The following is a 230,686-nucleotide window of genomic DNA, read 5'->3' on the forward strand; positions in this document are numbered from 1 at the left end:
TGCTGCTTGAATGGCAGCCAGAAGCGCTCCATCAACGGCACCCAGGCCTCCTCGCCACGGCTGACCGCATCGAGTTCGTCTTCCATCTTCGCGGTAAAGTCGTAGTCGACGTAGCGAGTGAAATGCGCAGTGAGGAACTTGCTGACCGCACGGCCGACGTCGCTGGGCTTGAAGCGACGACTGTCGAGAAAAACGTATTCGCGGTTCTGCAGCACCTGGATGATGCTGGCGTAGGTCGACGGGCGACCGATGCCATGCTCTTCCAGTGCCTTGACCAGGCTGGCTTCGGAATAGCGCGGCGGCGGTTCGGTGAAATGCTGGTCCGCAGCGATTTCGTGCAGCGGCACCTGCTCGCCCACCGTCAGTCGCGGCAGGCGACGACCTTCGTCGTCATCCTCGGCGGTCTTCTGGTCGCGGCCTTCCTCGTAGACGGCGAGGAAGCCGGGGTCGATCACGGTGGTTCCGCTGGCGCGGAACGAGGCGTCACCACCGGCGACCTCACGCAACGCAAATTCCACCGAGACGGTGTTCAGCGTGGCATGGATCATCTGGCAGGCGACGGTGCGCTTCCAGATCAGTTCGTACAGCTTGCGCTGATCGTCGTTGAGGAAGGCCGCAATCGACTTCGGCGTATGCATCGCCGAGGTCGGGCGGATCGCCTCATGCGCTTCCTGGGCGTTCTTCGACTTGGTCTTGTAGACCTGTGGCGCATCCGGCAGCGCATGACCACCGAAGTCGCGCGCGATCAACTGGCGCAACTCGGCCAGTGCGTCGTCGCCGAGCATGGTGGAATCGGTACGCATGTAGGTGATCAGACCGACATTGCCCTCGCTGCCGAGCGCCACGCCTTCGTACAGCCCCTGCGCCACCTTCATCGTGCGACTGGTGGTGAAGCCGAGCTTGCGTGCGGCCTCCTGCTGCAGGGTGGAGGTGGTGAATGGTGCGGCCGGGCGACGCTTGCGCTCTTTCGAGCCGACATCGCTGACCGTGAGGTTGCCGTGGGCAGCCTGCTTCAACGCAGTGCGTGCAGCCAACGCATCGGCCTCGTTGGTGAGGTCGAACTGCTCGAACTTCTTGCCATTGAGTTTGCTCAGGCGCGCGGTGAAATCGCCTTCGGCGTGTTTCAGTTGCGCCTCGATCGTCCAGTATTCGCGTGCCTTGAACGCCTCGATCTCTTCTTCGCGCTCGACGATCATGCGCAATGCCGGCGACTGTACGCGGCCGGCAGAGAGGCCGCGCTGCACCTTGCGCCACAGCACCGGCGACAGGTTGAAGCCGACCAGGTAGTCCAGCGCGCGACGGGCCTGCTGTGCGTCGACCAGGTCGTGCGACAACTGGCGCGGCGCGGCCACCGCGGCCTTGATGGCCTTCGGCGTGATCTCGGAGAACACCACCCGGTGCAACTGCTTGCCTTTGGTGAGACCTCGTTCCTTCAGGATCTCGCTGATGTGCCAGCTGATCGCCTCGCCTTCGCGATCCAAGTCGGTCGCCAGATAGATGTCGTCGGCCAGCTTGGCCGCCTTGGCGATCGCGTCGACGTGCTTCTCGTTGCGCTCGATCACTTCGTAGGCCATGGTGAAACCATGCTCGGTGTCGACCGCGCCCTCCTTCGGCTTCAGGTCACGCACGTGACCGTAGGAGGCGAGAACCTGGAAGTCCTTGCCAAGGTATTTGTTGATCGTCTTGGCCTTGGCCGGTGATTCGACGATGAGCAGGTTTTTTGCCATGAAGCGGGGTTTCCAGAAGCGAACCACCGGCGTTTGCGGCGCCGGACATATATATATAGTTGAAACCATGCCGTGCCAGCGGCTGTCAAGCCCGAGCCACCTGGCAACACGCTCCGACCAGCACGGACAGGTGCGATCCATCAAGCCTGCAACCGCTGGTAGCGATTGCCCGGCAGACTCTCGACCGTGCCCTCCAGTTCCAGCATCAACAGCATCGATGACACCGCCGCGGAGGACTGCCCGCTACGCTGAACAAGTTCGTCCAACGTCGCTGGATCGTGACCAAGTTCAGTCAACAACTGCTGATATTCAGGATCGACAAGCCACTGGGAAGGTCCGCTAGGGTGATGCACTGCAGACCTTTTCGCGGACTGTTCGGTTTCGCCGTTGCCGATTTCCGTGCCCAGCCGCAAAGCCAGTTCGTTGCCAAGCATGCGCGCTGCCGGAGTCAATGTCTCGATAATCTCGGCGGCGGTCTCCACCAGTCGCGCACCTTCGCGTATCAGACGATGGCAGCCACGGGCGAGCGGATTATGGATGGAACCGGGTAGCGCGAACACCTCGCGGCCCTGCTCGGCGGCCAGTCGCGCCGTGATCAGTGAGCCTGATTGCAGGCCGGCCTCGATCACCAGCGTACCCAGCGACAGACCGGCAATGAGCCGGTTGCGTCGCGGGAAATGATCGGCACGCGGCGCCGTGCCGGGTGGAAACTCGCTGACCAGCGCACCCTGTCCGGCGATGCAACGGGCCAGTGCATGATGCTTGCGCGGATACACCCGGTCCGGTCCGGTACCGATCACCGCCAGCGTCGGCACACCGGCATCGAGCGCCGCCGCATGGGCCGCGCCATCGATACCATCGGCCATGCCACTGGTGATCACGAAGCCGGCCCGAGCCAGCGCATCGGCAAAAGCGCGGGCATGCGCCAACCCGGCCGCACTGGCGCTGCGCGCTCCCACGATGGCGACCTGCGGATGAAGCAGCAGGCTGGCGTCACCTGCCACGAACAGTGCGGCTGGCGGTTGCGGGATGTTCTCGAGTTGCGGCGGGAAATCCGCCTCGGTGCAGCGCAGCAGCCGATGCCCCGGCGCGGCCAGCCAGGCCAGGTCAGCCACAAGGCACGCCTCGTCGGGCTGCTTCAGCCATGCCTGCGCCAGTTCGCCGAGCGATACGGCGTGGTGCTGCAGCTGCGCCAGCACTACTTCGATATCACCACTTGCCGCAGCCAATCGCTCGCGCAAGCCACCCGGCCCCAGCCCCGGCGTCCGCAATGCGATCAGCCACGCGCGCAATTCATCCATGACGTCCATGCATGCAGTTTAAGGATCGAGTGCAAACAGAAACGGCGCGGTGGTGGCCGCGCCGTGCTGTAGGAAAGGGCCGATATCGGTCCGAATCAATCCGGCGCGCGCAGGCGGCCGCCGATATGCACCGGGCGCAGACCGTCCATCACCAGACCATAACTGACCCGATCGAAAGTACGGAACACCATGACATGGGCAACATATTCGTCCGGCAGCTTGACCGTCTTGCCGATACCCCGGTTCCAGCTGTTGCTGGCGACGTCGTCGTGCACGGTTTCACCGGGCTCGTAGACGGAGAATGTCTGGCCATTGTCGACCCCGTCCCTGGCACCGATCGACAACAGGATCACCTGGCGCGAACCGGCCGCGTCCATCGCATCGGCAAACCCGATCACCTTGGCATTGGCTGGCACCGATTTCGGTGCATGCGGGTAGAAGTACGGATCGTATGGCGTGTCGTCGACCGGCATGATGCGGTCGCCACTGCGGATCTCCATGGTCGAATCGAGCAGCAGCAGAGTCGACGGATCACCCATGCGCAGCGTCTCGGCCGTGCCGATCACGCTGACCTCGACACCGAGGTCGGCGCCACGACCGCCATGATGCCCGTCACCGACTTCGACACCGAGGTCGGCGCTACCACCGTAATGCCCGTAGTTCTCGGTATCCTCGCGCCAGGGGGCATTCACCATAGCCGCATCGCTGTCCAGACTGTGACCGACCAGATCAGCCTTGGCCGGATCGTTCTGATCGAAGCCGCGGAACATATGGGTTGGCCGCACGATCGCCCAGCGCTGGCCAGGTTCGCCCTGCAGGCCACGCACATAGATGTTCTGCCCCACCGTGCCGCGCAGGCGCGCCTCCTCGAGGCCGACCACATACGGTGCAGAGCTGACGGCATTGGAATCCATCACCCGCATGTCCTTGAGAAATATCTTGAGCTCGGACAGCGGAATCGCCGGCACGGCCTCGCCTTCGCGATGCACGCTCGGCTGCAACCCCAGACGCGGGCCGTTGATGAAGGACAGGTTGAGCACGTCGCCCGGATAGATCAGGTGCGGATTGCGCACTTGCGGATTGGCCTGCCAGATCTCCGGCCACAGCCACGGCTTGGACAGGAATTTGGCGGAGATGGCCCACAGGGTATCGCCCCGGCGTACGGTATAGCTGTCCGGGTGATCGGCTCGCAGTTGCGCGCCCGCCGCATACACGGCCACGGTGACCAGCATGCCGGCCAGCAAGACGATTAGCTTTCTGAACATTGGCGGGAATCCCCCTTCCCCAGAGCTCGGCCGAGTGTAACCGAATGGTTAAAGTGCGCAACAGGTTTCAGTTGGCAAAAATCGTCTGCGCTCGGATGTTTGCCGACGTACAATAAGGCACATTCTAGATCGCGCCGGGGATGGGTTTTACCAAACCGCCCGCACTTTCGGCGCCGAGGCAAAATCCATGTCCGTACTATCCATTCTTGAATTTCCCGACCCGCGCCTGCGTACCCGTGCCACACCGGTGCAGGTGTTCGACGCCAGGCTGGAGCAGCTTGTCGCCGACCTGTTCGAAACCATGTACGCCGCCAACGGCGTCGGCCTGGCGGCGACCCAGGTCAATGTGCACCAGCGTGTGCTGGTGGCGGACATGAGTGACGACCGCAAGCAGCCGCTGGCGCTTGTCAATCCGCAGATCCTCGAAAAGGACGGCTCGCAGGTCTATCAGGAAGGCTGCCTGTCGTTTCCCGGTCTGTATGCCGATGTCACCCGTGCGTTGAGCGTGAAAGTGAAGGCGCAGGATGTTCATGGCCGGGAAATCGTCGTCGAGGCCGAAGGCCCGCTGGCCGTATGCATCCAGCACGAGCTGGATCACCTGGATGGCAAGGTATTCGTGGACTACCTTTCGCCGCTGAAACGGGCACTGCTCCTGAAGCGTCTGGACAAGCAGCGCAAGCAGGCGGCGAGTGCTTGAATAGTCCAGGCTTGCGGCTGGTCTTCGCCGGCACCCCGGAGTTTTCCGTCCCCTGTCTCAAGGCCTGTCGCGCCAGCGGCGCCGAGGTGGTGGCCGTGTATACCCAGCCCGACCGACCGGCCGGACGTGGCCGCAAGCTCACCCCCAGTCCGGTGAAGCAGGCCGCGCTGGCCGCCGGCCTCGCGATCGAACAGCCCGAATCGCTGAAGTCCGCCGAGGCGCAGCAGCGGCTCGCGGCGTACCGGCCCGACCTGCTGGTGGTGGTCGCCTACGGCCTGATCCTGCCACGCAAGGTGCTGGCGATCCCGAACCTGGGGTGCTGGAACGTGCACGCCAGCCTGCTGCCGCGCTGGCGCGGCGCGGCGCCGATCCAGCGCGCCATTCTTGCCGGCGATACTGAAAGCGGCGTCGATCTGATGCAGATGGAAACCGGCCTCGACACCGGTCCGGTGCTGCTGCAACGGCGCACCCCGATTACCGACAAGGACACCGGCGGCACACTGCACGACCGCCTGTCTGCGCTGGGCGCCGACGTGCTGGCCGAAGGTCTGCGCCGCACACTGGCCGGCGAGACGCTGGCCGTCACGCCGCAATCGGATGCAGGCGTCATGTACGCACACAAGCTGGACAAGGCCGAAGCGAAACTCGATTTCAACAAGCCCGCAATCGAGCTGGAACGCCAGGTGCGCGCGTTTGATCCGTGGCCCGTCGCCGAGAGCGCAATCGCCGGCGAATCATTGCGGATATGGGCCGCCCAGGCGATCGAGCTCGATCACCATGCCGCACCGGGCAGCGTGCTCGCCGCCGGCCGTGACGGTATCGATCTGGCCTGTGGCCACGGCGTACTGCGCATCACAGCCTTGCAGCGCGCGGGTGGCAAACGCATCGGCGCGCTCGACTACCTCAACGCGCGTCCCGAACTGCGCCAGCCCCGATGAGGCCAACTCCGAATGAAGTGCGGCCGATGAAAACCGATACCCGCGCACTGGCGGCCAGGGGGTTGGCCGAAGTCGCCCTGCGCGGCGCCTCACTGCGCGACGTGATGGAGCGCCACGCGCCACGCCTGGCCGATCCACGCGACCGCGCCTTGCTGATGGCCCTGCTGAGCGAAGGTGCGCGCTGGTGGCTGCGTTTCGATGCGGCGGTCGATGCCTTGCTGGAAAAGCCGCTGCGGCACAAGGATCCGGCCATCCATGCCCTGCTGGTGCTGGGTCTGGTCCAGCTGGAAATCCTCGAATTGCAGGACTATGCGTCGGTGGCGGCCACGGTCGAGGCCACCCGTGCACTGCAGCGGCCGCAACTGACCGGGCTGGTCAATGCCGTATTGCGTCGCTGGCAACGCGAGCGCGAAGGCCTGCTCGCCAGACTCGATGCCAAGCCGCAGACCCGCCATGCGCATCCCGCATGGCTGGCTGCCGCCTTGCAGCGCGACTGGCCCGAGCAGGCCGACGCGGTGATGGCAGCCGACAACCGCGAACCTCCGCTGATGCTGCGCGCCAATCGCCAGCGCAGCAGACGAGAAGGCCTGATCGAACAGTTGCAAGCTGCCGGTCACGGCGCCGAGGCGCACCCCTGGCTGGTCGATGCCCTGGTGCTGCCGCATAGCACCGATGTCACCCGCCTGCCCGGCTTCGAAGACGGCCTGTTTGCCGTGCAGGACGGCGCCGCGCAGGTAGCTGCCGACCTGGCCGATCTCAGGGATGGCCTGCGCGTACTCGACGCCTGCGCCGCGCCCGGCGGCAAGGCCTGCCACTTGCTCGAACGCGCGGATATCGACCTGACTGCGCTGGAGTTCGACCCCAAACGGGCCGAGCGCATCCGCCAGAACCTGATGCGCCTGCGACTGAATGCCAAGCTGGTGATTGGCGACGCCGGCGCGCCGAAGGGCTGGTGGAAAGGCCAGTCCTTCGACCGCATCCTGATCGACGCGCCCTGTTCGGCCACCGGCGTGTTGCGCCGTCGGCCCGACGTACGCCTGCATCGGCGCGAAAGCGATATCGCCGCCATGCAGGTGCAGCAGCGCCGGATCCTGTCGGCACTGTGGCCACTGTTGGCACCTGGCGGCCGGTTGCTCTACATCACCTGTTCGGTACTGCGTACGGAGAACGAGGCGATCGTCAGCGAACTGCTTGCCACCCAGCCCGATGTACAGGCCGTGGCATTCACCCTGCCTGAGGGCCACGCCGCATCGGTGGGCTGGCAGATCCTGCCTGGCGACGGCGACCTCGACGGCATGTATTACGCAGTGCTGCAGAAGCGCCGCTAAGACGATCCTCGGTCGGTCACGGAACTCTGTCGACGTTCCTGCATTCGCGCCGAGTCTCCAACCACCGGGCTATGCTTGACCACATTGATTGCCATTGTTTGCCGCTGACTGAAACCGCCGACACGTGAAACCTTGCCCCCTCCTGTCCCATGCCCGCCCGCTGTGGTTGCACAGCGCTCGCCAGGAATTGCTCCTGTTCGGCCTGTTCGCGCTGCTGTTGCTTGGCCTCGGTATCGGTCTGCGCGACCCTTGGCCGTCCGACGAGCCGCGCTTCGCACTGGTCGCGCAATGGATGGTCGAGCATGGCCAATGGCTGTTCCCGCACCGCGGCCATGAGTTGTATCCGGACAAGCCGCCGGTATTCATGTGGCTGCAGGCGCTCAGCTACTTTCTTGTGCGCAACTGGCGGGTAGCGTTCCTGCTGCCGTCACTGGCTGCCGCACTGGGTACGCTGGCGCTGGTCTACGACCTCGCGCGCCGGTTGTGGAATCACCGCAGTGCCCTGTTTGCCGCAGCCACGCTGCTGGTCACGATCCATTTCAGCTACCAGATGCGCAACGCGCAGATCGACCCGCTGCTGCTGGGCTGGATCACCCTGGCCAACTACGGCCTGCTGCGCCATCTGCTGCTGGGCCCGTCATGGCGCTGGTTTGGCGTGGGCTGCTTCTTCGCCGGCGTCGGCGTGGTCACCAAGGGTGTCGGGGTACTGGCGCTGCTGCTGCTGATTCCTTATGTGGTCGCGCGTCGTGGCCACTGGCGCCAACTGGCGCTGCCGCGCGGTGGCTGGCACTGGGCCGGCGGGTTGGCACTGTTCCTCATACCGATTCTGGCGTGGCTGCTGCCGATGCTGCTGGTCGCCCGCGCCGACGGCGATCCGCAGCACGCCGAATATGTGCAGAACATCCTGTTCGGGCAAACCGTGCATCGCTACGCCGCACCTAGCGGACATATCCATTCGCCATTCTATTTTCTCGGCATCATCGTGGTCGACTGGCTGCCGCTTTCGCTGTTGCTGCCATGGGCACTCCCGGCCTGGTGGCGTCGACTGAAGCGACGCGATGCACGCTTCCTGCTGCCGCTGGGATGGATCGTGCTGGTGCTGCTGTTCTTCTCGTTCAGTCCCGGCAAGCGCGATGTCTATATCTTGCCGGCCCTGCCGATGACCGCGCTGGCGCTGGCGCCTCTGCTGCCCGGCCTGCTGCGCCGGCGCGGCGTGCGTCTTGCGGTGCTCGCGCTGACTCTGCTGCTGGCGACGGGGCTCACTGTCGCCGCCGTACTGGCGATCCATTGGCATCCAGCCTGGGCCGGCAAGATCGAGCTAAGCCTGGACCCGCAGATCTGGTGGCTGCTGCTGGGCATGGGCTTGACCGGCTTGCTGATCGCCGCGCTCACACGGCTGCGTCACGCGCCACTGGGCTGGTTGCTGTTCGCCTTTGTCCTGTGGGGTATGTACGGCATCCGGGGCTATCCGATGCTCAACGGCGACCGTTCGGCGCGCGACGTCATGCTGCATGCACGCGCCATCGCCGGACCCGACGCTACCATCGGCCTGCTCGCCTGGAAGGAACAAAACCTGCTGATGGCGCAGGGACCGGTCACCGAATTCGGGTTCCTGAAATCCTGGCCACAGCAATATGTCGATGCAGTCAGCTGGCTGCAGCAGGATCCTGCGCATCGCTGGATCTTCAGCCTCGACGACGCCATGGGCACCTGCGTGGACCGCCACCATGCCATTTATGTCGGCCACGCCAACCGTCGCGAATGGTGGATGTTCAGGATCGATGCGGTGATGCCCGGCTGCATCCCTCGCATGAGTGAAAATGGCACCGACGACACTGAATACTGAGGGTTGAGCCTTTGCAGGAAGCATCGCTCCTCATCTAAGATCACGCATTCTTGTGGCGCCCACGTTGAGCCCTGCGTCGGCCAGCATGTCAGTCACCGCGTATGTCTGCAGGTGACATATCCTCTAGATGAGCACCCAAGCCAACCGCTTCACCCGCATGCGCAACGCCATGTCCGTCGCAGGACGATGGTGCGCCGTCGCGAGCCTTTTTGTGGTCCCCCTGAACAAGCCTGCGACCAATGTCGCGATTGGGCTGGCCTTGATCTTCTCGTTGCTGGGCAATGACATGCGCCAGCGGTGGCTGGCGGCCGCGCGCCACCCTGTGGCGCAGGGAGCCCTGCTCTGGTGGGTCGTGCTGATGCTGAGCGCTTTGCACACCTGGTACGCCACTTCCACCCTGCCGCTGGCCGGCTCCTTTGTATGGGCATGCTGGTACCCCCTGGTCCTGGGCTCGCTGCTCCAGACACCGCAGTGGCGTCGCCGTGCACTCGTTGCCTTCGCTTTGGCCGTCGGATTGGTATTGCTGATCTCGTGTGGCATGGATCTGGGTTTGATCCCCCAGCGTTCGATGGTCCACTCAGACCCGACCATGCGCAATACCGTGTTCAAGGAATACACCCAGCAAGGCATTGCCCTGCTTGTTTTTGGGTCAATAGCTTTGGCTGCGGCCATTGCCACGCGATCCACCCTCCGAAGGATCCTTTTCTCGGCGGCAGCCCTGCTGGCGATGATCAACATTGTGTGGATGCTTGAAAGCCGCACCGCCTATGTGACGCTCATTCCCCTGCTGGGGTACTGGATCTGGCGAATCCTCCTCAAGGGTCGCGCGATCTTGCGCTCCACGCTGATTGCTTGCACCCTGATGGTCGCCGCCTTGGCCATCGTATGGTTCACGCCGCCTATGCGGGAGCGGCTTGTATTATCGGTTGCGCATGAAGCCGAGCTCTATGCCAGCCAGCGGACACCCACTTCCACCGGGATTCGCCTTGAACTTTGGCGACGCACCCTTCCGATCATTGCCGCCGCCCCGGTGTTCGGTCATGGTTTGAGCCAATGGGCCCCCTTGTACCGCCAATCGATTGAGGGGCTTCCGGATTTCAATGCCTTCCTGATGGGGCATCCACATCAGGAAATGCTGCTGATCCTGGCCGAACAGGGATTTGCCGGCCTGCTGGTTTATCTGTTGTTACTGGTAGCACTGGCACGCTACATTTCGCAACTCGACCAGCCTGCGCGAGATATCTATGCCTGCATCCTGTTGATTTACGTCACGGCTGGGCTCGCAAACTGTCTCTGGGCCGACTTCTCACATCGTCATTTGTTCATTCTTCTGCTGGCTTGCATTCCGTTGATCGAGAGACAGACATCGCGTCAAGGCACCGCGATGACCAACACGCTCCATTCATGATTATTACGCTACAAATAGGCTGCACACGATAATTGGCTTTCGTTCGCAAGTACGCTGCATTCGCCTGCCCACAATGCAAGGCAGGCACCGATGCGAAAACTGCTCAAGTCAGGATGAGGCTCAGGGGAATCAGGATGAGACACAAATGAGGCCCCGGTAATGCATCGCTCTCCCTTCGAACAAGTGACGATCGTTTGCGTCACCTATCAGAGCCAGGCGCTGATCGAGTCCCTCGCCGCCACCTTGCAGCCTTTTCCCCATGTGCTGGTGATCGACAACGCCAGCCAGGACGGCACGGTGTCAGCCGTACGCAAATGGCTGCCCCACGCCAGGATCATCGAACGAACGGACAACGGTGGTTTTGGCAAGGCCAACAATGAAGCCATGGCCCAGGTCCGGACCCCGCTTGCCTTGTTGCTCAACCCCGATTGCGACATCAAGCCCGATGGGCTGCTGACCTTGATGGATACGCTGGGCCGCTACCCTTCCGCGGGAATCGTGGCGCCACAAAGCTGGCGCGGCGGCCAGAGGCCGCAGAAGTGTTTCCGCCCCGCCTTTTACGAACCGCCACTGAAAACCCCCTATCGAGTGGCGGACGCCACCTGCTGCGCGCAATGGCTGCATGGCTGCTGCCTGCTGATGCGAACGGATGCGTTCCGTCATGTCGGCGGGTTTGACGAAAGATTTTTCCTGTTTTACGAAGATGACGATCTGTGCCTGCGCATGCAGAAGTCGGGCTTTGAATGCCTGCTTGAACCGGCGGCCAACGCCTGGCATGCCGGAGGGACATCTTCCGCACCGGGCCTGAAGGTCAGCTTCACGAGGTCTTTTCATTACGCACGTTCGCGCCACCTTGCCATCCGCAAGTATCTGGGCGATGGCGCCGGCTGGCGCTACCTCATCAAGATCATGCTGGCCTCGGTACCTCTCGCACTGGCCTACGCGCTGCTCTTCCAGCGCAGGCATTTCATCAAGTGGGTCGCGTGGGGCTATTCGGCAACAACTTCTGCACTTGCGCGCGACCCTGCCCTCAGCCCCAGGCTTGTAAAAGCTTCCCCGGAATCACGCGTCGCTCCCCGCACCTGATCAGCACGAGCCTGATTCATCTGCAGCGATGCAGTTTCTTCAGATTGCCCGGATGTTACTCAGGCTCGACTGCCCAGCATTGGACGAAGGTCGGCCGGGGCGGCGGCAAATTCAGCCAGGTGCAGGTCGAGGCCGCGTTCGCAACGGACCAACTGACGCGCTCGCGTATCGTCCACGATGCGGTCGTTCGGATTGTCGACGACGTGCTTGCGGGTGGGATGGTGAAGATGCACCGCCAGCGCGCTGAAGCGGAGATCACGCCTGAGCAGGCCGGCGTGGAAGGCCCGCGCCGCCAGCTCGGTGTCCTCGCGGCCCCAGCCAGTCATTGCCTCGTTGAAACCGTTGACACGCAACAGATCGTCGCGCCAGAACGCCATGTTGCAGCTCTTGATGCCGCGACGCTTGGTGCCGGGCCGGGCATACCAGCGCGCCAGCCACGGCAGGTGCAGCGTATGTCGCCGTCTCTCGATACCACGGCTGAAAAAGCCCGGCATGATCAGGCCATGTTCCAGCATGTGACGAGTCAGTCCGGCATCGGTCAGCACGCGCGAGCCCTGCACGAAACAGCCGCTGCGCGCAAACGTGCGGTGATCGGCAATGAAGTGGCGCTCGGCCACCATGTCGCCATCCAACAGGATGATGTAATCGCCCTGTGCGGCGGCGATCGCCCGATTGCGCGCACGGCTCATGCGTGCGCCATCGTCCGGCTGCCACAGATGCACCAGACGCACCGGATAGTCCTGAGCCATGCGTTCCAGCAGTTCGCGCGTGGCCGGCTGCGAGCCATCGTCGGTGACGATCACCTCATATGGCAGCTCGCTCTGCGCCGCCAGCGCCGCCAGCACCAACTCCAGCGCCGCCGGCCAGTTGTAGGTGATCACCGCGACACTGATGCGCATCGCCGCAGCCCCCTCGCGCACGCCCTCGGTATCAGCCACGCAACCTCCAGCCGCGCCGCAGAATATTCAAGGCACGTTCCCATTTCCGCCATGGCGACACGCGTCGCATCATCACCAGCCTGGCGTAGCGTTTGGTTTCGCTCCACGGCGGCCGGGGTTTGGTCATGAATTCCAGCTTGGTGAACTCGATGCATTCCGGGCCCATGCCGATTCTTGCGGCGTAATGCCGGATCAGTACGCTGGAGGTCATCTTGTTGATGTATTCGATCCGCGCCGACTGGTTCGACCACCAGCCATTCTTGCCGTGGATACGGTACGCGACGCAACCGGTCGGCAGGTAGTACTTGTGTGCGCCGAGCACACTGCAGCCGAACACCAGGCAGTTGTCGGCCGACAGTCGCCAGGTGCTCTGGAATGACTCGGGAAGATCCAGCACCTGCCGTGCCCACGATGCCCGCATCGACAACGCAGACGTGGGGGCGCCGTACCACTGCGTGAGCACATAGGTACTGATCGCGGTATAGCCGAGGTCGACTGCCCGATCATGAAACCGCATCACTCGATCCTGCTGGTCGAACAGCTGCAGGTCGGAAAACACGAAATCGATATCTGCCCGCGCATCGTACAGTTCACCAAGACGGGCCAGATACTCCGGCTCCCAGCGATCGTCGGAGTCGAGAAAGCTGATCACGTCCGCATGCGCCGCATTCACGCCGCGCTGGAACGCGCTGAGCTGGCCGCCATTGACGCCGCTGATCAGGGTGACTCGCCCGTCCGCGCCATAGCGTTCGCGCAGCAATACGTCCGAGCCGTCCGTAGAGCCGTCATCGACCACGATGACCTGAGTCGCCTTGCGACTCTGCGCCAGCGCGCTTTCCACAGCTTCCAGCACGAAATCGCAATAGTTGTAGCTGGTGATGACCACGGCGAACGTGGTCGCCCGCCCCCGATCGTGACCCGCGGTCGCCGGATCGACTACGGCCTCTTTCGACAAGAGCGGTTCCGTCGGGACATCTTCGCTCATGTTGTCGCTCATTCGTGTACATCCCCGAGATCACTGCCACATGCTGTGACAACGTGTTCAGTGCACTAGTTGCTGGCCTCCCATGCCAGCTTTGCATCATATCCGACCAAAGCTTACATCCACTATCGGGGTGCTCCTCATTCTGCCATTTGCTGGCCGACCGCGTGATCGGGCAGCGGGAGCTATCGGCTAGAATCTGCGGCATGCCATCCTTCCCGCTGACCCTCGCCATCATCACCCATAACGAGGCCGACAACATTGCCCGCTGCCTTGACAGCGTACCGTTCGCGGCTGAAAAACTGGTGATCGACAGCGGCAGCGACGATGACACCGTGTCGATTGCGAAGGCACACGGCGCCCGCGTGGTGCACCAGGACTGGCTCGGTTTCGGTCCGCAGCGCAACTTTGCCACGACGCAATGCGCGCATGACTGGATCCTGGTGCTGGATGCGGATGAATACCTCACACCAGAGCTGGCGGCGGAATTGCAGCAACGCCTGCCTGGACTGATGGCTGGCAGTGCGCCGGCCGCATACCTGCGCCGCAGCACGATTTACATGGGCCGACCGATGCGCTGGTATCGCCCGGCCGTGGGCGAGCGGATGGCGCGCCTTTATCACCGGGACCACGCGCGCTGGAGCGATGCACGGGTGCACGAATCGCTGCGCTTCGACGGTGTTGCCCCCACGCTGCAAGCCGCATTCAACCACGTCAACAACCCCACCCTGCCGCACAAGCAACTGAAGGTGCTGCGCTATGCCGAACTGAAATGCCGCGACTGGCTGGACAAAGGCAAGCCAGTGCGGATGTGGCAGGCACCATTCGTGTTTGTGCTGGCGTTCCTCAAGGATTATCTGTTCCGGCTCGCCTTCATGGATGGCTGGCGCGGTTTCATGATGGCGCAAACCGCCGCCAGCTACGCACTGTACAAGCGCATGCGCTATTACGAGATGGTCAACAACCCGGAGTCGGTGTCGCGCGCGGCGCACATCCTCACCCAACACGGCATCGATCGCTGATGAGCAGCAAGAAGCCCGATTCAGTCAAGCACTATCTGCTGTACGGTTCGGAGCGCTACGCGCTGGCAATCCTGCGTCCATTGCAGGATGCGATCCGTGCCCGTGGCGATGAGGCGGCGTGGTTCTTTGATGGCCCCGGGGCGGAGGACCTGGTCGAAGGCGAACGCCTGCTCACGGTCGCCGAGGTGCGCGCGTGGAAGCCGATTGCCGTGATCACCTCCAGCAATGCGGTGCCGCATTTCTTTCCCGGGGTGAAGGTCGAGACCTTCCACGGTTTCGACGCCGGCAAGCCCCGGCACATCTACGTGCGCGGCTTTTTCGACCTGTATTGCACCACCGGCCCGCGTGACACTGCCAAGTTCACGGAAATCGCCGATCGCGTCGGCCATTTTTCCGTGATCGAAACCGGCTTTCCCAAGCTCGACCCCTTCATGAAGGAGATCAGCGGCCCGCTCCCGCCCGTGCGCCAGCCACCGGTGATCCTGTACCACTCCACCTTTTCACCATCGTGGAGCGCCGCCGAAGCGCTGTACGAGGAAGTGAAGCGCTTGTCGCGCGACGGTCGCTGGCGCTGGATCGTCACCTTCCATCCGAAGATGAACCCGCAGACGACGGCGAAGTTCAAGGCACTGCAGAACGAGTACCTCACCTTCGCCGAAAACGACAACATCCTCGAACTGTTCCCGCAGGTCGACCTGATGTGCTCGGATACCTCGTCCGCACTCAGCGAGTTCCTGCTCACTGGCAAGCCTGTGGTGACGTACAAGAATCGCCGGCCCGGCCCGCAGTTGATCGACATCGACGATCCGGCGCAGTTCGAGCCGGCGATCGAGCGCGCACTGGCGCGACCAGCGGAGCTGCTGCAGGCAATCCGCGAGTTTGCCGACACGCTCCATCCGTACCGTGACGGCCGTTCGAGCGAACGCGTGCTCGACGCGATCGACACCTTCATCGCCGCCGGCGCGGAAAACCGCAAGCGCAAGCCGCTGAACCTGTGGCGCAAACTGAAGATCCGCCGCCGCATCGGCTACTGGGGCCCGGCCTGACGCATCAGTCGCCGGCTCCATCGCCTTGCCCATACATCACGCAAGCTAGAATCACCCCAATTCGCCAAGAGCCAGCCACGTGTCAGTCAGCGCCTATAGCCGTTCCGAACACCTGCGCGCCACATGGCCATGGCTGCCGCTGTGGGTACTCGTGGCCCTGCTGGCGATCTTCTCGCACGGCCCGATGCCGCTGTACTCCACCCGCACGCTGGCGGTGGCGTGGGAGATGTGGGCGCACGGCCACTGGCTGGTACCGCATATCAACGGCCAGCCCTACAGCGAGAAGGCGCCGCTGCTGTTCTGGCTGATCCATGCCGGCTGGTTCGTATTTGGTGTCAGCGACATCTGGCCGCGTGTGCTCGAGGTGCTGATCGGCGGCACGCAACTGATCCTGATCTCGATGCTCGCGCGCCGGCTGTTTCCGAGCCGCCCATGGATGGCCAAGGCGGCACCCTGGATGTTGCTGGCACTGGCCTACGCGTTTCTGTTCGGCCTGCAGATCATGTACGACGTGCTGCTGGCGGTGTGGACGCTGGCCGCCCTGCTGTGCCTGACACCGAAGATGCACCGGGCCGAACCGCGCTGGCTGCTGTTCGGCCTGTGCATCGGCCTGGGCCTGCTGACGAAAGGTCCGGTGATGCTGCTGCACGTCGTGTTCCCGTGGCTGCTCGGGCCGCTGTGGAACGACTGGGCACGCCAGCATCGCGCCCGCTGGTACGGCGGCGGCGTGCTTTCCATCCTGCTTGGCGGCGTGATATTGCTGGCGTGGGCGCTGCCAGCCGGATTTTCGGGCGGCGAAGCCTATCGGCAACGGCTGTTCTTCACCCAGACCGCCGGTCGCGTGGTCGACAAGCTGTCCAAGGGCAAGGATCTGCAGAACCATGCCGAGCCGTTCTGGTTCTACCTGCAGTGGCTGCCGTTGCTGCTGTTTCCGTTCAGCGGCTGGCCGCGGGTATGGGTCGCCCTGGCCAGCCTGCGCCGGCCGCTGGAGCCAGGACTGCGTTTTGCCTTGTGCTGGCTGTTGCCCAGCTTCATCGTGTTCTCGCTGATCAGCGGCAAGCAACTGTATTACCCATTGCCGGAATTCGGCGGCATCGTGTTGCTGATGGCCGGCGCGATTGCCGTGCTGCGCGAACAGCGCCAGGCGCTCGCTGAAAACGCCTGGTTCGGCACCTGGCCGCTGGGTGTGGGTGGCATCGTGTTCGGACTGCTGTTGCTTGCATTGCCGATGCTGGTGGCCAGCAACCATCTGCATGGCGAATGGCCGGATGCCGCCGCACCGTACAGCCGCTATTTCAGTGTGGTGTTCCTGCTGCTCGGGGGCCTGCTCTTGTTGCGCGGCCGGGGTGAGCTGCGCCGGCTGGCGGTGGCCGGACTGGTCGGTGCACTTACCCTCAATACCCTGTTCACCCTGACCCTGTGGTCGCGCTACGACCTGCGCCCGACCGCCCAGTTACTCGGCGGCGCCGGACAGGCGCAGCGGCCGATCGGCTACCTGGGCAATTACGAGGGCGAGTTCCATTTCGACGCAAGGCTGACCCAGCCGATTACCGAGCTGTTCGGGGACCAGGCCTTGCAGGATTTCGCCCGCGCCCATCCGGACGGATTGATCGTGGTGCATCCGGGGAAACTCGACGCCAACGATCTGCGTTACGCGTTGCTGGTGCAGCCGTTCCGCTCGTCGTGGCTGGTGGTCTGGCCGGCCACCGCGCTGGCCGACCTGCACGCTGGCGTGGCCCCGCCGGAGCCGGCGCAACCGACCCAGGTCTACCCGGCGGCCGACGCCTCACGCTACCGCACCCAGCCATGAATGCGGCACTGATCGCCAGTCTGCGCGGTCAGTGCGGCGGTCCACGCGATGGGGCGCTGCTTCGCTTTTCGCTGGGCAACGCCTTGCTGGGCGATGGCGAGATCGACGCCGCGATCGATGAACTGCAACGCGCCGTGACCTTCGACCCGACCTACTCGGCGGCGTGGAAGCTGCTCGGCAAGGCCCGCCTGGAAGCCGGCCAGTTACAGGCTGCCGCCACGGCCTGGCGCAGCGGCATCGCCGCCGCCGCGCAACGCGGCGACAAGCAGGCCGAAAAGGAAATGACTGTATTTCTGCGCCGACTGGACAGGGAACATCCGTAACCAGAGAGCCTGGGGTGTCTACTCCTGCTCCCGATCGTACGGGCTGATCAGCCCAATGGCCGAATAGCGCTTGTATTGCCACTGGTATTGCGCAAAGGCCAGCTCGACACAGTCCTGCACGCCCCTGTTCAACGCAGCGCAAGCGATGGCAGGCTCGGCATCGGTCAGTCGCTCCGGCGCCGGCAGCAAGTGGATGCGGTAGCCGGCGCCGCGCGGCAGGCGTTCGGCAAACGCAAACAACACGGTCGCGCCCGTACGCGCGGCCAGCCGCGGCAGCAATACCATGGTCAGCGCCGGACGATCGAAGAAAGGTGCGAACTCGCCTTCGCCGGCACGCGGCTTCTGGTCCGGCAGAATGCCGACCGTGCCACCGGCCGCCAGGCGCTTGTACAAGGTACGCACGCCGGCGCCGTCGGCACGTACCTGCTCCGGCGCCAGCGCGCCACGCACCTTGCGCAGCAGCTGCTCGACCGCGGCGATCCGCGGCGGCCGATACAGGATCGCCATCGGCGTCTTGCGACACAGCCAGTAGTTCAGCAGCTCCCAACAACCCAGGTGCGGCGCCGCGATGATCACGCCCTTGCCGGCAGCCAGTGCGGCATCCAGCAGGGCTTCGCCGTGCACCTCGCGCACCAGGGCCAGCGCGCGTTCCGCGCCAGCGCCCCAGACCTTGACGATCTCACTGACCGACTTGCCGCTCTCGATCACCACCTCGCGCAGCAACACCGCCTGTGCCGAATCATCCAGCGATGGCCGCGCGATGCGCAGGTTCACTGCCGTGTTCTGCACCATCTGACCGCGCTGCCACAGCAGCAGGCGACCCAACCCGCCGCCGATGGCGTGCAGCGCACGCAGGGGCAATAGCGCCAGCAGGCGCAGCAGCAGATAGAGGAAGTAGATGTCGGCACGCATCCGGACAGTTTACGGGAGTCGCTCGGCCACACCGAGGATGGTTGCGCCGTATGCTGCGTGCCCAAAGCATCTTTCACCACCCCCGGCCGCACCGTAAGCTAGCCGCATCATACTCACCGTGCCGCCATGATTGCCCTGATCCAGCGAGTCCTTTCCGCCCGCGTCGATGTCGGCGAGGAAACCGTCGGCGCCATCGGTCCGGGCCTGCTGGCGCTGGTGGCAGTGCAGCCGGACGACGGCGAGACCCAGGCCAGACGCATGCTGGAACGCCTGCTCGGCTACCGCGTGTTTGCCGACGACGCAGGCCGGATGAACCGCTCGCTCGCCGACACCGGCGGTGGCCTGCTGCTGGTCAGCCAGTTCACCCTGGCCGCCGACACCCGTTCCGGCATGCGCCCCAGTTTCACCCGCGCCGCGCCGCCCGAGCATGGTCGGCGCTGGTTCGAACGCCTGCTGGAGCTGGCACGCGTCGCGCATCAAGGGGTGGAAACCGGACGCTTCGGTGCCCATATGGTGATCCAGCTGGTGAACGACGGCCCGGTAACTTTCTGGCTCGACACCGGCTAAGGCAGGCAGGTGCGAAGCATGCGCAGCCTGCAGTCGGCAAAAACAGCGCAAAGCCGCGATTTGGCGTGATTTTTGCGTGGCTTGCTGGAACTTTTTCTCACTTGAAAACTGGTCAAAAAAGCAGCACATCGCTATAATGTCCGGTTCTTGAACCCTGCGGCGGTCGGTTAATTAATGAACAGCAAAGCTCCCCACGAGCAACAGTCCGAAATCAAGGCGCTCATCTCCAAGGGTCTGGAGCAGGGCTACCTGACCTACGCCGAGATCAATGACCACCTGCCCGACGACATCGTCGATCCGGAGCAGATCGAAGACATCATGGCGGTGCTCAAGGGCGTCGGCATTGAAGTGCATGACGCTGCACCCGACACCGACACCATCGCCGATGGCGCGGCACCCGGCAGCACCTCCGGTGACGATGATGCCGCCGCCGAAGAAGCCGTGGCTCTGCTGTCCGCCGTGGACGCCGAAGTCGGCCGCACCACCGATCCGGTGCGCATGTACATGCGCGAGATGGGCACGGTCGAGCTGTTGACCCGCGAGGGCGAAATCGCCATCGCCAAGCGCATCGAGGAAGGCCTCGGCCAGGTGCAGACCGCACTGGCCAGCTTCCCGCTGACGATCGAGTTGCTGTTGGAGGAGTACGACCAGCACCTGGACGGCAAGCGCCGCCTCAGCGAAATCCTGGCCGGCTTCCTCGACCTGGAAGAAGCCGCCGACCTCGCCCGCAAGGAAAAGGAAGCCGCCGCCTTGCTGGCACCGGAACCGGAAGTCAGCGAAGACGACGCCGACACCGATGACGACGAGACCACCACCGAGGACGAGGAAGAAGCCGGCCCCAGCGGTCCCGACCCGGAAGAGGTCAAGCGCCGCATGGAGCTGCTGCGCGATCATTACAGCAAGTTCCAGAAGGCCGCGCCGAAGGCCGCCAGCATCACCGACAAGAAGATCGTCAAGCTGCGCGACCAGATGGCCGAGGAGTTCCTCAAGCTCAAGCTGCCGTCAGCGCTGATCGACGGCTTCGTGCGCAAGCTGCGTGAAGTGGTCAACGACATCCGTCACCACGAGCGCGTGCTGATGGACATCTTCGTCAAGCAGGTGAAGATGCCCAAGGCCGAGTTCATCAAGACCTTCCCCAGCAACGAGGGCAACCTCGAGTGGGCGGCCGAACTGGGCCGCAAGCGCCAGAAATGGTCGCCGAACATCAAGACCCACCGCGAGGCGATCGACGCCGAGCAGGAAAAGCTCGCCACCATCGAGCGCAAGCTGTTCCTGCCGCTGATCGACATCAAGGACATCAACCGCGCCATGGCCAGTGGCGAGGCGAAGGCCCGCCGCGCCAAGAAGGAAATGGTCGAGGCCAACCTGCGCCTGGTGATCTCGATCGCCAAGAAGTACACCAACCGCGGCCTGCAGTTCCTCGACCTGATCCAGGAGGGCAACATCGGCCTGATGAAGGCGGTCGACAAGTTCGAATACCGCCGCGGCTACAAGTTCTCGACCTATGCCACCTGGTGGATCCGCCAGGCGATCACCCGCTCGATCGCCGACCAGGCACGCACCATCCGCATCCCGGTGCACATGATCGAGACGATCAACAAGCTCAACCGCATTTCGCGCCAGATGCTCCAGCAGTTCGGCCGCGAGGCCACGCCGGAAGAACTGGCCAAGGAAATGGAGATGCCCGAGGACAAGATCCGCAAGGTGCTGAAGATCGCCAAGGAACCGATCTCGATGGAGACCCCGATCGGCGACGACGAGGATTCCCATCTCGGCGACTTCATCGAGGACGGCAACGCCAGCTCGCCGATCGACTCGGCCACCGAGACCGGCCTGATGGAAACCGTGCGCGACGTGCTCGCCGGCCTGACGCCGCGTGAGGCCAAGGTGCTGCGCATGCGCTTCGGCATCGACATGAACACCGATCACACGCTGGAAGAAGTCGGCAAGCAGTTCGACGTCACCCGCGAGCGCATCCGCCAGATCGAAGCCAAGGCCCTGCGCAAGCTGCGTCACCCGAGCCGTTCGGAGCAGCTGCGTTCGTTCCTCGACGTCGACTGATCCGGCTGGGCAAACCCCGCCAGCGGCCAGACGAAGAAGCCCTGCCAACAGCGGGGCTTCTTCGTTTCATGACGGTGGATTCAACCGGGCGGGATCAGCCCATGTCGAAGAAGAACTGCTCCAGCGCGATCTTGCCGGCGCGCACCTGGTACACGCAGATCTCGCTCATGTTCATGCGGCCGCGGCCCTTCATGGTCACGTCCATCGCCATGGCGACACTGAACCAGTTACCCGCGATCACCGGCTCGCTCACGCTGCCACCATGCACGGCCTCGATCGATGCACTGAACTGGCGCCCCTTCTCCAGGATCGCCGGCAACCCCTCCACATTGCCCAGCGCACCGGGTGGCAACCCTTCCGGCTCGATGCTCACGGCATCCTCGGCATACAGCTCGCGCTGCGCTTCTTCGTACTTGCCCTCGCGGCACAGTTCAACCAGCCGCTTCGCAATCGCTTCGGTATTCATGCGCATTCTCCAGGTTGTGGAAATCCCAAGCGTACGCCCACGAACGTGACAGCATGATGCAGGCGACCCATCCCGCGGCAGTCTCCTGTTCCCGGACAAATGCCACCACCGTCTTCCACCGCAACGGCATGGAAGCGGCGCGCTTCCATCAGCCTCTCCGGCATCGTGTGCAAGGCACTGCTACGGTAAACTTCCTCCCCTGTGCGGGCCTATAGCTCAATGGTTAGAGCAGAGGACTCATAATCCTTTGGTTCCAGGTTCGAGTCCTGGTGGGCCCACCATCTAGCCATCCAACGGCGTCTGTTGCGCGGTTAACCATAGTTTGGCCGCTTTGGCCAATCTATGAGATTCAATCGCAAAGTTCGGCCACCTTGGCCGATTCGCTGCGGCTAGACCAACGTCCGGGCAAGGTTTTTCTCGGCCCGAACGACAACTTTCGACCCAAAGCCAACATCTGCTGCGCAGATTTGGACGCCCGGAGGCTGAAGTCCATCTCGTCGCGTTGGGAAATACCGGGCAATTCAGGCTCGCGTCTGAACTGACTACAGAAGGTCAGAGGCGAGGCGAACAATCTCTCGGGTATCTGCAACATTTGCATGATCGATCATCGCGATCTTCTTCCCAATCCCATTGAGAGACGTGCCCACCATCACTCCCTTGGTGTTCTCAACGTCGATCCAGTAGCGATCGTGAAAATCCTCCGTGACCACATCGTTGATCTGGATGCCGGGAACTACCGTGGAAAAGACGTTGTGCATCCCCGATCGCATGCTCGCTCTCTTGCCATGAGTGATGAGCGTGACCCTTTCTAGCTTGCTGGACATCGACCTGACGATTTTCTCAAGCAACAGCAAGCACTCAGGCTTGTTGTCATAGAAAAAGGCATCAATGATGAGGAGGTGCTTTACCCCGTCCAACTTGCTCATGATCCCGAGGACGACTGCCTCGATCTCGTCGGTTGTGAAGCCCGGATGCATGATCGCATCACAGGTCATGTGGTTATAGAAGAGCGACGACAAGCCGTGCTCGATGATGTGCTGCTGGATGTGCGGGCGAAGCGCCCCCAGCGACAGACGGTAGACGCCAAAGTCCCGGCTTAGTTCGCTCTCATAAAACCGCTTGAAGAAATGGCTGATGTCTTCGCCATCCTTGAGGTTCTTGATGCCTACAACAGAGGAGTCGGGCAGGGATGCTTTGAGTTTATCCATGCGCGAATGGTACCGCTCGACTCGCCACGCTTGCCAAAATGCCGCTTCCCGCCAATGGCGGCTCCTGGCCGATTGCGGTCTTCTGACGGAGTCGTACCCGCGGATGGCACTTATCGGCGTGACCATCGAGACACGTCGAAAATCATAGGTACCCCGCGGCCCGACCTCTCAATAGCATGGTCCTCTCACTCTTTTTAAGCCCCGACGTTTCGCTGAGTGCTTTTATCCTCAAGTGCGTCTTCAGCACTTCGGACACCAAGAGCCTTGCAACATGTTCCTTCACCTCGAAGCTCGCGTGGAGGTAATCCACGAGCTCATCCTGACTGCGGAACTCGCCCCCGAGATAGCGAAGAAATGCACGACCATGAGTGAGCTCTGCTTTCGCCTGCCGCTTCCTGCTCTTGTTAGCCTGACTTACCTGCGCCGCATATTCCTCTTTGTACACCTTGCAAAGAACTGGCTCTCGGTAGCCCAGAAAACCCTTGGAAACACCCAGAGATTGCGCGAATGCAGCGAAGGAAATCAGCGGTTTTTCCGGGTACGCAGAGATCGCTTCGATCAGACGCATGCGGGCGTGCTCGACCACCTCTAGGGTGCGACGTGGCTTGATGCCCTGAGGAAGGGGGTGGCTATCAATCAGTAGCCGACCAGCCGCATTTGCTGCGCCGTAGGGGTCGGCCAACACGTCGGGCAGCTTGACGCCAGCAACATGACAACGCTTTAGCATGGTCGACAGTGTGGGTCTCGCCAGTTTGCGCCACGTCCTCGACGCCGATCGAATGGAGGCCCCTCTTTCGTAGGCAACAAGGGGGCCGGCAAATGACCGAAGCTCTTCACAAAAGATTGAAAACGCCTTGGGCACGGTTGCGCAAAGTGACCCATCAGCGATGGCCTCAATCAGCGCCCTGCAGTCGCTTTCGCCGAAAGGCGGGCGTGTAGCTCTAGTCCAGGTTTTAGGGTTCTGCACCAGCGACCCGGCACACTTTGCACAGCAAGACATGCCCGCCTTGGGATGGTAGGCAAGTTGATGTTTGCCACAGCGGTGACACGTGTTCTCCAGAGCTACTTGATGTATCGGGCAGCGCTCAACGGCAGCGATAGCCCATAACAACTTGTCGTAGTAAGGCTCGCCGCGCCGATCAGCCCAATACATGCAAGCTGGGCACCATGCTCGGCCCTTTCTTAGCGCTCCGTGCGCAACAGCATCGGCTGCGTTGCGGAGAGGAAGCAGAGTCGTACGATAAAGTTCCGCTTGACGAGCCGCGGCCGAGACAACCCTCACGTAGTTCGCAACGGCATCGCCGTAGCCGCACAAGGGCAAGCGGTTCGCTTTATAGAGGAAGACATCTTTGAGAGCGATGGGCTCACCCGTATCGCACGCCCACCACTCCGCAAGATGCCTGGCCATCGGGATCATTGTTGTGGCATGGACTGCAGCGAACCGATAGAAGAATGAGTGAAATTGCTCGACATCTTCGGTTCCCCAGCCCAGTGGCTGAAGTGAAAAGTAGTTAGTCATCGGCCAACACCGGACGAGAAGGAAGCGTTCGGTTTGGCTTTCGTTTGAAAGGGCGGGAAGGCGATTTCCGAGGCTCCTGCGATTTCGGTGGACCGTTCCCCACAGATCCGGCTAATTCGCCAGTGGCGATACAGGCAAGTGCCTTTTTGCCGGCATCGATGTCTATCTTGACCGCTCCGTGCTCCTTTCTAAGAGGGAACGCGGCGCGCAGGCGCGTACGATCTATGCTGCAAGATCCACTCAGCGAACGCGCGACCCAAAGAATTTTTTCCAGGAGACCAAAGCAGCCGTTTGTTGCCTCCAGGAGCTGCTCTGCCTCATCCAGAAGAAGCGACTCCGGCTTGACCGTGACATGCTTGCTACAAAATTTCAGGATACGGACCCACTCCGCCAGATCGTCGTTGTTTGCTGCGTAAGGCGCGAGCTCGACACAAACCAGACGGCCGGCGAAGTGTGCGGAGTCAAAGAGCCCTCTGTAAGCAAGCTCGTAACCACCCACCAATACGAGCGTCCGATCGATGGCGCCGATGCATTTGATTGACTGAATGACATTCGCTCGGAGACCAATATTGTTTGTATGGGTCAGGTGGTGGGCCTCGTCGAGCATGACGTACATCGTCGAACGGGCAGCAAGCGCGGCTTCTAGAGCGACCCTCATGGAACCCTCGTCTCTACCACGGGAAGGCCGGTAGTGCTTCAACTCGTCGAATTCCCCAATGTGCTCGTAAATGGGATGCCGGAGCGCCTTGAGGAGTTTCAAGTTCAGATGTTTTGTTGAGATACGTCCGTCTTGGCTCGTCGCCACAACCAGCGACACTAAGGGCATGGCTCCGGGCTCCTCGGTTCGGAGTTCCTGGTTGAGCGTTCTGACAAGTTGCTCGAATATGAGTGACTTTCCGACCTGCGTTGGTCCCACTAAAGCGAGTACTTTCCCGCCTGGTGAACCTCTCACGAGCTCGGTGAATTGGTGTCGGGCGTTCACGAAATGGCGATGCTGGAGTGGTGCAGGAAAGAGCATGGGTTTCATGCCGGCTCCTCATCCATCATCAAGTCATCGACGTCATCCATGCATTGCGAAGTGCGCTCGCCCCTCGCCTTCGGTGAAGCATGAGACGCACCTGTCGCTTTTCTCTTCCCGGCATGGGCGCTACCTATCCCAACTAGAGAATGGAGTGCTGACCTCTTCTCCTCATAGGCTGCCAGCTCAGCATCTCGGGCAAGTGAGGCGGCTAAGCTTCTGAGCTCGTGGTGTTCAGCGGTTCGCCAAATGACCTCCGTGGTGGGGCGCGCGTCATTGATTGCGGCCGACGTGCTTCGACAGACGTGCCACAGACCCGCAAGACACACATAAGCTATGGAACTGTCGAAGGGCTCAATCCTTACTTGAACGTGCTTTTTTGGCCCCCTGTAATCGTAGAGAGCTGGGCTGCCGTACCATGTCCCGTAAACCCTGATACCTCGGCTTGCAACGAGTTGGTAGCAGTTTGCTGGCGCATCTACGGCGCTTTGTATGAGAAACCTGGTGTCGAGGAGGATTCTTCGACCGCTGAACGGAAAAGCAGCGTCACACTTGGCCCGCATGCTCAAGCGTGACTCGATAGCATCAGGTTTAGGCTCGTGGTTGTATCCCCTGAAGGTATATGCGTCCAGAAGGTCGATGAGCTCGTGAAACTTGAGACGCGCTCGCTTGGACGCACTGAGCTTTCCGGACATCTTGCGTGCATGGGCAACTCCTGGGATGAAGCCCGGCAGGCCCCTTGCGAAGTTCTCTTTGAATGCCCCAAAAAGGCGCTCAATTTCCTTGCCGAACCGCGGATCTTCAGGCGGCCTCTGGATCCGTGTCACGGAAAGGCTGGCAAGCAGGGTGGTGAAATGAACGCTATCGAGTTCTGGACCGCCATCGACAACGAGAATTTCCGGCAGCCGCCCATGCCGCGCGACGCAGTCTCTAATGACCATCGCGCAAGAATTTCTGCATGGGGCCTTGTAAGAAAGCCACAACCCCAGGACTTCGCCACTATAGGCGTCGACCATGCCGGTCAACCACGCTCTTTTAGTAATTGGCTTGTCCTTTGCGTGCCCCAGTAGCAAGGCGACGTCGACGTTGTAATGATCTATGTGGGCAATTGAAAAGGCCCTCGTCGGGAGAAGCGTCCGACGGAGGGGATCGATAGATGAAGCAGCGGCGTTACCGGCGCGGCGTCCACCACGCCTTCGCGCGAGATCTGCGTGGCCTCCGTAGTACCGGTAGTGACGGTGAAAGGTCGAGCCTGCAATCGGGCGATCATGATCTTTGATGGAAGAGTTTCGGTAGCGGGAGCAGTACTCCAGGTAGCCGTTGGATGGCGTGGAAAGGTTCGGATCTCCCTTGGTCGCCTCGATGACCTCGTCTAGTAGCTTTTTGTGTTCGACTGAGATCCGAGATCTTCGGTTGCCGCAGCGATCCCAACGAGGAAATAGTGCGCACGGATCACCGCCATGCTCCCGGAGCGTCCTCTTGTATCTGCGCTTCGTTCGCGCTGACTTTTGCGCGAGGCCATCGACCTGATCGATCAGGCCGCACGCTGCGTACCGGGCCGCCACCTCTCCAATGTGCTTTGGATGTGGTGCGTGCTCGGTTGAGACTGATCCTTGAGTGGCGATCGCGTCCTTGAATCGAAAACCCGTATTGCTGAGGAGACTAGGCAACGATGGGTCATGCGAAACCCAGACATCCCTCGGGGAGCTGAGCAGACAATGATCTAGATCAGCATAAATTGCCCCTCGGTCGAGAAGCTGAAACATCGCCGTGCTGTCTTCGATGTGTAGGCGGTCCAGTACCTGACCGATCTGGATGAGATCCGCACTTTGAACCATGTTCGCGATGCGCTCCCGAAGGCGCGCAAGACGGGGAGTGTCATCAAAAGAACGAACAGCTATCAGCGTTCGCAAGTTGTCTGCACGTACTGCGGAGGTCGCGCTATTCGCAATGACGCGATGTTGGATGCCCAATCTTTCAAAGTAGGCCCGTGCCGGCGCATAGACGATCTTTCCGGACTCCTCATACCAATCAGCCTTCCTCTGTCTACAGTTGGACTCGATCGCTTCATCTGCCTTGACTTCATAGACTGCGACATGATCTTCGTGGACAACCAAGAAGTCGGGTGTGTGGGTAGTCCGAGTTCTAACCCCTGCTTTGTTGGTGATGAGGAGCGGAACACCTTGGGGTTGGTCATAGATGGCGATGACATCCCCTCGCCGCAACATCTCCAGCAGGAAGAAGTATTCCCCCGATCCGGATTCCATCTGAAGCACGACGCCCAGATGAGGAATGGGTATGTCGCCGACCAGATTGCGGACACGGTGCTCGCCCACCGAGCGGCTGGGAGGAGATGACGCCACAGACATCACATAGGCCTCGCCTTCTTCCGCTAGCGCCATGCGGCCTATGTGATCGCGTAGCGCTTCAAGGCTCGATGACGAGAAATGTGTGTTCGATACAAAGTTATGCTGTTGCACTGACACGTCGATCAAGTTCATCTTCAGGTCCTCGCTGCGGCGCCAAGTAGGGCGCTCGATCGAATACACGAAGTCACAGTTGCGACATGCCCGTCATACTCGTTGCTGACAAAAGTCGCGCTGGGCCGCCTCTCACCGAATTTCGAGAAAGGGGCTTGACTTCGAGGGGATTGACTTCGATGGACTAGGCTCTGAAGATTAGACGAGCGGTTGCTGCAAGTACCCGCCAAATCGAGGAGCTCCGCATGTCAGTGCGGGGCTCTTCTTGTTTCAGCGCCCGAAATCGTTGGCGCTATCCGCTCATGTCGTTGCCCTCCACTCTGGACGGTCGTGTGACTTGGGACGTGAGCGACGCTTCCAACCACGCCTTGACCACATGGGTGGCTGCAAACCAGCCACGGCGCCCTGGTAGTTGAAACATTTCGATAGGTAGACGGCCAGCCTGTCTGGCCTTGCTGAGCGCTTCACCGGATCGAAACCCCATGAGGCGCGCCGTTTCGGCCGCGCTGAGAATTGGGGAGCGCGGTAAGTACAGCTCTAGACCGACTTGGGGCACGTGGCGCTCGAGCATCGATGCGTCCCTCCGTCCAGTTCTGTCCGGATAGGGCGGCCCTAGCTGGCTCAGCAAAGACCAACCCCGCAATTCAGCGTAGACTGGCACTGACGGCAAACTTTTACAATAACTCATTGATTAGACTGATATATATATCAGTCTAGAATTCTTCATCGATTGAGTCGCAGGCTGCTACAAGCTATACATCTTCTAGATGAAGAGTTTGACGCCGAACTTCTGTCGGGGTGTTCATGAGCTACGTCGAGAGGATGAAAAATCTGCCGCTGGAAGCCATCGAGGCACCTGCGCGCGACGCTGTCGTCGATGCGATCCAGGGCACTCACGCGCTCGGCCTTGCGACGTGCCATAGCGATGGTGGCGGTGCCTACTACCTCTATCCCGACGGCTCGAAGCGTTATCAGACGGAAGCGGATCGCCAGCGCACAGCACGCTACCTTCGTGCAGCACGTTCGCTTAGCGATTACTTTGGGCTAGAAGAGGCTGTTTCGCTTACGAGGCAGAAGGGCACGACAGTCCGCATACCCGACAAGGCCGGCGTCGCCAAGTTACACCCCGATGAACTCTCCGCCATGCTGGATTGGTGGACGGATAGCCCAAAGGAATTGCGCCCAACGCGTCAAATCCTGCAGCGAGTGCTCGCGGTGCTTGAGGATCGACTCGACCCCACCGAGTTGGCAGGACCGCAGCCGCTACCTACTGGCACTCGGCTCTTGATCGACCGGGTGCGAGGCATGTTGCTTTCTTCAGCCGGGTGACCATGCCCACAACCGACTTGATCCTACTAAAACGCGCCCCCCTTTGATGTGTGGCTTACTTCTGTCGCGAGGATCGCTTCCTTCCCGTCGCATTGGACGCGGAGGACCATACAATGAATGGGTAGTCCACTGCCGCGCCAATGGGTATCTTTCGCCGTCACAATATCTACTGACGCGCCAAAGGGTGGGAGCCAGGGTTCCCCTGCCTAAGCGTTTGGGCCTTATTCGGCTAGTGAATATGAAGATCACGGCCGAAGCGGCGTTATATCTAGACGGGCCACATTAAGAGTAAGGCCGTTGAAAAAGGGAATCTCGGTGACGAACGGAAGATGGTGGGAGTTCTACTTTGTCAGGTACGCAATGGGCACCGTAATCGGCGCCCTGGTTGTCACCAACCTCATGCATATCGATCCCGCACTAAACCGAGTGCTTGAGCGACTCTTGGTTGGGCTCGATGGCGGCTCACGTTTCGCTGCGCTTGGCGGCCTTGGCCTTGTCTATTGTTATGTGTCTAGTATTCCGATACTGGTTTTTCATGCTGGTCGCTCGCTTCTTCCAATTGGCGTCCGACCTGTCAAGCGGACCAAATTGCGCAAGCTATACGAAGAAGCACTACCGGCGCTGTTTACGGTCATGGTGTACGCCTTCTCAGCACTGTATGTTTTCGGGGCATTAGAACTGCTGCGTTCGCCGGAGCTTGATAAACGAATCGCAAACTTGAGCTTCTTTGCTTTCATCTTCACCATCATGGTACCCGTTGGCCTAACCTTTTCCTTGATCTTCTTCCGAAACAGGTCGTACCAGTTCTATAAGCAACTTTCTAAAGCAAGGGCGCGCCAAGGTGACGCGGGCGAACTGATTACATCGTATAGACACCTCAGAGAGCATGGCAATTCAATATTCATTGTTGCACTTGAGGCTGTCTTTGGCCTGACGATGCTTAGTGCGTACCGGGTGGCATCAAGTTTAAAGCACGAGCATACAGGCCTGATTTATGCCCCGCAGTTTTACCTTTACGGCGTTATTGCGATGGCTTGGATCTTGCCCGGAGTTGCTGTCTGGCTGTTCGCAACCTTGATTGAGAACGAATTCGTACGGGATCCCATGTGGCCCTAGTGGCCACAACATCCTCGCCGCGAAGACTTTGGCCAACGACAATCGCGAGGCACTCGCGCCTGAAGTTGTCGGCCGCCGCGAGGCTGATGACGCTCATCAGCCCGGCGCATGGCGCCTTCATCCAACTCGCTGTTCGATCTGCATCTGTCAGGACTAGCATCCAGCAGCGCATGCGCTAATACAGTGTATTCTCAGTCATGAGCTGCCATAGCTGCTTACGATCCATCGCCCGCCCATTCAAGATGACTTCGCCGAACGTGTCATCGACGATGCGGCGAGGGCCATCACCTTCATAGACGTGCACGTGGATGCCGTGCTCCTGGGGACGGTCCGCGGTCCATAGGACTGACGGAGTCGATGACCACATATCAAAGTGGTGATCAGCATATTCGTCGAGATTGAGCTGCCGGTCCGGCGTTACATAGGTGTTGCTGTTGTTGAACTGGTCGTGGAGCGGCTTGAGGGGCGTTGAGACGATTTTCTCGCCACTCCAAATGCTGTCGTTGCCGCAGTTTCCGCAAAAGTGCTTGGCATGCGGAGTACGTGCAAAGCTCCCAAGATCGAGGTGAGGATATCCACACTTCTTGCAGGTGACGCAGGACGTTTCATACCCCAATTCGAGGGAACGAACGAATTCGAACGCAGCAGGCGGCGTTACTTGGATCAACGTTATGTCAGTACTCGCGAAAAGACCAGCGTCCTGGTTGTACGAACACACGATCGCATCAAAGTCCCGATCCAGCACCTTCTTGTCAGCACCCGAGAATCGCTTATGCACGTGAATCTTCGGCGCGCGCTTCACAATTGGTCTACTAGAGATCGCCGGCGGCAATGAGCACCAGATTCCTATTTCTTCGTATTCGTTGAACTCGACTTCGAGAGGATCGACGACGTAGCTCATTTCCATCAAGTGGTTGCTGCATAGCACCTCACCCGATTCTGGCAGGGCCGCAATGTCAGCCTTCGTGCCCCAGTGAATCTGGTGTGTCTTACAGTACCAACGTTGGGCTCCGTTCCTGAATTTCCCACACGGCACGATATGGCACGGGAGTACCGCGTCGGTCCCGAACTTGCCGTCGAAGTGGCCGAAGACCTCCTCAGAGCTAACGGCTATGTTGCCGATGGTTCTTCCCGGTGCCCAGCAAACAGCGGCCGCAGCGGAGTATTGCTCATGCTCAAATTCGACTTCATCTTCGTCGCCGTGCTTGCGAATGAACTCCTTCCTCGCCATCCCCGTACCGGGATTCGACCATTCACATTCCCAGACCTCTACACGGCCGGTGTCTCTGTTTAGCTTGCGCGAATAGAACATATAAAATCCCAAAACTTGAAATGGCGATGCCTAGTCGAGCCGAGAAGCCTAGCAGGCTGTTGACAATGCTAGTGAACTGGGTGACTTGCCTCTCGGCACCCACTTCTCCCTCGGCTTGGTCACTGAGTCCTCTCCCCTAAAGTTGTAAGCCCTTGCTAATTCGCTGACCCTGGCTATCTCACTGCATCGCGAAGTCAGTGCTTACAGGGGCGGCCCCGCCTCGCCCTGGTTCAGGCACCGGTTGTGTGTGCTTGTCGAGATATACCCCCTCCGTGGGCGCCGAGCGGTTCTGCCCCGTTCCTGCGTACCGCAATGGTCAAATTTCTACCTGTTGTCAATCAATAAGCTAGGCTTAGGCATTCTCACGCGGTAAAGCGGAGGAGCGCAGACAGGGGGCGCATGATGGCGGAGACACGAAGGACTTACAGCGCAGCGGACGAAAACGCCTTCACGACTGAGGTAGATGGCAAGTGCCCGCTTTGCGGAAAAATGCTTTTTTACAAGAAGGGCAAAAGTCACTTCAAGGGATACGAAATTGCACATATCTATCCCCTCAACGCCAAGCCACAAGAAATCCTTGAGCTAAAGGATGAGGAACGCCTTAGTCCCGACCTAAACGCATTCGAGAATCTGATTGCGCTCTGCGTCGCGTGTCACAACCAATTCGATAAACCACGTGAAGCGGCCGAGTACAGGCGCCTAATTGCGATCAAGACGTCGTTAATTCGACGGGCGGAACAGCAGCAAATCCAGACCCAATATCAACTTCAAGAAGATATTGGTCGCGTGATTGAAGGCCTCGACTCACTTACCGTGCTTTTACCCAACGCCGCCTTGAACTACGACCCGAAAAAAATTGATGACAAGCTAGATTTAGGCATGCCTCTCTCCACCAAGAACAAAATCAAGCACAACGTTTCTGACTACTACCAATACGTCCGTTTGCGTTTTGAAGAGATGGAACGCGAAACGCCGAACCTGTCGGAACTCATTTCTATCCAGGTCAAAGCCTTTTACACACAACAAAAGACGCTGCAACTATCGCAACACGTTATATTCACGAATGTTGTTAATTGGTTCGTCGCCAAGACCAAGCCCAAGACACTCGAAGCTGCGGAGATAGTGGCTTCCTATTTTGTGCAAAATTGCGAGGTTTTCGAATGATCACGCCAAATAAAGTCGTTGCATTGGGAGAGTCCGCGTTGGGGCTTTCACGGGTAGTGCTCGAGCAGGCACCAGGAGCTGACTCCATCTTGGATCTTCAACATCTTACCTCCAAGCATTTCGAGAGTATCGATCAGTTCCTGCTGACCATCGATCTCCTGTTTGTTTTGGGAAAAATTAGCGTCGATTTCACCACTGGGAAAATTTCCCATGCTGGTTGAGATTCGAGCCGACGTCTTTCGCCAAGGACCGGTGGTATTCCAAGAGGGTCTAAACGTCATTCTAGGTGACGAGAATGCAACGAATTCGATTGGAAAATCCACCTTACTGATGATCGTCGATTTTGCTTTTGGCGGGAATTCCTTACTCGATCATAATAAGGATTTGGTGGTAGAATTAGAACATCACTATTACTTTTTTACCTTTAATTTCGAAGACGAAAAATATCGATTCAGGCGCGGAACTAACGATCCCGAGCTAGTTTATCGCTGCACGGCAGATTTTACGCCCGAAGGTGCGATGACCGTCGAGGACTACACGGCCTTTTTGAAGGCGAGCTACGCTATTGGATTGGAAGACCTTTCTTTTCGCTCGCTGGTTGGGCTGTACATGCGGGTCTGGGGAAAAGAGAACCTGGACGTACATCGCCCTTTGCATGTTGTTCCTAATCAGGCGGCTTCTGAGTGCGTCAATAACTTGCTGAAGACTTTTGGCAGATATGATGAGATTCGGGAACTTACTATTGAGTTGGCTCGAAAGAACGACGAGCGCGACGCACTTCAGAAAGCCTTTCGAAAGCAAATTGTCCCAAAGATTGGGAAAAGAGAGCATAAGGCGAATGCTGAGCGAATTGCTCAGATGGAGCTGGAAATTGAAGAAATAAAAGAAAATCTGGCGAAATTTGCAACGAATATCGGAGAACTGGCCAATCGCGAGGTTCTTGAGCTAAAAATCCAAAAGGATAAGCTTCTCGCAAGCAAGTTGATCTTAGAAAGCAAGCTGGCTCGGATCAAAGGCAACTTGCAAAACAACAGACATGTTAAGAGTGCAAGCTTTGAAGGCTTGGTCAAGTTTTTCCCCTCAATCAACCAGGAAAGATTAGCCGAGGTCGAGGAGTTTCATAGCAAACTTGTTGGGCTACTTCGCTCTGAGTTGAAGGCCGCGGAAAAAGAGTTGCAGGCACAGATGGAGAGAGTTGCCACAGGAATATCTGAGATTGATTCTCGCCTTGGAGATGTACTGAAAGCAATTGATCAGCCTGCGCTGGTTGTGGATCGGGTCTACAACCTTGCCAACAAGTTAAGCACAGCGAGGCACGAAAATAATCTGTTTGACACTGCCGAGAAGTTCAAAGACGAAGTGAAAGAGCTTAAAGATCGCCTCTCGGCCGGCAAGCAAAAGGTGCTCGATTTGGTACAGAGACAGGTCAACGACGAGCTACGACGGATCGTATCCCTAGTATTCGGTCCCGAGCGAAAGAGTCCGCGGCTAGAACTCCGGGAGAATAGCTACACATTTGAGGTTTACGAGGACACTGGCACCGGAACCGCTTATGCCGGCTTGGTTATATTCGACCTGGCAGTGTTTTTGCTGACCGCCCTTCCTGCGATCGCTCACGATTCCATTCTTTACAAAAATATTGAGAACGACTCGGTGGCTAAGCTATTCAAGATGTACGCAGGAACGAAGAAACAATCCTTTGTTGCGATTGATGAGATAGCCAAGTACGGAAAGGACACCGTTGATCTGCTCATGGCGAGATGTGTCTTGCAGTTGAGCAATGATTCGGTTCTCTATGTCAAAGACTGGAGAAAGAAATAGGCCATAGTCGATCGCGTTGCTCACTCTGGGTTCCCGGAACCTAGAGGGCTGACAGGTTCAAGTTTGAAAGGAGCAACCTCCATCCGTGATGGCGCTTGCCGATAGCGCATGGCAACCAGGACAGGGACAAATTTGTGCTCAAACAGTACTACCTCGCGTATGGATCTAATCTCCACCCTTATCGCCTTGAGGCGCGAACTCCGTCGGCGAAGGCTGTTGCCTTGATCAAGTTGGCCGGTCAGCGGCTAACGTTCCACAAGCAAAGCAAGGACGGCTCCGGCAAGTGCAACCTGATTGAGGACAAAGTGTCTGTCGCCTATGGCGTCCTCTATGAGATTGATTCTTCAGAAATGCCCGCGTTGCATGCTTCGGAAGGCCCCGGGTACATCCAGCAGCAGGTCAAGGTTGTTCTCGACGGACAGGTCCGCATGGCGATCGTTTACATCGCCGCGCCAGGCAGCATTGGGCACGACCTTTTGCCTTATGACTGGTATCGAGACCTTGTCGTGCTTGGCGCCGATTTTTACAGCTTTCCAGTCGACTACTTGGCAGAGCTTCGGGGAATATCTTCGCTAATTGACCCGGATAACCATCGCGCGCAAAGCAATCAGGGGCTTATCAGCCGCATGCAACAGCACCCAGCGTTGATCCGGGCGATATGTTGGGTACCTCACCCTGCGGATGTGCCGTGAGCTAGGCAAAACGGCTTAACGTCAACGGAGCAAGTTGGCTGCGGCCACGATCAACCTTAGCGACTGACCGAACGAACTGCTTGGATGACAAACTCGGCCGGTGTAGTCAGCTGGCTGCGCCACCTGGATAATCAGGTGGCCAAACTATGGTTTATCTGATCGGCCAATGTATGGTTAACCGCGCATCTGTTCGTTAAAGCATAAAGTGTCCGCCTGGAGCACGGGCATGCCATTGCAAACGGCGCCAACGCTCGATTCTGGCTGTTGTCCGTGCCCGTCGTCGACGCTCTCGCAAGGCGGCTCCCGCATTTGCTCTCTACTCTGCGGCCGGCCAGTGCCTCGGTCTTGTGAGACGAGCTCTCGGCTACTACCGCAACTTCAATTGGCTATCCTGTGTGCACCGGATCGAATGCATCACACGACCGATCGACGATGACCAGCCCGTCGGCCAGCATGATCAGCTGCAGATCCACGTCGATCGGCGGAAACCGACCCACTGCAGACGTTGGAATTCAAACGCGCGTTATTCGGTTACCGGCAATGTCGCACGCAGCTGCGCATCGTCGATGGCGCGATTGGTCATCAGCATGATGCTGGTGCCGACAAGCCACGCAGACCACGTCAAGAACAACGCGCGTTGGACGAGACCATACTCCGGTTTCTCAACCTGCCAGAGCCAGCTGTGGAAATCGATCGCGCTCAGGTTCGCCACAATCGCGCACCACATCAAGATGCCCATCCACCACGAAAACGTCACGACACGACGCACGCTCTGCTCGCGTCGCCACGTCAAGGCAAGCACCCAGGGCGCCTGATAGCCGACGAATTCGGACAAGCCAAAGACGTTGTGGAGTGGGTGGGGGAAGGCAAAGATCCCCACGCCTACAGACGAGATCGCCATGAATCCCGTCAGGTATGCGGCCGCCGTTGACCGACCAAGCTTGATCGAGGCATCCCTTAGGCCCCACGAAAAAACCAGCAGGCAGGCCGCCAGGACGCAAAGCATGGCTGCGAAGGGGATCCGGGCCGGTGAACTCATTTCTCCGATCAGGCTGACCGTCTCCCTGACGGAGTTGTAGCCGGGCACCATGAAGGGCAGCAACAAAAAGCCAGCCCAAAGCACAATGCTTGCGATGATGCCGAAGGACAGTCGCGAGCGAAGTATCATCCGTCGTCTCCTGCTGCTGTATAGCGAGTGATGTTGTATCGGCCAACCTTCTTTCGTTTCAGGAAGCGGTTGGCGCCCATCGAACTGCGCAAGTCTGATGCGGTGCAAGCTATTTGAGAATCACAGATTGGAAACATCTGCTATACATATATGCATGGCTTCCGATGAGCCCGACTGGAATCTGTACCGCTCGTTTCTTGCGGTAGCCAACGCTGGCAGCCTGTCCGCTGCAGCGCAGGTGTTGGACATGACCCAGCCCAGCCTGGGTCGGCATGTGCGGCAACTCGAAGTCAAGCTGGGCGTGGTGTTGTTCACGCGCTCGCCACGAGGATTGGCGCTGACCGAAGCAGGGGTCGAGGTTGCGGGACACGCACGCAGCATGGAGGCGGCGGCTGCCGCGTTGCGTCGCGCTGCTGCCGGAAGCCAGGGCGAAATGCGCGGCGTGGTGCGCATTTCCTGCAGCGAGGTGATCGGCGGCGAAGCGATGCCGGCGATCCTCACCCAGCTGCGTCGGCGGCAGCCCGGCATCGTGATCGAACTTTCGCTGTCCGACACCACCGACGACCTGCTGCGCAAGGACGCCGATATCGGAGTGCGCAGGCTGCGGCCGAGCCAAGCCGCACTGGTGGCGCGATGCTTGGGGAATTTCGGGGTGGGGCTGTACGCGCATCGGCGATATCTGAAGGAACATGGCACGCCGCACACGCTGGCCGAGCTGCAACAGCACACGCTCATCGGCTTCGATCACGAAATACCTGCCCTGCGCGAAATGCGCGGCAGTGCGCGGGGTGGCGCCGTGTACGCCCGCGACAAGTTTGCGTTGCGCACCGACAGTGGCTTGGTCCGACTGGCTGCGATACGCGCAGGTTACGGCATCGGCGTGTATCAACACGCACTCGCACGGCGCGAGCGGCTGGTTCGGGTGCTGCCAGATGCATGCGCGCTGGACATGGAAACATGGCTGGTGATGCACGAAGACCTGCGTGCCGACCACCGCGTGCGGCTGGTGTACGACTATCTATCCGAGGCGCTGGCAGCTTTCGCGACCGACAACTCGTAAGCAATCCAGCGTTTCCCCGAAACCCAACGGCTGGCCAAGCTGAAAGGTGATCGCCTGCCCGCTTTCCTTGCTTCCCGGATCCCAAGATTCCGCAGTCTGGGTACGGATGATTTTCGGCTACTTTGCTTTTCTCCCGGTAGCACGCGCGTAAAAGCGGCGCGATTTTGCCGCATTGCCGCACACCGCCATGTCGCACCATCGCCGGCGCCCGGCCTTCGATCGATCCAGAAACAGCCACGAACAGTTGTTGCCCGCGCAGATGCGCAGACGATCGCGCGATTCCGGCAGGACGTTCTCGACAAAGCGATATGCGATCAATGCGGGAATAAGATCGAGATCAACGGCGCTGGAGCGTAGTTCCAGCCGCACGTCGTGCTTTCCATAGTTCAACTCGTGAGCGGCAACACCTTTTTGCCAGTACTGGTTCAGCAGGGCCATCGCGATTTCAGGAGGCGCGTCGCCGGAGATCATGCCTGTGAAAATTGCAAATAACGCTTCACGCAAACGCTTCGCGCGCTGCAACGCCTTGCTTGCCGCGTCGGGACTGGTCTGCGCCACTTTTCCAAGGACGCCCAGCTCGGTTTCCGGCAACAGTTCCGCTCGGCTCGCCCATTCGAGCAGCCGCGGATAGCCGTCCAGCCAATCGCGCGGAGTCTGGTCCCGGCCCGTGACGGTATTGATGAAATCCAGCGCGACCTCGCCCCCCACGAAATCCTTGGATGCGAAGTCGTGGGCCTCTATAACCATTAAAAGTTCCTTCATGGGTTGACAACCTCTACAACCAGTGTAATGCTTTTTACAGGTTTAAGCCGCGGGTCACATAAGCCATGAAAATAACGCGCCGCTGGTTCCTGCAGGCAACCGGAACAGCGTTGATGGCGATGTTGCCTGCACCTGAGCTGCTTGCACGGGAAAAGTCGCTCAGCATCATTCTTGCACCGAGCAACCTGGGGCTGCGCCCCCCGCGGGCCGCCCATCAACCGGGTACTTGGCGCGCCCCGCAAACCTTGATGGCGGCGGGCTTGGCGGCGGCCGTGGGTGCAAGCGAAGTTTTGCCGCTTGAGCGGCCCACGTACGCGTTCGAAGCACAACCCGGCACCCGCGTCCGCAACGGCCGATCGATTCGCACGTTCTCGCTGCAATTGGCGAACGCCGTTCAAGGCGTGCTGGAGAGAGGTCGATTTCCCGTGGTTGTAGGGGGTGACTGCAGCATTCTGTTGGGTTGCATGTACGGGCTGCGTCTCTCGGGCGGTCGCGGATTGGTACACGTGGATGGACACAGCGATTTCTATCAGTTGGGCGATGCGGAGACGACTCTCGGTACGGCCGCCGGCATGGACCTCGCGCTGACGAGTGGGCGCGGTGATGCGCTGCTGACAAGTTGGCCGAAGGTGGGCACACCGCTGGCGCGCGATGAAGACATCATCCAGATCGGCGAACGAAATTCTCCGAATGATCGCCATCGGATCCCCGGCACCGGAATCGCGCAGATCACGGCGCAGCATGCGCTCTCTGAAGGGATTGAGGCGGTCGCGCTCGGTGCGATCGAAAAGCTGAAAGCCTCGGGCATCGAACGCGCTTGGCTGCACGTTGATCTCGACGTGCTGGATCAGAACGTGATGGGGGCGGTGGATTCGCCTGGCAGCCCCGGATTGAATTTCGAACAGCTCACCGACCTTGTTCACGCATTGTGCGCTTCAGGGCAGATCGCGGGAGCCGATTTTGCGATCTATGACCCGGAGCGGGACTCCGGCTTGCATTCTGCACATTCGATTGTTCGATGCATCGCGCATGGCGTTCGCGCATTACATACGTCGCGCACGTGATCACGCTAATGAATCATTCTCACGCTTCAGGAGTACCGTGATGCGAACGCTGATCTCCGTTCTGCTGGTTTCCATGCTGTCGAGTCCAAATCTCGCGGTGGCTTCGGCGGCACCCACGTTTGTCGGCGCAAATGCCGCGAAGTCCGAACAGACATATACGCGCCCCGACAAGAAGTTGCTGGATCACATGATCGGCAATTGGGATGTCGACTACGCCATCTACGACGAGCACGGCAACGTCAAGCACTACCTCGGTACCGCAAGCTATCGATGGATTCTCGACGGCGCCGCGATACAGGAAATCTGGACATCGGACTATCACGGTCGCAAAGCGCAACCTTACGGCATGACCGTCGAGTTTTACGATGCCAAGCGCAAACATTGGACCGCGATCTGGATCTTTCCCGAAAAGGGAATGAACTACTCCATCAGCGGCGGCGAAGTGGATGGCCGCATCGTGCTTACCGGCAACGATCAGCAAGGCGTTTTGCAGCGTTGGTCGACCGGAGATTTTCGTCCCGGTTCGTTCACCGGACGCTTTGAGGTTTCAAAAGACGGTGGCCATACGTGGCGCCTGGTGGGGGTGAATCGCATGCAACGTCAGGAGACCCACTGAGCTGCTCCACACGCATGCGAATATCTCCTTCGTCTGATGCACTGCCCGTTTGCGTCGTGCGCGTTGCACGTTGCACGTTGCCGGGCTTGACCGTCATTTCCGTTCTGATTCAGATCTATCGCGCTCGCGAGCTGTTCCTTTCGGCTCCCCGTAATCAGTGCCACACCGCCATGGTCGGCGCCTGCCGTATGGCGTCGACACGAAACCTGCACACGCCCTCATCGGATGAGATGGCAGGCGCGTCATGGTGAAGCTGGAGATCGTCGACAGCGGACACCCGTAGGGGTTGTGCAGCGCCGGTGCCCGCAACCAGCACCACCCAATCGCTACCTGCCGTCATGGTCATGCCCCTGCCTACTGCCCGATCTCGCGCAACGGTTTGCCGGCCATCAGGTTGCGTTCGATCTGTTCCAGGGTGATGCCCTTGGTTTCCGGGATCAGCGCAAAGGTGATCAGCAGGAACAGCAGGTTGAGCGCGGCGTACAACCAGAACGTGGCGGCGTTGCCGATGCCATTGAGCAGGGTCAGGAAGGTGGCGCCGACGATCATGTTGGCCACCCAGTTGGTGAAGGTCGAACAGCCGATGCCGAAGTCGCGCCCCTTCAGCGGCTGCACTTCCGAACACAGCGTCCAGATCAGCGGGCCGGCCGACATGGCGAAACCGATGATGAAGGTCAGCAGCATCGCCACCGTGAAGATCTGCTCGCTGTGCGTGGCAATGCCCAGGTGCATCATCGTGCCGACCACGCCCAGACCGAGCGCCATCACGATGAAGCCGGTGTACAGGATCGGCTTGCGCCCCCAGCGATCGACCAGACCGATCGCGATGAAGGTGGCCAGCACATTGGTCAGGCCGACGATCGCGGTGAACCACATCTGCGCCGTGGTGGCATAGCCCATGTCCTGGAAAATACGCGGTGCGTAGTACATCACCACGTTCATGCCGGTGAACTGCTGCATCATCTGCAGCAGCACGCCAAGCCCGACCGATCGCCGGAAATTGGGGTTCTCCAGGAACAGGTGCCAACCCTTCTGTGGCGTACGCAACTGCTCCTCGATGTCAGCCACCTCGCGGGCAACCTGATCCGTGTCGCCACGCAGCCGTTGCAGCACGTCCGTCGCTTCACCCTTGCGGCCGCGCATCATCAGCCAGCGCGGACTGTCCGGCAGCACGAACAGGCCAAGCAGGAACAGGATGCCGGGCACCGCGATGATGCCGAGCATCCAGCGCCAGTTGCCGCTGTAGCTGAATACGGTGTCGGACAGGAATGCCACCAGGATGCCGATGGTAATCATCAGCTGGTACAGCGAGATCATGGCGCCGCGGATGTATTCGGGCGCGACCTCGGCCAGATACAGCGGCGCGGTGAACGTGGCCACGCCGATCGCCAGGCCGAGGATCAGCCGCGCAGCGATCAGCGTGTCCGGCGACCAGGCCGCACCACTCAGCAGCGAACCGAGCACGAACAGCACGCCGCCCAGGATCAGCGAGCGCTTGCGGCCCAGTGCGGCAGACATCCAGCCCGCCCCCAGGGCGCCGACGGCCGCGCCGAGCATCATCGAGCTGACGATCCACTCGATCATGTGGTCGGAGATCTGGAACTCTTTCTGGATGAATTGCGTGGCACCGGATATCACGCCGATGTCCAGGCCGAACATCAATCCGGCCAGTGCAGCCAGCACGCAGGTGAACAAGGCCGCGGAGCTATGCCGCACGGCGATGGATTTTTCAGCGATGGCGCTCATGAATGCTCCCCGTATCCAGAATGCGATCCGCCACGACCGGCGGCAATGATGGGCAAGATGTAGACGACGACACTCAATGCAACTGCCTCGTCGCGGTGACTGCCGATGGTGCCGGCGTACCGGAAAAACGTGATTCCTCGATACCGCGCATTTCCACCGCGACGGCAAACAAGGCACCGGCCAACGGCTCGGTGCGCAGATGATCGGCAGACAGGCCATCGCGGGCGCTGGTGATATAGAGCGTGTCGAGTGCAACGCCGCCCAGGGCCACCCGGGTTGGCTGCCGCGTGGGCAGCTGCACGACCATGTCCTCGCTGCCATCCGCGCGATAACGCACCACGCGCGACATCCCCCATTGCGCATTCCACAACGCGCCATCGGCATCCACGGTCGAACCGTCGGGCTCGCCCTCGATGCCGGCCAGGTCGACGAAGATTCGCGAGGGGCCAACACGGCCGTCGGCGTGATAGTCGCAGCACAGGATGCGTCGTGCAGGCGAGTCGCAGTAATACATGGTCGTGCCATCGGGACTGAAGGCGAGGCTATTGCTGATCGCCACCGGAGCCAGTGGCAGGCGCTCAAGCGTGAGGTCGGCATTCAGGCGATGGAAGCCTCCGATGCAGCGCTTCGATTCACCGGCGGGTTGTTCGTGCAAGGTGCCGAACACGAAGCGGCCCTGCCGATCGCAGACACCATCATTGAGGCGCGTCGGCAAGCCGGCCTCCACTTCGACAATCGGCTGCAGCCGGCCGCTGTCCGGATGGAAAAACGCCAGTTGCGTGGCGAGTCCGAGCAACAGCCAGCCGTCCGTCTCGCACAATGCCAGCGAGGCCAGCCGCTCAGGCAGGGCCCATTGCCGTGCAGCACCGTCACGAGGCGTGTAGCGCCAAAGCATGGCCGCATGGATATCCGTCCAGTACAACGCCTGTTCGCGCGGACACCACAGCACGCCTTCGCCCAGCTGGTTGCACGCGTCGACGACCGGTCGTGCATGCAGGACCGTGCCGTTCACACCCAGCCACCATCGACGATGAAGTCCTGGCCGGTGCACATGCGGCTGTCGTCGGCAGCGAGAAACAAGGCCGCACGCGCCAGATCCTCGGCCATCAGGTAACCGGGCAGGCATTGCACGCGAGCGATCTCGGCCTCGCCCTCGGCATCCAGCCACAGCCGCCGCTGCTTGTCGGTGATCACCCAGCCGGGCACCAGGCAATTGATGCGGATACGGTGCTGACCCAGCTCGCGCACCAGCCCGTTGACCAGGCCGTGGATGGCAGCCTTGGCCATCGCATACATCGGATAGCCGCCGTTCTTCTTCATCCAGCCGGTGGAGCCGAGACAGATGATCGAGCCGCCGCCCAGCGCCTTCATGTCCTCGGCAACCGCCTGGGTGGCGAAATACTGATGGCGCAGATTCACTGCCATGTTGCGTTCGAAATCGGCCGGCGTGGTGGCCGCGAAATCGTGCCGTGCGTCATTGGCGGCGTTGTTGATCAGCACGGCGATCGGGCCGATCGCGGTGCGTGCCTGAGCGATCGCCTGGCCAAGTGCGTCCAGATCGGTCAGGTCGCAGGCTATGAACAGCGGCCGGTGCGCCACCTTGCCGAGATCATCGAGCAGCGACTGTGCCGATGCCGTATCCACATCGAGGAACACCACCCGGGCACCCTGCCGCGCGAAGTGCTCGACGAAGCCGGCGCCGATGCCGCTGGCGCCCCCGGTGATCAGCACCGTGCGATCGACCAGGCTGGGATAGCTGGCATAAGCCGCGTTCTGTGAAAGCATCGGACTCACCACTCTGCCACGCTGCCGTCGGCATGCCGCCAGATCGGATTGCGCCAGCGGTGGCCGAGGGCGGCGCGCTCGGTGACGTATTCCTGATTGACGGTGATGCCAAGGCCCGGACCATTCGGGATCGTGACGAAGCCCTCCTCATACGCAAACACGTTGCGGTCGCTGACGTAGTCGAGCAGATCGTTCGCCGCGTTGTAGTGGATGCCCAGGCTCTGCTCCTGGATGAACGCGTTGTGGCAGACCGCGTCCAGCTGCAGGTTCGCGGCCAGCGCGATCGGGCCCAGCGGACAATGCAGGGCAAGCGCCACGTCGTACGCCTCGGCCATCGCCGCGATCTTGCGCGTCTCGGTGATGCCACCGGCATGCGAAGGATCGGGCTGGATGATGTCGACCCCGCCGACCTGAAGCATGCGCTTGAAGTCATAGCGTGAGTACAGCCGCTCGCCCAGCGCGAGCGGTGCCGGTGCGATCGCGGCCAGCTCGGGTAGGCATTCGAGGTGGTCGGACAGCACCGGCTCCTCGATGAACATCAGCTTGAACGGTGTCAGCTCGCGCATCAGTACCTTGGCCATCGGCTTGTGCACGCGGCCGTGGAAGTCGAGGCCGATCCCGACATGTGGTCCGACCGCATCGCGGATCGCCTGCACGTTGGCCAATACCTGTTCGACCTTGTCATAGGTATCGACGTACTGCATTTCCTCGGTGGCATTCATCTTGACTGCGGTGAAGCCGCGCGCCACCGCGTCGCGCGCAGCCTGGGCGGTATCCGCCGGACGATCGCCGCCGATCCACGAGTAGACACGGATGCGGTCGCGCACCGGGCCGCCCAGCAATGCATGCACGGGCACGTTGAGATCCTTGCCCTTGATGTCCCACAGCGCCTGGTCGATCCCGGCGATCGCGCTCATCAGGATCGGGCCACCGCGATAGAAGCCGCCGCGATACATCACGTTCCAGTGGTCCTCGATGTGGCGTGGGTCCTTGCCGATCAGATAGTCGGACAGCTCGTCGACGGCGGCGGCTACCGTATGCGCGCGGCCCTCGACCACCGGCTCGCCCCAGCCGCTGATGCCGGCATCGGTGTCGATGCGCAGGAAACACCAGCGCGGCGGCACGATAAAGGTGGTCAATCCGGTGATCTTCATGCAACAGGTCCTTTCGAAACGTGGTGGCGCTGCCAGGCTTCGGCGAAAGCATGCGCGCGCGTGGCGACGTCGCCGGCCGGCCGGCCGGGTGCGTAAAGCGATGAGCCGATCCCGAAACCGGCGGCACCGGCAGCCAACCACGGCAGCATGGTATCGGGTGCGATACCGCCCACCGGCAGCACGGCAGTGTCCGCCGGCAGCACGGCGCGCCAAGCCTTGAGTGCGGCGGGACTGAACTGCTCGGCAGGGAAGAGCTTCAGTGCATCGGCACCCGCGGCAAGTGCGGCGAACGCCTCGGTAGGCGTAGCTACGCCGGGCACACAGTAGAGACCGGCCTGCTTGGCGGCACGGATCACCACGGCATCCGCATGCGGCATCACGATCAGGCGTCCCCCGGCATCGGCGACATCCTTCACGTGTGCTGGATCGAGCACGGTGCCTGCACCAATCAGGTACTGGTCGCCAAGGGCATCGACCATGCGACGGATACTGTCGAACGGCCTGGGCGAATTGAGCGGCACTTCCAGCATGCGAAAGCCCGCATCGGCAAGTACGCTTCCGATGTCGACGGCCTCGTCGGGATGCAGGCCACGAAGGATCGCGACCAGGGGGAGCGGTTCAAGCCAGGACTTCATGAATTCATGCCGTTGCGTGGGTGGTAACCAGGCCGGACTCGACCGCGATGAGCCAGAGGCCGCGCGCGGTGGTGGCATCGGGTGCCTTGGCCAGATGCAGGCCAAAGGCGCCGGCGGCGTTGATGTAGCGGGCGCACAGCGCCGCGTCGCCCACCATCAGCACGGGTTCGCGCGCGTCGATCCAGCCGGCGGCAAGTGCCATGCGCAATTCGTCGCCGATCAGCAGGCCGGACAGATAATCCGCCACGGAAGCAGATGCCAGGGTGCCGTCAAGCATCAAGGTGCGCGCCGAGAACACACGCGAAAGCACACCTGCGGCACCGCTGTCGCGCGCCGTGGCGACGCCGCGGCGGAAGGCCTCGTCATCGTCAGTCGCCCGTGGAGGCGAAGCGCCGAGGATCGAATGCTGGCTCAACAGGCCATACAGCTCGCCCGTCATCACGGTCGCAAAACCGGTGACTGCGCCGTCACGCACGTTTACCCACTTGCTGTGTGTACCCGGCAGCAACAACTGGCCACGATGCGACGCCTCGGGAAACTGCGCCAGCACGCCGGCGACCTGGGTTTCTTCACCGCGCATGACGTCGGGCCGGCTGGGATCACGCAGTCCAGGCACCAGGTGCACCGTGCGTCCATCCGGCGCGGCGAGCGGCGTCAGTGCCGTGGCGAGACGCTCGATGCGAACCGGCGTATCCAGATAAGGCACTTCCAGCCAGCCGTTGCGGCTGCCCACCATGCCGCAAGCCAACACGGGTACCTGTGGCCATCCGCTCAAGGCTTGCGTGAATGCCTCGACGAAACCGCCCGCGGGAAGCTGACGTATGCCGCAGGACAGTGCGCGCACGTCTTCAACCAGGCCGCGCTCGTCGAAGCGGTAGGCACGCAGATGCGTGCTTCCCCAATCCAGCCCGATCAGCTGCGTGGTCACGCAATCGCCTTCCTGCGGGCACGGCTGCGGCTGCGCTGCAGGTTGGCCTGCGAGTCGACGATCATGGCGTGCATGGCCTTGCGCGCCACTTCAGGCTGCTTGCGCCGGATGGCTTCGAGCACCTTCTGGTGGTGCGGCAGCGAATACTTGAAGTTGCTCGCATTGCGCGCGGACAGTGCGAAGAATGCACCCAGCGCAGTCTCCACTACCGAGAACAACGACTGCAGCAGTTCGTTGCAGGTGGCGTGAAGCACGGCGTCGTGGAAGAGAAGATCTGCCTCGGTCCATTCCTCCAGCGTCTGCGCCGCGTCCATCGCCTTGTAGGCCTCGTCGATGGCGGCGAGGTGCACACTGGTACGTCGCCGCGCCGCCGTGGCGGCGGCGGCCGGCTCGATGATCTCGCGCATCTCCACCAGCTTGTCGACAAAATCGTCGGTGGGCATCGAAGCGCAACGCCAGGCGAGCACGTCGGCGTCGAGCTGGTTCCAGGAACGCTCCTCCAGCACGCGCGCGCCCACACCGGTGCGCGACTCGATCAGGCCCTTCGCAGAAAGCACCTTGAGCGCCTCGCGCAAGGCGGTGCGGCTGACATGCAGGCTTTCGGCAAGGGTTTCCTCACGTGGCAGGATTTCGCCAGGCTTCACCTTGCCGCTGACGATGCGTTGCCCAAGTTCGTGCATGACATGCCCGTACAGGCTGCGAACTGCGATCGGCTTCCTCATGAAATCCTCTGGCCCCGGTCCTAGCGATGATCGATCCATTCTGGCGAGCCTACAGAAGGCTCGACCGAATTGTCATACAAATCGACTATAAGCACTTTGCCGGCATCCTGCCAAGATGTTTTTTTGCGGCCTTTCGAGTTCAGCACGGACGCGGGACATGAGTGACAAACGTGCCGGGGCAGCGAATCGCCCGAAACGCGTCATGATGCGTTGCGGAAAGTTGCGCGCAATGCAGGATTGCGCGATGCCAGGCGACGAGCTTTGCATCGCGCGTCATGACGCCAACCGCGACTCGCCCATGATGTACATCACCTGCAGTGGCGCATCGCACAAAGATTTTTTTGATGCCAAAGAACACTTGCACGATAATCATACAATGTGGTTGCATGCCTCATCCCGTGATACGGCAAAGGGGACACAAGGGACATGCAGCGTGCAGGATTGATGGGTTCGATACTTGGTCTGGCGGCACTGTCACTGGCGGTGCATGCCACGACGGAGACGAAGCGCGAAACGTTCGGCAGCATGCCCGACGGCACGCGCGTGGACGCCGTGGTGCTAAGCAATGGGCACGGCATGTCGGCGCGCGTCATAGCACTCGGCGCAGGTTTGCAATCACTGACGGTACCCGACCGCAACGGCAAGGTTGCGAATGTCGTGCTCGGCTACCCGTCGCTGGACGGCTATCTGAAAAAGCCGCAGTACTTCGGCGCAACGGTGGGGCGCTATGCCAACCGCATTGCGAAAGGTCACTTCACGCTCGATGGTCACGGCTACAACGTGCCGATCAACGACGGACCCAATACATTGCACGGTGGCACCCGCGGTTTCGACAAGGTGCTGTGGACCATCGGCGAGGTGAAGCACGACGCCGGCAAGGCGAGCGTGGCGCTTACCTATGTGAGCCCGGATGGCGACATGGGTTATCCAGGCAAGCTCACCGTCACGGCCGTCTATACGCTCGACAGCAACAATTGCCTATCGATCGATTACCGCGCCACCACCGACAAGCCGACCATCGTCAACCTGAGCAACCACGCGTACTGGAATCTTTCCGGTGAAGGTTCGGGCAGCGTGATGGATGAGCGCCTCACCATTCTGGGGGATGCGTATCTCCCGGTGGACACTACCTCGATCCCCACCGGCGAGATCCGCAAGGTGGAAGGCACACCGTTCGACTTCAGGCAGGGCAAGCCGATCGGGCGCGACATCCGCATGCACGACGAACAGTTGCTCAACGGACACGGCTACGACCACAACTGGGTAATCAGCCGCTCGGCGGCCAGTGCGCCACGCATCGTCGCGCGCGTGGAAGATCCGGCATCCGGACGCGTGCTCACGCTCAAGTCGGCGCAACCGGGCCTGCAGTTCTACTCGGGCAATTTCCTCGACGGCACGACGGTCGGCACGGGCGGCCATGTGTACCGTCAGGGCGATGCCTTCGTGCTCGAACCACAGCTTTACCCGGACACGCCGAACCAGCCGTCCTTCGGTTCGGCACGACTGGAGCCTGGCCATGTTTATCGCAATCTGATCGTTTACGAATTCACCACCGAGTCGGCGCACAGCACGCACTGACACAGCATTTTCCGTTGCATGGGCGCCTTTCGAAGAGCGTCCACGGGGTCGCTTTGCCCTCTGCAAGCGCGGCCGTGCATCAACCAACGCGTCGCGGCTGTCATCCCGCGACCATGCGGGGAGAAGTCATGAAGTACGCACTACTGGCGATGGCGATGGGACTGGCGACAATATTCGCCACGCCGGCACTGGCCCGGGATAAAGCCGCGCGCTGGACGCCCGCCGAAGCCAATGCCTGGTACGCGAAACAGGCGTGGCCACTGGGCAGCAACTACCTGCCTGCCAACGCCATCAACGAGCTGGAGATGTGGCAGGCCGATACCTTCGACGCCAAGCGCATCGACCTGGAACTGGGCTGGGCGCAGAAGCTGGGCATGACCACCATGCGCGTATTCCTGCATGACCTCTTGTGGCAGCAGGATGCCACCGGCTTCAAGCAACGCATCGACCGCTTCCTCGCCATCGCCAGCAAGCACGGCATCAAGCCGATCTTCGTGCTGTTCGACTCATGCTGGGATCCGCAGCCGAAGCTGGGCCCGCAACATCCGCCGATCCCCGGCGTGCACAACTCCGGCTGGGTGCAGAGCCCGGGCGTGGCCTTGGCCGATGCCAGCCAGTACCCGCGCTTCGAACACTACGTGAAGGATGTCGTGGGCAGCTTCGCCAGGGACCCGCGCATATTGGCCTGGGACGTCTGGAACGAACCGGACAATCCCGGCGGCGGAAACTACGACTCGAAGGAACCGAAGAACAAGGTCGAACTGGTGGCGAAGTTGCTGCCGCAGGTATTTGCCTGGGCACGCAGCACCTCGCCCATGCAGCCGCTCACCAGCGGGCTGTGGCATGACGACGACTGGTCCGATCCGTCGCACCTCAATGCAGTGGAACGCACGCAGGTCGAGCAGTCGGACGTGATCAGCTTCCACAACTACGGTTGGCCCGAGGAATTCGCCAGTCGCGTCCGGCAGCTCAAGGGCTATGGCCGTCCGTTGATCTGCACCGAGTACATGGCACGTGGAGCCGGCTCGACCATCGACGGCGTGCTGCCTCTGGCCAAGAAGCTCGACGTGGGCATGGTGAACTGGGGTTTCGTGGAGGGACGTTCGCAGACCACCCTGCCCTGGGACTCATGGCAGCGCCCCTACACATTGCAGCCGCCGACGCTGTGGTTCCACGACCTCTTGCACGGCGACGGCACGCCATACAGGCAGCGCGAGGCGGACATTCTGCGAATGCTGTCACGAGCACCTCGCGGCATGGTGCCTGCGGAAGCGGCAAGTTACCCGGCCACCGTCAGCGAGAAGACGCCTTAGACGCGCGCCACGCGCACATCACTTTCCTGATCCACCTGCGGCCATGCCGTGGGCAACCGACACAACGACAACCACCGGCATGAGCCGGTGCACACCGACCTCTGAGGGGAGGCTTACCCATGAATCGCAATCGCATTCCCACGACGCTGCTGGCAGCAATGATCGCCACAGCTTTCGCATCGGCACACGCGGCCGACGCGCCATCCACAGCAGCGCCGTCGAATGACCCGCAGCAGACGACCGACACGAGCGCTAGCAATTCGCAGTCAGCGCCCGCCAAAAAGCCCGGGACCACCAGCGACTCGAAGCAGAAGGATGCCGTCAATCTCTCCGGGGTGGTGGTGACACCGTTGCGCAACAGCCTGCAGAGCGCGCAGTCGCTGAAACAGGACGCACGCATGGTGGTCGACTCGATCGTCGCCGAGGACATCGGCAAGCTGCCGGACAACAGCGTGGCCGATGCGATGCAGCGCATCACCGGCGTGCAGGTGGCGCAGGGCTTCCAGGGCGAAACCACCTCGGTGGTGATCCGCGGCCTCCCCAATGTGATCACCACCTTGAACGGGCGCGAAATCGACAGCGGCACCGGTCGCAGCTTCGCCTTCCAGAACCTGCCGGCGACCGCGGTGAAGACCATCAGCGTCTACAAATCCAGCGATGCCAGCCAGCCGGATGGAGGTATCGCCGGTGTAGTCGACATGCAGCTCTATCGCCCCTTCGATTTCCAGGGTCCGAAGCTCGCCGCCACGTTCACCGAGACGCACAGCCAGTACGGCGGTCACAGCGATCCCAACTTCAGCGTGCTGATGAGCGACCGCTGGAACACTGACGCCGGTGAATTCGGCGCGCTGCTCAATGCCTCGTTCATGGCGCAGCATTACCAGTACAACGCGGTCTGGGACGACGTGCCGGTGATCGCCAACACTGGCCAGGTGGACACAAACGGCAATCCCATTCCGGTGCGCACGGCCAATGGAAACCTGGTGGCGGTGCCCAATGCGCTCGGTGCCGACTACAACATCGGCTATCGCCAGCGGCCGGAATTGAACTATGCGTTGCAGTGGAAGCCGAACGACAGCACCGAGTTCTATTACGAAGCCTTGTACGACTGGATGTCGGACCATTACGACCAGCCCTTCTACTTTACCGGTGCCGGCAACTCCGGCATCCCCGCCAGCAACCTCACCGTCGGAAGCAACTGCTATGCGAACCAGTTGACCGGCTCGCCCTACCAGGGCCAGACCATCTGCGATGCAACCAGTGGCCAGTGGTCCGGCAACAACTACACCGCTACCAGCACGCAAGCGCACTCCGAACGCGGCCACGACCTGCAACACGCCATTGGCGTGAAGTGGCATGGCGACCGGCTGCAACTGTCCTCTGACCTGTCGTACAACCAGTCCTCGTTCCAGGAGGACAATTTCATCATCGACACCTTCCTCAAGGGACCCATCGACAGCATCTGGAGCGGCACCGCGGGCAATCATTCGAACTGGTCGCTCGGCGGCAATCCCCAGCTCGATCCGAACAACTACTACCTCAATGGCCTGTTCCAGAGCTGGAGCAATCAGCGCAGCCATCAATATGCCTGGCGCGCCGACGGCACGTTCGACATCAACAACGGCTTCTTCCAGTACCTCGACTTCGGCGTGCGCTATGCCGATCACAAGGCGGAGTCCGAGGGCAGCACGCAGGTTTCCACACCGCCGCCGGGCGGGTCGGGCAGCACGGCTGCTCCGAATCCGGCGAACCAGGTGACCGCGGTTTTCCCGAACGGCTACTTCTGCGCCATGCCGACCACCTCGGCACTGCCGACCACCTGGCTCACCGGTTGCTACAACTACCTCACCGAAAATGCCAATGCGCTGCGCAACTTCTATGGTCTGCCCGCCGGACTGGCGCCGCAGGATCCCGGTGCCTTCTTCAATATCGACGAGAAGACCTACGCAGGCTACGCCCAGGTCGGCTACGGCAATGATCTGTTCGGCATGCCGTTCGATGGCCTGATCGGTTTCCGCATGGAGCGCGTCAAGCGCAACCTCGATGCCTACTCGTTCGATGCGTCCACCAGCATCTATTCGCCACTGTCGTTGTCGACCAGCGCACCGGTCTACCTGCCAAACCTCAGCTTCAACTGGCATTTCACCGACAACCTGCAGCTGCGACTGGACGGTGCCAAGACGGTGACCTATCCCGGCTTCGGCCAGCTCAATCCGTCGCTGTCGCTCAACCCCGCCACCATCAACCGGCAAGGTGTGGCCTCCAGCGGCAATGCGTACCTGAAGCCGATCAAGTCGACCAACTACGATGCCTCGCTGGAGTGGTACTTCGCACCGGCCGGCTATGTCAGCGCCGGCGCGTTCTACCGCGACATCAACGGCTACATCCAGAACTACGTGACCGACGTGACGATCAATGGCGGCGATTACCAGTTGAACTCGCCGCAGAGTGCAGGCAGTGGCCATCTCGATGGTGCCGAGCTGGCGTACCAGCAATTCTTCGATTTCCTGCCCGGTGCACTGAGCGGTCTGGGTCTGCAGCTCAACTACACCTTCATCCAGGGCTCGACACGCTCGCCGCAGTACATCGGCGGACCGGTGGTCGCGTCGCCGCTGCAGGGTGTGTCGAAGACCAACTACAACGCGGTGCTGATGTACGAGAAGTACGGCATCTCCGCTCGCCTCGCCTACGATTACCGCAGCCGCTTCATCGATGGCTTCAACCAGCCGAACGTGGCCGGCGTGTACGACGAGATCGTACCGGCCAACGAACTGGATTTCTCGATCGGCTACGACCTCAACAAATACACCACCGTGGTGGCGACGGCGACCAACCTGCTCGGCAACGATCTGCACCAGTACTGGGGTGACGGCACCACGCGTCCACGCGACATCCGTTACCAGGACCGCACGATCGGTCTGGGCATCCGCCTGAAACTCTGAGCGGCTTGCAGCGGTGGCGGCGCCCCTCCCCTGCCGTCACCGCTGCTTCTTTCTTCCCAGGCAACGGCGCAAGTCGTTGCCTGTCTGCCTTTGATGAGGTTGGTATCGCGATGCATGCCGTGAAACGTTGTGTGCTTCTCCTGCTGGCTGCGACGCTGACGCCGCCTGCCGCACACGCACAGGACACCACGATCTGGGTCGGTGGCTGGAGCACGGCGATGATTGACGCGTCGACCGACGCCACGCAGAAAGCGCCCGTGCTCGCCGACGTCACCCTGCGCCAGATGGTTCGCATCGGCATGGATGGCCGCCACATGCGCATCCGCCTCGCCAACACGTTCGGCACGCAGCCGGTGACGCTGGATGCGGTCAGCATCGGCCGACAAGCCACTGAAGGGGGCGGCGCACTTGAAAAAGCCAGCCTGCATGTCGTGCATTTCCACGGCCGCCCGACGGTGACCATCGCGCCGGGCGAAACCGTCGACAGCGACGCCGTACGTTTCGACGTGCGCACGAACGACATGCTCGGCATCAGCATCCACGTGGCGAAGGCCACGGTGCCCTCAACGTGGCATCCCGATCCGGTGCAGGACCAATATCTTTCGACCCGCGGCAACTACACCGCCTCCGCCACGATGCCCGTGGCGCGGAAGATCGCGGCCACGTTGTGGCTGTCGGGCGTCGAGGTCGCGCCGGAGATGCCGACATCGGCCGTCGTGGCACTCGGCGATTCGATCACCAATGGCTTCCGCTCCACCGTCAACGCCAATCGCCGCTATCCCGATGTACTGGCTGAGCGCCTGCACGATGCTGACCGCGCCGGCACCTGCCGCCATGCCGTGTTGAACACAGGCATCGACGGTAACGAGGTAACCACGTCGGACGGCGCGATCGGTCCCGGAGAGAGCATGGTGAAACGTTTCGACCGTGACGTGCTCGGGCAGCGCGGTGTGCGCTCCGTGATCCTGCTTGGCGGCATCAATGACATCGGTGAACCAACCATGGTTGCACGTGGGCAGGGCAAGACCATCGACGGCCGCCTGTTGGCCGCGCACGTCATCGCGGGTTTGCAGGCGATCGTCGTCAAGGCCCATGCTGCAGGCCTGCTGATCTACGGCGGCACGATCCTGCCGTTCGCCGGCACGCGCGATGCGTATTCCGCGCAGGGCGAGAAGGCGCGCGAAACGATCAACGACTGGGTCCGCCATCATGCCGCCTACGATGGCGTGATCGACTTCGATCGGGCCACGCGCGACCCCGCGCAGCCGCAACAGCTGCGTGCCGATCTGGACAGCGGCGATCACATTCATCCCAACGACAACGGCTATCGCGCGATGGCGGCGGCGATTCCACTGACGCTGTTCGATTGCACCGCCTCCATCACGTCTCCCCGTCCTGAATCCGCCCAGCACTGACCCACGAGTGATCGTCATGAAGAATGTCGTCCACCTCACTGCAATCGCGATTGTCTGCAGCTTCGCGTTGATGACCGTGCAGGCTGCACCGCTGCGCGACGCCGACCAGGTGGTCGGCACGCATCTGGCCGCCGGTAGCGGCTACGTGTCGATGGTGAAGCTGGCGCACCAGTCCGATCGGCAGACCAACGGTTCACTGATGATGGTGTTCGAACAGGACGGCATGGGCGGCATCCCGCTGTACGTGAGCCACGACAACGGCGACAGCTGGACCTTCATGTCCAACATCACTGACCGGGCGCACAACTCTGACAAGAACTGGCAGCTGCGCTGGCAGCCGAACCTCAGCGAAGTGCCGCGCGACAGCGGCGACCTCAAGCCAGGCACGTTGCTGATGGCTGCCAATGCCACGGGCAATGACGGGCGCGGGCACATACGCAGCGAGGATCTGCAGCTCTATGTGTCGACCGATAGTGGTCGCACCTGGACGTATCGCAGCTCGATCATCAAGGGCGGCGGCCGCCCCGAGGACAAGGACAACAAGGGCGTGTGGGAGCCCAACGTCCACATTCTCGACGACGGCCGCATGGTGGCCTACTACTCCAGCGAACAGCACAAGGCCGAGGGCTACAACCAGGTATTGGCACACAAGGTGTCCGACGATGGCGGACGCCACTGGGGCAAGGAGACGCTGGACGTGGCCATTCCCGGCGGGGTGCAGCGCCCGGGCATGGCCACCGTCACGCGCCTGCCGGACCATCGCTATGCGATGACCTACGAGAACATCGACGGCCCGCGCAATGGCCAGGTGTTCATCAAGTCCAGCCGCGACGGCCTCGACTGGGGCGATGCGCAGCGGCATGGCGAGCCGGTGATGACGCTCTCCGGCTTCTGGCCCGCGGCATGTCCGGTAGTGAGCTGGTTTCCGCTGGGCGGTCCCGAGGGCGTCATCGTGGTGTCCGCCGAGCGTGGTGGTGGCGGTGGCGACGAAGGCGGCCGGGACCTGTACTGGAACAACGCCTCGGGCCGCGGCCCGTGGTGGGAAGTACGCGCACCGGTGCAAAAGCGCACGGGCAACATTCACGCGGGCTGGACGCAGGCGCTACTGTTGCACGATGACGGCAAGCTGCTGCACGTGACCACCTCTTCGTCGCCGGACGCGCCAACGCGCGTGGCGAGCAACGAGATCCTCTACCGCGCGGCCACGCTGCATTTCGATCGCTACGAAGCCGAAGACGCCGGGTTCGCCGGCGCGGTGGCCATACCCGATCCCACGGCGTCAAACCTGCGCAAGGCACGCCTGAGTGCAGGCCCACAGGGTCGACTGCGTTTCATCGTCAACAGCACGGGCGGTACGCATACGCTGCGCGTGCGCTATGCGGACCTTGGCCTCGCCGCCGAGCCGGCACTGGTCGTGAACGGTGCGCGCCTGGCGCCACCGAAAGTGAGCGCCACATCGGACGGCTGGCATATGGTGAACGCGTCGGCCGCCCTGCTGCCCGGTTTCAATACGATCGACGTGGATGGCGGCGCCCACGCACTCGACGTGGACTATCTGCAACTGGATGGCGAACCGTAAACGCGCAAGCCGTCGCCGATCGTCCCGCCATGCCTTCAACGGAGCCCGACCACGCATGAAGACCCGCGCCGCCCTGCTGTTTTCGCTCCTCGTCAGTGTCGCCCTCGCCGGCACGCCGACTGTGCAGCACCCCTTGCTTCCCTCGGGCCCCGATCCATGGGTAACGCAGCGCGACGGTTTCTACTACTACACGAATACGCAAGGTGACCGTATCTCGCTGTGGAAAACCACCGACATGAGGCGCCTCGCCGAAACCGCGCCCGTCGTGGTTTGGCGTCCACCGGCCAAAGGCGACCACTCGGTATCCATCTGGGCGCCGGAGCTGCATTTCCTCGACGGCAAGTGGTATCTCTACTACACCGCGGCAGACAAGGCACATGACGATGACGCACACCGCCATGTGTTCGTGCTGGAAAACGCCGCGCCCGATCCCACGCAGGGCCGATGGATCGATAAAGGCATGCTGAAGACGCACTTCACCGGCATCGATGGCACGGTATTCGAGCATGGTGGCAGGCGCTACTTCGTCTACTCGGCTTACGTGGACGATCACAGCGATCTGGTGATCGCACCCATGAGCAACCCCTGGACGCTGGCCGAGCCGCAGGTGGACATCGCACACCCCACGTTCGCGTGGGAAATGCAGGGCGGCCGCAAGATTCTCGAAGCACCCGAATTCCTCGATGGTCCGGGCGGCAAGGTCTTCCTCACTTATTCCGCCAGCGCCTGCTGGTCCGACGACTATGCACTGGGCTTGCTGACTGCAGACACTCATGCCGACCTGCTCGATCCGAGATCGTGGACGAAGTCGCCCACGCCCGTGTTCGCCAGTTCACCGCGCCACGGCATCTACGCGCCCGGTCACAACGGCTTCTTCAAGTCGCCTGACGGCAAACAGGACTGGATCATCTACCACGCCAACGGTGGCGCCGGCTGGAAATGCACTGGCCGCCGCGCACCGTATATCAAGCAGTTCCACTGGAGTGCGCAAGGCACCCCCATCTTCGGCGAGCCGGACTGACGTCAGGTTTTCCATGCCAACCAGATGAATGACCAGATTATGCTTTCACGCTATACGACAGAGCCCGCTGACCCGACAAGCCGTTGCCGGGATCCACAAGCCACCTCTTCCGCTTAAGCACTTCGTAAGCGGACCACCGGATAATCTGCCGGCAGCAGCGTACCGTCATGCGATCATGACGTGGCGCGGTGAAGGAGTCTGTTCGTGCACATCATCCTGGTGGAAGATGATCTTCAGCTCGGTGCCGCGATCCAACGGGCGCTGGAGCACCTCTCGTATACGGTGAGCTGGCTGCGCGACGGTCGTGAGGCGTTGCTGGCGCTGCGCGACCAGACCGCCGATCTGGTGCTGCTCGATCTGGGCCTGCCCGGCAAGGATGGTCTGGACGTGCTGGTCGAGGCACGGCGTTCCCACGTGAAGACGCCGGTCATCGTGATGACGGCACGGGACGCGCTGGAAGCCCGCGTGCGCGGCCTGGATGCAGGCGCCGACGATTATCTGGTGAAACCATTTCACCTCGATGAGCTGGGTGCACGCATCCGCTCGCTGACCCGACGTGCCCACGGCCTGGCGGAGAACCGCATCGAGGCCGGCGCGCTGAGCATCGACCTGGGCACATCCGAGGTGACTTTCCGCGGCGAGCATGTCGAATTGACCCGCCGCGAATTCTCGCTGCTGCAGATCCTGATGGAGCGTACCGGCCGGCTGGTGCGCCGCGAGAGCCTGGAGAATTCGCTGTACGGCATCGACAACATGGTGGGCAACAGTGCACTGGAAGTACTGGTGCACACCCTGCGCCGCAAGCTGAGTTTCGACACCATCCAGACCGTACGGGGTTTCGGCTACATGATTCCGCGGGAGCCGAAGTGAAGCTGGCCAGCCTGCACTCGCGGCTGCGCTGGCTGATCGTCCTGGTGATCGCCGCGGTGCTGCTGCCGCTCGGCGTGTACAGCTACCACCGTACCATTCATGAAGTGGACGAACTGTCCGACGGACGGCTGGCGCAGTCGGCGCGGACGCTGCAGGTGCTGATCGAACATGCCGGCACCAGCGTCCTGCGCGGTCACGCTGCCGAGGGCATCGTGGTGCCGACGGACGTGTCTCCGACCCGATCGTTGAAGGTACACGACCATACCTACGAGTCCGAGGTCGGCTTCCAGATCTTCGACCGCTCGGGGCGCACGACGCTGGCGACCGCGAACCTGGCCTCGCTGCCGCCACCGGCGGAGGGTGATGACAGTTTCCGCGACGTGCAGCAGGGCGGTTACAGCTGGCGCGTGTTCACGCTGCCCGACCCCGCCGATGGCATCGTGATCCGCACCGGCGAGCGCTACGACAGCCGCCATGACATCACGCATGCCGTGTGGCTGGAGCACAGCCTGCCGCTGCTGATCAGCCTGCCGCTGCTGGCCCTGCTGGTGGGCTGGGCGGTGCGGCGTGGATTGAGTCCGCTCGAATCGCTGACTCGTGCCCTGTCCACAAGAAAGCCGGGCAATCGCGAGCCCGTGGCGCTGGATGATGCGCCGCTGGAGTTGCAACCGGTGCTGGCTGCGTTGAACGGACAGCTCGTGCGTCTGGAGGATGCACTGGAGCGCGAACGCCGCTTCAGTGCGGATGTGGCGCACGAACTGCGCACCCCGCTGGCATCGGCGATGATCAACATCGAGAGCGCGATGACGACGACCGATCCGGTCGAAGTGAATGCGACCCTGGCGAACGCCCAACACGGTGTCGCCGCACTGGCCCGGCGGATCGAGCAGCTGCTGGCGCTGGCCCGGCTGGAGTCGGGTGCCGCATCGGGCCAGCGTACAGCCGTCGATCTCGTGGCCGTCGCGATGGACGTGGTCGAGGAGCTGGCGTCGGTGATAGCCGAGAGCGGCGTGGAACTGAGCATTGCACCACTGCCGTCACGCGTGATCATCCACGGTTACGAGGCGGCGATTGCGGCCCTGCTGCGCAACCTGCTGGAGAATGCCCTGCGCCATGTACCCGCCGGCGGACAGGTGCAGCTGTCGATCGCACAGGGTGAGCATGAAGCACTGGTGGATGTCATCGACGATGGCCCCGGCATTCCGGCCGAACGCCGGGCCAGCGTGTTCGCGCGCTTCCATCGTGAAACCGGCAGCCGCGGCGACGGCTACGGGCTGGGCCTGTCGATCGTGCAGCGTGCGGCGCAGCTGCACGCTGCCACGATCGAGCTGCTCGATTCGCCTTACGGTCAAGGCCTGCGGGTACGCGTGACCTTGCCGCTGTCGTCGTGAGCAGGTGCCCGCCGCAACAACGGCAAGGTGATATCGGCGTCAGTGACGCCCGACGGTAAGAATGCTGAAGCTGTTCGGCTCGATCGTCGGGCGACCGTTTGCCTGCTTCGTGGTCCCGAAGCGAGCCGCGGAGAGATACAGCCGATGCAGCTTCGGATCGAGCGCCAGCGTGCGCGCACTGGTCTGGGTGGGAATCGTCGCCGTCACCGTGAAGTGGTTCGGATCATCCTCGTGCACCGCGGTGATCGTGCCGCTTTCGCCATTGGAGCTGTAGACCATCGCATCGGCGGCATCGAACACCACGGCGTCCGGGCCGTCGCCAATCGCAACGGTGGCCACCTGATGGCCGTCGGTGGCATCGGTGACCGCCATCGTGCGGTTGTCGCATACCGAGAACAGGCGATGATGCTGCGTGTCGATGGCCAGGCCGCTCGGTGACTCGCATGGTGCCAGCGGCCAGGTCTGCAATACCTTGTTGCTCGTCGAGTCGATCTGCACCAGTTCAGACTTGTCCTCGATGTTCGCGTAGACATGGCCGGCACCGTCGGACACCGCGAACTCCGGCTTGCCCGGCAACGGAATCGTGGCGATCACGGCATTCTTGACCGGGTCGATCACGCTGGCGGTACCGCTCTTGCCGTTGAGCGTGAACACGTGATGCGAGGCGCCGTCATAGACGATTGCATCGGGTTTCTCGCCGGTGCCCGTGACCGTCGCGACGGTTTTCAGCGAGCCAAGGTCGAACACGGTCACCGACGCGCTCTTGCCGTTGCTGGTATAGCCGCGCTGCAGATCCGCAGCGATCGCGATGCCATGCACGCCCTGGGTGTCGGGAATGGTGCCGACCTGCTTGTGCGCATCGACATCGATCACCAGCACACGGTCGCCACGGCTGACGAAAAGATGACGGTGCTGCGCATCGAAACTCAGGTAATCCCAGCCGCCCGCACCGGCCAGCGGCAATCGCGAAACCACTTGGTAGGCCGCACTGGGCGCGGCCGCGGCTGCGACTTGCGGAAGGCAGGCCAAGGTCAGCAAGGCTGGGAGGATGCTGCGTGACAGTTGCATGGTGACACCTCACTTGGACGGGGAATGAAGGGGGACGGAAACCATGAAGCGCCGCTGCAGCATGCGGGCGCAGGCTTATGCATGCCTTAGCCCGCCCTTCCCTTAGCCGGTACTTCCCGCATCGCGGCGCCGCAGCAGGGAATACAGCACCGGCATCACCAGCAGCACCAGCGGCAGCTGCACCAGCATGCCGGAGATGATCGCCACCGCCAGCGGCTGCTGCATCTGCGAGCCCTGGCCGATCGCCAGGGCCAGCGGCAGCAGGGTGAGGATCGCCGCCAGCGTGGACATCAGGATCGGCCGCGTACGGTGCTGACCGGCTTCGTGCAAAGCATCGTGCAAGGCCATGCCGGTCTCGGCGTCCTGCAATTCGGAGAAATAGAAGATCGCCACCTCGGTGACGATGCCGACGATCATCGTCATGCCCATCATCGCCGAGATATTGAGCTCGATGCCGGTCAACCACAACCCGGCAAACACCGCCGGCAGCGCCAGCAGCGGCATCGCCAGAATCGTCAGCGCCACGCGAAAACTCTCGTACAGGAACAGCAGCAGGGTGAACACCAGCGCGATCGCCGCCAGCATCACGATGGTGAGTCCGCGGAATGCCTGCTGCTGTTGCTGGTACAGGCCGCCAAGCTGGACGAACATGCCTTTCGGCAGCAACCCGGGTTTGGCCAGCACCTTCTTGACGTCGACGATGGTGGCACCGAGGCTGCGCCCGCTGATCAGGCCGGTGACGGCGACCATCCGCTTGAGGTTGTCCCGGGTGATCTCCGGCTGGCCTTGCACCTGCTCCAGCGTGGCCACGCGCGACAGCGGCAGCAGATGGCCGTCGCCGGCGCGGATCGGCAGCGCGGCGACCTGCTCCAGTCGTTGATGCGAGTTTTCCGGCAGGCGCACGCGCACGCCGACCACTTTGCCGCCCTCGGGCAGCTGCGCGGCTACCGTGCCGTCGATCGCTGCCGCCACCTGGTCGGTGACGCTGACCGGGTCGAGGCCTTCCAGCGCGGCTTTCGCCGGATCGACCTGCACGGTCAGCGCGTCGCCGGCCGGATTGATGCCGTTGCGCACGCCGACTACGCCGGTGATCTTGCCGATCGCGTCGGCAACCTTGCTGGCGGTGGTGTTCAGTTGCGCCGCGTCGTCGCTGTACAACTGGATCTCGATCGGTTGCGGCACCGCCACCAGGTCGCCGATCAGATCCTCCATCAGCTGCGACAGCTCGATATCCAGCCCCGGCACCTTCTTTTCGACCTCGGTGCGCACCTGCGTCATCACCTCTTCGGTCGAGGGGCGCGCGCCGCTCTTCAGGCGCACGAAGAAGTCGCCCTGGTTCGCCTCGGTGAGGCCGCCACCGAGCTGCAAACCGGTGCGCCGCGAATAAGTGTCTACATACGGGTTTGCGCGGATGATCGTCTCGACCTGGTTGAGCAGGCGATCGGTTTCTTCCAGCGAGGTGCCGGGCTGCGACAGGTAGTCGAGGATGAAGCCGCCCTCGTCCATCTTCGGCATGAAACCGGTGCCGACCCGCGTATAGGCCACGCTGCCCAGCACCACCAGCGGCACGATCAGCAGCAGCACCAGCAGTGGCCGCTTCAGCCAACGCTGCAGCACGTTCTGGTAACGCTCCATCATGCCTCGGGTGAAACGACCCTGCGCGTGTTCGGCCGAATGTCGCCGGTCCAGGAAGCGTTCGGCCAGCAGTGGCACCGCGATCCAGGTCAGCAGGTAGGAGATGATCAGCGCGCTGGCCATCGTCAGCGACAACGCCTTGAAGAACGCGCCAGTCACACCGGTCAGGAAGGCCAGCGGCAGGAAGATCACCACGGTGGCGGCACTGGAACCGGTCAGCGGACGGGTAAACTCCAGCGCCGCGCCGGCGATGCGTTCGTGCATTTCGCCTTCGCCCTGGTTGAGCCGGCGCATGATGTGTTCGAGCATCACGATCACGTCGTCGATGATCAGGCCGACCGCCGCGGCCATGCCGCCCAGCGTCATCATGTTGAAGCTCATGCCGAGCACGGACAGCAGCAGCACGGTGATCGCCAGCACCGCCGGCACCACGATCAGCGCAACCAGGATCACCCGCGTATTGCGCAGAAACACGAACAGCACCAGCCCGGCCAGCACGATGCCGATCATGATGGCATCGCGCACGCTGCTGGCCGCGCCGGTCACCAGCTGGGTCTGGTCGTACCAGTTGGCGACGCGCACGCCGGCAGGCATCTGCGGCGCATAGTCGGCCAGCCGCTGTTTCACCTCGCTGGCGATCTGCACGCTGTTGCCGTCGGGCTGCTGATAGACCTGCAGCAGCACGGCATTCTGGCCATCGGCATTGACGCGTATCCACTGCGGCACGTGATCTAGGCTGACGGCGGCCACGTCACCGAGCCGCACCACACCACCGGGGCCGGCACGCAGCACGATATCGCGCAGCGCGGCGATGGTGGCCGGCTGGTTGTCAGCGAGCAGCAGATACAGCTTGTAGTGATCGGAGACGCGGCCCATCGCCTGGATCGTGGCGGCATGGCTGACAGCACCGGCGACATCACTCAGGCTCAGGTTCTGCGCGCGCAGCTTGCCGGGATCGACGTCGGCATGGAACTCGGCCACTTCGCCGCCCTGCACGTCGACGTTGGCCACACCACTGACGCCACTCAGCAGGGGACGCAGCTGATATTCGGCCAGATCATGCAGGGCGCTTGGCGACAGCGTGTGCGAACGCAGGCTGTAGGCCAGCACCGGGAACGTGGTCGGGTCCATTCGCCGGGTGCTCAGCTGGGTTCCCGGCGGCAGCTGCGGCAGGATCTGCCCGGCCGCCGCATTGACCTCCTGCAGTGCCGCCGCCATGTCCGCGCCCCAGTCGAACGTCACCGCGACTTCGGCACTGCCGCGACCGGTGGTCGAGCGCACATCGCGCACGCCGCGCACGCGGCGAACCGCCTCTTCCACCGGCGTGGTCACCTCGATCGCCATCTGGTCGGCCGGGCGATCGCCTGCATCCAGGGTCAGCTGCACCCGCGGGAACGCCACATTCGGGAACAGCGCCACCGGCATGAACAACGCACTGGCGATGCCGCCGATCGTCAGCATCAGCACGAGAAACAGCAACGAACGGCGGTGCCGCTGCATCCAGACGGTGATACTCACTGCGCCGCATCCTGCTTGGTTGTCGTCGATGCCGGCGTGGCATTCGCGGATGCCGCCTGCGCTCGCACCGCGTCACCGTCGTTGAGTTCGTAGGCACCGAGCACGATCACCTGCGCCCGTGCATCGAGCGATCCCTGTACGCCAACGGTATCGCCATCCGGACTGCGCAGTTTCACGTTGATGCGTTTGGCATGGCCCTGCTCGACCTGAAACAGGTAGTCGCCCTTTTCGTCATGCAGCACGGCCGCACGCGGCACGGCCCAGGCGCTGAAGTCGGCGGTGCGGATTCTTGCATCCAGCGCCGCACCAGCGACCAGCGTCGCGCCGGCCTCGGCGGGAAGCTCGGCCTGCACGCTCAACAAATGCGTCTGCGGATCGATCGACTGCCCGATCATGCGCAGCGTGCCGACAAAACCTGCTGCCGTGCCGTACACGCTGTGCAGTTGCACGGGCATGCCGGACCGCAGGCTGGCACCCATTTCCGGCTGCACGCCAAGCTGTGCCACCAGCGCATGCGCGGGCGTGAAACCGAGCAGCGGCGCATTCGCCGCAAAGCGTTCGCCCAGCCCCACACTCAACGCGGTGACCACGCCATCGACCGGGGCCATGACGGCCTCGTCGGCCGAACCACCGCCAAGCGCACGCTGCGCGTCGAGCGTTGCCTGTGCATCGGCCAGCGCCTTGCGGGCAGCCGCCAGCTGCGATTGCGTAGCCAGTCGTTGTGTGGCCAGTTGTTCGGTGCGCCTGAGTTCGCCGCGGGCCAGGGTCAACGCGCTCTGTGCCTGCTGCCACGCGCTGCGCGCAGCCGGATCGGGAGCGACCCGCAGCAGCGGCTGACCGCGCTTGACGGTCTGGCCGGCCGCGACGTTCACGGCCACCACCTGCCCGCCATGCGCAAGACTGATCGTGCGTGCGTGCTGCGGGTCACCGATAGCATTGCCCCAGGCTTCGATGGTGTCGTGGAAGGTCTGCTGCACCGGCATCGCGGTGGTCACCGCGACCTCGCCGGGCGGCGCAGCGGCATCTTCGTCATCGGCAGCGCCATGGCTGCAGCCAGCCAGCAGGCTGAACAGCAGCAGCGCGCACAGATTCGGCAAGGAGAGGGAGCGGTTCATGGCGTGGCTGCCTGGGCGGAGACTGGGTGGGCGGTGGCGAGATCGGTATTGCCGAGCAGGGCTTCCAGCGCAATCGCCTGCGTGGCTTGCTGCTGCTGCAGATCGAGCAGGTCGAGGTCGGCACCCAGCGCATTGCCGCGGATGGCCACATAGGTTGGCCAATCCAGCAAATGGTTCTGCCATGCCCGTTCAGCGGCGCTACGTGCATCGTCCAGTTGCTGCGCATGTGCGCTCAACGCTATGCGCCGCTGCTCCAGCGTGGCGAGATCGGCGAGCAGTCGCTGCATGTCGCTGCGCGTATCCAGCATGCGCGCCTCGTAGTCGTCCTTCAGCTGCTGCCGGGTGGCCTTCTCGATGGCGATATTGCCGCGGTTGCGGTCGAACAGCGGCAGCGTGATGCCGATGCTGAAGCCGCGCGTGGCCACGTCGGTCGTGTCGCGGGCGGTAGTGAAACCGATGTTCAGGGCTGGAAACTGGGCGCGCACTGCAGCGCGCAGCTTCGCCTCCTGCGACTGGTAGCCGGCCTGCAGCGCCAGCAGGTCGGGCCGCCGTCGCGGCAGGTCGGCCAGCGCCTGCTGCACCTGCGCCGGCGTCGCACTGGCCTGATATGGCGCACCGACCAGATCGAGCGGTGCCGCAGGCGCCAGCCCTAGCAGGACGTGCAGATCACTGTCCGCCTGATGTAGTGCGACTGCCGTATCGGCGAGACGCTTGCGCATATCCGCACCGGCACTGAGTCCGGCGCTGGCACTGTCGTAGGTGAGATTGCCGGCGGCCAGAGCGGCGTGAATGGATGGCTCCAGCGTGGCCATCGCATCCCTCTCGGCAGCAAGCCGCTCCTGTTGCGCGCGCAGAGTCAGCACCTGATCGAACAGCAGCCGCGCCTGTGCCACGGTCTGCCATTCCGCCCACAGCAGATCGAGATTGACCTGCTCGGCCTGGCTGCGTGCGGCAGCCCGGCGCGACGAGCGCGTCAACAAGGTGCTGATGTCTTCGCTGATGCCGAAGTTGTACGCACTGCTCAGGCCGGGTCCGGGGTGGACGAGATAATCCTTGCCGAAGCTCAACTGCGGATCGGGCAGCAGGCCCGCAGCAAACGCCTGCGCGCGGGCGATGCCGAGCTCGTCCCGCTTGAGCTTCAATGCCGGATTGTTCACTACCGCCAGCATCGCCACCTCGGTGACATCGAGCCCGTCCGAGGGATCGAAGCGATGGCTTGGCAACGCCAGCGCGGGCATCGCCGCCACCGGCGCCACCAGCTGCCTCACGCTGGCCGCGCCCTGACCCGCGCCCAGCGGCGCCGGCGCGTAAGTGGCGCAGGCGGACAGCAGCAGACCGATGGCGATGCTCATCGCCGTACGGAGCGGTCGGCGTGCGAGCGACATCACGCGGAGGCGATGGCGCAACACGGCGGGCACGTGTCGTGGTTGGTTGGCAATGTGCATGGGTCCATTCTGGACAGCGCGGCTTAGTTCTTTCTTAAGGATGCTTTCTTAAGGATGTCCTGATGCATTCTGCACGAGCATCACTGCAGATAATGGATGCACACCTACCACACGCAGCGCGATGGTGACGTAGGTACCGTTGCGTGTCATGGACGGGAGGTGCTTTCGACCCCGGGGCAGTCCATGGCCTTGACTCGACTGTCCACGAAAACGGAGCGGACCCGACCCATCTACTTGGCCGTGCGGCTTTGCGGTTCCAGAACTTCCGTCAGCGGCTTGCCCTGCACGGTGCCGAGAGAAATGTGCAGGAGCTGCGCGATGGTCGGTGCAATGTCGACGTTGGGGAATGGCGGGATTTCACCCTTGGGCCGAATGCCGAAGCCCGCGGCAATGAAGATCCCCTGCATGAGGGGGTCCGAGTTGGGGTAACCGTGGGCACCGACCTCCTCGGTCTGTGTCACGACCGTTCGGGCGTCCTTCTCACTGAATTCGTAGCCATCTGCCGCATAGAGCAGCAGATCGGGAGCCTGATCGCTCTGTGCCGGCGTCGGCCAGCCTTCTTTCGCCGCCTCCTCGGGAGTCAGCACAGAGCGGATGCCGGGCATGCCCGCGAAGAGCTGTTTCAATTTCTTTGTCGAAGCATCCGTAGCGTGCTGTTGAAAGACCAGGGCGAAACCTCCCTCGGGGATGCAGAAAGCGGGATGGGCCGCAGAGCCTGCCTGCAGTCCCGCCTGCCTGAGCAGGACATTGGGATGCAGGAGTTGATGGACGTTCTGCTGGCCGTGGTCGGAGACGATGATGAAGGTCGTGCGGTCGAGCTCGCCGGCAGCACGCACTGCATCGATGACGTCCTTCACGCGGTCATCGAGAAAGGCAATCGTATTGCGCCCCGAGTCGTTGCCGAAGCCCGTCTCGTGCTCGATGTTGTCCAGCGCCAGCAAATGCAGCAACAGCAGGTCGGGATGATGATGCTGGATGATGTCGATGGCCGCGCGGGTGTAGATGCGGTCACGCCATGCCTGCGAGGGCTTGCCGAAATCGACGAGTTCGTCATGGGTGAGGACGCCTTGTCGTACCAGTTCCTGCTCGACCGCACCGTCGGGACGGGGATGTTCGGGGAACCGCCAGTCGATGCCCGGTGCGCCCTCGATGGCAACCCAGTCCACCTCTGCCGTCGTGAGGCCAGCCCGATGCGCGACGTCGTAAACGGTGGGCACGGCGACCAGCCGGGACTTCGGCGCGCCCATGTCGATCCTCGGCGGCGTGGCGGTGCGCTGGTTGACGATGAGCCCGTTGACCAGCACGTGATGCAGACTGGCGTTGACGCCGGTGACCATGGCGGTGTGGTTTGGCCATGTGATGGTCGGATTGATCGGTTGCATGGAAACCGCGTAGACGCCTTGCTGCATCAACGCATGCAGCGTGGGCGCGGGCAGCGCCGGCTCGTGCAGGCTGGCGGCACCGAAGGCGTCCAGGCTGATGACAATGACCTTCGGCCTCTGCGTTGCGGGCGCCGCTTGCGTGCAAAACGGAAGCGAGACCATGCTCGCAAGGAGCATCGCCGTAACCAACGCATGCCGAAGCAAGATAGAGGTTGAGCACATCATGCGATCCCTCGATAAAGAAAGGCACCGGTCGGAACATCGCATCCATTGACGCCGTCACCAAGGCTTCCGCGTCAGGACGCATCCCGCGCGTTCCCGGTACCCGCGCGGACACAATCCCGCCGAACCCGACACATAGCTGCCCACGGTCAGGTTCCATTTGATCATGGATGCCACGGACTGGTGCACACACTTCCTGCTGCTGCGTACGCAGCGTGCGCGGACAGGTGCGGGTTAGAGCTGCCGAGTCCACTTCACTTGACTACGTTGTGCGCACCGATCGCCTTCTCGAAATAGCGGCGAACGAGTCGTGCCCACCTGTTTTCCGTCTGATTCGGGTTCCAGACAAAAGTCGCCACACTCTGCGGCGGCAACGTATATTGAAAGGAGATTTTGTCCTGCATGACGGAGACGCGATGCGTATCCGCCTTGCTGTTGACCATCACCAGAACGACCGATCCGTCGGTGGCATTCTGGAATGCCACGTTGTCGATGCCATCGCCTGTGGCGGTGGATCGCACCCGGACGGCACCGGGCAAGATGAATCGACTGAAATGGGCGAATGCGTAGTATTCATCGTTGCGATTCACCTCGCCGGTGAGCGAGTCGATCGTGATCATTCCCTTGCAGCTGGCACACCCGCCGAAATGCGGGCCATAGTGCTCGTCCAGTGCCACGTTCCAGTAGATGACACCGCGTGCCCAATTTCTGAGTCCGGCAAGCAGCAGGTCCCGCGCAAACCAGAGCAGTTCACCGTTTTCGCCGTACGCCCACTCGCCACCGGAACACTCGGTGATATAGCTGTCCTTCCCGGGAAAGGCCCGATGCACCCGGGTTTGCGCACCAGGGCCGCCGCGATAGCAGTGCCAGGCAATACCATCGACATACCGCGCGGCATCGGGGTCGGCCAGCAGGCTCAACGGTTGCTCGGGCTCGTCCCAATTGTGATCCCAGCCAAGAATGAGTGTTCTTGGCTTGCGACTGGCCAGGGCAGGACCGAGATACTGCGCGATGATCCTTGCCCGTACGGTTGCCGGAAGCTCCATGCTCGGGTAGGTCACGGGTATGAAGCCAGGCTCGTTCTGCAAGGTCAACGCAAAAATCGGGATGCCGTAACTGCGGTAGGTGTCGACGTATTTGACGAGGTATTGCGCGTACGTGCTTTCGTACTGCTCGAGCAATGCCCCTCCGATCAGATTTTCGCTGGTCTTCATCCATGCCGGGGCGCTCCACGGCGATGCGACGATGCGCAGCTGCGGATTGATGGCCAGTACCTCGCGCATGATCGGTATGACGTCATGCAGGTTGGCCGCGACATTGAAATGCTGCAGTTGAGGGTCGACGTCGCCAAAGGGGACATCATCCAGCGTGTACGGCTGCAGCGAGAAGTCCGAGGCACCGATGGTCAGGCGCGTCATGTTCAGATTGAGACCCGGTGGCGGACCAAACAGTTCGCGCAATAGCGCACTGCGCTGCAACCCACTCAACTTGTTCTGGATCAACCACGCCGACGCATCCGTCAGTGCCGCCCCGAAGCCAACGATGGATTGATAGGTCTTGCGGGTGTCGATGACCACGTCAACGGGCGATGCATCAGCCGCGCTTGTCTCGATATCCGGCTGCCGCGCCAGACGCAGACTTCGACCTTCGGTACTCAGCCACAGCTGGACCACGGGCCCAGGCGTATACATCGCCGGGATGATCGGAACCGCTGGCGTGGTTGCCCTGCGACGGGACACATGCAGAGCCGCCAGCGCAAGCAAGGTGATCACTGCTATGGACGCGATGGCCGTCCAGCGAGGAATACCCCTGCCCTCACCCATGCTGCACACAAAGCGTATCGTCCCCGCCGCAGTGCAGCTGCGGCAAACCCGCGATCACAAGGTGCCCGGGCTTGCGCATGGCAGGTCGACGCGTCCAGCCGCACCGGCGACGATTTTCACGTCGGCAAAGGCGGCGGAAAATGGCGGCGATGCCAGAACGCCAAAGGGAACATCGACATGCGAGAGGTCGGCACCGCTCCCGCTGAAGCACTGCAGCGGAATCGACACGGTGTGTCGTGCACCCTTCGCATAGCCGGCGAAGGTACGGGTCAGGTCAACCGTTCTCGTGCAGTCGCGACCACATCCCATGTACACCTTCACCGACTCTTTTGCGGGCGTGCCGATCACCACGTCGAACTGCAAGGCCGCATGGGCAGATACCAGCGGCATCAGGTTCCTTGGCTGCGGGCTCTGCGCAAAAAAACGGCCGGCACCGAGCCATGTGACGGATTTTGCGTCCTGCTGGGTGTTGACCTGGACCGTACGCAGACGCAGCGCCGGATGACTGGCCGGCCAGTCGATAGCGGCATTCAGATCGGAACCGACCTCATGCGCACGGTGTTCGGGATTCCCGTCCGCCAGGTAAAGCGCGAACGGTGGCACGGCAAGCGTGTGAAACACTGACAGCACCGAAGCGCCGGCGCATGCATCGACATCGGGATAGGTGGGCAGCGCAGGCACCTCACGCTTGCCGGAATAACGCAGCCCGTAGCCCGGCGCGAAAAGCCAGCGCGCCGACCTGGCGTTGGCAGCACCCGTGTCGGGACAAGGCACACCGGGCCACGGCCTGGCGAGTGTTCCGCTGAAATCGTAGCGAGCGGCGCCAGCGCCGGCGGCGAACAGGACATCCGCCACGCCGCCGCCTTCGGTCCCGGGCAGCCACGCAGCCACGAACGCATCGGAGAGATTGATCAGGTTGTTGACGTAGAGCGGGCGTCCCGCCACGAACACCGCCACGACCGGCTTGTGAGCCTTGGCCACCGTCTTCAGTAGCGCCAGATCTTCCGGGTAGCGATCACTGTGGCGCAAGGTGGCCGACGGCATGATGTCGCCCATCGTCTCCGCATACGGCGTCTCCCCGATCACCGCCACGATGGCATCGAAGCGCTTCAGGTCCACGCCTTGTGCCGTTTCGCTGTACACGACATTCGCCGCGCCATCGGCGTCACGCAGACCCGCCAGTATCGTTTCGCCGCCGGGGAAGTCGCTGTTGCTGTTGTCCGTTCCCTGCCAGGTCAGCGACCAGCCGCCGGTCTGGTTCGACATGCTGTCGGCGCTCTTGCCGACGACCAGGATCTTCATGCCCGACTTCAGCGGCAGCACGTCGTGATTGTTCTTCAGCAGGACCAGCGATTCGCGGACCGCCCGTCGCGCCAGTTCGCGGCTCTGCAGCGACTTCACGACACCGGCTCCCGCACGTTGCGAAGGTCGCTTGCCGAACAGGCCCATGCGCAACTTGGTCCGGACGATCCGGCTCACCGCGTCGTCGATGCGGGCCATCGGGATCTGGCCATCCTTGACCTGGCGGGTGGTGTTGACGATGAAGGCCTGCCAGTCATCAGGCACCATCACCATGTCGATGCCGGCATTGATCGCCTGCGGACAACTGGCATTGGTGCAACCAGGCAACTGGCCAATGGCATTCCAGTCGGAAACGACAAAACCCTGGAAGCCCATCTTGTCCTTCAGCGCGCCCGTCAACAGCGCCTTTGCACCGGACATTTTTCCGTAGTTGACGCCTGCGCCTGCGTCATCCCAGCTGCTGTAGGACGCCATCACGCTCTGCACACCGGCTTCGATGGCGCCAAAGTAGCCTGCGCCGTGCACATTGATCATGTCTGCTTGGCTGACCTTGGCGTTACCCTGGTCGGTGCCGTTCCAGGTCGCACCGTCGCCGATGAAGTGCTTGGCGGTCGCCATGACGTCGTGGTCGCCAAAGTCGCCCTGCAGCCCGGTTACATAGGCGCGCGCATACTCGCGCACCAGCGGACCCTCGCTGGAGAAACTTTCGTAGGTGCGCCCCCAGCGGGCATTTTGTGCAACGGCAAGTGTCGGGGCGAACGCCCATTCGACACCCGTCGCGCGCACTGCCCTCGCGGTGGCAGCACCAATGTCTTCGATCAGCGCCGGGTCGTGCGCCGCACCCAGGCCGATGTTGTGGGGGAACAGCGTGGCTCCGAGGACATTGTTGTCGCCGTGCACCGCATCGGTGCCCCAGATGATCGGCACCTTGATCGCCGCATCGGTCGCCATCGACGCATCGTAATAACGGTCCGCCAGCGCCAGCCAGTCCTGGATCCCGGCATGCTTGTTGGCGCCGGGCCAGGAACCACCACCGTTGAGTACCGAACCGATGTAGTACCTGGTCACCTGTGCCGGCGTGATGGACTTGATCTCGGCCTGCGTCATCTGACCGATTTTCTGGGCGAGGCTCATGCTCGCCACGATCTTGCGTACGCGTGCTTCCAGCGCAGGGTCGGTGACCAGTCGGCTCTTGATTGCCGGCCAGTCCGCATAGTGGGTCGGTTCCGGTACGCGCTCCGTTGCCGCGGCAGCCGCGTGTGCGCTGCCAGCGCAGGCGACTGTCACCAGGACGGCATGCAGTAACCACCCGCTTCGGGTACGGACCATGGGAACCTCGTCTGTCTGGAGCATTCGCCTGGCATTTTACAGGCGTCAGGCTTCCGCCGAGGCAGGCGGACTGTGCCACCATGCTCTTTTCCGGCACGTTGTTGCGGTGGCATGGACCCGGGCACAGCCAAATCGCCCCCGGGTTCATGCATGGCGGGCAAAGGCGCCACGGAACGCTACCTCGTCGGCTACAGCTTGTGGTTGAAGCCCGACAGCACGGTCCGCGTAGTTCTTGCGCTTCCGACCAGGCGACTCAGTCGGCGACGTCCAGCTGCAGCGAGCTGAAGGCGCCGCTGCGCGTCAGTGCGGTGACCGTGTGCCGTCCGGTTTGCTGCAGGGTCAGCGACAGCGGTGTGGCATCTTCGCTGGTGCCTTGCAGGCGTCCGTCCAGCAGCCATTGCACGGTGCCCTGCGCACCCAGGGCACGAAGCGTGACGTGCAGCGGATTGGCGCTGTTCGGTGCGCGGCGCAGGGTGGCGCCGTTGCCGAGGCCGGCGATGCGGATTGGTGCGGCGACATCGAGCGAGTCGGCGGCGCAGCCCGGTGCAAGCGGGGGCAACGCCGAGCTGGCTCGGTCGTCCATGCTCAGCCACGGCGTGGCCAGTGCCGGCCAGCGCGCCAGCCGGATCGTGTGCTCGTGGCGGGCGTGGCAGGTCGCGCTGAGACGCTGGCCCTTGGCGTCGACACGCAAGGTGAGCAGGCCGGAGGCCCATGCACCGAGATCGCGTTCGGCAAAGGTGGGCGGCAGCGCGTCATCGAGTACCCATGCGGTGTGACGCTGGCGGCACAGGTTCGCCGGGGTGGCGGCAGCGGCAGCACCGAGTGGCCAGCAGATGTCGACCGCACGCACGCTGGCCGGCTGCACGCGGTGCACGCCGCCGCGTTGCGGCAGCATGTCGGCGATCTGGAACAGCAGCGGCAGCGCGGTCACTGCACCGTACTGGCCCGGCGAGGGCGTGCCGTCCGGACGGCCGATCCACACGCCGATGGTCCAGCGATCGGTGACGCCGATCGCCCACGCATCGCGATAGCCGTAGCTGGTGCCGGTTTTCCAGGCAACCGCGGCGTGCCGGTTGATCGTGCCTTCCAGCGGCGCGCCTTCGACATCCGCCGGGTTGTGCGCGAGCACATCACGGATGATCCATGCCGCACCCGGCGAAAGCAGCAGCCGCGGCTGTGCCGGCTGGTCCGGTGTGTAGCGCGGCGTACCGGCGATGCCGCCGTTGGCGAACGCTGTATACGCGCCGACCAGGTTTTCCAGTCGGGTCGACGCGCCACCAAGGATGATCGACAGATTCGGTTTCGCGCCATCGGGCAAACCAAGGTCGATGCCGCCGTTGGCCAGCCGCGCCACGAAACGGTTCGGACCGACCCGGTCCAGCACGTCCACCGCCGGCACGTTGAGCGAACGCTGCAAGGCCTCGGCCACGCTGACCGGCCCGCTGAACGCCTCGTCGAAATTGCCCGGCTTGTAGCCGCCGAAATCCTGCGGCGCATCGACCAGCAGGCTCTGCGAGGTGATCAGGCCATCGTCCAGCGCGAGGCCATACAGGAAGGGCTTGAGCGTGGAGCCGGGCGAACGCGGTGCCCGCACCATGTCGACATGGCCCAGCCGGACCGGATCGGCGAACTCCGCCGTACCGACGTAGACGCTCGCTTCCAGCGTGGCATTGTCGACCACCAGCAAGGCGGCCGACGTGCGCGCCGGCAGTCGCGCGAGATAAGTGGTGACGCGATCCTCCGCGGCACGCTGCAGATCGGCATCGATGGTGGTGGTGATGCGACGTGCCTGCGGTTGCTGCTGATGCAGACGCTCGGCCAGCAAGGCCGCCGACAACGGTGCGCGCAACGAGCGTGCGACCACCGGCTCGATCGCCGCATCGCGCACCTGCGCAGCGCTCCAGACACCGAGATCTCGCATGCGCCGCAATACCTTGTCGCGCGCCGCACGCGCCGCCTCGGGGTGACGATCCGGGCGCAACCGGCTTGGCGATTGCGGCAGCACCGCGAGCAGGGCCGCTTCGGCGCGCGAAAGCTGGCTGGCCGGCTTGCCCAGATAAGCCCACGAGGCGGCATCGACGCCCTCGATCGGGCCGCCGAACGGCGCGTGATTGAGGTACAGGTCGAGGATCTGCGCCTTGCTCAGGTGCACTTCGAGTTGCAGCGCGCGCAGGATCTGCACCAGCTTGCCGCCGAACGTGTGCGGGCGGAACCCACCGGAGCCGGGCTGGATGATCCGCGCCACCTGCATGGTCAGGGTGGAGCCGCCCGAAACAATGTGCCCATGCCGCAAGCCACCGGCGAACCCCCGTGCCAGCGCATAAGGGTTCACGCCGGGGTGGCGGTAGAACCAGCGGTCCTCGTAATGCAGCAGTGCCGAGAGATACAGCGGCGATACCTGCTTCGCAGTGACCGGGTAGCGCCAGACGCCATCACTGTCGGCGAACGCGCGCAGCGGCGTGCCGTCACGCGCCAGCACCACCGTGCTGCCGGTGTCGGGCGCCGGCAGGCGCAGCGGGAACAGGCGGTCGAGCGCGACGGCGATGAGCAGCACGACGATGACGGCGATCACGACCGCGCGCAGCCAGCGGCGCCACGCGCTGGAACGAGGTGTGGCGGTGGACAGCGTGTCGTGCGTGGTTGCGGTCATGTTCCGATGCGCGTTGACATGGGCCCGGTAGAGCTCTGCCTTTCTCCCTCCCCTGCTCAGCAGGGGAGGGCTGGGGTGGGGTTGCTCTTCATCAAGCCAAGGCAAAAGTCAAAGGCCTACCCCCTCCCTGCCTCCCCCTGCAAGCAGAGGGAGGAGCAAAGCTTTTCAAGAGCAGGAGCGGCTACGGCTCCACCACCGTGATCTTCGCCGGCTCGACCTTGCCGATGCCGCGCACGGCGGGCCGGTACATGTCCTCCACCAGCGGCGGCGGCACGGTATAGCTGCCGGGTGTCACCGCACGCACCAGGTAGAACACGTGCGCCGCATCGCCGCGGGTCAGGTTGAGTGCGGCCGCGTAGCGGTCGTCGCGATATTCCTCGTGCACGATATTGGCCGCCGAGGTGTGCTGGTCGAGATCGATGCCGTCGATCACCACACCGGCCCACTGCTGTGCACCGCCCAGGTTGAGGTTCTCCACTTCCAGTCCGCCGGGCAGCAGGTCGGTGACCAGTGCGTTGGGCAGGTCCATGCGCGCCTCGATGGTCAGCTCGACGATCAGCGTGTCGCCCTCCTTCAACTGGTCGCCGGCCCACGGCTTGCCATCGGTGGTGAAGTAGCTGCGCCGCACGTCGATCTGGCTGGGGTCGGCCGCCGGCGCCTTCTGCGGAATGCCGGCCACGTCGAGCGTGGCGAAGATCGCCGCCTGGCTGGCGGGTGTCACGGTGACACCGGCATTGAGCTCGGCCACACTGAGATCACGGCTCCACACGCGCTGGTTCGGCGCCTGCTCGATCTTGCCGTTCACGCTGATCGTCGCCGCCAGTGGGGCACTGTCCTTCGCATCGAAGGCACGAGCGACACGGGCGATCGCCGCCTGCTCCTGCGTGCTGAGGTAGGACCACGACCAGCGGTAGCCGGCCTCCTTCTTCTGGCGTTCGATCACATTGGCCGAGGCATTGCGTGCCCAGTCGACCAGCTTGGTGTCGTACTCCGGCTTGTTCATGCCGTAGCTGTGGGTGAGCGCGACCATCAGCGCCAGATCACGCAGGTCCGAGCCATAATCGCCGACGTACCACGGCCGCTCCTTGTTCCACGCAAACGCTTCCGCGATCGCCTTCTGCGCGCGCTCGTTGTCGCCCATCAGCTTGAGCGCGATGCCCAGGTGCACCAGCGGCAGCGGTGCGACGAGCTTGCCGCGGTCGTTGTCGAAGATCGCCCGCAAGGTGCCCAGCGGTGCCCGGTTGACACGTGCCAGCACGAAGCCGGAATAGGCCTCGTCGGCGATCCGCAGATGATCGTGCTGTTCGTAGCTGTAATACGGATGGCCGCCGGCGAGCAGGTCGTCGTTGAGGCGCTGCAACGCCTTCTGCAGCACATCCTGCGGCACGGCGAAACCGGCATCGCGGGCGTCGAGCATGAAGTCGACCACGTACGGCGTGGTGAACGTCTCGATCGGGCTGGTGCCGCCCCAGAAACTGAAGTGACCGTTGCTGGCCTGGAACGAGGCGATCCGTCCCAGTGCGCCTTCGACTGCAGCGTTGCGCACGTCGTCGCTCATCACCGGCGCGCCGAGTGCCTTGGCCGTGGGGCCATCCAGAATGAGTGCTGCGTAGCCCTTGCTGGTGGTCTGCTCGATGCAGCCGTAGGGATAATCGAGGATGCCGCGCAAGGCCGATGCATACGGCAGCGGCGGCAGCGTGCTCAGGGTGATCTGCGCACGCACGGTCGCCGGCAGCAGACCGGCCACCACGGCAGCACCGAAGTGCTGCGGCTTGCCCGCTTCCAGCGCCAGCGGCGTGGTGCTGACGGTTTCGGGCCAGGCCGGACGCACCGCAAATTCGAAATGGCGATCCACCTTGTAGTCGTTGAGCTCGGCATGGATATCGACCTTCGCCACCGCAGCGCCCGCGGCGGCCGTGACCGGCATGCTGAGCGTGGTGCCGGCACCATCCTTGAGCGGCACGCTGCGGCTGGCGTTGTCGATCGCGATCAACCCGTCGCCCTTCACGCTGACCTTGGCGATGCCGTCCTTGCCGGACAGGTTCTTCAGGTCGAGGCTGATCGTGGCCTTGTCGCCCGCCGCCATCACGCGTGGCGTGCTCGGCTCGACCACCAGCGGCGCGCGCACGGTGACGCTGCCGTCGGCATTGCCGTAGCGCTCGCCGGTATAGGCCAGTGCGGCGAGGCGCAAGCTGCCGTTGAAGTCCGGCACGGTCACATGCAGCGTGGCGTTACCCTGTGCGTCGAACGCGGCCGGCCCGGCGAACAGATCCACGATCTGCACCTTCGGATTGAGCCGCGCGGCCTTCGGCAGCGCCTTGCCGCTCATGTCGCCGCCATAGCGCAGCTTGGCCTGCTCGCCGTCCATCGCCTCGATGATGCGGCTGTACAGGTCATACGCGTCGATGCCGAGCGCGCGTTTGGCGAACATCCACGCCCACGCGTCCGGCACCGGGTAGTTGGTGATGTTGAGCACGCCCTGGTCGACCGCCGACAACGTGACGAACGCCTGCTTGCCGGCCAGCCCGCTCGCCTGCACGGTGACATCGAGCGGATTGCCCGGACGCATCATCGCCGGTGCGACGAGCTTGAGCGGGATGCGCCGGTCATTGCGATCCATCGCCACGTATTCGATGCCCATCGCGCGGGCCGGCGTGGTGTGCTCGTCCGCCTCGCCACCGCGGAATACCAGCGCGACCACGTAGACATCGTGGCGCTCCCAGTCCTTCGTCACCGGGATCTCGAAGGTGGCACCGGCTTTCGCGTCGATGTTCTTCGTATAGAGCAGGTGATCCGATTCCACCAGCAGCACGCCGGGACCGTCGTGCGGCGGCGTCACCGTGACCTTCATGGTGTCGCCGGCGTGGTAGCGCGCCTTGTCCAGCGCCAGCTTGACCTTGTCCGGCCGCGCCTCCTTGCCGAGGTTCTCGTCATCCCAGCTATAGCCGGCGAAGAACGGGAACACCGTGGTGAGTTTGGTGGCCGGGTCGTACACCTCGAGCCGGTAGCTGCCCCACTCGACCGGAAACTCGACATGGGTCGACTTGCCGGCGGCGACGTCGATGTCTTTCTCCTCGATCAGCTGCAGGCGCTGGTTCGCATCCGACTTCCAGCCGCCGCTCTGTTCGTACAGCCAATAGAAGTCACGCAGCTCGCGCTGCAGGCGCACCTTGAGGTGTGTGCCGGCAACCAGCTTGCCGTCGGCGTTCGCACGCACGATCTCGAAACCCACCGGACTCTCGCTCTCGGCGCCCTGCTTCGGATCGAACAACGGGCGTACGCCGGCCAGGGTATCGGCCGGCCAGTAGGTCCGCTGCAGCAGGCGGGTCACCGCGCGGCCGCCGCTCTCGTAGACACTGCCGGACAGGGTCACCGCCAGCGGCGCGACCGGCTTGACGTCATCCGGCAGCGGTACGTCCTGCTGCAGCACGCCTTGCGCATCGAGCTTGGCATCGATCACGTTGTCGGCGCTCTTCGGCAAGTCGACCAACGGATTGCCGAAGAAGGTGTCCTTCATCGTCGTGACCGGGTGCACTTCCGGCGCCACCAGCAGCTTGGCGGTGAAGCGGTTGCTGTCGGCCGGTGCACCATAGAGATAGCTGGATGCCACTTTCAGCTTCAACGGTTCGTCCGGCGCCAGCTGCTTTTGCGGACTGGACAGCTCCACCTTCAGCCGCTCCGGCAGGAATTCCTCGACATGGAACGGGAAGGCCTGCACCGATTCCCTGCTGGCGGGATCGAGGCGGAACTCCAGCTGCCACAGGCCGGTCGGCGCATCGGCCGGAATCAGCTGGCTCAGTTCGAAGTAGTTGAGCTGCTGCGGCTGCAACTGCTTCTCCACCAGGGTGCGCCCGTCCGGCTGTTTCACCCGCACGAACAGCGACTGCGCCTTCATCGGCTTGCCGTCGTAGTCGCGCAGCAATGCCGAGGCACGCAGCGTCTCGCCGGGGCGGTACAGGTCGCGGCCGGACCAGGCGTAGACCTCGAACGGCGCCTGCCGCCGGCCGGTGATGTCGAAGTTGGACACATCCAGCGCCGGCCGGTTGAACGGCAGCACCGAGATGTCCTTGCCGTGCCGTGCAACCAGCACGTCGGACGACTTGACCTTGTATGCGATCAGCGCGTTGCCGTCGGCACCGGTGCCGGCCTTGAGCGTGGTATGGCCATTGGCATCGCGGATCTCGACATCGACGCCGTCGACCGGCGAACCGTCGCGCAGCGAAGCCACGTGCAGCAGCACGTCGTCGTGGTACACCCGCAGATGCAGGCCGAGGTCGCTGACGAAGAACGTGGCGGTGTCGTAGTTGCCCTTGAACGTGCCACCGGCCTTGACCACGGCCATGTATACGCCCGGTTCGGACAGCTGGCTAATGCCCTGCACCGGCAGGTAGGTGACCGTGCGCTCGTTCGGCTCACCGCCCAGCGTGTAGTGGTTGGCGTAGACGGAATCGGCGATCTCGGTGATCGGTCGCTTGCTGCGCCGGTCGTCGTCCTTGCCACAGGTGTTGTAGGAACTCACCTCGTGGTCGAGCTCGTAACTGTCCCGCTGGCCGTTGCGCGGATAGGCGCAGAACAGGTCCGACAATGCATCGTCGTGCACGCGGAAGAATTCCACGTCGGCATCGTGCACGTTCACCGACACCAGCGGCAGGCCGCGCGTGCCGCGCGCCGGCAGCACACTGCCATGCGAGGCGAAGCCGACTGCCGCCGGCAGGTTGCCGGAGTACACGTCATGCCTCACTTCATGGCCCAACGTGTGTCCGTCGGCCGCCAACAGGCCTGGCTGCACCCGCACCGCATAGCGGGTGTTCGACTGCACGAAGGGGAAACTCAGCGTCTTGCCATCGTCCTGCAGGCTCCAGCTGCCGCTGACCACTTCGCCGTTCGGGCCGGTCACTGCGATCAGCGTGTCGAAGGTCTGGGCCGAAGCCAGCGCAGCATTGAAGCGCAGGGTCAGTGCGGTGCGCGAGTCCTGTGATTCCGAACTGGCCGAGACGAGCGCGAAGGCGGTATTTGCTGCCTCCTGCGTCGAGGTGCTGCTGGCCGGCGCTCCCTGCAGGGGCGGTTTGCCTCCCTCATGGCCGCGATGACAGGCGGCGATGGACAGGCACAGCAGCAGTAAAACGAAGGCGCGCAGCGTTGCGCTGCGCGAAGGGCACACGATCGGCGAACGTGACATGAAAACCTCTCCCTAGGCTTGCGCAGGAGTATCGCCGGAATTCATGGCAACGGCGAGGCGTCGGCGGGGCGTCCAGGTTGCAGATTCAGGTTCGCCCTGCGGCTGCGGTTGCTCATACCCGCCGTCCCAGCCAGTCGGCCAGCTGCATCAGCACCTGGCTGCGCCCGGGCTCGGCTTCGTTGAACAGCTCGTGATACAGGGTGGAGAAGAAGCGCGTGGTCAGCTGGCCGCTGGCTGCCGCCTTCCTGGCGAACGCACGACTGCCGGACGGATCGACCAGTTCGTCGCTGTCGGCCACCAGCAGCAGGGTCGGCATCGCCAGCGTGGCGGCATCGGCGATGCACGCCGCACCGGCCTCGAAGATGAAATTGGCCAGCCTCGGCGTGATCCAGCCCGTGCACAAGGGATCGTCGCGATAGGCCTGCACCACCTGCGGATCGTGCGAGAGCTTGTCGACCTTCAAGCTGGTGCGCAGCGGCAGGTTCGGCAACAGCCGGCCCAGCACGCTGGCCAGACGCACCATCGCCGGCGACTCCCAGCTGCGCAGCGCGGGCGAGGACAGCAGCAGGGCCGGCGGCGCGATGCGGCCATCCAGTACGGTACGCGCCGCCACCAGGCCACCCATGCTGTGACCGAGCAGCAGGGGTGCATGCGGCAACCCGTTGGTGTAATCGATGTAGACCGTGGCCAGATCCTCCAGCAGATCGTCGCCATGGCGCAGTGCGCTGCGCTGGCCCGGCGTCTGCCCGTGTCCGCGCTGGTCATAGCTGCGCACCGCGTAGCCGCGCTGGTTGAACCAGGCGGCGAGCTGCTCGTAGCGGCCGCTGTGCTCGCCCAGGCCGTGCACGATCAGCACCGCACCGCGCGCCTGCGGTTTTGGCCAGTCGCGCAGGAACAGCCGCTGGCCGTCGGCCATCGTGAGCCAGGCCACATCCCGCGCCCCAGTTGCGCCATTCTCCCGCTGCACCGATTGCCCTCGCTGTTCCACGTCTATGCTCGTCATCAGATGTCCACGCGATACCTGCCCGACGCTGCCGCAGACGCCATGAGCTGTCTGCGGCAGGAATCACCCTTCGCCATGCATCCAGGCGAGGGCGCCTCGATCAATGCTCCATGACCCGCATGTCCTTCATCAACAGGTCGAGCTTGCTCTTCATGTCGGCCTGCGGGTGTGTGCCCGCAACGCCATAGAAAGCGGTGTACAGCACCGCGGCCGGCTTGTTCCTGGCAGTGCTCCGGGCAACCACGGCATCGATCTCCATCAGATCGTTTTCGTAACGTGCGACGGCGTTGTAGGGATATTGGCGCTGCGACAGTTTCTGCCAGTGACTGGTCATGTCGTCGTCCAGGCCGGCCGGCGGAGCGACGAAACGCTGGATGTTGACGTTGTTGTGATCGTCGGAGGCCCCGCTCTTCCAGATATCCACGTCCGCCACATCCCATACCGGTTGACCGTTGTCCATGAAAAACCTGAACCCAAGCCACAGCAGGTTGCCCGGTGTGATCGACTGCACGTCAGAGGTGTACGAGAAAGCCACCCGCTGCGATGTGTAGCTGAAGCCATGACCATAGTCGAAGCCGATATGGATGTTCTTGAACGCGGCCGGCCGCAGTGCAGATGGTTCCTTGAGGAAATCCTTCCACTGCGCCAGGGTGCCTTCGTACGTAGCATGGATGAAGCTGCTGAGTTCATCCATGTCCAGTCTGGTGTCGTGCGCGTTGGCAGCCGGAGCCAGCCGCGTCAGCATCACGCAGCCGTCCGGCACAGGTAGCGAATACACCACGACCAGGGCGTTCGCGTAAGGCAACGGCCAGACATCAACATTCTAGGGGCGTTGCCAACGGTCGATGTGTATCGATTCGAGGGTCGGCTTGCCGAGCGAAGTGATCTTGATTTTTTCGCCACCGACCTCGCGCCGGAACATGCCGGTTTTGACCAGCAGGTCCATGCGCGACTTCGCGTCGCCGTAGAACCTGACCGCGTCCACATCGTCCGGCCGGCGCAGGTGGAATAATCCGTTACGACCTGCCGCACCCACGTCCACATAACCATTGCCGTCCAGCGAGAAATGCTGCGACTGCCTGCCTACACGCTCCCATTCGCCATTGCTGCCGCGCACGATCAGCGTGGGGAAGCTGTCGAGCCTGGTTTGCTGGAACAGCAGACGTGCAGAACCTTCGCCTTTCGGAAACAGGCTGACGGATTCCTTGGCGAGCAATGCCTTCAATTGCGTATCGCTGTAATCGTCGAAGCGCGCCTGGAAGTTGCGATAGAAATCGCCGAGGCTCATCGGCAGCGCGAACTGTGCCTTGAAGGTGCCGTTCTGGATCGTGTCGAAAATGTCGAGCTGGTAGCCCCCGCGCGTGTCCATCACGGCCTGCCCGTCCGGCGCATCCAGCACCATGCCGATCGGCAACGCATAGTTGAGATTCTCGTTGGCCGATTTCATCAGCACGATGCCGATCAGCTTGCCGTCCTTGTCCAGCAGCGGGCCGCCGCTGTTGCCGGGCGAGGCTGCCGCCGAGAAGCGCATCCATTTCCAGCGACCGTCCTGGTCCTCCGGCGTGTCGGAGGTGTACAGGCCATCGCGGATCACCACGCCGGTGCCCAGTGCATTGCCGACCGCATAGACCACCTGGTTCAATGCCGGCTTGGAGTCGATCTCCAGTGCCGTTGCGCCGGCAGGCTGCGTGGCCAGCGAGAACACCACGAAATCCTGCTGCAGCGAATACTTTTCGATCTTGCCGATCGCATAGACATGTCCGCCGGCATCGCGCAGGGCCGGCTCGCCCCACAGGCTGCCGATGCCGACCTGCAGCACGTGCGCGGCGGTGACGTAGCGGTTGTTGCCCAGCGCGAAAGCCGTGCCGATCGAGTAGTACTTGTCGTTGCGCTCCTGGTACGGCAGCAACTCCATCGGCAGCGGCTTTTCGTAAGTGAGCGGATCATTGACCGGTTTGGCCGCGACCACCTCGAACGTGGCCGCCTGGATCTTCGGCAGCACGGCCGGATCGAGACTGGCAGCCTGCGTGGCGGCGCTGCACAGGCCCGCCAGCATGAACAGGCTTACACAACCGAATGCCGTTGTCCGTGAGGCAGCCTTGCGCAGAATCAATGGCAGAACGTACATGGGAGTCCTTCGCATGAGGGCCGCGCCGGATTCCCCTGCGGGGCCCCTGACCTGCGACGGCCGTACATGAATAGTGACATGCCGAAACGGCGCCTGCACCGTCATCCATATCGCTGTTTGCGGCGGATTCGATGGCCGATTGCATGGGCTGCAGGCATCCCCATATAAGATCGGGTGTCTCCCTCCCCATCGCCGCACGGGCAACCACCGATGCGTCTGGACCGCAGTCCGCTTGACGATTTCCACCCGGCCGTCGCCGGCTGGTTTCGGCATGCCTTCGCCGTGCCTACGGCGGCGCAGGCCGCGGCATGGCCATCGATCCATGCCGGCCAGCACACCCTGGTCGCCGCACCGACCGGCTCGGGCAAGACGCTGACCGCCTTCCTGGCGGCGATCGACGCGCTGGTGCGCGAGGGTGTGGCGCATGGCGGCGTGCTGGCGGATGCCACCACGGTGGTCTACGTGTCACCGCTGAAGGCGCTGTCGAACGACATCCACATCAATCTGGAAGCGCCGCTGGAAGGCATCCGCGCGGAACTCGAAAGGCTCGGCCTGCCTGACGTGGCGATCCGCACCGCCGTGCGCACCGGCGACACGCCGCAGGTGGAACGCAACCTGCTGCGCAAGCTGCCGCCGCACATCCTGGTGACCACGCCGGAGTCGCTGTACGTACTGCTCGGTTCGGCCTCCGGCCGCACGATGCTGGCCGGTACGCGCACGGTGATCGTCGACGAGATCCACGCCATCGCCGGCAGCAAGCGCGGTTCGCATCTGGCACTGTCGCTGGAGCGGCTGGAGTCGCTGTGCCAACGGCAGTTGCTGCGGATCGGCCTGTCGGCGACGCAGAAGCCGATCGAGGAAGTCGCCAGCTTTTTGGTCGGCGCCCCGCCCGTCTCTTCCCTTGGCGGAGAGGAGATGAACGTCAACAGCCATGCTCATCTTGTCGATGATGGCTGCACCATCATCGACGTGGGCCACGCCCGCGCACGCGACCTTGCAATCGAGGTCCCCCCGGTGCCACTGGAAGCGGTGATGTCGAACGACAGCTGGGAGCTGGTCTACGACCGACTGGCCCAGCTTGTGCAGGCGCACAGCACCACCCTGATCTTCGTCAACACGCGGCGGATGGCCGAGCGCGCCGCACGGCATCTGTCCGAGCGGCTCGGCAAGGAAACCGTGGCGGCGCATCACGGCAGCCTGTCGAAGGAACTGCGCCTGGATGCCGAGCAACGGCTCAAGCGCGGCGAACTGTCGGTGCTGGTAGCGACCGCCTCGCTGGAGCTGGGCATCGACATCGGCGATGTCGACCTGGTCTGCCAGCTCGGCTCGCCGCGTTCGATCGCCGCCTTCCTGCAGCGCGCCGGTCGTTCCGGCCACAGCATCGACGGCACGCCAAAGGCGCGCCTGTTCCCGGCCACCCGCGACGACCTGATCGAATGCACCGCCCTGCTGGATTGCGTGCGCCGTGGCGAACTGGATGCGCTGATCCTGCCACCACAACCGCTCGACGTGCTGGCGCAGCAGATCGTCGCCGAGGTGGCCTGCACCGAATGGGACGAGGACGCGCTGTACGACCTGGTGCGTCGCGCCTATCCGTATCGCAACCTCGCACGTAACGATTTCGACGCAGTGGTGCGCATGCTGGCCGAGGGCTTCGCCACCCAGCGCGGCGCGCGCGCGGCGTATATCCACCGCGATGCCGTGCATCGTCAGCTGCGCGCACGCCGCGGTGCGCGGCTGACCGCACTGACCTCCGGCGGCACCATTCCCGATACCGCCGATTACAAGGTGGTGCTGGAGCCGCAGGCGATCATCGTGGGCACGGTGAACGAGGATTTCGCGGTCGAGAGCATGGCCGGCGACATCTTCCAGCTCGGCAATACCAGCTATCGCATCCAGCGTGTCGAGCGCGATCGCCTGCGGGTGGAGGACGCGCGAGGCGCGCCGCCGAGCATCCCGTTCTGGCTGGGCGAGGCGCCCGGGCGCAGCATGGAACTGTCGTACGGCGTCTCGCGGCTGCGTGATGAAATATCCGAACAACTGGATGCCGGCGGCACGGCCGCCGCGCAGACATGGCTGACTGGTCAGCTCGGTTTGAGCGAAGCGGCTGCGCAGCAACTGGCCGATTACCTGGCCCGTGCAAAAGCCGCGCTGGGTGTACTGCCGACCCAGCACACGCTGGTGCTGGAACGCTTCTTCGACGAGTCCGGCGGCACCCAGCTGGTGATCCACACGCCCTGGGGCAGCCGCATCAACCGTGCCTGGGGTCTGGCGCTGCGCAAGCGCTTCTGTCGCCAGTTCAACTTCGAGCTGCAGGCGGCCGCGACCGAGGATGCGATCGTGCTGTCGTTGTCGACCAGCCACAGTTTTCCGCTGAAGGAAGTCGCGCATTACCTGCACTCGAACACCGCGGAACACGTGCTGATCCAGGCCCTGCTCGACGCGCCGCTGTTTCCCGCGCGCTGGCGCTGGAACGCGGTGACGGCGCTGGCGCTGCCGCGCTTCACCGGCGGCAAGAAGACGCCGCCACCGCTGCAGCGGATGAAGAGCGAGGACCTGCTCGCCGCCGTGTTCCCCGATCAGGTCGCCTGCCTGGAGAACATCGTCGGCGAGCGCGAAGTACCGGATCATCCGCTGGTCAACCAGACCATGCACGACTGCCTGCGCGAGGCGATGGATATCGATGGCCTGCTGCAGATCCTGCGCCGGCTGGAAGCGGGCGAGATCACGGTCGTCGCGCGCGACCTCACCGCACCCAGCCCGCTCGCCGCCGAAGTACTGAATGCCGCGCCGTATGCGTTCCTCGACGATGCACCGCTGGAGGAGCGCCGCACCCAGGCTGTGCAGACGCGGCGCTGGAACGAGTCCGACCGTGCCGACGATCTCGGCCGGCTCGATCCCGAGGCGATTGCCGCCGTGCGCGAGGAAGCATGGCCGCAGGTGCGCGATGCCGACGAGATGCACGAGGCACTGACCTTGCTGGGTTTTGTGACCATGGCGGAAGTGGCTGCCAACACCGGCTGGAGCGAGCGATTGCAGGTGCTCGCAAAAACGAAGCGCGCGACCCGGCTTGCCGTCGACGGCAACGCCGCTTCCGCGGAAACAGGAACCTGGACGTCCGCGGAGAAGTTGCCGCTGTGGCAGACGCTGCATCCCACCGCAGCGATGCAACCGCCGATCGCCGCTCCCGCCGAATACGCCGCACAGGCATGGTCGCGCGAGGATGCCCTGCTGGAACTGGTGCGCCATCGCCTCGGCGGACTCGGCCCGGTCACCGTGGCGGCGCTGGCGCAGTCGATGGCGGTCGAACCCCGTGACATCGAACATGCCCTGCTGCGGCTGCAGTCCGAAGGCTATGTGATGCAGGGTCGCTTCAGCGCCGACGCCACCGATACGGAATGGTGCGAGCGGCATCTGCTGGCGCGCATCCACCGCTACACCATCGGCCGGCTGCGCCGCGAGATCGAACCGGTCAGCCGGCGCGAGCTGATGCGCTTCCTGTTCGATTGGCAGCACGTGTCGGCGGCGACCCGGCGCAGCGGGCCGGATGCCCTGAGCGCCACGCTGGCACAGCTCGAAGGTTACGAAGCCGCAGCCGGTGCCTGGGAAGCGGAGCTCCTGCCGGCGCGCATCGACGACTACTCGATCAGCTGGCTGGACGAACTCTGCCGTGCCGGCCGAATCAGCTGGGCCCGTCTGCGCGCCGGCACCGGCGGTGGTGGCGGCCCGCTGCGCAGCACGCCGATCGTGTTGCTGCCACGTCGCAACATCAGCGTGTGGACGTCCATCGCTGCCGACGCAAACGTGCAGGACATCCTGCTGTCGTCGCGCGCTCAGGCGGTCGCCGATGCGCTGCGCGAGCAAGGCGCCCTGTTCTTCGATGAGCTGCTCGGCACCACCCGTCTGCTGCGCACCGAACTGGAGGACGCGCTCGGCGAACTGGTTGCTGCCGGTCGCGTCAGCGCCGACAGCTTTGCCGGCCTGCGCGCACTACTGTTGCCGGCGGCAAAGCGCGAGGGTGGCCGCCACCGTCGCCTGCGCCGCCATCTGCTCAACGGCATCGAGGATGCCGGGCGTTGGGCACTGGCCCGCAACGTGACGCCATTGCCGGATACGAAGACGGCCCATGATCCCGACGCGATCGAACACATCGCCCGTACCCTGCTGCGTCGTTACGGCGTGGTGTTCTGGAAGCTGCTGGAACGCGAGGCACCGTGGCTGCCGTCGTGGCGCGAACTGCTGCGCGTATATCACCGGCTGGAAGCACGCGGGGAAATCCGCGGCGGGCGTTTTGTCGAGGGGTTGGTCGGCGAGCAATTCGCCCTTCCCGAGGCGATCGCGCCACTGCGCGCGGTACGCCAGCGCGCGGACGACGACGAGCTGGTCTGCCTCAGCGGCAGCGATCCGCTGAACCTGGTCGGCACCGTGCTGGTCGGCGACAAGGTGCCGGCGCTGACCGGCTCGCGCGTGCTGTACCGCGACGGCGTGGCGATCGCCGCCCTGGTCGGCGGCAAGGTCGCAGCATTGATCGAACTGTCGGCCGCGGATACCCAGCTGGCCAGGCATGCATTGCTGCGCCACCCACCCTCGCTGCCGGAACCGGCGGCGACGCCATAGACGCGGGACCACGTCGATGGGATGCCTGCCCTTGCTGCTGCTGTTTCCGCTGGGCTTTGGCGTGGGCTATCTGATCGACGGCTCCGTCGGCGCGCTGTGGGGCGCGGGGGCCGGCTTCATGCTCGGCCTGCTGGCGATGGGCCTGTTCATCAAGGCGCTGCGCGGTCGTCGCTAGCGGCATCAAAGTTTGAAGCGTAGACATGTCCCCAGTCGCCGACCGGCTGCATCGCCGCCACGATGCAGCCGCGCAACGCATCGAGCGAAGCGAGTCGCGGCGGCGATGCGTTCACGGCTTCGTTGAGGCCGGCAGCAGCGCAACCCGATCCAGTGCGTACAACGGACCATCGATCGGCGCGGTGTAGATCAGGCACAGCGTGTGTTCGCCCTGCTGCGCGGGCAGCGCCGCATCGAGCGCGAAGCGTCGCGCACTGTGTGCCGGATCGGGTAACGGCAAGCTGGCCAGCACCCGGCCGTCGCATTGATCCTGATGCACCACCAACTCGCCGAACGGCGTGCTGTGCGGGCGGGACACCACCAGTTTCTGCTCATGCGCCAGCGCGTAGTTGCGTTCGAGTCGCACGGCATCGACGTGGATCGCCGCCACACCGTCCATCGGCGTGGCCGGATACAACTGGCAAGTGTTGAACACGTTGATGCTGTACACCGGCGCCAACGTGGCGGCATCGGGCATCGGCTGCACGCGCAGACGGAAATCGCTGCCTGGGCAATTCGGCATCTCGTTGCCGCCGAGGCTCAGCAGGCTGGCACGATCGAGTACGCGCTGACGTGGCGCAGCCAGCTCGGCGCCGTCGACTGCGAACGTCGCCGCACGCACCGTGACCGGCAGCTTCACCGCGAAAGGCGCGTGGTACAGCGGCGAATGTTGATCGGGGACGCTGCCGTCCAGCGTGTAGTGCAGCCCGCCATGATCGGCCTGATCGGACAGGGTGACCTGCGCCGTACCATTGGCCAGCGCAGCGTTGTGGTCCAGCCGGATGTCCGGCGCGAACGCGCTGTCGGCATAGCCGATGTGCTGCGTACGATAGCGGCTGAACTGCGCCGGCAGCCGGGCGAGGAAACCGTTCCAGTCGCGCGACATCGCCGGTGACCAGTCCACCTCACTCAAGGCGTCCAGCCGCGGAAACACCGCATGCTCCACGTGTTTCATCGTCGGCATGTGCTCGGTCCACACGTTGGCCTGCGCGCCCAGAACATGTTTCGCCTGCGTTGCATCGAGCTCCTTAGGCACCGGCTCGAACGCATATATGTGGGCCAGGCTCTGCGCGGGAATGCGTCCGGCCGTCTCGTCGGCGTTATCGCTCTGCAACTGGTCGAAATACAGGTCGGGCGCGGGCGACAGCACCACGTCATGTCCTTGTTGCGCAGCCTTGACCGCACCCTTGACGCCACGCCACGACATCACCGTGGCATCGGCCGGCACACCGCCGTCGAGGATCTCGTCCCAGCCCACCAGCTGGCGGCCGTGCGCGGCGAGGTACTGACCGATGCGGTTGATAAACCAGCCCTGCAGTGCGTCCTCGTCCTTAAGGCCGAGCGCATGCATCTTCGCCTGCACCGCGGGCGAAGCCTGCCACTGATCCTTGACTGCCTCGTCGCCGCCGACATGGATGTACTTCGACGGGAACAACGCCATCACCTCATCGAGGACATGCTCGATGAAATCGAAGCTGCTGTCGTCCACGTTGTACAGGTACGGATTGACGCCCCAGTCGACCGAGACCAGGGGACGCTTGCCGGTCACGCCAAGCTGGGGGTACGCCGCCACCGCGGCCTGCGCATGACCGGGCATGTCGATCTCGGGCACCACTGTGATGTGACGCGCACCGGCATAGGCGACAACCTGGCGGATCTGCTCCTGCGTGTAGAAGCCGCCATAGCGCAGCGGCTCGCCGTCGTGTCCCGCATCCGGCGGCGTGCGCCAGGCACCGATGCGGGTGAGTTCGGGATAACGCTTGATCTCGATGCGCCAGCCCTGATCGTCGGTGAGGTGCCAGTGAAAGACGTTGAGCTTGTGCTGGGCCATCTGGTCGAGCAAGCGCTCGATCTCGGCGACCGACTGGAAGTGCCGCGCCGAGTCCAGCATCAGTCCGCGCCAGGCGAAACGCGGCTGGTCACGGATATGCATGGCCGGCAACTGCACCGCACCATGCTGCGCATCCGGGGTGAGCAGTTGCCACAGCGTCACGACGCCGTAGAACAACCCGGCATCATCCCGCGCGCTGATTTCGATGCCCTGTGGCGTGACGTCCAGTGCGTAGCCTTCGCGATCGGCTACCGGCGCGTGCGGATCCAGTCGCAATACGATGGCGTGCGCTACCACGTCGCCACGATGCACCGACAGCCGCAGGTCGCGTGTACGCGCGAGCAGTTCAGCTAGATAGTCCGCGGCATGACGGGTCGAGCCGCTGTGATCGGCGACCACGATCGGCGTATGCGCATCGACGGTGAAACGACCCGCGCCGGCGTCGATCCGGGCCGGCAGGGGAATCAGCGAATAGGGTGCTGTCTCGGCCGCGTGCGCGGCACATGCCGGGCGTGACACCAGGGTGGCAGCGACCAGCAGGTATCCACACAGTGACAGGAACGGGCGGCGTGTCATCGGCAATCTCCATCGCAGGCGTTGCAGCATGCCATGCGTGACTGCGCAGACGCCTCAAAAAAAGACGGGCCCGGAAAGTGTCACAGGGCCCGTTCGGGGAGGATGCGAAGCCGTCCATGGCTCGCGGTGATGCGCTAGCGGATCAGAGCTTGAAGTTCACGCTGAGGTAGTACTGGCGGCCGTTCGTGTAGAACGCTTCCGGCACCTTGCCGAAGCCGAGGCCGGCCTGGGAACCGATCGCGTAGTAGCGCAGCGTCGGGTTGTTGAGGTTCATCGCATCGAACGAGAAGCTCACGTTGTCGTTGAGCTTGTAGCCCGCCGAGAACGACAGGTAGCCCGCGCCCGCCTGGTAGTACGGCAGCAACGGCATGGTGTTGCCGAGCGAGCCGGTGGTCACCGGCATCATGCCGTCGTAGAACGAGGAGCGGTAGGTGTAGTTGATGCGGGCGTTCCATTGCTTGTCCTCGTAGAACGCGGACACGTTGGCCGTGTTCTTGGAGGTACCGAACAGCGGGCGGTTTCCTGCGGATACACCGGTGCCCTGCGTGCCGTCGGCGTTGTAGAGGTACGTGCCGCCGGACGAGTGGCCATTGCTGTAGGTGTAGTTGACCGACGTGCCGAAATGCTCGCCAATCGGCTGCACCCAGTTCAGCTCCACGCCTTTCAGGTTGCCATTGACGTTGACCGGAATGCTGACCAGATAAGTGTTGTAGACCGGCGTGTGCGAGGGGTTGGGGTAGGTTGTGCTACCGCCGTAGGTCAGGTAGTTGTTGAGATAGGTTCCGGTGGTCGTGCCGTAATCGTAGTAGTTGTTCAGATCCATCGCGTACACGCTGGCCGACAACAGGCCACGCTCCGAGTAGTACCACTCCAGCGACGCGTCGAAGTTGGTGGACAGGATGGGTTTCAGTCGCGGATTCGGGCCGCTGCCGGAACCCTCGCCGGTTGGACTCTGCGGATCGTTCAGGGACAGGAAGCCCGCCAGCTGGCCGTAGTCCTGACGCGTGAGTGTCTGCGAGGCGGCGAAGCGTGCCAGCAGGCTGCCGTCGTCGTTCAGATTGAACTTCAGGTTGAAGCTGGGCAGCAGCTTGCCGTAGTGATGGTCGTAGTAGTTCCAGTACCAGCCGGAAGGATAGAACGCCGAGGGCGGTGTGCCTTGGGCGTAATTGGCCTCCTGGATCGTCGGGCTGGTATAGCCGATGTTCTCGGTGGTGCCGACGTAGCGCACGCCGGCATTGCCGCTCCAGCGATCACCGGCGAAGTTGACCTGCATGTAGGCGGCGTCGTTCTTCTCCGACATGGCGTAAATGTCATTCGGATAAAAACGCGAGGTTCCGGGATCGTTGGTCACCTTGCGATTCGCATACAGCGCGTTCAGTTGCGCCAGCTGACTGGGCGACCAATACCAGATGCCGCCTGGCATCTGGCCCACGCCAAGATCACTGGCGAAGCTGCCCGGATAATTGCCACCAACCGCGGGTGGGTTAGGGAATCCGGAATTCGCGGCATCCAATGGAACACCCGGGTTGATACCCGACGCAAAGTTGGGGCCCTGGGCAACGGCCGTCGGGCTGTCGTGCGTGTGCTTGGCGTAACGTACGCCGAACTGCAGTGAGGACAGCGCGCCGGCATCGTCGAAATCAAACTCACCATCGGCCTGGAACCAGTGTTCCTTGTCGATCACGTGGACGTCCTGATCGCCGAAGATCCAGTCGAGGCCGACTGTGGCCGGGTTGTAGGCACCGTTGGTACCGCCGAGCGTCCAGTTCATCGGCTTGCCAAGACCATTCATCGCGTAGCTGGCGCCCTGGCCGTAGCCCGTATCCATCTCCATGATGTCCTGGGTCGGCGTGTTGCCGGTGCCGCGGGTCAAGCCGCCCTGGAACTTGAAGTCGAGGTTCTGGGTAGCCTGCCAGTCCGCGTCCAGCGTGACATACGAACTGGATTCGCTCTCGCCCGGACGCGAGATCATGTCGTAGATGCCCTGCGATACCCCGGCCTGCCCTTGCGCCACCGCGCTGGTCAGCACGTTGCCGTCGAGGGTGTAGCTGGAGAGCGTGTCGCCCGGCAGCTTGTCGCGCAGGCGCAGCATGTAATTGCGGTTGTAGTCGGTGGCATCCATCTTGGAATAGAAGCCATCGAGGTTGAAGGTCAGGTTGTCCAGCGCCTTCCACTCGAGATCGATCGAACCGCCCTTGCGCTTGCGCTCCTGGGTGAACAGCGCTGCGCCGGGCAGGTTGGGATAGAATACGCCGGTGCTGGCGCTGCCAGGCGTGGCAGCCTTGAGACCCAGCTGGTTGGCCAGCGCCGAACCGGTCGGAATGTACGAATAGCCGAGCATTTCCTGGCCATCGCGCTGCAGGTCGCGATCTTCGTAGAAGCCCTGCAGCATCACACCGAATGTGCTGTCGCTGTTCTTCCAGTTGACCAGGCCGTTGAACTGCGGCTTGGTGTCACCCGGCAGGTCGGAATACACGCCGCCCACGCTGGCCTCGGCGGAAAACTGCTTGCCGAATTCCAGCGGCTTGCGGGTGATGATGTCGATCGAGCCGGCGGCGCCGCCTTCCAGCAGGCTGGCCTCGGAGCCCTTGTGCACCACCACCTGGCTGACGATTTCCGACGGGAACATGGCATAGCTGACGCTGCGGCTGCCGCCGCCGCCAGTGATGAACCAGTCGCCCGAGGCCACCGTATGTCCGTTGAGCGTGGTCAGGGTGAGCGAGGGCGCACTGCCGCGGATGCTGGCGCGATCGGCCTCGTCGAAGCCGCCTTCGGCGCCGGCCGCGTCGGAGATGTTCACGCCGGGCAACTGCTCGATGGTGTCGGCCACGTTCTTGGCGGGCAGCTTGCCGATGTCCTCGGCGGACACCACCTCGATGTGCGAGACGGAATCTTTCTTGGTATTCAGCGACAGCGCCTGGCTTTCGCGGATGCCGGTGACCATCACCGTGCCCAGCGTCTTGGCCTGCTCCCTGGCCTTGGCCTGGTCCTGCTTGCTCTGGCTGTTGGTGTTGGTGTTGGTGTTGTTGGCGCCGGTTGCCTGTTCGCTGTCTTGCGCGAACAGGGTGCCGGAGATGCACAGGCCGGTGATGATGCTGGCGGCTAGCAATGTCTTGCGGTAATTCATGATGTCCTCCCCTCAGAGGCTGGCTCGAATCGGGACCGGCATGACGACGGTCGTGGATTTGTGTGGCGGTTGGCTTGGCGCCGTGTCACTGGATCGGGCTCATCTCACGCTCCCTGCTGTCCGTCCAGAAACCAGCCTGCGGCGCCAATGACACCAAGCTGGCCGTGCTCGATCAGTCGTACCGGAACCTGTTGCAGATAGGCGCGCATCACGCCCTTGTTGAAGTAGCGCGCCGTGAATGTGCTGGCCAGCAGGAACGGCTGGATCTGCGGCAGGATGCCGCCGGCCAGATAGACGCCGCCGCGGGCGCCGTACAGCAGCACCAGATCACCGACGAAGCTGCCGAGCAGGCCGCAGAACACTTCCAGTGCCTCCACCGCGGCAGCATCACTTCCTGCCAGTGCGGCGCCGGTGATCTCGGCCGGCGTCAGCAACCGCGCCGGGCTGACGCGCAATTCGCACAGCGCGCGATAAAGCTTGAGCAGGCCCGGCCCGGACAGTGCATCCTCGAACGACACGTACGGACGTTCGCGTCCGAGCACGCGCAGGATCTCGATCTCGCGTTCGGTGCCCGGTGCCAGCGAAACCTGTCCGGCCTCGGTGCCCAGCACCTGTGCCCGCGGCTGACCCGGCAGCAGCACCGCCGAACCCAGTCCGGTGCCCGGCCCCATCACCAGTACCGGCCCGCTGGCCACCGGCTGCACGGCATCGATGATCGAGCGTGTCTCGCCGGCCTCGATGAACTGCGTGGCGTAGGCCACCGCCTCGAAATCGTTGATCACGGCCAGCCGCTGGATGCCAAGGCCGTCGCGCAGCTCGCGGATCGACACCGGCCACGGCAGGTTCTCGTTGACGATGGCGTCGTCCAGCACATAACCGGCGCAGGCCACCGCGCAATGACGGAGGTTTTCGCGTGCAGCCGCATGCGGCGTACCGGACAGCTGCCCGACGAAATCCTGCAGCATGGCGGTGAGACCCGACCAGTCGGCGCAGCTGTAGCGGTGATAGTGCAGCACGCTGACCGGACGACGGTCGGCAGCGCTGCCGACGACCAGGCCGATGCGCGCATGCGTGCCACCGACATCCGCAGCCAGAAACGGTTCGCCGAAAGACGACGCACCCGCCCGGTTCACCGTCGACGGCTCCGCTGCATGACGCTGGTTGGCGACTTCCCCCACTCGACACCCTCCCCGTGATCGGCCTTGCCCTGATGCGTGCAGCGATGGTTCGCCGTAGCCGGGCATGGACCTGATTCCGGCGGAGTCTGTCTTCAAAATGACAACGTTGTCAACGGGGTCGACAAAAATTTCTCGAACATTCGATACGGCAATGCAGCATAGCCGCCGGGGCATTCGGCAAAACCACTCGAAGCAATCCTCGCAATGGCTCTATTTGGCGCATTGCAGAAGGTTTTTGCGATGCATGACCGCCATCTCGCAACGCCGCAAAAGTGATGCGGCACGGCCGTCTTTACGGCTCAATCGGTACGTCAGACAAGCCGCCCTGGCGCAATGCGGATTGACAACGTTGCACTTTCCGGCGATTAAGGAGACATTCGCGGCTGTCCCGGTCATTCGACCGGCACCGGCACAGCCGACCATCGGGGAGAGCAGTTCATGGCAACAATGCTGGCGGCGGCGCCGTCCGACCGCACGGATCAAACCCATCTCGGGCCGATGCTGATCATCGGCATGCTGTTCTTCATCATGGGTTTCTTCACGTGGCTCAACGGGCCGCTGATCTCCTTCGTGAAGGTGGCTTTCACGCTGGACGACATCAACGCATTCCTGGTGCCGTTCGCGTTCTACGTTTCCTATTTCGTGCTCGCGCTGCCCGCGGGTGCCGTGCTCAAGCGCACCGGCATGAAGAAAGGCATGGTGCTGGGCCTGTTCGTGATGGCCATCGGCGCGGCGTTGTTCGGCGCGTTCGTGCGCATCCGCATCTACCCCGGCGCGCTGACCGGCTTGTTCGTGATCGGCGCGGGCCTGTCGCTGCTGCAGACCGCGTCCAACCCCTATATCAGCATCCTCGGTCCGATCGAAAGCGCCGCGCAGCGCATCGGCCTCATGGGCATCTGCAACAAGATCGCCGGTGCGCTGGCGCCGCTGGCGTTCGGTGTGCTGGTGTTGAAGGGCATCGACGCCTTTCTCGAAAAAGTCACCGCGATGCCGACCGGCCCGGATCGCGATGCCTTGCTCAACGAATTCGCCGCGCGTGTGTTCTGGCCTTACATGGCGGTGGCCGGGCTGCTGGTGGTGATCGCGGTGGTGATCGTTTTTTCCGCGCTGCCGGAAATCAAGCCGGCCGGCGCGAACAGCGAAAGTTCGGTGGGCCACGGCAAGGGTGGCATCTTCAGCTTTCCGCATTTGTGGCTCGGCGTGCTGTGCCTGTTCCTCTACGTGGGCGTGGAAGTGATGGCGGGCGACGCCATCAATACCTACGGCCAGGGATTCGGCCTGCCGCTGCAGGTCACTTCGCACTTCACCACCTACACCATGGTGGCCATGCTGGCCGGCTACGTTCTTGGCTCGCTGCTGATTCCACGCGTCATCTCGCAGCAACGTTACCTGGCCGTGTCGGCGGTGCTGGGCGTGCTGTTTGCGCTGGGCGCATTCGTCACCCACGGCTATGCGTCGGTGGCCTTTGTCGCCGCGCTGGGTTTCGCCAACGCGATGATGTGGCCGGCGATCTTCCCGCTGGCGATCAAGGGCCTGGGCAGCCACACGGAGCTGGGTTCGGCCCTGCTCATCATGGGCATCGTGGGCGGCGCCCTGCTGCCGCAGGCCTTCGTGCACCTGAAGCAGCACATCGACTTCCAGCTCGCCTTCGTGATCGTGATCGTGCCGTGCTACCTGTACATCCTGTATTACGGCATGCGCGGTCACCGGGTCGGTCAGGAACATGCCGGCTGAAGCGCGTGTTCGCTCCGGTCATGACCATACGCTAGGATGCACGAGGCGCTGCGGCGCCCCATAACTCGATGCATGAGGTTCAGCTGTTGCGCAGTGCCACCATCAAGGATGTCGCGGAGCGGGCCGGCGTCTCGCTGAAAACCGTTTCGCGCGTGATCAACAACGAGCCTTCGGTGCATGCCCGCACACGCGAGAAGGTGCAACGCGAGATCGACGCACTCGGCTATCAGCCCGATCCTTCCGCGCGCAGCCTGCGCAGCACCCGTGCCTATGCGCTGGGCCTGGTCTACGACAACCCCAACGCGCACTACATCATCAACCTTCAGCGCGGCGTGCTGTCGGTGTGCCGTACCAGCGGCTTCGGTCTGCAGATCCATCCGTGCGATTCGTCCTCGCCGAAGCTTGCGGACGAGCTGTGCGAGCTGGTGCGCCGCTCGCGCCTGGCCGGGCTGGTGCTGGCGCCGCCGATGTCGGAGCAGGTGGAACTGATCCGCACCCTAAGCGAGGCGAAGATCCCGTTCATGCGGATCATCTCGGCGCGCAGGGACCCGCAGGACGGCTACCCCTGCGTCTACGTGGATGATCGCGACGCTGCCTATGCGATCACCGAGCATCTGATCCAGCTCGGTCATCAGCGCATCGGCTTCCTGTGGGGTGGTCGCGAACACCGCTCCAGCCCCGAGCGTTACCAGGGTTACGAGGATGCGTTGAAGGATTACGGCATCGCGCTCGACCGCAAGCTGATCGTGCCAGGCGACTACACCTTCGACGACGGCTTCCGCGGCGCGCGCAAGCTGCTGGCGCTGAAGGATCGGCCCAGCGCGATCTTCGGCTCGAACGACGAGATCGCCGCCGGCGTGCTGGCGGCCGCGCACTCCGACGGCATCAACGTGCCGTATGACCTGTCGATCGCCGGCTTCGAGGACAGCCCGTTCTCCAAGCAATCGTGGCCGGCACTGACCACCGCACGGCAGGCCACCGAGGAAATCGCGCGGCACGCGGCACAACGCCTGATCACCGACCTGCAGCGCGAGGCCAACGGCGAACCGCTCAGCAGCATCAACGAGGGCTTCAGCCCGGAGCTGGTGGTGCGCGGATCGACCGCGCCGCGGCATACCGCGCCGCCCAGACGCTGAACGTCCGGGCGGGAACTTCGAATGACCCGCGTTTTTGCCGTCATCCCGGCGCTAGCCAGAATGACGGCAATCCGAAAGTCCCTGCCCTCCAACAGCAACATCAAGGGAGCCTCATCGTCCCAATGTCGTCATCCCGGCGCAGGCCGGAATCGCTTCACAACAGCTGACGTGGGTCATCGGCAAGATGCGATCCCGGCCTGCGCCGGGATGACGACAAAAAGTACGGGTCTTCTCGCAAGTCCGGAGACCGGGGAGCCAGCAAAGCAGGCCATTCAAAGCATCCTCAATGCCTGACGTTGTCGGTCTGCTCGATGAACCGTGCCACGTTGTCATGCAACTGCTTCAATGACGCCTCGTGCGCGTACACCATGTGCCCGGATGGATACCACGAGTAGCTGATGTTGTTATCGAGGCTGGCCGGGATCGGCAGGTGGTGCATCTCGTAGTCGGCGGCGAAGAACGGCGTGGCCAGGTCGTAGTAGCCGCCGTTCAAATACACCTTGAGGTTGGGGTTGGTCTTCATCGCGGTAGCCAGGTCCGGCATCACGTTGGTCGAGGATTGCAGCGCCTCGCCATGCACGCCCGGCGCCTTGTGCGAGAAATCCCAGTGGTCGATGTCGGCATACTCGCGGTACTGCTGGCCGTCACCGAACTTCAGGTCGCGCCGCACGTAGTCGTTGAATGCGGCGATATAGGCCGAGCTTATCGACGAGGACTGCGGGTCGTAGTCGGACTCCTTGCTCAGCGGATCGATCGACGGTCCCGCAAAGCGGCTGTCCAGCCGGCCGGTGGTGGTGTCTTCGCCGGTCTGCAGCTCGTGTTCGAACATGCCGCCACTGACCCGCAGATTCGCCTTCAGCAGATAAGCCACCGGCAGGCCGGTGTACTGGTTCAACTTCTCCGCCACCGTCTGCTTCTGCGCATCGCTCAGCCGCGAACCCGCCATCAACGCCTGCGCGTAATCGCCGGTCGCGTACTGCTCCACTTCCTTCAGGAACGGCTCCAGTTCCGCCGGCTGCTGCGGCAGCTTGTGGTGATAGAACGCGGTGGCGGCGAAGGTCGGCAAGGCCAGCTCGTAAGGCAGGTCGATGCCCGGATTGAACTCGGGCCCGTCGATGCTGGTGTCGAAATTGAGGATCTGCGAAAGCAGGATCACGCCATTCAGGTCGACACTGTTCTCGTTCTCCAGAATGTTCGCCAGCACCGCCGAACGGGTGGTGCCGTAGCTTTCGCCGAACAGGTACTTCGGCGAATTCCAGCGCCCGTACTTCGACAGGAACTGGGTGATGAACTGGGCAAAGGCGTGACCATCGCCGTCCACGCCATAGATCGCCTTCTTGCGATCCTTCATCTGCTCCTCGCGCTTGCTCTTGTCCTCGTCAGCCGCGATCAGGCGGCTGAAGCCGGCGCCGGGCGCATCGATGAACACCACGTCGGAAGCATCGAGCAGGCTGTAGTCGTTGTTGACCAGGCCGTACGGCGCCGCGGGTGTATGGCTGTCGTCACTGGTGACCACACGCTTCGGCCCGAACGCACCCATGTGCAGCCACACCGTGGCCGAACCGGGGCCGCCGTTGTAGATGAAGGTAACCGGCCGCTTGGTCGCCTCGGCACCCTTCTTGAAATAGGCGACATAGAACATGCTGACTTCCGGCTCGTTCTCCTTGTCGCCGCTGCCGTGCAGCACCAGCGTGCCAGCCACCGCCTTGTAGTCGATGCGGTGCCCCTCGACCGACACCGAACCCTCGCTGCTCGACGACTGCGGCTGCAGCAGCGCCGCATCCGGCTTCGTTTCGGGCTTGGCCTTGTCGTCCTTCTTGTCGGGAGCGGCGACTGCAACGCTGCCGAGCAGCAGGGCGGCGAGCGCCGCGGCGAGGGGAAGTTTGCGCATGAAGGTGCATCCTGGACTGGCTGAGGCGCAACCCGCCCCGGGGAGCCGCAGCATAGGCACCCATGCCACGGGCTTTCATATCCCAGAAGTCACCTCCCCGTTGCGCGATGCTAGCTGCGCGCAATCATCACGATCGCCAGCAGGGCCAGCAGCACGCCACCGAAGTTGAGACGGCTCAACCGCTCGCGAAACACCAGCACACCGACCAGCGCGCCGAGCGCGACCACGCCGATGTTCATGCTGGCAAACACCAGCGCAGGATGTTGCGGCAAGGCGCGATGGCCGCGCAGGTAGAACAGGATGTTGCCGAAGTTGGCCAGCCCGAGCGCCGCGCCGCCCAGCGCGCTGCGCATGGTGAAGCGGGTGTCGCCATGCAAGCGGCGCCACAGCTGCAGCGCGAAGGCGACCGGCAGCGCCAGCGCGAACATCGCCTGCAGCGACGCACCCAGCGGTACGCCGGCCAGCGCCACTCGCTTGAACAGGATGTCGATGGTGCCGAAACCGACCAGTACCAGCAACGGATAGAGCCAGCCCGCACTGCCGCTGTCAGCGCTACCGTGTTCCTTGCGCCAGACCATGCACAGCAGGGCGAGCAGTCCCAACACGATGCCTGCCGCCTTGAGTCCGCTGAGCTGTTCACCGAACAACGCGAACGCCGCGAGCAGCGAGATCAACAACGACAGCCGCTGCGCTGCGTCGCTGCGCACGATGCCGGCGTGCCGCACCGACGCGCCCAGCGCGAGAAAGATTGTCGGCAGCAGCACGCCCAGCCCGACGAGGGCTGGCCACGGTGCGCCCGGTCCGCGCAACGCCGTCAGCGACGGCTGCAGCACCAGCGCGGTGAGCGCGCTCGCCACCACGTAGTTCCATGCGATCGCCTGGCCGATGTCGATGCCGAAACGGCGCGCCAGTTTCAGCAACACCGATACCAGCACGCTGCACACGACGCTCAACAGTACGTAGATCACTCGTCATTCCCGGAACGGCCAGGCGTCATTGTGCGGCATGACTGGCTGAAGCGATGGAATACCTCTTCATGAGCCCCTCGAACGTTTGGCTCGTCATCCCGGCGAAGACCCACTGCTGTCCGGAATAAATCGGTGGCGTAGCGTCGAAAGCGTTTTGGCGCAAGGTGCGCCGATCTGCAGGTCGCCACTCTCGACGCGACATACCCGTTTGCCCTTGTCGTCATTCCGGCGAAGGCCGGAGGCGCTCTACAACAGCGAAGCTGGTCATCGCTTTTCAACGGGGGCACGGCCATCACGTCGGCAATGACACCGATCGGGCAGTGAACGTGGACGACCTCTTCGTCTTTCGAGAGCGATTCCGGCCTTCGCCGGAATGACGACCATGGGGGAATAACGCTCCGGGAAGAATGACGTCCCTGGCGAAATGACTAACCTTGGGGGAATGGTGTTCGAGAGGGCGGCGCGAGGTTTCTGGCGCAGGCTTGCGAGACAAGTACCGGCTCAGGCGCGCAGGCTTTTCACCAGCATGAAGATCGCGACCGCGATGATCGCCAGCGCGAAGATCAGGTTGAGTGCGCCACGGGTCTTCGCCAGCCGCTTGGCGCCCAGCGCGCCAAGCCAGCCGCCGAGGATGCCGCCGCCGATGAACTCGGCCGCGACCGGCCAGTCGACCAGGCCGGAGCGCGCGTAGTTGGCCGCCGTGGTGAGGCCGAACGTGCCCACCGCGAACAGCGAGGTGCCGATCGCATGGATGATCTCCATGCCGCTGGCGAACATCAGGCTGGGCACGATCAGGAAGCCGCCGCCGATGCCGAAGAAGCCCGACAGGCTGCCCGCGCCGAAGCCCACCGCGCCCAGCCGCGGATACATATGCGGCAGCGGATAGCGATCCGGACCGCCGCCGCGCCGCCCGCGCAGCATCAGCCCGGCCACTACCAGCATCAGCAGCGCAAACAGCGCCAGCAGATGCCGACCGTTGATCGCCTTGCCGATGGTCGAGCCGACCAGCGCACCCATGACGCCGGTGGCCGCGAAGGTGAATCCGACCTTCCAGCGAACGTGGCCGGCGCGTGCATGCGGTATCAGGTTGGCGTACGCATTCGCCGCCACCGCCGTCGCACTGGTGCCGATGGCCAGATGCGGATCGTGTATCCCCACGACATACAGCAGCAGGGGCGTGGCGAGAATCGAGCCGCCGCCGCCGATCAGCGCCAGCGAAAAACCGACCAGCGAGCCACACGCGATGGCGAGCAGGGCCTGCATCACAGCCAGATGATCCATCGGGGCTTCCTGGCGAGGGCGCGGTTCAATGGGTCGCGCAAAATGGGGCGAGCTGCTCGGCTGGCATCCGGCGCATGGCAGGTGCGCTCATCGTCCGCTCCGGAGCATTTTCGGCCGCAACGACTGCAGGTCGTAGCCGGCCCGGCGTGCCGTGTCGAGCACCGCATCCGCGTCACCGTCTGCCTGCAACACCCACAGCGAACAGGAGCGTGTGCCGCTGCGGCAGAACGCCAGTACCGGTGACGGCAGACTGCGCAGCGCATCGGAAAAATCCACGGCATCCTGGCTGGACAATTGGCCGGGGACCACCGGCAAATAACGATAGGCGAGGCCATGCGAGGCCGCAGCCGCCGCCAGCAAGGCGCTCGATGGCTGGCCGTCCGCTTCGCCGTCCGGCCGGTTGTTGATCACGCCGCGGAAACCGGCCGACGCCAGCTCGGCCATGTCTTCCGGCGAGATCTGCGGAGCCACGCTGAGCTGTTCGGTGAGTCTGTGAATCTGCATGGTGTTCTCTCCCGCCGATGCAGCGGCATCGGCGCTCAGATCGAGTCCAGTGGAATCTTCAGGTAACGCACGCCGTTGTCCTCGGCCGGCGGCAGATGGCCGGCACGCATGTTCACCTGTACCGAGGGCAGGATCAGCTGCGGCATCGACAGCGTTGCATCGCGCTTCATGCGCATGGCGACGAACTCGGCTTCGCCGATGCCTTCGTGCACGTGGATGTTGCCCTGGCGCTCCGCGGCCACGGTGGTCTCGTGCGCGAATGCGTCGCGGCCGGCGGTCTTGTAGTCATGGCACAGGAAGATCCGCGTTTCACCCGGCAGCGCGAATATCTTCTGGATCGAGCGATACAGGATGGCGGCATCGCCGCCGGGAAAGTCGCAACGGGCGGTGCCGTAGTCGGGCATGAACAAGGTGTCGCCGACGAAGGCCGCATCTCCGATCAGATGCGTCATGCATGCCGGTGTGTGGCCGGGCGTGGCGATCGCCGTCGCCTCGATGCCGCCGACCCTATAGCGCTCGCCATCCGCGAACAGATGATCGAACTGGCTGCCATCGGTGCGGAATGCATCGCCGGCATTGAACAGCTTGCCGAAGGTACGCTGCACGGTGCGGATATGCTCGCCGATGGCGAGCCGGCCGCCCAGTTTCGACTGGATGTACGCACCCGCCGAGAGATGATCGGCGTGCACATGGGTGTCGATCACCCACGCCACATCGAGCCCTTCGGCCTGCACGAACGAGACCACGGCATCGGCCGAATCGTGGCGAATGCGCCCGGGTGCCACCTCGTAATCGAGCACGGCATCGAGCACCACCGCCTGCCCCGTGGCCGGATCCCACGCCACGTAGCTGAAGGTATTCGTCGGTTCGTGGAAGAACGCCTTCACTTCGGGCCGCTGCATGATGTGCTTCCGGGTCGGGTCCTGGCACCAGCTCGTTGCACGGTCAGCCGGCAGGAACTGCATGCGCCATGATTTCGCATGTTCGGGGTGTGAATCTATATGCGCGCCGACAGGGCAACAAGGTCAGTGCGCGGTGGGTGGTGCCCCCAGCAGATGGCCATTGACCTTGGTGCCGTACAGCGACATCGGCGTGTCGTGGTATTTGCTGCGTGTCTCGGCGAGGTTGCCGGTGTAGCGGGGGTCCTGCGGGCGCTCGTGCGCATCCATGAACATCGCCACGTCCCACGCGTCCTGGTCGCTCAGCGTGCCGCCGCGGCTGAGCGGCATGTTCGCCTTGATGAAGGCGGCGGCGTTGTCCAGCTCGTGCATGCCGGCGCCCCAGTTGAACGACTGCGGCCCCCACAGCGGCGGGAACACGTTGCGCCCCGCCACCTGCTGGCCCTGCCCGTCGGCGCCATGGCACAGCGCGCAGTTCGCCGCATAGACCTTTTCGCCGCGCGCATAGTCCGGCGGTTGCGGCGGCTTGAAGCCCTGCTTCGGGTAGCCGGCGCCCTGCAATTTCACGCCGACCGGCGCGCCCTTCGCCATCCACCACGCATAGGTTTCCAACGCGACCATCTCGGCGCTGTCCAGCGGCGGTGCCTTGCCGTTCATGCTGAAACGGAAGCAGCCCTGCAGGCGCTCGCCGAAGCTGTTCACGTGGCCGTTCTTCTTGCGGTACTGCGGGTACATGCCGTAGGCACCCCACAACGGCGCCGAGTTGGCCAACCGGCCCGCGTCCAGATGGCAGTTGCTGCAGCTGAGGCCGTTGCCGACATACGCCTGCGCGTGTTCCGGCGTGTCGGTGAAGATGTCGCGGCCCTGGCGGATCACGTCGCCGAGCGGACCATTCGGGATCTCCGCTTCGGAAGGTGGCGTGAATGCGGGCGAGGCGGCCTTGGCCGCAGTCGCCGCGACCGACGACGCGGGCGCCGGTCCGGTGGCCGTCGTGTTCGCGGCCTTCTCCGAGCAGCCATTCGACACGCACAACGCGATGACCACGGCGGCCCATGCGGGCAGAGTCCTCATGGCCTGGCTCCTTTCGCATCCAGCGGCTGTGCCGCGAACCATGCCGCCACCGCCTCGATGTCCTGCGCACCGAGCGCAGCGGACAGATGCTGCATCAGCTGCAGCGGATCGTTGTGCCGCGTGCCCTGCTGCCATGCCTTGAGCTGCGCCTCGATGTACGCCGCCGGCTGCCCCGCCAGCGGCGGGAAGTGCGCGCCCACGCCGACGCCGGCAGGACCATGGCATTGCACGCACGCGGGCACCTGCTTGCTCCAGCGTCCTCGCGTGGCCAGCACGCCGCCCACGCTGTCGGCGGCCGGCATCGCGGTAGCCGGTTTCGCCAGCGCGGGTGGTATCGGCAATTGGCTGTAGTAGCTCGCCAGTGCCCGGCGTTCGTCTTCACTGAGCGCCGTCGCAGTCGCCTGCATCACCGGGCTGCTGCGCGAACCGTCAGCGAAATCATCGAGCTGCTTCTGCAGGTAGACCGCGTCGAGTCCGGCCAGTCGCGGATTGCCGGAAACGGCCTGGCCGCCACCATCGACGCCGTGGCAGGCCACGCATGGCGCCGCGCCCTTGCCGTTGCCCTGAGTGGTGATCGCGGCTGCATCGGTGGCATGGGCCGGCGCGGCCAGCAAGCCGGCAGCAACGACCAGGCCGATGCCGAGCGTCATCCATCGCAGATCTGGACCGGGCATCACGGCTCTCCTCAATGGGGCGGCAGGAAGCCGTACTTGCGATACACCGCCTGCGCCGCGGGGCTCTGCATGAAGGCGAGGAAATCCTTCGCGGCCTGCGCATGCGGCGCATCCTTCATGCGAGCGGCGGTATAGGTGGCGGTGACGTTCTGCGCTGCGGGGATTGCCACCGTCTCGACCGGGTGATGCAGGATCTGCTGCTGGAAGTACGCCTCGGTCGACCACACCGGCGCCGCGTCCGACTCGCCCTGCAGCACGCGCAGCGGCGACTGCCGGTGATGGATGCGGGTGAGGAAGGTGCTGCCGTCCTTCACCTTGCTGTCCATGATGGCGTGATCGAGCGCATCGCCGCCGGCCTTGCGGTAGCCCGCCTCGATCTGCTTCGCAATACCCTCCCACGCCGGGTTCGGCATGCTTACCCGTACATCGGCACGACCGAGATCGGCCAGTCCGGTGATGTGTTTCGGATTGCCCTTCGCCACCAGGATCGCCAGCGGATTGCGCGCATAGTCATACGTGTCGGCGAACCAGCCATGCTTCTGCTGGTTGTCGGCGATGGCGCCCTTGCCGGCCGTATAGATGTCCGGCTTCAGCGTGATGCGCAGGTTGCCCATCACCAGCGTACCGCTCTCGATCTGCTTCGCCAGGATGCCCGGCGGCAAGGTCTCGGCGTAGATCCGCTGGTATTGCGGATGCGCCTGCTTGAACGCCTCCAGCAGGTCGTGCACCACCATGAACTGGTTGCCGGCGAAGAACAGCACCAGTTGCGGATCGACGATGTCGCCATGCAGGTCGGCGATCGCATCCACCGGCGGCACGCTGAACTGCAGGCCGGCCGGCGGCGGATTCCACGGTGGCAGGTAGTCGTTCTTGTCGGCCGCGCTGACGGCGAAGCTGGCCGCCAGCAGCAGGCCCATGACGAAATGGCGCATCGCGTATTTCCCCGGCAACGCGTGGATCACAGCGGCATCAGGGCATAACCCTGCTGCTCGAGCACGGTGACCGTGGTCAGCGCGGACAATGCCAGCGTGACATGCGAATCCACCCAGTCGTACTGGAACTTGTGTTCGGCGACGGCCTGGCCGCACACCGCGATATCGACACCGGCCTTGCGCAGTTGCTCGATCAGCGGCAGGTTCGGATTGGCCACGCCGTACGCCTTCTTGTACTGCTCGTCGTTCAGCACGATGGGCGTGGCACCGCCGGAGGCGATCGCCACGAATTTCAGGTGATCGAGCGGCACGCCGGCACTGACATACAGGTTCACCGCACGCGCCACGTGATCCAGCGACGGACTCACCTCGCCGGGCTTGTCGCCCGCCTTGCTAAGGCTGAACACCACCTTGTAGGTCGCATTGCGATCGGGCTGATACGCCGCCTGCGGCAACGCGTGCATCTTGCCGGCGCCATGGATGGTGGGCGTCTGCCAGAAATTGTCGCCGGCAAAGGCCGCGGCAGGCAGCAGGCTGAGGGCAAGCAGCATCGTGACGAAGGGACGGAACATGGCGGCCTCGCAGGTTTGTCGACAACGCGGGAATGGCGTTGGCGCATGCTAAGTCCGGCCCATCCGATAAGCCAATGCGGTTTTAGTGATCGTGGCGATAAGCGCCGCTTATGTTCGTCACCGCTGCCGCAATCAGGCCGGCGCCGGCTTGCGTGCGAAATAGCGTGCCGGCGGCTGGCCGAAATTGCGCCGGAACATCGCCACGAAGGCACTGACGCTGACGTAGCCCAGCGCGTCGGCCACACTGGCCACCGGCACGCCCTCGGCCAGCTGTTCCAGGCCGCGGCTGAGCCGTGCCTGCTGACGCCATTGCGCGAAACTCAGCGCGGTCTCGGCGCGGAACAGCCGGCTGAGGCTGCGTGCGGACAACCCGGCACAGGTAGCCCAGTCCTCCAGGCTGCGGTTGTCGTGCGGCTGCTCGAGCACGGCCTGGGCGATGCGCAGCAGCCGGCGGTCGAGCGGCATCGGCAGGTGCAGCGGTTCGTGCGGCGCGCGGCGCATCTCGTCCAGCAGCACCGCCATCACCCGTTCCTGTTCGGCGTCCAGCCGCTCGTGCCAGGTCCACGAGCTGGCGCGATGGACCAGCGCCCGCAGCAGCTCGGTGATGCCGATCACGCAGGGACGCGCGGGCAGGCCGTGGTCGATGTCCGGCGTGATGAACACGCCCCAGCCGCTCATCACCCCGCTGATGCTGACCGTGTGCAGTTCACCCGGCGGCATCCAGCCGGCACGGTGCGGCGGCAGCAACCACGAACCGTGCTCGGTATGCACGTGGACCAGGCCGCTCTCGACGCAGAAGAACTGCCCGCGCAGATGGCGGTGCCAGTCGTAGGTCTGGGTGTCCTCGCCGTATTCGCTGGCGGCTTCACGCTCGATCCGGTAGGCGATCAGCGCGGGGCCGCCGACCTGCTCGATCAGTTCGTGAACCTGCTCCTTGGAAGGTGGCATGGCTGATTCTCGACATAAGTTGACCAAATAACGTTATCAGATTGCAGCGCGCCTGCCTAAGCTGTGACCTTCCGGACCGCCTGACGGCCGGAACAGATGCCGCTGCCGCCGCTCGCGGTTTCTCCCACGCAGACAAATACCTGTCCCGAGCACCGTCACATCGGGCGGGACTCACCCGTCCTGAGCAAGAGTGTCGCCATGTCGCGACGCCACATATCGAGGATGCCCATGCCACCGATTGAACTGATTTCCACGAAGTCCAGGGCCGCCGCGTCGCCGGTGGAAGCCTTCATCGCCTGCGCTCACCAGATGCTTGATCCGGCGACACCCGAGGCCGTGCGCCGTGCCATGGAGCCGAGGTTGCTGGCCCAATTACCCGCACTGCGGGCTCTGGGCGTGTTCGAACTTTTCGAGATCCGTGACCCGGCCCTGCGCGCATGGCTGGCCGATGAGCTGGCCGATCTGTCTAGCCGAAGCGAAATTTTGCTCAAACAAACATAAACTGACACATATTTGCCTTGACAAATATACTTTCGGCAATAGAATGCCGCAGCATGAAGCCGAACACACCCTCCCACGATCTCTCCGGCGCGTCCGATCCACACACGGCCAGCCTCGGCATGCTGCTGACCATGGTGCGCTCCGAGATGGTGCGCGCGATCGAGGCGGAACTGGCCAGCCAGGGCCTCGACCTGAGCTTTACCCAGTACCTGATCCTGAAGAAGGCGCAGCAGCTGGGCGCGGTCTCGGCCACCGAGCTGGCCCGCGCGGTGGAACTCGATGGTGGCGCGATGACGCGCCAGCTCGATCAGCTGGAGCGCAAGGGCTACCTGCGCCGCTCCCCGCATGAGCAGGATCGCCGGGCACTTCGGATCGAGCTGACCGGCGCCGGCATTGCGGTATGGCAGAACACCGCCTCGGTATGCAGCGAGCGCGTGATGGCCGCGGCGCAACGCTCGTTGAGCCCGATCGAAAGCACACAACTGCACGATTACCTGGAGCGCGTGCTGCAGGCACTGCGCGACAAGAACTGACCTGTTCACCTGGACACGACCCATGCGTCTGCACTTATTTGCGGCTGCGACCGCGCTGACTCTCGCCCTGGCCGGCTGCGCCAGCAGCGGCGGCCTGCATCCCGACGGCACGCCGATCGATCCGTCCACGCTCAAGGCCGAGCGCAGCCTCGCCGGGCTCAGCCTTTCGCCGGCCGCATGGCCGACGCAGGACTGGTGGAGCGGGCTCGGTGATCCGCAGCTCTCCGACCTGATCGGCGAAGCACTCAAGGACGACCCCGGCCTGGCGATAGCCGATGCGCGGGCGCGCCAGGCGCAGGCGGAAGTCGGCATTGCCGACGCCGCACGCGGCCCGACCGTGAACGCTGGCGCCAGCGTCGCCGGCGCGCGTCTGCCTGACGGCCTGCTCAGCGCGAAGTCGCATTTCGCCGCCGCCAAGTATGGCTATGCCAGTTTCAACTGGGGCCTCGACCTGTGGGGCGGCAAGCGCGCCGCGTGGCAGGCCGCGCTGGGCCAGGCCCGTGCTGCCGAGATCGAGGCACGTGCTGCACGCATCGAACTGTCGAGCAATGTGGCGCGCGCCTATGTGCAGCTCGGCTATGCGTATACCCAGCAGGATCTGGCGAAGGCCGAACTGGAGCGCGCCGACAAGGCACGCCAGCTGACCCGTCAGCGTGTGGCCGCCGGCATCGACAGCCAGCTGCAGCTGAAGCAGGACGATGCCGAAGTGGCCAGCGCCGAGCGTGAGCAGGCAGTGGCGAACCGCGCGATCGATGCAGCCCGTTCGGCACTGTCGGTGCTGCTCGGCAAGGGTCCGGATCGCGGCCTCGACATCAGCCGTCCGCAGACGCTGATATCGGCTGCGCTGACCGTGCCGGCCAACCTGCCGGTGGAACTGCTCGGCCACCGCGCCGATCTGGTCGCGGCACGCTGGCGCGTCGAAGCGGCCGGCAAGGACATCAAGGTCGCCAAGACCGAGTTCCTGCCGAACGTCAATCTCGGCGCAATGGCCGGCCTGCTCAGCATGGGCGGCGGCAACCTGTTCCAGGCCTCGTCGCGCTTCTACGAGTTCGGCCCGTCGCTGAGCCTGCCGATCTTCGACGGCGGCCGCCTGCGTGCCAACCTTTCCGGCAAGGACGCGCAGTACGACATCGCGGTGGCGCAGTACAACCAGACCCTGGTCGGCGCACTGAACCAAGTCTCCGACGATATCACCGAACAGCAATCGCTGGACCAGCAGCTCGCCGCGCAGCAGCGCGCGCTGGATGCCGCCCGGCAGGCCTGGGACCTCGCGCAGCAGCGCTACCAGGCCGGTGTCGGCAGCTATCTGGAGGCGCTGAGCGTGCGCCAGCAGCTGCTGGTTGCCGAACAGGGCATGGCGGCGCTGCAGGCGCAGCACATCGACATCTCGATCCAGCTCATTCAGGCCTTGGGCGGTGGATACCGCCCCGAAGATCAATCCGATCGCGGCGGTTACCTGCCGCAGGCCAGCGACGTGACTCCCTCCTCCCCTTCCTCTTCGCATTCCTGAGGCATCCCTCATGTCCAGCCAGACCCCTACCGCGACCGCCCCGGTCGCCCAGCCGCCGGAAAAGAACCGCCGCGGTTTCCTGCTGCGCCTGCTCGGCGTGGTCGTGCTGCTCGCCCTGATCGCCTGGACGCTGTGGTACTTCCTCGACGGGCGCTGGTACGAAGGCACCGACGATGCCTATGTGTCCGGCAACGTGGTGCAGGTGACCCCGCAACTGTCCGGTACCGTGGTCACGATCGGCGCCGACGACGGCGATCTCGTGCATGCCGGCGACGTGCTGGTGAAGCTCGACGACAGCAATACCGAAGTGGCGCTGGCCTCGGCCAGGGCGAACCTCGCCAACACGGTGCGCAAGGTGCGCGGCCTGTACAGCAGCGTCAACGGCGCGCAGGCCGACGTGGCCGCACGCCAGGTGGCGGTGGACAAGGCGCGCGCCGACTACAACCGCCGGCGTGATCTGGCCAAGTCCGGCGCGATCTCCGCCGAGGAACTGTCGCATGCGCAGGATGCGCTGACTGCCGCCGAGAGCGGCCTGATCACCTCGCAGCAGCAGTACCAGACCAGCAAGGTGCTGGTCGACGACACCGTGGTCGCCTCGCATCCGGACGTCCAGGCGGCCGCGGCGAACCTGCGTGCGGCGTACCTGGACAACCTGCGCACCACCATCGTGGCGCCGGTCGACGGCTACGTGGCGAAGCGTTCGGTGCAGCTGGGCCAGCGCATCGCGCCGGGCCTGGCGCTGATGGCGGTGGTGCCGCTGCACCAGGTGTGGATCGACGCGAACTTCAAGGAAACCCAGCTCACCCACATGCGCATCGGCCAGCCGGTGGACATCCGCAGCGATGTATACGGCAGCGCAGTGACCTACAAGGGCAAGGTGGAAAGCCTCGGTGTCGGCACCGGCAGCGCGTTCGCCCTGCTGCCCGCGCAGAACGCCACCGGCAACTGGATCAAGATCGTGCAGCGCATACCGGTACGCATCGTGTTCACCGATCCGAAGCAGCTCGACCAGCACCCGCTGCGCATCGGCCTGTCCACCGACGTGAACGTGAGCCTGCACGACCAGAACGGCCCGATGCTGTCCCAGCAGCCACCGACCCAGCCAGCCTTCAGCACCGACGTCTACGAGAAGCAGCTGGCCCAGGCCGACGGCCTGATCGCGCAGATCATCCACGCCAACATGGCCGGCGCCAAATAAGCAGTGCAACGCCCTCCCCTGCATGCGGGGGAGGAGCTGATTCCCCTCACTGACCAAGCCTGATGACCACCCCATTCCGTCCACCCAATCTGGCGCTGTGCACGATCGGCCTGTCACTGGCCACGTTCATGCAGGTGCTGGACACGACCATCGCCAACGTGTCGTTGCCGACCATCGCCGGCAACCTCGGTGTCAGCAACGACCAGAGCACGTGGGTGATCACCTCGTTCGCGGTGAGCATGGCGATCTCGCTGCCGCTCACCGGCTTCCTCACCCGCCGCTTCGGCGAGGTGAAGCTGTTCGTCGCCTGCACCCTGCTGTTCGCGCTGACCTCGTTCCTGTGCGGCGTCTCCCAGAGCATGGGCATGCTGTTGCTGTTCCGTGCGCTGCAGGGCGCCGTGGCCGGCCCGATGTATCCGATCACCCAGAGCCTGCTGATCGGCATCTACCCGCCGGCCAAGCGCGGCATGGCGCTGGCGCTGCTGGCGATGGTGACGGTGGTGGCGCCGATCGCCGGCCCGATCCTCGGCGGCTGGATCACCGACAACTATTCCTGGCCGTGGATCTTCTTCATCAACGTGCCGATCGGCATCTTCGCCAGCATGGTGGTGGCGAACCAGATGAAGGGCCGGGTGGACAAGACCGAGCGGCCGAAGATCGACTATGTCGGCCTGATCACCCTGATCATCGGCGTCGGCGCACTGCAGGTCGTGCTGGACAAGGGCAATGACGCGGACTGGTTCAACTCCAACTTCATCATCATCACCAGCATCGTCTCGGCGATCGCGATCGCGATCTTCCTGATCTGGGAACTGACCGACAAGGACCCGATCGTCAACCTTCGGCTGTTCCGCCACCGCAACTTCACCGCGGGCACGCTGGCGATGGTGCTCGGTTATGCGGCGTTCTTCTCGATCGCGCTGCTGGTGCCGCTGTGGCTGCAGCAGAACCTCGGTTACACCGCGACCTGGGCCGGTTTTGCGACTGCTCCGCTGGGCGTGATCCCGGTGCTGCTGACCTTCTTCGTGGGCAAGTACGCCACGCGCATGGATCTGCGCCTGCTGGCCGCGCTGTCGTTCATGGTGATGGGCGCCACTTGCTTCATGCGCGCCAGTTTCTATCTGGAGGTCGACTTCTACCATGTCGCGATCGTGCAGCTGTGGCAGGGTCTCGGTGTGGCGCTGTTCTTCATGCCCACGCTGACCATCCTGCTGTCGGATCTGCAGCAGAACGAGATCGCCGCCGGCTCGGGCCTGTCCACCTTCCTGCGCACGCTCGGCGGCAGCTTCTCCGCCTCGATCACCACCTTGCTGTGGAACCGGCGCGCCGTAGTCCACCACGAGCAGCTGACCGAACACATCAACGTCTACAACCCGACGGCGCAGGCGGCGATGAGCCAGCTCGGCCACGGCGATACGCAACTCGGCGGCAGCGTCATCAACGGCATGATCACCCAGCAGGGCTATCAGATCGCGTTCAACGAAGTGTTCCACGCGCTGGGCTGGGTCTTCGTCGTCCTGGTGTTCGTGATCTGGCTGGCCAAGCCGCCGTTCACCGCGAAAGCCGGCGCCGCGCCCGGCGGACACTGAGCAAGGCGGACACGACCGCTTCCGCATCATGAATCCGGCGGCCAATGGCCGCCGGATTCACATTCAAGCCACGTCGGCGTCCGAAAGGACTTGCTACGGATTGAAGGCCACGCCCAGTACAGCCATGGTTTCACCACGGTTGGGGCGGTGCAGGTCACCGTTGGAAATATGCCGGATGCCCAGCATGAAATGCCGGCCCTGCCAGCCCAGCGTGCTGACGAATTCGTAGGGAGAACTCAGGGCCTGCGTGCGGCCGGTGTGAAAGGCCGGCTGGAAGCTCAGGAACAGCGGCTGGTACCAGTCGCCGGCATCGCCGTAATGGAAGCGTGCACCACCGGCCAGCAGCCAGACCTGATCGCGGGTGTTGTAGTGGTAGGCGTTGAAGTGGGCGATGTCGCGACCATTGATCCAACCCAGCGAAACATCCGGCGACCAGCTGAAACGGCTGTCGCCGATGCGGTGTTCGTCGAACACGCCCTCGACGAACGCGGTATTCGCCGCGTAGCTGTCCATATAGCTGCGACCGGCCTCGATTTCCACGCGAACAGCCGCGGCGGCCGGCAATGCTGTTGAAGCAAGCGCCATCACCACGACAGAACGTGCCATGGCAGAGCGGAGTGGTCTGGCAGACAAAAACATGGGGGAACCTGTTGGGATAGGGGTGCGATGTATTTGTGTACCACGCAGTTTACTAAGAGAGCGTCACGTTTGGGTGAAGTCCGGCAGATACGTCGGTGAACGCAGTGTTTCGCCACGCGAAACCATCCGTAGCCATCGCGATACGTGCGGGAAACGACCGGGCCCGTTCATGCGCGCCATAAAAAAAGCCCCGGCAAATGCCGGGGCTCGTCATTCGGCGAAATCGGGGTTTAGCGGGTCGTGCCGGTTCCTGCCATCGGCTGCAGGCTGGGGCTGTCCAGATCGAGCGCGGTCGATTCCATCAATACCGCTTGCGGGTGCGCCTTGCGGACCGCCTCGCCGAACTGCGCGGCATCGCCGACCACCACCACCTTGCTGCCGGCGGCATCGAGGTGCTTGCGCGCATATGCCTGGACCTGCTTCGACGTGACCGCCTGCACCTGCTCGATGTACCTGCCGATCTCGTCCAGCTTCACGCCGTAGACCGCCAACTGGCCGATCTGCTCGGCCAGCCCCGCGGTGGTCTCCAGACTGCGGCCGTAGCCGCCGATCAGGGTCGCCTTGCGTGCGGCCAGTTCCTGCGCATCGACCCTCGTGCTGCCGAGGCGGTTGAACTCGCCCAGCATCAGGTCCACCACCTGCGCTGCCGACGGATTCTTGGTCTGCGCTGATGCCAGCCACATGCCGGCGTCGCCGAGCGACTGCAACCGGCTGCTGGCGCCATAGGACAGACCACGCTTGATGCGGATCTCCTCGTTGAGTCGTGCCGAGTACGAGCCGCCCAGTACCGCGTTGGCCACGGTGCCGGCGTAGTAGTCGGTACTGTTGCGCGGCGGCGCGGCGTGTGCGGCGACCACGCCGGCCTGCCCGGCGCCGTGCTGGTCGATCAGCAGGATCGTCGGCATGTGGCTGGCGGCCGTGCCGGCCGGCCGCACCGGCAGCGGCGTGGCCGGCTTCTGCCAGTCGCCGAAGCTGGTCTGCGCCAGTTGCTGCGCCTGTGTCGGGGTGATGTCGCCGGTGAGGATCAGGATCGCGTTGTCCGGTCGGTACAACCGCGCGTGCAACTGCTGTACGTCGGTGCGGCTGATCCGCGCGATCGAGGTCGGTGTGCCGCTGCGCGAATGGCCGTAGGCACCTTCACCGAACACGCTGCGGCTGGCAGCCAGCGAAGCCAGCATGGTCGGCCGGCTCAGCATCAGGTGCAGGTCGTCGACCGCCTGTGCCTGTGCGCGCTTGAGTTCGTCCTCGCTGAAATCCGGCCGACGCACCACTTCCGCAAGCAGGCCCAGCGCCTGCGGCAGCTTCGGCGTGGTCACGGTGATGCCTACCGCGCTCTCGTCCCAGCCGGCGGCAGCCGTCAGCGAACCGCCCAGCGTCTCGGCGGCGGCGGCGATCTGCGGCGCCGTCTTGCCGGCGGCGCCCTTGGTCAGCAGGTTCGCGGTGAGGTCGGCCAGGCCGGCCAGCTGCGGGGGGTCCATCTCGCCGCCGCTGCGCAGCACCAGCTGCGCGGTGACCAGCGGCATGCCGGCCCGAAGCACGCTGATCACCCGCAACCCGTTCGGCAAGGTCTGCGCGAACGGCGTCGGCACCGTGAGTCTCGGTGCCGGGCCGGGTGCCGGTGGTGCCGTCGGAAAATTCTGCCTGGCGCCCGCGACGGGCGACGTCGCCAGCACGCCACCGGCGACCACCATGGCAGCCGTAAAGACGGCCAGACGAAGGGTGTTCGTGCAGTGATGGGTCATGCGGCTCATTTCGCTGCTCCCTTGGCCGCCTGCGGCAGGTAATCGATGGTGACGCTGTGTGCGCCGGTGATGTACTTCTGCAACACGCGATGCACGTCGGCCTCGGTGACTTTCTGCAACGCAACCAGGTCGGTGTTGACGTGTTCCGCGCCGCCGTCGATCAGGCTCGCCTGACCCAGCGCGAACGCGACGCCCTGGGCGGTCTGGCGCTGCTTGAGCTCGGCGGTCAGCAACTGGGTCTTCACCTTGTCGAGTTCGTCGACGGGAATCGGCTGGGTCGCCAGCCAGACGATTTCCTCGTGCAGCAGCTTCTCCGCCTCGGCCGGCTGGTGGCCGCTGGCGAGGATCGCGTCCACCGTGAACAGGCCCGGGCCGACCCGGCCATCGGCATCGGCGCCGATCTGCTGGGCGACCTGGTGGCGATAGACCAGCGACTGGTACAGCCGCGACGAATCTCCCTGCGACAGCAGGGCGGCAGCCACCTGCAACGGGATGAGGTCGGTGCTGTCGGCCGCCGGCGGGATCAGCCAGGTGATCGCCACCGCCGGCAGCGGAGCGGTCTCGCTGGTGACGGTGTAGCGCAGGTTCTTCTTGCGCAGCGGTTCCTGCGCGGTGACCTGCGGCACCGGCGTGGCCGGTTTCGGCATCCAGCCGAAGTACTGGTCGACCCAGGCATCGAGCTGCTTCGGATCGAAGTCGCCGGCGACGATCAGGGTGGCGTTGTCGGGGCGATAGAAGGTGTTGTGGAAATCGATCACGTTCTGCAGCGAGGCCGCCTCAAGATCCTCGATGCTGCCGATGGTCGGGCGCTTGTACGGATGCACCGTGTACGAGTACGGGTCGATCGCGTTGAACAGCTTGCCGTACGGATTGGCCAGCACGCTCTGGCGATACTCCTCCTCCACCACCGCGCGCTCGGACTTGAAGTTCGGCTCGTCCACGTTGAGGTTGGACAACCGCTCCGCCTCGGCCCACAACAGGGTCTGCAGGTAGTTGCTCGGCACGATCTCGAAGTAGTTGGTGACATCATCGCCGGTGGAGGCGTTGTTGGCACCGCCGACGTCCTCGGTCAACCGGTCCATCTGCTCGGCATGCATGTGCTTCGTGCTCTTGAACATCAGATGCTCGAACAGATGCGCGAAGCCGGAGCGCCCCTCAGGGTCGTCCTTGGAGCCGACGTGGTACCACATCTGCACCGCAACGTTCGGACTGGCGTGATCCTCCACGCTGATCACCTGCAGGCCGTTCGGCAAGGTGCGCTGGTGGTACTGGATCGGTGGAATGCTCAGCTCGGCCGCGACCAGGGGCGGCGACAGCGCCGCGGCAGCGAACAAGGTGAATGAAGCCAGCAAGGCGGCGGGACGCAGACGCATGGTCATCCCCTTTTCGTTTGGGTGAAAGTCCAACCATAGCAAGCCTCTCCATCGATGCGGGCATGACTTGTGGCCCAGCTGGCGATACGGTGAACCAGTTGGGCCATGGGCCGCCTCTTCTTTTTTCTGGCGATGCGATGGCCGCTTGCACACCAACATCGCCCCGGGTGGCTCACCAGATCCACATGACCGCCGCGGGGGAGACAACTACAGTCCCTGAACCGCCCCGTTCGACATGGCAAGATTAGGCTGCAGTCCACAGGGCAAATCCTTGATCTTCACGGACACGCATCGCCAGAGCCACATCAATCGCATGGGATAGGCTGCAGGAATTAGACTGCATTTTGAAATCTACTTAGCGTTAGCCCTCTATGGCCAAAAGATCAAAAGCCATTCGTGCCCTGGAATACTTCCCGTGCCAGGCGCCGCCCGCGGCCTTGTTCAAATCGCGCATCAATGACCTAAGAGGGATTGCTCATCTAGCTGAGGCCAACCACAGCTCGGAGATTCTTGAGCTAGTGAAAATAGGACTGACCGCGTACTTTGAGGCATTCTGCAAGGATCAGTTTGGGTCAATGATCTGCCTTGCGCCTTCGCTCATCAAAAACCTAGCGGCCGCTGGGCATGACACATCCCTTGATGCTTCGTGGATGATTGACAACCCCCAAGAGTTCGAACACCAGATCGGCTTCTACATCGCGGAAAAGTATGACTTCGGCACACCCAGCAAGATCAATTCCCACTTCAAGGCCCTGATCCGGATCTCACCATTCTCCTCAAAGGCTCGTGTTGCATATGACGCGATCATTCACGACCGCAATTTGCTCGCACATCACGGCGGAACATTCACAACCTTGTATGTCAAGAACGCAAAATCACCCGACATGAGCGCAGCAAAGGCGTTCCAGGACGGCATTGTCCTCAGCGCCGCGCAAATCAACGACGACCTCGACCTTGTGGAGAGGATTGCCTACGCTCTCACCGTCAACACTCACAAAGCACTCACGGCACACATCTACGATGGTGACATGCGGGTGGGTGCCGAGAAGAAGAAAGCACTCGAATTCATATCTTGGTGGGAAGAGGGCTAACAATTCATTCAAGCCGAACCCGCTTCGCGGATCGGCTTAATTCAAGCGTTAGACGCCACGGAGACATTATGACAGTCAAGCGTATGGACAACGTCGGCATTGTGGTGGCAGACCTCAATGTCGCCGTTAAGTTCTTCACCGAACTCGGCCTTGTCCTCGAAGGCCGTATGCCAGTCGAAGGTGAATGGGCCGGCCGCATCACCGGAGTGCGCGACCAGCGCGTCGAGATCGCCATGATGCGAACCCCCGACGGCCACGGCCGCCTTGAGCTCTCGCGCTTCGACGCGCCAGCCATCGCGTCCGATCACCGCACCGCCCCCGTAAACTCATTGGGGTACCTGCGCGTCATGTTTGCCGTCGAGGACATCGACGACACTCTTACCCGGCTCAGCAAGCTCGGTGCGACAGTGGTCGATGAAGTCGTTAACTACGAAAACATCTACCGGCTCTGCTACATCCGGGGTCCCGAAGGAATTCTCATCGGGCTCGCCCAACAGTTAGGGCAACAGACCTCCCGAGAGAATCCCATGGAAGATGAGCGTTGAGAACTCAGGCGTTGGCATCTAACAATTCATTCAAGTCGAACCCGCTTCGCGGGTCGGCTTAATTCAGGAGTCGAACACAGCCGACTGATCCTACGCCCGGCTGCGATGGTCGCTGACCGCTTCGTGCAGCTACCATGCAACCCCGCTTTCAAGCACGCCGCTCCACGACAGCGCCGATCAGCAGCGACACCCAAGGACTTCCGATGCAGCCCACTCCGCGCAGTTCGCTGTTCGCCAACCACAACTTCACCCTGCTGTTCGGTGGCAGCACGATCTCGGCGATCGGCGACCAGTTCACCCTGGTGGCGTTGCCGTGGCTGGTGCTGAAACTCACCGGCGACCCGGCCGCGCTCGGCCTGGTGCTGGCCGCGATGGCACTGCCGCGCGCCGCGTTCATGCTGATCGGCGGCGCGGTGGTGGATCGCATGTCGCCGCGTCGGGTATTGCTGGGTGCGCGTGCGGTCAATGCGCTGCTGGTCAGCCTGCTGGCGGTGCTGGTGCTGGCCGGGGCGATCCAGATGTGGATGATCTACCTGATCGCGCTGGGCATCGGCCTGTCCACCGCGTTCGCCTATCCGGCGGGCTCGGCGATCCTGCCGCAACTGATGGAACCGGCGCAGCTGCAGCCGGCCAATGCGCTGTTCATGGGCATGCGCCAGCTGAGCATGATCGTCGGTCCGGCGCTGGCCGGCCTGCTGATCAGCACCGGCGCACATGGCGGCCACGACCAAGCCGTTGCCGATGCCGGCGGACTCGGACTCGCGTTCGGCATCGATGCGGTGAGCTTCGTGTTCTCGCTGGGCTCGCTGATGCTGATCCGCATCCACAGCGACCATCATCCGAAGGCAACGACCGGCAGCGTGCTGGCCACCGTTGCCAGCGGCATCCGCGCGATCTGGGCCGACCTGCCACTGCGCGCGTTCATCCTCTACGCTGCGGTGGTGTCGGTGTTCGTCGGCGGCCCGATTCAGGTCGGCCTGCCGGTACTCGCCGATACCCGGCTGGATCTGGGCGCCGCGTCGCTGGGCATCCTGATGACCGCGAACGGTGTCGGCATGCTGCTGGGCAGCTTTCTCTCCGGCATCGTGACGCGATTGGTGAAGAGCCGGCTCGGCCTGATGGTGCTGTGCATCGACAGTCTCGCCGGACTGGCTCTGGCCACGCTGGCATTGGTGCATTCGACGCTTGGGGGTGCCGTGCTGCTGGCCGGCACCGGCGCCTTGGGCGGCATCGCGCAGATCGCCATCGTCAGCTGGATCCAGCGCCGGGTGGCGCCGGAGATGATGGGCCGCACGATGAGCGTGCTGATGTTCACCTTCATGGGGCTGGGCCCGTTGTCCGCGGCGATTGCCGGCAGCCTGCTGAAGGTGCTCTCGCTGCCGACATTGTTCGTCGGCGCCGGACTGATGCTGACGGCGATTGCCTTGAGCTGCATGAGCAATCCAGCCTTGCGCAGCATCGGGGCGGCAAAGCCGGCTGCAGCCGAAGCCGGCTGAAGATCCACTGCCCGGCACCGTCGGGCAGCGGCACCCGACTACTTCGGCAGCGCCGGCATCTGCTGCCGCAACGCACGCTGGCGCTGGATCTCGGCACGCAGCCGCTGGCGCTTCGCCTTGCGTTCGCGACGGTCGTGCTGCCACAGGTAGATCGCCGGTGTGCTGAGCAGGGTCAGCAGTTGCGACACGAACAGGCCGCCGAGGATGGCGATGCCGAGCGGCTGGCGCATTTCCGAGCCGTAGCCGAAGCCGATCGCCAGCGGCAGCGCCGCGCCCATCGCGACCAGGGTGGTCATGGTGATCGGGCGGAAGCGCACCAGCGCCGCCTCGCGGATCGCCTCCGGCGGCGTGCGGCCGTGTTCGCGCTCGGCGACCAGGGCGAAGTCGACCATCAGGATCGCGTTTTTCTTGACGATGCCGATCAGCATCAGCACAGCGATCACCGACATCAGGGTGAGCTGGGTATGCGTCACCAGCATCGCGAGAAACGCGCCCATGCCCGCGGCCGGCAAGGTGGAGAGGATGGTCAGCGGATGGATCAGGCTCTCGTAGAGGATGCCCAGCACCACGTACATCACCAGGATCACCGCCAGCAGCATGATCAGCGCATTGCTCAGCGCATCCATCAGGTTCTGGTTGTCGCCGGTGTACTGCTTCTGCACGCCGGGCGGGAGATGGGCGGCGAAGATCGCCTGGTCGACCAGCTTCAGGCCGTCCGCCTGCGTGACACCCTTGTCGAGGTTGTAGTTGATCGAGGACGATTCGAGCTGGTTGTAGTGGCTGACCGTAACCGGTGCGATGCCCGGCTGGATCCGTGCCAGCGCGGACAGCGGAATCATCTGTCCCAGCGAGTTGCGCACATAGGTATTGAGCAGAGTGGCCGGACTCAGCGAGGCGACACTGTCTGCGGTGAGCACCACGCGATACTGGTTGAGGTCCGAATAGATCGTCGACACCTGGTTCTGGCCGAACGCGTCGTACAGCGCCGAGTCGACCTGGCCCATGCTGACGTTGAGGCGCGCGGCGACGTCGCGATCCACCTGCAGCATCTGCTGCTTGCCGATGCTGTCGAAACTGGTGGTGACGTCGCGGAACTGCTTCATGCCGCGCATGACCCGCGCCAGCTGCAGGGTGGGTTCCTGCAGCGAGGTACCGTCGTTGCTGCTGAGCTGGAACGAATACTGGCCCTGGCCGCCACTGCTGGGGCCGCCCCCCTGGATGAACTGCACCGCGGTCAGTGACACATCGAGGTCGGTCACGGTCTTGTAGTACTTGTCCAGCCGGTCGACCACCGCCTGCGCCGAATCGTGACGGTCGCCCGGCCCGTCGCCGTACGGCTTGAGGTCGACGAACAGGATCGAGCGGTTGGTCACCGTGCTGTTGTTGTTGCCGCCGCCGAGGATGGTGGAGACATCGAGCACCGCCGGGTCTGCCTGCAACACCGCCGCCATCGCCCGTGTGCGCGTGGCCAGCAGATCGGGTGAGATGTTGGCATCGGCGGTGATCTGCGCGCGCAGCAGGCCGGTGTCCTCCTTCGGCATCAGGCCGCCGCCGGCAACCTTCGCCACCACGATCGCCAGCAGCACGGTCAGCACCAGCAGGATCGGCGGTTGCCAGCGCATGACGCGGCGGTGGTGCATGGCCCAGTCCAGCCCGCGCTCGTAGATGCGCAGCATGCCGTTGTCGAAACGCTCTGCCATGCGCTCCAGCCGGCCCGGCGCACGACTGCCTGCCGGTGGCTCGTGCAACAGCCAGCGGCCGCACAACGCCGGCGTCAGCGTCAGCGAGACCACGGCAGAAATCACGATGGTGGCAATCAGCGTGACCGCGAACTCGCGCATCAGCATGGTGAAGATGTTGTCGCCGAACACCATCGGCGCAAACACGGCAATGAGGGAGAGCGTGATCGAGATCACCGTGAAGCCGATCTCGCGCACGCCGGTGAGCGCGGCCTGCAACGGCGCCATGCCCTGCTCCATGTGGCGCACGATGTTCTCGATCACCACGATCGCGTCATCCACCACGAAGCCCACGCACAGCACCAGCGCCACCAGCGAGAAGATGTTCAGCGTGAAGCCGAGCATCCACATCACCACGCAGGCGCCGGCCAGCGACAGCGGCACGCTGAACATCGCGATCACGGTGGGCCGCACGCGGCGCAGGAACACCAGCATCACCAGTGCCACCATCACGATGCTCATCGCCAGCGCCACCTGCACCTCGTGCAGCGCGGACTCGGTGGTCGGCGTGAGATCGAAGATCGGGGTGATCTGCACATCGGCCGGCATCAGGTTGCGGAATCCCGGCAGCGCGGCCCGGATCGCCTCCACCGTGGCCACCGCGTTCGCTTCCGGCCGCTTGCTGATCTGCATGGTCACCGCGCGCGTGCCGTTGAACCACGCTGCCGCGTACTGGTCCTGCTGCCCGCTGCTGATCGTGGCCACGTCGGACAGCCGCACCGGAATGCCGTTGTGGCTGGCGATCACCAGCGCGGCAAACTCCTGTGCGGTCTGCAGCGAATCGCTGGCGGTCACCGTCATCTGCGTGCGGCCGTTGCTCAGCGTGCCCTGCGGCGAGGTGACATTCGCCGCGCGCAGCGCGTTCGCCACGTCGTTCGCGGTGATGCCCTTGTTGGCCAGCGCGGCGCTGTTCAGCGCAATCCGCACCGCGTGCGGCGCGCCACCGGAAACCGTCACCTGCGCCACCCCGGCGATCTGCGCCACGGCCGGTTTCAGCAAGGTGTCGGTGAGGTCGTACAGCTTGTCCGGCGGCAGGCTGGTCGAGGTCAGCGAGACCAGCAACACGGGGATCTGCGAGGTATCGAACTTGATGTAGTTCGGCGGGCTGGGCAGGCCCGACGGCAGGTCGGCAGCAGCGGCGTTGATCGCCGCCTGCACGTCGCGCGCGGCGGCGTCGGTATTGCGGCTCGTGTCGAACAGGACCTGGATCTGCGCGCCGCCCTCGCTGGCGCTGGAGAACATCTGCTTGACCCCGCCAATGCGCCCGAGATGGCGTTCGAGTGGTGCCACTACGGTGGTGGCCATGGTCTGCGCGCTGGCGCCAGGCATCTGCGCAAACACCGCCACGCCGGGAAACTCGATCGACGGGAAGGCGGCCACGCCCAGCAGCAGATAGGCGCAGAACCCGGCCAGCATCAGGCCGATGGCAAGCAGCGAGGTACCGGCGGGGCGGCGGATCAGCGGTGCGAAAATATTCATGGCGCTTCCATGGCCTCCAAGCATAACGGTGAGTTGCCGCGGTCAGGCATACCCGCGACGGGCAACAGGGTAACGGCAATCACCGGTATTCGGGTCATGCCGGCTTTATGCCTGCTGCAGCGCGCCGGCGGATGCGCCTGAAAAGCCCCGCCCTCTCCACCCTCGCCATGCCGGCGCAGGCCGACATCGCATGGCCATGCCGGCCGTCAGTCCCATCGTTCGCGGCGGCAAGGCGATGACCGGCTTCGCCGTTGTGAAGCGTTTCCGGCCTTCGCCCACTGCTGTCCGGAATAAATCCGTGGCGTAGCGTCGAAAGCGTTCCGGTGCAAGGCGGGACGATCTGCAGCCCGCCGCCTCGACTCGAAATACCCGCTTGCCCTTGTCGTCATTCCGGCGAAGGCCGGAATCGCTTTTGAACAACGAAGATGCCATCACACGTTCACTGCCCGATCGGGTGTCATTGCCGACGTGATGACCGTGCCACCCGTTGAAAAGCGATTCCGGCCTTCGCCGGAATGACGGTAGGGAGGTTTTCGCAGCCTTGGAGCTGAGGATGGCGCTCACTGAAGAAAGCTCAACAGCAGGCCGTGGCGTATGGCGAATGCGCTTCCGGAAATATTCCGGACAGCAGTGGGCCTTCGTCGAGATGACGGGAGGAGATGGAGTCAGTGTCAGGTCGCCGGCAGCGCCTTCAGCCGGCGCTTCTCGGCGCGGCGCTCGCGACGCGCGGCCTTGCGGATCTTGCGGTCGTGATTCCACAGGTAGATCGCCGGGGTGCTGAGCAGGGTCAGCAACTGCGACACCAGCAGACCGCCGACGATGGCGATGCCGAGCGGCTGGCGCATTTCCGAGCCGATGCCGAAACCGATCGCCAACGGCAGCGCCGCGCCCATCGCGACCAGGGTGGTCATGGTGATCGGGCGGAAGCGCACCAGCGCCGCCTCGCGGATCGCGTCCGGCGCAGGCAGGCCACGCTCGCGCTCGGCGACCAGTGCGAAGTCGACCATCAGGATCGCGTTCTTCTTGACGATACCGATCAGCATCAGGATCGCGATGATCGCCATCAACGAAAGCTGCGTCTGTGTCACCAGCATGGCGAGGAAGGCACCCGCGCCGGCAGCCGGCAGGGTGGAAAGGATGGTCAGCGGATGACCGAGACTCTCGTAGAGGATGCCGAGCACGATGTACATCGCGATGATCGAGCCGATCAGCAGCACCATGCCGTTGGACTGGGCCTGCTGCAGGCGCTGGTTCTGGCCGGTGAAATCGACCCGGATGCCGGCCGGCAACCCGGCCGCGTAGGCCGCCTGCTCGACCAGCTTGATGCCGGTGTCCTGCGGCACGTCCTTGGCGAGGTTGTAGGTGATCGTGGCCGCTTCCATCTGGTTGTGATGGCGGATGCGCAGCGGGCTGCTGTTGGGTTCGATGTGTGCCAGCGCGGACAGCGGAATCATCAGCCCCTGGTTGTTGCGCACGCGCAGGTTCAGCAAGCCCTCCGGGCTGACGCTCTCGGCCGAGCCGGTGGTGAGCACCACGAAGTACTGGTTGATGTCCGAATAGATCGTCGAGACCTGGCGCTGGCCGAACGAGTTGTACAGCGCCGTGTCCACGGCGCCCATGCTGACCTGCAGGCGGCTGGCCGCCTCGCGGTCCACCCGCAGCAGCTGCTGCTTGCCGACCTGGTCGAAGTTGCTGCTGACGTCGCGGAATTCCTTCATGGTGCGCATCTGGCGCACCATCTGCAGCGCCGACGGCTGCAGGTCGCCGCCATTGCTGTCGACCAGCTGGAATTCGTACTGGCCGCCCTTGTCGCCGCTGCCGCCGCCGCCGAGGAACTGCGAGGCGCTGACCGAGACCTTCACGTCGGCCAGCTTGTCGTACTGCTTGGACAGCCGCTCGATGACCTTCTTGATGTTCTCCGGCCGCTCGCCAGGACCGTTGCCGCGCGGCTTCAGGTCGACGAACATCTGCGCCGTGTTGCCCACCGCGCCGCCGGCGTCGTTGCCGCCCAGCATGGTCAGCTGGTCGAGCGTCGCCGGGTCGGCCTGCATGATCTTCATCACCGCCTGGGTGCGCTCGGTCAGCTGTGCCGGCGAGATGTTGGCATCGGCGCTGATCTCCACCTGCAGCTGCCCGGTGTCCTCTTCCGGCATGAAGGTGCCCCCGGCGGTCTTCACCACCGCCATGCCGAGCAGAACGGTGACGATCAGCAGGGTCAGCGGCTGCCAGCGCATGATCCGCCGGTGCCGCATCGCCCAGTCGAGTGCGCGTTCATAGATATGCAGCATGCCGCGATCGAAGCGCTCCACCGCGTGCTCGAGCCGGCCCGGCGGCTTGCGCTCCGCCGGCTCATGCTTCAGCAGATAGGCGCACAGTGCCGGCGTGAGCGTGAGCGAGACCAGCGCCGAGATCACCACCGCCGCGGTCAGCGTCACCGAGAATTCGCGCAGCAGCATGATCAGCATGTTGTTGCCGAGCAGCAGCGGCGCGAACACCGCCACCAGCGACAGCGTGATCGAGATCACCGTGAAGCCGATCTCGCCCACGCCGGTCAGCGACGCCTGCATCGGCGACATGCCCTGCTCCATGTGGCGCACGATGTTCTCGATCACCACGATCGCATCGTCCACCACGAAGCCGATGCACAGCACCAGCGCCACCAGCGACAAGGTATTGAGCGTATAGCCGAGCGCCCACATCACCACGAACGCGCCGGCCAGCGACAGCGGCACGCTCAAGGTGGCGATCATGGTCGGGCGCAGCCGGCGCAGGAACACCAGCATCACCAGCACCACCATCGCGATCGAGATCAGCAGCGCCACCTTCACTTCATGCAGCGCCGACTTGGTGGTCTGGGTAAGGTCGAATACCGGCGTGAGGGTGATGTTGGACGGCAGTGACGCGCGCAGCTGCGGCAGCCGGGCGCGGATCGCCTCGACCGTGCCCACCGCATTGGCTTCCGGCCGCTTGGTGATCTGCAGGCCGACGGTGTGCTGGTCGTTGAACCACGCCGCCTGGTATTCGTCCTGCTCGCCGCTGTAGACCTTGGCGACATCCGACAGCCGCACCGGGATGCCGTTCTTCACCGAGATCAGCAGCCGGGCGAATTCGGCCGGTTCCTGCAGGCCATCGCTGGCGGTCACCGTCATCTGCGTGCGGCCATCGCTCAGCGCGCCCTGCGGCGAGGTGACGTTGGCCGCACGCAGCGCATTGGCGACGTCGTTCGAGGTGAGCCCCTTCGCCGCCAGCGCGTTGTTGTCCAGCTCGATGCGCACCGCGTGCGGCGTGCCGCCGAACACCTGCACCTGCGCCACGCCGTCGATCTGCGCCACCGCCGGCTTGAGCAGGGTATCGGCGAGGTCGTACAGCTTGTCCTGCGGCAATCCGCTCGAGGTGAGCGTGATGAACACGATCGGGATCTGCGAGGTGTCGAACTTGAAGTACTGCGGCGGCGACGGCATGCCCGACGGCAGGTCGACCGCGGCGGCATTGATCGCCGCCTGCACGTCGCGCGCCGCGCTGTCCGCGGTGCGCGAGAAGTTGAAGCGCACGCTCACCGAGGCGGCGCCTTCGGTGGCGTTGCCGTACATGTCGTCGATGCCGGGGATCTGCCCCAGATGACGCTCCAGCGGCGCCAGCACGGTATTGGCCATGGTCTGCGCACTGGCACCGGGTTGGTTGGCCACCACGTAGACACCGGGAAAATCCAGCGACGGCAACGCCGCCACGCCCAGCAGCAGATAGGCGCAGATGCCGGCCAGGGTGAGGCCCAGGGCCAGCAGCGAGGTACCCGCCGGGCGGCGGATCAAGGGGGCGAAGATGTTCATGGGGCTTCCGTGGCCGAGCAGCATGGCAGCATCGGCTGACGGCCGGATGACCGCAGTGGTAACACGGATACGATGGCGGGGGCGATGGTTGCGGACATGCGGGCTTTATGCCCGCTGTCATGCCTTCGCGTATGTGCCTGAAGTCCACACCCTGTCGGAAGGCATGGGTGGACTTCGCTACCGATGCACTCCATGAACCGAAGCCGCCGGCCTCCCTGCCGGCGGCTTGCGCATCAGCTCAATGGGCGGCCGGGCTATAGCGCAGGGTCAGGTACCAGGTACGGCCGGGCTGGTTGTAGTAGTACACGGTCTCGTACTCTTTATCGAACGCATTGGCGAGTTTCGCCTCGACCTGCCAGTCGGCCGTGAAGTGCCAGCTGGCACGCAGCGCCAGCGTGCTGTAGCCGCCGAGACGGTTGAGGTTGGCGGCATCGTCGTAGCTCCTGCCGGCGACGTACCAGGTGGTGCCGACGCCGAAGTCGCCGAAGCGACGGTCGATGTCGATGCGCGCGGTGCGCTCCGGACGACGCGGCAACAGGTTGCCGCTGTTGGCATCGGCAGCGCCGCCGTTGTCCTTCGGCTGCTGCAGGGTCAGATAGCCCTGTACCTGCCAGCCGTCCAGGTTTGCGCCGAGCTGGCCTTCCAGGCCGCGGATGCGCGCCTTGCTGACGTTGAACGGCACGTAGTTCTGGCTGGGGTCGAGCAGGATCAGGTCGTCGATGTCGGTCTGGTAGGCGTTCAACGCCCAGTTCCACACGCCGAGCTTCTGGCTGAGACCCAGTTCAGCGCTGCGCGACTTCTCCGGCTTCAGATCCGGATTGGCCGACGGTATGCCGCCGAACGGCGGGTAGTACAGGTCGTTGAAGGTCGGCGCATGGAACGCCGTGCCGTAGCTGGCCATCAGGCGCAGGTCGTGATCGAAGCTGTAGCCCCAAGCCAGCGCGCCGGTATTGTGGCCGCCGTATTGCGAGTTGTCGTCGTGTCGCGCGGACGCCTGCAGCTCGTTGCGGCCGAACGTGCCTTGGTACTGCACATAGGTGCCGGTGTCGTTGCGGTTGTCGGCCAGATAGCCGGTGCTGCTGTCGAGGTGTTCCTGCTGGTAATCCACGCCGACCGTCAGCAGCTGGTTCGGGGCCAGCGCGATGTCGTTCTGCCACGAGTACTGATTGCGCCGCGAGTTGTAAAAGCCGGTCTGCGCGAGCGGGTAGTAGGTGCCGTAATAGGTGCCCTGGTAATAGGTGGTGGCGAGGTCCTTGCTCTGCCCCGCATTCAGCGTGACCTTCCAGATATCCAGCGGCGAGAAGCTCAAGCGCGCGCCGGCCACGCGCTGCTCGTTGACGGCGTCGTTGCCGCCGTACGGGCTACCGGCATATTCCACGTCGTTCTTGCTGCGCAGCCAGGTGAAGGCCAGCTCGGTGCCGTTGTCCCAGCGGTAGCCCGCGTTGGCCGAGCCGTTCCAGTTGCGGTAGGCGTCATCGCGCAGATCGTCGACGAAGCAGCCGGCACCGTTGCCGCCGTTAGCCTCGGCCGCGCCGAACTTGCAGCCGGGAAAGCCGCTGGTGTACTCACCGCCCAGGCTGACGTTGTACCAGGCGTGCTGGTCGCCGCCGGACAGACCCGCCTCGCTGCCGAACAGGCCGTGGCTGCCGGCCGTCATGCTCAGCGACGGCACCGGGTTCGATAAAGTCTGGCCGCCATCAGCCTGGCCGTGGCGGGTAAAGATCTGGATCACGCCGCCGATCGCGTCGGCGCCGTACAGGCTCGACCGCGGACCGCGTACGATCTCGATGCGCTCGATCTGCTCGACCGGGATCTGCTCCAGCGAGGCCAGCCCCGCCGTCACCGAACCGATCCGCACGCCGTCGATCAGCACCAGCGTATGGGTGGAATTGGTGCCGCGCAGGAACAGCGAACTCTGCTGGCCGAGGCCGCCGCTCTGGGTGAAGTTCACGCCGGGCAGGCCAGTCAGCAGGTCGATCACCGACACCGGCTGCAAGCGCTGGATGTCATCACGGGTGATCACGGTAACCGACGACAGCGCATCGTCGACGGTGATCGCGGTGCGCGTGGCGGTGACGATCACCGGATCCAGTGCTGTTGTATTGCTCTGGGCCGTCGCATTGTTCTGGGCGGTCGTGTCGTTCTGGTCGGCCGCATGGGCAGCCATCGTGCAGCTCAGGAGTGCCGCTGCCAGCAAGGTCTTCTTCAAGGTCGTTCCTCGGCCGCACACCCGCGCACGGCTCATGGGTTCAATGAACTGGCAGCAGACTCAGGGGGAGACGGAACGACGGGCAGGCGAGGTCGCCACACGCGTGGTTCGGCCTCGCCCACCGCGAGCCACCAGGAATCGTTCGGGCCGGTCTCCGGGCTTGCGAGCGACATGCGGTGATCCGCATATCCGGAACGGCGCCTTCCCGTGCGCAGGCACAGTGGCGTTCGCCGTTCGTGAATCTCGCTTACCGTTGCGGGGGCAGCGCCGGCCTTGCAGTGCATGCAGCACCACGCACCGGCTTCCCGTTTCATCCCTCGGACGTCATGCCTGTCGGGACACCTGAACCGTGCAAGTCTAGCTTTGGACGGCTATTCAGGCAAACGCGGCCTCAGCGGGCCACGCCGCCGATCCAGCTCTGCTGCACGCGGTAGTCGTCATCCAGCATCACCAGGTCGGCCTGGTAGCCGGCCGCGATGCGGCCATGGCTGGCGCCGAGGCCGAGGAAATCGGCAGGATAGGTGCTGGCCATGCGCACCGCCTCGTCCAGCGGCAGGCCGAGCATCTGCACGGCATTGCGCACCGCGCCGGCCATGTCCAGCGCGGAACCCGCCAGCACGCCTTGCGCGGTCTGGCAGATGCCATCCTTCGCGATGATGGTTTCGCCGTTGAGCACGAATTCGGGATGATCCGAACCGACCGGCGGCATCGCATCGGTAACCAGCAGCATCTTGCCGCGCGCCTTCGCCGCGATCGCCACACGCAGGCTGGATGGATGGACATGATGGCCATCGACGATCAACCCACACCAGCTGTCGGCATCCTCCAGTGCGGCGCCGACCACACCCGGCTCGCGACTGCCGAGCGGCGTCATCGCGTTGAACAGATGGGTGAAGCCGCGCACACCGGCAGCGAGCGCGGCATGCGTCGTCGCGTAATCGGCCGCAGTATGGCCGGCGCAAACGATCACGCCGGCCGCCGCCAATGCACCAATGCTCGCCCCTGGCACCTGTTCCGGCGCCAGCGTAAGCAGGCGCACGCCGCGATGCGGTGCACACAGCAGCGCCAGTTCATCACTGCCAGGCGTGTGGAAGTATTTCGGGTCGTGTACACCCTTGCGCGCCGGCGCCAGGTACGGTCCTTCCAGATGGATGCCGAGCACGCCGGGCACGCCTTCCGCCAGCGCCTGCTCCACCGCGTCGAGTGCGGCCCGCATGACCTCCACGCGATCACTGATCAGGGTCGGCAGGAAACCAGTCGTGCCATAGCGCCGATGTGCTGCGCCGATGCGGCGGATCGTCTCCACCGAGGGCGCCTCGTTGAACAGCGCGCCGCCGCCGCCATTCACCTGCGTGTCGATGAAGCCCGGCAGCAGCATCGCGCCGTGCAGGTCGTGCGGTGTTGCGCTGCGCAGGCGCGGATCGGCAAGCGGCAACAGATCGACAATGCGCGCGCCCTCCAGCAGCACGGCGAGATCGTTGCGCCAGCCGTCCGGGGTAAGTACGCGACCATTGATGAGGGCGAGAGTCATGGCTAGCTCAGACCGTTTCGGTCACCTTGTTGAGATGCGGCGGTACGTCGGGATTGAAGCCGCGGCGCAGCGCCAGTTCGCTCGCCGCACGATAGAAGCTCTGGATGATCAGCAGCGGCGTGCACAGTGCCGGCAGCCCGCCGATCACCGGCAACATGCCCGCGCCATGCAGGCCGGGCGCGGCCACGAAGACCTGCGCGCCGCGGCCGCGGAATTCGTTCGCCACCGCCAGCGTGCTGTCCAGCGTGTCGTCGTCCTGCGCGAAACACAGCACTGGAAAGTGCGGACCGACCAGTGCCATCGGGCCATGCTTCACCTCGGCCGCACTGAATGCCTCGGCGTGCAGGCCGCAGGTTTCCTTGAATTTCAGCGCGGCTTCCAGGGCGATGCCGAAGCCGAAGCCGCGACCGACCACGAACAGGTTGTGCGCATCGACCAGGCCTTCGCTCAACGCCGACCAGTCGGCATCCCAACCGGCGCGCAAGGCATCGGGCAGCACGCGCAAGGCGGCAGCCAGTTCGGCATCGCCACGCCAGCGCGCGCACAGATGCAGCACGGCAGCCAGTGCCGCGATGTAACTCTTGGTCGCCGCCACGCTGCGTTCCGGCCCGGCGTGCAGCGGGATCACCGTGTCGGCCATCGCCGCCAGCGGCGAATCCTCCACGTTGACCATGGCCACCACATGCGCACCGGCAATCTTGGCCGCCCGGGCATTGCGCACCAGGTCGGGGCTCTTGCCCGATTGCGAGATCGCGATGAACAACGCGCCCTGCCAGCGCTGCTCGGCCGCGTAGATCGAGGTGACCGACGGTGAGGCGGAGGCGGTGACGATGCCCAGCTGGGTCTCGAACACGTACTTCGCATACGCCGCGGCATGATCGGAACTGCCACGCGCGCAGGTGACGATGAAGCGCGGCGGCTGCGCGCGCAGTATCTGCGCCAGTTCGCCGACCACCGTCTCGTTGGCGGCGAACTGGCGCGCGACCACGTCGGCCGCCTCATGCGCTTCGCGGTACATCAGGGTGTCGCGGGCGTGTGTATTCAAGCTGGCCTCAGTCGGTTTGCAGTTCGGCAACGAAGTCGTAGATGTCGCCGCGATACCAGGAACAGGTGAACTCGACCACGCGGCCGTCGTCCAGGAAGCTGCGGCGTTCGATGTTCAATCCGGCGCTGCCCGCCGCGACATGCAGCAGGCGCGCCTGCTGCGCATTCAGCGACACCGCGCGCAGCCGCTGCAGCGCGCGACGCGGGCGGCAGTTGAGATGTTCCAGTGCCTCGTACAGCGAGTCACGCACCAGCAGCGGATCGGGTAGCACGCTGGCCGGCACCACGCTGCGCTCGATCGCCAGCGGTTCGTCCTGGCCGTAACGCACGCGATGCAGGCGTACCACCAGCGAGCCGGGCGACAGGTGCAGCGCCATCGATTCCTCCGGCGTCACCTCGCCGATGCCGCGCTCGAAGAATTCCGACCGCGGCGACAGGCCGCGCTCGCGCAGGTCCTCGGTGAAGCTGGTCAGCCGCGACATCGGCTTGACGATGCGTTCGGCGATGAAGGTGCCGGCGCCATGGCGCTGGGTCAGCAGGCCTTCCTCGACCAGGCCGGCGATCGCCTTGCGCACGGTGACTCTCGACAGCTTCAGCGCCTGCGACAGGTCTCGCTCGCTGGGCAGCGCCTGGCCCGGCTCGATGTCGCGATGCTCGACCACGTTGCGGATCGCCCGGCGCAGGCGCAGATACGCCAGCGGCTGGTGCGTGGCCGGGTCGTGGCAGATGCGGCGGTATTCGTTGGCCAGTGCGGTTTCCATTCGAACAAAGATACCAATAGCGAACCACTAACCGCAAGCCCGATTTGTCACGGAGCCCTAGGAATGGCCATGCGCATGGGTATTCGGGTGCGACAAACCGTTTTCATGAATTCGTATGCATAGCGGTAGCTGATCTGGTATTTCACTGGTACGATCAACCACCATCCCCGGGCAATCGCGCCATCCGGCCTCTGCCCGCCATCCGGCATCGTGTCGAGGTGACTGCGTGACTGCTTCCTCCCAATCGGTCGAACCGTTTGACCTTGTGATCTTCGGCGGCACCGGCGACCTCGCCGTGCGCAAGTTGCTGCCGGCCCTGTTCCACCGCTTCCTCGACGGTCAGATTCCGTCCAGCAGCCGGATCGTCGGCATCGCCCGCGAGGCGCTCGACGACACCGGCTACCGCGCACTGCTGCGCGAGGCGCTGGTCGGCATCTGCGACGCGGCCAAGCTCGACGTGTTCCTGCAGCAGGTGTTCTACCGCCCGCTGGATGCGCGCAAGGACGAGGGCTGGGACGATTTCGCCGCCTTCATCGGCGCGCAGCCGGAACATGTGCGCGTGTTCTATCTCTCGACCTCGCCGGAACTGTTCGTCGACATCTGCAGCCGGCTGGGTCATTACGGACTCAACCAGGGCAAGTCGCGTGTGGTGCTGGAAAAGCCGATCGGTCGCGACCTCGACAGCGCGAACCAGATCAACGATGCGGTCGGCAAGGTCTTCAGCGAATCGCAGACCTTCCGAATCGACCATTACCTCGGCAAGGAGACCGTGCAGAACCTGCTGGTGCTGCGCTTCGGCAATGCGCTGTTCGAGCCGCTGTGGAACGCCGGGCACATCGACCACGTGCAGATCACCGTCGCCGAAACGCTCGGCGTCGGCCATCGCGGCGCTTACTACGACCGCGCCGGCGCGCTGCGCGACATGGTGCAGAACCACATGTTGCAGCTGCTGTGCATGGTCGCGATGGAACCACCGTCGTCGCTGGCGCCCGACGCGGTGCGCGACGAGAAGCTGAAGGTGCTGCATTCGCTGAAACCCATCGATGAAAGCAACGTCAGCCAGCTGACCGTGCGCGGCCAGTACCGGGCCGGCGTGGCCGAGGGCGCCAGCGTGCCCGGTTATCCGGACGAACTGGGCAACACCAAGTCGAATACCGAAACCTTCGTCGCGCTGAAGGCGGAAATCGCCAACTGGCGCTGGGCCGGCGTGCCGTTCTACCTGCGCACCGGCAAGCGGCTGCCGAACCGCGTGTCGGAGATCGTGGTCACGTTCAAGCCGGTACCGCATTCGATCTTCAATCCCGACGCCGGCACGCTGTCGCAGAACCGTCTGGTGCTGCGGCTGCAGCCGGACGAAGGCGTGAAGCTGTGGCTGACCATCAAGCATCCCGGCCCGGGCGGCTTGCGCCTGCGCCACGTGCCGCTGGACATGAGCTTCGCCGAAGCCTTTGGCGTGCAGCAGCCGGATGCCTACGAACGCCTGCTGCTGGACGTGGTGCGCGGCAACCCCACCCTGTTCATGCGCCGCGACGAAGTGGAGGCGGCATGGCGCTGGGCCGGCCCGGTCCTCGCCGCCTGGTCCGCCAGTGGCGAAGCGCCGCGACCCTACGCCGCCGGCAGCTGGGGGCCGAGTGCCGCGGTGGCACTGATCGAGCGCGATGGCCGCACCTGGAATGAGGACAGTGAATAGAGCATCACCTTTACCGTCGCTTCACCCGGTCATGCCGACGCATGCAGCAGACTTCGATTCTCTTCCCCACGGGATGCGCGCCTGCATCCACTGATGCGCCGGCGCGCCATCATCCAACATGACCATCCACTTGAACGTCACCACCCACAGCTTCACCGACGGCAACGCGCAGGCCGTGGCACTGGCCGAGCGCGTCGCCGAACGCCTGCGCAGTGCATTGGCCGAACGCGGTCATGCGGTGCTCGCGGTTTCCGGCGGCAGCACACCGAAGGAATTCTTTGCGCGCCTGTCGCGCGAAACGCTGGACTGGGCCAAGGTGCAGGTCACCCTGGTCGACGAGCGCTGGGTGCCGGACAGCGATGATCGCTCGAATGCACGGCTGGTGAAGTCGCTGCTGCTGCAACACGCCGCCAGCGTGGCGCAGTTCGTGCCGCTCTATGTCGACGCACCGACGCCGGAACAGGGCCTGGCCACGGTCACCGCACGGATCGACGCATTGAAACTTCCCTTCGATGCGGTGGTGCTGGGCATGGGCGACGACGGCCACACCGCCTCGTTCTTTCCCGGCGGCGACCATCTGGCCGAAGCGCTGGATCTCGATGGCCGTGTGCGCGTCCTGCCGATGCGCGCACCCGGTGCCGGCGAGCCGCGCATCACGCTGACCCTGCCGACCCTGCTGCATACCCGTGCGCTGTACCTGCTGGTCACCGGCGAGCACAAACGCGACCTGCTAGCCGATGTCCGCCTCGGTCTCGATACCGCCAAGGATTACCCGGTGCGCGCGGTGCTGACCCAGCAGCACGTGCCGGTGGCGGTGTACTGGTGCCCGTGAAGGCGGGAAGTGAAAGACGAGGAGTGAGAAGTGAGAGAAATGCACCGACCACTCGCGCCTTTTCTCACTTCTCACTCCTCTCCACTTACTTCTGGATTTGAATCATGAGCACGCTGCATCCCGTCATCGCCGAAGTCACCGAACGCTTGCGCGAGCGCAGCAGCCAGACGCGCACCGCCTATCTGCAGCGGATCGACGCCATCGACCGCGACGGCCCGCAGCGCGCGCACCTGTCCTGCGGCAATCTCGCGCATGGCTTTGCCGCCTGCGGCAGCGAGGACAAGACCGCGCTGCGCAGCGGTCGTCGCGCCAACCTGGCCATCGTCACCGCGTACAACGACATGCTGTCGGCGCACCAGCCGTACGAGCGCTATCCGGCGCTGATCCGCCAGATCGCCCGTGATGCCGGCTTCACCGCGCAGGTCGCCGGCGGCGTACCGGCGATGTGCGACGGCGTCACCCAGGGCCAGCCCGGCATGCAGCTGTCGCTGTTCTCGCGCGACCTGATCGCGATGGCCACCGCTGTTTCGCTGTCGCACGACATGTTCGACGGCGCGCTGTACCTTGGCATCTGCGACAAGATCGTGCCGGGTCTGCTGATCGGCGCGCTGAGCTTCGGCCATCTGCCTGGTGCGTTCGTGCCGTCGGGCCCGATGCCCAGCGGCATTCCCAACGAGCAGAAATCGAAGGTGCGTCAGGCCTGGGCCGACGGCAAGGCGAGCAAGGAGGAACTGCTCGAAGTCGAGGCCGCCTCGTACCACGCACCGGGCACCTGCACCTTCTACGGCACCGCCAACTCCAACCAGATGCTGATGGAGATCATGGGCCTGCACCTGCCCGGCGCCAGCTTCACCGCACCGGATACACCGCTGCGCGACGCGCTCACTGCCGATGTGGTGCGCCGTATCGGCACACTCAGCGCGCCCGGTAAAAACTGCCTGCCGATCGGCCACATCATCGACGAGCGCGCAATCATCAACGGCGTGATCGGCCTGCATGCGACCGGCGGCTCGACCAACCACCTGCTGCACCTGGTGGCGATCGCGCACGCCGCCGGCATCCAGCTGCGCTGGGACGATTTCGACGCGTTGTCCGGGGTGATCCCGCTGCTGGCACGCGTGTACCCGAACGGCTACGCCGACGTGAACCAGTTCCACGAAGCCGGCGGCATGGCCTTCCTGATCGACCAACTGGTCGGCGCCGGCCTGCTGCATGGCGACGTCAACACCATCTTCGGCACCGGCATGGACGGCTATGCACAGACGCCCTATCTCGACGATGCCGGAACGCTGCACTGGAAACCGGTATCGAAACAGAGCGGCAACCGCGGCGTGCTGCGCGACACCGACGAGCCGTTCCGCGCCGACGGCGGCCTGCGCATGCTGGAAGGCAATCTCGGTCGTGCGGTGATCAAGGTCTCCTCGGTGCCGGACGACCGCCTGCTGATCGAGGCGCCGGCGATCGTGTTCCACGACCAGGACGAAGTGCCGGCGGCATACAAGCGCGGCGAGCTCAACCGTGACTTCGTCGCGGTGGTGCGCTTCCAGGGCCCGCAGGCGAACGGCATGCCGGAACTGCACAAGCTCACCCCGACCCTGGCCCTGCTGCAGGATCGCGGCCATCGCATCGCCCTGCTCACCGACGGCCGCATGTCCGGTGCCTCCGGCCGCGTACCGGCGGCAATCCACGTGACGCCCGAAGCCGTCGCCGGCGGCAATATCGCCAAGATCCGCAACGGCGACATGATCAGGCTGGATGCGGCGAACGGCCGTCTGGACGTGCTGATGGAAGCGCACGAACTGGATGCACGACTGCCGCATACCGCTGATCTTTCCGCCCAGCACAGCGGCATGGGCCGCGAACTGTTCGGCTTGTTCCGCCAGGCGGCAGCCAGCGCCGATCTCGGCGCAGGCGTGCTTTAGATTTGCTCCCTCCCCTGTTTGCAGGGGAGGGCTGGGGTGGGATGTTTTTGATCTTGATCCGATCTCACCGCCAGCCCAAGCACCCCCCTCCCGACCTCCCCCTGCTTGCGGGGGGAGGAGCCAAGAAAAACCGGAGCGCTCCATGAGCAACATCGAACTCAAGCAGCAGCAGATCGAAACCACGATGCGGCTGGCGCCGGTGATTCCGGTGGTGGTGATCGACGACGCGCGCGCCGCCGTGCCGATGGCGCGCGCCCTGGTCGCCGGTGGCTCGCCGGCGATCGAGGTCACCCTGCGCACAGCCGCCGCGCTGGAAGCGATCCGCGCGATTGCCGCCGAGGTGGAAGGTGCGGTCGTGGGCGTCGGCACCGTACTCAACGCACGCGACCTGCACGCTGCGCAACAGGCCGGCGCGCGCTTCGCCGTGTCGCCCGGCGTGTCGCCGTACCTGCTCGATGCCGCCGACGACAGCGAACTGCCGTTGCTACCCGGCGCCGCCACCGCCAGCGAAGTGATGGCCATGCTCGAGCGCGGCTACCGCCACCTGAAATTCTTTCCCGCCGTGCCGGCCGGCGGCCACAAGCTGCTCGGCGCCTGGGCCAGCCCGCTGCCGCAGGTGCGTTTCTGCCCCACCGGCGGCATCAGCCTCGCCAGCGCGCCGGATTTCCTCGCCTTGCCCAACGTGATCTGCGTCGGCGGTTCATGGCTGACGCCGGCCAGCCTGCTCGCCACCGGCGACTGGTCGGCCATCGAGCTGCTGGCACGCGAGGCAGCCGGCTTGCATCGGCCGGCCTGAACACGAATTTCGGCGACGCCGGATTACGGCGATTCGGCGTCCAGCCTCGCCATCACCGCCTCGGTGACGCGGGCGCAGCGCTGGCCCATGAACGGGAACGCCTCGCTCATGGTGGCCGCCAGCGTTCCCTGCAATGACGTGCGCAGCAGCCGGCGTGCGCGATGCAGGCGCGTCTTCACCGTCTCCGGCTTGATGTCGAGCTGGCTGGCGGTTTCCTCCACCGTGCATTCCTCGATCTCGCGCATCACGTAGACGGTGCGAAATGCCTCGGGCAATTCGTCGATGGCATGTTCGAGCAGGTGACGGATCTGTGCGCGGGCAGCGGACACGGCCGGATCCTCGTTGCCGAATTTCGAAGGGAACTGGATGACCTGATGCGTATCGTCCGGTGCCGCGTCGACCTGTTCCAGCCCGACCATGCTGTGGCGCTTGCGCAGCCGGCCACGTGCCTCGTTCAGCACGATGCTGGTCAGCCAGGTCAGCAGGGTCGAGTCGCCACGGAACGTGTCCAGCTTGTGATAGGCGCGCATGTATGACTCCTGCAGCACATCCTCGGCTTCCGCATCCTCCCCGACCACGCTGCGCGCGATGCGGAACAGCCGCTGGTTGCAGCGCTGCATGATGTGGCGGAACGCCTCTCGCCGACCGCCACGAACGAGCTCCACCAGCGCGTGGTCATCCAGCGCGGCGTAATCGACGGGTACGAGATGGGCTTGTCGGGTCATGGTTTTCTCCTTGTACACCCGATCCGATGCAGCAGCAGCCACAAGGTTCCCGTCCCGGTGAATTCGTGCCGCGGGAACCTGCGCACCGCTGCTGCATCCCATGGGCACCGGCAGACCTCAGCCGCCCCTCATCCACTTCCAAGGAGACACCCATGAACAAGCCGCTGCTCGCCATCGCCCTCGCTTTCGGCATCGCTTCCGTTGCCAGCGTGCAGGCCCAGACCTCCGCCGCCAGCCCGGCACCGGCCATCAACGACGCGCAGATCGCGCACATCGCCTATACCGCCGGCGTGATCGACGTCACCGCCGCCAAGCAGGCGCTACAGAAGTCGCACAACAAGGATGTGCGCGCGTTCGCCGAGGAAATGCAGCGCGACCACACTGCCGTCAACGATCAGGCGCTGGCGCTGGTCAAGAAGCTGGGCGTGACGCCGCAGGACAACCCGACCAGCCAGTCGCTCGCCAGCAGCGCCGCCGCCGAACAGAAGAAGCTCGCCGCGCTCAGCGGCAGCGCGTACGACAAGGCCTATGTCGCCAACGAGGTCGCCTATCACAAGACCGTCAACGGCGCGCTGAGCGGCACGCTGATCCCGTCGGCGCAGAACCCGGAGCTGAAGTCGCTGCTGGAGACCGGCCTGAAGCTGTTCCAGTCGCACCAGGCGCATGCCGAGCATCTCGCGCAGAGCCTGAAGTAAGGCATCCGGCATGTTCCGCACGACGATTCTTCTCGTCGGCATGCTGGCGCTGACCGGCGGCATTGCGCCGGTCAGCGCCGCCAGCATGGCGAAACCGCCGGCGACAGCGCAGACCCGGCGCGTGCATGTGATCGTGATCGACAAGATGCAGTACGGACCGATGCCGACAGACGTACGCGCCGGCGACATCATCGAATGGATCAATCACGACATCCTCGAACACAGCGCCACCGCACGCGACGGCCACTTCGACGTCGACCTGAAACCGGGCGCCAGCGGGCGCATCACCGCCACCGCCGGCACGCTCGCGTTCTTCTGCAAGTTCCACCCCACCATGGCCGCTACCCTGGTGGTCAAATGACCCGGCAAGGGCGCTGCAACCCGCTTCGGGGGTTGCGGCGTCGCGCATACGTCGTCGCAACACGGCTGGTGCGCCACTGAGCTTCGGCTCTCATCCCCTTGGTCGTCATCGCCGACACCGGCCGACCTGCTCGCTACGGCGACTGGCCTGCGATCGAGCTGCTGGCGCGTGAAGTGTCCGCCGCGCGCCTGAGCCCGGACTTGGGCGACACTCGGCACCCGGAGGTACGCACCTCAATTCCAGACGACGGACTGAAGCAACAACACGCCTCCCACCACAACAAGCCCCATCTGGATGTAGCGCATAAACGACGGGCCATCCATGCGGCCATTGGCTACCCGGCCCAGAAAGATCGCCACAAGCACCGCAGGCAATGCCATCAGGTAGTAACGGGTCACGACCGGCTTCCATAGTCCTGCCAACCAGTAGCCGCCCATGGACATCAGACTGGCCGGCAGGAAATATCCCTGCAGGGTGGCGCGGAAATGTCGTGGTGACCAGCCGCGAAGCGCGCCGTATACGACCAGAGGCGGCCCATTCATGCCGTAGGCTCCTCCCAGAACGCCCGCCCCGAAACCGAACGCCCATGCCAGCTTGTCGTCCCCGAGCGCTGCCCGTTTCCGGCTACGCATGGAATACAGCGAAAAAGCCACGATGATGACGCCAAGGCAGGCTTTGATCGGCCGCCCCGGCACTGCGGTCAACAGGAACAAACCCAGCGGCGTCCCGACCAAGGTCGACAGAACCAGCCATCCCGCACTGCGCGCATGTACATGGCGCCAATCTTGCGCGAGGACGATCACCGCAACGGTGATCGAGATCAGGACCGCCACCGGTGCGGCCACGTCCACCGGCATGATGAGTGCGAGCAGGGGGACCGCGACCAGGGCCTCACCAAACCCGAATGCCGAGCGCACAAACGTCGCAAGAAACAATACCGCCAGCACTTGAACCGTCATCCAGTCGGCAATCATCCTGCCTCGCCGAGTGTGCATGGGCGACACCGGAAATCGTGTCGCCCATGGCGCGCCTCACCGGCCGGTGCATCGACTTGCATCGACGGATCGGTCAACCGCCTGCTGCCGACCCTTTGTCCGGCTTCACATACGTATTGAACAGCTCGTCAATTCGCCGGTATTCGTCGTGCCAGGAATCGGCATGCTCGAAGCCATGGCGTTCCAGCGGGTACAGCGAGATCCAGAAATTCCGCTTGTGCAGCTCGATGAAACGCTGGTACAGGCGGATCGAGTCGCTGGCCATCACGTTGTCGTCGATCAGGCCGTGCTCGATCAGCAGCGGGTCACGCAGGTTGTTGGCGAACTCGATCGGCGAACTGGTCTTGTACGCCTCGGGATCGAGCTGCGGATCGTTGAGGATGTTGGAGGTGTACTCGTCGTTGTAGCTGGTCCAGTCCGACGGTGCGCGCAGCGCGGCACCGGCGGCGAATTCACCGGGTGCACGCAGGATCGCCATCTCCGTCATGAAGCCGCCATAGCTGCCGCCGTAGATGCCGACGCGCTGCGGATCGACACCGTGGTTCTTGACCAGCCAGGCCTTGCCGTCGAGCAGGTCTTCCAGCTCCGGGTGGCCCATCTGCCGGTAGATCGCGGTGCGCCAGGCGCGGCCGTAACCTTCCGAGGCACGGTAGTCCATGTCGAGCACCACGTAGCCCTGCTGCACCAGCAGGTTGTTGAACATCTGCTCGCGGAAGTAGTAGGTCGAGGACAGCGTGACGTCCTGCAGGTAACCGGCACCGTGCACGAAGAACACCGCCGGACGCTTCACGGCATCGTTTTCGTCGGCCGGGCCGTAATACTTCGCATAGATCACGCCGGCACCATGGGTGGACGGAATCTCGACGATCTTCGGTGCGATCCACTGGCGTGCGGTGTAGCCCGGCTTCATCGTGTCGGTCAGCTCGCGCGGCTCGCCGCCGGCGCTCGACTGCACGGCCAGCTGGGGGAACACGTACGGCGAGGAGTGCAGCACGGCAAGCTGCGTGCCGTCCGGCGACAGCTTGAAGTCATCCATGCCCTGGTAATGCGTGATGCGGGTCAGCGCACCACCGGTCACCGGCAGCCGGTACACGTCGTAGCTGTAGGGTGCGACCTGGTTGGTGCGCACGTAGAACCACTTGCCGTCGTCGCTGAGCAGCGGATGGCTGACCTCGAACTTGCCGGAGGTCAGCGCCTTCGCCTTACCATCGAGGGTCTTGGTGTAGAGCTGCGAATAGCCCGTTTCCTCGCTCATGTACCACAGCGTGCTGTTGTCCTTGAGCCAGCCGAAATCGTTGAAGTTCCAGTTGATCCACGCGTTGTCGGTGAGGCGCTGCTGGTTGACCAGCGCGTGGCGGGCGAAATCGACATTGGCGATCCAGCGATCCTTGTTGTCGATCGCGCGCAACTGGATGGCCAGACGGCTGCCGTCGTCGCTCCACACGATACCGCCGCCACCGCCGTCTTCCGAATTGGCGACGATGCGCACGGCGCGCACGTCGGGCGCCTTCAGCGCCTTCGCCTCATCCTGCTTGCCGGCCTTCTCCAGCGCCGCGACGGTCTGCTCGCGGATCGCCTTGAGCGGATCGTCCTTGATGCCCGGCAGCGTATCGGTCTTCAGCGGGTATTGCTGGTGATTGCGCAGATCCAGCAGCAGCAGCGACTGCGGCGAGGGATCGTTGCGACCGACATAGGTGCGCGCGTTCTGCGGTTCGGTATAGCCGCTGTCGGTGACGTAGTGATTGACCTTCGGTGCCTCGCCGCGGGCATGGTCCTTGGGCACCGTCACCACCAGCATCCAGCGGCCGTCCGGCGACAGCTCGGTATCGACCGCACGGGACTTGTCGCCCAGCCAGAACGGCGGCGGCGCACGGCCCGGATCGGCGGCATCCAGCGCCTTGTCCTCGTCGCGCATGGCCTGCTTGTCGGCCTTGATCTCGCGCAACGTCTTGAACAGCCTGAGTTGCAGATCGCCCAGATCGTCCGGCTGCTTGGCCTGCGGATCGGCGGCGAAATTCAGCACCGCCACCGGCGCCGCGACACCGCTGCCCAGGTCATAGCTGTACCAGTCGTTGCCGTCGCGGTACTGCAGCGCGCGACCGTCAGCGGAGAACTGCGGCGAGGACTCTTTCTGCGGCGTGCGGGTGACCTGCTGGCGCCGGCCGCTGGCCAGATCCACCACGAACACATCGCCATGCAGGATGAACGCCGCATGCCGGTGCGCACGGTCGAACACCGCCGGGCCATCCGCCTTTGCCATCGCGGTCGGGTCCAGTTTCACGCTCTGACCGCTGGCGGGATCGACCTGGTACAGATCGCGCACCGGGCTGCCGTCACGCTTCACCGAGTAATACAGGCTGCGCCCGTCCACGCTCCAGTACGGCGACTCCACCGCCTGCCCGATCCAGTCGGGATTGGCCATGATGGTTTCCATGTCGAGCGGACTGATGGCGGGTGGCGTTACTGCCGCCGCGGGCAGGACACAGAAGGCGATCAGGCCGGCAAGCAGTACGCGACGCATGGATATATCCCCAAGCAAAAAATCAGCATAGCCGAGCACGGTGCCCGCGCGTGCCCGGCTGTGCCATAAGTCACGGGTAAACAGCCGTCCGAAGTTGCGCCTCGCCTCAGCGTGCATTGGCTTGGCGGCACGCACGCATGTGGCGGCCTGAATCACGGTAACGACGAGGGCGGCTGCTACGATGCCACCTTCACCGTCACCACGAGCAAGCCATGACGCTGCCCGCCCTCGAACTCGAAACCGCCGCCAACCCGCAGCACAGCATCATCTGGCTGCACGGCCTCGGTGCCGACGGCAACGACTTCGCGCCGATCGTGCCGCAGCTGGTGGATCGGACGTGGCCGCCGTTGCGCTTCGTGTTTCCGCATGCGCCGGTGCGACCGGTGACGATCAACAACGGCATGTCGATGCGCGCCTGGTACGACATCGCCGCGTTCGACCTCAATGCGCGACAGGACGAAGCCGGCATGCGCGCTTCCGTCAACGAGGTGGAAACCCTGATTGCCCGCGAGCACCAGCGCGGCGTACCGGAAGAACGGATCATCCTGGCCGGTTTCTCGCAGGGTGGCGCGATCGCCCTGGCCGCCGGCCTGCACCATGCGGAAAAGCTGGCCGGCATCATCGCGCTGTCGACCTACCTGCCGGCGTATGCGGCACTCCCCGCCGAGCGCAGTGCCGCAAATGCGTCCGTTCCGATCTTCTGGGGTCACGGCAGCATGGATCCGGTGGTGGTACTGCAGCGCGGTACCGATTCGCGCGACCTGCTGCAGTCGCTGGGCTATGCCGTGGAATGGCATACCTATCCGATGGCGCATGCGATCTGTCCCGAAGAGATCGGCGATCTGCGCTACTGGCTCGGCCGGCGACTGGCATAGCCGCGCCGCGCATGCGGCATACTTGCCTGCATGCGCGCATCCCACGCCAGCGGCCTGCGCGGCCGCACCGAACACAACCCGTTGCCGGAATTCTGCCGGCTGCCGGCCTTGTTCGCGCTGTTCATGGTCGGCGCGCTGACCGTGACCGTGATCTGGCTGGCCCGCGACAGCCGGCGCGACTGGACCGGCTACAGCGTCAGCATGCTGTTCGTGATGTGGCTGGTGCTGGTCATCGCCGTGGCGCTGTGCAAGTTGCGGCCATGGCTGCAGCGGCTGCCGGGGCACACCCCGTATATAGGCGCGTGGCTGCTGATCATGCTGATCGTGCTCGTCGCCAGTGCGGTGACGCGCTGGCTCGACGACGCATTGCAGTTGCAGCTGGTGCAGAGCAGCCTGGGCATCTTCGTGCGCGACAACGTGGCGATTGCGGCCCTGCTCGGCGCCGCGATGCTGCGCTATTTCTACGTGCTGGCCCAGTGGCAGCTGCGACTGGCGGCCGTCACGCGGGCGCAGGTCGAGGCGCTGCAGGCGCGCATCCGCCCGCACTTCCTGTTCAACAGCATGAACACCGTGGCGGCGCTGATCCGGGTCGACCCTGCCGCGGCCGAGCGTACGGTGGAAGACCTGTCCGAGCTGTTCCGCGCTGCGCTGGGCCAGCATGACACCGACGATGGCACCTTGGGCGACGAGCTGGCGCTGATCGAGCGCTATCTCGCGATCGAGCAGCTGCGCCTCGGCGCACGCCTGCACGTGCGCCGCGAACTGGATGATCTTCCCGCCGACTTTCCGCTGCCGCGACTGCTGCTGCAGCCGCTGGTGGAGAACGCCGTGCGCCACGGCATCCAGCCGTTGCGTGAAGGCGGCGAGGTGATCCTGCGCGGGCAGCGCGACGGTGACGGCATCCTTTTCGAGATCGGCAATCCGCTGCCGGCCACGCCGCCCGCACCCGGCAACGGTCACGGCCTGGACAGCGTGCGCCAGCGCATCGCCTATCGCTACGGGCCGCGGGCGAGGGTGCAGGCCGGCCCGCAGGACAACCGCTACGTGGTGGTGGTGCAACTGCCGGGGCAGCCATCGTGATGCGCATCCTGATCGTCGACGACGAACCGCTGGCGCGCGCACGACTGGCTGCACTGCTCGGCGAATGCGATGGCGTGGAAATCATCGGCAGCCTCGCCGATGGCGAAGCCGCCCTCGGTTCGCTCGGCGAACTGCAGCCGGATGTGCTGCTGCTGGACATCAACATGCCCGGCCTCAGCGGCACCGCGGTGGCCCAGCGGCTGGCCGGGCGCCCCCGGCCGCAGGTGATTTTCTGCACCGCCTACGAGGAGCACGCACTCAAGGCCTTCGAGCTCGGCGCGATCGACTACCTGCTCAAGCCGGTGCGGCTGGAGCGCCTGCGCGATGCATTGCAGCGCGCGCAACGCCGACTCGCCGACGCGGCACGCGAACCGGTGGCGTATCTGCACGGCCGGATGCGTGGTGAACAGCTGCGCATCGCCCTGGACGAAGTCATCTGCCTGCTCGCCGACGAGAAGTACGTGATCGTGCGGCACCGCCGCGGCGAATTGCTGATCGAGGAGTCGCTGCGCCAGCTGGAAGAGGCCTATCCCGATCAGCTGATCCGCCTGCACCGCAACTGCCTGGCGCCGCCGTCGCGCCTGCTCGGCATCAAGACCCTCGCCGACGGCCGTGTACTGGCGCGCCTCGACGGCACCGAACTCAGCCCCGAGATCAGCCGGCGCAACCTGCCGGCGGTGAGGAAGTTGCTGCGGTTGGGCTAGTCATCCGCGGCACTGACTCGTCCTGCACAAGACGTGTGCTGAAGTAGGCTCCTTCATTGCCACCGTTGGAGCTGCCATGAATCACGCTTTCAAAGTCGGCGATCATGTGCGCTGGAATTCCGAAGCCGGCCTCGTGAGCGGGAAGATCATCAAGGTGCATACGCGCGACACCGACTACAAGGGCCACACGCATCGCTGCAGCGAGGCCGATCCGCAGTACGAGATCAAGAGCGACAAGACCGATCACATCGCCCTGCACAAGGGCTCGGCGCTGCACAAGATCGACTGAACGATGTCATCCGCGACTCCTGTTGCCGGTGTACGAACGATCTGGACGATCGGTCATTCGACGCGCTCGCTGGAGGAGTTTCTCGGCCTGCTGACCGAGTACCAGATCGAGGCGGTCGCCGACGTGCGCAGCTTTCCCGGTTCACGCCGCCATCCGTATTTCGCCCGCGACGCGCTGGCCGAAACCCTGCCGGCACACGGCATCGTCTACCGGTGGCTGCCGCAGCTCGGCGGGCGCCGCAAGGTGCGACCCGGTTCACCCAACAACGCTTGGCGCAACGCCTCGTTCCAGGCGTATGCCGATCATCTGGCCAGTGCCAAGTTTGCCGAAGGTATGCACGAACTGCTGACGCTGGCTGCAGGCAAGCGTACTGCGCTGATGTGTGCCGAGGCGGTGTGGTGGCGCTGTCATCGCTCGTTGATTTCCGACGTGCTGAAGCTGCGCGGCATCGAGGTGATCCACATCATCGACGCTGCGCACAGCACGCTGCATCCATATACGTCACCGGCGCGCATTGTGGACGGACAATTGAGCTACGCGTTGCCGCAAGGCGAATTGTTGTAGGGCAGTAACTGCGATGACCAGCTTCGCTGTGGTGAAGCGATTCCGGCCTTCGCCGGAATGACGGCGGTGGTGGATTTCAGGGGGTTCCCGCAATCATTCCCGCAAAGGATCCAGGGCACAGCGCCCGGTGTCCTACTCCTTCTTGATCGCATGCCCGCCGAACTCGTTGCGCATCGAGGACAGCAGCTTGTCGGCGAACGAGTCGTCGTCGCGCGAGCGGAAGCGCTCCATCAGCGACAAGGTGATCACCGGGGCGGATACGTTGAGTTCGAGCGCGGCATCGACGGTCCAGCGGCCTTCGCCGGAATCGACCACGTACGGCGCGATGCCGTCCATGTTCGGGTTCTTGCTGAGGGCGTCGGTGGTGAGGTCGAGCAGCCACGAGCGCACCACGCTGCCATAGCGCCATATCTCGCCGACCTGGTGCAGGTCGAGGCCGAAATCCTCCTTGTGCTTGAGGATCGAGAAGCCCTCGGCGTAGGCCTGCATCATGCCGTACTCGATGCCGTTGTGGACCATCTTGGTGTAGTGGCCGGAACCGACCGGGCCGACGCGGCCCCAGCCCTGGTCCTTGCCGGGCGCCAGGGTCTCGAAGATCGGCCGCAGCGCCTCGACGGCTTTCTCGTCGCCGCCGATCATCATGCTGTAGCCCTCCTTCAGCCCCCACACGCCACCGCTGGTGCCGCAGTCGACGTAGTTGAGTTTCTTGTCGGCGTAGGTGGCGGCGCGACGCAGCGTGTCCTTGTAGTTGGAGTTGCCGCCGTCGATCACCGTGTCGCCCGGCGCCAGCGCGGACAGCAGCGCATCGACGGTATCGTCGGTGATCTTGCCCGACGGCACCATCAGCCACAGCACGCGCGGCGCGGGCAGCGCCTTGACCAGCGCCTGCAGCGAGTCGGCGGACGCTCCGCCCTGCGCTTCCAATGCCTTGCGCGCGTCCGCGCTCGGGTCGAAGCCGGTCACCTTGTGGCCACCTTGCAGCAGACGTTCCGCCATGTTGGCGCCCATCTTGCCGAGACCGATCATGCCAAGTTCCATTGCCTGCTCCATTAGTAAATAAAGTGGGGAAATAAAAAATCCGCTGCCTCGCGACGCTGACGTCAGGACCGGTGCTTGTGCTCCGCGTCCAGCCAGCCGCCAGTGAAACCAGCGCGGCGCAAGCCATCGACGATCCAGCGGCAGCCGCGCATCAGGTCCCACAGCATGCCGCTGCGATGGTTCTCGACCATCAGCAGGATCGGTCCCTGATCCAGGCCGAAAAAGTACGGCGACGACCAGCCCGGACAGCAGGCATTGTCGGATGCACCGGGCCAAGTCTGGTTGATGCTCGCCTTGAAGCCGTAGGGATGTTGCTCGTGCAGCTGTAACGTGTGGATGAAATGGTGCACCGTCGGCAGCACGATCTCCGGCGCAAACGGCAGCGAGGCCACCACCGCCCACGGCGCGACGGTGCCGTCATCGAGGCCGTACGGCGCACCGCGGCCTTCGTAGTCGTAGAACTGGCGCTCGATACCGTCGATCTTCAGCATCGCCGGGCCGGGACCGTCGCTGGCACTGATGCCCCAGCATTCGGCGCCATAGCCCTTGAAGCCGAGCGGGTTGTCGATCGCGTAACGCTGCTGGATCTGGGTGGCGCGACGGCTGTTCTCGAAATAGTCGATGCCCTTGTCGCGCATGTACGCGTCCTGGATCCCGCGAAAGTCGATCCATACCTGCGACAGCTGGTGGGTGAACAACGGGCCGCAATACAGGTAATCGATGTCGTAGCAATGCTTCCACTCATAGGTGGAGGCCCAGGCCGCAAACGAACTCGGCGGCAGCGGATGAGTCGGCGAGCCGAGCGCCAGTACATACATGGCCAGGCCTTCGTCGTAGCCCTGCCAGCGATGCGGTATGAAACCGCTCTCCGGATGCCAGCCATGCCCGATGGTGCCGTCGTCGGCCTGTGCCCACGGCCATTCCGCACGCTGATACAAGAAGTTGGCGAGTTCGCGGATCTCCTTCTGCTCGGGCGTGTCGGCGTGGAAATACGCCGCCGCCGTGAGCATGCCGGCGAACAGGAAGGCACTGTCCACGGTGGACAGCTCGCACTGCCAGGCACGCTTGCCGGTCTGCATGTCGAGGAAGTGATAGTAGAAGCCGCGATAGCCGGTGGCGTCCGGCTCGATGCCCTGTTTGCTGTCGCGAAAAAAACGCAGCGTGGTCAGCGTGCGCTTGATCGCCTGCTCCTTGCTGATCAGGCCACGCTCCACGGCCACCGGATAGCCGCTCAGTGCCAGTCCGGTGGCGGCAATGCTGGCCGGCCAGTTCGAATCGTCCGGAGCGGTCTTGTCCTTGACCAGCCCGTTGTGCGGGTTGGTCTCGTACTGGAAATAGGCGAATGCCTTGTTCTGCAGATGCTGCAATTGCTGTCCGGACTGCAGGGGATGGCTGAGCGGATGGGAGTGCATGGGTCTCGTCGTGGTCGGTCGCGGAAGCAGCAACTTGCGGTACGTCACCGTCATCGGGCGCATGTCAGGCTGGTATGCAGCCATCCTACTCTGCCGCGGGGTGAAGCCCAGGTCGAAGCCTTGACACTGCGCATGCCGGTACGGGCGCATGCTGCTGTCCTTGCTGCCACCGACCGGACGGCCCATGACATCCCCTTCTTCGCGCGCGATCGACCCACGCCAGCACTGCCTGCTCTCGAACGGCCACTACAGCGTGATGCTGAGCAGCAGCGGTTCGGGCTACAGCCAATGGCATGACCTGGCGGTGACACGCTGGCGCGAGGACCCTACACGCGACCCCTGGGGCAGCTACCTGCTGCTGCGTGACGAGGACAGCGGGGCGATGTGGTCAACCAGCCAGCAACCGCAGGGCCTGCGCATGCCCGATGACGCAGTGGCATTCAGCGCCGGGCGCGCCACCTTCAGCCGGCGCCACCACAGCCTGCACAGCACGCTGGACGTGGCGGTGGCCAGCGACGCCGACATCGAACTGCGCCGCCTCACCCTGAGCAATCACGGCGACCGCACGCGCACGCTCTCGATCACCTCGTATGCCGAGCTGGTACTCGGGCCGATCGGTGCCGACAACGCGCACCCGGCGTTCTCCAAGATGTTCGTGCAGACCGAATGGGGTGCGGCGCATGGCATGCTGCTGGCTACCCGGCGGAGGCGCGCCGGCAGCGAGCCGGTGGTCTGGGCCGCTCATGCATTGCAGGTGGTCGGGCAGGCCGCCGATACCCCGCCCGGGTACGAAACCGACCGCGCGCGCTTCCTCGGCCGTGGCCGCACGCTGCGTGACGCACAGGCCATGCAACCGGGCACCGTCTTGTCGAATACCACCGGCTGCGTGCTCGATCCGGTCTTCAGCCTGCGCCAACGTGTCACGCTCGGCCCCAACACCAGCGTGACCCTGCTGTTGTGGACGCAATTGGCCGATTCGCGCGAAGGTGCATCGGCACTGGCCGCGCGACTGGGCAACACGAATGCCGCCGAGCTGCTGTTCGCCGATGCCGCAAACCATGCCGAAGCCGAACTGCGGCAACTCGGCATCGACGCCACCCAGTCGACACGCTTCGCGCACTGGATGAGCGCCTTGCTGGGTAGCGATCCAAGCCAGCGTGCCGCGCCTGACTTGCTGGTCCATGGTCGCGGTGGGCCGCCCACGCTCTGGGCCGCCGGCATTTCCGGCGATCGACCGATCGTGCTGTGCCGTCTCGGCGAAAGTGCCAAACTCCCGCGCGTGCAGGAGTTGCTGCTTGCACAGAGCCATTGGCGCAGCCAACGACTCGCCATCGATGTCGTGCTGCTGAATACCGCCGACGGTGCCGATGGCGATGCGCTGCACAGTGTGCTTGCCGCACTGGCAGGCACGCAGCAGACACAGCTGAAAGCCGACGACCAACTGCCCAAGGCCGAACTGTTCGTTCTGCGCGACAACGCGATCAGCGATGACCTGCGCAACGGTCTGCTGACGGTGGCCCGGATCGTGCTGGGCGACGTCGAAGCTGCACACAGCGCCACCACACCCGCGCCTGCGACCGTGACCGCCGTGCCAGCGACTATCCGTGCCAGCACACCGGTTTCTGCCGCTGCTGCACCGGTAGCTGCCGGCCTGGAATTCGCCAACGGCAGCGGAGGCTTCAGCGATGGCGGCCGCAGCTACCGGATCAGCCTCGATGAAGGACGCAGCACACCGGCACCCTGGGTCAACGTGATCGCCAACCCGGTGTTCGGCTGCCTGGTTTCGGCCGAAGGTGGCGGCTATGCGTGGTCGCTGAACAGCCAGCAGAATCCGCTGACGCCGTGGCCCAACGATCCGATCAGCGACAGTCCGCACGAGGTGCTGTACCTGCGCGACGAGGACACCGGCGTGCTGTGGAGCGCCACCGCCCTGCCGATTCGTGTGGCTGGCGCGAAGTATGCGACGACCCACGGCAAGGGCTGGACCCGCTTCGGAAACGACGCGCACGGCATCGAACTGGAGCTGACTCAATGCGTGCCGACGAGCGATCCGCTCAAGCTGTCACGACTGCGTCTGTGCAACCGCTCGGGGCATGCGCGGCGCCTGTCGGTCACCGGCTACGTCGAATGGGCGCTGGGCGCGAACGGCACCACGCCCGCACCGTGCGTGATCACCTCGCGCGACGAACCGACCGGTGCGCTGTTTGCGCGCAATCCGTGGCGCCCCGATTTCGGTGACCGCGTGGCGTTCATCGATATGGCAGGTCAGCAGCATTCCATGAGCGGTAACCGCGGCGAATTTCTCGGTGCGTACGGTGCCGTCGAAAACCCGGCCGTGTTGTGCCGCGATGCGCTGCTATCAGGCCGGCTCGGTGCCGGACTGGATCCGTGCGGCGCGCTGCAGACACGCATCGAACTGCCGCCGGATACGCAGATCGACATTGTCTTCATGCTCGGCGATGCAGCGTCCGAAGCCGACGCACAGGCACTGATCACGAAATACCGCACGATCGACGTGGATAACGTGCTCGCCGATGTCGCCGCGCAGTGGAACGGCCTGCTCGATACCGTGCAGGTGCACACGCCGGACCGGGCGATGGACCTCCTGCTCAACGACTGGCTGCTGTACCAGGTGCTGGGTTGTCGGTTGTGGGCGCGCACCGCGTACTACCAGGCCAGCGGCGCGTACGGGTTCCGCGACCAGCTGCAGGACGTGATGGCGCTGTGCGTGAGCCGACCCGATCTCGCGCGCGAACATCTGCTACGCGCCGCCGGTCGCCAGTTTGCCGAAGGCGACGTGCAGCACTGGTGGCTGCCGCCGGGTGGCCAGGGCATCCGCACGAAGATCAGCGACGATCGCATCTGGCTTGCCTACGTCGCCATGCACTATGTCAACGTGAGCGGCGACGGCGACGTACTGGACGAAGTGCTGCCGTTCCTGTCGGGCCAGGCGATTCCCGATGGTGCCACCGACGCGTTCTTCCAGCCGTCGGTTTCCGACCAGCACGTCTCTGTCTATGAACATTGCGCCCGCGCGCTCGATTCCAGCCTCACCCGCGGCACGCACGGCCTGCCGCTGATCGGCACCGGCGACTGGAACGACGGCATGAACGCGGTCGGCGAACAGGGGCGCGGCGAAAGCAGCTGGCTCGGCTGGTTTCTGCTGTCCACCATCGCCGCGTTCGCGCCGCACGCCGAGCAACGCGGTGAAGCGGAACGCGCTGCGCGCTGGCGCACGTACTCCGATGATCTGCGCAAGGCGCTGGAGCAGGCCTGGGATGGCCAGTGGTATCGCCGCGGCTACTACGATGATGGGGCCCCGCTCGGCTCGCACGAAAGCGATGAATGCCGGATCGACACCATCGCGCAATCGTGGAGCGTGATGGCCGGTGCGGCCGATCAGCAGCACGCGGCGCAGGCGATGGCCTCGGTCGACAAGCTGCTGGTCGATCATCCCAACCAGATCGCACGCCTGTTCACTCCGCCGTTCGATCATGCCAAGGAGAATCCCGGCTACATCAAGGGCTATCCACCCGGCGTGCGCGAAAATGGTGGCCAATACACACATGGCGCAACGTGGTCGATCTTCGCATGGGCCAGACTCGGTGACGGTGATCGTGCAGCCGACCTGTTCAACATGCTCAATCCGATCCGCCACAGCGACAGTGACGAAGCGATGACCCGCTACAAGGTGGAACCCTACGTGGCCTGTGCGGATGTCTATTCGGTCGGCGCACTGACCGGTCACGGCGGCTGGACCTGGTACACCGGCTCCGCCGCCTGGCTGTATCGCGGCGGACTGGAGGCGGTACTTGGTTTCCACCTGCAGGGCGACAAGCTGCGCATCGATCCATGCGTTCCAAAAGACTGGCCCGGCTTCCAGCTCGTCTATCAGCATCGCGGCCAGCAGCAGGTGAGCCGTTACGAGATCAGCGTGGAGAATCCGGGCAGGGTCTGTCGTGGCGTAGCCGGCATTGAACTGGATGGCCAAACGCTCGCTTCTGGTGATGCGGTGACGCTGGCTGACGATGGACAGATGCATCGTGTGCGTGTCGTACTCGGGCAATGATTGGCGAGCTCGAAGGTACTTCCTGACTCCACGAATATTCCACTCTCGTCATTCCGGCGAAGGCCGGAATCGCTCTTCAACAGCGAGGCTGATCATCAATTCCCTTTGTTCGCCATCGGATTCCGGCCTTCACCGGAATGACGACGGAGGTGAGATTGCCGCGAGCCCCCGCTCCCACCCTCTCCCGGTTGGGAGCGGGGGCCGAAACTAGCGTCGCCGCGTGCGCGAGGCACCCAGCTTGCGGGTCAGCGTGTTGCGCCCGACGCCGAGTGCCTGCGCCGCGTTCTGGCGATGGCCTTCGCTGGCCTGCAACGCCGCCTGCAGCAGGGTCTGGTCGAGCGCCTCGCGGGCACGGGCGTGAATGTCCGCCTCGCCCCTGGCCAGCGCATCGACCGCCCATTCGCGCAACGCATCGGTCCATTCGCCGCTTCCCGATGCACCTGTGGCGACACCGCCCAGGTCGGCGGGAAGGATCTCCGCGCCAGGCGCGATCACCGCCAGCCGCCGGCACAGGTTTTCCAGCTCGCGCACGTTGCCGGGAAAGTCGCGCTGCGCGATCAGTTTCAACGCCGCGCGCGAGAAACGCTTTGGCGACAGCTTCAGCTCCTGGGCGGCAGCAGCGAGGAAGTGCTGCGCCAGCAGCGGGATGTCGCTGCGCCGCGTGCGCAGCGGTGGCAGCTCGATGCGTACCACGTCGAGCCGGTGCATCAGGTCGGCGCGGAACTGGCCGGCGGCCACGCGCATGGCCAGATCCTGATGGGTGGCTGCGACAATGCGCACATTGCCACGAATCAGTTCACGTCCTCCGACCCGGTAGAACTCGCCACCGGCAAGCACGCGCAAGAGACGGGTCTGCAGGGCCAGCGGCATGTCGCCAATCTCATCGAGGAACAGCGTGCCGCCCTCGGCCTGCTCGAAGCGACCGGCGTGTCGGCGTGTCGCGCCGGTAAACGCGCCTGACTCGTGGCCGAACAGTTCGCTCTCGAGAAGCTCGCTGGGAATCGCCGCCGTATTCAACGCGACAAAGGCCTTGCCTCGACGCGCACTTTCTTCGTGCAGCGCGCGCGCGACCAACTCCTTGCCGGTACCGGTCTCGCCCGTGATCAATACATTCAGGTCGCTCGCAGCTACGCGACCGATCAGACGGAATACCTCGCGCATCGGCGCACTCTCGCCGAGCAGCGCGTGGTTCGGCGCGATGACGTCGCCGCCCACCACCGATGGCACCGAGACGCTGGCCAGGGCGCGCTGCACCACGGCAACCGCATGATCGAGATCGAACGGCTTGGCCAGGTAATCCACGGCGCCGGCGCGATACGCTGCGGCTGTGGTGGCGACGTCGGTATAGGCGCTCATCACGATCACCGGGCCGATGTCCTGTGCCTGCAGTTCGGCGAGCAGACCCAGGCCATCCTCACCGGGCATGCGCACGTCGGTAAGCAGCAGGGCCGGTCGCGTGTCCCGCAAGGCCGCACGCACACTGGCTACTTCCCCGAACTCCCGTACGGCCAGGCCGGCATCTCGCAGCGCTTCCGCCAGCACGAAGCGCACGCCGCGGTCATCGTCGACGATCCAGATTTCTTCAGTCATGCGCGCGCTCCAGCGGTAGATACAAAGTAAACACCGTCTCGCCGGGACGGCTCGTGCAACGCAGTTCGCCGCCGTGCTCGTGTGCGATCTCGCGCGACAACGCCAGCCCGAGACCGGTGCCATCCGCACGACCGGACACCAGCGGCTGGAACAGCGTGTCGCGCAGTTGCACGGGCACGCCCGGACCGTCGTCGATCACGTCCACCCGCAGCACCATGCGCAGCATCCGCTCGCCCAGGCGCAGGCCGTGCTCGACCCGTGTGCGCAGGGTGAGCGACTGTGCACCGGCCTCCAGTGCGTTGCGCGCGAGGTTGAGCAGCACCTGCTGCAATCGATCCGCATCACCGTGCAGGTCCGGTACGCTGGGATCGTAGTCATGATGCAGTTGCGGCGGCGACGGCTCCGCCTGCAGCAGATCGGTGAGCCGTTCCAGCAACTGATGGATGTTCACCGGACCGAGCTGCGCCGCGCCATCATGATGCAGCAGGCGATTCGCCAGCGCGCCGAGACGGTCTGCCTCGTCGATGATCAATCCCGCCAGCGCCTGCAGATCCTCGCTGCCGACGCGCCGCTGCAACAGTTGCGCCGCACCGCGCAGACCGGCCAGCGGATTCTTCACTTCATGCGCAAAGCCGCGCAGGGTGGCCGACAAGGGCGAGCTGGTCGCCAACGGCGCGGCCAACGCATGCACTTCCAGCAACAACCCACCGTCGAACGGTTGCAATGCGATGTCCGCCATCGTTTCGCGACCGCTGGCCGCCACCAGCGAGACCCCCCGCCATTGCTGGGGGCGCCGTTCCGTCAGCACCTTCGTCGCCTGCGCCACCCCATCCTGATCAGCAAGCAACAGGCCCAACGGCTGCCCGACCGCACTGCGCGGCCCCAGCTCCAGCCATTCGGCCAGCGCGGGGTTGATCCACTGCAGGCGCAGCCCGGCATCGACCAAGGCCAACCCGGTCGCCATCTGCTCTGCCCACGTACGCCATCCCATCTCGTTCATTGCACCATGATGGGCAATGCGTCCAATTGGTGCAATTGGCGTAGCTGATGACTGATTACTTTGAGACCGGCAGTGGGCAGAACTCCATAGTTTGTGGGCAGCCCGATCTCCAAAGTTATTTGGCCCACAAACTATGGAATTTGGGTCACGACCGAGTTACCTGAAGGTCGACATTTCGCCACATTGCACATTGTACCTACTAGTATGTATAGTGGTGCGCATGGATACGAGAGAACGTCTGATTGAGAGCGCCCAGGAATTGTTATGGGAGCGGGGCTATGTGGGTATGAGTCCCAAAGCCATTCAGAACAAAGCTTCAGCTGGGCAAGGCAGCATGTACCACCATTTTGAAAACAAGGCAGCGCTCGCTTCAGCCGCCATCGCGCGAAGCACCGAGCAACTGTACGAGTCGGCCCGGCAGGAATTCGCACAGCCTTGCTCCGCTCTCGATCGCATCGTTTCGTACCTTCATCGCGAGCGGGAGGCACTGCGAGGTTGCCGCGTTGGAAGGCTGACGCAAGATCCAGAGATCATTGCCGACCCGCAACTCAGACAGCCCGTGCAGGAGATGTTCGCGAAGCTGACACAGGAACTGGCCTCTCTCATTGTGGAAGGCCAAAGGGCTGGAGAATTTCGCGCGGAGATGAACCCGGAAGACACCGCCTCGACCATTCTCGCCGTTCTGCAGGGTGCTTATGTCCTGGCGCGCGCCGCGAATTCTGCAGAACCGTTCAATCGCGCGATCACGGGAGCGATCTCCCTCTTGAAACAAGCAGGGTAGCGTCAAGCGCGCGCCGCGAAAGTGAGCTTTCACCACCACGTCCCATGTTCTCTGCAGAGATTGAATGGACCGTACCTTTGATGGGCCCTCAGAGAATCTTTTGATCTTGATCTATATCGGGCCCTTACGCATGCAACGCATCGCTTCTTACTGCCTCACCGCAATCCTGGCATTTGCCATGAGCACGACGTGCAGCGCTGCCTCAAGCGCGGAGCCTCCGATTCTCCTCAAGGTCGATCTGCGCGATGCACCGCGCAAACTCCTCCATACGACGGAGATCATTCCCGCCAAACCTGGTCCGATGACCCTCGCCTATCCCCAATGGCTTCCGAGCGTTCATCTGGCCGGGCCTATCGATCAGCAGGCTGGCTTGTTTATCACCGCCCACCGGATGGGTTCTGCAGCCGCCACGCCGATTCGCTGGGAACGCGACCCCGTGGCGCTTTACCTCTACCACATCGTGGTCCCGAAGGGCGTCAGTTCCATCGAGGTGAACTTCGACTTCATTACCGCGACCGATGCAACAACCCCGGGATCAACCGACGCAAACATTGCGGCGCTCAATTGGAATACGGTTCTCATGTATCCGTACCAAGGGCGATCCACACAGGTCGCTTCGATTGAGGTCACTCCGACCATTGTCATGCCGGCGAATTGGCATTTCGCTTCGGTCCTCCAATCCAGTCAAGCACCGGCCTCTTCCGAACGTTCAAATGCCGTCACGTTCCACACCGTCTCGCTTGAGCAGCTAGTCGATTCGCCGGTAATTTCGGGACGCTACTTTCGAGAAATTCCCTTAGCGCCTGAGATCACTCCCAAGCACTATCTCGACTTGGTGGCCGACACGCCGGCGTCACTCCAGATCAATCAATCACACATCGACAAGTTCAGCGAAGTGGTTCGTCAGGCCGGGATTCTCTTTCACGGTCGACACTACGATTCGTTCCACATGCTGGTCACGCTGTCTGATCAGATCGCTGGCGACGCGTTCGATCATCATCAGTCGCTCGACGATCGCAGACCAGCCAATTTCCTGACGAGCGAAAAGTCTCTCACGCTGTACGGGGATTACATCGTGCACGACTTCGTGCATAGCTGGAACGGAAAATATCGGCGCCCCATGAGCCTGATGGCCGCCAACTATCAGATGCCCATCATCGGCACCGATCTTTGGATCTACGAGGGGCTGACTGACTATCTTGCCGGCGTCCTCACCGTTCGATCCGGCATCTGGACGCAGCAACAATTTCTCGATCAATGGAGTGAGAAAGCTGCCCATTTCGACCGTCGCCCTGGAAAAACCTGGCGCGACCTTCAAGACACGGCAACGATGGCGCCGATCCTCTGGGCAGCCGACAGCTCCGCCTACGAAAGCTGGCGGCTTGGCGGCTACGATTTTTACGGTGAGGGCGCTCTGATGTGGCTGGAAGTCGACACCACGATTCGCAGCGGAACCGCAGGCAAGAAATCGCTCGATGACTTCCTGGCGCTTTTTTACGGTCAGAGCACCGACACGGGACCCACTACGCTTCCTTTCACCCGCGAGAACCTCGTCAACGCACTGAACACTGTTTATCCGCACGACTGGGCGTCTTTTTTACAAGAACGTCTCCACGAGCTCACGCCGGAGGCTCCCCTAGGGGGCTTTATGCACGGTGGATATCGCCTGGTTTACCGAGACACACCGAATGCGTGGACCACGCTTTCGGGCAAAAAGGATTTCGAATATTCGATCGCCATGAAGGTGCGGTCGGACGGCGTCATCACCGATGTGCTCATCGGTGGCATTGCGGATAAGGCGGGCTTTGCGTCGGGCATGAAAATTCTTTCCGTCAACGGGCAGCCCTTTTCGATCGATCAGCTACAGCGCGCGATCCGCAACGCCAAAGGAGTACCGCCCCCCATCGAGTGCGCTGTTGAGAACAACGGTGTCACCACCACACTCACCCTGGCATACCACGGCGGAGAACAGTATCCGGCCTTGGAACGGAATGCTGGGACAAAGGATCGTCTGCTCGAAATAGCCGCGCCTCGCTAGACGTCTTCGCGCTGGCCGCAGAACACGTCAGCCGAACAGCGCCGCAAGAACGTGGCGGCGGCGACCGATATCGGCCGCAATACACACGAGCAGTCCAACGTTGCGGTCGTCTATGAGCTGGCCCAGTTTTCGAATTCGTTACGTGGATGCGCTGGCATCGACTAAACACAAGCACATCGGAGCGTATCGCATGACCAAGCCCATCGATCCCCCATCACCGGACAGACTTCACCGAGCCGCACTCAGTCGCCGAGACCTTCAAAAACGGATGGGCACGACCGTCAGGCTTGGGCGAACGGCAAGGCCATTGCGCCTTGCCGCGGTCTGCCTGGCGACCGCCTTTATCACAGGGAACACCATTTGTTCTTACGCAGGGACCGCAGCCCATACAGTTGAAGCAAACAACACGCTCACAACCGAAGGAAACGCAACGTCCACCACCGAAGCGAACAAGGCATTCGTGCACAAGTTGTTCAGCGAGAACAAGGGACTACTCGACTTTCCGGATCACCTTGATCCCAACCTCGTCATATACGAGCCAGCATCGCTTCCCTTTGGCGGGACGTACCGCGGGCTTGCTGAAGTTCGTAGCATCTTCCCTCGGGCAGGAAAGTTCTACGACTTCAGCCGTTTCGAGGTCTTGGGCATCTACGGGGACGGCAACACCGTGTTCTCGAGCCTCAAGGTCGGCCTGGCCGGATCCAAGTCGTCGATCTTCATTGCCGAGCAGTGGACGTTCAACGGAACAAAGGTCGTGGCGATCCGCGTTTATGTCTGCGAGCCGCAAGAGCGCGCAGCGCACCCTTGATGGGGCGAATCGCGAGCTAGCTTCCTGCCCGCTGAATGATCGAGCCGACAGGTAAAGTTTTCCGCAATAGCAAAAAGGCCGCCACGACAGCAACAAATGCCAGGATGCTCCCCTCGGGACCCACGGCACCGCCCGTCAGCAGTGCGGATCCATGAGGCAGAAAATTAAAGAGATGCCCCTGGTCGAGGTAACCGCTTCCTGCTGCGCCAAAAAGAGGCGCGCTGGCCCAATTCCAACCCGTGTGATAACCCACGGACCACCATAGCGATCCCGTGCGATAAACGGCATACGCCAGCAGCATGCCCTGAATACCCAGGCGCACCAGCCAGATCACACTCGCACCAGGGTTTCCAAGGTGGATGATGAAGAACATCACACCCGATACGAGAATGGCACCTTTCCAGCCCAGGAAGCGCTCGGCCACCAGAAGTATCGCTGCTCTCCCGTACAACTCCTCGCCCAGGGCGCCCACAAGATCGGCGAGCAGCCAACCCACACCAAACTTCATGGCGCTGACATCTGATTGGGAGCCAAAGGAAACACTCGCGTCATTCATGGCCACGATAACCAGGATCGCGGCAGCCATGACTGACAAACCGATCGCCAGGCCGATGACGAGATGCCTGACTGCGCGCGTGTCATTTATCGGAAAACCATCGAATGGACGACCCAGCGCCGCCCAAACAACACCCACAAGCAAAGCATTCCACCCGAGCCTTACAAGCATGAGAGCTGCATAGGCCTGCAAGGACATGGCGCCGTCCTTGATCATGTGCAAGTTTGCCGCATGACTCAACGGCGCCATGACCTTGGATTCAACGGGATCCTGGAGAAAGTAGGCGCAAACCAGGATCGCGAGAGCACACCACGCACGTGGTGAGCCCAAGCCTTTCGAAACGATGCCACGCATGACCAAACTTCCTAAGGTAGACCTTGTCAGCCTCGCCCGCGTCCGCGATAACGTCTCCCAATCACGCTGCTCAACGTTTCCCACCACGCACCAATTCGGATGCGCCCTGTGCGGTCGACGTGCGGATGATGCGAGCAGATGCTGGCGTCGGATAGAAGGAGGCGCCCATGAACGCGATCATCGGGCCCATTCCAGTAGAACCTTTGCGTGCGCGCCATCCCGCAAGTTGAAAATACTCTCGAGCATCCAATCGCTGATTGGATTCAACACGTTGCCTTCGTTTCATCGTTGCTCGGCGGGTTTGTCAGGATGGCGCTCGCAATCACGTGAAAAAGATGATCCGTCCGCGGCGCGAATGCGGATTGGCCGGCGAGCCAGCCGAGCGCCGACATCAGGGCGAACAGGTCGTCCCCATTCATATCGGCGCGCGCCGTTCCCTCGGCCTGAGCACGGAGCAGCAATCGCGCGCCCACTGCGTGCACCGCTGCGCATGAAGCGTAAAGCGCAGATTCCGGGTCAGCGTGGGCGCTCGCAAACAAGTCGGCAACGCCGCGATAGCTATGGACGAATGCCACCCCTTCGCGAAACCAGGACACAAGCGCTTCGTCAGGTGGACTCGACGTTTCGAGTTCGTCTGCCTTCTGCGCCAGTGCGTCCAGATTCGTACACAGCAACGCCTCGAACAAGGCTTCTCGCGTCGGGAAATGACGAAGCAACGTGGCCAACCCGACGTCGGCCCGGCGGGCGATATCCCGCATGGACGCATCGACACCATGCTCGGTGACGACGTCACGCGCGACTGCAAGTAGATGGCTGTAATTTTTTCTGGCGTCGGCTCGCATAGGTGCCTTGACAAACGGATCAGTGATCCATATATTTGGATCAGTGGTCCGTTTGCTGTGAATCAGTATCTGGATCGGTGATCCACAAGATACAGCGTCTCTGTCCCCATGGGAACAGAGACACTGTCCGACACGACGAAAGGTGAAAAGTCATGGGAAAGCTTGAAGGTAAGGTTGCAGTCATCACGGGCGGATCGAGCGGCATGGCGCTGGCGAGCGCCAAGCGGTTCGTCGAAGAAGGCGCCTACGTTTTCATCACCGGCCGGAGGCAGGAGGCGCTCGATGAGGCCGTCAGGCTGATCGGCCGGAACGTGACCGGCGTGCGCGGCGACGCGGCCAATCTCGACGACCTCGACCGTCTGTTCGACACAGTCAAGCGGGAAAAGGGCCGGATCGACGTCCTGTACGCGAGCGCCGGCATCGGCGAAGCCGTCCCGCTGGGCGAGATTACCGAACAGCATTTCGATGCGACCTTCGGCCTGAACACGCGCGGCACGGTGTTTACGGTGCAGAAGGCGTTGCCGCTGTTCAACGATGGCGGATCGATCTTCATGACCGGGTCCGTTGCATCGGTGAAAGGTTTTCCTGGTTATGGCGTGTATGCGGCGAGCAAGGCGGCGTTGCGCGCATTTGCACGCACGTGGCTCAACGAACTGAAGGACAGGAATATCCGGGTGAACGTACTGAGCCCGGGGCCGATCGCCACACCGATGCAGGACCAGGTTCTCACCGAGGAGGCGAAGCAGATGTTCGAATCCCTGATCCCGCGGGGAAAGATGGGGCGTCCCGAGGAGATTGCGACGGCCGCGCTGTTTCTTGCTTCAGACGATTCGAGCTTCGTGAATGGGATGGATTTGGCTGTCGACGGTGGCTTCTCGGCCATCTGACATCGCACCGAAAAGCGTATGGGTGCCTGGCACTCCAAGAAGACGCTGATCACGCCTGGATCATTCCGGGCAACCCACTTCAACACCGATCGGAGAGGCAACATGAGCTACGCAATTGTAGGTTTCGGCGCGGTCGGCCAAGCGCTGGCCCGCATGTTCGCCCGCAAGAGCATCGAAGTGGCTGTAGCGAGCAGGCATCAGCCTGAAGCGCTCGCGCCGCAGGCAAGCGCGATCGGCCCGACGATCGTCCCCAAGACCTTGAAGGACGCGCTCGAGGCCGACATTGTCATGCTGGCTGTCCGCTACGAGCAGCACCGAGAGGTTGCGAAGGCACGGACAAGCTGGGCGGGCAAGATCGTGATCGACGTGACGAACACGCTCGACGATTTGGGCGGCGTTCCCTCCTCTTCCGTCATAGCCCGCGCCCTGCCCGGCGCTCAATTGGTCAAAGCGTTCAACCATCTGCCAGCCCGCGTTCTCGCGGAAGACCCGGCCATCAACGGCGGACGCCGGGTTGTATTCCTGTCGAGCGACGATGAAAGCGCGACCGCAACGGTCGCCGCCCTGGTCGAGCAGCTCGGCTATGCGCCGGTCAATCTCGGCAAGATCGCGGAAGGCGGTCAGCTCGTGCAGGCGCGGAACGGGATCTGGGGCCCCCTGGTCTTCCAGGACCTGTTCAAGAAGGGGCAGTGACCGATGTACGACCATGTGATGTCGAACGCGGGCTTTACGGAGCACATGGCCTGCGCCAACACGCGTCGGAAAGAGTTGCTATGAGCCTCCCAAAGCTGTTCACGCCGACACAAGTCGGAAACTTGAAATTAGCCAATCGCATCGTGATCGCCCCGATGGCTCAGTACTCGGCCAAAGACGGACAGATGAGCGATTGGCACCTGATTCACCTCGGTCAACTGGCGATTTCTGGTGCGGCGGCGATGACCATTGAGGGAACGGCGGTCACCCCCGAGGGGCGCACCAGCTATGGTGATGTGGGGCTTTATTCGGACGAGTGTGAAGCCTCCATGGCGCGAGTGCTGCACAGCGTTCGGCAGTGGTCGGACACGCCGATTGGAATCCAGCTCAACCATGCTGGCCGAAAAGGGTCTCGGCAGAAATTATGGGACGGCGGTGCACAGATTCCGCAAGCTCACGCGAATGGTTGGAACACGCTTGGCCCATCCTCGGTCGCTTTTGCGGCCGGTGATACACCACCCACAGCCCTGGACCCCGATGGCCTGGCCGCCATTCGCGACGCCTTCGTGGCGGCAGCGCGACGCGCCTCCCGACTTGGGTTGGATTTCATTCAAATCCTGGGTGGGCATGGCTATCTGCTCCATCAATTCCTCTCGCCTCTCTCAAACCACAGAGACGACAAGTACGGCGGCTCATTGGAAAACCGAATGCGCTTTCCACTCGAGGTTTTCGACGCCGTGCGAGACGCGTTTTCGCATGATCGGCCCGTTACGATGCGGGTATCCGCGACTGACTGGATGGAAGGTGGATGGTCCGTCGAGGACACGATTGCTTTTGCCCAAGCACTGGAGGCTAGAGGCTGTGCTGCGATCAATGTCTCAAGCGGCGGCTCGAACCCAGCCGCGCAAATTCCAATCGGACCCGGCTATCAGGTTCCCTTCGCGCGGGCAGTGAAGCAGGCAACGACGCTCCCTGTCATTGCTGTCGGTCTGATCACTGAATTCGAGCAGGCCGAATCCATTCTCAGCACGGGAGACGCCGATCTAATCGCGCTCGCTCGAGCCGTGCTCTTCGACCCTCGCTGGCCTTGGCACGCTGCTGCTCACTTTGGGACCCAAGTCAAGGTGCCGAACCAGTATCTGCGCTCTCAACCCAGTCGGCTGCGAAAAGTGTTCGTTTGAATTCGTCTTTTCGAGAGGGGCCGGCGGTGCATTCGTAATTCAACAACGTCTCGTAGGAGCGAGGTGTGCGACGTTCACGACCCTAGCCGGGCCTCCCCTCCTCGACAAGCAGCGTAAAGATGGGTGACCCAAAGCCCGCAGGCTCCCCCTTGCGGGCTTTTTATTGCCGATACCGAGGAAGGCTATTCCCGGAGCCCCTCACAGAATGACCTTGGAGGCCGGCACGCTACGCCGCAATGCCGGCATTGGGTGGCCCGAACCAGGCGGTCAGCGCGTCGGCAAGTCCCAGGTCCGTGCCTTCTCCCACCCAAGCCACATATCCATCGGGTCGAATCAACACGGCGGCGGGTGCAGTGACTGCCCCGAGTGCTGGAAGCTCCCACTTGGCTACGTATTCGGCGTCGATCAGCTTGACCTTGTCTGCCCAGGGTGCAATGTCGAAGCCGCCGGGTTCACCGAGGTTGAGCAGCAGCGGCCGGGCATCATGGAGCAGGCTGAAGACTCGCTGCGGGCCGTTGGCGGTAATCAGGTCCAGATCAGGCATGCGGCGTCCGAGCAACGGATGTCCCTCGCCAAGATCGTAGTGAATATCCAGACCGGACATCATCGCGGCGTATCGCCTGCGAGGCTCGTCCATGCCGAGGAGCTCGGACATGGTGTCGCGCAGGGCGTTCGTGCGTTCGTCTGGCCGGCGAAGCGCGACACTCGCCATCGTGTTGCGCAGCACGCGGGCAGCCACCGGGTGGCGCTCTGCATGGTAGGTATCGAGGAGGCTTTCCGGGGACCTCCCCTTGACCACCTGGGCCAGCTTCCATCCCAGGTTCACCGCATCCTGCACACCGGTGTTGAGGCCCTGTCCACCGTCTGGGGCATGCACGTGTGCAGCGTCGCCAGCCAGCAGGACCCGTTTGACGCGGTAGGTCGCGGCCTGCCGGGTCATGTCGGTGAATCTGAAGATCCAGGTGGGACTGTGGATCCCGTAATCGGTCCCGCATGCGGCGATGAGCGCCGCGCCGAGATCGTGCAAGGTGGGTTCGGTCGCGGGCACGACATGCTGTTCGGTCACCGTGACCGTAGTGGGCCCACCATCCATGTAGACCACCTTGCCATCGCGAATCTTGTACTCCAACTTGCCGAAGGCATGGATGCCAAAGGCATTGCGGTGGACGCCCAATGGTGGCTTCTCGGCCATCTCGACCTCGGCGATGAGGTGGCTGGTTGTCGGATCCCATCCGGGAAACTCGATGCCGGCCGCCTTGCGGATCAGGCTGCGTCCTCCGTCGCAGCCGACGAGATATTCCGACCGCAACGACAGGCCATCGGACAGCCGGACGTCGACGCACGTATCGTCCTGCGTGAAGCCTGTGACTTCACGTCCGCGGTAGAACTTGACCCCCAGCTCGTCGACCCAGCCGGCGAGAATGCTCTCGATGTGGTTCTGCCACAGCCCGAGTCCGTAGGGGTGCCGGGTGGGAAAGTCGCTGATGTCCAACCGCGTCCCGCCGAACCCGGCGACCTGAGCCACCTGTCCCTCCGAGAGGAACCGATCAGCGATTCCACGCTGGTCGAAAACCTCGATAGTGCGCGAATGAAGACCGCCTGCGCGCGAGCCGACGAGGGTCTGGTCGGCACGCCGCTCCACAATGGCAACGTCGACGCCCGCCAGCGCCAGCTCTCCCGCCAACATCAGGCCGGTCGGACCTCCTCCAACGATCGCAACGGCATGCTCAATCATGACCGCGCTCCGGCGGCATCGCGGCAATCGTCATTTGTGCATCACATCCGTCGACACCGCATGCCCGCAACCGCGTGACAAGCTCTGCCATGGATTCAAGTGCTCCGGGCTCATGCTTCGACAACTGCACACTCATTCCGCTACTCCCAATTCCGCAGGCTTATTTCGGTTGGCAATTGAGCAGCATGACAAGGGGCTTGTCGCAAGCCCCGGTGGGTATAAGATATTGAAGTGGGAGGAGTGAATTCTCCTCATTGCGGTTTCGTCCGCTACGGGCGGACAGCTTCCTGGCAAAGTCGGGGAACGCAAAGTTCTTCACCCGCTTCAGCAAGGTCAGCTCAAACGCCACCGGTCGTCGAGAGCGCCGCCATTCTCAAGAGGTTCGTCGCCGCGCCACATGAGCGTTGGCGGAGTTTGCCGCGAAGTGATCCGCACCACTCACAAGCCGGCGTTGCGGCCAAAGCAGCGGCGTACGCACATGTGCGCATTGGATAACCCGAGACGAAACACGCGACGCGTGTGCTCACCCTTGCAGCCAGCACGAGGTGCTGATGAAAGGAGACTGCCGCACATCAGCAAGGACGTGCTTGATAGGTGGCTCCTTTCACGGCGAAGCCGCCGGGTACTCCGCAAAAACGCGGGTTCCGCTCCCGCTTTCCGTTTTCGTTATCGGTCAGGAAGCCGCCCGAATCGATGGGTTCCTCGGGGTTGGGAATGGCCACCTCGAAGTGCACGTGGTGGAGCATGGCGCAGCCCACAGCACCTTCGTCACCCAGATATTGTCCCGCCTTTACCCAATCGCCGACTTTGAGCCCGGCCTTCCTGGTAACCGTGTCATGGGCGATATGCGAATAGTTCGTCCATTCGCCATTGGGGTGGGCAATCCACACATAGTTGTTGTGACAGTCCTTCGCCGCGCGCCCGGACTGTTGTTCGCTATATCCATCCTGGATGGCGACGATGCGCCCCGATGCTGCTGCCACTACGCGATAAGGAGCCTGGCCGTCGACAGCGAACAGGTCGTTGCGGCCGGGCGGTCGGTGGGTGAGGAAATCATCAAAGACTTTGACGTGGGTTCCGTCAGTGAAAGGCAATCGATAGATATTCTGGCTGGGCGTAAACGCAGGTCGTTCAGTCTGTGCCAGTGAAGAGCCTGACAAAGTACAAAACAGTGCAAGTCCAACGAAGATCGAATGGATACGCATAACATTTCTCCTTCAACGGCATCCTCAAAGAGTCAGCCAGCGCCAGCGATCACGCGCATGTGTTGCGCGTACCGCCGATATCATGTTTCAGCTGCCGCCGGGCTATCACGCCTCGTCGTTGCTGGAACAGCAGCCGGCTAAACCATCCGTCGCATCTATACCTATACATAGAGTGGGTCACACGCATGGGCCCTCATTGCCACGTCAGTTGCAACGACTGAGCACCTTGGTGCAGGAGTGTTTCTCCCAACGTGCGCAGACTCGTCATGTCACCCTCCAGCGTGATGACATGATTGCCAGCCAACGCGCCTGCGCGGCTGGCAAACGCACAGGCACCATAAGGAATAAGCAGTTCGGGCTCACTTTCATTCCCTGCATAGAGAAGAAGCTGGCCCGGATGGGGATAGGCCATGGCGTTTTCCGGCGCCAGTTTCAGCTCGAGGCCAAGCGGCATCCAGGCGGCCTCACCACTCCAGCGCGCATGGAGCACGATGCCATCGAATGGCAAATGCTCCGCAAGCCACGCCACGGATTTCGGCGCCGCTTGCGCTTCCAGGCGACCGGTGAAACAGAGTGCGCCGACGATCATCTGCACTTTTCTTGTGGTCAGGGATTCACCGTCTCGATCGACTGGTTGGCGCAGTGTCATCGTTAGTGCCTCTGTCGACATGTCTGCCTCACTCCTGACCTTCGCGCCGAACCGGATCGCCGACGCCATGGAGCAACGCTACCCTTCCGGGTTCATGCAGTACCGATACAATTCGGGGCAACCTGATCGATACAGTTGAGAGGGCATCAGATGCCTACGGATGGCACAGGTTCGCAGACGCTGGTCGAGGAATGTGTCCACTGGGTGAAGCGCCGAATCGATGGCCAGGTCTTTCGGTCCGGCATGCGCCTTCCATCGATACGGACCTTGTCTCAACAGAGGGGCGTTTCCACTTTCACGGTGGTCGAGGCCTACGAACGGTTGGTAGCGAGTGGGTATCTGGAAGCGCGGAAAGGTTCGGGATTCTATGTTCGCAGGCGCCCTGGCGGACCCCATCTGCCGATAGCCAACCATCAGCGTGCGCACGTTGACTTAAGCTGGTTGATGCACAACATGCTGGCTGATTCAGCAGCACCGGGTCCCGGACTCGGCGTGCTGCCGGCGTCATGGCTCGATGGAGCCCAGTTAGGCGCAGCGCTGCGCTCGCTTGGCCGTCAGGGGACGAGCGGATGGCTGGAGAGCGGCAAGCCTCGCGGATTCGAACCCTTGCGGTCCGTACTGCAGCAACGACTGGCCGAGCTCGATATCGTTGCTCATCCCGAGCAGATCGTTCTCACGACCGGCATCACCCACGCCTTGGATCTGGTATTGCGCACGCTGGTGGGTTCCGACGATACGGTTCTTGTGCTGGATCCGTGTTGGTTCGGAGCGCTGGGCATGCTGGCCGCCCGCGGCACCCGCGTTATTGGCGTCCCGTGCACGCCCGACGGGCCGGACCTCATGGCCATGGAGCGCCTGGCGCAACAGGAAAAGCCGCGACTTCTTCTTATCAACTCGGCCGCACACAATCCCACCGGGGTATCGCTTTCCCGTGCCACCGTGGCAAGCATCCTGGATATCGCCACACGACACGACTTCCTGATCTTCGAAGATGATGTTTACGCCGATCTGTGCACGTCCGCGATCACGCGTCTGGCGGCCGGTGATCAATTGAATCGCGTAATTTACGCAGCCAGCTTTTCCAAAACACTCGCATCCAACATCCGGGTCGGCTACATCGCGTGTCGGCCGGATCTGGCGGAATCCTTCGCAGATACCAAAATCTTGACCGGGTTTACCACGCCCGAACTCAACGAGCGTTTGGTACACAAGCTGCTGGTGGAAGGCAGGTATGCCAGGCATGTAGGCGAGTTGCGCGAACGCCTGGCCGAATGTCGCGCCCGAACCAAGCGAACGCTTCGTCATGAAGGGATCGATATCTTTGGCGATCCCGTAGATGGCATGTTTCTCTGGGTGAATATGCGCACCGATACCAATGAACTGGCTGTCGTCTGTCGTGAGAAAGGCTTGTTGCTGGCGCCGGGCAGCTTGTTCTCGCCACAGCAGATGCCCAGCTCATGGATGCGCTTCAACATGACTACGTCCGCGGATGCCATCGCTACCGTGCTTGGTTGCGTCCGAAGCTAGCGGCCGTTCAACTCCATTTGCTGTGGTACACGGATTCAACACGCATCAACGAAGTGCCAGTGACCGCGCGCCCCCTTGCGACCTGAAACGGCATGACGGAGAGAAGCTGTGACCAGTCTGCCAATGCAGGCAGGAGAATCACCGCGCCGCCTGGGGTCACGGAAGCCGGGGGCATCCGGGGCAAGGCGCACACTAAGGCGCCAATCAATCCAATCCACCGGTCTTGCGCTACGCACAACTGGCCGCCTTCTAATGAAACGAACAAGCCATGCGCCTGAAGTTGCGCGCATGGTCTGCGTTGGTGAACCATCAAAGGCTCAAACTTTGGAGAACGGCCGCTTACAAACCATGAAGTAGCTGATGTCTGCACCTGCTGACTACTTCGAGATCAACAGCAGCAGGGATTGGCCGCACTGGCTGTAATTGGTGCCCGCACCACCGATCAAGGCTTCGTTGCCCGGGGTAACGAAGGTGTTGGCGCCATCGTTCCAGTTGCAGGTGTCGGTTACCCGGTACCAGCTCGTGCCGGTAGGTGGCGCCGGCAAGGTGAAATTGACGCTGCCAGACCAGCCGTTATAAGCGATATACATCGAGTTGGCATCGCCGAAGGTGGAGCCGTTGACGGTGTAGGCGATCGCATAGTTGCTGGTGTTGTTCCAGTAGCTGGAATCGGCGACGGCGCCGCTCGGCTCGTACCAGACGACCTGGCTGGAGGTGTACCAGGTCACCGGACGAAGCGATGGATGCGCCTTGCGGAAGGCGATGATCCGCTGGGCGAAGTTGTAGAAGTTCGACTGGTCGGTGCTCCAGCTGTAGTTGAGCCAGTTGGCGGTCGAGTCGAGGTTGTAGGCGTTGTTGTTGCATTGAAGCGTGCGCAGGTATTCGTCGCCGCCCTGCATCAGCGGCGTGCCGGCCGACAGCATTTCGAAGGCCATGCCGGTGCGTGCCGCGCGTCGCTGATCAGCCGCCGCGCCGCCCTGGTCCCAGCTGTAGTTGGTGCTGGTGCCGCCGCTCGACGGTCCGTAGGGCCACGCCTGATTGTTGTTGGAACCGTTGCAGGAATAGACATCCTTGAGCGTCAGGCCATCATGCACGTCGATGAAATTCGTCGAGTTCCACGGTGCACGGCCACTGGCCTGGAACAGGCTGGACGAACCGGAGAAATCCGTCGCGTCCTGGCCGATCGAGATCGTCATGTTGCCGAGCTCGTTCTGTGCCTGGCGCATGGTGTCGCGGAACGCGCCATTCCATTCCGACCACCCCTTCGGGAACCCTCCGAGCTGATAGGAATTGCCGCCGATCGCCCAGGGTTCGGCAAACAGGTCCAGCCCGCTGCCGCCAGTTGCGGGGCGCACCGTGAACTCTTTCAGGATGCGGTTGATCGCGACGTTCGGGTCCGCCGCATCGAAGTTGTATCCACCGTTCGGGCAGTTCGGCGCGGCGGATTCGTAAGCTCCGTTGAGGCAGCTGTTGCCCAGCACGGAGGCCAGGTCGAAACGAAAACCGTCCACGCCCATGGTGTTGGTCCAATAGGCGAGTGAATCGACGATCAGATTCTGCGCGACAGTGTTGTACGTGTTGAAGTTGGCGCCGATGCCGGTGTTGTCGTAGAAATACTGGTTGGTCGAATCGAGTTCGTAATACGTCGCGTTGTCCAGCCCACGCCACGATTCGATGGTCGCGGTGGTGGGGTCGGTGCCGGTCCATGTGCCGCCTTCCGCAGTGTGGTTGTAGACCACATCCATGTAGACCTTGATGCCGGCATTGTGGAAGGCCTGCACCATCGCCTGGAACTCCGCGGTCGGACCGCCCGGCGCCTTGTTGTAGGCATAGTGGCGATCGGGGGCGAAGTAGTCTTCGGTCATGTAGCCCCAGTAGTTCTGGTTCGCATCCGAGTTCGGCACGACGTCGTTCGCGTCGTTCTGCGTTTCCTGCACGGGCAGGAACTCCACCGCGGTGACGCCGAGACTTGCGAGGTAGGTCGCCTTGAGTCCGGCACCGTAGTAGGTGCCCTGATATTGCGTCGGGATGCTCGGGTCCTGCCTGGTCAGGCCGCGCACGTTCACTTCATAGATGACGTCGTCCTTCTGCGCGCGGGTCGGCTTGGTGCCGATACTTTGCCCGCTGGCGGCCAGCACGATGCCCTTCGGTGCGTAGATGCCACTATCGATGTTCCGGTAACTGGCACCGGACGCGAAGATGTCGCCATTCTGATTGGACGCGTTGAGCGGGTCCTGGCTCATCTCCTGCGCATAGGGATCCAGCAGCAGCTTGTTCGGGTTGAAACGGTTGCCACTGCCATCGACATCCGAGATGAAACCCACCGCAGATCCCTTGGTCCAGCTCGCGTTGTAGGGCCAGTTCGGACCCCAGGCGCGATAGCCGTAATAGACCGCTCCGGTAATGCCCGCGGCCTGGATCGCGGAAACCGGCACCGTCACCGCCCAGATGCCATTGCCGACCATGCTCAGGACATAGGTGGCGGATTCCTGTACACCGTAACCGCTCGCATACAGATAGAGCTTCATGTAGCTGGCGTGGGCGGAATAGACCCGGAAGGTAATGGTGGTCTTCTGGGCGTTGTAGCTTGCACCCAGGCTCATGCTGTTGATGGTTGCCTGGACAGGCATCATCGGAACGAGGGTGAGGCTGGCGCATATCAGCAGCGCGGCGAGAATCTTCGGACACTTCATCTGGTCAATCCCCATCCTGTTTCACTGACGATCAGGTTTGAAAGAGTTGCCGTTATTGAACGTAATTCCTGGCGCTGCGAGTGTCCGGCGTGAACCTGCCTGTGCTGCTGTCGTATTGAGACTCCGCAGCCAACGCATTTGCGGACGCGATATTGACGATGCGGAAGTCGGTGCATGGATACTAGGCAGCATCGCAGTGCAGCAACCAGCGTATGCATACGTATTCATTGGAAAGCGATGGCTTCACTTGTGCTGACCGCACCGTTCGCGAGTCACGCCGATCTCTTGCAAGACGCACTCACCTTGGGTTGAGCCCGTATCGAGCGCGGCTTGACTGGCCATCGCAGATCCTCATGCAGCAAGGATTCAGTTTGATCGATGGTTAATGATGCCCTCTTCACGTGATCTGTGGCATCACACAGCACCCTTTCGATATCCGATTCAAGCAAGTGCTACACGCGCAGAAAGTCACTCACGAAAAGTGATGGATGCACTTTCCCTGCCACTGGTTTGACTGGTTCAACCAATAAAACCCGGATTCACCGAGTTCGTGGCCGCGGCAACAATTTGCCGGCATGCCAGGCGGATTGCTGCCTCCATGGTTATGCCTTCGTAGAACTTCAGGAGCCTATATGACCGTGAAAACATCCTCCGCCCTGATCATCCTGGGATCCGCACTGCTCGCCGGTTGTGCAATGGCTCCGGGACAACGCATGTCCAGCGATGGGCTGGTTCGCGGCACGCCGACGGACAACAGCCAGGTCCAGCTGGTAACGATCACCCCGCAACTGCTGGCGGGGGACCATGCAGCAGCGATGCTGAGCGCGACGGTGCCGCAAGCACTGCTGGCATACCAACCGGAGCCTTATCGCATTGGCCCGGGTGACACGCTCTACATTACGGTCTGGGATCATCCGGAACTGACTTCGCCAGCGGGCACGCAACAACAGACCGCAGCCAATGGGCGCCTGGTACGTTCCGATGGCACGCTGTTCTATCCCTACGTGGGTGCCTTCAAGGTGGGCGGCATGACGCTTGAGGAACTGCGTCAGGCCATCACCAGCAAGCTCGCCAAATACGTCGAGAGGCCGCAGGTTGATGTCAGCGTGGTTGGCTACAACAGTCAGCATGTGCTGTTCCAGGGCGCATTCATGAAGACCGATCCACAGACGATCACGGCGGTGCCGCTGACGCTGGGGCAGGCGCTCGGCTCGGCAACCATCAACGCGGATCAGGCCAATCTGTCAGACCTGGTACTGACTCGCGACGGGCACGATTACCACCTGGACCTGACCGCCTTGAACGGCGGCCATAGCGTTGCGCAGGATATTTACCTGAAGCCGGGAGATCGTCTGTTCCTTCCCTATAACGACACGCAGGAGGTGTATGTCATGGGCGAAGTGATGCGACCCATGGCGGTCACCTTCAGGACGGTCGCCGACCTTTCGCTGACGCAGGCGCTGGGTCGGGCTGGCGGCCTCAACCCCGTCACATCCAGCGGCAAGGAAGTCTATGTCATTCGCGGCGCGAAGGATCTGGACAATGCCCCGGCCAAGGTCTTTCATCTCGATGCCCATTCGCCGACAGCGTTCGCGCTGGGTGACGAGTTCAGGGTAAAACCGGGTGACGTAGTGTTTGTCGGCGCAGCCGGCGTGACTCGCTGGAATCGTGTGCTGAGCCAGTTGCTGCCGTCGGCCACCCTGATCAGCAGCGCAGCGGCGGCGAATTACAGCGCGACTCACTGAAACGACCCGCAAGGGATGAAACAGCTTTGATCACGAGATCGCTGGCGTCGAGCAATGCCGCATTGCCGGCGCCAGCAGATCATCATTCGCCAAGTGACTCCGCTCGTCTGCCGCACGCCTCCTGTCGATCCGCTTCCGCTCATTCACATCCACGTACGGAAGCTCGGCAATCCATGCAATCACCCTCTTCTGTTTGGACGGCTATTCGGCGCAACAGACAGGCTCTGTTCAGCGTCCTTTCGAAACAGACGAAAATCCATTCAACATAATTTGAATGCATCGTTGACTAAGTCATCACCTAGGCTGTCTACGGCTGAATGCACTGTTTTCACTGCACAAGAATCGACATGCAAAGGTGATAGGTTCAAGGGCCTGGCATTAATGTCATGTTCTTATCAGGTAATAACTGGTGGGTTGTTCATTGGCTTCAGGTTGCTTCACACAAGACGAATCAGCGGTCCCGAGATGGCTGATTCATGGACGCAGAACATCGAGGCACCATGACTTTTCGTCGCTCGATGCCTGCACCCTTATCACATGAGCTCGCTCGGATCTGGGGGATCCTTTTGAGACCGGTTGGAGGAAAAGTGCGATGCAGGAACCACGGATGCTTTTCGATTGCCTGGTTGCCACATGCACATCGGCGATAGCGATTGTCGTACTGCGCCGATTCGCGATATCGCTTGGTCTGGTGGATCGCCCCGATCAACGCAAACAGCATGTAGGCGACGTGCCCCTGGTAGGCGGTCTCGCGATTCTGATGGGAGTGCTCGCGGGTGCGGCCTGCTATGGCCAGTTCCACGGATTCGAGAAGACCTTGCTCGGGACTGCCGTCGTGCTTGCCCTGCTTGGTGCACTGGATGATCGTTTCGATCTCAGTGTGCGGGATCGCCTGCTGACCCAGACCATCGTCATTCTGGCTGTCATTGCCAATACCGGCATCTACATCCATACGCTGGGACGCATCTTTGGTCACGAGATCACGTTCGGCGTGCTTGGCCCTCCGCTGACGGTGATCGCCGTCATCGGCCTGGTGAATGCGTTCAACATGATGGACGGCATCGACGGTCTCGCCGGCAGCCTGGCGCTGGTCAGCATTGCCGCCATGATGCTGTTTGCCGGCCCCACTCCGCTGCATGGGATCATCATGTTGCTGGCCTTGCTGGCCATTGCCTCGGTGCCTTATCTGCTCGCCAATCTGGGCTTCATGGGCGGCAAGATCTTCCTGGGCGACGCCGGGAGCATGCTCATCGGCTATCTGCTGGCATGGGCACTTATCCGCATGAGTCAGATACCTCAGACGCATCTGTCGCCGGTCGATGTGCTGTGGTGTGTCGCGCTGCCGGTCTTCGACACGCTGGCGGTGATGTATCGGCGCATGCGTCAGGGCCGGTCGCCATTCAAGCCGGATCGTGGGCATATCCATCACATCCTGCTGGGGGCTGGCCTGGGGCCGCGCACCACCCTGGCTGCACTCATTGCGCTTGCTGCCGGTATTGCACTGATGGGCGCACTCATCAGCCGCATGGCTCACTCGACTGGCTCGAACCTGGCGGCATTCTGCCTCGTGATGGGCGCCTATATCGTCCTGGTTTCGCAGATATGGCTGCGTCAGGAGGGCATGCACCAGCGCGGGAAGTTCGCTCCACGAAAGACAGCAGATGCAGACACGCATGCCGTTTCGACGGCCACGGGCACACAACCATTCCGGTTGCGCATGCTTGCCGCCCAGGAGCAGCCCGGTGCGGAGCTCGAGTCGGGTGACGATGCGGAGGTATTCCGCCCGACACGACGCACCGCCCGCCGTTGAACAGCTGCATGGGAATTTAGCGACCAACGATGACCACACGCATACCGGTGGTTTTTCGTGCATGTGATGTCGGGGTCCGGCACTTCCATCGCCCCGAAGTCACACGGAGCCGCAAAGCTCAAATCTGAGATTACCTGACGCCCTGGAACTGGATCGTCGCGCCATCGGCAATGTCCGTGATGCCGCTCTCGATGTCGTTGGCGTATTCGAAGGAATGTTCGAGCGCGAGATGGCCCCGGCTGATGCGCATCTGGTTGCTGGTGCTCAGGAACGACATCGACGACGCCCTGCCCGGCATTGACTGCGTACCGCGCTTTGCCACGTTCCCCGAGATGATCACCGTGTCGATATGTCTTGCGTTGTCGGGGGACTCATCCTCCGCGAAGTTGATGCAGGTTCCACGGATGTCGACGAACACGTTGCCTGCGCATACCAGCCCGCTCGCACCAAATACGCCGATTACCCCCATCTGCGGACGGATTCCGATGAAGGTGTTGCCGGTGATCACCGTGTCGAGGGCATTCTTGCTGACTCGGTAGGTGAAGGCCCCGAGACGTATCGCGTCGCCGCCAGGTCCGGATCCCGGCGGCGAACGTTGAAAGATGCATCCACTGACCTGTGTGCCACTCAGGCCGGTGACCGCCACATCGACACGTACCGAGTTGAGGAAGCGGCAGTTGAGCACGGAGAGGTTGTCCGGCACGTCGGCGACGGTCTTGCGCTTCGTCGCCGACTCGATGCCCCAGTAGCAGTTCGTGAACTGGCAATCCGAAACCACCCAGTCGTGGATGTTGTCTCCCGACTGGTGTCCATTGAAGAACGTGATGCCTGCCGTGTTGACGGAGTCGATGTCGATGAAACGGCAATGGGCGATCGTCACGTGACGGTACACGCCCCAGTCGTGATCGGGTTCGAAATCGATGCCGCCGACCGAGTGGGACAGTTTCGCGTTGCCGATATTCTGGAATACGCAGTTCTCGACCGTCAGATGGTCGCAATCGATGACGGACAGGCCATTGCGGTTGTCCTTGACCGCACCATCGAACAAGCAGTCGCGCACGGCGATGCGCTGGTTGTGACGTTCGGTGTTTCGGAGCGTTCCCGAACCGACATACATGCCGTCTCCACGAAAGCCATAAAACACCACCCGCTCGACAGTCAGGTCCGAAGTGGCATTGACGGCGAGCAGATAGAAATACTGCTGGTAGCCGAAATCCGCCACCCGCCCGTTGAGTTTCAGGTCATGCAGATGGATGTTGCGCATGTTGTCAGCCACATTGCTGCTGCCGCCGTCGCGCACATGGGTGGCGAGCATGAACTCGCAAGCCAGCGAATTGTCGTATGCCCTCAACTCACTGGTGTGTCCCTCGCCGTACAGCTCGATACCCGACTTGAGGTTCAGCTGTTTCACCGGATAAATCCCGGCGGGCACAAACACCTTGCCGGCGGCCCTATCAATCGCTGCCTGGATGCCGCCGGTGCAGTCATAAGTGCTGTTGCCCGCACGAATGGCCGCATGCTCTGATGCGGGCAGGGCATCCAGTACGTTCACCACTGGCAGCGAAGATGGCATGGTATATCCTCCGGTTGTATACGACCTCAGTTGCGGATGTCGCGGCTCCGGCGGAGCGCATCGGTCGAGTTTACCGTGATAAAAATCCTGGCTCTGAACCACACATGACTTGGGTCATGGCAGGATCTTGTCAATTTCGGCCCGGGATGAAAAATGGACGTCTATATGGATGATTCGACCTGGATGAACGATGTCGGTGGCATCGATCTCAAGCCGTCCATCGCAAGCCCTCGCCAGATCTTGCAGTCCGATGAGCTTGCGCCACGCTCGGTGCCGACAACGCTCCATCCACGTTTGAGCTACCCCTCCGCCAGGGAAAAACCAGGGCCGCGAAAATCACCCATGGGAAAGAGGAGTGCCCTGTTCACGGAAGGACGTGGCACTGCCACGTCCTTTATCGATGTATTCAACGAAAGGGGGAATGTCACGATCCGTCCGAAACGGGGCGCTGTTCGCGCATCGGGTCTCGCGCGGCCGATCGACGGATGCGGCGTTGATGGTGCGCTTCTGCAGCCATGCCAGTATCGGCGGTGTTACCATCGCGGTGAGCAGCAATACCGCCACGATGATCGCGCAGTGTCGTTCCGCTCTGACTGAAACTACGGTACGGTACTTCTCGATGATCGCGTGCCGGTACCTGATGCTTCAGAAGGGCAGCGTCTGACTAACGAGGTGTGGCGGACATATGCCGGGCATATTCACTATCTCGCTGGATCTTGAGCTGTACTGGGGCGTGCATGATAGCCGCAGCTTCGGGGACTACGAAGCCAACCTGTCTGGCGAACGCGACGCCATTAGCGGCATCCTCGACCTGTTCGAAGCTCATGACATCCATGCCACTTGGGCCACACTCGGATTCCTGTTCTTCAAGGACATCGCCGAGTTGCGACAACATCTGCCCGGCGTGCTTCCCGACTACCATCGCCGCCAGTTTTCCTCCTATCGCTACATTGATGAACGCGCATGGGGTGACGATGACGTCTACCACTTCGCGCCGGACACGATCGAGCTGATTCGAAGCTGCGCCGGGCAGGAGATCGGCACACATACCTTCTCGCACTACTACTGTCTGGAAGAAGGGCAGACCATCGAGTCGTTCCGCGCAGACCTGCAGGCCGCGGTGGAGATATCGAAGGCCAGGGGTATTCCCATCACCAGTCTGGTATTCCCACGCAACCAAGGGAACCCGGCCTACCTGTCTGTGCTCGACGAACTGGGCATCGTCTGCTACCGGGGCAACGAAAGCGCGTCGTTCTATAAACCAAGAAATCAGCAGGAACAGAGCCCACTGATGCGCGCCCTGCGTCTCCTGGACGCCTACATCAATCTCAGCGGTTACAACACCTACAGCCTGGAGGAGTGCGCGCGCAGACGCCCATTCAATATTCCGGCCAGTCGATTCCTGCGTCCGTATTCGCGCTTACTCGCACCGCTGGAAAGCCTGCGACTACGCCGCATCAAGCGCGCCATGCACGACGCCGCCACCAGCAACCGGCTGTTCCACCTGTGGTGGCACCCGCACAACTTCGGCGCCGACGTGAAGCACAATCTGAACTTCCTGCGAAAGATCCTGGTCTATTACGAACAGCTCAATCAGCGCTACGGAATGCACACGTACAACATGGATGAGGTCGCGACCCTGCTGGAACGCATGCATGTCGGCTAGAGCGCGGATCGTGTTGCTCGCCGGCGATGGACTATCCACGCGGGTGATGTATCACGGACTTCGAGAGGAATTCGACATTGTCGAGGTCATGCTCGAGCAGAAACCTTCGGCGTTCAAGATGCTGCGCCATCGTGCACGCAAGCTCGGCATGGTCCAGACATTGGGGCAACTCGGCTTCATCGTATACAGCCGGATGCTGGGCCGCGCCTCCCACCCGCGTATCGAGCAGTTGCTGCTTCAGCATGGGCTATCGGATGCGCCGATTCCCACGCAAGTGGTCAGCCATGTGACCAGTGCCAACGAGCGCAGCGTAGCGCGTCGTCTGCGGAAGCTCGCTCCGCAGGCGGTAGTGGTCAACGGCACGCGCATCCTGGGGAAGAAGCTGCTGGCTGCCGTGGATGCACATTTCATCAATACACATATGGGTATCACACCGGCCTATCGCGGAGTGCATGGTGGCTATTGGGCGCTGGTCAACGACGATCGCGCGCACTGCGGCGTCACCGTCCATCTGGTGGATGCGGGTGTCGACACTGGTGGCGTCCTGTACCAGGCGCTTATCACGCCTGAAGCAGACGACAATTTCGCCACCTACCCAATCCTGCAACTGGCGCAGGGGCTTCCATTGATGAGAGTCGCATTGCGCGATGTCGCCGCTGGCCGCGTGGCCCCTAGCGTCAGCAAGGGGTCGTCGCGACAGTGGTATCACCCCACCTTGCTCGGATACTGGAAAACGAGACTGCGGTGCGGTGTCAAATGAGCGCGTTTTCCCGGTATCGAGAGTGGCGGGTGTCGCGGCCCCATGGAGAGCTCATCAAACAAGTCTAGCGCCGGGGAAATTTTTGCTCCGAACCACACATGGTTTGTGTAGATTCGGCCCGTTCCGCTCTTGTATGGAAGATGGACGTCTATATGGACGACTCGGCGGATGCTTCCGGTAGATCGCACAGCTCCGCATAGACCGCCATCGTGCGCTGGATGACGATGCGTTCGTCGAATTGCGCACGTGCCTTGCTGCGCGCCGCGGCACCGAGTTGACGCGCGAATTCCGGGTCGTCCTGCAGTCGCCGGATCGCCTGCGCCAGCGCCTCGCTGTTGGCCACCGGAACCAGCAGTCCGTCGACACCATCGGACACCACCTCGCGGCATCCCGGTACGTCCGTGGTGATCAAGGGAAGTCCGCAGGCGGCAGCCTCGACCAGCGTCCTGGGCAGCCCCTCGCGATAGCTCGGCAACACCACGACATCGACCGATCCAAGCAGGCCGACCATGTCGTCGACGTGACCGAGCCAGGTCACCAGGCCTTCATCCACCCAGCCGCGTATCGTCGACTCCGGCACCGCTGCGGGATTGCCCGGATCCGGCGTGCCGGCAAGCAGGCCATCGATGGCGCGACCCTGGTCGCGCAACTGCCGCAGTGCGGCGACGTATTCTCCGACACCCTTGTCCCACAGCAGGCGACTTGCCAGCAGCACGCGCAGGCGTCCATCACCGGAAGTCTTCCCGGACACCCCGGCGAATTGCGTGCAGTCCACGCCCGAACCACGGATCAGGCGAATATGCGCAGGATCAACCAGACCAGCGCGCTGGAACAGTTCGACATCATCCGCATTCTGCAGGATGAGCCTCGCGTCCTTGCCGTCGAGCGCCAGCCGCAGCAGGCCGCGTACCACCGGTCGCAGCAGTCGCGCCTTCAGCTGCGCGCTGGTGAACACGTAGCCCATCCCCGCCACGGCGTTCACCCGGGCGGCAATGCCGGCCAGCCGCGCCGCCAGCGAGCCGTACACGGCGCACTTGATGGTGAAGCCGTGGACCAGCATCGGCTGCTCCCGCCGCAGGAGCCCGACCAGGTGCCATAGCAAGGCCATCTCGCGCAATGGATTGAGGCTGCGCCGCTGCATCGGCAGCGGCTCCCAGCGCAGACCCAGGGCACGCAGCTTGTCGCCATAGGGCCCAGGCGGGGAAATCAGCAACACTTCGTACCCCGCCCGCTGCAGGGACATCGCCAGTGAGCGCCGGAAGTTGTAGAGGTACCAGTCGGTATTGGCGAACAGGACGGCTTTCATGCACGCACCTCATGCAGAGCCATCGGCAAGTGCCGCTTTCCGCGGACGACGAAACGGATTGCGCAACGTGCACGCGCGGTCGTCATGGCGATGTCCTCCGGTTTTCCTGCAACCACGCCTGGAACATCAGCACCGTCCATAGCGGGTGCTGCCAGTTGCGCCGGCCGCTCAGATGCTCCTTCCATTTCTGCCGGATCGGTGCCGGTCGGAAATAACCTTCCTGCCGCAAGCGACCCTCGTCCAGCAGGGCTTCCGCCCAATCGCGCAAGGGTCCGCGCAGCCAGCTGTCGAGCGGAATGCCGAAACCCATCTTGGGCCGCTCGACCAGTTCCCTCGGCACATGCCGATACAGCACCTGGCGCAGCAGCCATTTCCCCTGCCCGTCGCGGATCTTCTGATGCAGGGGCACGCGCCACGCCAGCTCCACCACGCGATGGTCAAGCATCGGGACACGGGTCTCCAGGCTGTTGGCCATCGCGGCGCGGTCGACCTTCACCAGGATGTCGTCGGGCAGGTAGGTTTGCGCATCCATCGCCATCATCCACTGCGCCAGGCTATCGGTGTGCGGCCAGGCCGCCGGATTCGTCAACAGGGTCGATGGCTCGCTCGCGCCGATCACGATGCTGGCCGGGTCCTGCCACTGGCTGGCAAGGCTGAGGAAGAATGCCTGGCCGCTCGACAGCGTGAGCACCTCGGCCAGTTTCTGCGCCTTGTCGCCTGGCGTGGCCAGATGCCACCGCTTCGGCAATAAGGGTTTCGCGCGTTCGAACAGGGCGTCCCACGCCGCTGGCGACATCGCGCGCAACATGGCGGCGGCGGCCTGCCGCGCAAACGGCGGCAGCCGATGCATCCGTTCCCAGGTCGTGCGGGCCGTCAGGTAACGGTTATAGCCGCCGAACAGTTCATCGCCGCCATCGCCGCTCAGCGCCACCGTCACCTGGCGACGGGTGAGCTGGCTGATCAGGAAGGTCGGTATCTGCGAGCTGTCGCCAAACGGTTCGCAATATATGGAAGGCAGCGCCGGAATGACGGCCAGGGCATCCTCGGGGCGGACGTACAGTTCGGTGTGCTCCGTGCCGAGATGCCTTGCCACTGCCTTGGCGTGCGCAGCCTCGTCATAGCCGCTCTCGCTGAATCCGATCGTGAAGGTTCTGACCGGCCGCTGGCTGCGCGCCTGCATCAAGGCGACGGTCGTGCTGCTGTCGATGCCGCCGCTGAGAAACGCGCCCAGCGGCACGTCGGAAAGCATTTGTGCGCCGATACTGGCGCCCAGCTGCGCCTCGAGCGCATCGACAGCGTCGGCGTCGGTGCCGGTGAGCGGATTGCCCAGTCCTGCACTTACCGCGTCGTTGTAACGCCAGTACGGTACGGGTTGCGCATCCCGTGGCGCATCGACCGGGATGCGCAACAGATGTCCGGGACGCAGCTTGAACACGCCGCGATAAATCGTATGCGGCGCGGGAATGCAGTCATGGCGCAGCAACAATGCGAGCGCATCGCGATCGACATCCGCGCCGAAGGCAGGATGTGCCTTCAGCGCCTTCAACTCGGAACCGAACAGAACGGTGTCGCTCTGCCATGCGTAGTAAAGCGGCTTTTCGCCCATGCGATCGCGTGCCAGCGTGAGCGCCCGCTGCTGCCGATCCCACAAGGCGAACGCAAACATGCCGACACTGGCGCGCAAGGTTCGCTCGACGCCCCAGGCAACGAAACACGCAACCAGGGTTTCGGTATCGGAGTGCCCGCGCCATGCCGGCGCCGCGCCTTCCGCCGCGAGGCTTTCACGCAGATCGAGATGGTTGTAGATCTCGCCATTGAACACGACCACATAACGCCCGCAGGCCGAATGCATGGGCTGATGGCCCGCCGGCGAAAGGTCGAGGATCGACAGGCGCCGTTGTGCCAGCGCGATCCCGGCCGCCTCATCGCACCATTCGCCACTGTCGTCGGGGCCGCGATGCGTCAGCCGTGTCGACATCGCTCGCACCTGCCCCAGCAGCGCGTCCCGCGCGCCGCCGTGCCATTGCCAGAAGCCGGCCAGGCCGCACATCAGCGCCGCCCCGCATCGCGCAGCACATTCGCCAGCCGCGGCGCCTGCACGGTCACGCTGTATTCGCTCTCGACGCGTGCGCGACCTGCCCGGCCCATGCGCGTGCGCAAGGACGGACTCGTGATCAGTTGCTCCAGGCCGTCCCGCCAGGCGGCCGCATCCGCTGCCAGAAAACCATCCTCTCCGTGACGCACGATGTCGACGTTCGCGCCGACCGCAGAGGCGACCACCGGCAGGCCGCAAGCCATGTACTGGATGATCTTGTAACCGCACTTGCCACGCTCCCACGGACCATCGCGCAACGGCATGATGCCGATGTCCATCCGCGCGATCATCGCGGCCTCGCTGTCCTCGGACCATGTCGCCACCTCCGGTACGACGCTTCCGAACTGGCCCGCGATCTCCGTTCGCGGCCCGACCAGCAGCAACTGCGCTTCGTGCATGGCACAGACCTGTTCCAGCACATCGCGGCTGTCCAGCACGTACTCTTCGGTGGCGGGCGAACCGATCCAGCCGATGACGGGCTGCTGGTCATCCGCATGCTCCACCATCGCATAGCGTTGCTCGTCCACGACCGTCGGAATGATCTCGACCCGTGCCGCTCCCGCCTGCGAAGCCCGTGCCGCGAGGTAGCGGTTGCCGGCAATCACGCAGGCGGCGCCGCGCATGACCTGATCTATCTTGCGGCCCAGCATGCGCCGCACCAGCGGGTTCGACGACAGGTCGTACTTGTGGAACAGCGCGTCGTCGTAGTCGACGACATACGGCCTGGCGGACCGCGCAAGCACCGACTCGATCCCGTACGGCAGATAGGGAAAGAGCTCGCCCTCGATCCAGGTGACGTCATGCCCGCCACGGCGCTGGAGCTGCATGACCCGCTGGCTGCAGTATTGCCATGCGAGGTATCGGGCCACGGCGGGCCGGTTTCCGTACAGGCCCTCAAGATAGGCATCGGGGAACAGCGCATGCACCTCCACATCGATGCCGTGATCCTGCAACAGGGGCAGGTACTGCAGACTGCGCAGCCGCGAACTGGGGCCCAGCCTGGAATACCTGGAAAACAGCAGCACCTTGAGACGTCTCATTTCGCCGCCAGTTTCAGATTCACCGGATAGTCGGTGAACAGCGCCACCATGGGGATGACATACATCCACTGGAAGGTGAAGGCTTCGATGTAAGGGTTCGTATTGCTGCCGAGGAAGGCACAGAAAAATGCGCAGAACAGGAACTTGTGCCGCGGCGGCAGCCGACGCGCAAGCGCAAGCCGGGTCGCCTTGGCGATATAGAGCAGGAACGGCAACGCGTAGATCAGGGTACCCACCATGCCGACCCTGTACAGCGTAGCCAGCCACACCACTTCGTACCGCCAGGGGTGATCCTTGTCGCTGATAAACCTGACACCGACGCCATGGCCGGCTCCCAGACCGGCGTTGTCGAGTATGCCGGCATACAGCGAATGAGCCATTTCCACCCGCGAACTGCCGCCACCCGAAGTGAGCTTGTCCAGGAAACTATTCAGAACCGTCGACACGCTGATTTGCGTATAGGCGCCCAGCAGAACAAGCGCGGCAGCCACTGCAATCAGCGACGGCAGGCCATACCGGATGGTATTGGTTATGGGCGATTTTCGGCGAGGTCCCGTGGTACGCGACGCAAGCATCAAGCCCAGGATCCAGCCGGTCGGCACGGCGAGTATCAACGCCGAGCGACCGGAAGTAAGCGCGCAGATGAGCAGCATCACCAGCAACACGAGCCGCAGGAGCCTGTTCTTGATGAGTTCGGGTGAACTGAAGAAACCGCCGCACAGAAAAATCAGCGAACCATAGACATGCATGGTCGCACCGGAAAACCCTTCACTCAGATTGACATTGGCACCCTTGAAGAAAAATGCCACCGCCGCCGCACCGCGCGTGAGATACAGATAAAAGAACGCGGCGATGCTCAGCGCGCACAGCAGGCTGAGCAGGACAAACCAGTCGATGAGGCGATCCATGCCAAGCTGCCGATGCAGGCCATTGGCAATGATTACCCAGAGCAGTGGCGAGAGAATGTAGGTCGCCGCAATTTCGACCATGGCGATCAGCGGCGCACCATGCATGGTGCCCACGATCATGTAGATGATCGTCACCATGGCTGTGCATGCATATAGCGCCAGCAGACTTCTGAAACCTGCGCCAATGCACAAACCCGGCAGCGCCAGCATGAAAGTCAGCCCCATCACTGCCGCTGTCGGGATGGGCAACGAATTGGGCACGACCACGGCAAGCAGCAACAGCAGGAAAGCTGTGCCCAGGAAGATGTGCCGCACGGTGAACCGGTACTTGTTGTCCGGCACCTGCTCCGGCATGGCAGGCGGTACCGAAGGCAGCATCGATGAATCGACTTCAAGGTTCATGCCGGCACCAATGACGAAATCCAGCGATCAAGCATGCCGGCCTGTACCACCTTGCTGTAGGCGCCTATGTCACGGTGCGCATTCCCGGTGGAGGGCGACAGCGCCATGCACAACGCTTCGCCTCCGGACGCCGCGTCACCGGTCAGCAGTGTTTGCCCGGCACCGGTCTCGGCGAGGATGGCTGTCGCTTCGTTGGGCACTCCAGAAATGCAGACAATCTCCGCTCCCGCGGCGAGGTATTCGAACAGCTTCCCGGTGGCACAACTGGCACGCGAGCCGGTAAGCAGCAGCAACTTGTTGCAACGCCTCATGAGTTGCAATGCCAGGGTGCGCTCGATCGGGCCCAGCAGGCTGACGGAAAATCTCGCGCGTTCGAGCGACGCCAGCTCGAACCGTGTCAACTCGCCCGCGAACATCACATGTCGGTCCGCAGCCGCTTCGGTGGACGCGTTCAATGTGTCGACAAGGTAATCGAGGCTCTTCGATGCCGATCCGTCACTGGCGCCGATGCGCCCGAAATGACCTATCAGCAACGCACCGGCCGGAACATGTTGTGCCAGGATCACATCGGCTCGCCTTGTGCTGTCGGGGTCGTCGCCCAGCGCGGCAAAGTCCGCAGGGTCATAACCGTTGGGCAGGATCGCCGTCGTCTTGCCTGGATAACGGCGTCGAAAATCGTCAACCAGCGGGCGGCTCACCGACGTGATCAGACCGCTGGCCGCCACGACCCGCCCCTCGATCAGCTTGCGCATGGACGTTCGCAGCCAGCCGGGTTTGCCCAGCGGTTCGAAAACCAGACCGTCCCTGAAATCCTGCACGCAGCCGATGTGGTATCTGCTGGCCAGGCTCGCGGCAGCGATCAGGGAGTCGACCGGCGAATAGCTGCCGATGACCACGCACTGCTCGCCAACAGCAAGTTTCTCGCGACACAGGCGATCTGCCTCGACCAGCGCCTGGGCAAACCAGGGGCGCGCATGGGTCTTGCCATTCGAGCGCATGAACGGCAATGACCGCATGAAGGCCGCCGCGAGGATCAGCAGCGATGCCATCGCGGAAGACTCGCTGCCCACGCAGTGTCCGGATAACGGGAAAATGCTGACATCCGGACCGAATGGCACTGCTACGTCCGGCACACCCGAGGCCGGCTCCCGGGTGAAGACGAATACCCGGTATTTCATCGGGTCCAGATATTTCAGCAGGCCCTTGAAACGCTGCGCCGCGATATTGCCGGACAGATGATGTGCCGCAAAGACAAACAAATTGATCTTTTTCATCGACGAATCCTCAATCTGTCTGCAGCGTCGCCATCAAACGCGCCCATGAAGTTCAAGCAATACCGTATCCGTGGGCAGCATTCCGTGAATTTGGATGGCTCCGGCGCCGGGCCTCTGAAGCCCATTCAGGTCGATCATTGCGGGCACGTGAGACACGGCTACGACTCCGGTTCCGGATACCAGCGGGTCGACCTGATCGACGAGTGCAGCGACCTGTACATGGCGGCCCATTCGGCCCGGAAGGCCCAGATGACCACAGGCAGCAGGGCCAGCCAGACAAAACTGTAATGAACCCGTGCGTTCGGTCCGAATACCAACGTGGCGATGGAAAGCCCCACTCCGGTACAGACAAACATGTAGAGCCGCGCCCGCGGAAAGGGCCGCCAGACGTATGCCGACGCCTCCGTCCTAGCTACAAAGAAAACGAGAAACGCAATCGCGTTGGCGACGACGGCTCCTGCCGCGCCGTACCCGGGTACCAGCCATACGCTGATGGCGACATTGGCAACCAGGGCAACGATGGTGGACCACAGTGACAGCATGGATCGACGCGTTATGCCGATGCCCACGCAGGTCACTTCGGAAAGGGTGTACAGAAGCGGTTCTCCAATACAGCACAGCATGAGGTACTTCACCTGGATGTAACGGGCAGGCAGGACGAAGTCGGTCAGCCACGAAAAAATCCCGCTCAGGACCCAGATGGCACAGACCACGGCCAGCGCCTGCTGGGCAATGTGGTCGACGCGCCGCATGTCTACGCCGCGGGCTACCCATTTATAGACGAGAGGGGCCCACAGCACGGTGAAGATCGTCTGGAAGACGACACCCACGCCGGCAAAGCTCATCGACACCGAATAGACCGCCAGCTCGGGAAGGGTGGACAGCGAACGCAAGGCCAGCGTGCTGGTGGCATCGAGCCCCCAATAGGCCACGCCGGCAAAGATCAGCGGCACGCCGTAACCAAGCAACCCGCGGACTTGTATGCGGGAAACGGGCGCACGCAGGGCAGGGCTCCATTCACGCCAGGTATTCCAGCTGTAAATAAACAGTACCGACAACAAGGAAGCGAGGTATGCCATTTCCAGTTGACCGAACGATCTGGAGAAGATCGGCAACGCCAGTACACCCACTGCCAGCAGGAGGATGATCTTGGGCAGGATCTGGCTCATGGAAAATGCAAGACCGCGATCCTGCATGCGCAAAATGAGCGAAAGGAATCTTGAGATGAAACTGACCACGACGCAGGCCACCAGGATCCAGTAATAAACAACATGTCCAAGACCGAACAGCCAGTTGGCGATGCGCTGGTCGAATGGCATCGTCGCCAGCATGACCAGCAGCAACAGCGCAAACCCGGGCGCAAAGCAGGCCTTCAGCAAGGCGCCACGGTTCGACCACTCGTGGTACTCCCGTACGTAGGCGCGGTCGAGGCCGAGATTGAACAGCAGGACGCCGAACGACACCGCGATCTGGACGATGTTCAGGCGACCCACATCCGCAGGTGGAAATATCCAGGCGATCGCAGGCACCGTCAGCAAGCCGAGGCCGGCTGTAGCGATCGGGCCTACGGCAAATGCCAATATGGTTTTTATATTCACCAGCCAACCTTTCAGTCTTGATCCGTGTTGCGGCGTCCTCGACGGCGTGTGCACCGGTCCCGATGGATATGCCTGTCCGAATGCATCGGTCCGACTTATCCAGGCGACGATGCGAGGGTCAAAATGTTCGAAACAAAATCCGCGTAATTCCTGTCAGCATTGAAACGTGCCTCGATCACCTTGCGCGCATTCATGCGCAAGGCATGTCGCCCGTCTTCAAGCGCGACCCTCCCGATGGCATCGGCAATTTCCTGGATGCTCGGGCACGGGCTCAGCAAGGCACCACACTCGTTGGATACCAGGCTGGAAACGCCGCCCACATCGGGCGCCAGCGCAGGTACGCCTGCGCTCATGGCCTCCATGATGGAAACCCCCATGCCTTCCGACTCGCTCGTATTCATAAATATGTCGACGGGTGTATCCAGGTAATAGGTCTTGACCGCGTGGTTGGGCATCTCGCCAAGAAATTCAAAAGACAAATTGTCTATACCGGCCAGGCGCACACTTGCCAGCTCCCTGATCTCGTCGAAGAGTGGGCCGGCGCCGATATGGGTCCAGGTCGTCTTTATCTGACCATGCTGATGGGCAAACAGGCTCAGCGCCTCGATGATTCGGTCCAGGCGCTTTACAGGCACGCAAAATGAAACCGAAACGACATGCAGGGAGCCTGCGGGACTCGGTCGCGACAATGTGTTGGTCAGCGGCACGCCCAAGGGGCTGATCTTCACATTTTCAGACGGGGCGCCGTACGTCTCCTCCAGGTAGGCGCGACCCTCTTGCGATAGCGCGAATATCCTGTCGTAGGCATGGATGAACTGCCGCTTGAGCGGCATGTATTCATGCTTTCGCCGCATCTCGTACAAGTCAAATCCATGTGCCCTGGAGACGACCTTGCATATGGATCCTCTTGCCTTGGCCAGTGCTGCGGCATAGGACTGCGTTTCGTTCCAGTAGGAATACGCCACATCGATTCGGCCGTTCGCCTTGGCGTATCGCTCCAGACGTTTTGCCTGTTCGAGAACCTTGGACGCATGCAGCAAGGCGCGCGCGATGGTGTAAGTGTCCATTTTTCGCGATCGCCGCAGGTAGCGCAGCTCACTCCGGAACATCGCAGAGAACATCGCGAGCAGCGTGAACCACAGTCGCGTAACTCTTGTGCCGCGTGCCATGCCCAGATCGATCGATATTCCCTCGGGTATGGTCCTGGGCTTTCCGGCGGCTACGGCCGGCAACAATGTCACGCTGGCGGCCGGGTTGTTTGCCCAATATTCGATCTCGTCCTCGATGAACTGCTCGCCGGGGGAGTAGGGATAGGCGTTGGTAAGAATGACGATTCTCACGGTCGGGCAACCGTGTCGGCGATGAGGATGTCGACCATGCTGTCCCGGTAAACGGCTTGGTCCACGTCAAAAGGAAGGCTGATCTTGAAGCAGCCGACATCCGCAAGCCCTGCCGACAGGACGAGCCGCCAGCTTGCAACCACCTCTTCCATCGTCAGCATGGCAGGCTGCGCAATGGCCAGTGCGTTGTATTGCTCCCAGTGAAGATGGTCGTGGAATATGCTGTATTCGGCGCTTATGACGGCAATCGTCATCTCGATCGCACTCGCCACGCCAAGATGCGATATGCGGATGTCGGAAACATCCTCCCGGACCACGTAGTACAGACGTGAAGGGGAAACCGATGCCGATTCGACGTGATGATAAAGACGATCCGGCCGGATCTTTCTGCGCACGCCGGCGGCATTGATCCGGCTTTTGATGTTGAAATGCGCCCTGTCGAGCCACCCGCGTCCCGCGAGAATCTCGCCTTTCAGCGAATTCCCGGCGCAGTTGTAGCCATAGATTTTCGGCCACGCCATGTTGGGGTGAACGCGGGAGGTGGCCGAAGACAGGATGGCGATATCGTCGCTGACGAAGCCGACATTCTCGTTCTGCCGCAGCGCCAGCATCGCCGCCGACTTGCCGGCGCCGCCAGTTCCCGCCAGCAGGCAGGCACGGCCGTTCACCGTTATGCATGCGGCATGCATGGGTGCGACATCCCGGAAGAAATACGCCGAGGGAACCAGGACGAACTCGTGCAACAGCTGCTCGAACGACTCGACATCGCTCGAGTATTCGACTGACAGCAGTTTCTGGATCTTCTGCTTGATGCCATGGCGTGGCTTGAAAGCGACTTCGACTTCCAGACACCCCCGGCCCGATCGCTTCCAATAGACGTCTATTGCGGGAAACGACGTCAGCATTCCGTTGCTGAATTTCCTGTGCGCCCGGGGATTGATCGAGGACGGTTTGCGCGCCGGTATCGCCCGTGCGATACGTATCTCCACCTCGGGATCCAGGTCTCCGGCATCGGCATACAGCGCCAGGCATTCGGCAAGCAGGGCCTGGTGGTTCGCTTCGCCGGAGAACGAATAGCATCTCCCGAATATGATCTTTTTCATGCGGGCGAATCCGGCGTCATGCTCGGCGGGAAACGCTCGAAGCCAGCGAGGCAGCAATGAACTCCTGCTGGCTCGCATCGAGATAGGGCGACATGGGCAAGCTCATGACCTGTTCCGCTGCCGCATCACCCACCGGCAGACGCGCGTTTCCATCGGCCAGGGCCGGCTGCTGGTTGAGCGGGATCGGGTAATGCACCGCCGTCGGCACGCCGGCTTCCTTCAGGCGGGCGCATACGGCTTCGCGATCGTGCACGCGCACGGTGTACTGGGCCCACGCACTGGCGTTGTGCTGCTCGACCATGGGCACGACGACATCATCGACCCCGGCAAGCAGTCGGCCGTAGGTCTCTGCCACGTGCCGACGCAAGGCCATTTCTTCGTCGAGAATCTCGAGCTTGGGCAACAGGATCGCCGCCTGCAGGGTATCGAGACGGCTGTTCACGCCGATGCGGATGTGGTGATAGCGGCGATCCTGGCCATGCCGGGCGATCTGGCGCGCGACCTTCGCCAGTTCGGCATCGCTGGTGAAGATCGCCCCGCCGTCGCCGTAGCAGCCCAGTGGCTTGCTGGGGAAGAAGCTGGTGCATGCGATGGTACTGAGGTTGCCGCTCTTGCGACCCTTGTAGGTGGCGCCGAGGCTCTGCGCCGCATCCTCGATGACGGGGATGCCGTGCTTCGCCGCGATGGCGTTGATGGCGTCGAAGTCGGCGCACTGACCGTACAGCGACACCGGAATGATCGCCCTGGTGCGCGTCGTGATGGCCGCTTCCAGCAGGGCGACATCCAGATTGTAGGTACGCGGATCGATGTCCACGTACACCGGCCTGGCACCCAGCAACGCCACCGATTCGGCCGTGGAAATGTGGGTGAATCCGGGCGTGATCACCTCGTCGTCGGGGCCGATGCCAAGAGCCATCTGCGCGATCTGCAAGGCATCGGTGCCGTTGGCCACCGAGATGCAATAAGTCGCTCCCGTGTAGGCGGCGAGCCTTGCCTCCAGCTCGGCAACCTCGGGGCCGAGGATGTACTGGCCGTGTGCCAGTACACGGGCAATGCCTGCATCGATGCTGTCCCTGATGCGGGCCTGTTGCGCCTTGAGATCGATGAAGTCGATCATCACGCAGCCTCCCGCTTGTGCAGCGTGCGACCGCTCAACACGTAACGGGCGCCGGTATGCGTACAGACGTCCTCGGCGTGTCCTTCCAGCGGCAGGTTCAGCTGTTCGCCGAATTCGCTCATCCAGCCGATTTGCCGCGCCGGCACGCCGACCATCAGGGCATAGGCCGGCACGTCCCGGTTGATGACCGCGCCGGCGCCCACGAAGGCAAATTCGCCGATGGTGACGCCGCAGACGACGGTGCAGTTCGCGCCGAGGGTGGCGCCCCGGTTGACCACGGTGTCGCGGTATTCGTCCTTGCGTTCGACCAGCGAGCGCGGGTTGTAGACGTTGGTGAACACCATGCTCGGACCGCAGAAGACGGCTTCCTTCAGTGTCACGTTGTCGTACACCGACACGTTGTTCTGGATCCTGCAGCGGTCGCCAATGACCACCTTGTTGCCGACAAACACGTTCTGACCGAGCGAGACATCCTTGCCGATGCGGGCACCTCCGCAAACGTGCACGAAATGCCATACGCGAGAGCCTTCGCCGATGCGGGCGCCTTCATCGACGATGGCGGAGGGGTGCTGGTAATAATCCATGCTGCTCACTTTTTCAGGAACGGGTGGGCATCGCCCGCGGAAGCCACCGCCTTGCTCGTGCGGATCGTCGCGACGGTGTCGATGGCGGTACGGTTTTCTTCCAGGCCGAAACCACGGCCGGCGAGAATTTCCTCGTAGCTGCGGTTGTGCAGGTCGGTGAAACCGCCGGAAAACTCGATCTCCTCGCCATCCACGGTGATCGACCGGTAAGTGCGCTGGCCGCTTTCGCGTTGCGCGGCGGGTACATCCTCGACATCCACCGACAGGAACCAGCGCACGCGCGCGTTCTCGTATTCCAGGTAGCCGGCCGCTTTCGTGTCGCTGGACAGATGCACCACGTTGGCCTGCAGCGCGCCGAAGATGTAATGCAACATGTCGAAGAAATGCACGCCGATATTGGTGGCTATGCCGCCGGACTTCTTCGAGTCACCCTTCCAGCTCTGCAGATACCAGTGGCCGCGCGCGGTGACATAGGCAAGGTCTACCTCGTGCTTGCCGCGGCCCTGTTCGCGCCTGACCCTGTCGCGCAGGGCGATGATCGCCGGATGCAGGCGCAGTTGCAGGATCGTATTGATCCTCTTGTCGGTCTCGCGTTCGATTTCCAGCAGTCCGTCGATGTTCCACGGATTCAGTACCAGCGGCTTTTCGCAAATCGCGTGGGCACCGGAGCGCAGGGCAAAACGCATGTGCGAGTCATGCAGGTAATTCGGCGAGCAGATGGCGACGTAGTCGATCTGGCCTCCGTTTCTGGCACGCCGGCGCATGTCGACGTGCCGATCGAAGCGTTCGAACTCGGTGAAGAAGTCGGCGCTGGGAAAGTGGCTGTCGATGATGCCGACCGAGTCATTCGGATCGAAGGCAGCCAGAAGCTGGTTGCCGGTGGCCTTGATGGCCTGCATGTGGCGAGGCGCTATGTAGCCGGCGGCACCGATGAGCGCGAAGTTCTTCATGGTTGGCATGGAGCTGATCCCGATCTTGCGTGGTCCCTGAGGATGTTCGAGCTATCGATGACGCCACGGATCGATCTGCGGCGGACTGCGTCCGGCGTCTTTCCTTTCCGGCGACTGCGTGGAATGGCGCGCCATTGAATCCGGCTCTGCGTCGAGGCCTGTTCTCATCAGGCCGCCTTGCCGACGGCGTAGTAGGCATAGGAGTAATAGCCGCTGCTGCGTCTTTCCACGGCATTGAAGATGGCGCCCTTGATCACGACACCGTTCTGCTCGAAGCGCTGCTTGGCCAGGCCAAGTTCACGGGCCTGGTTGAGACCGAAACGCACCACCAGCAAGCCGGTACCCGAGTGATGGCCGATGATGGCCGCGTCGGTCACCGCCAGAATCGGCGGCGTGTCGATGATGATCAGGTCGTACAGCGGCATCAGTTGCTTGAGCAGCGCGGAGAACCTCGCGTTCATCAGCAGCTCGGAAGGGTTCGGCGGTATCTTGCCGCGCGCGATGAAGTGCAGGTTTTCCTGCGCGGCGACCGGGTGTATCGCCTCGATCAGCTCGGCCTGGCCCGAAATGAGTTCGGAAAGGCCGATGTTGGCGTTGCCACCCACAACCCTGTGCAGCGCGCCCATGCGCATGTCGCCGTCTATCAGCAGCACGCGCTGGTTGCTTTGGGCAACGACGGCGGCAAGATTGGCGGAGACGAAGGTCTTGCCGGCATCCGGGCTGGAGCCGGAGATCATCAGCACGTTGTTTTTCGCTTCCAGGCGGGCGAAGTGCAGACTCGTGCGCAGACTGCGCAAGGCCTCGGTCGCCAGATCCGCGGGCGCGTCCAGCACCAGCAGATGCTGTCTGCCATCACCGCGGGCGCGTTTGCCCTGCAGCACCTGTTCGCGCTGGCTGACCGGAATGGTGGCATACACCGGCAAGCCGAGCTTCTCGATGACGGCCGGGTCTTCGATGGTGCGGTTGAGCATCTGGCGGATGAAGACGTACAGCAGCGCCACAAAGCCGCCGAGCAGCATGCCGCCGAGCACCACGATGAGCTTCCTGGGCCATATCGGATTGGTGACGTCCACCGCGGCCTTGTCGATGATGCGCACGTTGCCGACGGTGCCCGCGCGGGCGATGTCGAGCTGCTGGGCCTGATTGAGCAGGCCGGTATAGGTGTCATTGCTCACCTGCACATCACGGGTCAGCTTCAATAGCTCCTGCTGGGTATTCGGCAGGCTGCCGACCTTCTTGTCGATTGCGTTCTTCTGCCCCTCCAGCTGACCGATCTGCTGCATCAGCGCCTTGTAGGCCGGATGTTCGGGGGTGTATTGGCGTTGCATGTCCGCCTGCTGCAGACGCAACTGCTGGATGTTCGTCTCGATGGAAACTTCCTGATCCAGCAGGCCCTGGGTCTGCATGCTGATATCCACGGAATGTGCCTTGATCTGATAGGCGTTGAGCGCTGCCGTTGCCTTTTCCAGATCGCGGCGCACATTCGGCAGTTGCTCCCGGACAAACTTCAGGCTGTTTGCCGCCTCGGCGGAATTGCGATCCACATCCTGCCGCACATAGAGCTCGCCGACCTGTTCGAGCACATTGGTGGCCAGGTCCGGATCGGGATTGTCATAGGTCATCTCGAGGATGCCCGATTCCTTGCCCACTTCCGTGACGTTGATGGCCCGCTGCAACTTGTTGATCAGCGTCAGCTCGCGATGGCGGAAGACCCGGAAACGCGTACCCGGATTGGCGATCAGCGTCTTGACCTGGATGGTCACGCCATGACCGCTGGAGGATTGCCCGGCCTTGCCGATGACCAGCACGTTGTCGTCGTCATCAAGCAGGACATAGGCACCACCCTCGCCTGCCACCAGGCTCAACGGCCTGTCCAGCAGCCTGCTCGGAACATCCAGCTGGAAGACATCCAGCTCCGAGCCGCCCCAGTCATAGCCGAGCAGACCGAACATCGGTGGGGCCACGGCATTGGGATGTTTCGAGACGTAGTGGCGGGCGATGAAATCGCCGAACAGCGGGAAGCGCTGCGGGTGGGCCTCAACCGTGAGATTGAGCTGGTCGACTGCCGCACCGATCACCATGCGTGAAGTGATCAACGCGGTTTCCGTCGTGGCTTCGGGGCTGGCAGCCCCGAGTGTCTGGGTCAGCGCACTCAACCCCGGCAGGCTCGGCACCTTCTGCTCCACTTGCACGACCGAGCTGGCCTGATAGATGGGTGTGGCCAGCAACACATAGGCCATGCTGATCAGCACAAAGACGCCGGTGATGATGCCGATCAACCATTTGTGATCTCTGAGCGTACCGAGCAGTTCGCTCAGATCGATTTCGTCATCGCGCTGCAGGGGCTGCGCGAGGTCTTGGGTAGCGGCCATATGGGCGATCATCCCGTTGCACGGAAGAAAAAATTAAAGGTAAGGCTCCCAGCTATCGACACCGCGCGTGATCATCCTGTGAACGAGTTCAAATGCGGCACGCTGCTGGCGATAGGGGTCGGGGATATCACTTTCATGCAACCATTTGTCGAGCAGATAGACCTTGCCGCGAGCTTCGGGTGCAAGCTGGATCATCGCGGCAACATGATTTTTCTCCATGCCCAGCACCAGGTCGGCTTGGCGCAACATCACCGGTGTCAGCTGGCGTGCGTGATGCATCGAACCATCGATACCGTCCTCGGCAAGCAACTGCAGCGCGATCGGATCCATCGGGCTGCCGACCGGTGCACCCAGCCCGGCGCTGTCCACCTCGATGGCACGCGATCCGATACGCTGTCGCAACAGGTATTCGGCCGTCGGGCTGCGGCAGATATTGCCCATGCAGACGATCAATATCCGTTTGAACACCGTATCGACATACTCCCGGATCCAAGGCGACCAACGTCATTCGAACCACCGGCAATAACCGGCTCCTGTCCATCCTGGAAGCCCGCGTTTCAGATGATTCCGGAATCCTGCTTCTGAAACGGGTCGTGCGCTTCAAGCCGAAGCGGCTGCCGACTCGGGCAATCTCAAGCACGCCTGCCACCTGCTTGATCCGGCTATCTGGTTTTGTTCCGGTTGTCGAAGAACAACCGTGGTGCATCTCGTCCCGAATCAGGAATCCTTGCCGGCAGGGCATGTCCGAGGATCATTGCATGACCGAATTGCCTGACAGTGAACCGCAGCCAAATGACCCATGCCTTCAATGCTATACAAGTAATTGAAATGCATAATATTTATCGCCTTGCAACAACGCGCCGCGGCAGTCGCCTTCGTCCGGTTTTGAGTCAGCTTCCGATGCAGGGACACGCAGCCGCTTCATTCGCCGTGGCATCGCAGAAACTGTTTCGAATGCGCTGATTGCACGGGCCGGTGCACGGGCTGTGCAGCCCGTGCCACATGCCGCATAGTCTGTTCCAGGCAAGCTGCCTGTCGGTGAGGACACCGGCCAGGTCAACGTGGCTTTCGTGCTCGTCTGCACGATTCACAACGAAGGAGAATGATCATGCGATACACCCTGTTCGAGCATCGCAAGGACGAACTGATTCTGCTTGCCCGCGTGTTGCTGATGATCCTGTTCGTGATCTTCGGCTGGAGCAAGCTGACCGGCTTCGCAGGCACGGTCGCGTACATGGCGTCGGACGGCGTACCGCTTCCCACCGTCGCCGCCGCGATCGCGGTCGTCATGGAATTCTTCGTCGGCATCGCCATCGTGATCGGCTTCTATACGCGACCGCTCGCCCTGCTGCTGGCGTTGTACACGCTGGCCACCGCGATGATCGGGCATCACTACTGGACGATGCTCGACGGCGAGCGCATGGCGAGCATGATCAACTTCTACAAGAACATCAGCATCACGGGCGGACTGCTGCTGTTGTGCGTCACCGGGCCGGGCAAGTATTCGGTCGATCGCCGCTAGGCCTCGTCGGCATGGCTGGCAACTCCGGCACTGCGGAGCCGGCGGGACAAACGACAACGGGCGCCGAGGCGCCCGTTGTTTTTCACTGCCGCGAAGCCGCTGCGGTCAGAGCGAGTAGTACATCTGGAATTCCAGCGGATGGGTGCTCGCGCGGTACTTGGTGACTTCCTTCATCTTCACCTCGATGTAGGCGTCGATGAAGTCGTCGGTGAACACGCCGCCGGCCTTGAGGAAGTCACGGTCCTTGTCGAGCGCCTCCAGTGCAGCGTCGAGGCTGGAGCAGACCTGCGGGATGTTCTTCTCTTCTTCCGGCGGCAGGTCGTACAGATCCTTGTCGGCCGGTGCGCCCGGATCGATCTTGTTGAGGATGCCGTCGAGGCCGGCCATCATCAGCGCGGTGAACACCAGGTAGCCGGAGTTCATCGGATCGGGGAAGCGCACCTCGATGCGGCGGCCTTTCGGGCTGGCCACGTACGGAATGCGGCAGCTCGCGGAACGGTTGCGTGCCGAGTAGGCCAGCATCACCGGCGCCTCGAAGCCCGGCACCAGGCGCTTGTAGCTGTTGGTGGTGGAGTTGGCGAACGCGTTGATCGCGCGGGCGTGCTTGAAGATGCCGCCGATGTACCACAGCGCGGTCTGCGACAGACCACCGTACAGATCGCCGGCGAACAGGTTCTCGCCGTTCTTGGCCAGCGACTGGTGCACGTGCATGCCGCTGCCGTTGTCGCCGACCAGCGGCTTGGGCATGAAGGTCACGGTCTTGCCGTTCTGGTGCGCCACGTTCTTGATGACGTACTTCATCGTCAGCAGCTCGTCGGCCTTCTTCACCAGCGTGTTGAATCTCACGCCGATCTCGCACTGGCCCGCGTTCGCCACTTCGTGGTGATGCACCTCGACCTTCTGGCCAAGCGACTCGAGCACCTTGCACATGTCGGCGCGCAGATCGCCCAGCGAGTCGACCGGGCTGACCGGAAAGTAGCCGCCCTTCACGCCCGGACGATGGCCGGTGTTGTCGCCGTCGTACTTGTAGCGCGAGCTCCACGCCGCTTCCTGTGAGCCGATCTCATAGAACACACGGCCCGGATCGTTCTGCCAGCGCACCGAATCGAAGATGAAGAATTCCGGCTCCGGGCCGAAGAACGCCGTGTCGGCGATGCCGGTGGATTTCAGGTACGCCTCGCCGCGCTTGGCGATCGAGCGCGGGTCGCGACCATACGCCTGCATGGTCGACGGTTCCAGCACGTCGCAATGCAGGATCAGCTGCACGTGCGAGCTGAACGGGTCGAGGTGCGCGGTCTCCGGATCGGGCAGCAGGATCATGTCCGACTCGTTGATGCCCTTCCAGCCGGTGATGGAAGAGCCGTCGAACATCTTGCCGTCCTCGAACGTCGACTCGTCGATCGCATGGGCCGGGAAGCTGACGTGGTGATGCACGCCGAGCATGTCGGCGAAGCGGAAGTCGACGAACTCGACCTCGTGTTCCTGGATCAGGTCGAGCACTTTCTGGGCAGACATGGCGGAGCCTCGGAGGGAAAGGGATAAAGCATTAGAGCAAAGCCCGTGCCACGACATGAAACCTTTGCAGCACAGTCACTTGCATGATCAGCGGGTATGGCGAACGCTTACGGTAGCACCAATGAAAGACGAAACGATGGCTGATTTAGCACAATTCTGGTGCATTGAATCGGACTGATTCCAGGCCTGCCCCGTGCCTTGATGCCAGCGCCCCGCCTGAGTGCGCCAGCGCCCAAAGCACGACCCTCAAGAGTGGGGGAATCAGACTTCCGCAACATGAGAGGCCAGCTCACGCCGGTACTCTCATGTTGCGCGGCAAACAATCGCTCGCCTAGAAGTCCTGCTTGAAGCGGATACCGATCGTGCGTGGCTGGCTGAAGCCGGTGTAGACCTGTCCATCGGGGTATTGCGGCACGACATCGTGCGCGCCGCAGATGGTCACGCCGCATTCGGTGAACTTGTACTGCGCCGCACGCTTGTCGAACGCGTTGTCGAGGTACACGTTCACCGACCAGCTGTTCTTCTGGATACCCGCGGAAAGATCGAGAGAGTTGTAGGCCGGGAGATTGCCCAGCAGGCTGCGCTCGACCAGCCGCAGGTCGGTCGTGCGTTCACCCACGTGCACGAATGCACCCTGCACGAAGGCGTCCATGCCACCCAAGCTGAAGGTATAACGCGCGATGAGGTTGCCCTTGAAGCGTGGCGTGATCGGCAACTGGGTGCCCGTGGGGGCCTGCGGTCCCGTCACGGCCTCACCTGTCTGCGGGTTGATGGTGCCGGCCGGGCAATAAGTGACCGGGCTGCCGGCGGCATCCGTGAATCCGCAGTAGTTCGCGGTCAGCTTGGCGTCGTAGAACGCGACACCGGCACTGAGATTCAGGTTGTAAGTCGCCTGCCAGTTCAGTTGCGACTCGAACCCGTCGATGCGGGCCGAATTGGCGTTCTCGATGATGGTCAGGCCGTTGGGACCGAGGATGTTGAACTGGAAGTGATTCCAGGTCTCGCGGAACACCGCGCCGTTGAACGACAGCCGATTGTCGAGCCAGGAGGTTTTCCAGCCGAGCTCGAGGTTGGTCAGGAAATCCGCCTGGTAGGGTGGCAGATCGCCCGCGCGGTTGACGCCACCCGGACGGAAGCCTTCGGACCGGGTGAGGTAGAGCATCTTCGTGGGCGTGATATTCCAGGTCAGGTTGTACTTGCTGAGCGAGCCGCTTTCCTTCACCTGCTTGTTGAAGTCCATGCAAGGCGCGCCCTCGAACGGATCGGGCGAGATGCAGCCGGCCTGGCCATAACTCGAGTTCGGCGAGAAACCACTGCTGAAGCCGTAGAAGCCGTACAGGTTGTTGCGGGTGCGGAAGTAGCGCTCGCCCACCGTGCCGGTGAGCACGTCGGGAATGAAGTCGTACGACAGTTCGCCGAACACGGACTCGTCATGGTCGTAGCGCATCTGCTTGGTCAGCCAGATGGTATTCGGCCAGCCCGGCACGGACAGATCGGACCCCAGGCCGTTGATCTGGTAGTCCTGCATGATGTCGTGCTTCTGCTTCTGCCAGAACGCGCCGGCCACCAGGCGCAGGCGGTCGTCGCTGGGCGAGGCGATGCGCAGCTCGTGGCTGCTGTTGGTGTAGTGGTCGCGGTCGGTGATGAACTCGGACGGGTTGATCAACGCACCGCTGTTGTCGTGGATGTAGGCGCCGTACTGCAGCAGGGTGTCGTACCAGAACGAGTAGTCGTTGTAGTCGGTCTGTTCTTCCTGGTTGCGCTTGAGATGGGCATAGGCATAGGTCAGATCCCAGTTGCCGATCTTGCCCTGCACGGTCAGCGCCCCCTGCCACCAGCGGTCATCGACGCGCTCGGGATAGAAGTGGGTCACCGCCAGACTGCCGATGGCCGGATCACTGGCAAAGCTGCCGTGCGAGATCGTCTGCTGCCCCATCAGGGTCGGGCTGATCGACCAGTCGTCGTTGAGGTCGACTTTCAGCGCCGCCCGCGCACCGTTGGTGTTGACGTCGTTGTAGTCGTTCCGGGCGTGCCCGAAGCACTGGAGGCTCGAGCTGGGCGCATTGTTGTCGCTTGGTACGCAGCCAGGTTCGTTGCTGACGGTGATGCCGGAAACCGGGAATGTGCGCGTGCCGGCCACGTTGTCGATGTAGCCGGCATCATGTTCGTGCCAGCCGACGAGGCGCACCGCCGCGTTGCTGCTGATCGGCAGATTGAGCATGCCCTCGAAGGTATCGCCGATGCCGCCATGATCGACCTGGTCGGTACCGACGGTGTAGTTCGCCGCAAAAGCACTTGGATCGGGCTTGTTGGTGATGATGCGCAAGGCGCCGGCCTCGGCGCTCGCGCCGTACAACGTGCCCTGCGGGCCGGCCAGTACCTCGATGCGGGCAATGTCGTACATATGGATGTCGAGCGGACCCTGGATCGTGGTCACCGGCTGGTCGTCGAGATAGACGCCCACGCTCGGCTGCGAGCCGGAATGGTTGGTGTTGCCACCGCTGGCCACGCCGCGCATGTAGATCGTGGCGAAACCGGGACCGGTGGCAATGCCGCCGCCGCCCTGCTGGAAGGTGACGCTGGGCAGGTACTTCACGTAGTCGTTGAAGTTCTGCACCTGCAGTGCCTCGAGTTGATCCGCCGCCAGCACGTTGATGCTGATCGGCACCTTCTGCAGATTCTCGGTGCGCTTCTGCGCGGTCACCGTCACCACGCCCAGCGTCGTGGTTTTCGGCTTGGCAGGCGGTGTCGCGGTCGACGACGCGGGCGGCGCGGCGTCCTGCGCGAAGGCCGGCACGGCCATGGCCAGACAGATCGCCGTGGCCAGCGGCAACCGCACCAACCGCACTCGTTGCGTTCTCATGATCTTTTTGGATCTGTTCGCGTGCATAAGCTCCCCTCTCCAGTCCACGACAATCCAGCGGGAACAGCTACGTTGAAAAGGGCAGGACAGCCCTTTTCAACAATCTGTCATTCCTCCGACTCCGGCACCTCGGGATAACTCTCCAGTAACGGCCCCAATGCCAACTCCAAAGGCACCAACCATGGTGCGTAATGCCGCCAGTGATCCACCCCCTCCCGGTAGATCGGCTGACGTACCTGTTCCGAACTGGCCGTGCGTACCGGCCGCGCGTTCTCGAAGAAACGCAGACACGATTCCTCGAACGGCAGGCCGCAATAATCAAGCAGGCGACGCACCTCGCCCTCGGTGTCCTCGATCATGCGCTCATACACGACGCGGTGGATGCGCCCCGGCAGCACGGCGTCGAAATGCGCCATCAGGACGACGTAGTCGCGGTAGTAGCGACCCAAGTCCTCAAGGTCGTAGCTGAAGCTCTGCCCGCGCGCGAAGTGCTGCTTGAAGACCGAGAAGCAGCAGCCCAGCGGATGCCGGCGCGCATCGATGATCTTCGCGTTCGGCAGCATCAACTGGATCAGGCCGATGTGCATGAAGTTGTTCGGCATCTTGTCGATGAACAACGGCGCCGGGGTCTTGCGCTGGATCCGGGTATGCGCGAGGTAACGCTCGCCGAGCGCACGAAGGGCATCGGTATCGAGTGCCGCCAATGCATCGTGGTAAGGCATAGCACTGTCGGCATCGGCCTGCATGCGCAACAGACGCGTGATCGAGGTGACCTCGGGCAGCTCCATCGTGCCTTCGACCTGGCTGTGGCTGGCCAGGATCTGCTCGATCAGGGTGGAACCGGCCCGCGGCAGGCCGACGATGAAGATCGGATCACGCGCCGGACTGCCGGCTCCCGCACGCCCGGCAAAAAAATCGCGCGTGTAGTGCTCGCGAATGTGCTGCACCCGCGCATGGGTGTCGTCGGCGCTGTAGTGCAGTTGCGCGCGGCGGATCGCATTGCCCTGCGCGTAATGCCGGAAGGACGGTTCATACTCGCCGGTGTCTTCGAGCGCCTTGCCGACGGCGAACTCCAGATGCAGGCGGTCATCCTGGGAGAGAGCCGCCTCGGCCAGATCCGCGCGCGCCAGCTGCCGTCGCATCGCGGCGAGGTCGCCGGCGCTGAAGCGAAAGGTCTTCAGATTGGCCAGGCTCCACCAGACTTCGCCGAAGGACGGTTCAAGCTCCAGGCTGCGGCGATAGGCAGCGACGGCGCGCTCGCCATGACCTGCGGTTTTCAGCGCATGGCCGTAGCTTACCCACACCTTCGCGTTGCGCGGGTAGTGTTCCAGCAACTCGGTGTAGATGCGGATGGCCTGCTCGTAGTCGCCGATCCGGCACAGCACCGCCGCCTTGAGATTGCGGCAGCCGGGATGACCAGGTTCCGCCGCCAGCAGACGCTCGATCTCGACCAGCGCCTGTTCCGGCTGGTTGTTGCGATGCAGGACCAGCGCATAGTTCTGGCGCGCGGCATGAAAGCTGGGTGCCAGCTCAAGACAACGCGCGAGCAGGTTCAGCGCGTCCTCGTTGCGCCCCAGACGCGCGGCGACCTCGGCGAACATGCGTATCGCGGCCACGTCGGTCGGCGCCTGCTTCAGGTGCTCGCGCAACAAGGCTTCGGCTTCGGGGATACGGTTCTCGGCCAACGCGATGGCGGCATCCAGCAGCCGCGGATCATGAGTGGAATGACGCACGTGGCTGGCATACGCCGCGTCGGCGGCCTCCTGTTCACCGGCCGCCATGAGATGGTCGCCCAGCACGCGCCAGGCCTGCGGCAGGTCGGGCTTCAGCGCCACCGCCCGGCGCAACGCATCGATCGCTTCCTGGCCGCGGCCGTCGCGGCCCAAGGCCAGGCCCAGGTCGAGATGAACCATCGCCCAGTTCGGCTGGGTCCGTGCCAGGGGCACGAGGATGTCGAGCGCGCCATGTACATCACCCTGGCTCGACCGCGCCTTCGCCAGCAGCCGCAGCGCAGCCGGATGGCCCTCGGCCACTTTCAGTATCTCGGTGAGCTGCTCGACGGCCAGCGCCGGGTTGCTGTCCAGCAAGCGCGCGGCGTGAGCCAGTGCCTGTTCCACCGTACCGGTGGCAGACACCTCCGTCACGACTCGCTTCCCCGTGACGACGCAACCTGCCGGTGCGGGTCGGAGCTCGGGCGGCGCGGCGGAGGCATGGCGCGTTGCATGGACAGCAGCAGCTCCTCACAGGTCTTTCGGCAATCTACAACCGAATTCGTGCGACTGATAGTAGGCACCTGCCGGCATTCGTTGAGATTTGACCATCCCTGCCCGTTGAGATTTGACCACCTCATTGACGGGCAAAGCGAATGTCGGTGCCTTCCGTGCGCTGCCAGGTCTGCTCGATGCCTGGCAGGCATCTGCCCGTCTTTTCGGTCAACCCCGCGCCCGCGGCAACACGCCCTGGATGTCACCAGGGCGTTGCCACATAGCCGCCATGCACGCACTGGCGGCACCGCAGGCAATCACAAGGCGACCGGTTTTTCTCCGGCAGCCTTGAACTGCGCGTTGAGCGTGGGCAGGTCGGCGCGCTTCAACTGCTGCCATGCGTCGAGCGTGGCGGCCAGCGTCTGCGAGAGCGTGGCATACGATGTCACGGCATCCGCACTGGGGTCGGCGTCGGCACCATCGACTGCCTGTTCGAGCTTGTCGAAGTTCATCGACAACGCGCGCAGGCTGTCCGTACGCCGAGGTGGCGCGCCCATCGAGTTGCGCGGATCGGGGTGCGCCACGACGCCGGACAGGTCCGACAACTTGTCCATCAGCGTGGCGATCCGGGCATGCAGATCCGCGCCGGCATGCGCCTGCCGTGCGTCCAGCAGCTTGAGCAGCCGGCTGGCATCCGCGCTGGCCGCCGCCGCCTGCGCGGCGGCGGCCTCCACCTTGCGCGCCAGCACGAATTCGCGTTGCAGGGCGGCGATGGAAACGTTCACGCGCGGGTCGGGCAGCAGCCGCAGCGGCTGCCGATAGCTGTGGCCATCGACGGTCAGCTCGATCGTGTAGCTGCCCGGGGGTGCCCACACACCGGCACTTTCCTTCTCGTGATCGGGCACGACCCCGGCTGGTTGCGGATAACGCAGATCCCACACGAAGCGGTGCATGCCTGCTGTCGTGGACAGGCGCATCGGTACGGGCACCCACTCCGGCGCGATATCGAGCTTGGTCGGGTCCGGCGGCGTCACCTTGTCGGCACTGCTGAAGCTGCGCACCTTGTGGTTCTGTGCGTCGAACACGATCAGCGTCAACGCACCCCTGACCGTCTTCGGCAGCGCGTAGTCGATGATTGCACCATCGGGTGGGTTCGCCGCGGTCGGCTCGTCCTTCGGGAACGGTGTGCCGGTGAAGGACGCCGGACGCGCGCGGATCGCGTCAGCCGGCTTGAACAGGATGACCGCATTCGTGCGCACATCGTCCAGCTGCCGCAGCGCGGTGGCGTCGTCCATGATCCAGAAGCCGCGGCCGTGGGTGGCGATCACCAGATCGTTGCCGTGCACGTCGATGTCGCGCACCGAGGTCATCGGCAGGTTCTGCTGCAACGGCTGCCAGTGTGCACCGTCGTCGAACGACACGAGGATGCCCTTCTCGGTGCCGGCGTAGAGCAGCCCCTTGCGCACGGGGTCTTCGCGCACCACGTTGACGAAACTGTCGCGCGGGATGTCGCTGTCGATGCGCGTCCAGTTCCTGCCGCCGTCGGTAGTGCGGTAGATGTACGGCGTGTCGTCGTCGAGGCGATGGCGGTCGACCGCCAGGTACGCCACGTTCGCGTCGAAGTGCGAGGGTTCGATGCCCCCCACCTTGGACCACGGCGTGAGCGCGGCAGGTGTGACCTGCTGCCAGTGAGCACCATCGTCGGCGCTGCGCCAGACCAGGCCGTCGTCGGTGCCCACCCATAGCGCCTGCGCATCCAGCGGCGACGGTGCGATGGTGTAGATCACGCCGCGGCGCTGGCTGACATGGTCGTCGTCGGCCGCGGTGGGCGCGTCGAGATTGGCCGGCGTGCCGGCATCCTCGCGGGTCAGGTCGGGACTGATCGGCGCCCAGTGATCGCCACCATCGGCGGTGCGGAACAGGCGCTGGTTGGCGAAGTACAGCACCTTGCTGTCGCGCTTGGAGAAGGTCAGCGGCAGCGTCCATGCACCGCGGTAGTGCGCAGCCGGATAAGCCAGGGTGGGATCGACGTTGCGAGTCTGGCCGGTGCGCATGTCGAGCTTGTCGACCTTGTCGCCGTAGACGATGTCGTGGTCGTCCGGATCGGGCGCGATCATGCCGCTCTCGCCGCCTGCGGTGATCTCGTGGAACTGCTGCATGGTGATGCCGTCACCGCTGCCGCCGCGGCTGGGCAGTGCCACCGCGCCGGAATCCTGCTGCGCACCGTAGACCCAGTACGGAAACCGGTTGTCGGTGCTGACGTGATAGATCTGCGCAGTCGGCTGGTTGAACCAGCTGCTCCAGGTCTTGCCGCCATTGAGCGTGACCAGCGTGCCCTGGTCGATGCCGAGGATCTGCCGGTCCGGATCGGTCGGGTCGATCCACATCTGGTGGAAATCGTCGCCGGTGGGATCGCCCTTCAGCGCGATGAACTGTTTGCCGCCATCGTCGGAGCGCAGCACGATGGTGTTCATCACGTACACCCGATCGGCGTTCTTCGGATCCACCGTCAGCCGGCAGAAATACCAGCCGCGCTGCCAGATGCGCTGGTCGTCGGTGACGTGGTTCCAGTGCGCTCCACCGTCATCGGAGCGATACAGGCCACCTTCGCCCTGCGCCGCATCGACCAGCGCATACACGCGATTGGGCCGGCTCGGTGCCAGCGCAATGCCGATGCGGCCGGGATGCGCCGGGAAGCCGTTGCCCTGCAGCTGGCTCCAGTGACTGCCGCCATCATGCGACACGTACAGGCCGCTGCCAGGCCCGTTCGATGGCGGATACACGCTCCATGGCGGGCGCCGGGTCTGCCACAGCGCCGCGTAGATCGTGTCCGGGTCGCCGGGCTTGAAGGCAAGATCGATCGCGCCGGTGTCGGCGTCCTTGAACAGCACCTTGTCCCAGTGCTTGCCGCCGTCGATGGAACGGAACACCCCGCGTTCGGCGTTGGCGCCGTAGGCATGGCCAAGCGCGGCGACGAACACCACCTCCGGATTGCGCGGATCCACCAGCACGCCGGCGATCTGCCGGGTGTCCTCCAGCCCGATGTGGGTCCAATGCTTGCCGGCGTCGACCGACTTGTACATGCCGTCGCCGTGGGCGATGTCCGAGCGCATGTCGGCCTCGCCCGTGCCCACATAGATCGTCTTCGGGTCGGACGGCGCCAGCGCCAGCGCGCCGATCGAACCGACCGGCTGGCTGTCGAAGATCGGTTGCCAGGTACGCCCGGCATCCTGCGTGGCCCAGACCCCGCCATCCACCGCGCCGAAATAGAAATGGCGACTGTCACCGGCGATGCCGGTCACGGTCAGCACACGGCCTCCCCGGAACGGTCCGATCAGGCGCCACTGCAGGCCCTGATACAGCGATGGGTCAACCGTCGCGTGCGCGCTCAGCGCGGTGGCAACTCCAAGGACCAGCACCACAAGGCAGCGACGCAGACGCATGGACAATTCCCCGCTTCGGCATGATCAAAGGGACGAGTGTATGACGTGCCGCCGCGAGACGTTCAAGGCCCGGAAGTCACGCTGGCCGCTGATGAATGGACGGCTGGACTGGTCCACTGGCGAGTGGATCGGGCATCTTGCCGCCCCGATCCACTCCGTTTCGCTCGTTGTGCATGTGGCACAGGCCAGCTTCAATCGCGCTCCTGCCGCTGGCCGCGCATGGCTGCTTCCAGCGCCTGCTTGCCGCCGCCCGCATCGCCATCCTGTTCCGGCATCGTCGCCGGGATCGTGATTTCCTTGAGGTGCTTCGCCTTCAGCGCGGCATTGGTCCTGCTCAGGTCGCCGGCCTGGAAATCCGCGAAGGATTTCTGCACGTCACCGAGTTCCCGGGTGAGCGTATCGATCCCGGCCATCTGATAATCCGATGGACGACCCTCGTACGACATGATCGCGCCGTAGAGTTCATCGGTGTGCTCGCGCAGGCGCAACTCGCCGGTGATGGCGCCACCTTCGGTGGTCGCCACGATCTTCTTGCGGATGTCGTTGGCCTTGTCGCCGAGATCGGCGAGCTGCTTGCGCGTGGCATCCTGCGCCGGCAGCGTGGCGGCTTCGGCATCCGCCGCGGCACGCACCGCGTTGATCCGGGCCACCAGGTCGCTCATGTCGCCGAACAGCTTCTTGACCCGGTTCGCAGCATCGAACTGCGCCTGGCGATCGGCCACGCTGAACTTGTCGCGACGATCCAGGCCGACATCGACCTTGGTCTCGAACACGTCCTTGTCCTTGGTCATGCGCACCGTGTAGGTACCCGGCACCACACGCGGGCCCTGCGCCGAGTTGCCGGCAATCTGCGCGGCCGGCGGCACGCGTGGCGCCTTGGTCCGCATCGACCATTCCACCCGGTTGATGCCGCGGCGTACGCTGGCCGGAATCGTGTCGACCAGGTTGCCCTTGCTGTCCAGCACGTCGATCTTCAGCTTGCCGAACAGGTGGCGGCTGCGCTGGTAGTAGGTGATCACGGCGCCGTCCGACGGGTTCGGGCCGATGAAGTCGGCGTCGCCGCCGGGCCAGCCACCGAACGCCTCGATGCGCTGCTGGATCGGCCGCGAGGACAGGAAGCTCGCCTCGCTGGCCAGCACCTTCGCATCGAGCGCACGCAACGGCGTAATGTCGTCGATGATCCAGATGCCGCGGCCGTGGGTGGCCAGCACCAGGTCCGAATCGCGCGGCTGGATCGCAATGTCGCGCACGGCCACGGCCGGGAAATCGCCGCCCTTGAACTGCGCCCAGTTCGCGCCGCCATCGATCGAGATCCACAGGCCGAACTCGGTGCCGGCAAACAGCAGGTTCGGCTTCACCGTATCCTGCTTGATCACGTGCACGTAGCCGCGCAGACCCTTGCTGTCCTTCGGCGTCACCAGCGCGGTCCATGACTTGCCGTAGTCGGTGGTCTTGTAGATGTAGGGATTCATGTCGCCGAAGCTGTGGCGGTCGAATGCCACATAGGCCGTGCCGGCGTCGAACTGGCCCGCCTGCACCCACGATACCCATTCACCGGCCGGCAGGTCCTTGATGTTGCCGACCATATTGGTCCAGCTCTTGCCGCCATCACGGGTGAGCTGGAGGTTGCCGTCATCCGTGCCGGCCCAGATCAGCCCGGACTGCTTCGGCGATTCGCTGATCGAATAGATCGTCGTGTAGGTTTCCGCCGCGGAGTTGTCCACGGTGACGCCACCGGATTTCTCCTGTTCCTGCTTCTTCGGATCGTTGGTGCTCAGGTCCGGCGAGATGCGGTCCCAGCTCTGTCCGTGATCACGCGAACGGAACAGGAACTGCGCACCTATGTAGATGGTGCCCTTCTCGTTCGGACTCAGGGCGATCGGCGTGTTCCAGTTCCAGCGCAGCTTCTCGTTGTAGTTCGGCTTGGGCTGGATGTCGCGCGCCTCATGGGTATGCCGGTTGACGCGTGTGATGGTGCCGCCTTGCGTCTCCATGTAGATGTAATCGGGGTCGGCCGGATCATCGAACATCCAGAAGCCGTCACCGCCGCAATAATTGGTCCACTGCGCGTTGGCGATGCCGCCGGGAAAGGCCGAGTCACCGACCCAGCAGGCGTTGTCCTGCAAGCCGCCATAGACCCGGTACGGATCGGCGTCGTCCACGCTCACGTGATAGAACTGCGACACCGGCAGGTTGTTTGCCTTCCACCACTTGTTGCCACCATCCTTCGAATACCACAGGCCGCCGTCGTCGCCGACGATCGTGCTCTGGGTATTGCGCGGGTCGATCCACACCACGTGCGAATCGCCGTGGGTGCCGCCGCCGACATTGGCAAAACTCTTGCCGCCGTCGAGGCTCTGGATCAGGTTGAGGTCGGGCTTGAACACGCGATCCGGATTGTGCGGATCGACAATCAGGCTGGCGAAATAGAACGGCCGCCAGACCATCAGCTGGCTCTTGTCGCGCTGCTGCCAGGTCCTGCCGCCGTCGTCGGAGCGGTACAGCGCCGAATCAGGCGACTCGACCAGGGCATAGACGATCGCCGGATTCGACGGTGCCACGGTCACCGCGATGCGGCCGAATGGCTGCTTCGGAAACCCCTTGTTGGCGGCGGCGGTGACTTCGGTCCATGAGCGCCCGCCATCGGCGGAACGATACAGGCCGCTGCCGGATGGCGCGGTCGGCGATTCGCCGCCGGAACGGAAGGTCCAGCCCTTGCGGCGGAAATCCCACATGCCGGCGAACAGCACGTTCGGATCCTTCGGATCCATCGACACCGACGCGCAGCCGGTGGACAGGTTCTTGCCCTTCAGCACCAGTTTCCAGCTCTTGCCGCCGTCGCTGGTCTTGTACAGGCCGCGATCGGCCGAATCGCTCCACAGCTTGCCTGGCGCACAGGCATACACGGTGTTGCCATCCTTCGGATCGATCACGATCCTCGCGATGCGTTCGGAGCCTTTCAGGCCCATGTTGGTCCACGACTCGCCGCCATCGGTGGACTTGTAGATGCCGTCGCCGATCGACACGGAGTTGCGCGTCCACGACTCGCCGGTGCCGACCCACACCGTGTCGTGACGGGACGGATCGATCTCGATGTCGCCGATCGACTGCACCGTCTGCTTGTCGAACACCGGCTTGTAGGTGGTGCCGCCATCACTGGATTTCCACACGCCACCGCTGGCCGCGCCGACGTAGACCGTCAGCTTGCCGTCCTTCTCGGGTACCGCGGCGAGCGCTGCAATGCGCCCGCTCATCGCGGCCGAACCGATGTTGCGCGCACCGAGGCCCGAGATCACGCCGGCGTCGAATTTCACGGCTCCCCGGGTCGCATCCTCCGGTGCAGCGGCATGCGCGCTGCTGCCCAGGGCCAGTGACAGGGCGAATGCGATGGCAGGCAGCGCCGCCAGCTTGCTGTCGAGATGCTTCATGGCTTCACTCCTCCCGCTGTGTGGCCTGTACCGGCAGCAGCCGGGAAGGTGAACAGGGTGTCGTCCATCGCCACATTGGCGTCGGCCTTTTCGATCGTGATCTGCTGCTTGTCGAAGGGGCCGGCACCCTTGCTGGACAAGGAGATCGAGAACGGGAAATACACACCATTGACCTGCTCGTAATCACCGTAATCGGCGACCGTTTCGACATGGGTGCCGCGCACGATCTGATCCGTGGTCGTGCGTATCTCGAGGAAATGATCCGGATCGAGATAGACATATTCGATATCGCCATTGCTGCGCGTGACCTTGAGCTTGTGCGCTTCGGTACCGTCGATGTCCTCGGTGCCCAGGTATTCGAGCTTGCTGCCCTGCGCCTGCCAGTCGACCAGCGGACCGCCTATCGCCGCGTCATCGGACAGCGACTTGGCGTCGTCGCCGGACATCTTCTCGGGATCCCGGCGACCCTGGAATGGCGAGATCTGCCACGCATTCTTGCCGTCCCAGGCCTGTATCTGGGTCAGGCCCTGGATGGTGGCCTCGTTGCGCACCGAGTCGGGCGCCTTCTTGTATTCGGCAAGGGTCAGCTCGAACTGGCCGCCGACGCGCAGCTTGCCTTCGAGCTTGAGCGTCTTGATCGCGTGGATCTTGTCGAGCCCGCCACGGGCGTCGATGTTCTTCGCCACCAGCTCGTCGGTCGTCAACGCATGTGCGGACGCGGTGACGAGCAGCAACGCAGTCACGGAAAACAGCAATCGGATACGCATGGAACCAGACCTCCCTCTGGTGAAGCCCGCACTGACGGGCCGCATCCGGTCGCAGGGCGACCGGCCAAGATGACGCGTGAGGCAGCATCGACACCAAGCCCCGAAGCGATGCCACAGACCCTGACACTACGCTTCCGGCAGTTATCGCACGATGGGACAGAAGTCATGCAACTAAACGCTTGGCCTATGGCGATGCACATGGCGATGCACGATAAAGGTGTGCTTGCACCGCCTCCAAGGGTTACCCATGTCGATTCCGCGCACTGCTGTCCTGCCACTGGCCGTCGCCCTGGCGCTCATCTCTGCAGGCGCACTGGCGCAACAAGCCACACCCTCCGCGGATGCCACCGGGGACCACGTGCAGGTCCAGGCGTCCTCCACGAGCCTTCCAGCGGTCGATGTCAACGCCGAAAGCTGGCGCGAGACCCTCAAGGCCAAGCTGAAACACATGCTGCCCGAGGTCGACGGCACCAAGATCACCGTGACCAAGAAGACCACGGTGACTCATCTCGACGAGCAACCCAGCGTGATCGGCAACAACCTCGACCAGCTGCTGGCGCGCTCGCCCGGCATCCAGGTGTCGCAGCAGCCGACGCCGACCCAGTTCAACCTGAGCTACCGGGGCCTGGGCAACCCGCAGGAATCCGAATACGTGCTGGTGATGCAGGACGGCATTCCGATGGAGAGCGACTGGATCGGCTTCCCCACCCTGTACGCGATGCCACTGACACAGAGTCTGTCCGACGTGGAGCTGATCCGCGGCGGCTCCAGTCTGCTGTATGGCCCGGAGCCGGCGCCCGTGATCAACCTGGTATCGCGGCGGCCCGCTCCCGGCGCGCCATTCTCGTTCACCAGCGAGCAGGTCGTCGGCAATCACGGGCTGTACTCGACCTACAACGCCGTCGAGGGCAGCAGTGGGCGCTGGACCTACCGCGCCGATGCCGCCTATGTGGGCAGTGACGGTACCCGCGCCAACGCCGGCTCGCAGATGCGTCAGGCCGATCTCTACGTCGACTACCGGCCGAACGCACAGCAGCTGTGGTGGCTCGACCTGCACGTGATCGATGCGGCTTCCGGCGATCCCGGCCGGCTGAGCTATCCGCAATGGCAGGCCAACCCGCAGGCGACGCCCACGCCGTACAACCGCGACTGGGTCGACCGCGACCAGCTCGTGCTGGGCCAGCGCAGCGAGTTCGGCGACGGCTGGCTGTTCGAGGGCAAGGCGTGGTTCGCCTATCAGGATCTGGCCAGCCGTTCGGCCGCCAACGCGCTGCCGCCACAACCGCTGCCGACCAGCACCACCCTGCAGGACGAGCAGTTCCGTACCACCGGCGCCGACCTGCGCCTGCGCAAGAAGTGGGGCCAGGGCAATGCCTTCACCATCGGCACCACGCTGTTCCATGGCAACGATCCGTTTCGGCAGTGGACCAGCAGCGACCTCTACGTCGACCGCTACGACCGCAGCGGCACGCCGCGGCTGGTGCAGGCGCGCACGTCCGACTACGCCGCGGTGTTTGCCGAGAACGTCTTCCGCCTGCCGCACCGCTTCCACATCGTGCCCTCGGTACGGCTGGAGCACGAGCGCGTGGACGTCGACGAGACGGTCAAGCCACCGTTCCTCAGTCGCCCACTGATCAACCAGGCCGACGCACGCACCGTGCCGCTGTTCGGGCTGGGCATCGGCAACGACTTCGGCCACGGCAACGAGACCTACTTCAACGTGTCGCAGGGCTGGCGGCCGCTGCGCTACTTCGACATGGCCTCGCCGTTCGCCAACATCCTGCCCGGCCAGGCGCCCGATCCATCGAAGTCGCTGTCGTATGAGCTGGGCGTGCATGGCGTACCGGCCACCGGCCTGTACTACGACGTCAGCCTGTTCTGGATCGACTTCAAGAACCAGATCGAAGCGGTGCAGCTCAACAACGTCGACGTGATCGAGGTCAACACCGGCGACACCCGCAGCCGCGGTCTGGAGGGCCAGCTCAACTACGACTTCTTCGCGCCGACCGCATTGGCCGAGCATGGCGAGCACCTGGAGGCCTTCATCAACGCCAGCCTGCTCAATGCCCGCTACGTCGCCAGCGCCATCCCGGGCCAGGTCGGCAAGATTCCCGCCTATGCACCACGCTATCTGCTCAAGGCCGGCGTCACCTGGCGTGTCGAGCAGCGCATCAAGCTCAGCCTCACCGCGGTCTCCTCCGCCGCGCAGTTCTGGCAGTCCTCCGACCAGTCGCTGGGCAGCGGCGCCACCTACCTGCCCGCCCGCATTCCCGCCTATACCGTGCTGGACGTGGCTGGCGACTGGCAGCTCAATCGCAGCGTCAAGCTGCTCGCCGGCATCAGCAACTTCACCAACCGCCAGTACTACGACCGGGTCTGGCAGACCGGACTGGAGCCGGCGTTCGGACGGACCTGGTATACCGGCATCTCACTGTCACTCTGAGAGCCGGCGCGTTACGAAGCGGGTCGGCCGCAGTATCTTCAGCAGTCGCGATATCGCCCTTCCTCCGCGAGAAACGTCCCATGTCGATCCGCCATGTGTTGCGCCCCGTCGTCGTGATCGCCGGCCTGCTGCTGGCCTGTGCCCAGCCGACCCGGGCAGCCGAGCCGACCATTCCGGCCAGTGTGTCCGGCGCGCTGGAATGGCGCCAGCTGGGGCCATTCCGCGGCGGCTGGGCGACCATGGCGACCGGTGTGCCGTCGCAGCCCGATACCTTCTATATCGGCACGGCCGGCGGTGGTGTGTGGAAAACCGCCGATGCGGGGCGTACCTGGCAGTCGCTGTTCGATCGGCAACCGGCCTCGGCGGTGGGTGCGCTGGCGGTGGCGCCATCGGATCCGAAGGTCATCTATGTGGGTACCGGCCAGGTGGCCGCGCGCTACGACGTCGGTGCCGGCGACGGCGTGTATCGCTCGGCCGATGACGGCAAGACCTGGCAGCACGCAGGCCTGGTCGACACCCGCCATATTGGCGCGATCCTGGTCGATCCGCGGCATCCGGACACCGTGCTGGTGGGCGCGCTCGGCCACTATTACGGACCGAACCACGAACGTGGCGTGTTCCGTTCGATCGACGGCGGCAAGACCTGGAAGCAGACGCTGTTCATCGATGCGGACACCGGCATCGTCGACATGGCGGCCGATCCGGCCAACCCCGAGATCATCTACGCGGCAGCCTGGCAGGTACGCAACTATCCCTGGCTGTCGTACTTCCAGCCCAACGCCGGCCCGGGCAGCGGTGTGTACAAGTCGAGCGACGGCGGCGTCAGCTGGCAGCGCATCGGCGGTCACGGCTGGCCGACCGGCTCGCTCGCCCGCATCGGCCTTGCCACGGCGGCCGGCGGCCGCGTCTACGCGGTGGTCAACGACGCGACCTCCAAGGGCCAGAGCGGCCTGTACCGCTCGGATGACGGTGGCGCGACGTGGCAGGCCACCAGCCACGAAGACTGGCTGGCGAACGACTACTTCAGCCGTATCACCGTCGATCCCGCCGACCGCGACCGCATCTATTCGGCCGGCCAGTCGATCCGGCGCTCCGACGATGGCGGCAAAACCTGGGAAGTGTTCAAGGGCGCGCCCGGCGGTGACGACTACCACCATGTGTGGATCAACCCGAAGGACACGCAGCGGATGATCACCGCCAGCGACCAGGGTGCGGTGATCAGCGTCAACGGCGGGCAGACCTGGAGCAGCTGGTACAACCAGCCGACCGGCCAGTTCTACCACCTCGCCGCCGACGACCAGTTCCCGTACTGGGTCTATTCCGGGCAACAGGATTCCGGCACCGTGGGCATCGCCAGCCGCAGCGACTACGGCTCGATCTCTTATCGCGACTGGCGCCCGGTCGGTGGCGACGAGCGCGATTACGACCTGCCGTATCCGGGCGATCCGAACATCGTCTTCGGCTCCGGCCTCGGCGGCCGCGTGTCGCGCTGGGACCGGCGCACCGGCGTGGTGCAGAACGTCACGCCCTGGCCGGTCAACAGCTATGGCGAGCGTCCCACCGACTTCAAGTACCACTACACCTGGATCACCCCGATCGCGTTCTCGACGCAGGCACCGTATGCGTTGTACCTGGGCGCGCAGGTGCTGTTCCGCAGTACCGACCAGGGCCAGCACTGGGATGTGATCAGTCCCGCGCTGAATGCCGGGACGCCGGATGCGAAGCATTGCGACGGCAACCCCACGCCGGAACAGGCACGTGCCTGCGGCTACGGCGTGATCTACAGCATCGCGCCGTCGCCACTCGGCAACGATGAAATCTGGGTCGGCACCGACGATGGCCTGGTCCAGCTCACCCGCGATGGCGGCAAGAGCTGGCACAACGTCACCCCGAAGGGCCTGCCCGCATGGGCCCAGATCGGCTCCCTCGATGCATCCGCGCTGCAGGCGGGCACGGCCTATATCGCGGTGGACAATCACCGCCAGGATGATTTCAGTCCGCACGCATGGCGCACTCATGACTACGGCGCGAACTGGACCGACATCGCGACCGGCTTGCCGGCGGGCAGTTTCGTCAGCGTGGTGCGTGCCGATCCCAAGCGTGCCGGGTTGCTTTACGCCGGCACCGACCGCGGCGTATTCGTCTCGCTTGACGACGGTGCGCACTGGCAATCGCTGCAACATAACCTGCCGACCGCGTGGGTGCGTGACCTGCTGATACACGGCAACGACCTGATCGCCGCCACCCAGGGACGGGCGATCTGGATTCTCGACGACGTCTCGCCGCTGCGCCAGGTTACCGCGGCGATCGCCGGGGCACCGGCACATCTGTATACGCCGGTGCCTGCACTGCGCGTACGTGCGAACGAGAACAAGGACACGCCGCTGCCACCGGAAACCCCGGTCGGCCAGAATCCGCCAAGCGGTGCGGTGATCGACTACCGGCTTGCCGCCAACGCGAAAGGGCCGGTGACGCTGGACATCCTCGACCGTGACGGCAAGCTCGTGCGCCAGTTCTCCAGCACCGACCGACCGGCCAAACTGGACGCCGAACGCTACTTCGCCAAGGGCTGGCTGAAAGCGCCGGGCGTGTTGTCGGCCGCAGCTGGCGCCCATCGTTTCGTGTGGGATCTGCGCTATCCGCGCCCGCAGGCGATCGAATACGGTTACAGCATCGCGGCGACGTGGGACTCGGACACGCCGGTGACGCCGGAGGGGCCGCTTGCGCTGCCGGGCAACTACCAGCTGGTGCTGCACGTCGACGGCAAGTCGTATCGCGCACCGCTGGTGATCGCACCGGACCCGCGCGAGCAGGTCAGCCAGGACGAACTGGCCGCCGGACTCGCCTACTCGCGTGACATCGGATCGACCCTGCAGCGTGTATCGCAGGCTTACGTCGAGGTGCAGACTGTACGCGATCAGCTGGATGCGCTGGACAGGAAGCTCGACGCCGACAGCGCGCGCAAGCCGTTGCTCGCCGGCGTGGACTCACTGCGCACGAAGACCACGCCACTGGTCAGCGGCAGCGGCGAGACATCGCTCAACCTGCACGCGATGAGCGACGCGCTCACTGCGATGGCCACCGATGTGGAAGGCGCCGACCACGCTCCCACCAGCGGTCAGCAACAGGCACTCGCCGAGTACCAGTCAAATCTCGACAAGGCGCTGGCGCAATGGCACACGCTGCGCACGACCGATCTGCCGAAGCTCAACGGGCAACTGCACGAGGCGGGCATTGGCGCGATCACGGTGCCGGCAGCGGGCCAGGTCCACATCGACGAAGCCGCTGAATCGCAGGACATGCCCTGAACCGAGCGTCCAGAGCACCTGGTGTGATGTGTGAGTGAAGGGAACTCGGAAACCTTCCGGTGGCGACAAAATCCGGAAGTTTTCGAGGTTCCCCAAAGACAGCACCAGATCCGGGGCCTGGCCGGGTTGGCGGTGGCTCAACCGGCAACGGCTTCCTGACCGTTGACCGACTGGGCATCCGCCCGGATGCCGTCTTTCGTACCCGCAAACCCGTAAGCTAAGCCGCTTCCTGCCGGCGTGCCAGAGTCGGTCGGCGCCATCCCCTTTGCATCCGGAGCCGCACCGTGACCGATCTGATCCACGTCATCCTGCTCGGCATCATCGAAGGCATCACCGAATTCCTGCCGATCTCCAGCACCGGCCATCTGCTGATCGCCGAGAAATTCGGCCTCGGTGAACGCTCGGACCTGTTCAACGTGGGCATCCAGGCCGGCGCGATCCTGGCGGTCACCCTGATCTACTGGTCGCGCATCTGGCAGTTGTTCACGCAATGGCGCGACCCGGCCAACCGCGACTACCTGCTCAAGCTGTTCGTGGCATTCATGATCACCGCGGTGCTTGGCCTGGTGGTGACCCACTACGGCTTCAAGCTGCCCGAGACGGTGACGCCGATTGCGTGGGCGCTGGTCATCGGCGGCCTCTGGATGATCGGCGCCGAGGCGCTGGCGGCGCGACAGGTGGATCGCACCCGGGTGACCTGGCGGGTGGCGATCCTGGTCGGCATCGCGCAGATGGTGGCCGGTATCTTCCCCGGCACCTCGCGTTCGGCGGCGACGATCTTCACCGCGATGCTGGCCGGCACCAGCAACCGCGCCGCGGCGACCGAGTTCGCGTTCCTGGTCGGCATCCCTACCATGTATGCCGCGACCGGCTATGAGTTGCTGAAAGTGCTGAAGGGTGGCGGCGCCGCGCACGAAGACTGGACGGCGTTGATCGTCGGCTTCGTGGTCTCGCTGATCGTCGGCTTCATCGCGGTGAAGTGGCTGCTCGGCTACATCCGCAGCCATCGCTTCACCGCGTTCGCGATCTACCGCATCGTGCTCGGCGTGGCGTTGCTGTTGCTGGTGCCCGCCGGCGCGTAATGCCGCTCCTGCTGGCGTGAGCGCCTACGCCACTTCCGCCAGCCGTTCGCCGCGCTCGGCCTTTTCTGCATTGATCCGCGCCGTAATCCGGCACTGCGGTTCGCTGGTGCGCTGGAACAGCTCGCTGATCCATTCGATGAACGCCTGCACGCGCGCCGACAGATGGCGCTTCTGCGGGTAGACGATCCACACCGGCGAGCCGGTGGAGATCGTATCGGTCATCACGATCTCCAGTTGGCCCTTGGCCAGCGCGCTGGCGGCGAGACAGTGCGGGATCTGAATGATGCCGAGGCCGGCGACCGCCGCCTGGATCACCGACTCGCCATCGTTGATCAGCATGTGCGCGTCGATGTCCAGCCCGACCCGTCCGCTCGGGGTGTCGAACTGCCACTGGTACGGCTTGCCGGTGCTCGGGTAGACGTAGTTGATGCAGCGGTGCTGCTTCAGGTCCTCGATGCGGCGTGGCGCACCGTGCCTGTGCAGATAGGCGGGCGAGGCGCACAGCACGTTGTTGAAGTAGCCGAGCTTGCGGGCGATCAGATTGGAGTCTTCCAGCTCGCCCATGCGGATGGCGCAGTCGTAGCCTTCCTCGTTGAGATCGAAGTGGTAATCGCACATCGCCAGTTCGAGCCGGATATCCGGGTAGCGCTGCTCGAATTCGGCCAGGTTCGGGATCAGGGCTGCCCGGCCGATCGCCGAATGGGCGGCCAGCCGCAACTTGCCGACCGGGTGGCTGCGCGCATGTCCCAGCGCTTCGGTCGCCTCGGTCAGATCGGCAAGTATCTCCTTGCAACGTGCATGAAACGAGGCACCATCGTCGGTCAACCGCAGCGATCGTGTCGATCGGAACAACAGCCGCGCGCCAAGCTGGGTTTCCAGCCGTGCCACGGCGCGGCTGACGCCGGAGGGCGTCATCCCCAACTGGGAAGCGGCGGCGGCGAAGCTCTTGGCCTCGACCACCCGGACGAAGGTCGAAATTGCTGAAAAGTCTTCCATTGCCTGGATTCCTGACCGATTCGTGAGGTTGAGTCACGAGTGTAATGCGCAAGAAGCGGATTTTCTATACCGCAAAGTACACCTATTCTCTCGACCCTTCGCCGGGGAGATGCGCCCGGCCTACAAGGTTCTGGGAGCGCAAGATGAAAAAACAATGGGTGCTGGTCCCTCTGATTGCTGCCGGCGTATTAGGCAGCTGGATCCTCCTGCACGGCAGCAACGGCCACGCGCAAACCCCGGCCGGCGGGCCGCCGCCCGAGGTAACGGTGGCGCAGGCCCTGATTCGTCAGGTCAGCGACAGCGCCGAATTCACCGGCCGGCTGGAAGCGGTCAACACGGTGCAGGTACAGCCGCGCGTCGGCGGTTTCGTGGAATCGGTGCATTTCCAGGAAGGCGCGCTGGTGCACAAGGGCGATGTGCTGTTCCAGCTCGATCCGCGCCCGTACCAGGCCGAGGTCGACCGGCTCAGCGCGAACCAGGCGCAAGCCAAGGCGGCATTGAGCCTGGCCGAGACCAACCAGCGCCGGGCCGAGATGCTGCTGGCCCAGCATGCCGTGGCGCAGCAGGAAGCCGACAGCCAGAACACCGCCGAAGAAAGTGCGCGGGCACAACTGGCCGCCAGCACGGCCGCCCTTGCCGCTGCACGACTGAACCTGGATTTCACCCAGGTGCGTTCGCCGATCGACGGCCGCGTCAGCAATATCCGCATCACCCCCGGCAACCTGGTCACCAGCAGCAACGTGCTGACCAGCGTGGTCACGGTGAATCCGGTCTATGTCTACTTCGACGTGGACGAACAGACCTGGCTCAAGCTCGACCATCTGCGTGCACGCGCGGCGCAGGCCGGCCGTGACGCGCGGATCGAGGCGACGATGGGACTGGCCGACGAAGCGGGCTATCCGCATGACGGCCGCCTCGACTTCGTCGACAACCAGCTGCATACCGACTCCGGCACGATGCGCCTGCGCGCAGTGTTCGACAACCGCGACGGCCTGTACACGCCTGGCCTGTATGCCCGCGTGCAACTGCAGAGCGGCCAGGCCCGTCCGCGCCTGCTGGTGGACGACCGCGCGATCGGCACCGACCTCGGCAACCAGTTCGTCTACGTGGTCGACAAGGAACACAAGGTGGAATACCGCAAGGTCAGCACCGGCCCGCTGTTCCACGGCCTGCGCGTGATCGACAGCGGCCTGGACGGCAACGACGTGGTCATCGTCAACGGCCTGCAGCACGTGCGCCCCGGCATCGAGGTCAATCCGCAGAAGGTGGCCATGGAATATCGCCTCGATGCCGGCGACAAGGCCGTCGTCGATGCCAACCCGGCCACGCCCACTATGAACCATGACGCGCAGACCGCGCTGGCCAGCACGGCCACCGGCAAGCGCGCGCAGGACTGATTCCAACGCCATGAAAAACATTGCCCAGTTTTTCGTCAACCGGCCGATCATGGCCGCCGTGCTGTCGCTGCTGTTCGTTATCACCGGCAGCATCGCGGTGTTCCAGTTGCCGATCAGCGAATATCCCGAAGTCGTGCCGCCCACCGTGGTGGTGCGCGCCAGCTACCCAGGTGCCAACCCCAAGGTGATCGCCGAGACCGTCGCCACGCCGCTGGAAGAACAGATCAACGGCGCGGAAGGCATGCTGTACACCTCCTCGCAGGCGACCAGCGATGGCGCACTCACGCTCACCGTGACCTTCGCGCTGGGCACCGATCTGCAGACCGCCCAGGTCGACGTGCAGAACCGCGTGGCGCAGGCGCTGCCGAAACTGCCGGAGGAAGTGCAGCGCCTCGGCGTCACCACACAGAAGAGCTCGCCCGACCTGACGATGGTGGTTCACCTCACCTCGCCCGACCAACGCTACGACATGCTGTACCTGTCGAACTACGCTCGGCTGCATGTGAAGGATGTGCTGGGCCGGCTCGATGGCATCGGCGACGTGCAGATCTTCGGCGCCGGCGAATACAGCATGCGCGTATGGCTGGATCCGCAGAAGCTGGCCTCGCGCGGGCTGACCACCAGCGATGTGATCAACGCGATCCAGGAGCAGAACGTGCAGGTCGCCGCCGGTGCCTTGAATGCACCGCCCGGCCCGACCAATTCGGCGTTCCAGCTCAACATCAACACCCGTGGCCGGCTGGTCAGCGAGGATGATTTCCGCAACATCATCGTGCGCACCGATGCGGGCGGCAGTGTCGTCCACCTGCGCGACGTCGCCCGGGTCGACCTGGGCTCGAACAACTACGCGCTGCGCAGCCTGCTCGACAACAAGCCGGCCGTGGCCGTGCCGATCTTCGCGCGGCCCGGCTCCAACGCGATCCAGATCTCCGACGAAGTGCGCGCCACCATGGCGCAGCTGAAGAAGGATTTCCCGCAGGGCGTCGACTACAGCATCGTCTATGACCCGACCGTGTTCGTGCGCGGCTCGATCGAGGCGGTGGCGCATACGCTGCTCGAAGCGATCCTGCTGGTGGTGCTGGTGGTGATCCTGTTCCTGCAGACCTGGCGCGCCTCGATCATCCCGCTGGTGGCGGTGCCGGTGTCGCTGATCGGCACGTTCGCGATCATGTATCTGGCCGGCTTCTCGCTCAATGCGCTGTCGCTGTTCGGGCTGGTGCTGGCGATCGGCATCGTGGTCGATGACGCCATCGTGGTGGTGGAGAACGTCGAGCGGCACATCGAGCTCGGACAGTCGCCGAAGGAGGCGACGCGCAGGGCGATGCATGAGGTCACCGGGCCGATCGTGGCCACCGCGCTGGTGCTGTGCGCGGTGTTCATCCCGACCGCCTTCGTCAGCGGCCTCACCGGCCAGTTCTATCGCCAGTTCGCACTGACCATCGCGATCTCGACGGTGATCTCGGCGTTCAACTCGCTGACCCTGAGCCCGGCGCTGGCCGCCGTGCTGCTGAAGGGCCATGACGCGCCGAAGGATCGCCTGACCCGCTGGATCGACCGTGCATTCGGCTGGCTGTTCCGCCCGTTCAACCGCATGTTCCATCGCGGTTCCGAACGCTACGTCGGCGGCGTGAAGCGTATCGTCGGCAAGGGCAAGTTCGCGCTGGCGCTGTACGCCGGCCTGATAGGCCTGACCTGGCTCGGCTTCTCGCACGTGCCTACCGGCTTCGTGCCGGGACAGGACAAGCAGTACCTGGTGTCGTTTGCGCAGCTGCCCGATGCCGCCTCGCTCGACCGCACCGAGGACGTGATCCAGCGGATGAGCGCGATCGCGCTGAAGCAGCCGGGCGTGGAACATGCCGTGGCGTTCCCGGGCCTGTCGATCAATGGCTTCACCAACAGCACCAACTCCGGCATCGTGTTTGTCACCCTGAAGCCGTTCGAGGAACGTCGCAGCGCAGCGCTTTCGGCTGGTGCGATTGCCGGCGCGCTTAACCAAAAATACGCAGCGATCCAGGATGCGTATATCGCGGTGTTCCCGCCGCCGCCGGTCATGGGGCTGGGCACGATCGGCGGCTTCCGCCTGCAGATCGAGGATCGCAGCGACCGCGGCTTCGAGGAACTGTTCAAGCAAACCCAGGGGCTGATCGCCGCCAGCCAGAAGGAGCCGGCGCTGGCCGGACTGTTCTCCAGCTTCCAGGTCAGCGTGCCGCAGGTGGAGGCCGATGTGGATCGCGAGAAGGCCAAGGCCGAAGGCGTGAACCTGGCCGACGTCTACCAGACCATGCAGGCCTATCTCGGCTCGCTCTACGTCAACGACTTCAACCGCTTCGGTCGCACCTACCAGGTGAACGTGTCGGCTGACCCGGCGTTCCGCCATTCGCTGCAGGACATCCTGCAACTGAAGACGCGCAACGCGCAGGGCCAGATGGTGCCGCTGGGTTCGTTCGTCACCGTGCAACAGGGTGCCGGCCCGGACCGCGTGCAGCACTACAACGGTTATCCGACCGCCGAGATCAATGGCGGCCCGGCGCCCGGCTTCAGTTCCGGCCAGGCACAGGCGGCGATGGAGAAACTGGCGAAGGAGAACCTGCCGAATGGCTTCAGCTACGAGTGGACCGAGCTGACCTATCAGCAGATCCTCGCCGGCAACACCGCGATCCTGGTATTCCCGCTGTGCGTGCTGCTGGTGTTCCTGGTGCTGTCGTCGCTGTACGAGAGCTGGTCGCTGCCGCTCGCGGTGATCCTGATCGTGCCGATGGTGCTGCTGTCCGCGATCGCCGGCGTATGGCTGAGTGGTGGCGACAACAACATCTTCACCCAGATCGGATTGATCGTGCTGGTCGGACTGGCGTGCAAGAACGCGATCCTGATCGTCGAGTTTGCCCGCGAGCGCCAGCACGAAGGCATGAGCCGCCACGAGGCGGTGCTGGAAGCGGCCAAGCTGCGACTGCGCCCGATCCTGATGACCTCGTTCGCCTTCATCATGGGTGTGGTGCCGCTGGTCACCTCGCACGGCGCCGGCGCCGAAATGCGTCATGCGATGGGCGTGGCGGTGTTCTCCGGAATGCTCGGCGTGACCATCTTCGGGCTGATCTACACGCCGCTGTTCTATGTCCTGATTCGCGCCCTGGTCGAGCGCCGCGAAGCGCGCGCACTTGAACGCGCTGCCGCGCATGCCCTGCCGGCGCTGGAGAACCACTGAGATGAAACCGCTGCTCAAGATCGCTGCCGTCGGTGTCGCCGTGGCCTCGGACATGCTCGGCGTGACCCTGTCCGGGCTGATCTACACGCCGCTGCTCTACGTCGTCATTCACGCCCTGGCGGAGCGCCGCGAGTCACGCGCACACGCTGCCGGGTTGGAGAACCACTGATGAAAATTTTCATGCGCGACAAACCGTCGAACTCCGTCATGCCGCTACCTGCCTTCGCCGGGATGACGATGGTAGTTCTTCGAGCGTCGTTGCTTGCCGGCGCCCTCGCACTCGCCGGCTGCGCCAGCGTGGGCCCGAACTATCACGAAGTGAAACCCGCCGCGCCGCAACTGCAGGGGCTCGATGCCGCGCAGGAAAGCAACGCGCAATTCCAGGCCGCATGGTGGAAGCAGTTCAACGACCCGACCCTAGATGCGTTGATCCAGCGCGCCGCGGCGAACAACCTGGATCTGCGCATGGCGGTGGCACGATTGCATGAATCGCGCGCGTTGCTGAGCGGCGCCAAATCCGACCAGTTACCGACCGTGGATACCGATCTGAACTACACACGCAGCCGCGGCCAGCAGCCGGGCTTCACTGACCAACGCACCACCGTCACTACCTATCAGGCCGGGTTCGATGCGTCGTGGGAGCTGGATCTGTTCGGCGGTGTGCGTCGTTCGGTGGAAGCCTCGCGCGCCGACCTCGGCGCCAACGAAGCGGCCCTGCACGATGCCCAGGTCAGCCTGCTGGCCGAGGTCGCGCGCAATTATTTCGAATTGCGCGGCAGCCAACTGCGCTTGGACATCGCCCAGCGCGACATCGATAACCAGCAGCAGACCGTGCATCTCACCGAAGTACGCAACCAGCTCGGCTCCGGTTCGGAGCAGGACGTGGCCAGCGCGAAGGCCCGGCTAAGCGCAGTGCAGGCGCAACTGCCGGTGCTGCAGACCCAGGTCAGCGCCAGCGAATTCCGCCTCGCCGTGCTGCTCGGCGAACGGCCGGGCGAGCTCGATGTCGACGTGTCGCCGAAGAGCTTCACGCCGATCGCGATCAACCTGCCGATCGGCGACGCCGGCGATGTGCTGGCGCGCCGGCCCGACGTGCATGTCGCCGAACGCGAGTATGCCGCCGCCACCGCGCGCATCGGCGTGGCCAAGGCGGATTTCTTCCCGCATATCACGCTGGGTGGTTTCCTCGGTTTCCTGGCCGGGCGCAGCAATGATTTCGGTGGCCCGTCGACGCGTGCATGGTCGCTGGCACCGAGCATCAGCTGGCCCGGCCTGAACGTCCAGCGCGTGCGCGCCAACCTGCATGCCAGCGAGGCACGCGCCGATGCCGCGCAGGCGAACTACCAGCAGACCGTGCTGCTGGCGATCGAGGACATCGACAACGCCGTCACCGGTTTCAACCAGCAGCGCGTGCGGGTGGATCATCTGATCGATCAGGCCACCCAGAGCAAACGTGCCGCGGAGCTGGCCCAGGTCCGTTACCAGGAAGGCGCCACCAGCTTCCTCGAACTGCTCGACGCCGAACGCACCCAGCTGTCCGCCGAGGACGATCTGGCCCAGGCCGAGGCGTCGATCAACACCCGCGCCGTAGCGTTGTACAAGGCACTCGGTGGTGGCTGGCAGGCTTGCGGCGACGAGCATTGCAGCGCCGTCGCCAAGGCTGACCCCAGCGTCGCGCCATGAGCCGGCCAGCCAGGCGGATGCCGGCGACGACACCGGTCTACCGCGTCGCGCTGGTCAGCGGCGCCAATCGTGGCCTCGGTTTCGAGGTGGCGCGCCAGCTCAGCGAACGCGGCATGACCGTACTGCTGGGTGCGCGCGATCTCGACAAGGGGCTGCGTGCCGCGCGTCAACTGGCCGGCGCGCCCGGTGAGGTCATTGCCGTGCAACTCGACGTCACCCGCCAGGATGAAGTCGACGCCCTCGCGCGCTGGATCGAGATCACTTATGGCCGGCTCGACGTGCTGGTCAACAATGCCGGCGGCCACTACGACCCCATGGCCAACCCCGGCAGCACCGACATCGCGCCGGTGCGTGATGCGATGGACATCCACCTGTTCGGCAGCTGGCGCTTGTGCAGCGCACTGTTGCCGCTGATGCGCCGACATGGCTATGGCCGCATCGTGAATGTCTCCAGCGGTTGTGGCGCCATCGCCACCAGCGGTGCCAGCTGTCCGGCCTATCGCGTCTCCAAGGCCGCACTGAACACCTACACGCGCGCGCTTGCCGCCGAACTTGACGGCAGCGGCATCCTGGTCAACGCGGTCTGCCCTGGCTGGGTCGCCACCGACCTGGGCGGCTCGGGTGGCCGGCCCGTGGCCGAGGGCGCCGCCGGCATCGTCTGGGCCGCCTGCCTGTCCGGGCCGGTCACCGGCGGCTTCTATCGTGATGGCCAGCGCATTGCCTGGTGATCGGCATTATTTCGGAGCAGATGCGTGAACACATCCGGCAACCCACTCCAGCCATCGCCGAGCGCCGACGAACAGCTTGCCATTGTCGATGCGCTGTACCGCTTCGGCGCTGGCCAGGATCTGCGTGACCGTGCGCTGTTCGAGTCGGCGTTCGCCGAACACGCCACCCTGGATTTCACCGGGCCGGCATGGCGACTCGGCGCCAGCATCCCGGTGTTCGAGGGGCATCACGCCATTGCCGATACCATCTTCGCGGCGATCGACGGGCTCGACACCAGCCATACCGTGACCAACCCGCGAGTGACCGCGTTCGACGGCAAGCATGCGACGCTGTTCGCGCTGGTCGAGGCGCAGCACCTGCTGCACGACGATCATGCACGCCACCTCCTGCTCAAGCATATCTACACGACGGAACTGTCGCGCCATGGCGCGCAATGGCAGATCGAGCACATGCAGATCGACATGGTCTGGTTCGACGGCGACCCCACCGTGCTGTTCCCCATACCCGGCGGTTGATCAACCTTTGCCCGCCGCGCTGTGCTGCGAATAAAGCGCATGCCAGTGCCCGTCGACATAGACGAAGATGTCCGAGGAGCGCACGCCCTTTGCGACGCCCAATGCCGGGTCATAGAACGAGAGGATCGCGGTGTCGCCGTGGATCACCACGGACTTGCCCGACGGGTGGGCCTTGAGCCATGCCTCGACCTTGTTCCGCTCCTCGTCCGAACCGCGGTTCTTCGCGGCATGCGCCATGATGGCGGCCTTCGGATGGGCCACGCCGTCGGCGCCGACCGAACGGTATTCGGGCAGCAGCAGGTCGTCCAGATAGGTGGTGTCGCCACCGAGTTCGGCTTCCAGCCAGTGCTGGTCAACGGCGATTACCGCCGCCTCGCTCCTGGTGGTCTCGTCGACACCGGCCGCGATCGCGGCTGGACTCGATGCGATCATCGCTTCGCTTCCCAGCACCAGCATGGCGGCGCACGCCATGCCCATTTGAAAGAAACGCTGCCTGTGCATGCCGTTGTCCTCGCACACGGCCGGATGGCCGCCGAACCATCCTGCACGGCGACACGGCAAACCGCCTTGCCTTGGTGACAAACGCATGCGGGAAGGTGACAAGCGGTTTGAATAGGCGGCCCAGCGGCAGGCCTGATCGCGCGGCGGCGGCACGCACCCGCCTGTGCCGATGCCGGGGCGCCGGATCGACATCGTTCCCGCGGCGCATCAACCGCCTGCACCCGCTGATGCGCCGCTCGTCATCGTCAGCGCGCCAATGGTCACAGGACCGGCGACGATCGTGCCTGCGCATGCCAGCCTGACCGAATCATCCACATCGATGCCGTTGCCGTCCGACAATCCGCGTGCCGGACGCACCGTGCAGGGAGATACAGACATGCGTTTGTCGACCATGCTAGCCACCCTTCTGGCCTTCGGATCAGCTGCCCACGCGACGGAGAGCAAAGAGGCGGTCCCCACAGTCTTCGCGCCGGACAGCATCGCCGGCATTCCCGATGATGGTGCGGCGGCGTTTACCCCGGACGGCGCGACGGTCTATTTCATGCGCGGTACCGGCGACAGCTCGACCCTGATGGAATCACGCCGCGAGAATGGCCATTGGTCGACGCCACAGGCCGCACCGTTCTCGGGACACTGGCGCGATCTCGATCCGGCGATGGCGCCGGATGGCTCGTTCCTGCTGTTCGTCTCCAATCGCCCGGCCCAGCCGGGTGGCGCGCCGATCGACGCGATCCACGCGGGCCAGCGTCGCACCGGCGATGGCATGAACCTCTGGCGGGTGAATCGGCAAGGCGACGGCTGGGGTGCACCGGTACGCTTGCCAGATACCGTCAATACCTGTTCGACGACCTTCGCGCCCAGCATCGCCGCGGACGGCAGCATCTATTTCATCGGCTGTGCCGGGCCGGACGGCGGTTTCCATCTGCTGCGCTCGGTGTATCGCAATGGCAACTACCAGTCGCCCTACATGGTGAAGCTCGACGATGCGGACGCGCAGATCCGCGACCCGGCGATCGCACCCGACCGCACGTTCATGGTCTTCAGCGTCAGGCACGATCCGAAGCAACCCTACCGTCTCGCCATCGCATTCCACACGCCCGACGGCTGGAGTGCGCCGCGCGATCTCGGCGACACGGTCAACGGCGGCAAGCACAGCATGGGCGGTCAGCTCGGCCCCGATCGCCGCACACTCTATTTCTACAGCGATCGCCGCTTGCCAGCATCGGATCCGCGCAGTACGGCGGTGTGGAACAACGGCGCCGACCACATCTGGCAGGTTTCGCTGGCGCCATGGCTGGACGCGCGCGATCGTCCAGGCCGCTGAAGATGCCGCCTGTCGCCCGGCCACGAAAGCCCCCATGCGGGTCCATGCGTCATGGATTTGCCCTGTTCATCCCGTGGAGCCGACCCATGATTCCTTGTCGCCTGTTTCTGTTCCTCACCCTGTGCATGGGCGCCTGCGCCATGCCTGCCTGCGTGGTCGAGGCGGCATCCGGCATCCCGCCCCTCGCTTCGACAAGCGCCGTACCGGCCGTGTCAGATGCGCCATGGAGCGAACAAGACGATGCCGATCCCGTGTTCACGCCCGACCGGAAAACGGTCGTGTTCGCACGCGGAAGCGGATTGACGCGACACCTCTATATCGCCCATCGGCATGGCGGCCCCTGGTCGAAACCGGAACGCGTGCCGTTCTCGGACCAGTGGATGGATCTGGAACCAGCGATGGCTCCGGATGGTTCGTACCTGGTCTTCATTTCCAACCGGCCGGCGACGCCCGGCGGCAAACCGCTGGATGGCTACTGGGGCGGCAAATCGCGGCCGGGCCGCGGTGGCAATCTGTGGCGCGTGAACTTCACGGGCAACGTCCTGGGCACCCCTGAACGCCTGCCCGATATCGTCAATGCCAGTACCGCGACGTACTCACCCGCCGTAGCCGCGGACGGCAGCGTCTATTTCACGCACCCCGATCCGCAAACGCATCACACGCGGCTTTACGTCAGCCACTTCGCCGACGGCCGATTCCAGACGCCGCAACCGATGCCGTTCAGCGACGGTGTGGTGGCCGACTACGATGCGGCGGTGGCGCCCGACCAGTCCTTCATCGTGTTCAGCTCGAACCGGCCGCCCACGCCGCCCAATGCCAGCGATCTGTTCGTGGCGTTCGCCACGGCTACCGGCTGGGGCCAGCCGATCCGGCTCGGGCCTTCCGGCATCGAGGCGCGCCTCGATCCGGATCTGTCCATGCTGTATTTCACGGCAGCGGACAATCGCATCCATCGCCTGCCGATCGCCCGCTGGCTGGCGCAACATGAGGAGAAGCAGCCATGAAGGCGGCGCGCATCGGTTGTGCGGCGATCACGCTGCTGACCGCCGGCCTGTCTCCCGCGACCACTGCGGTGGCAGCGGCCGGCATCACGGATGAACTGGCACCGCTGGCCTGGTTCGTCGGCACATGGCAGTGCGCCGGCCAGTTCTCCAGCGGCAGGCCGATCCATTCCCGCGAGGCCTTCAGCACCGAAATGGACGGCCACTGGCTGCGCATGCAGCACGCGGACACCCCGCCGGATCGCTACGTCGCGGACGAATGGTGGGGCTACGACCGCGCCACCAGGCAGTTCACGGTGACCGTGTTCGACAACACCGGTGGCGTGCGCCACTACGTTTCTTCCGGCTGGAGCGGTGCCACGCTGAGCCTGCGGAACACCGCAAGCAGCGGCTACATCGATCGTTTCGTGTTCCGTCGCAGCAACGATGTGCAATACCGGGTCAGCTATGCGCACCTCGACGGCAGCGGTGCATGGCGGCCGGGTGATGAACTCACCTGCCGCAGAGAGGTGGGGCCACCAGCTTGAATCTGCGCGTGCGCGAACGCCGGCGCGCGTCGTATCTTCCGGCACATCCTTCCATCGGCCGGCGCTGGCACACTGCACACATGAACGTGGCGCAAGCGACGACCCTCGTCGGCGAAAATCGGACATCTGACGACAGCCGGTCGCAGCGACTCCGGAACGGGGCGCTGTCCTTCGGTTTCTGGACGCTGCTGGCGTTGTCCTACGCGCTGACTTCAGGACTGTCTTCGCTCAGCGAAGGGCGCGATGCCGCCTGGTTGCGCGGGCTGACCTGGAATCTCGCCGACTTCTGGCTGTGGATGCTGCTGGCGGCGGGGATCGGCTGGCTCGGGCGGCGGACAGCGGGCTTTGGCTGGCCGCGCCTGCTGGCGGTGCACGTGCCCCTCAGCCTCGGCGTCGCGCTCGTGCAGACGGTGCTGCAGCTGCTGATCTTCTGGATCCTATGCGGCCCGGGCAAGATGCCGGTGCATTCGTTCGGCGGCTTCATCCACATGGAGTTCGCCTACAAGTTCCAGCAAGGGCTGGTGACCTACTGGGTGATCCTGGTGGTGCTGCGCGGGATGGAATCGCGCCGACACCTGCGCGACGAGCGCCTGCGTCGTACGCAATTGGAGACGCAATTGGCACAGTCGCAACTGCAGGCGTTGCGCATGCAGTTGCAGCCGCACTTCCTGTTCAACACGCTCAACGCGATCTCGGCGCTGGCGCTGGCCGATCCACTGCAGGCGCGGCTGATGATCGCTCGGCTCAGCGACTTTCTGCGCCTCACGCTGGAGGAGCGCCATGCACCACAGGTGTCGCTGTCGCGCGAGCTGGAATTCCTCGCATGCTATCTCGGCATCCAGCAGGTGCGTTTCCAGGATCGGCTCAGCACGCAGCTGGACGTGGATGACGACACCTTGGCCGCGGCCGTGCCCAACCTGATCCTGCAGCCGCTGGTGGAGAATGCCTTGCGCCACGGCCTGCAGGACAAGCCCGGCGCCGGCATCCTGCGCATTTCCACGCGGCGCAACGGCGACCAGCTGCAGCTGCGCGTGGACGACGACGGCCTCGGCCTGCCGGTGCAAGGTACGCCGGAAGGTATCGGCCTGGGCAATACACGCTCGCGCCTGCGCATGCTGTTCGGCGACGCGGCACGGTTCGAGATCACCCCGATTCCCGGCGGCGGCACGCGTGCCGAAGTGCACCTGCCATTCACCGAACACGTCGCATGACGACACCACGTATCCGCACCGTGCTGGTTGACGACGAGGTGCTCGCGCGCCTCGCGCTGCGCCAGGCGCTGGTATCGCACGCCGAGGTGGAAATCGTCGGCGAATGCGGCAATGCCGTCGAAGCCACACAGGCAGTGCGTGCGCTGCAGCCGGATCTGCTGTTCCTCGACATCCAGATGCCGGGCATGGATGGCTTCGGCCTGCTCCACAAACTCGCGCCCGACCGGCTGCCGATGGTGGTGTTCGCCACCGCCTTTGCCGAACATGCGTTGCGCGCGTTCGACGCCCAGGCACTGGACTACGTGCTCAAGCCGATCGAACAGGCACGCTTCGACCAGGCAATGGCACGGGTGAACCAGCACTGGCAGGGCTTGCACGGTAGCGCG

At 63.5% G+C, this 230,686-nt stretch carries 172 protein-coding genes, 1 tRNA gene, 1 pseudogene and 1 riboswitch (2 of these 175 only partly in view); of the genes and pseudogenes, 83 read left to right on the forward strand and 91 right to left on the reverse strand.

Annotated features, from left to right (window positions below):
• From ACYVKM_RS03895 to ACYVKM_RS03905, 3 genes are all read right to left on the reverse strand, one after another.
• Positions 1-1,727: the 5' portion of a DNA topoisomerase I gene (locus ACYVKM_RS03895; RefSeq protein ID WP_460875918.1), read on the reverse strand. 775 nt of this gene lie to the left of the window's left edge; only the first 1,727 of its 2,502 coding nucleotides appear in the window; its start codon is at positions 1,725-1,727; its stop codon lies off the left edge, out of view.
• Between the two features lie 140 nt (positions 1,728-1,867).
• On the reverse strand, positions 1,868-3,037 hold the full coding sequence (dprA, locus tag ACYVKM_RS03900; RefSeq protein ID WP_460875920.1) for a DNA-processing protein DprA: 1,170 nt from the start codon (positions 3,035-3,037) through the stop codon (positions 1,868-1,870).
• Positions 3,038-3,123: 86 nt separating this feature from the next.
• The gene (locus ACYVKM_RS03905; RefSeq protein WP_460875921.1) at positions 3,124-4,293 is read right to left on the reverse strand and encodes a LysM peptidoglycan-binding domain-containing protein; all 1,170 of its coding nucleotides are present in this window, start codon (positions 4,291-4,293) and stop codon (positions 3,124-3,126) included.
• A gap of 187 nt (positions 4,294-4,480) precedes the next feature.
• On the opposite strand from ACYVKM_RS03905, the gene def reads away from it, so the two are divergent.
• The 6 genes from def to ACYVKM_RS03935 all read left to right on the forward strand — a co-directional run bounded on the left by def (position 4,481) and on the right by ACYVKM_RS03935 (position 11,596).
• On the forward strand, positions 4,481-4,990 hold the full coding sequence (def, locus tag ACYVKM_RS03910) for a peptide deformylase (protein ID WP_460875923.1): 510 nt from the start codon (positions 4,481-4,483) through the stop codon (positions 4,988-4,990).
• Positions 4,987-5,928, forward strand: coding sequence for a methionyl-tRNA formyltransferase (gene fmt / locus ACYVKM_RS03915; protein WP_460875925.1), 942 nt, complete (start codon positions 4,987-4,989; stop codon positions 5,926-5,928). The genes def and fmt overlap by 4 nt, the downstream gene beginning before the upstream one ends.
• Before the next feature lie 26 nt (positions 5,929-5,954).
• Entirely contained in the window at positions 5,955-7,256 is a 1,302-nt protein-coding gene (rsmB, locus tag ACYVKM_RS03920) for a 16S rRNA (cytosine(967)-C(5))-methyltransferase RsmB (protein ID WP_460875927.1), read from the forward strand.
• 124 nt (positions 7,257-7,380) lie between these two features.
• Positions 7,381-9,102: an ArnT family glycosyltransferase gene (locus ACYVKM_RS03925; protein WP_460875929.1), complete on the forward strand. Its 1,722-nt coding sequence runs from the start codon at positions 7,381-7,383 to the stop codon at positions 9,100-9,102.
• 127 nt (positions 9,103-9,229) lie between these two features.
• Positions 9,230-10,510: an O-antigen ligase family protein gene (locus tag ACYVKM_RS03930; protein WP_460875931.1), complete on the forward strand. Its 1,281-nt coding sequence runs from the start codon at positions 9,230-9,232 to the stop codon at positions 10,508-10,510.
• A 159-nt stretch (positions 10,511-10,669) separates the two neighbouring features.
• The gene (locus ACYVKM_RS03935) at positions 10,670-11,596 is read left to right on the forward strand and encodes a glycosyltransferase family 2 protein (protein ID WP_460875933.1); all 927 of its coding nucleotides are present in this window, start codon (positions 10,670-10,672) and stop codon (positions 11,594-11,596) included.
• A gap of 59 nt (positions 11,597-11,655) precedes the next feature.
• Here the strand turns inward: ACYVKM_RS03935 and ACYVKM_RS03940 are convergent, their stop codons facing one another.
• Entirely contained in the window at positions 11,656-12,495 is an 840-nt protein-coding gene (locus ACYVKM_RS03940; RefSeq protein WP_460876522.1) for a glycosyltransferase, read from the reverse strand.
• 31 nt (positions 12,496-12,526) lie between these two features.
• Positions 12,527-13,519, reverse strand: a complete 993-nt coding sequence (locus ACYVKM_RS03945) for a glycosyltransferase family 2 protein (protein WP_460875935.1) — start codon at positions 13,517-13,519, stop codon at positions 12,527-12,529.
• 203 nt (positions 13,520-13,722) lie between these two features.
• Between ACYVKM_RS03945 and ACYVKM_RS03950 the strand changes: the two genes are divergently transcribed.
• The 4 genes from ACYVKM_RS03950 to ACYVKM_RS03965 all read left to right on the forward strand — a co-directional run bounded on the left by ACYVKM_RS03950 (position 13,723) and on the right by ACYVKM_RS03965 (position 17,717).
• Positions 13,723-14,538, forward strand: a complete 816-nt coding sequence (locus ACYVKM_RS03950) for a glycosyltransferase family 2 protein (protein ID WP_460875937.1) — start codon at positions 13,723-13,725, stop codon at positions 14,536-14,538.
• On the forward strand, positions 14,538-15,584 hold the full coding sequence (locus ACYVKM_RS03955) for a CDP-glycerol glycerophosphotransferase family protein (RefSeq protein ID WP_460875939.1): 1,047 nt from the start codon (positions 14,538-14,540) through the stop codon (positions 15,582-15,584). Before ACYVKM_RS03950 ends, ACYVKM_RS03955 begins: the two co-directional genes overlap by 1 nt.
• Before the next feature lie 79 nt (positions 15,585-15,663).
• Complete coding sequence (locus tag ACYVKM_RS03960; RefSeq protein ID WP_460875940.1) at positions 15,664-17,394, forward strand: ArnT family glycosyltransferase; 1,731 nt, start codon at positions 15,664-15,666, stop codon at positions 17,392-17,394.
• The gene (locus tag ACYVKM_RS03965; protein WP_460875942.1) at positions 17,391-17,717 is read left to right on the forward strand and encodes a tetratricopeptide repeat protein; all 327 of its coding nucleotides are present in this window, start codon (positions 17,391-17,393) and stop codon (positions 17,715-17,717) included. The genes ACYVKM_RS03960 and ACYVKM_RS03965 overlap by 4 nt, the downstream gene beginning before the upstream one ends.
• 18 nt (positions 17,718-17,735) lie before the next feature.
• On the opposite strand, the gene ACYVKM_RS03970 is transcribed toward ACYVKM_RS03965, so the two are convergent.
• Entirely contained in the window at positions 17,736-18,629 is an 894-nt protein-coding gene (locus ACYVKM_RS03970) for an LpxL/LpxP family acyltransferase (protein ID WP_460875944.1), read from the reverse strand.
• Positions 18,630-18,755: 126 nt separating this feature from the next.
• On the opposite strand from ACYVKM_RS03970, the gene dtd reads away from it, so the two are divergent.
• Entirely contained in the window at positions 18,756-19,196 is a 441-nt protein-coding gene (dtd, locus tag ACYVKM_RS03975) for a D-aminoacyl-tRNA deacylase (RefSeq protein ID WP_460875946.1), read from the forward strand.
• A 174-nt stretch (positions 19,197-19,370) separates the two neighbouring features.
• Positions 19,371-21,257, forward strand: a complete 1,887-nt coding sequence (rpoD, locus tag ACYVKM_RS03980; RefSeq protein WP_460875948.1) for an RNA polymerase sigma factor RpoD — start codon at positions 19,371-19,373, stop codon at positions 21,255-21,257.
• Positions 21,258-21,351: 94 nt separating this feature from the next.
• On the opposite strand, the gene ACYVKM_RS03985 is transcribed toward rpoD, so the two are convergent.
• On the reverse strand, positions 21,352-21,723 hold the full coding sequence (locus ACYVKM_RS03985) for a SnoaL-like domain-containing protein (RefSeq protein WP_460875949.1): 372 nt from the start codon (positions 21,721-21,723) through the stop codon (positions 21,352-21,354).
• Between the two features lie 205 nt (positions 21,724-21,928).
• Here ACYVKM_RS03985 and ACYVKM_RS03990 point away from each other — a divergent pair.
• A tRNA-Ile gene (locus ACYVKM_RS03990) sits at positions 21,929-22,004 on the forward strand.
• Positions 22,005-22,265: 261 nt separating this feature from the next.
• Here ACYVKM_RS03990 and ACYVKM_RS03995 read toward each other — a convergent pair.
• From ACYVKM_RS03995 to ACYVKM_RS04010, 4 genes are all read right to left on the reverse strand, one after another.
• Positions 22,266-22,931, reverse strand: a complete 666-nt coding sequence (locus tag ACYVKM_RS03995) for a hypothetical protein (protein WP_460875950.1) — start codon at positions 22,929-22,931, stop codon at positions 22,266-22,268.
• A 142-nt stretch (positions 22,932-23,073) separates the two neighbouring features.
• A complete protein-coding gene (locus ACYVKM_RS04000) occupies positions 23,074-24,450 on the reverse strand; it encodes a TniQ family protein (protein WP_460875952.1) in 1,377 nt (458 codons plus the stop codon).
• Positions 24,443-25,477 carry an AAA family ATPase gene (locus tag ACYVKM_RS04005; RefSeq protein ID WP_460875954.1) on the reverse strand — a complete coding sequence of 345 codons (1,035 nt, stop codon included), beginning with the start codon at positions 25,475-25,477 and terminating at the stop codon, positions 24,443-24,445. Before ACYVKM_RS04005 ends, ACYVKM_RS04000 begins: the two co-directional genes overlap by 8 nt.
• Complete coding sequence (locus tag ACYVKM_RS04010; protein WP_460875955.1) at positions 25,474-27,969, reverse strand: TnsA endonuclease N-terminal domain-containing protein; 2,496 nt, start codon at positions 27,967-27,969, stop codon at positions 25,474-25,476. Before ACYVKM_RS04010 ends, ACYVKM_RS04005 begins: the two co-directional genes overlap by 4 nt.
• A 783-nt stretch (positions 27,970-28,752) precedes the next feature.
• Here ACYVKM_RS04010 and ACYVKM_RS04015 point away from each other — a divergent pair.
• Positions 28,753-29,277, forward strand: a complete 525-nt coding sequence (locus ACYVKM_RS04015) for a hypothetical protein (protein WP_460875957.1) — start codon at positions 28,753-28,755, stop codon at positions 29,275-29,277.
• 360 nt (positions 29,278-29,637) lie between these two features.
• A complete protein-coding gene (locus tag ACYVKM_RS04020; protein ID WP_460875958.1) occupies positions 29,638-30,393 on the forward strand; it encodes a hypothetical protein in 756 nt (251 codons plus the stop codon).
• A 175-nt stretch (positions 30,394-30,568) separates the two neighbouring features.
• Here ACYVKM_RS04020 and ACYVKM_RS04025 read toward each other — a convergent pair whose 3' ends face one another.
• Entirely contained in the window at positions 30,569-31,705 is a 1,137-nt protein-coding gene (locus tag ACYVKM_RS04025) for a hypothetical protein (RefSeq protein WP_460875960.1), read from the reverse strand.
• A gap of 402 nt (positions 31,706-32,107) precedes the next feature.
• On the opposite strand from ACYVKM_RS04025, the gene ACYVKM_RS04030 reads away from it, so the two are divergent.
• The 4 genes from ACYVKM_RS04030 (at position 32,108) to ACYVKM_RS04045 (ending at position 35,382) form a co-directional block, all read left to right on the forward strand.
• Positions 32,108-32,869: an ABC-three component system protein gene (locus ACYVKM_RS04030; RefSeq protein WP_460875961.1), complete on the forward strand. Its 762-nt coding sequence runs from the start codon at positions 32,108-32,110 to the stop codon at positions 32,867-32,869.
• Positions 32,866-33,090, forward strand: coding sequence for an ABC-three component system middle component 7 (locus ACYVKM_RS04035; protein ID WP_460875963.1), 225 nt, complete (start codon positions 32,866-32,868; stop codon positions 33,088-33,090). The genes ACYVKM_RS04030 and ACYVKM_RS04035 overlap by 4 nt, the downstream gene beginning before the upstream one ends.
• On the forward strand, positions 33,080-34,690 hold the full coding sequence (locus tag ACYVKM_RS04040; RefSeq protein WP_460875965.1) for a DUF2326 domain-containing protein: 1,611 nt from the start codon (positions 33,080-33,082) through the stop codon (positions 34,688-34,690). The genes ACYVKM_RS04035 and ACYVKM_RS04040 overlap by 11 nt, the downstream gene beginning before the upstream one ends.
• A 134-nt stretch (positions 34,691-34,824) precedes the next feature.
• The gene (locus ACYVKM_RS04045; protein ID WP_460875966.1) at positions 34,825-35,382 is read left to right on the forward strand and encodes a gamma-glutamylcyclotransferase family protein; all 558 of its coding nucleotides are present in this window, start codon (positions 34,825-34,827) and stop codon (positions 35,380-35,382) included.
• 523 nt (positions 35,383-35,905) lie between these two features.
• On the opposite strand, the gene ACYVKM_RS04050 is transcribed toward ACYVKM_RS04045, so the two are convergent.
• Positions 35,906-36,550 carry a DUF998 domain-containing protein gene (locus tag ACYVKM_RS04050; RefSeq protein ID WP_460875968.1) on the reverse strand — a complete coding sequence of 215 codons (645 nt, stop codon included), beginning with the start codon at positions 36,548-36,550 and terminating at the stop codon, positions 35,906-35,908.
• Between the two features lie 154 nt (positions 36,551-36,704).
• Between ACYVKM_RS04050 and ACYVKM_RS04055 the strand changes: the two genes are divergently transcribed.
• On the forward strand, positions 36,705-37,610 hold the full coding sequence (locus ACYVKM_RS04055; RefSeq protein ID WP_460875970.1) for a LysR family transcriptional regulator: 906 nt from the start codon (positions 36,705-36,707) through the stop codon (positions 37,608-37,610).
• A gap of 117 nt (positions 37,611-37,727) precedes the next feature.
• Here ACYVKM_RS04055 and ACYVKM_RS04060 read toward each other — a convergent pair whose 3' ends face one another.
• Complete coding sequence (locus ACYVKM_RS04060) at positions 37,728-38,372, reverse strand: CGNR zinc finger domain-containing protein (protein ID WP_460875972.1); 645 nt, start codon at positions 38,370-38,372, stop codon at positions 37,728-37,730.
• Between the two features lie 65 nt (positions 38,373-38,437).
• Between ACYVKM_RS04060 and ACYVKM_RS04065 the strand changes: the two genes are divergently transcribed.
• Together ACYVKM_RS04065 and ACYVKM_RS04070 are read left to right on the forward strand one after the other, a co-directional pair.
• Positions 38,438-39,436, forward strand: a complete 999-nt coding sequence (locus ACYVKM_RS04065; RefSeq protein ID WP_460875974.1) for an arginase family protein — start codon at positions 38,438-38,440, stop codon at positions 39,434-39,436.
• Between the two features lie 40 nt (positions 39,437-39,476).
• Positions 39,477-40,052 carry a hypothetical protein gene (locus ACYVKM_RS04070; RefSeq protein WP_460875976.1) on the forward strand — a complete coding sequence of 192 codons (576 nt, stop codon included), beginning with the start codon at positions 39,477-39,479 and terminating at the stop codon, positions 40,050-40,052.
• A 354-nt stretch (positions 40,053-40,406) separates the two neighbouring features.
• Here the strand turns inward: ACYVKM_RS04070 and ACYVKM_RS04075 are convergent, their stop codons facing one another.
• The 7 genes from ACYVKM_RS04075 to ACYVKM_RS04105 form a co-directional block, all read right to left on the reverse strand.
• Entirely contained in the window at positions 40,407-41,798 is a 1,392-nt protein-coding gene (locus tag ACYVKM_RS04075; protein ID WP_460875978.1) for a sugar porter family MFS transporter, read from the reverse strand.
• Positions 41,799-41,871: 73 nt separating this feature from the next.
• Positions 41,872-42,810: an SMP-30/gluconolactonase/LRE family protein gene (locus ACYVKM_RS04080; protein ID WP_460875979.1), complete on the reverse strand. Its 939-nt coding sequence runs from the start codon at positions 42,808-42,810 to the stop codon at positions 41,872-41,874.
• Positions 42,807-43,583: an SDR family NAD(P)-dependent oxidoreductase gene (locus ACYVKM_RS04085; RefSeq protein WP_460875980.1), complete on the reverse strand. Its 777-nt coding sequence runs from the start codon at positions 43,581-43,583 to the stop codon at positions 42,807-42,809. Before ACYVKM_RS04085 ends, ACYVKM_RS04080 begins: the two co-directional genes overlap by 4 nt.
• 5 nt (positions 43,584-43,588) lie before the next feature.
• Positions 43,589-44,737 (reverse strand): galactonate dehydratase, encoded by a 1,149-nt coding sequence (gene dgoD / locus ACYVKM_RS04090; protein ID WP_460875982.1) that lies wholly within the window; start codon positions 44,735-44,737, stop codon positions 43,589-43,591.
• The gene (locus ACYVKM_RS04095) at positions 44,734-45,372 is read right to left on the reverse strand and encodes a 2-dehydro-3-deoxy-6-phosphogalactonate aldolase (RefSeq protein WP_460875984.1); all 639 of its coding nucleotides are present in this window, start codon (positions 45,370-45,372) and stop codon (positions 44,734-44,736) included. Before ACYVKM_RS04095 ends, dgoD begins: the two co-directional genes overlap by 4 nt.
• 4 nt (positions 45,373-45,376) lie before the next feature.
• Positions 45,377-46,300 carry a 2-dehydro-3-deoxygalactonokinase gene (locus tag ACYVKM_RS04100; RefSeq protein ID WP_460875986.1) on the reverse strand — a complete coding sequence of 308 codons (924 nt, stop codon included), beginning with the start codon at positions 46,298-46,300 and terminating at the stop codon, positions 45,377-45,379.
• Positions 46,297-47,022 carry a FadR/GntR family transcriptional regulator gene (locus ACYVKM_RS04105; RefSeq protein ID WP_460875987.1) on the reverse strand — a complete coding sequence of 242 codons (726 nt, stop codon included), beginning with the start codon at positions 47,020-47,022 and terminating at the stop codon, positions 46,297-46,299. The genes ACYVKM_RS04100 and ACYVKM_RS04105 overlap by 4 nt, the downstream gene beginning before the upstream one ends.
• A 157-nt stretch (positions 47,023-47,179) precedes the next feature.
• Here ACYVKM_RS04105 and ACYVKM_RS04110 point away from each other — a divergent pair, with 157 nt between their 5' ends.
• The 9 genes from ACYVKM_RS04110 (at position 47,180) to ACYVKM_RS04150 (ending at position 59,131) form a co-directional block, all read left to right on the forward strand.
• Positions 47,180-47,467 (forward strand): hypothetical protein, encoded by a 288-nt coding sequence (locus tag ACYVKM_RS04110; RefSeq protein WP_460875988.1) that lies wholly within the window; start codon positions 47,180-47,182, stop codon positions 47,465-47,467.
• A complete protein-coding gene (locus ACYVKM_RS04115) occupies positions 47,467-48,600 on the forward strand; it encodes an aldose epimerase family protein (protein ID WP_460875989.1) in 1,134 nt (377 codons plus the stop codon). The genes ACYVKM_RS04110 and ACYVKM_RS04115 overlap by 1 nt, the downstream gene beginning before the upstream one ends.
• Positions 48,601-48,728: 128 nt before the next feature.
• Complete coding sequence (locus tag ACYVKM_RS04120) at positions 48,729-49,913, forward strand: glycoside hydrolase 5 family protein (RefSeq protein ID WP_460875991.1); 1,185 nt, start codon at positions 48,729-48,731, stop codon at positions 49,911-49,913.
• A gap of 119 nt (positions 49,914-50,032) precedes the next feature.
• Positions 50,033-52,855 (forward strand): TonB-dependent receptor, encoded by a 2,823-nt coding sequence (locus ACYVKM_RS04125; protein ID WP_460875993.1) that lies wholly within the window; start codon positions 50,033-50,035, stop codon positions 52,853-52,855.
• A 131-nt stretch (positions 52,856-52,986) separates the two neighbouring features.
• Positions 52,987-54,270: an SGNH/GDSL hydrolase family protein gene (locus ACYVKM_RS04130; RefSeq protein WP_460875995.1), complete on the forward strand. Its 1,284-nt coding sequence runs from the start codon at positions 52,987-52,989 to the stop codon at positions 54,268-54,270.
• A gap of 16 nt (positions 54,271-54,286) precedes the next feature.
• The gene (locus tag ACYVKM_RS04135; protein ID WP_460875997.1) at positions 54,287-55,849 is read left to right on the forward strand and encodes an exo-alpha-sialidase; all 1,563 of its coding nucleotides are present in this window, start codon (positions 54,287-54,289) and stop codon (positions 55,847-55,849) included.
• A 55-nt stretch (positions 55,850-55,904) separates the two neighbouring features.
• Positions 55,905-56,870, forward strand: a complete 966-nt coding sequence (locus ACYVKM_RS04140) for a glycoside hydrolase family 43 protein (RefSeq protein ID WP_460875999.1) — start codon at positions 55,905-55,907, stop codon at positions 56,868-56,870.
• Positions 56,871-57,074: 204 nt separating this feature from the next.
• A complete protein-coding gene (locus ACYVKM_RS04145; RefSeq protein ID WP_460876001.1) occupies positions 57,075-57,740 on the forward strand; it encodes a response regulator in 666 nt (221 codons plus the stop codon).
• On the forward strand, positions 57,737-59,131 hold the full coding sequence (locus tag ACYVKM_RS04150) for a sensor histidine kinase (protein ID WP_460876003.1): 1,395 nt from the start codon (positions 57,737-57,739) through the stop codon (positions 59,129-59,131). Before ACYVKM_RS04145 ends, ACYVKM_RS04150 begins: the two co-directional genes overlap by 4 nt.
• Before the next feature lie 39 nt (positions 59,132-59,170).
• Here the strand turns inward: ACYVKM_RS04150 and ACYVKM_RS04155 are convergent, their stop codons facing one another.
• The 12 genes from ACYVKM_RS04155 to ACYVKM_RS04210 all read right to left on the reverse strand — a co-directional run bounded on the left by ACYVKM_RS04155 (position 59,171) and on the right by ACYVKM_RS04210 (position 82,930).
• Positions 59,171-60,199, reverse strand: coding sequence for a YncE family protein (locus ACYVKM_RS04155; protein WP_460876005.1), 1,029 nt, complete (start codon positions 60,197-60,199; stop codon positions 59,171-59,173).
• 102 nt (positions 60,200-60,301) lie between these two features.
• Positions 60,302-63,352, reverse strand: coding sequence for an efflux RND transporter permease subunit (locus ACYVKM_RS04160; protein WP_460876007.1), 3,051 nt, complete (start codon positions 63,350-63,352; stop codon positions 60,302-60,304).
• On the reverse strand, positions 63,349-64,467 hold the full coding sequence (locus ACYVKM_RS04165; RefSeq protein WP_460876009.1) for an efflux RND transporter periplasmic adaptor subunit: 1,119 nt from the start codon (positions 64,465-64,467) through the stop codon (positions 63,349-63,351). The genes ACYVKM_RS04160 and ACYVKM_RS04165 overlap by 4 nt, the downstream gene beginning before the upstream one ends.
• On the reverse strand, positions 64,464-65,819 hold the full coding sequence (locus ACYVKM_RS04170) for a TolC family protein (RefSeq protein ID WP_460876011.1): 1,356 nt from the start codon (positions 65,817-65,819) through the stop codon (positions 64,464-64,466). Before ACYVKM_RS04170 ends, ACYVKM_RS04165 begins: the two co-directional genes overlap by 4 nt.
• A 323-nt stretch (positions 65,820-66,142) precedes the next feature.
• Positions 66,143-67,471, reverse strand: coding sequence for an alkaline phosphatase family protein (locus tag ACYVKM_RS04175; RefSeq protein ID WP_460876013.1), 1,329 nt, complete (start codon positions 67,469-67,471; stop codon positions 66,143-66,145).
• 299 nt (positions 67,472-67,770) lie between these two features.
• Positions 67,771-69,339: a glycoside hydrolase family 30 protein gene (locus ACYVKM_RS04180; protein WP_460876014.1), complete on the reverse strand. Its 1,569-nt coding sequence runs from the start codon at positions 69,337-69,339 to the stop codon at positions 67,771-67,773.
• A gap of 54 nt (positions 69,340-69,393) precedes the next feature.
• A complete protein-coding gene (locus tag ACYVKM_RS04185; RefSeq protein ID WP_460876015.1) occupies positions 69,394-71,970 on the reverse strand; it encodes a glycoside hydrolase family 3 protein in 2,577 nt (858 codons plus the stop codon).
• Positions 71,971-72,223: 253 nt separating this feature from the next.
• Positions 72,224-74,620 carry a penicillin-binding protein 1C gene (gene pbpC, locus ACYVKM_RS04190; protein ID WP_460876017.1) on the reverse strand — a complete coding sequence of 799 codons (2,397 nt, stop codon included), beginning with the start codon at positions 74,618-74,620 and terminating at the stop codon, positions 72,224-72,226.
• 181 nt (positions 74,621-74,801) lie between these two features.
• Positions 74,802-79,799 carry an alpha-2-macroglobulin family protein gene (locus ACYVKM_RS04195; protein ID WP_460876018.1) on the reverse strand — a complete coding sequence of 1,666 codons (4,998 nt, stop codon included), beginning with the start codon at positions 79,797-79,799 and terminating at the stop codon, positions 74,802-74,804.
• Between the two features lie 112 nt (positions 79,800-79,911).
• Complete coding sequence (locus ACYVKM_RS04200; protein ID WP_460876523.1) at positions 79,912-80,715, reverse strand: lysophospholipase; 804 nt, start codon at positions 80,713-80,715, stop codon at positions 79,912-79,914.
• A gap of 187 nt (positions 80,716-80,902) precedes the next feature.
• Complete coding sequence (locus ACYVKM_RS04205) at positions 80,903-81,607, reverse strand: hypothetical protein (protein ID WP_460876019.1); 705 nt, start codon at positions 81,605-81,607, stop codon at positions 80,903-80,905.
• Positions 81,608-81,625: 18 nt separating this feature from the next.
• Positions 81,626-82,930 carry a S1 family peptidase gene (locus ACYVKM_RS04210; protein ID WP_460876021.1) on the reverse strand — a complete coding sequence of 435 codons (1,305 nt, stop codon included), beginning with the start codon at positions 82,928-82,930 and terminating at the stop codon, positions 81,626-81,628.
• A 210-nt stretch (positions 82,931-83,140) separates the two neighbouring features.
• Here ACYVKM_RS04210 and ACYVKM_RS04215 point away from each other — a divergent pair, with 210 nt between their 5' ends.
• The gene (locus ACYVKM_RS04215) at positions 83,141-87,547 is read left to right on the forward strand and encodes a DEAD/DEAH box helicase (RefSeq protein WP_460876022.1); all 4,407 of its coding nucleotides are present in this window, start codon (positions 83,141-83,143) and stop codon (positions 87,545-87,547) included.
• 16 nt (positions 87,548-87,563) lie between these two features.
• Positions 87,564-87,722, forward strand: a complete 159-nt coding sequence (locus ACYVKM_RS04220) for a hypothetical protein (protein WP_460876024.1) — start codon at positions 87,564-87,566, stop codon at positions 87,720-87,722.
• A 111-nt stretch (positions 87,723-87,833) separates the two neighbouring features.
• On the opposite strand, the gene ACYVKM_RS04225 is transcribed toward ACYVKM_RS04220, so the two are convergent.
• The 3 genes from ACYVKM_RS04225 to glk all read right to left on the reverse strand — a co-directional run bounded on the left by ACYVKM_RS04225 (position 87,834) and on the right by glk (position 94,472).
• The gene (locus ACYVKM_RS04225) at positions 87,834-90,167 is read right to left on the reverse strand and encodes a beta-N-acetylhexosaminidase (RefSeq protein ID WP_460876025.1); all 2,334 of its coding nucleotides are present in this window, start codon (positions 90,165-90,167) and stop codon (positions 87,834-87,836) included.
• 142 nt (positions 90,168-90,309) lie between these two features.
• Positions 90,310-93,294, reverse strand: coding sequence for a TonB-dependent receptor (locus ACYVKM_RS04230; RefSeq protein ID WP_460876027.1), 2,985 nt, complete (start codon positions 93,292-93,294; stop codon positions 90,310-90,312).
• A gap of 104 nt (positions 93,295-93,398) precedes the next feature.
• The gene (glk, locus tag ACYVKM_RS04235; protein WP_460876029.1) at positions 93,399-94,472 is read right to left on the reverse strand and encodes a glucokinase; all 1,074 of its coding nucleotides are present in this window, start codon (positions 94,470-94,472) and stop codon (positions 93,399-93,401) included.
• A 447-nt stretch (positions 94,473-94,919) separates the two neighbouring features.
• Between glk and ACYVKM_RS04240 the strand changes: the two genes are divergently transcribed.
• Both ACYVKM_RS04240 and ACYVKM_RS04245 read left to right on the forward strand, forming a co-directional pair.
• Positions 94,920-96,206 (forward strand): sugar MFS transporter, encoded by a 1,287-nt coding sequence (locus ACYVKM_RS04240; RefSeq protein WP_460876524.1) that lies wholly within the window; start codon positions 94,920-94,922, stop codon positions 96,204-96,206.
• Between the two features lie 86 nt (positions 96,207-96,292).
• On the forward strand, positions 96,293-97,342 hold the full coding sequence (locus tag ACYVKM_RS04245) for a LacI family DNA-binding transcriptional regulator (RefSeq protein ID WP_460876525.1): 1,050 nt from the start codon (positions 96,293-96,295) through the stop codon (positions 97,340-97,342).
• 283 nt (positions 97,343-97,625) lie between these two features.
• On the opposite strand, the gene ACYVKM_RS04250 is transcribed toward ACYVKM_RS04245, so the two are convergent.
• The 10 genes from ACYVKM_RS04250 to ACYVKM_RS04295 form a co-directional block, all read right to left on the reverse strand.
• Positions 97,626-99,233: a S10 family peptidase gene (locus ACYVKM_RS04250; RefSeq protein ID WP_460876031.1), complete on the reverse strand. Its 1,608-nt coding sequence runs from the start codon at positions 99,231-99,233 to the stop codon at positions 97,626-97,628.
• 110 nt (positions 99,234-99,343) lie between these two features.
• Positions 99,344-100,201, reverse strand: a complete 858-nt coding sequence (locus ACYVKM_RS04255; protein WP_460876033.1) for an EamA family transporter — start codon at positions 100,199-100,201, stop codon at positions 99,344-99,346.
• Positions 100,202-100,702: 501 nt separating this feature from the next.
• Positions 100,703-101,473 carry a sulfite exporter TauE/SafE family protein gene (locus ACYVKM_RS04260; RefSeq protein WP_460876527.1) on the reverse strand — a complete coding sequence of 257 codons (771 nt, stop codon included), beginning with the start codon at positions 101,471-101,473 and terminating at the stop codon, positions 100,703-100,705.
• A gap of 96 nt (positions 101,474-101,569) precedes the next feature.
• Entirely contained in the window at positions 101,570-101,986 is a 417-nt protein-coding gene (locus ACYVKM_RS04265) for a protein tyrosine phosphatase family protein (protein ID WP_460876035.1), read from the reverse strand.
• A gap of 35 nt (positions 101,987-102,021) precedes the next feature.
• A complete protein-coding gene (locus ACYVKM_RS04270) occupies positions 102,022-102,888 on the reverse strand; it encodes an MBL fold metallo-hydrolase (RefSeq protein WP_460876036.1) in 867 nt (288 codons plus the stop codon).
• A 123-nt stretch (positions 102,889-103,011) separates the two neighbouring features.
• A complete protein-coding gene (locus ACYVKM_RS04275; protein ID WP_460876038.1) occupies positions 103,012-103,956 on the reverse strand; it encodes a c-type cytochrome in 945 nt (314 codons plus the stop codon).
• Positions 103,953-104,630, reverse strand: coding sequence for a c-type cytochrome (locus ACYVKM_RS04280; RefSeq protein WP_460876040.1), 678 nt, complete (start codon positions 104,628-104,630; stop codon positions 103,953-103,955). Before ACYVKM_RS04280 ends, ACYVKM_RS04275 begins: the two co-directional genes overlap by 4 nt.
• A gap of 11 nt (positions 104,631-104,641) precedes the next feature.
• Positions 104,642-105,562 (reverse strand): substrate-binding domain-containing protein, encoded by a 921-nt coding sequence (locus ACYVKM_RS04285; protein WP_460876041.1) that lies wholly within the window; start codon positions 105,560-105,562, stop codon positions 104,642-104,644.
• A 26-nt stretch (positions 105,563-105,588) separates the two neighbouring features.
• Positions 105,589-106,134, reverse strand: a complete 546-nt coding sequence (locus ACYVKM_RS04290; protein WP_460876042.1) for a DsrE family protein — start codon at positions 106,132-106,134, stop codon at positions 105,589-105,591.
• A gap of 132 nt (positions 106,135-106,266) precedes the next feature.
• Entirely contained in the window at positions 106,267-107,082 is an 816-nt protein-coding gene (locus ACYVKM_RS04295; RefSeq protein WP_460876044.1) for an AraC family transcriptional regulator, read from the reverse strand.
• 228 nt (positions 107,083-107,310) lie between these two features.
• On the opposite strand from ACYVKM_RS04295, the gene ACYVKM_RS04300 reads away from it, so the two are divergent.
• The 5 genes from ACYVKM_RS04300 (at position 107,311) to ACYVKM_RS04320 (ending at position 112,413) form a co-directional block, all read left to right on the forward strand.
• Positions 107,311-107,583, forward strand: coding sequence for a hypothetical protein (locus tag ACYVKM_RS04300; protein WP_460876045.1), 273 nt, complete (start codon positions 107,311-107,313; stop codon positions 107,581-107,583).
• Positions 107,584-107,636: 53 nt separating this feature from the next.
• Positions 107,637-108,116: a MarR family winged helix-turn-helix transcriptional regulator gene (locus tag ACYVKM_RS04305; protein ID WP_460876047.1), complete on the forward strand. Its 480-nt coding sequence runs from the start codon at positions 107,637-107,639 to the stop codon at positions 108,114-108,116.
• A gap of 22 nt (positions 108,117-108,138) precedes the next feature.
• Positions 108,139-109,626 carry an efflux transporter outer membrane subunit gene (locus ACYVKM_RS04310; protein WP_460876049.1) on the forward strand — a complete coding sequence of 496 codons (1,488 nt, stop codon included), beginning with the start codon at positions 108,139-108,141 and terminating at the stop codon, positions 109,624-109,626.
• Between the two features lie 10 nt (positions 109,627-109,636).
• Complete coding sequence (locus tag ACYVKM_RS04315) at positions 109,637-110,824, forward strand: HlyD family secretion protein (RefSeq protein WP_460876051.1); 1,188 nt, start codon at positions 109,637-109,639, stop codon at positions 110,822-110,824.
• Positions 110,825-110,886: 62 nt separating this feature from the next.
• The gene (locus tag ACYVKM_RS04320; RefSeq protein WP_460876052.1) at positions 110,887-112,413 is read left to right on the forward strand and encodes a DHA2 family efflux MFS transporter permease subunit; all 1,527 of its coding nucleotides are present in this window, start codon (positions 110,887-110,889) and stop codon (positions 112,411-112,413) included.
• 93 nt (positions 112,414-112,506) lie between these two features.
• On the opposite strand, the gene ACYVKM_RS04325 is transcribed toward ACYVKM_RS04320, so the two are convergent.
• The 3 genes from ACYVKM_RS04325 to ACYVKM_RS04335 form a co-directional block, all read right to left on the reverse strand.
• The gene (locus ACYVKM_RS04325; protein WP_460876054.1) at positions 112,507-113,019 is read right to left on the reverse strand and encodes an acyloxyacyl hydrolase; all 513 of its coding nucleotides are present in this window, start codon (positions 113,017-113,019) and stop codon (positions 112,507-112,509) included.
• A gap of 263 nt (positions 113,020-113,282) precedes the next feature.
• Positions 113,283-114,803, reverse strand: a complete 1,521-nt coding sequence (locus ACYVKM_RS04330) for a M16 family metallopeptidase (protein WP_460876056.1) — start codon at positions 114,801-114,803, stop codon at positions 113,283-113,285.
• Positions 114,800-116,167 (reverse strand): M16 family metallopeptidase, encoded by a 1,368-nt coding sequence (locus ACYVKM_RS04335; protein WP_460876058.1) that lies wholly within the window; start codon positions 116,165-116,167, stop codon positions 114,800-114,802. Before ACYVKM_RS04335 ends, ACYVKM_RS04330 begins: the two co-directional genes overlap by 4 nt.
• A gap of 371 nt (positions 116,168-116,538) precedes the next feature.
• Between ACYVKM_RS04335 and ACYVKM_RS04340 the strand changes: the two genes are divergently transcribed.
• The 3 genes from ACYVKM_RS04340 (at position 116,539) to ACYVKM_RS04350 (ending at position 119,299) form a co-directional block, all read left to right on the forward strand.
• A complete protein-coding gene (locus ACYVKM_RS04340; protein ID WP_460876059.1) occupies positions 116,539-117,258 on the forward strand; it encodes a hypothetical protein in 720 nt (239 codons plus the stop codon).
• 68 nt (positions 117,259-117,326) lie between these two features.
• Positions 117,327-117,803 carry a VOC family protein gene (locus ACYVKM_RS04345; RefSeq protein ID WP_460876061.1) on the forward strand — a complete coding sequence of 159 codons (477 nt, stop codon included), beginning with the start codon at positions 117,327-117,329 and terminating at the stop codon, positions 117,801-117,803.
• A gap of 203 nt (positions 117,804-118,006) precedes the next feature.
• Positions 118,007-119,299, forward strand: a complete 1,293-nt coding sequence (locus ACYVKM_RS04350; protein WP_460876062.1) for an MFS transporter — start codon at positions 118,007-118,009, stop codon at positions 119,297-119,299.
• 38 nt (positions 119,300-119,337) lie between these two features.
• On the opposite strand, the gene ACYVKM_RS04355 is transcribed toward ACYVKM_RS04350, so the two are convergent.
• The 6 genes from ACYVKM_RS04355 to ACYVKM_RS04380 all read right to left on the reverse strand — a co-directional run bounded on the left by ACYVKM_RS04355 (position 119,338) and on the right by ACYVKM_RS04380 (position 131,889).
• Positions 119,338-122,517 (reverse strand): efflux RND transporter permease subunit, encoded by a 3,180-nt coding sequence (locus ACYVKM_RS04355; protein ID WP_460876063.1) that lies wholly within the window; start codon positions 122,515-122,517, stop codon positions 119,338-119,340.
• 671 nt (positions 122,518-123,188) lie between these two features.
• Positions 123,189-126,344, reverse strand: a complete 3,156-nt coding sequence (locus ACYVKM_RS04360; RefSeq protein WP_460876065.1) for an efflux RND transporter permease subunit — start codon at positions 126,342-126,344, stop codon at positions 123,189-123,191.
• 238 nt (positions 126,345-126,582) lie between these two features.
• Complete coding sequence (btuB, locus tag ACYVKM_RS04365) at positions 126,583-128,553, reverse strand: TonB-dependent vitamin B12 receptor (protein ID WP_460876067.1); 1,971 nt, start codon at positions 128,551-128,553, stop codon at positions 126,583-126,585.
• Between the two features lie 128 nt (positions 128,554-128,681).
• Positions 128,682-128,914, reverse strand: a riboswitch (cobalamin riboswitch).
• Between the two features lie 30 nt (positions 128,915-128,944).
• Positions 128,945-130,084, reverse strand: a complete 1,140-nt coding sequence (gene nagA / locus ACYVKM_RS04370) for an N-acetylglucosamine-6-phosphate deacetylase (protein ID WP_460876068.1) — start codon at positions 130,082-130,084, stop codon at positions 128,945-128,947.
• A gap of 7 nt (positions 130,085-130,091) precedes the next feature.
• Positions 130,092-131,102 (reverse strand): SIS domain-containing protein, encoded by a 1,011-nt coding sequence (locus ACYVKM_RS04375; protein ID WP_460876529.1) that lies wholly within the window; start codon positions 131,100-131,102, stop codon positions 130,092-130,094.
• Between the two features lie 34 nt (positions 131,103-131,136).
• Complete coding sequence (locus ACYVKM_RS04380; RefSeq protein ID WP_460876070.1) at positions 131,137-131,889, reverse strand: GntR family transcriptional regulator; 753 nt, start codon at positions 131,887-131,889, stop codon at positions 131,137-131,139.
• 226 nt (positions 131,890-132,115) lie between these two features.
• On the opposite strand from ACYVKM_RS04380, the gene zwf reads away from it, so the two are divergent.
• The 4 genes from zwf to eda all read left to right on the forward strand — a co-directional run bounded on the left by zwf (position 132,116) and on the right by eda (position 137,129).
• Positions 132,116-133,579 carry a glucose-6-phosphate dehydrogenase gene (gene zwf, locus ACYVKM_RS04385; protein ID WP_460876072.1) on the forward strand — a complete coding sequence of 488 codons (1,464 nt, stop codon included), beginning with the start codon at positions 132,116-132,118 and terminating at the stop codon, positions 133,577-133,579.
• Positions 133,580-133,697: 118 nt separating this feature from the next.
• A complete protein-coding gene (gene pgl, locus ACYVKM_RS04390) occupies positions 133,698-134,411 on the forward strand; it encodes a 6-phosphogluconolactonase (RefSeq protein WP_460876073.1) in 714 nt (237 codons plus the stop codon).
• A 104-nt stretch (positions 134,412-134,515) separates the two neighbouring features.
• Positions 134,516-136,333 (forward strand): phosphogluconate dehydratase, encoded by a 1,818-nt coding sequence (gene edd / locus ACYVKM_RS04395; protein WP_460876075.1) that lies wholly within the window; start codon positions 134,516-134,518, stop codon positions 136,331-136,333.
• A gap of 142 nt (positions 136,334-136,475) precedes the next feature.
• Positions 136,476-137,129, forward strand: coding sequence for a bifunctional 4-hydroxy-2-oxoglutarate aldolase/2-dehydro-3-deoxy-phosphogluconate aldolase (gene eda, locus ACYVKM_RS04400; RefSeq protein ID WP_460876076.1), 654 nt, complete (start codon positions 136,476-136,478; stop codon positions 137,127-137,129).
• A gap of 23 nt (positions 137,130-137,152) precedes the next feature.
• Here eda and ACYVKM_RS04405 read toward each other — a convergent pair whose 3' ends face one another.
• The gene (locus ACYVKM_RS04405) at positions 137,153-137,854 is read right to left on the reverse strand and encodes an RNA polymerase sigma factor (protein WP_460876078.1); all 702 of its coding nucleotides are present in this window, start codon (positions 137,852-137,854) and stop codon (positions 137,153-137,155) included.
• Positions 137,855-138,006: 152 nt separating this feature from the next.
• Between ACYVKM_RS04405 and ACYVKM_RS04410 the strand changes: the two genes are divergently transcribed.
• Together ACYVKM_RS04410 and ACYVKM_RS04415 are read left to right on the forward strand one after the other, a co-directional pair.
• Positions 138,007-138,549, forward strand: a complete 543-nt coding sequence (locus ACYVKM_RS04410) for a DUF4142 domain-containing protein (RefSeq protein ID WP_460876080.1) — start codon at positions 138,007-138,009, stop codon at positions 138,547-138,549.
• Positions 138,550-138,559: 10 nt separating this feature from the next.
• The gene (locus tag ACYVKM_RS04415; protein ID WP_460876081.1) at positions 138,560-138,910 is read left to right on the forward strand and encodes a cupredoxin domain-containing protein; all 351 of its coding nucleotides are present in this window, start codon (positions 138,560-138,562) and stop codon (positions 138,908-138,910) included.
• Positions 138,911-139,143: 233 nt separating this feature from the next.
• Here ACYVKM_RS04415 and ACYVKM_RS04420 read toward each other — a convergent pair whose 3' ends face one another.
• Complete coding sequence (locus tag ACYVKM_RS04420) at positions 139,144-139,884, reverse strand: sulfite exporter TauE/SafE family protein (protein WP_460876083.1); 741 nt, start codon at positions 139,882-139,884, stop codon at positions 139,144-139,146.
• A 94-nt stretch (positions 139,885-139,978) separates the two neighbouring features.
• Positions 139,979-142,426, reverse strand: coding sequence for a S9 family peptidase (locus tag ACYVKM_RS04425; protein WP_460876085.1), 2,448 nt, complete (start codon positions 142,424-142,426; stop codon positions 139,979-139,981).
• 212 nt (positions 142,427-142,638) lie between these two features.
• Here ACYVKM_RS04425 and ACYVKM_RS04430 point away from each other — a divergent pair, with 212 nt between their 5' ends.
• The 5 genes from ACYVKM_RS04430 to ACYVKM_RS04450 all read left to right on the forward strand — a co-directional run bounded on the left by ACYVKM_RS04430 (position 142,639) and on the right by ACYVKM_RS04450 (position 145,938).
• On the forward strand, positions 142,639-143,301 hold the full coding sequence (locus tag ACYVKM_RS04430) for an alpha/beta hydrolase (protein ID WP_460876086.1): 663 nt from the start codon (positions 142,639-142,641) through the stop codon (positions 143,299-143,301).
• Between the two features lie 30 nt (positions 143,302-143,331).
• Entirely contained in the window at positions 143,332-144,381 is a 1,050-nt protein-coding gene (locus tag ACYVKM_RS04435; RefSeq protein WP_460876088.1) for a sensor histidine kinase, read from the forward strand.
• Positions 144,381-145,085: a LytR/AlgR family response regulator transcription factor gene (locus tag ACYVKM_RS04440; protein WP_460876089.1), complete on the forward strand. Its 705-nt coding sequence runs from the start codon at positions 144,381-144,383 to the stop codon at positions 145,083-145,085. Before ACYVKM_RS04435 ends, ACYVKM_RS04440 begins: the two co-directional genes overlap by 1 nt.
• A gap of 76 nt (positions 145,086-145,161) precedes the next feature.
• Positions 145,162-145,374, forward strand: a complete 213-nt coding sequence (locus tag ACYVKM_RS04445; protein WP_460876091.1) for a hypervirulence associated TUDOR domain-containing protein — start codon at positions 145,162-145,164, stop codon at positions 145,372-145,374.
• 3 nt (positions 145,375-145,377) lie between these two features.
• Entirely contained in the window at positions 145,378-145,938 is a 561-nt protein-coding gene (locus ACYVKM_RS04450; protein ID WP_460876093.1) for a DUF488 domain-containing protein, read from the forward strand.
• Positions 145,939-146,070: 132 nt separating this feature from the next.
• On the opposite strand, the gene gnd is transcribed toward ACYVKM_RS04450, so the two are convergent.
• A complete protein-coding gene (gene gnd / locus ACYVKM_RS04455) occupies positions 146,071-146,976 on the reverse strand; it encodes a phosphogluconate dehydrogenase (NAD(+)-dependent, decarboxylating) (protein WP_460876095.1) in 906 nt (301 codons plus the stop codon).
• Positions 146,977-147,038: 62 nt separating this feature from the next.
• Positions 147,039-148,574, reverse strand: coding sequence for a glucoamylase family protein (locus ACYVKM_RS04460; protein WP_460876096.1), 1,536 nt, complete (start codon positions 148,572-148,574; stop codon positions 147,039-147,041).
• On the opposite strand from ACYVKM_RS04460, the gene ACYVKM_RS04465 reads away from it, so the two are divergent.
• Positions 148,573-152,457 (forward strand): GH36-type glycosyl hydrolase domain-containing protein, encoded by a 3,885-nt coding sequence (locus tag ACYVKM_RS04465; RefSeq protein ID WP_460876098.1) that lies wholly within the window; start codon positions 148,573-148,575, stop codon positions 152,455-152,457. The genes ACYVKM_RS04460 and ACYVKM_RS04465 overlap by 2 nt on opposite strands.
• 207 nt (positions 152,458-152,664) lie before the next feature.
• Here the strand turns inward: ACYVKM_RS04465 and ntrC are convergent, their stop codons facing one another.
• Positions 152,665-154,047 carry a nitrogen regulation protein NR(I) gene (gene ntrC, locus ACYVKM_RS04470; RefSeq protein WP_460876099.1) on the reverse strand — a complete coding sequence of 461 codons (1,383 nt, stop codon included), beginning with the start codon at positions 154,045-154,047 and terminating at the stop codon, positions 152,665-152,667.
• Positions 154,040-155,047 carry a two-component system sensor histidine kinase NtrB gene (locus ACYVKM_RS04475; RefSeq protein WP_460876101.1) on the reverse strand — a complete coding sequence of 336 codons (1,008 nt, stop codon included), beginning with the start codon at positions 155,045-155,047 and terminating at the stop codon, positions 154,040-154,042. The genes ntrC and ACYVKM_RS04475 overlap by 8 nt, the downstream gene beginning before the upstream one ends.
• A 220-nt stretch (positions 155,048-155,267) precedes the next feature.
• On the opposite strand from ACYVKM_RS04475, the gene ACYVKM_RS04480 reads away from it, so the two are divergent.
• The 3 genes from ACYVKM_RS04480 to ACYVKM_RS04490 all read left to right on the forward strand — a co-directional run bounded on the left by ACYVKM_RS04480 (position 155,268) and on the right by ACYVKM_RS04490 (position 158,674).
• On the forward strand, positions 155,268-155,828 hold the full coding sequence (locus ACYVKM_RS04480) for a TetR/AcrR family transcriptional regulator (RefSeq protein WP_460876103.1): 561 nt from the start codon (positions 155,268-155,270) through the stop codon (positions 155,826-155,828).
• 64 nt (positions 155,829-155,892) lie between these two features.
• Positions 155,893-157,866, forward strand: coding sequence for a M61 family metallopeptidase (locus ACYVKM_RS04485; RefSeq protein ID WP_460876105.1), 1,974 nt, complete (start codon positions 155,893-155,895; stop codon positions 157,864-157,866).
• Positions 157,867-158,056: 190 nt separating this feature from the next.
• Positions 158,057-158,674 carry a nuclear transport factor 2 family protein gene (locus ACYVKM_RS04490; protein ID WP_460876107.1) on the forward strand — a complete coding sequence of 206 codons (618 nt, stop codon included), beginning with the start codon at positions 158,057-158,059 and terminating at the stop codon, positions 158,672-158,674.
• Between the two features lie 16 nt (positions 158,675-158,690).
• On the opposite strand, the gene ACYVKM_RS04495 is transcribed toward ACYVKM_RS04490, so the two are convergent.
• Positions 158,691-159,584: a CPBP family intramembrane glutamic endopeptidase gene (locus ACYVKM_RS04495; protein ID WP_460876108.1), complete on the reverse strand. Its 894-nt coding sequence runs from the start codon at positions 159,582-159,584 to the stop codon at positions 158,691-158,693.
• A 263-nt stretch (positions 159,585-159,847) separates the two neighbouring features.
• A complete protein-coding gene (locus ACYVKM_RS04500) occupies positions 159,848-160,426 on the reverse strand; it encodes a TetR/AcrR family transcriptional regulator (RefSeq protein ID WP_460876110.1) in 579 nt (192 codons plus the stop codon).
• A 152-nt stretch (positions 160,427-160,578) separates the two neighbouring features.
• On the opposite strand from ACYVKM_RS04500, the gene ACYVKM_RS04505 reads away from it, so the two are divergent.
• The 3 genes from ACYVKM_RS04505 to ACYVKM_RS04515 all read left to right on the forward strand — a co-directional run bounded on the left by ACYVKM_RS04505 (position 160,579) and on the right by ACYVKM_RS04515 (position 163,187).
• A complete protein-coding gene (locus ACYVKM_RS04505; protein WP_460876111.1) occupies positions 160,579-161,313 on the forward strand; it encodes an SDR family NAD(P)-dependent oxidoreductase in 735 nt (244 codons plus the stop codon).
• A gap of 102 nt (positions 161,314-161,415) precedes the next feature.
• Positions 161,416-162,006, forward strand: a complete 591-nt coding sequence (locus tag ACYVKM_RS04510) for an NADPH-dependent F420 reductase (RefSeq protein WP_460876113.1) — start codon at positions 161,416-161,418, stop codon at positions 162,004-162,006.
• A gap of 80 nt (positions 162,007-162,086) precedes the next feature.
• Positions 162,087-163,187: an NADH:flavin oxidoreductase/NADH oxidase gene (locus tag ACYVKM_RS04515; protein ID WP_460876115.1), complete on the forward strand. Its 1,101-nt coding sequence runs from the start codon at positions 162,087-162,089 to the stop codon at positions 163,185-163,187.
• Positions 163,188-163,413: 226 nt separating this feature from the next.
• Here the strand turns inward: ACYVKM_RS04515 and ACYVKM_RS04520 are convergent, their stop codons facing one another.
• The 3 genes from ACYVKM_RS04520 to ACYVKM_RS04530 all read right to left on the reverse strand — a co-directional run bounded on the left by ACYVKM_RS04520 (position 163,414) and on the right by ACYVKM_RS04530 (position 166,776).
• On the reverse strand, positions 163,414-164,922 hold the full coding sequence (locus tag ACYVKM_RS04520) for an FAD-dependent monooxygenase (protein ID WP_460876116.1): 1,509 nt from the start codon (positions 164,920-164,922) through the stop codon (positions 163,414-163,416).
• A 572-nt stretch (positions 164,923-165,494) separates the two neighbouring features.
• A complete protein-coding gene (locus ACYVKM_RS04525) occupies positions 165,495-166,127 on the reverse strand; it encodes a M23 family metallopeptidase (protein WP_460876118.1) in 633 nt (210 codons plus the stop codon).
• A 193-nt stretch (positions 166,128-166,320) separates the two neighbouring features.
• On the reverse strand, positions 166,321-166,776 hold the full coding sequence (locus ACYVKM_RS04530) for a DUF3830 family protein (protein WP_460876120.1): 456 nt from the start codon (positions 166,774-166,776) through the stop codon (positions 166,321-166,323).
• 150 nt (positions 166,777-166,926) lie between these two features.
• Between ACYVKM_RS04530 and ACYVKM_RS04535 the strand changes: the two are divergent.
• Together ACYVKM_RS04535 and ACYVKM_RS04540 are read left to right on the forward strand one after the other, a co-directional pair.
• Positions 166,927-167,136 (forward strand): annotated as a pseudogene (locus ACYVKM_RS04535) (GntR family transcriptional regulator); the annotation flags it as partial.
• A gap of 84 nt (positions 167,137-167,220) precedes the next feature.
• Complete coding sequence (locus tag ACYVKM_RS04540; RefSeq protein WP_460876530.1) at positions 167,221-168,303, forward strand: aminotransferase-like domain-containing protein; 1,083 nt, start codon at positions 167,221-167,223, stop codon at positions 168,301-168,303.
• Between the two features lie 377 nt (positions 168,304-168,680).
• On the opposite strand, the gene ACYVKM_RS04545 is transcribed toward ACYVKM_RS04540, so the two are convergent.
• Complete coding sequence (locus tag ACYVKM_RS04545; protein WP_460876121.1) at positions 168,681-170,996, reverse strand: alpha-amylase family glycosyl hydrolase; 2,316 nt, start codon at positions 170,994-170,996, stop codon at positions 168,681-168,683.
• Positions 170,997-171,628: 632 nt separating this feature from the next.
• On the opposite strand from ACYVKM_RS04545, the gene ACYVKM_RS04550 reads away from it, so the two are divergent.
• Entirely contained in the window at positions 171,629-172,741 is a 1,113-nt protein-coding gene (locus ACYVKM_RS04550) for a polysaccharide biosynthesis/export family protein (protein WP_460876123.1), read from the forward strand.
• Positions 172,742-173,501: 760 nt separating this feature from the next.
• Positions 173,502-174,551, forward strand: coding sequence for an MraY family glycosyltransferase (locus ACYVKM_RS04555; RefSeq protein ID WP_460876125.1), 1,050 nt, complete (start codon positions 173,502-173,504; stop codon positions 174,549-174,551).
• A 130-nt stretch (positions 174,552-174,681) separates the two neighbouring features.
• Here the strand turns inward: ACYVKM_RS04555 and ACYVKM_RS04560 are convergent, their stop codons facing one another.
• Entirely contained in the window at positions 174,682-176,124 is a 1,443-nt protein-coding gene (locus ACYVKM_RS04560; RefSeq protein WP_460876127.1) for a glycosyl hydrolase family 28-related protein, read from the reverse strand.
• A 421-nt stretch (positions 176,125-176,545) separates the two neighbouring features.
• Between ACYVKM_RS04560 and ACYVKM_RS04565 the strand changes: the two genes are divergently transcribed.
• From ACYVKM_RS04565 to ACYVKM_RS04575, 3 genes are read left to right on the forward strand one after another with little or no spacing between them, the layout of a single operon-like run.
• Complete coding sequence (locus ACYVKM_RS04565) at positions 176,546-176,788, forward strand: hypothetical protein (protein ID WP_460876129.1); 243 nt, start codon at positions 176,546-176,548, stop codon at positions 176,786-176,788.
• 21 nt (positions 176,789-176,809) lie between these two features.
• The gene (locus tag ACYVKM_RS04570; RefSeq protein ID WP_460876131.1) at positions 176,810-177,790 is read left to right on the forward strand and encodes a polysaccharide deacetylase family protein; all 981 of its coding nucleotides are present in this window, start codon (positions 176,810-176,812) and stop codon (positions 177,788-177,790) included.
• Between the two features lie 10 nt (positions 177,791-177,800).
• Positions 177,801-178,550 (forward strand): formyl transferase, encoded by a 750-nt coding sequence (locus ACYVKM_RS04575; RefSeq protein WP_460876132.1) that lies wholly within the window; start codon positions 177,801-177,803, stop codon positions 178,548-178,550.
• Positions 178,551-178,698: 148 nt separating this feature from the next.
• Here the strand turns inward: ACYVKM_RS04575 and ACYVKM_RS04580 are convergent, their stop codons facing one another.
• The 13 genes from ACYVKM_RS04580 to ACYVKM_RS04640 all read right to left on the reverse strand — a co-directional run bounded on the left by ACYVKM_RS04580 (position 178,699) and on the right by ACYVKM_RS04640 (position 195,107).
• Positions 178,699-179,856, reverse strand: coding sequence for a glycosyltransferase family 4 protein (locus ACYVKM_RS04580; protein WP_460876134.1), 1,158 nt, complete (start codon positions 179,854-179,856; stop codon positions 178,699-178,701).
• A gap of 82 nt (positions 179,857-179,938) precedes the next feature.
• Positions 179,939-181,906, reverse strand: coding sequence for an asparagine synthase (glutamine-hydrolyzing) (asnB, locus tag ACYVKM_RS04585; RefSeq protein ID WP_460876135.1), 1,968 nt, complete (start codon positions 181,904-181,906; stop codon positions 179,939-179,941).
• Complete coding sequence (locus tag ACYVKM_RS04590; RefSeq protein ID WP_460876137.1) at positions 181,906-182,991, reverse strand: glycosyltransferase family 4 protein; 1,086 nt, start codon at positions 182,989-182,991, stop codon at positions 181,906-181,908. Before ACYVKM_RS04590 ends, asnB begins: the two co-directional genes overlap by 1 nt.
• Complete coding sequence (locus ACYVKM_RS04595) at positions 182,988-184,301, reverse strand: hypothetical protein (protein ID WP_460876138.1); 1,314 nt, start codon at positions 184,299-184,301, stop codon at positions 182,988-182,990. Before ACYVKM_RS04595 ends, ACYVKM_RS04590 begins: the two co-directional genes overlap by 4 nt.
• On the reverse strand, positions 184,298-185,575 hold the full coding sequence (locus ACYVKM_RS04600) for a glycosyltransferase family protein (RefSeq protein WP_460876140.1): 1,278 nt from the start codon (positions 185,573-185,575) through the stop codon (positions 184,298-184,300). Before ACYVKM_RS04600 ends, ACYVKM_RS04595 begins: the two co-directional genes overlap by 4 nt.
• 158 nt (positions 185,576-185,733) lie before the next feature.
• The gene (locus ACYVKM_RS04605; protein WP_460876141.1) at positions 185,734-187,227 is read right to left on the reverse strand and encodes a lipopolysaccharide biosynthesis protein; all 1,494 of its coding nucleotides are present in this window, start codon (positions 187,225-187,227) and stop codon (positions 185,734-185,736) included.
• Between the two features lie 41 nt (positions 187,228-187,268).
• A complete protein-coding gene (locus ACYVKM_RS04610; RefSeq protein WP_460876143.1) occupies positions 187,269-188,513 on the reverse strand; it encodes a glycosyltransferase in 1,245 nt (414 codons plus the stop codon).
• Positions 188,510-189,616: a hypothetical protein gene (locus ACYVKM_RS04615; RefSeq protein ID WP_460876144.1), complete on the reverse strand. Its 1,107-nt coding sequence runs from the start codon at positions 189,614-189,616 to the stop codon at positions 188,510-188,512. Before ACYVKM_RS04615 ends, ACYVKM_RS04610 begins: the two co-directional genes overlap by 4 nt.
• Positions 189,617-189,632: 16 nt before the next feature.
• Positions 189,633-190,733 (reverse strand): DegT/DnrJ/EryC1/StrS family aminotransferase, encoded by a 1,101-nt coding sequence (locus tag ACYVKM_RS04620; RefSeq protein ID WP_460876146.1) that lies wholly within the window; start codon positions 190,731-190,733, stop codon positions 189,633-189,635.
• Positions 190,733-191,317 carry a UDP-2-acetamido-3-amino-2,3-dideoxy-D-glucuronate N-acetyltransferase gene (wbpD, locus tag ACYVKM_RS04625; RefSeq protein WP_460876148.1) on the reverse strand — a complete coding sequence of 195 codons (585 nt, stop codon included), beginning with the start codon at positions 191,315-191,317 and terminating at the stop codon, positions 190,733-190,735. The genes ACYVKM_RS04620 and wbpD overlap by 1 nt, the downstream gene beginning before the upstream one ends.
• Before the next feature lie 5 nt (positions 191,318-191,322).
• The gene (locus tag ACYVKM_RS04630) at positions 191,323-192,276 is read right to left on the reverse strand and encodes a Gfo/Idh/MocA family protein (protein ID WP_460876150.1); all 954 of its coding nucleotides are present in this window, start codon (positions 192,274-192,276) and stop codon (positions 191,323-191,325) included.
• 158 nt (positions 192,277-192,434) lie between these two features.
• Positions 192,435-194,639 carry a polysaccharide biosynthesis tyrosine autokinase gene (locus ACYVKM_RS04635; RefSeq protein ID WP_460876151.1) on the reverse strand — a complete coding sequence of 735 codons (2,205 nt, stop codon included), beginning with the start codon at positions 194,637-194,639 and terminating at the stop codon, positions 192,435-192,437.
• A gap of 33 nt (positions 194,640-194,672) precedes the next feature.
• Positions 194,673-195,107, reverse strand: a complete 435-nt coding sequence (locus ACYVKM_RS04640; RefSeq protein WP_460876152.1) for a low molecular weight protein-tyrosine-phosphatase — start codon at positions 195,105-195,107, stop codon at positions 194,673-194,675.
• Between the two features lie 640 nt (positions 195,108-195,747).
• Between ACYVKM_RS04640 and ACYVKM_RS04645 the strand changes: the two genes are divergently transcribed.
• Complete coding sequence (locus ACYVKM_RS04645) at positions 195,748-196,161, forward strand: DoxX family protein (protein ID WP_460876154.1); 414 nt, start codon at positions 195,748-195,750, stop codon at positions 196,159-196,161.
• Positions 196,162-196,266: 105 nt separating this feature from the next.
• On the opposite strand, the gene glnA is transcribed toward ACYVKM_RS04645, so the two are convergent.
• The 6 genes from glnA to ACYVKM_RS04675 all read right to left on the reverse strand — a co-directional run bounded on the left by glnA (position 196,267) and on the right by ACYVKM_RS04675 (position 210,381).
• A complete protein-coding gene (gene glnA / locus ACYVKM_RS04650; protein WP_460876156.1) occupies positions 196,267-197,676 on the reverse strand; it encodes a type I glutamate--ammonia ligase in 1,410 nt (469 codons plus the stop codon).
• A gap of 331 nt (positions 197,677-198,007) precedes the next feature.
• Positions 198,008-200,539: a TonB-dependent receptor gene (locus ACYVKM_RS04655; RefSeq protein WP_460876157.1), complete on the reverse strand. Its 2,532-nt coding sequence runs from the start codon at positions 200,537-200,539 to the stop codon at positions 198,008-198,010.
• 107 nt (positions 200,540-200,646) lie between these two features.
• Entirely contained in the window at positions 200,647-202,683 is a 2,037-nt protein-coding gene (locus tag ACYVKM_RS04660) for a tetratricopeptide repeat-containing sulfotransferase family protein (RefSeq protein WP_460876158.1), read from the reverse strand.
• Positions 202,684-203,060: 377 nt separating this feature from the next.
• Positions 203,061-206,186 carry a WD40/YVTN/BNR-like repeat-containing protein gene (locus ACYVKM_RS04665; protein ID WP_460876160.1) on the reverse strand — a complete coding sequence of 1,042 codons (3,126 nt, stop codon included), beginning with the start codon at positions 206,184-206,186 and terminating at the stop codon, positions 203,061-203,063.
• Positions 206,187-206,377: 191 nt separating this feature from the next.
• Positions 206,378-209,614: a WD40/YVTN/BNR-like repeat-containing protein gene (locus ACYVKM_RS04670; RefSeq protein ID WP_460876161.1), complete on the reverse strand. Its 3,237-nt coding sequence runs from the start codon at positions 209,612-209,614 to the stop codon at positions 206,378-206,380.
• Positions 209,611-210,381 (reverse strand): hypothetical protein, encoded by a 771-nt coding sequence (locus tag ACYVKM_RS04675; RefSeq protein WP_460876163.1) that lies wholly within the window; start codon positions 210,379-210,381, stop codon positions 209,611-209,613. Before ACYVKM_RS04675 ends, ACYVKM_RS04670 begins: the two co-directional genes overlap by 4 nt.
• Positions 210,382-210,628: 247 nt before the next feature.
• On the opposite strand from ACYVKM_RS04675, the gene ACYVKM_RS04680 reads away from it, so the two are divergent.
• From ACYVKM_RS04680 to ACYVKM_RS04690, 3 genes are all read left to right on the forward strand, one after another.
• Positions 210,629-212,824 (forward strand): TonB-dependent receptor family protein, encoded by a 2,196-nt coding sequence (locus ACYVKM_RS04680; protein ID WP_460876164.1) that lies wholly within the window; start codon positions 210,629-210,631, stop codon positions 212,822-212,824.
• Positions 212,825-212,904: 80 nt separating this feature from the next.
• The gene (locus ACYVKM_RS04685; RefSeq protein WP_460876166.1) at positions 212,905-216,132 is read left to right on the forward strand and encodes a WD40/YVTN/BNR-like repeat-containing protein; all 3,228 of its coding nucleotides are present in this window, start codon (positions 212,905-212,907) and stop codon (positions 216,130-216,132) included.
• A gap of 284 nt (positions 216,133-216,416) precedes the next feature.
• Positions 216,417-217,214, forward strand: a complete 798-nt coding sequence (locus tag ACYVKM_RS04690) for an undecaprenyl-diphosphate phosphatase (RefSeq protein ID WP_460876167.1) — start codon at positions 216,417-216,419, stop codon at positions 217,212-217,214.
• Positions 217,215-217,238: 24 nt separating this feature from the next.
• On the opposite strand, the gene ACYVKM_RS04695 is transcribed toward ACYVKM_RS04690, so the two are convergent.
• The gene (locus ACYVKM_RS04695; protein ID WP_460876169.1) at positions 217,239-218,210 is read right to left on the reverse strand and encodes a LysR family transcriptional regulator; all 972 of its coding nucleotides are present in this window, start codon (positions 218,208-218,210) and stop codon (positions 217,239-217,241) included.
• 143 nt (positions 218,211-218,353) lie between these two features.
• Between ACYVKM_RS04695 and ACYVKM_RS04700 the strand changes: the two genes are divergently transcribed.
• The 6 genes from ACYVKM_RS04700 to ACYVKM_RS04725 all read left to right on the forward strand — a co-directional run bounded on the left by ACYVKM_RS04700 (position 218,354) and on the right by ACYVKM_RS04725 (position 225,736).
• On the forward strand, positions 218,354-219,607 hold the full coding sequence (locus ACYVKM_RS04700; protein ID WP_460876171.1) for an efflux RND transporter periplasmic adaptor subunit: 1,254 nt from the start codon (positions 218,354-218,356) through the stop codon (positions 219,605-219,607).
• A gap of 10 nt (positions 219,608-219,617) precedes the next feature.
• Positions 219,618-222,809 carry an efflux RND transporter permease subunit gene (locus tag ACYVKM_RS04705; protein ID WP_460876173.1) on the forward strand — a complete coding sequence of 1,064 codons (3,192 nt, stop codon included), beginning with the start codon at positions 219,618-219,620 and terminating at the stop codon, positions 222,807-222,809.
• 1 nt (position 222,810) lies between these two features.
• Positions 222,811-222,978, forward strand: a complete 168-nt coding sequence (locus tag ACYVKM_RS04710; RefSeq protein ID WP_460876175.1) for a hypothetical protein — start codon at positions 222,811-222,813, stop codon at positions 222,976-222,978.
• 62 nt (positions 222,979-223,040) lie between these two features.
• Entirely contained in the window at positions 223,041-224,492 is a 1,452-nt protein-coding gene (locus tag ACYVKM_RS04715) for an efflux transporter outer membrane subunit (protein WP_460876532.1), read from the forward strand.
• The gene (locus ACYVKM_RS04720) at positions 224,489-225,220 is read left to right on the forward strand and encodes an SDR family NAD(P)-dependent oxidoreductase (protein ID WP_460876176.1); all 732 of its coding nucleotides are present in this window, start codon (positions 224,489-224,491) and stop codon (positions 225,218-225,220) included. The genes ACYVKM_RS04715 and ACYVKM_RS04720 overlap by 4 nt, the downstream gene beginning before the upstream one ends.
• A 24-nt stretch (positions 225,221-225,244) precedes the next feature.
• Positions 225,245-225,736 carry a nuclear transport factor 2 family protein gene (locus ACYVKM_RS04725; protein WP_460876177.1) on the forward strand — a complete coding sequence of 164 codons (492 nt, stop codon included), beginning with the start codon at positions 225,245-225,247 and terminating at the stop codon, positions 225,734-225,736.
• Here ACYVKM_RS04725 and ACYVKM_RS04730 read toward each other — a convergent pair whose 3' ends face one another.
• Entirely contained in the window at positions 225,737-226,237 is a 501-nt protein-coding gene (locus ACYVKM_RS04730; RefSeq protein ID WP_460876179.1) for a nuclear transport factor 2 family protein, read from the reverse strand.
• Positions 226,238-226,444: 207 nt separating this feature from the next.
• The gene (locus tag ACYVKM_RS04735; protein ID WP_460876180.1) at positions 226,445-226,630 is read right to left on the reverse strand and encodes a hypothetical protein; all 186 of its coding nucleotides are present in this window, start codon (positions 226,628-226,630) and stop codon (positions 226,445-226,447) included.
• Between ACYVKM_RS04735 and ACYVKM_RS04740 the strand changes: the two genes are divergently transcribed.
• The 5 genes from ACYVKM_RS04740 to ACYVKM_RS04760 form a co-directional block, all read left to right on the forward strand.
• Complete coding sequence (locus ACYVKM_RS04740) at positions 226,614-227,561, forward strand: TolB family protein (protein WP_460876182.1); 948 nt, start codon at positions 226,614-226,616, stop codon at positions 227,559-227,561. The genes ACYVKM_RS04735 and ACYVKM_RS04740 overlap by 17 nt on opposite strands.
• An 86-nt stretch (positions 227,562-227,647) precedes the next feature.
• The gene (locus ACYVKM_RS04745) at positions 227,648-228,565 is read left to right on the forward strand and encodes a TolB family protein (RefSeq protein WP_460876183.1); all 918 of its coding nucleotides are present in this window, start codon (positions 227,648-227,650) and stop codon (positions 228,563-228,565) included.
• Complete coding sequence (locus tag ACYVKM_RS04750) at positions 228,562-229,089, forward strand: hypothetical protein (RefSeq protein WP_460876185.1); 528 nt, start codon at positions 228,562-228,564, stop codon at positions 229,087-229,089. Before ACYVKM_RS04745 ends, ACYVKM_RS04750 begins: the two co-directional genes overlap by 4 nt.
• An 80-nt stretch (positions 229,090-229,169) precedes the next feature.
• Positions 229,170-230,300 (forward strand): sensor histidine kinase, encoded by a 1,131-nt coding sequence (locus ACYVKM_RS04755; RefSeq protein WP_460876187.1) that lies wholly within the window; start codon positions 229,170-229,172, stop codon positions 230,298-230,300.
• A protein-coding gene (locus ACYVKM_RS04760) for a LytR/AlgR family response regulator transcription factor (RefSeq protein WP_460876189.1) crosses the window boundary here: on the forward strand, positions 230,297-230,686 show its 5' portion. Its footprint extends 366 nt past the window's final position; 390 of the gene's 756 nt are visible here — the first part of the coding sequence; its start codon is at positions 230,297-230,299; its stop codon lies beyond the right edge, outside the window. The genes ACYVKM_RS04755 and ACYVKM_RS04760 overlap by 4 nt, the downstream gene beginning before the upstream one ends.

Source organism: Rhodanobacter koreensis (assembly GCF_054782855.1).

What these genes read in the sequence shown, in the direction of transcription:
- dprA (WP_460875920.1), bottom strand. Translation starts at nt 3,037, where the DNA reads ATGGACGTCATGGATGAATTGCGCGCGTGGCTGATCGCATTGCGGACG.
- ACYVKM_RS03905 (WP_460875921.1), bottom strand. Translation starts at nt 4,293, where the DNA reads ATGTTCAGAAAGCTAATCGTCTTGCTGGCCGGCATGCTGGTCACCGTG.
- def (WP_460875923.1), top strand. Translation starts at nt 4,481, where the DNA reads ATGTCCGTACTATCCATTCTTGAATTTCCCGACCCGCGCCTGCGTACC.
- rsmB (WP_460875927.1), top strand. Translation starts at nt 5,955, where the DNA reads ATGAAAACCGATACCCGCGCACTGGCGGCCAGGGGGTTGGCCGAAGTC.
- ACYVKM_RS03930 (WP_460875931.1), top strand. Translation starts at nt 9,230, where the DNA reads ATGAGCACCCAAGCCAACCGCTTCACCCGCATGCGCAACGCCATGTCC.
- ACYVKM_RS03935 (WP_460875933.1), top strand. Translation starts at nt 10,670, where the DNA reads ATGCATCGCTCTCCCTTCGAACAAGTGACGATCGTTTGCGTCACCTAT.
- ACYVKM_RS03940 (WP_460876522.1), bottom strand. Translation starts at nt 12,495, where the DNA reads ATGCGCATCAGTGTCGCGGTGATCACCTACAACTGGCCGGCGGCGCTG.
- ACYVKM_RS03945 (WP_460875935.1), bottom strand. Translation starts at nt 13,519, where the DNA reads ATGAGCGAAGATGTCCCGACGGAACCGCTCTTGTCGAAAGAGGCCGTA.
- ACYVKM_RS03950 (WP_460875937.1), top strand. Translation starts at nt 13,723, where the DNA reads ATGCCATCCTTCCCGCTGACCCTCGCCATCATCACCCATAACGAGGCC.
- ACYVKM_RS03955 (WP_460875939.1), top strand. Translation starts at nt 14,538, where the DNA reads ATGAGCAGCAAGAAGCCCGATTCAGTCAAGCACTATCTGCTGTACGGT.
- ACYVKM_RS03965 (WP_460875942.1), top strand. Translation starts at nt 17,391, where the DNA reads ATGAATGCGGCACTGATCGCCAGTCTGCGCGGTCAGTGCGGCGGTCCA.
- ACYVKM_RS03970 (WP_460875944.1), bottom strand. Translation starts at nt 18,629, where the DNA reads ATGCGTGCCGACATCTACTTCCTCTATCTGCTGCTGCGCCTGCTGGCG.
- dtd (WP_460875946.1), top strand. Translation starts at nt 18,756, where the DNA reads ATGATTGCCCTGATCCAGCGAGTCCTTTCCGCCCGCGTCGATGTCGGC.
- rpoD (WP_460875948.1), top strand. Translation starts at nt 19,371, where the DNA reads ATGAACAGCAAAGCTCCCCACGAGCAACAGTCCGAAATCAAGGCGCTC.
- ACYVKM_RS03985 (WP_460875949.1), bottom strand. Translation starts at nt 21,723, where the DNA reads ATGAATACCGAAGCGATTGCGAAGCGGCTGGTTGAACTGTGCCGCGAG.
- ACYVKM_RS03995 (WP_460875950.1), bottom strand. Translation starts at nt 22,931, where the DNA reads ATGGATAAACTCAAAGCATCCCTGCCCGACTCCTCTGTTGTAGGCATC.
- ACYVKM_RS04000 (WP_460875952.1), bottom strand. Translation starts at nt 24,450, where the DNA reads ATGACTAACTACTTTTCACTTCAGCCACTGGGCTGGGGAACCGAAGAT.
- ACYVKM_RS04005 (WP_460875954.1), bottom strand. Translation starts at nt 25,477, where the DNA reads ATGAAACCCATGCTCTTTCCTGCACCACTCCAGCATCGCCATTTCGTG.
- ACYVKM_RS04010 (WP_460875955.1), bottom strand. Translation starts at nt 27,969, where the DNA reads ATGAACTTGATCGACGTGTCAGTGCAACAGCATAACTTTGTATCGAAC.
- ACYVKM_RS04015 (WP_460875957.1), top strand. Translation starts at nt 28,753, where the DNA reads ATGAGCTACGTCGAGAGGATGAAAAATCTGCCGCTGGAAGCCATCGAG.
- ACYVKM_RS04020 (WP_460875958.1), top strand. Translation starts at nt 29,638, where the DNA reads ATGGGCACCGTAATCGGCGCCCTGGTTGTCACCAACCTCATGCATATC.
- ACYVKM_RS04025 (WP_460875960.1), bottom strand. Translation starts at nt 31,705, where the DNA reads ATGTTCTATTCGCGCAAGCTAAACAGAGACACCGGCCGTGTAGAGGTC.
- ACYVKM_RS04030 (WP_460875961.1), top strand. Translation starts at nt 32,108, where the DNA reads ATGGCGGAGACACGAAGGACTTACAGCGCAGCGGACGAAAACGCCTTC.
- ACYVKM_RS04035 (WP_460875963.1), top strand. Translation starts at nt 32,866, where the DNA reads ATGATCACGCCAAATAAAGTCGTTGCATTGGGAGAGTCCGCGTTGGGG.
- ACYVKM_RS04040 (WP_460875965.1), top strand. Translation starts at nt 33,080, where the DNA reads ATGCTGGTTGAGATTCGAGCCGACGTCTTTCGCCAAGGACCGGTGGTA.
- ACYVKM_RS04050 (WP_460875968.1), bottom strand. Translation starts at nt 36,550, where the DNA reads ATGATACTTCGCTCGCGACTGTCCTTCGGCATCATCGCAAGCATTGTG.
- ACYVKM_RS04055 (WP_460875970.1), top strand. Translation starts at nt 36,705, where the DNA reads ATGGCTTCCGATGAGCCCGACTGGAATCTGTACCGCTCGTTTCTTGCG.
- ACYVKM_RS04060 (WP_460875972.1), bottom strand. Translation starts at nt 38,372, where the DNA reads ATGAAGGAACTTTTAATGGTTATAGAGGCCCACGACTTCGCATCCAAG.
- ACYVKM_RS04065 (WP_460875974.1), top strand. Translation starts at nt 38,438, where the DNA reads ATGAAAATAACGCGCCGCTGGTTCCTGCAGGCAACCGGAACAGCGTTG.
- ACYVKM_RS04070 (WP_460875976.1), top strand. Translation starts at nt 39,477, where the DNA reads ATGCGAACGCTGATCTCCGTTCTGCTGGTTTCCATGCTGTCGAGTCCA.
- ACYVKM_RS04075 (WP_460875978.1), bottom strand. Translation starts at nt 41,798, where the DNA reads ATGAGCGCCATCGCTGAAAAATCCATCGCCGTGCGGCATAGCTCCGCG.
- ACYVKM_RS04085 (WP_460875980.1), bottom strand. Translation starts at nt 43,583, where the DNA reads ATGCTTTCACAGAACGCGGCTTATGCCAGCTATCCCAGCCTGGTCGAT.
- dgoD (WP_460875982.1), bottom strand. Translation starts at nt 44,737, where the DNA reads ATGAAGATCACCGGATTGACCACCTTTATCGTGCCGCCGCGCTGGTGT.
- ACYVKM_RS04095 (WP_460875984.1), bottom strand. Translation starts at nt 45,372, where the DNA reads ATGAAGTCCTGGCTTGAACCGCTCCCCCTGGTCGCGATCCTTCGTGGC.
- ACYVKM_RS04105 (WP_460875987.1), bottom strand. Translation starts at nt 47,022, where the DNA reads ATGAGGAAGCCGATCGCAGTTCGCAGCCTGTACGGGCATGTCATGCAC.
- ACYVKM_RS04110 (WP_460875988.1), top strand. Translation starts at nt 47,180, where the DNA reads ATGAGTGACAAACGTGCCGGGGCAGCGAATCGCCCGAAACGCGTCATG.
- ACYVKM_RS04115 (WP_460875989.1), top strand. Translation starts at nt 47,467, where the DNA reads ATGGGTTCGATACTTGGTCTGGCGGCACTGTCACTGGCGGTGCATGCC.
- ACYVKM_RS04120 (WP_460875991.1), top strand. Translation starts at nt 48,729, where the DNA reads ATGAAGTACGCACTACTGGCGATGGCGATGGGACTGGCGACAATATTC.
- ACYVKM_RS04125 (WP_460875993.1), top strand. Translation starts at nt 50,033, where the DNA reads ATGAATCGCAATCGCATTCCCACGACGCTGCTGGCAGCAATGATCGCC.
- ACYVKM_RS04135 (WP_460875997.1), top strand. Translation starts at nt 54,287, where the DNA reads ATGAAGAATGTCGTCCACCTCACTGCAATCGCGATTGTCTGCAGCTTC.
- ACYVKM_RS04140 (WP_460875999.1), top strand. Translation starts at nt 55,905, where the DNA reads ATGAAGACCCGCGCCGCCCTGCTGTTTTCGCTCCTCGTCAGTGTCGCC.
- ACYVKM_RS04155 (WP_460876005.1), bottom strand. Translation starts at nt 60,199, where the DNA reads ATGCAACTGTCACGCAGCATCCTCCCAGCCTTGCTGACCTTGGCCTGC.
- ACYVKM_RS04165 (WP_460876009.1), bottom strand. Translation starts at nt 64,467, where the DNA reads ATGAACCGCTCCCTCTCCTTGCCGAATCTGTGCGCGCTGCTGCTGTTC.
- ACYVKM_RS04170 (WP_460876011.1), bottom strand. Translation starts at nt 65,819, where the DNA reads ATGAGCATCGCCATCGGTCTGCTGCTGTCCGCCTGCGCCACTTACGCG.
- ACYVKM_RS04175 (WP_460876013.1), bottom strand. Translation starts at nt 67,471, where the DNA reads ATGCTCCTTGCGAGCATGGTCTCGCTTCCGTTTTGCACGCAAGCGGCG.
- ACYVKM_RS04180 (WP_460876014.1), bottom strand. Translation starts at nt 69,339, where the DNA reads ATGGGTGAGGGCAGGGGTATTCCTCGCTGGACGGCCATCGCGTCCATA.
- ACYVKM_RS04185 (WP_460876015.1), bottom strand. Translation starts at nt 71,970, where the DNA reads ATGGTCCGTACCCGAAGCGGGTGGTTACTGCATGCCGTCCTGGTGACA.
- pbpC (WP_460876017.1), bottom strand. Translation starts at nt 74,620, where the DNA reads ATGACCGCAACCACGCACGACACGCTGTCCACCGCCACACCTCGTTCC.
- ACYVKM_RS04195 (WP_460876018.1), bottom strand. Translation starts at nt 79,799, where the DNA reads ATGTCACGTTCGCCGATCGTGTGCCCTTCGCGCAGCGCAACGCTGCGC.
- ACYVKM_RS04200 (WP_460876523.1), bottom strand. Translation starts at nt 80,715, where the DNA reads ATGGCCGACGGCCAGCGGCTGTTCCTGCGCGACTGGCCAAAACCGCAG.
- ACYVKM_RS04210 (WP_460876021.1), bottom strand. Translation starts at nt 82,930, where the DNA reads ATGTACGTTCTGCCATTGATTCTGCGCAAGGCTGCCTCACGGACAACG.
- ACYVKM_RS04215 (WP_460876022.1), top strand. Translation starts at nt 83,141, where the DNA reads ATGCGTCTGGACCGCAGTCCGCTTGACGATTTCCACCCGGCCGTCGCC.
- ACYVKM_RS04220 (WP_460876024.1), top strand. Translation starts at nt 87,564, where the DNA reads ATGGGATGCCTGCCCTTGCTGCTGCTGTTTCCGCTGGGCTTTGGCGTG.
- ACYVKM_RS04225 (WP_460876025.1), bottom strand. Translation starts at nt 90,167, where the DNA reads ATGACACGCCGCCCGTTCCTGTCACTGTGTGGATACCTGCTGGTCGCT.
- ACYVKM_RS04230 (WP_460876027.1), bottom strand. Translation starts at nt 93,294, where the DNA reads ATGAATTACCGCAAGACATTGCTAGCCGCCAGCATCATCACCGGCCTG.
- ACYVKM_RS04240 (WP_460876524.1), top strand. Translation starts at nt 94,920, where the DNA reads ATGCTGGCGGCGGCGCCGTCCGACCGCACGGATCAAACCCATCTCGGG.
- ACYVKM_RS04250 (WP_460876031.1), bottom strand. Translation starts at nt 99,233, where the DNA reads ATGCGCAAACTTCCCCTCGCCGCGGCGCTCGCCGCCCTGCTGCTCGGC.
- ACYVKM_RS04265 (WP_460876035.1), bottom strand. Translation starts at nt 101,986, where the DNA reads ATGCAGATTCACAGACTCACCGAACAGCTCAGCGTGGCTCCGCAGATC.
- ACYVKM_RS04270 (WP_460876036.1), bottom strand. Translation starts at nt 102,888, where the DNA reads ATGCAGCGGCCCGAAGTGAAGGCGTTCTTCCACGAACCGACGAATACC.
- ACYVKM_RS04275 (WP_460876038.1), bottom strand. Translation starts at nt 103,956, where the DNA reads ATGAGGACTCTGCCCGCATGGGCCGCCGTGGTCATCGCGTTGTGCGTG.
- ACYVKM_RS04280 (WP_460876040.1), bottom strand. Translation starts at nt 104,630, where the DNA reads ATGCCCGGTCCAGATCTGCGATGGATGACGCTCGGCATCGGCCTGGTC.
- ACYVKM_RS04285 (WP_460876041.1), bottom strand. Translation starts at nt 105,562, where the DNA reads ATGCGCCATTTCGTCATGGGCCTGCTGCTGGCGGCCAGCTTCGCCGTC.
- ACYVKM_RS04290 (WP_460876042.1), bottom strand. Translation starts at nt 106,134, where the DNA reads ATGTTCCGTCCCTTCGTCACGATGCTGCTTGCCCTCAGCCTGCTGCCT.
- ACYVKM_RS04295 (WP_460876044.1), bottom strand. Translation starts at nt 107,082, where the DNA reads ATGCCACCTTCCAAGGAGCAGGTTCACGAACTGATCGAGCAGGTCGGC.
- ACYVKM_RS04300 (WP_460876045.1), top strand. Translation starts at nt 107,311, where the DNA reads ATGCCACCGATTGAACTGATTTCCACGAAGTCCAGGGCCGCCGCGTCG.
- ACYVKM_RS04305 (WP_460876047.1), top strand. Translation starts at nt 107,637, where the DNA reads ATGAAGCCGAACACACCCTCCCACGATCTCTCCGGCGCGTCCGATCCA.
- ACYVKM_RS04310 (WP_460876049.1), top strand. Translation starts at nt 108,139, where the DNA reads ATGCGTCTGCACTTATTTGCGGCTGCGACCGCGCTGACTCTCGCCCTG.
- ACYVKM_RS04315 (WP_460876051.1), top strand. Translation starts at nt 109,637, where the DNA reads ATGTCCAGCCAGACCCCTACCGCGACCGCCCCGGTCGCCCAGCCGCCG.
- ACYVKM_RS04320 (WP_460876052.1), top strand. Translation starts at nt 110,887, where the DNA reads ATGACCACCCCATTCCGTCCACCCAATCTGGCGCTGTGCACGATCGGC.
- ACYVKM_RS04325 (WP_460876054.1), bottom strand. Translation starts at nt 113,019, where the DNA reads ATGGCACGTTCTGTCGTGGTGATGGCGCTTGCTTCAACAGCATTGCCG.
- ACYVKM_RS04330 (WP_460876056.1), bottom strand. Translation starts at nt 114,803, where the DNA reads ATGAGCCGCATGACCCATCACTGCACGAACACCCTTCGTCTGGCCGTC.
- ACYVKM_RS04335 (WP_460876058.1), bottom strand. Translation starts at nt 116,167, where the DNA reads ATGCGTCTGCGTCCCGCCGCCTTGCTGGCTTCATTCACCTTGTTCGCT.
- ACYVKM_RS04340 (WP_460876059.1), top strand. Translation starts at nt 116,539, where the DNA reads ATGGCCAAAAGATCAAAAGCCATTCGTGCCCTGGAATACTTCCCGTGC.
- ACYVKM_RS04345 (WP_460876061.1), top strand. Translation starts at nt 117,327, where the DNA reads ATGACAGTCAAGCGTATGGACAACGTCGGCATTGTGGTGGCAGACCTC.
- ACYVKM_RS04350 (WP_460876062.1), top strand. Translation starts at nt 118,007, where the DNA reads ATGCAGCCCACTCCGCGCAGTTCGCTGTTCGCCAACCACAACTTCACC.
- ACYVKM_RS04355 (WP_460876063.1), bottom strand. Translation starts at nt 122,517, where the DNA reads ATGAATATTTTCGCACCGCTGATCCGCCGCCCCGCCGGTACCTCGCTG.
- ACYVKM_RS04360 (WP_460876065.1), bottom strand. Translation starts at nt 126,344, where the DNA reads ATGAACATCTTCGCCCCCTTGATCCGCCGCCCGGCGGGTACCTCGCTG.
- nagA (WP_460876068.1), bottom strand. Translation starts at nt 130,084, where the DNA reads ATGACTCTCGCCCTCATCAATGGTCGCGTACTTACCCCGGACGGCTGG.
- ACYVKM_RS04375 (WP_460876529.1), bottom strand. Translation starts at nt 131,102, where the DNA reads ATGTACCGCGAAGCGCATGAGGCGGCCGACGTGGTCGCGCGCCAGTTC.
- ACYVKM_RS04380 (WP_460876070.1), bottom strand. Translation starts at nt 131,889, where the DNA reads ATGGAAACCGCACTGGCCAACGAATACCGCCGCATCTGCCACGACCCG.
- pgl (WP_460876073.1), top strand. Translation starts at nt 133,698, where the DNA reads ATGACCATCCACTTGAACGTCACCACCCACAGCTTCACCGACGGCAAC.
- edd (WP_460876075.1), top strand. Translation starts at nt 134,516, where the DNA reads ATGAGCACGCTGCATCCCGTCATCGCCGAAGTCACCGAACGCTTGCGC.
- eda (WP_460876076.1), top strand. Translation starts at nt 136,476, where the DNA reads ATGAGCAACATCGAACTCAAGCAGCAGCAGATCGAAACCACGATGCGG.
- ACYVKM_RS04405 (WP_460876078.1), bottom strand. Translation starts at nt 137,854, where the DNA reads ATGACCCGACAAGCCCATCTCGTACCCGTCGATTACGCCGCGCTGGAT.
- ACYVKM_RS04410 (WP_460876080.1), top strand. Translation starts at nt 138,007, where the DNA reads ATGAACAAGCCGCTGCTCGCCATCGCCCTCGCTTTCGGCATCGCTTCC.
- ACYVKM_RS04415 (WP_460876081.1), top strand. Translation starts at nt 138,560, where the DNA reads ATGTTCCGCACGACGATTCTTCTCGTCGGCATGCTGGCGCTGACCGGC.
- ACYVKM_RS04420 (WP_460876083.1), bottom strand. Translation starts at nt 139,884, where the DNA reads ATGATTGCCGACTGGATGACGGTTCAAGTGCTGGCGGTATTGTTTCTT.
- ACYVKM_RS04425 (WP_460876085.1), bottom strand. Translation starts at nt 142,426, where the DNA reads ATGCGTCGCGTACTGCTTGCCGGCCTGATCGCCTTCTGTGTCCTGCCC.
- ACYVKM_RS04430 (WP_460876086.1), top strand. Translation starts at nt 142,639, where the DNA reads ATGACGCTGCCCGCCCTCGAACTCGAAACCGCCGCCAACCCGCAGCAC.
- ACYVKM_RS04435 (WP_460876088.1), top strand. Translation starts at nt 143,332, where the DNA reads ATGCGCGCATCCCACGCCAGCGGCCTGCGCGGCCGCACCGAACACAAC.
- ACYVKM_RS04440 (WP_460876089.1), top strand. Translation starts at nt 144,381, where the DNA reads ATGCGCATCCTGATCGTCGACGACGAACCGCTGGCGCGCGCACGACTG.
- ACYVKM_RS04445 (WP_460876091.1), top strand. Translation starts at nt 145,162, where the DNA reads ATGAATCACGCTTTCAAAGTCGGCGATCATGTGCGCTGGAATTCCGAA.
- ACYVKM_RS04450 (WP_460876093.1), top strand. Translation starts at nt 145,378, where the DNA reads ATGTCATCCGCGACTCCTGTTGCCGGTGTACGAACGATCTGGACGATC.
- gnd (WP_460876095.1), bottom strand. Translation starts at nt 146,976, where the DNA reads ATGGAACTTGGCATGATCGGTCTCGGCAAGATGGGCGCCAACATGGCG.
- ACYVKM_RS04465 (WP_460876098.1), top strand. Translation starts at nt 148,573, where the DNA reads ATGACATCCCCTTCTTCGCGCGCGATCGACCCACGCCAGCACTGCCTG.
- ACYVKM_RS04460 (WP_460876096.1), bottom strand. Translation starts at nt 148,574, where the DNA reads ATGGGCCGTCCGGTCGGTGGCAGCAAGGACAGCAGCATGCGCCCGTAC.
- ntrC (WP_460876099.1), bottom strand. Translation starts at nt 154,047, where the DNA reads ATGACTGAAGAAATCTGGATCGTCGACGATGACCGCGGCGTGCGCTTC.
- ACYVKM_RS04475 (WP_460876101.1), bottom strand. Translation starts at nt 155,047, where the DNA reads ATGAACGAGATGGGATGGCGTACGTGGGCAGAGCAGATGGCGACCGGG.
- ACYVKM_RS04480 (WP_460876103.1), top strand. Translation starts at nt 155,268, where the DNA reads ATGGATACGAGAGAACGTCTGATTGAGAGCGCCCAGGAATTGTTATGG.
- ACYVKM_RS04485 (WP_460876105.1), top strand. Translation starts at nt 155,893, where the DNA reads ATGGACCGTACCTTTGATGGGCCCTCAGAGAATCTTTTGATCTTGATC.
- ACYVKM_RS04490 (WP_460876107.1), top strand. Translation starts at nt 158,057, where the DNA reads ATGACCAAGCCCATCGATCCCCCATCACCGGACAGACTTCACCGAGCC.
- ACYVKM_RS04495 (WP_460876108.1), bottom strand. Translation starts at nt 159,584, where the DNA reads ATGCGTGGCATCGTTTCGAAAGGCTTGGGCTCACCACGTGCGTGGTGT.
- ACYVKM_RS04500 (WP_460876110.1), bottom strand. Translation starts at nt 160,426, where the DNA reads ATGCGAGCCGACGCCAGAAAAAATTACAGCCATCTACTTGCAGTCGCG.
- ACYVKM_RS04505 (WP_460876111.1), top strand. Translation starts at nt 160,579, where the DNA reads ATGGGAAAGCTTGAAGGTAAGGTTGCAGTCATCACGGGCGGATCGAGC.
- ACYVKM_RS04510 (WP_460876113.1), top strand. Translation starts at nt 161,416, where the DNA reads ATGAGCTACGCAATTGTAGGTTTCGGCGCGGTCGGCCAAGCGCTGGCC.
- ACYVKM_RS04515 (WP_460876115.1), top strand. Translation starts at nt 162,087, where the DNA reads ATGAGCCTCCCAAAGCTGTTCACGCCGACACAAGTCGGAAACTTGAAA.
- ACYVKM_RS04520 (WP_460876116.1), bottom strand. Translation starts at nt 164,922, where the DNA reads ATGATTGAGCATGCCGTTGCGATCGTTGGAGGAGGTCCGACCGGCCTG.
- ACYVKM_RS04525 (WP_460876118.1), bottom strand. Translation starts at nt 166,127, where the DNA reads ATGCGTATCCATTCGATCTTCGTTGGACTTGCACTGTTTTGTACTTTG.
- ACYVKM_RS04530 (WP_460876120.1), bottom strand. Translation starts at nt 166,776, where the DNA reads ATGACACTGCGCCAACCAGTCGATCGAGACGGTGAATCCCTGACCACA.
- ACYVKM_RS04540 (WP_460876530.1), top strand. Translation starts at nt 167,221, where the DNA reads ATGCACAACATGCTGGCTGATTCAGCAGCACCGGGTCCCGGACTCGGC.
- ACYVKM_RS04545 (WP_460876121.1), bottom strand. Translation starts at nt 170,996, where the DNA reads ATGAAGTGTCCGAAGATTCTCGCCGCGCTGCTGATATGCGCCAGCCTC.
- ACYVKM_RS04550 (WP_460876123.1), top strand. Translation starts at nt 171,629, where the DNA reads ATGACCGTGAAAACATCCTCCGCCCTGATCATCCTGGGATCCGCACTG.
- ACYVKM_RS04555 (WP_460876125.1), top strand. Translation starts at nt 173,502, where the DNA reads ATGGGAGTGCTCGCGGGTGCGGCCTGCTATGGCCAGTTCCACGGATTC.
- ACYVKM_RS04560 (WP_460876127.1), bottom strand. Translation starts at nt 176,124, where the DNA reads ATGCCATCTTCGCTGCCAGTGGTGAACGTACTGGATGCCCTGCCCGCA.
- ACYVKM_RS04565 (WP_460876129.1), top strand. Translation starts at nt 176,546, where the DNA reads ATGTCACGATCCGTCCGAAACGGGGCGCTGTTCGCGCATCGGGTCTCG.
- ACYVKM_RS04570 (WP_460876131.1), top strand. Translation starts at nt 176,810, where the DNA reads ATGCCGGGCATATTCACTATCTCGCTGGATCTTGAGCTGTACTGGGGC.
- ACYVKM_RS04580 (WP_460876134.1), bottom strand. Translation starts at nt 179,856, where the DNA reads ATGAAAGCCGTCCTGTTCGCCAATACCGACTGGTACCTCTACAACTTC.
- asnB (WP_460876135.1), bottom strand. Translation starts at nt 181,906, where the DNA reads ATGTGCGGCCTGGCCGGCTTCTGGCAATGGCACGGCGGCGCGCGGGAC.
- ACYVKM_RS04590 (WP_460876137.1), bottom strand. Translation starts at nt 182,991, where the DNA reads ATGAGACGTCTCAAGGTGCTGCTGTTTTCCAGGTATTCCAGGCTGGGC.
- ACYVKM_RS04595 (WP_460876138.1), bottom strand. Translation starts at nt 184,301, where the DNA reads ATGAACCTTGAAGTCGATTCATCGATGCTGCCTTCGGTACCGCCTGCC.
- ACYVKM_RS04600 (WP_460876140.1), bottom strand. Translation starts at nt 185,575, where the DNA reads ATGAAAAAGATCAATTTGTTTGTCTTTGCGGCACATCATCTGTCCGGC.
- ACYVKM_RS04615 (WP_460876144.1), bottom strand. Translation starts at nt 189,616, where the DNA reads ATGAAAAAGATCATATTCGGGAGATGCTATTCGTTCTCCGGCGAAGCG.
- ACYVKM_RS04620 (WP_460876146.1), bottom strand. Translation starts at nt 190,733, where the DNA reads ATGATCGACTTCATCGATCTCAAGGCGCAACAGGCCCGCATCAGGGAC.
- wbpD (WP_460876148.1), bottom strand. Translation starts at nt 191,317, where the DNA reads ATGGATTATTACCAGCACCCCTCCGCCATCGTCGATGAAGGCGCCCGC.
- ACYVKM_RS04630 (WP_460876150.1), bottom strand. Translation starts at nt 192,276, where the DNA reads ATGCCAACCATGAAGAACTTCGCGCTCATCGGTGCCGCCGGCTACATA.
- ACYVKM_RS04635 (WP_460876151.1), bottom strand. Translation starts at nt 194,639, where the DNA reads ATGGCCGCTACCCAAGACCTCGCGCAGCCCCTGCAGCGCGATGACGAA.
- ACYVKM_RS04645 (WP_460876154.1), top strand. Translation starts at nt 195,748, where the DNA reads ATGCGATACACCCTGTTCGAGCATCGCAAGGACGAACTGATTCTGCTT.
- glnA (WP_460876156.1), bottom strand. Translation starts at nt 197,676, where the DNA reads ATGTCTGCCCAGAAAGTGCTCGACCTGATCCAGGAACACGAGGTCGAG.
- ACYVKM_RS04655 (WP_460876157.1), bottom strand. Translation starts at nt 200,539, where the DNA reads ATGAGAACGCAACGAGTGCGGTTGGTGCGGTTGCCGCTGGCCACGGCG.
- ACYVKM_RS04665 (WP_460876160.1), bottom strand. Translation starts at nt 206,186, where the DNA reads ATGCGTCTGCGTCGCTGCCTTGTGGTGCTGGTCCTTGGAGTTGCCACC.
- ACYVKM_RS04670 (WP_460876161.1), bottom strand. Translation starts at nt 209,614, where the DNA reads ATGAAGCATCTCGACAGCAAGCTGGCGGCGCTGCCTGCCATCGCATTC.
- ACYVKM_RS04675 (WP_460876163.1), bottom strand. Translation starts at nt 210,381, where the DNA reads ATGCGTATCCGATTGCTGTTTTCCGTGACTGCGTTGCTGCTCGTCACC.
- ACYVKM_RS04680 (WP_460876164.1), top strand. Translation starts at nt 210,629, where the DNA reads ATGTCGATTCCGCGCACTGCTGTCCTGCCACTGGCCGTCGCCCTGGCG.
- ACYVKM_RS04685 (WP_460876166.1), top strand. Translation starts at nt 212,905, where the DNA reads ATGTCGATCCGCCATGTGTTGCGCCCCGTCGTCGTGATCGCCGGCCTG.
- ACYVKM_RS04695 (WP_460876169.1), bottom strand. Translation starts at nt 218,210, where the DNA reads ATGGAAGACTTTTCAGCAATTTCGACCTTCGTCCGGGTGGTCGAGGCC.
- ACYVKM_RS04700 (WP_460876171.1), top strand. Translation starts at nt 218,354, where the DNA reads ATGAAAAAACAATGGGTGCTGGTCCCTCTGATTGCTGCCGGCGTATTA.
- ACYVKM_RS04705 (WP_460876173.1), top strand. Translation starts at nt 219,618, where the DNA reads ATGAAAAACATTGCCCAGTTTTTCGTCAACCGGCCGATCATGGCCGCC.
- ACYVKM_RS04710 (WP_460876175.1), top strand. Translation starts at nt 222,811, where the DNA reads ATGAAACCGCTGCTCAAGATCGCTGCCGTCGGTGTCGCCGTGGCCTCG.
- ACYVKM_RS04715 (WP_460876532.1), top strand. Translation starts at nt 223,041, where the DNA reads ATGACGATGGTAGTTCTTCGAGCGTCGTTGCTTGCCGGCGCCCTCGCA.
- ACYVKM_RS04720 (WP_460876176.1), top strand. Translation starts at nt 224,489, where the DNA reads ATGAGCCGGCCAGCCAGGCGGATGCCGGCGACGACACCGGTCTACCGC.
- ACYVKM_RS04730 (WP_460876179.1), bottom strand. Translation starts at nt 226,237, where the DNA reads ATGCACAGGCAGCGTTTCTTTCAAATGGGCATGGCGTGCGCCGCCATG.
- ACYVKM_RS04740 (WP_460876182.1), top strand. Translation starts at nt 226,614, where the DNA reads ATGCGTTTGTCGACCATGCTAGCCACCCTTCTGGCCTTCGGATCAGCT.
- ACYVKM_RS04735 (WP_460876180.1), bottom strand. Translation starts at nt 226,630, where the DNA reads ATGGTCGACAAACGCATGTCTGTATCTCCCTGCACGGTGCGTCCGGCA.
- ACYVKM_RS04745 (WP_460876183.1), top strand. Translation starts at nt 227,648, where the DNA reads ATGATTCCTTGTCGCCTGTTTCTGTTCCTCACCCTGTGCATGGGCGCC.
- ACYVKM_RS04750 (WP_460876185.1), top strand. Translation starts at nt 228,562, where the DNA reads ATGAAGGCGGCGCGCATCGGTTGTGCGGCGATCACGCTGCTGACCGCC.
- ACYVKM_RS04755 (WP_460876187.1), top strand. Translation starts at nt 229,170, where the DNA reads ATGAACGTGGCGCAAGCGACGACCCTCGTCGGCGAAAATCGGACATCT.